Genomic DNA, 230,686 nt, shown 5'->3' with positions numbered 1-230,686 from the left:
GCCTTCACCAAAACGGTCGATCAGGTACAGCGGCGCGCCGCCGATGCCCTTGATCGCCGGCAAGCGCAACTCCATCGGCCCGGTGGCGATTTCGACAGGTTGGGCACCCAACTCAAGGGCGCGGCTATAGGCCTTTTGTGCATCCTTGACCCGAAACGCCATGCCACACACCGACGGCCCGTGTTCGGCCGCGAAATAGGAGGCCAGGCTATGGGGTTCGTTATTGAGAACCAGGTTGATCGCGCCCTGGCGATACAGCACCACATCCTTGGAGCGATGGGTCGCAACCTTGGTAAAGCCCATCATCTCGAAGACAGGTTCAAGGACATTGGGGGTCGGCGAGGCGAATTCGATAAATTCAAAGCCCATCAGGCCCATCGGGTTTTCGTATAGATCAGCCATGGTCTGGCTCCTTGCAGGAAAAGTGAGAACGCGGGACAGCCCAAATCACTTTTCTGCGGGCGGCGCGCAGGACACGCCCCGAACACTGCGGGCCAGGAAGTCACCAAAAATCAGTTGCAAACCCAATGTTTTCATAAGTTTCAGCCTAGTCCGGCTTGTCCGGTTGTGCATCCGGGTGGGCCTTCAGGAAGGCGGGAGATTGCAGCGCCTGTCGTTCGACCTGGACGATACGCGGATAAGCGCTCAGGTCGACCTTGAAGCGCCGCGCCGCATAGACCTGCGGTAGAAGATACACATCTGCCACGCTGGGCACATCTCCAAAACAGAACGCCGCCCCGTCAATCAACTGTTCGACGGTATTCAGGCCTTCGCCTATCCAGTGGCCAATCCAGCCTGTGATATCAGCCTCGTCATGCCCCATACCGCGCAGGCGGTTGAGCACCGAGACATTGTGCAGCGGGTGAATATCACACCCGATCACGGCGGCCACCGTCCGCTGCCGGGCGCGTAGCAGCAGGTCCGATGCGAGCAGAGGCGGCTGCGGATAACGCTCTTCGAGGTATTCGATAATGGCAGGCGACTGGGTGATGACCTCACCGCTCTCAAGCCTCAAGGCAGGCACCCGCCCCTGAAGATTGACGGCCTTGTAGGCGGGCTTGAGATGTTCGCCCACCTCACCGGCCAGATTGACCGCAATTGCAGTGTAATCCAGCCCCTTGAGAGCAAGAGCGATGCGCACGCGGTAACTGGCCGTCGAACGGTAGTAGGTAAACAGGTCCTGCCGGGCAGTATCGTGTGGGAGCGAATTCATTCGCGACAATCCCTCAGGCGCACGCATTATTATTTTTTTGTAAACAGATTACGTTATGCGTAAATTGCGTGATCACTCTTCGCCTGTCAAGCCGCCCCTCAAACCCACCCTTGCAGACGCAAGGTCGAGCGCACCAGACGCTGCTCCTCGTTTTCGATTTCCCGCAGGTTTTCACAGATGCTCTGGATGTGTGCGAGGGCCGCCTTGCGGGCCTGCTCAGGGAGACGGCCGGTCACGGCGTTGTACAGGCGAGCATGTTGGCGGTCGATCTGACGCTTTTGCGGCTCACGATGATAGAGGTTGTTGACCGAGGCATAGACCGTGTTGAGCAGCAGGTCGGTGAGCGAGCGCAAGGTTTGCACCAACACCGGATTATGCGAAGCCTCACAGATCGCCAGATGGAAGGCGTGATCCAGGCGAGCGTGTTCACTGGCTTCAAGCTCCCGGCTCTGGGCCGCCACCAGAGCGTCATAGCTTCGTGTGATCAGAACAAAATCCGCATCGGTGCCGCGCAAGGCCGCAAGCCGCGCCGATTCGCCTTCCAGCAGGCTGCGTACTTCAAACAGGTCATACAGGGTGCGCGGTTGCGAACCGAACAGATGCATCAGCGGCGATACCTGCTGCTGGCTGTTCATGTGCGCGACAAACGACCCTTTGCCCTGCTCGGTTTCGATAATCCCCCGCGCCCGCAGCAGCTTCAGCCCTTCGCGCAAGGCTGTACGGGAAACGCCAAGCTTTTCGGTCAGGCGACGCTCGGAGGGCAAGAGCTGCCCCACTTTCAGGACGCCATCGACGATCAGCCTCTCGATACGTTCACAGACCACATCCGCCACTTGTGTCGGCCGCGGCTTCTTAGAACCGTTCATCCTCACTCCAACTGGTATGACCAGATTCAGGGGAAAACCGATGGCGAACCAAACCAATAACAAGACATTGATTAAAAAGGTCTTTTTCAAGATAAAGCACCGCAACCTCTTGAAAAACTGGTTCGACCACTCCTGTAAAGCATGGACAGTAAGGCCCGCAGCCCCAATGATGCAAGCCAGTCGCTGTACGCAAGCCCTACAAAAACAACAGTGGGTTGCACCATGAATATTCTTTACGACGAACGCATCGACGGCGCCCTGCCCGAGGTCGACAAGCAGCAACTGCTTGATGATCTGCAACGGCAGTTGCCCGACCTGGATATCCTGCATCGCCCCGAAGAGCTTCGGCCCTACGAATGCGATGGCCTGTCCGCCTATCGCACCACGCCCATGCTGGTGGCATTGCCCCGGCACCTGGAAGAAGTACAGACCTTGCTCAGGTTGTGCCACGAACGGCGCGTGCCGGTGGTGGCTCGTGGCGCAGGCACCGGTCTTTCCGGAGGCGCCTTGCCCTTGGAGAAAGGCGTGTTGCTGGTAATGGCGCGCTTCAATCAGATCCTGGAAATTGACCCCGCCGCCCGTCTGGCCCGAGTCCAACCGGGCGTGCGCAACCTGGCAATCTCCCAGGCCGCGGCACCCCATGGCCTGTATTACGCACCGGACCCTTCCTCGCAGATCGCCTGCTCCATCGGCGGCAATGTCGCGGAAAACGCAGGCGGTGTGCATTGCCTCAAGTACGGCCTGACCGTCCACAACCTGCTCAAGGTCGAAATGCTCAGCGTCGAAGGTGAACCCATGACCCTGGGCGGCGAAGCGCTGGACTCGCCGGGCTTCGATCTGCTGGCGCTGTTTACAGGCTCCGAAGGCATGCTGGGGGTCATCACCGAAGTGACGGTCAAGCTGCTTCCAAAACCGCAGGTGGCCAAAGTGCTGCTGGCAGCCTTTGATTCGGTGGAAAAAGCCGGGCGCGCCGTGGGCGACATCATCGCAGCCGGGATCATCCCCGGCGGACTGGAAATGATGGATAACCTGGCGATTCGCGCCGCCGAGGACTTCATTCACGCCGGTTATCCGGTCGATGCCGAAGCCATTCTGCTGTGCGAACTCGACGGCGTCGAAGCCGACGTACACGATGACTGTGAACGGGTCCGGGAAGTGCTGACCCGAGCGGGCGCCACCGAACTGCGTCAGGCCAGGGACGAAGCCGAGCGCGTTCGTTTCTGGGCCGGACGCAAGAATGCCTTCCCGGCGGTCGGGCGTCTGTCGCCGGATTACTACTGCATGGACGGCACTATTCCGCGCCGTGAGCTGCCCGGCGTCTTGCAGGGAATCACCCGACTGTCCGAAGAATATGGCCTGCGGGTCGCCAATGTGTTCCATGCCGGAGACGGCAACATGCACCCGTTGATTCTGTTCGATGCCAACCGGCCGGGGGAACTGGAACGTGCCGAAAATCTGGGCGGCAAGATCCTTGAGCTGTGCGTCGCGGTGGGCGGCAGCATCACCGGTGAGCATGGTGTCGGCCGGGAAAAGATTAATCAGATGTGCGCCCAGTTCAACAGCGATGAGCTGACCTTTTTCCACGCCATCAAAGCGGCTTTCGACGCCAGCGGCATGCTCAACCCGGGCAAGAACATTCCGACCCTGCACCGCTGCGCGGAATTCGGCGCCATGCATATCCACGGAGGCCAGTTGCCCTTCCCCGAACTGGAGCGTTTCTGATGGCGACCACCCATGACCGCGATGCCAGCCAGAGCCTGCTCGATCAGGTCAATCTGGCCCTGCAAGACGCTACGCCATTAAGGATTCAGGGCGGCAACAGCAAGCACTTCCTGGGCCGCAACGTGACAGGCAAAGTGCTCGACACCCGCGAACACCGGGGCATTGTCAGCTACGACCCCACGGAGCTGGTGATTACCGCTCGCGCCGGCACGCCGTTGAGCGAACTGATGCAAGTGCTCGATGACGCCGGGCAGATGTTGCCCTGCGAACCACCGGCGTTTGGCGACGCTACCGTCGGAGGCGTCGTCGCCGCCGGACTGTCCGGGCCGCGCAGGCCCTGGTCCGGCTCGGTACGGGATTTCGTGCTCGGCACACGGGTGATTACCGGGCTGGGCAAGCACTTGCGCTTTGGCGGCGAAGTGATGAAAAACGTCGCAGGCTACGACGTCTCGCGCCTGATGGCAGGCAGCCTGGGTTGTCTTGGGCTGCTGACCGAAGTGTCACTCAAGGTCCTGCCCAAGCCGCGCCAGTGCAGCAGCATTGCCCTGGAAATGAACAGTGCCCAGGCTCTGCAACGCCTGGCCCACTGGGGACAGCAGCCGATGCCGATCAGCGCCGCCAGTCATGATGGCAGCGCCCTCTATCTGCGCCTTGAAGGGGGTGAAGGCTCGGTAAACGCTGCGCGGGACCAACTCGGCGGTCAGGCACTGGACGCCGGTTACTGGCAGAACCTGAACGAACAGCGCCTGGACTTCTTTCTCGACAGCCGTCCGCTATGGCGCTTGTCGGTCCCCAACAATACTGGCGTGCTGGATTTGCCCGGCGAGCAACTGATTGACTGGGGCGGCGCACAACGCTGGCTGAAATCCGATGCCGAAGGCGACACGATCCGTCGCGTGGTCAAGACCATCGGCGGCCATGCAACCTGCTATCAGGCGGGTCACGAAGACAATCCGTTCCAGCCGCTGGCAACACCGCTGCTGCGCTATCACCAACAACTCAAGGCCAGGCTCGATCCTCATGGCATCTTCAACCCTGGCCGAATGTACGCGGAGTTCTGACCATGCAGACCACCCTCAGCGAACACGCCAGACAATTGCCTCGGGCCGAAGAAGCCGAGCGCATCCTGCGCAGTTGCGTGCATTGCGGTTTCTGCAATGCCACCTGCCCGACCTATCAACTACTCGGCGATGAACTGGACGGCCCTCGCGGGCGGATCTATCTGATCAAGCAGGTGCTGGAAGGCAATGAAGTCACCGAGAAAACCCAGTTGCACCTGGACCGCTGCCTGAGCTGCCGCAATTGCGAAACCACCTGCCCTTCCGGCGTGGATTATCACAACCTGCTGGACATCGGACGAGCCGTGGTGGACGCCGCTGTACCTCGCCCGCTGGGCCAGCGCCTGTTGCGCGACAGCCTTCGCCATGTGGTGCCCCATGCCGGACTGTTCAAATACCTGACGCAACTGGGCAATACCTTTCGCCCGGTGCTGCCTGACAGCCTCAAGACCAAGCTGCCGGTCTCGATACACCCGGCAGGCACGCGCCCGGCAAACCGCCACGAGCGTCAGGTTCTACTGCTGGAAGGCTGCGTGCAGCCCGGCCTGTCTCCCAATACCAATGCGGCGACTGCCCGGGTGCTGGATCGCCTGGGCATCAGCGTGCAGCCTGTCAGCGAAGCCGGTTGCTGCGGCGCCGTGGACTATCATTTGAACGCTCAGGACGCCGGACTGGATCGGGCGCGACGCAATATCGATGCCTGGTGGCCCGCCATTGAAAGCGGTGCCGAATCCATTATCCAGACCGCCAGCGGTTGTGGCGCCTTTGTAAAGGATTATGGTCATCTGCTGCGCCATGATCCTGAATATGCCAACAAGGCTGAGCGGGTCAGCGCCTTGAGCAAGGACCTGGTGGAAGTGTTGCGCGATGAGCCGCTGCAGGCGCTAGGCATCAAAAGCGACCTGCGCCTGGCGTTCCATTGCCCTTGTACCTTGCAGCATGCACAGAAACTTGGCGGGGAAGTCGAACGGGTACTGACATGTCTGGGCTTCAACCTCACAGCCGTGCCTGACGGGCATTTATGCTGTGGCTCGGCGGGCACCTATTCCATCACCCAGCCAGAGTTATCACGCCAATTGCGCGATAACAGAATGAACGCTCTGGAAAGCGGCAAGCCAAACGTTATAGCCACTGCCAATATCGGCTGCCAGACTCACCTGTCGGGCGCCAACCGGACACCGGTAAGGCACTGGATCGAACTGATCGACCAGGCCCTCAACCCTGCCGAATCTCACTGAAAACCACTCTGGAGAATCCCATGAAAATCAAAGCCGTTCTGACCCAGACCGAAGTCAGCCAGATGCTGACTGCCGCCCGCAACGAGGCGCTGGCCAATGACTGGGCCGTATCCATTGCCGTGGTCGATGACGGTGGTCATTTGCTGGCCTTTGAACGCCTGGACGGCGCCGCCGCGATCAGCAGCTACATCAGCATGGAAAAGGCTCGTACTTCCGCACTGGGTCGTCGTGAGTCCAAGGGTTATGAAGAGATGGTCAATGGCGGTCGTACGGCCTTTCTCAGCGCGCCGTTGCTGACCTCGCTGGAAGGTGGCGTGCCGGTGATTATCGATGGGCAGGTCATCGGTGCCGTTGGCGTCTCCGGCGTGAAAGCCGATCAGGATGCCCAGGTGGCCAAGGCCGGGATTGCGGCGCTGAACGCCGATTGATTTGGCGAATTTTTTCGCGAATGAATTCGCTCCTACAAATCCACCAGGGATGAGGCCTGACCATGACTGATTTCATTAAATGCCAACGCTTGAAAGTGGCGGTCACTCTGCAACGTTTCGTCGATGAAGAAGTCCTGCCGGGCACCGGACTCGATCGTGAGGCGTTCTGGGAGGGATTCGATGAGCTGGTTCATGACCTGGCTCCGCTGAACCGCGACCTGCTGGCCGAGCGTGATCGTCTGCAAGGCGAGCTGGATAAATGGCACAAGGCACATCCCGGCACGATCAGCGATATGCCTGCCTACCGCAGCTTTCTGCAATCCATCGGCTATCTGCATCCGGTACCGGAGCAGGTCTGCGCGACCACGTCCAATGTAGACCTGGAGATCAGCGATCAGTCCGGCCCGCAACTGGTGGTGCCCGCCAGCAACGCCCGCTATGCCCTGAATGCGGCCAATGCCCGCTGGGGTTCGCTGTATGACGCGCTGTACGGCACCGATGTGATTCCCACCAGCGAAGGTGCTGAAATCAGCGCCGGTTACAACCCGCTGCGCGGCGCCAAAGTCATCGTCTTTGCCCGCGAACTGCTGGACGAAATCGCCCCACTCGCACGCGGCACCCATATCGATGCCCGGCATTACGCAGTCAACGATGGCAAGCTAGTGATCAGGCTGGCCGACGACAGCGAGACCGGTCTGCTGCAGCCGGAAAAATACCTCGGCTATCAGGGCGACCCTGAGCATCCAAGCGCCGTGCTGCTGAAGAACAATGGCTTGCATGTGGAGATCCAGATCGACCACAAACACGCCATCGGCAGCAGCGATATCGCCGGGATCAAGGACCTGCTGATCGAATCGGCGCTTTCAACCATCATCGACTGCGAAGACTCGGTGACGGCCGTGGATGCCGACGACAAGGTGGCGGTCTATCGCAACTGGCTGGGCCTGATGAAGGGCGACCTGAGCGAAGACCTGGTAAAAGGCGGCAAGACCATCACCCGCCGCCTCAATCCAGATCGCGCCTACCAGGCTGCCAACGGTGGTGAGCTGAAACTGCCGGGCCGCTCGCTGCTGCTGATCCGCAACGTCGGCCATCTGATGACCAATCCAGCCATTCTGGACCGTCAGGAACATGAGATTCCCGAAGGCATCCTTGATGGCGTGATCACCAGCCTGATCGGCCTGTATGACCTGAAACGGCGTGGCAATTCACGGGCAGGCAGTATCTACATCGTCAAACCCAAGATGCACGGCCCGCAGGAAGTGGCCTTTGCCGATCATCTGTTCAGCCGTATCGAGGACCTGCTCAAGCTGCCGCGACACACCCTGAAAATGGGCATCATGGACGAAGAGCGCCGCACCAGCGTCAACCTCAAGGCCTGCATCGAAGCCGCCTCGGCGCGGGTTGCGTTTATCAACACCGGCTTTCTGGACCGCACCGGCGACGAGATCCACAGCGCCATGCAGGCTGGCCCGGTGCTGCGCAAGGGCGACATGAAAAACACGCCCTGGATCAAGGCCTACGAGCGTAACAATGTGCTGGCCGGTCTGAACTGCGGCCTGCGCGGACGGGCACAGATCGGCAAGGGCATGTGGGCAATGCCTGATCGCATGGCCGATATGCTGGAGCAGAAAATCATCCATCCACAGGCGGGCGCCACTACCGCCTGGGTGCCCTCACCGACCGCTGCGACATTGCATGCCCTGCACTATCACAAGGTCGAGGTACGCAAGATTCAGGAAGAGCTGCAACAGATAAAACTGGCCGATATCAGCGAACAACTGCTGGATGACCTGTTGAACATCCCGGTTGTCGACAAGCCTGACTGGTCTCTGGAACAGATCCGCGCAGAAGTCGAAAACAATGCTCAGGGCCTGCTCGGTTATGTGGTGCGCTGGGTCGAACAGGGCGTCGGTTGCTCCAAGGTGCCGGACATCCACAACGTCGGCCTGATGGAGGACCGGGCAACGCTGCGCATCTCAAGCCAGCACATGGCCAACTGGCTGCAGCATGGGGTCATCAAGCGGGAGTTCGTGCTCGGCATTCTGGAGCAGATGGCCAGAGTGGTAGACAAGCAGAATGCCGGAGATTCGCACTACCGCCCCATGGCGACGGACTTCAAGAAATCCGTCGCCTTCCAGGCTGCCTGTGCGCTGGTATTCAAGGGCATCGAACAGCCCAGTGGTTACACCGAGCCGCTGTTGCATGAGTTCCGGTTGGGGTTCAAGAACATGAACTGAACACATTCTGTAGCTGTGGGAATCGGGCGGCGTTCCGCTCATTCGCGAAGGCTCAGGTGTGTTTGAAACTCTGTCTTCGCGAATAAGTTCGCTACGGGTAGTGCCGGGATCAGGAGCTTTCGCGCACCACCAGTTCAAAACCCAGATCCACATGAGGTGGCTGGGCCAGCCCTTCAAGCAGGCCCAGCAACAACTGTGCGGCACGCTGGCCGACTTCCTGGCGGGGGGTGCGGATCGAGGTCAGGCGCGGGACCATGTGGGCCGAGCCTGGCAGATCGTTGAACCCCACCAGGGATACCTGCTGCGGAATCGCAATGCCACGACGCAAGGCTTCCAGGGATGCGCCCTGTGCCAGGTCGTCGTTGCAGAAAAAGATCCCGTCCACATCGGGATGCCGATCCAGCAACTGAGCGAACAACTCGCTGCCCAGGCCGATAGAAGACGGTTGCGGAGTCGAGACTTGCAGCTCGGGGTCGAACAGTCCGGCCTCTTCCAACACCTGCCGAAAACCCGCACCACGGCGCAATACCCGTGGGTCGAGCTGAGCCGCCATATACACAAGACGCTTGCGACCACGCCCCAGCAGATGACGCGCCGCCTGGGCTCCGGCGTCTTCCTGGGAAAAGCCGACACAGTACGCCTCGCGCTCGGTATCCAGTTCCATCATGTGCACACAGGGAATGCCGCTGGACTCCAGCATCTGGCGCGCCGCAGGCGTGTGGTCGAAACCGGTCAGCAGAATGCCTCGGGGCCGGTTGACCAAGTGGTTGCGCAGCAGTTTCTCTTCCTCGTCGGGGGAGTAGTGATAGTTGCCGATCATCACTTCCAGTCCGCGGGTACGCAGCACGCCCTGAATGGCTTCCAGGGTTTCGATGAACAACTGGTTGGAGAGCGACGGCACCAGCACCACGACCGTCTGGCTGCAGGATGAAGCCAGGGCTCGGGCTGCGGGATTGGCGACATAACCAAGGTTCTGCGCCGCCGTGCGAACCTTGTCCACCAGCTCCGGCGCGACAGTGGCAACACCACGCAATGCACGTGATGCCGTGATAGGCGATACGCCAGCAAGTTGCGCTACTTCATTGAGGGTCGGACGACCTGTCGAGCGGGAACCAATGCGTGTCATTTATTGCCAACTAACATAGGGGTTGCAAAAAGTGTTCATTGCCCCCTAAGGTAGCGCTGTCTCATGGACCGTGACAATGCTTTCTCGCGGCTGATCACTGCGCAGAACAGCCTGCAATGGCATGGCTACACCTAAAACAACGACAAGAACTGGAACAGACCAGACTGAATCTTCTGTCTACCGGACAAAGACAGCGCTGTCTCCAGATGAGGTATCTAATGTGACAACTGCGAAAACTGCTATTTCCGCCCTTGTGGTGATGGGTGTTTCCGGCTGCGGCAAGAGTGTGGTCGGCGCAGAAATTGCCCTCAACAGTGGTGGTCGCCTGATCGAAGGCGATGTCTTTCACCCTGCCGCCAACATCGAAAAGATGAGCGCCGGCATTCCCCTCAACGATGAAGACCGCGCCGGCTGGCTGACCCGCCTGGGCGAGGAAATGGCCGCTGCCCTGGAAAACGGCGAGCGTCCGGTCCTGACCTGCTCTTCCCTCAAGCTTCGCTACCGCGAACGCCTGCGCGAAGCCGTACCGGGTCTGGGCTTTGTCTTTCTGGAATTGAGCAAGGAAGTCGCAACCGATCGCTGTGCCCACCGACCGGGGCACTTCATGCCGGCCAGTCTGGTGGACAGCCAGTTTGCGGCACTCGAGCCACCCCATGGTGAACCCAGGACTCTGGTCGTCGATGCGACTCAGTCGGTGGACGCCATTGGCAAGCAAGCAGCGGCATGGTGGGAAGACTCGCGAGGCGGCTAAAGGCGTGAGTGCGAAAGACAGCGCTGTCTTGAAAACGAGACAGCGCCGAGTTGCAGGGCGAGATCATTCTCAATCCGTCAGGAACGATCACGCTTTTGAATTGCTCCCATAAAACAAAGACAACCGGAGAGACCTCCCATGTTCGGTATGACCCATGAGACGTACCTGCTGATCGATGCGCTGGTAACCGTCGTCGGCCTTGTGCTGCTGATTACCAAATTCAAAGTCCACCCCTTCGTTGCACTGACCATTGCAGCGGGCTTCCTGGGCCTGACCTCCGGGATGCCGGTGGAAAAGGTCATGAAATCGTTCCAGGACGGTTTCGGTGGCGTACTGGGCTTCGTCGGTATCATTCTTGGCCTGGGCACCATGCTCGGCAAGCTGATGGCTGACTCGGGCGGCGCAGATCAGATCGCGCAAACGCTGATTCGCACCTTCGGCAAGCAGAAAGTGCATTGGGCGATGATGCTGTCCGCGTTCCTGGTCGGTATCCCGCTGTTCTTCGAGATCGGCTTTGTACTGCTGATCCCGCTGGTGTTCATCGTGGCACGTCGCACTGGCGTATCGATCGTCAAGATCGGTATCCCGCTGCTGGCAGGCCTGTCGGCCGTTCACGGTCTGGTACCGCCGCATCCGGGCCCGCTGCTGGCCATCGGGATTTTCGGTGCCGACATCGGCAAGACTATTTTCTATGGCCTGATCATTGCCCTGCCGACTGCCGTCATTGCTGGTCCGATCTATGGCAAATGGATTTCCAAGTACATTCCCGGCACGCCTTCCCAGGAACTGATGGATCAGATCGCCAAGGAGTCGAGCACGCAAAACCTGCCTGGCTTCGGCATCACGCTGGTGACGATCCTGCTGCCGGTATTCCTGATGCTGCTCAAGACCTTTGCCGACGTGGTATTCCCGCCGGAAAACATGTTCCGCATCTGGATGGACCTGATCGGTCACCCGATCAGCGCCCTGCTCGCAGCCCTGTTGCTGGCGTTCTACACCTTCGGTTCGGCGCGTGGCTTTGACCGCACCAAAATCATGAAGCTGCTGGACCAGAGTCTGGCACCTGTCGCGGCCATCGTTCTGATTGTCGGCGCGGGTGGTGGTTTCAAACAGATGCTGGTGGCCAGTGGCGTGGGTGATGTCATCGGTAATATGGCGGTGCAGGCGCAGGTCAACCCGCTCCTTCTGGCCTGGCTGGTGGCTGCGGTCATTCGTATCGCGACCGGCTCCGCCACCGTGGCAACCATTACCGGCGCCGGTATCGTTGCGCCAGTAGTGGGCCTGATTCCGGGCGTCAACCGTGAACTGCTGGTATTGGCTACCGGTGCGGGCTCGTTGATCCTGTCCCATGTAAACGATGCCGGTTTCTGGCTGGTCAAGCAGTACTTCAACATGACTGTGGCCGAAACTTTCAAGACCTGGACCGTCATGGAAACCATCCTCTCGGTGGTCGGCCTGATCTTTGTCCTGTTGCTGTCGATGGTCGTTTAACGACGTCCGATGCAATGAAGTCTTCGCGGGCACTAGATGCCCGCGAAGACTGTTTCCCTTCCCCGGCATCGTTGTCTTACATGCCGTCCAGGACCCGTCCTTTATACGAACCCCCTACTTGCGCGAGCCCCGCGAAAACAAGGCTCTGGCGCACTGCGCGTACCTGCACGGCGCTATAAAACGCTCTCGGATTCAGCCTGAAATCCTATTTCCTACGCTCAACTACACGCTTTCACTTTGAAATATCAGAAAGCTCGGGCAATGTTTCAAAGTAATGCCTACGCTTACATATGTCAGGGAGTTGGCCCTCTCAACGCCCTCCTGAAAGTAGGCGGTAATGGCGAGGTACGCTGCGGCTCACGTTACTTTTTACTTTCCGCCAGTAATTACGGGCATTTTCGTGCCAAAACGGGCAGAATTGGCGCACTCGTCGTATCGTTGATGCAAATCTCGATGACAAGAAAATGACCCGAGGGAATTAATTTCAACGCTGCAACGTCATACGATGGATGCATTTGGATGTACTCGGCAACAATCACCACGCAAAGGCAAACGCCAGCCTCTTGAGAGAGGCGTTTCAAGAGGCCATCAAGGAAAAGATTATGTTGATACTCACTCGCAAAGTAGGCGAAAGCATAAACATCGGTGACGAAATCACCGTGACGATTCTTGGCGTTCAAGGACTGCAAGTCCGGCTAGGTATCAATGCACCGAAAAATGTCTCCGTGCATCGTGAAGAGATCTACAAGCGCATCCAGGCAGAACTGGCTCCAAACCAAGACCCACAATAATTCCCGCTACACCCTCCTCTATTCAGCTGATCTGCCGTCCAATCGGCAGATCGGCCATACGGCGCCTCAAGGGGCGCCGTTTTTTCTCCCCCGCTTTCAAGCCCCGCCACTCACGGCCCTGACCACTTGTCATTCACCCGGAACATCGCTTCAACCCCGTAAGTCCACCTCAAGCAAGCAGATCAATGCCAGCCCGTTGTACGTAGTGAGCCGCGCATTCTCTTTTACCTGACGACACGAACGGTGAATGACAATGGCAACCATCAATGACCCCTCCCTCAGCAGCAGACAGACAGGCCATGAGCCTTTGCCGGGGTTGCATGACGACACGCTGAATCCTCTGGACCACACGAAGGAGCAAGACAACGCAACATTCGATCAGTATCGCGATACCGCAGCGGATCAGATCGACAACCTCGCAAACGATGCCCAGTCAGCCGCAAGACAGATCTCGGACAACGACACCCTGGGCCTGTCACGGTACGTCTCGGATATCGCCCAGGGTCTCAATGGCCTGGCAGAAAAGCTGCGGGGCAAAAATACCGATGAATTGTTACAGGATGCAGGAAAGCTGGCCCGTGATAATCCGATGCTGTTCATCGGAGGCAGTGTTGCCCTGGGCCTGGGGCTTTCACGGTTACTCAAGGCATCGTTACCCGCAACAGACAGCACCCCTTCGGCCAGCGACACATCCACCGCAGCTTACGACCCCATCAGCCCGTCGACACTTGCCGCAGAAGAGATGGTCGCCACTCACCCGCACTCCGACGATGTCCTGCACAGCGCCAGGCCCGGAATGGGCATTCCCGATAGCCCTGCCGCCACCGAGTTCAACGATGATCCTGTCGATAACCTCTCCCGTACGGGCCCAACCGGGAATGACCTGCCAAAAGGAGGTGTGTGATGAAGACGCCACCCGATCTTCCAGAAGGGTCCGAAAACGATACCTCGGTACTGGGCCTGATCCGGCAACTGGCGCATGAGGTTCCCGCGCTGATCAACAAGGAAATAGCGCTGGCCAAGGCTGAAATCAGGGAATCGGTCCAGACCTCCAGGCAAGCACTCATGTCCATCGGCATCGGTGCAATCATGATTCTGGGCGGTTTTATCGTCTTGCTGCAGGCAGTGGTCTATGTGCTGACCCACTTCATGGCCTCATGGCTGGCCGCCTTGATTGTTGCCGTGGTCGTAATGATTGTGGGTTATCTGATGATCATGGCCGGCAACAAGAAGCTCGAACCCTCCAACCTTGCACCTGAACGTACCGCCAGCACCTTGCAGAAAGACAAGGACGCCATCCAGAGGAAAGTCTCATGAGCATAGACAGCAGCTTCGACACCCCGGAAAACTTTGAAGCGCAATCGAAAAAGAGTCCGGAAACCCTGGAGCAGGAAATCGATGAGCAACGTTCCAATATCGGCAATATCGTCGATGCCCTCGAAAAGAAGATATCCCCCGGCCAATGGGTCGATCAGGCTCTGGCCTACGTTCGGGAAAACGGCGGCGAGTTTGCGGGTAATCTGGGCAATAACGTCAAGGCCAACCCGGTACCTGCTGTGCTGGCATCGGTTAGCATACTCTGGCTGATGCTGGGCAGCCGCACGCCCTCACCCGGCCCTTCGGTGATCGATAATGCTGGCAGGAAAGTCAGCGACATCGCGGGAAGCGTGGGCGACAGCCTGAGCAGCGCCAAGGCCCGGATTCAGGAAACCGCAGCCCGCATGAAAGACAAGGGTGGCCAGGTGACTGACAGTATCGGGGAGAAACTCTCGTCCTCCTCAAGCCACGGCACAGTCGACACACTTCAGGAAAAACGCCTCAGGATGCAATCCAGCGCCAGCACCCTGCTGCGCGAGCAGCCCATGACCGTCGCCGCCATAGGTCTTGCGGTGGGGGCGATCATCGGCGCGGCCTTGCCCGCCAGTGAGCGTGAAAAGCAGTTGATCGGTCAGGCCCGCGACAAGCTGATCAATACACCCGCACAGCAAAATGGTCATGAGCGGTTTTCGTCGACAGACACTGGTCCCACTCCCGGCGGGTCGTCCTTGTCGGACCGGCATGACGGCCTTGGCGCCCCCTTGCCGGGCACCTCGTCAGGAACCTCGCCCGGCCTGGGTTGAGGCTCAGGCAAACAGCCCGGCCGAGGCCGGGCCGTTTGCAACGGTCATGGTTTGAGCGCTCTTACTTGAGAAGGGACTGTACGATTCTGTCCTTCACCAGCAGACGTCTTTCCTTGAGTTTCTTGAGTTCATCGTCAGCAATCCCGCCCGCCAGTCCCTTTTCGGCATCGATCACCCGAGTGTCTGTATCGTCGTAGTCCGCGAGCAGTTGCTGCAACTTCGCATCGCCCTTGCTGCGCTGTACGACCTCTTCCCGGGTCAGTTGCAAATCCGCGAATAGATCATGTTTGACTGGCATGGATGACATCTCCTGAAAAGCGACTGAATCATGAGCCTAGCATCTAGAGTGCAGGCACGACTCAGCCCTGAAAGTTCAGGACAAGCGACGTCTGGGACGCCCACACGGGAGCGCACTCTTCCAGTTGCAACACACGGGAAGGTTCGAGGGACAAGGTCTTGTCCTGCAACCTCGCCAGTACGGCATCGATCACCGCCCGGCTGGCATCGTGGTGAAACTGCCAGACGCCATAGATACGCCCATCGAAAGAAGGTTCGCTGCCCAGTTGCGGGTCAGCCTTCAGGCCAGCGCCTATGCCGAACAGATGCAGCCCCTTCAGGCGACGGCCGAACTGATCCAGCGGACAGCCCGATGCATCGGAATCCAACCCGCCCTTGGTTTCAGACAGGCGCAAGGCGCGACCGTCCGGGTCAGTCAAGGATGGCAAGCGTGGCTGATAACCCGTGCACTGGATCACCACTCCAGACTCGGCCAATGCCTGCTCAGCTTTTTCATAGTGCCCGTCAGGCCCGCCGCTGGTCTGCAGCAATTGCACGCGAACGCCCGTCTTGCCGATCCGGCCTTTCCTGAGCGCTTCGCAGCCGATATCCAGCGCTCTGTAGCGCAAGCCACCGGAGCGGTTGATACGGCCCGATATCGGACAGATATCGGATTGCGGATCAAACTCATAACCGGCCGCCACGGCCTGTTCGGCACTTTCATAGAACAGGCGAATGCGCGTGCGGTGGATCAGGGTCACTTCCTGCAAACCGGCGAACTCCAGAGCATCGGCCAGGTTCTCCAGGACCGAAAAAGCACTGTGGGAACCTCCGACCACTGTTATTCGCCTGCCACTGGCCAAAGCCGGCGCGAAGACTTCACGCAGTTGAATGGCGTTCATGCGCAGGAGCTGGTCAGAGCTCTGGATATTCATGGACGTCGACAACACCAGCCCATCCTCGGCCAGACCGCGAACCAGATGCCGGGGGTCCTGACGACCACCCAGGTTGAGCACCAGGGTTCTGCAATGGATCAGGCGCATGCAACCTTCGGTTTCCACCTTGAGGCAGAACCCGTCTTCTTCACAAATCACCTCGGTAATGGTCGTACAACGCCAGATCTTCGCCCCGTAATGACGAACGATATGGTTCAGCAGCAGGCTGGATGCCTCAGCCATCAACTGGCCGACATCTGACAACTGCGGAGCACTCTGGGCCTGGCCTCTGATACGCCAGTAGGCCGGTGAAGACTCCAGAGGCTTGAACACCTCACTCAATGCAGGGTCTCGCAGGCAATCAATGAAGACATCCCCAACCGAGTTGGCCGTGATGCGGTACTGCCCCAACATTCCCGTTCCGGGATTGTCGCTGGCATCGACCACGATCAGGCCATTGCGCGCAATATCGGCCAACGTACCACTTTTCAACGCGTTGAATAAAAAGCCCATGCCCGCGAGCCCGGCGCCTCCTACAACACATCCACATGCTGTTTCCAACTGTTCTTCAAACATGATGAGGCTCCATCGTCATATAAATACGTTGGTGCAGTCCAGAAGTTCTGGAAGTTATACGCAGGGCACAACGCTCAAGAAAAAGCCCCCGAGCAAAGAACGCTTGTTATTGTATTTATGAGTCGCGCATCACGACGTTGATACAGAAGCGAGATTCAAAAACCCTTGGCTCAGCATAAATAATTTCATATTCAATAAAACTGAACATAAAGCTACCGCCAGCCCGTTAAATGGACAGGGATCGAGCACTCAAGAAACCTGGGACATATCCAGCCGAAACCGGATAGAAGAGAAAGGGTTGAATGGATATTTGCAAAGAACCGGCAAAGTGTCAAATAAACTGCGACCCACCTTTAAAAAATGACACCCATCTCATAAGCGCATGATAATTATGAAAATATTTTTTTGACACCCGGATAAGCGGCCCATCATGACCCTTTTCCCGGTCATTCATGCTGTTTTATTTTTAGATCGCATGGCTGAAAATCCGCAAAAGACCAACGCCAGCAAATTGACCCGCTCCCAGCAAGTGCACGTGAAATACGAAAAGACTCAATAATCGCGCACACTAAAACGCCCCGGCCATTGATGACCGGGGCGTTGTGAATAGCGCGTCTCGAGGGCGCCTGAGGCGACTCAGGCTATGTGATAGTGAGGTTGAAGCTGTGCGTGGTGAGCATGCTCATCGCGCAGCTCAGCGACCAGATCGGAAATATCACGACTGGTCTTGAGCCTTTCGAGAGAAATTCCGGTTACCGAAAGCTCTACACGCCCGGTAGATGGATCAATGATCTGCACCGACAGGGTGGTCCTTGCGGGCGAAAGGCCCGGCACCACCGTACAGGTACAACTCAACGGTAAAAAAGCAACTTCAATGATATTTCGCAATTCCAGCGTAGACAGTCCACAAGCGATCATTTGCCATCTCCTTATTATCAAGCACTGCAGGTTTCAGCAGTTTTCCAATGCTTTTTTAGTTTCCCGCCCAAGCGAGACATTCCATTGCCCGCCCACTAATTACGCACATCTACTGCATATGAACCTGTTTATACGCCTCTCCTTCCTGCCAGGCAAATGTCTCACCTGCCCACTAATATAGCACCCCACTGGAATTATTCAGGATAATTAGCAGAAAAAACGTTTCACTACCGCACTTCAGCGCCTTTATGCTCACGCCTGCCAGAAAAACAACTTATTTATCCACTGAAAAGACTGACAGACGGTTCATGAACCGACGAAAAACAACAGCAGGTGGAGTGCCGATCAGTCAAGGCACACCTCCCATGGACTGTGATCTTGCCACCTGCTTTTTTGACATCAGCCTTTTATATGTGCGGGTTCTACGCCCCCCTTGAAGAACCCGCACAGAGTATTAATCCGGCGTTCTGGGCAAACGCAAATGGATCAGGGCCACACGGGCCCCATGCTTGTCTCTGCGCTCTTCAATGGCAAAGGGTCGAAAACCCATGCGCGGATAAAACAGCAGGCCCGGAACATTGTGGTTGAAACATGAAGCCGTCAGCTCGGTGGCTTCGTGCTTGTCGAACGCGATATTCATCATGCAATTGATCATGTAACGCCCTACCCCCTTGGCGCGGGCCTTGGGAGCAATGATCACATTGCCCAGCGAGCAGCGGCCCCGAAAGTCCGAACGGGAAAAATTGGCAAAACCGACCACCTCGCCATTCATCTCGATGACAGTGGAGTCAAAACGATTCTCCATGGCTTCCTTGAGCTGAGGCGCTGTCAATGGATAGACCGCCCGGGGAAACATGTAAAACAACTCGTCGGCATTCTGAGGCAGCTCACACACGATAGGGATGTCTTTCTCTTCCATGGGACGGTGATGGAACATTGAGCGGTAACCTCTCGGAGAATGTGAATGACAAGCGATAGGACTCTATGCGACCCGACAGATTCCGCACCGCCGTATGACAGAATCAAGACATAAAGTCTTGCCGGACGCCACTACAAAGACTGTCGGCTCTCTGGCGAGGCAATATTCTGTAACCGATTTTCCCCGCACCACCTTGCAAGGTGGCGGCAGAACCGGCATTTATTTCACTTTTGTTGATCGGACGTCGCTCTCATGCCGATATTTTCTCTTGCCCGTCTCAAGGCCCGCCGATTTACCTGGGCATGCATGGCGGCCCTCATCATCGGCTTGCCCGTAGGCTGTGCGGTACTGGAACACAAGGAGCGCGAACTGGTCTTTCGCATCGAGCCCGGCAATGCCAGCTGGTACAGCGGCCTACCTGCAGACGTGCAGGAACTGGAGCTCAATACGCCATCCTTTGGCACATCGCAGAACATCCACGCCTGGTGGTGGCCTGCAACGCGCAAGGACGCTCCGGCGATTCTGTACCTGCACGGCTCACGCTGGAACCTCACCGGCCAGTTGTTCCGCATCGAACAATTGCGGGCACTGGGCTTCTCGATTCTGGCCATCGACTACCGGGGCTTTGGCCAGAGCATGGGCCAACTGCCGTCTGAAGACACCGTCTATGAAGACGCACGGATTGCCTGGGATCGCCTCAAGCAATTGCAGCCAGACCCACAGCGCCGGCTGATCTACGGCCATTCCTTGGGTGGTGCCGTGGCAGTGGACCTGGCCGCCGAACTGGGGCGTGACGCCAAAGAAGACGACACACCGACCCAGGCTCGCGGACTGATCATCGAATCCACCTTCACCAATCTGGCCGACGTGGCCGCAGCCATCGCCAATACATCACTGCCGGTACGCTGGCTGCTTTCCCAGAAATTCGACTCGCTGGACAAGATCGCAGACATTCACATGCCGGTGCTGATCGTACACGGCACCGACGACCGCTATGTACCGGCACGCTTCAGCGAGGAGTTGTTCGAGGCGGCACAGGAGCCGAAAAACCTGTTGCTGGTGCCAGGCGGCACTCACAACAACAGCATGCGCCTGGGCAGACAGGCTTACAGCCAGGCCATCCAGACACTGCTGAAGGCGACGGCATCACCGGAGCAGGCGAAGAAAGAAGAGAACAGGCAGAAGCAGGCGGGATGAACGTTGCCGTGCCGAAATGCTTCGGCACGGCATCGATCGGTCAGATCAGGCCCTTGGCGGCGGCTTCTTCAAGAGCGCTACGTGCCAGTTGCTTGACCAGCATGTCCGTGGACTCGTTGAAAGGAACCGCAAAGATCAGGAGCAACTGAACCCAGGTCGTCAATTTCTCTTGTTTACGTACCTGGCCCAGCTTCTTGCCGTCCTTGTCACGGAAGGTCAGCTCAAGCGACAAGGTGTTATCAAAAGTATTGGGGATCAGGAAAAGGGTAAAACCTGTCAGAAAAGCGCCTGCCAGATTGCCTTCCTCATGATTGCGCAGCGTCGCGGTGACGTACACATCGGATGATTGCTGCTCGGTTGTAACCCCGGAAAAACGCTGGCTGTCCTTGAACTCCTGAAGCAACAGCTTTTCCAGACCTGCGATATTGGTATTCGTGTTCATCGCATTGTCGTTATGAGCATACTCGGCAAGCACTTTGAGGTAGACGGCAGGTTTTTCCTGCTTGGCCGCAGCAAGCGGCCACTGCCCTGCAGGCGTCAACTCGTGATGGGAATACGTCATGCAGCCTTGCAGGCTGAGGGAAAAAACAATGGCCAGCAACGCAAGAAACTTGTTCACGGAAATATCCTTATTCTTTCGGAAGTTGTTGAGTGGCATCTTTGAGCAGGACGTTGACCAGCTCGGTCAACTGGTGGGAACCCAGGGTCATGTTGTAATAGTCGTTATCCCAGAACCCTGTGTTTTGATCGCGCTTGACCACCTGCCGTGAAGACGCCAGTTGCTTGCCGGTGCGATCAGTGATGCTCAGTTCACCTGCAAGATCATATGTATCGACATAGATAGGGCCGTTGACCCAGATCCACACCGTCAACGTCAGCAAGGCGCCAGGAAAATAGCCAGGATGAGGCGTACGCTTGCCCTTGAGAGAGGTGAAGTTGAATGTCAGCTCGACATCCTTCTCGCCTACCTTGGCCGGGAAGACGATCATTTTCTGGAAGAACTCGCCTCGCTCGATGTAGGTATTGATCTGGCTGGTCAACTGAACGCCGATATTACGGCGTACGTCGGCCTTGATGCTCTCATCCGAAACCTGTACATCCTTGACCGAGGCCCCCACAGGCAAGGTGTGTTCAGCCACTTCGATGGGAGGGGCAATCGGGCCGGCAGGCGTGAAGGAGACACACCCCGTCAACATCAGCCCCACGAAGCCGATCACGGCGCACTGCAACTTATTCATTTAACGAACATCCTTGAGATGTAGCCGAAAAGCGCCATCTGACCTTGAGAAAGTAAGGGCATGCCACAGGCTATCGCCTGTCCGCGGCACGCAAAAGATGGCTACATGCCATCTAGGGCGGCGATTGTAACCACTCCGTATCAGGCTTGCTAATCAATTGATGCTGCGAGAAAAGGTGCGACAGCGGGATGCGAGGGGGGGAGAAGCTTTACGGGGCGATGCTTACGCCAGGCGCATTCATATAAGCATCTCGGGACAGTCACAAAACCAACGCTCCAACCCTGGAGCGGCAATGCTGCACTTCAGTACTTGATTCGATAAATATTCAACAAGGTTTCATTGGCATATATATATTCCACCTTGCCGATAAAGGCGCTGTGCTCCAGCCAGTCATTGGGCCCCATGGCGACCTGGAATCGCGGAGTGCAGGTACATTCATAATGCCCGGCAGTGACTGGCCATACACCGTCCTGAATTTCCTGCTGACCGGTTTCATCCAGGACAAGCACGCCTTCATTGATGACGTTGATCAACTCACCCAGGTCCGTACGCAAGGTAAAACGTGCATTCAGGCGGGCAACTTCGCCAGAGTTCTCGATAAAGAAATCGGAACCGCCCGGCAGTACCACGCCTTGAAATTGCTGGCCGAAGAACTCACCGCCCACAATGGAAGTGTTACTGCGAAGACCGTCACTGCATATGCCCAGAAACGTCGGGGCATCGGTGCGTAATGTGATAGTGAGAACCTTTTCCAACAAAGGAGTCTTTGTTGTTGCCGTCAGGGCGCGCTCGGTTCTCTTGCGAGAGTCGTTAAAGTCAATGACATTCATATATACCTCTCGCCGTGTCCATGTGCATAAATCAGCACATGTCATCATTACATTTTAAAGTCATTCAACTATCAGGAATTTACCAAGTTTCGGCTCATCCCAGTTTGGTTGTCAAGATAATTGTACTGCCCAGTTTACTTAATATGATAAGGGTCACATTAACGATACGGACAACAAATCCTTGCCATCCTTCTAAAAAAGACTAAGTTGTACGATGACGGATGAGCGCTGGAGGTACGCTCGCCAGACCGATCGTCCGCCCTACTCTAACTACAAAAAAAGGACCTGTTCATGAAAAAGCTCAAACTGCTTGTGGGTTTTCTGTGTCTCTTTACGGGATTCGTATCTGCCGCGCCCTCCTCCGATGAAAACGATGTGGCGGCTGCCGTGGACAAACTGACCCAGGCCATGTGGCACAAGGATATCGGGCAACTCAAGGCGCTGACCGCAGACAACCTCTCCTACGGCCACTCCAGCGGTAATATCCAGGACAAGCAGGCATTCATTGCCGACATCGAAACCGGGAAAAGTGCTTTCAACGAGCTGAAAATGCTCAATCAGAAAATCATTCTGTCCGGCGATGTCGCCATGGTCCGCAATCACTTCTCGGCTCAGGCGGTGAACAGCGGCAAAGTGGTGCCGACTGAAATCGAGAACTTCCAGATCTGGCAGAAACAGAACGGCCAATGGCTGTTGATTGGCAGGCAAGCATTCCGTTTCTGATTCAGGCCATACGGACGGCTGTGTTCACTGCGAACCGAACATGGCCGTCCAGTAAATCCCCGCATCGCTCTTGGGATCTATGGCATAGGCGGCGCCCAACTCCCGGAAGCCCGGATTCATCAGATTGGCGCAATGGCCGGGGCTGGCAAGCCATCCATCGACCACTTTGCGTGTCGTGTCCTGGCCAGCGGCGATGTTTTCGCCGATCTGCTGGGCGATGTAACCGGCAAGCTCCGCCCGATCTCCCGGCGTACTGCCGTCGCGGCCCTTGTGATCGAAGAAACTGTTATTGGCCATGGACCGTGTATGCCCTTCGGCCGCCATCGCCAACGTGGCGTTCCAGGTCAGCGGCGTCGTGGCATTGAAAGCCTGGGTGCCACACTGACGTGGCTGGTTCCGGGCCGTGTTGATCAGCTCAAGCAGCTTTTGACCTTCAGCCTGCCAGTCTCCCAAACGCGCAGCCAGCAGCGAGCGCGCCAGTACGATGCGCCATTCTCGCCCTTCACGGCTCACACCGATATCGACGAACTGCGGGTCCAGCACCACCTGGCAAAAACTTTCCTGCACCGCTTTCATTGCAGATTGCGCATCTCGAGGCCCGGACAGGCTGATGGCCTGCACTGTCACCATCGGATAAGACGCACGCGCCAGCGCCTGCTGCAAATCGCCCGAGCCGGTGGCAGGCAATACCAGACGCGAATCGCTTACCAGTGGAGGCAGCTCCATGGAAACCTGCCCCGCACAGCGCTGAACCTGACTGCGATAGAGATTGATCGATTCTGCCAGTTGCGTTTCTTCGGTGGCCTGGGCTGCAACGGAGAAAAACGACAACACAGCAAGCAGCAAAATGGATGACATGACGCGCATGAAGGAGCCTACCTTGGGGATCGGACCTGCACATGATGCGCGATTTAACTGGCAAATTGCACTCTGCCGGAGGTTGGAGTCACTGGCCGCGACTTCAGTGATGAAGCCGTCGCGGCCAAGGCCCCTCACACATTAATCAGCAGGCCAGTGCTACCAGAGCAGTTCAGGCATCCAGTTGCAGGTTCTTGCGAATCCCCGCATCCAGCACACTCGCCGGTGCGAACCGACGCAAGAACTGTAACTGCCTTGCGGCCTTGCCTGCTGTGTAGCGAAGCCTGGGGCGCTCGGCACTCGCCGCCTGCAACACGACATCGGCCACGATTGAAGGATCGTCGGCGTTCGCCATCGCTTGCTGGACCACCTTCGTGACATGCGCACGGATCGACTCATACTCTTTGAGCTTTGCATCCGGCTCAATGTTATTCGCCTCGAACTGCGTCTTGGTATAAGCAGGCTCGATGACCGAGACTCTGACCCCACGGGTACGCAGTTCGTGATCCAGGGCTTGCGAGTAACCGGCCACTGCATGCTTGCTCGCGCAGTAAAGCGCGACATAAGGCACCGAAACAGCCCCCAGAATCGAGCCGATATTGATAATCCGGCCACTGCCACGCTCAAGCATGTGCGGCACAATTGCACGGGTCATACGCAAGATGCCCAAAAAGTTCGTGTCGAAGAGGGCCTTGGCCTGCTCGATGGAGCTTTCCTGCGCAGCCCCAGGAGCAATCCCGAAGCCTGCATTGTTGACCAACAGATCGATGCGCCCTTCCAGCTTCAGCAACTCGTTGACCGCCGCATCGACGGATGCGTCGTCAGTCACGTCCAGCGCCAGTAACGGAAAACGCCGCTGACCTGCCTGACCACCCCGTCGGCTCGTGCCATAAACCGTGTAGCCCGCCGCCAGGAGTTTATGGGCCGTGGCTTCGCCGATGCCTGAAGAGGCGCCCGTAACGAGCGCCACTGGTTTGTTGGTTCTCATGGAAGCTCCTTCAGTGCTTACAAAACGGTCTGATAACGCTCGGCAGCATGCGCCTGCCGAATGTCCGACAGCAGCGCTTGTCGCGTAGCGTCCAGAGCGTCCCAACGGGCGGCGTCCTGCAATGGCGGAATGGTCACAAGCTCACGCTTATCAAAACCGACCAGAGCGGCATCCACCAACTCGCCAACATCCATCACTTCGGACAGCGTATTGATGTCGATGCCCGCACGCTCCCAGATCTCGGTGCGGGTTGCGGCAGGGAGAACGGCCTGTACATAAATGCCTTTAGGACCGAGTTCCAGATTCAGGCCTTGGGAAAGGAACAACACGAAAGCTTTGGTCGCACCATAAACCGACATGCCGAACTCCGGTGCCAGACCTACCACCGAGCCAATATTGACGATGGCGCCTTCACCCGCCTGCACCAGGCGCGGGGCAATGGCATTGGCGAGCCGGACCAAGGCCGTCGTATTCAATCCAACCATCCGAGTGACATCTTCGGAGGTCTGGTCGAGGAAGCCACCGGACTGGGCTATCCCGGCATTGTTGATGAGGATACCAATTTGGGCGTCATCGCGCAGGCGTGTCTCAACGCTAATCAAATCCTCGGAGCGAGTGAGATCAGCCTGAAGGACGTCGATCTCGACGTTGTGTTCTTTGCGAAGACGCGCTGCCAGGGTTTCCAGTCGCGCCTTGTCGCGGGCAACCAGTACGAGATTGTGGCCACGACTCGCGAAACGCTGGGCGTAGGTAGCGCCGATGCCAGAAGAAGCGCCGGTGATGAGGACTGTCGAAAAGCTGGTCATAAGGTTGCTCTCTTGATGGGATGAAGGCCACGTCAGTCCGTGGCCTTGCCAGCGTTACTGCACTTGAGAATCTGCGAAGGTCGGGTAGTCGATATAGCCAGCTGCGCCGCCGCCATAAATCGTGCCCGGATCGGGCGCAGCCAGAGGCGCCCCGCTGCTCAATCGCTCGACCAGATCCGGATTGGCAATGAACGGACGTCCAAAGGCGAACAAGTCGGCCTGGCCCTGGTTGAGCCGGGAAGTGGCGAGGTCCAGGTCATAGCCGTTATTGGCGATGTAGGTGTTCTTGAAGCGCCGACGCAGGGAATCGAAATCGAACGGCGCCACGTCACGAGGCCCGCCGGTCGCACCCTCGACCACATGCAGATAGGCAATACCCAGGGCATCGAGCTGATCGACGATGTAATCGAACTGAGCCTGCGGATCACTGCTTGAAACCCCATTGGCTGGCGAAACCGGCGAAATACGAATACCGGTGCGTTCAGCGCCGATCTCGGCAACCACAGCCTGGGTCACTTCCAGCAACAGCCGCGCACGATTTTCGATGGAGCCGCCATAGGCATCGGTACGCAGGTTGGAGCCATCCTTGACGAACTGGTCCAGAAGATAACCATTGGCACCGTGAATCTCGACGCCATCGAAACCCGCAGCGATGGCGTTTGCCGCAGCCTGACGGAAATCATTGACGATGCCCGGCAGCTCATCAAGCTCCAGAGCACGGGGCTCGGATACATCCACAAAGCTGTTGTTGACGAAGGTTTTGGTCTGGGCACGGATCGCAGACGGCGCAACCGGAGCGGCGCCATTGTTCTGCAGATCGACGTGGGAAACACGTCCGACATGCCACAGTTGCAGGAAGATCCGCCCACCCTGGGCGTGCACGGCATCGGTGACCTTGAGCCAGCCGTCGATCTGGGCCTGCGAGTAGATGCCAGGTGTGTCCTGGTAACCCTGCCCCTGCTGCGAGATTTGCGTGGCCTCAGAAATCAGCAGGCCGGCCGACGCCCGTTGGCTGTAGTAAGTCGCGGCAAACTCGCTTGGCACGAACCCGGCACCGGCGCGATTGCGCGTAAGCGGCGCCAGAACGATCCGGTTGGAGAGTGTCAGGGAACCCAGGGTGTAAGGCGCGAACAACGTGTTGTCGGTCATATCGTCTTGTTTCCACATCGATTGGAGGTCGCTGCCGAAGGAGCAGCGTCAGCTTCTGCGGCAGGCTTGACGATAATGATGACGATCATAATCTTAATCGTCAATGGTTTTGATGATGACCAACATCAATGTATAGTGAGCGCCTGAGCGTCAGCACAAAAGGCACGTGGATATGAGAGTCAGCAAAGCGCAGGCACAGGCGAATCGAGCACACATCGTCGAGACGGCGTCAGAACTGTTTCGTGAACGGGGTTATGACGGCGTGGGCGTCGCCGATCTGATGGCGGCTGCCGGTTTTACCCATGGCGGGTTCTACAAACACTTCGGCTCCAAGGCCGACCTGATGGCAGAAGCCGCCGCGAGCAGTTTTGCCAAGAGCGTGACCAATAGCGAAAACCTTAGCGTTGAAGAGTTCTTCACGCATTACCTGTCCCGCCAGCACCGCGATGCGAGGCATGTGGGCTGCACGATGGCAGCGCTCTGCGGGGATGCGGCGCGCCAGACCCCGGAAGTCAGGACCACGTTCGCCGAAGGGATCGAGAACATGCTCGAAAAAGCCGGTTCCGAAGGCTCGGAGACCGGCGATGCAGACCAACAGCGGACCCGGATGGTCAGCATGCTGGCCCATGCGGTAGGCGCAATCGCGTTGTCACGCGCTTGCCCGGATGACTCACCGCTGGCGGATGAGATTATCGATGTGTGCCGGGCGCAGATACTTGCGAATTTCTCGGCGGACATTAAAAGCTAGGCTTGCGAGCCACCCACCAGGATCGGCCCACGCCCGCCACTGCGCAAAGCGCCCTCACCCAAGCGCTCCACTACCAGCGCTGTGGCGTGACGGGTCATCTCGTCCAGATGCCGGTCGCGCTTTTTCTCGGCGTCTACCATGGCCCTCTTACCGTGCTGTTTGAGCAGGTACGCATGAATCTGCCGCACTTCCACTGAGCGATAGATGGGCGCGACGTCCAGAACGGCCAGCAAGCCATCCGTACCGTGGTCGCGAGTATTCATGATGACCTGGGGGCCGCGTGCGCCAATCACCTGAAACCCCAGCGACTCGAAGCACGGCACCTTGCCAGCGACACAGCAGAGTTCCGCGTGAGGATAACGGTCAAGCATTTTCTGCAGCATGGCTCGTGCGGTACCACGGCGGCGATGGCTTTCCCGTACGGCCATATATGCCACGGCACAGGCCTGAGGATCATCTTTGACCGGCAAGTACAGGACAAAGCCGGCCACGATGGAGGGATCCTGTTCATCCAGCGCCCCGATCAGTTCCACCTCAATGCCTTTGGAGCCGTCCATGCCATCCAGATAGAGATGGACCTCGTAGCCGATGCCGTATTGATAAAGGCTGTAGAGCGGGTTACTCGGGGCGATGGCGACCATGCTGATGTCGGTGACGTAATCGACAACCATCTGCAGAATCTGGCTTTTGATGGCTTCGGGAGGTGTGGCTTCAAGCAAGGTGACAATGGACATCAAACGAGGGGCTCCGGGGCTTACTCATGACAATCTGGCAACACCATCATAACGCGCCAGAGCCTGAAGCACGGAAGGAATAAAAATGCCTACCCTGAAGCAAGGCTTTGAAAAAGTTTGATCGCTACCGTTTCAAGGAAGATAACTCGGTATTCCCGACAAAAGCACAGTCATGCCCGAAAGCACACTTGCCCGACATACAGATAGCTACTATCTTAACATCATCGCAAAAAGAGAAACTTCAAGAAACATATTAACAGCGACATACAAATAACATTTCTCATCTACGCTTCATTGTGTCCCCCTTATGTACGTCACCCACATTTATCTCAATCGCCCCGATAAATTTTTACGATTACAGATAAATACTCATCCGCCTAGGATAAGTGCGCTGAATACAAAAATATGAGGGATTCAAAAATGCCGTTTTTAAACTGGTCAGGTCAAATGCTGCGTTTGACTGCTGTCGGCTTAATGGTTATTCCGACCGCTTATGCAGCCGATACATTAACCCGCGACAATGGTGCCCCCGTGGGCGATAACCAGAACTCACAGACTGCCGGCCCTCAAGGGCCTACGCTGTTGCAGGATGTGCAGTTGCTGCAGAAACTCCAGCGTTTCGATCGCGAGCGCATTCCTGAGCGCGTGGTTCACGCCCGTGGTACAGGGGTTCGTGGTGAGTTCACCGCTTCGGCTGACATCAGCGACCTGAGCAAGGCCAAGGTGTTCAAGTCGGGTACAGCGACCCCGGTTTTCGTGCGCTTCTCTTCCGTGGTGCATGGCAACCATTCGCCTGAAACATTGCGCGACCCCCATGGTTTCGCCACCAAGTTTTATACCGCCGATGGTAACTGGGACCTGGTGGGTAATAACTTTCCGACCTTCTTTATTCGCGATGCCATCAAGTTTCCCGACATGGTTCATGCCTTCAAGCCTGACCCTAGAACCAATCTGGGTAACGACTCCCGCCGCTTCGACTTTTTTTCCCACGTCCCGGAAGCGACTCGCACTTTGACATTGCTGTACTCCAATGAAGGGACGCCAGCCGGTTATCGCTTCATGGACGGCAATGGCGTACACGCCTACAAACTGGTGAATGCCAAGGGCGAAGTCCATTACGTGAAGTTCCACTGGAAATCACTGCAAGGCATCAAGAACCTCGATCCGGCACAAGCGGCTCAAGTGCAGTCCAAGGACTTCAGCCACCTGACCAACGATCTGGTCAGCGCGATCAAAAAAGGCGACTTCCCGAAATGGGATCTCTACATTCAGGTGCTCAAACCTGCCGATCTCGCAAAATTCGAGTTCGACCCGCTCGACGCCACCAAGATCTGGCCTGACGTTCCCGAGCGCAAGATCGGTCAGATGGTCCTGAACAAGAACGTCGATAACTTCTTCCAGGAGACCGAGCAGGTCGCCATGGCTCCGGCCAACCTGGTCCCGGGTATCGAACCTTCCGAAGACCGCCTGCTGCAAGGCCGTGTGTTCTCCTATGCCGATACGCAGATGTATCGTCTGGGCGCCAATGGCCTGAGCCTGCCGGTCAACCAGCCGAAAGTCCCGGTCAACAACGGCAACCAGGATGGCGCAATGAACACTGGCCACACCACCAGTGGCGTCAACTACGAGCCAAGCCGTCTGAGCCCGCGTCCGTCCGATACTCAGGCACGCTACAGCCAGTCGCCAGTAAGCGGCACCACCCAACAGGCGAAGATCACCCGCGAGCAGAACTTCAAGCAAGCAGGCGATCTGTATCGCTCCTACAACACCAAGGAGAAGAGCGATCTGGTCCAGAGCTTTGGCGAGTCGCTGGCTGACACCGACACCGAAAGCAAGAACATCGTGCTCTCGTTCCTCTACAAGGCTGATCCAGACTACGGCACTCGGGTAACCGAAGTGGCCAAGGGTGATCTGGCCAAGGTCAAGTCCCTGGCTGCGAACCTCAAAGACTGACAAGTCGATAGCCGGCCCCACAAGGGGCTGGCTGTTTTCAGGAGAACGCCCATGCGAACCTTACTTTTCGGGTTGGTGCTGTTTGCCGCAGTCGCTCAGGCAGAAACACCTTCGGACCAGACAACCAACCAGTTACGCACTCTGTTTTTCGACGCTTCCCGCGAGGGAAACAGCGAGATGATGACAACCTTCATCGACGCTCACTACGACCTGAACATCCAGGACGAGAAAGGCTATACCGGGTTAATTCTGGCGGCCTATCACGGCCACGAACAACTCGTTACCCAATTGATCGATGCCGGTGCGGATCCCTGCACCAAAGACAAACGCGGCAATACCGCCTTGATGGGTGCCATTTTCAAAGGCGAACTGAGTATCGCCAAGCGCCTGGTCGAAGCCCATTGCGCGCCCGACCAACGCAATAACGCAGGCCAGACGGCGTCGATGTATGCCGCGCTGTTCCAGCGCACCGAAATTCTGCAGGCCCTGGCCGCCAAAGGTGCCGACCTGAGCCTTCGCGACAGCATGGGCAATGATGTGAGCAACCTGTCCAGGGGCGAGTTCCAGGCACCGCCCGTGCAGTAAAACCGTGGGAGGGGCCTTGGCCGCGACGGGGCCGGTATATTCCAAGAGATTTATCGCCAGAAATACCGTCGCGCGCAGGAGCGAATTCATTCGCGAGAGGCCGGTACATCCGACAGATAATCTGTCGTTTAATACCGTCTTCGCGAATGAATTCGCTCCTGCCAAGCGGGCTTACGCCACCTTGAAAAACGCCACCTTCCCGGTCAACCGGTCAGCCAGCTCCGCCAGCTCTTCACTGGAACTCGCCACTTCCCGTGACCCGGCAGCCGACTCAAGGGTGGAGCTGTGGATGCGGTTGATGTTCTGTGCAACATCATCCGCCACGGCATTCTGCTGAATCGAGGCGCTGGCGATCTGGGCGTTCATGCCATTGATAGCACCGACCTCTTCGCGAATCCGGCTCAATGCCGCTTGGGCATCACGGGTCTGCTCGACGGTCGTGCGGGCCAGTTCGCAGCTCTGTTGCATGATCCGCGTCGCGCCTTGAGTGCCGCCCTGAAGCTTGCTGATCATCTCGCGGATTTCCTGAGTGGACTCCTGAGTACGTGTCGCCAGAGAGCGCACTTCATCGGCCACGACCGCAAAGCCGCGACCATACTCGCCGGCGCGAGCAGCCTCGATGGCCGCGTTGAGCGCCAGCAGATTGGTTTGCGCGGCGATGGAGTTGATCACCTCGATCACGGTTTCGATGTTCTCGCTATCCTTGGAAACCTGATCCACCGTCTGAGTGGCCTGCTCCAGAATGGTCGCCAGTTCCTGAATGGTCGTGGCAGCCTCCCCAACCATGCGGTGGCCACTTTCGACCTGAACGTCGGCAACCTTGGTTGCTTCGGAAGCCTGGGAGGCATAGCCCGACACCTGGCTGACCGAACCCGCCATCTGGTTGATGGCCGTCGCGATATGCTGGGCTTCATTGGTTTGCAGGCTGATCTGGCGATTGTTGTCGGCCGAGGTGGACAACAGTCGCACCGAAGAATCGGTTACATGGGCCGCCGCAGCTCGTACTTCACTGATGGTCTGTGACAGGTTGCCCAGCGTGTTTTTCAGGGTGCCCATGACGCTATTGGGGTAATCCGACTCGATCTTCTGATTCAGATCGCCACCCGCCAGCCGACGAATCACTTCGGCAACCTCTACAGGCTCAGCGCCCAGCGTGGACCTCACAGAGCGAATGATCGTCATAGACACACCGATGCTGAGCAACACCGCGACCGTGGTCGCAATCACCATCAGCAACATGAAGCCGCCAGCGGCGGCCTGCACCTTATCGAGCAGGCCCTTGATCTGCGCTTCTTCATGATCGATCAGCGCATTGATACGCTTGAGCCATTCGCTGTAATCGGCAGACGTCTGGGCCAGCAACATGGCTTGCGCACCCGCCACGTCGTTGTTGCGACGCAACTCCAGCACCTTGTCCGTCGAGGCCAATGCCTTGCGCTCGATATCCTTGATGTCCTGCAGCAAACGTTTCTCTTCGCTGGAAACGTTCATTTTCTCGTTGAACAGACGATCCATCGGTTCGGCCGAATCGTCATAGTCCTTGCGCAGACGCACGATCTCGCTCAGGTGCCGATTGAGGTCCTGATCGCTATTGACCAGCACGGCATCGCGAATGGAAATGGCGCGATTGTGCACACTGCCACGGAAGTTGATGGCATAGCGCTGGATCAGCGCAGAGTTGTCGCTGACATACTTCAAGGTATCGTCAATAAACCCGACACGCTGAATACCCACAGCGGTCACCAGCACCAACAAGGACAACACAGACGCAAAGCCTAATCCGATGCGCTTGGCCAATGAAACGGGTTTACTCATGACGCACCCCAGCGAGAGTGAAAGTTGGCAAATCGGATAGCCAATGGCTATCAACGAACGCAATCTACTCCCACCCAGGCTATGGGCACAATTGAATCTGGAGTTATTACTCCATAAATATTCTTAATGCCGGAAAAGGCCCGGCTACACGAAGGATCGCCGGGTTACTCAGTCTTCCAGATTGAGCATTTCATGGATGCGGCTGGCAAAGGCTTCCATGGTGAATGGCTTGGTCAACACCCACATGCCCGGCTCCAGATGGCCGTTGCCGATAATCGCGTTTTCCGCATAACCGGTGATGAACATCACCTTCAGATCAGGCCGGATGATGCGTGCCGCGTCGGCCAGTTGCCGGCCATTCATGCCACCGGGCAAGCCGACATCGGTCACCAGCAAGTCAACACGCATATCGGTGCTCAGCAGTTCCAGGGCCGTCGCCCCTTCTCCGGCTTCGACCGATCTATAGCCATGATCTTCGATCACTTCACTGACCAGCATGCGAATGGTGGGCTCGTCATCAACGATCATGATCGTCTGGGTAGACTCGGCGCGGATGTTTTCTGCAGGCTCCAGCTCCGGATCACACAACTCCTGCGGCGCGCCCAGGTAATGCCGGGGCAGATAGAGGCACATCGTCGTGCCCTGATCCTTTTCCGAATAGATACGCACCTGGCCACCGGACTGCCGCACGAAGCCATAGACCATCGACAGCCCGAGCCCCGTGCCCTGCCCCAGCGGCTTGGTGGTGAAAAACGGATCGAAAGCGCGATTGATCACTTCCGGTGTCATGCCCGTACCAGTGTCGGTGACACACAGGGAAAGATATTGCCCCGCAGGCATATCCCGCGCCACACAAGCGCGCTCATCGATCCACTTATTGGCGGTTTCAATGGTGATGCGACCGCCTGCGGGCATCGCATCGCGGGCATTGATACACAGGTTCAACAGGGCATTTTCCAACTGAGGCGCGTCAATAAAAGTCGACCACAGCCCGACCGCCGTCACCACTTCCACCGTAATATGCGGCCCCACGGAACGACGAATCAGCTCTTCCATACCAATCACCAGTCGATTGATATCAACCGGCTTGGGATCAAGGGTCTGACGTCGTGAAAAGGCCAGCAGACGATGAGTCAGCGACGCCGCACGCTTGGAAGCATCACGGGCAGCGGCAACATAACGATCGATCTCGTTATAGCGCCCCTGGCTCAGGCGCGCCTTGAGCAGTTCCAGCGAACCGGTAATGCCCGTCAGCAGATTGTTGAAATCGTGGGCGATGCCACCCGTAAGCTGACCGACAGCCTCCATCTTCTGCGACTGACGCAAGGCTTCTTCGGCCTGGCTCAAACGAGCCTGTTCATGAAGGCGATCACTGACGTCATAGGCAAACAGATAGGCGCCGATCTGTTGCCCATCGACATTGCGAAGCGTGCTGTAGCGGATCTCATAGTGACGAGTGTCATCTGCCGAATCACCAAAACTGGCGACCTCGACAAACTCTTCTCCCGCCAGAGCCCTCTCCCAAAAGACACGGATGACCGCCTGACTGTCAGGCCTGTGCTTGAGCAACTCAAGCATGTTGTCACCGATCTTGGGCGTGACACCGAACAGACGCTGAAACTCTCGCTCGGCAGAAGCGTTGATCGCCAGCCAGCGGTACTCGGGATCGATGACATGAATGAACGCATTGGTCCCGTTGACCACATCCGAGAGCACCTTACGCTCGGTAACCGCCTCGATGATGCGCGCTTCCAGCGTCTCGTTCAGTTGCCGCAAGGCCTCTTCGGCACGCTTGCGCTCGGTAATGTCCTGGAACAGCACCGCCACCTGGTTGCGACTGGCCGGCTCGATACGAAAGGCCGTCAGCGCCAGATAACGCCCGGTCGCCACCAGCTCCCGCTCAAAGCGGATCGGCTCACCGGTGCGCAGCACCTTGCCATAGAACTCGACCCAGCCATCGGCCTCTTCGGGAACCATTTCACGAAGCTTCTGCCCGACGACATTGGGAATACCGGCATGAAAGGCATAGGCCGGGTTGGCCTCGATATGGATGTAGTCACTCAACGGCCCGTGCGGGCCATCGAAAAACTCAATGATGCAGAAACCTTCATCCATGGCATTGAACAGGAAACGGTAGCGCTCCTGAGAAGACGCCAACTCCAGCTCGGCTTTCTGCCTGTTGGTGCACAGCTGATCTTTAAGGCTCAGGTTTTCCTGTTCAAGCGCCTTCAACTGACTTTTCAGGCTTTCAATATCGGTCGGAGTCAATGCTGCTGTACCTGGAGGTATTGATTACGCTGTTTCACATTCCGCAGAAATGCATGCACACGCTACGAGAAAAAACGGCTACTGCCAAAAATTAGTGGCGCTTTGAAATCATTAGAGCACTGAGATCTCAGCAAATTCCATCGCAACTCCACGAAAATAGCGCTGAGCAATAAAAAAATATCCAAACAGGTGTACGAAAGACTTAAAAAGCCCCCTGACAAGGGAATTTCTGATGCCTGCGCAACCACTCATCCACCAGATCCCCCATGGTCTTCGCAGTGCCATCGACAATCCAGGCCATGAATGATCGGTCGAACTTGAAATCCGGGCCACAGTGCTCGGTCATGAAGCGGCGAACGTTCTGGGTGTTTTTGTAGGTGGCGGTGACGGGGGTGGATTGGGTGATGGGGTCGGAGTGCCAGTTGAAGGGCATGGGGTGAGCCTGTATGGATGATAGGGCGTTGTGTTTGATGGTAATGAGTGAAAGCACAACATTGAGACATAATCGTCGCGGTATTCCATGAACACAACAAGTTCAAGCGAGACTCAAAATTGAGCACAAAAACCGAAGAGCTGATCAGTGTTCTGGACGAACTCGTTGCCGTACTTGAAAGCGACGGTGAAGAACACTGGAGCCAATGGATGAGCGATGCCCGCGCACGGTTGGCCGACTCTGATTCATCAGGAATAACGAAACTGCGCTCGGCCTACGGCGGCATGGGCTCATTCAATGATCTCATGTTGGGGCAGAGTTACCGCGATGGCGTGTTGTGCTGGAAGCCGGGGTATGGGGAGTTGAATCAGAGGTTTTACAGGTTGCGGGATGATGTTGCTCGGCTTGTGAGTGAGGTTGATGGGGTGTAGGGCATGGGTTTTGTATCGCAAAGCTGTTTTTACAAAGCTGGCTGTGGGTCGAGCCTGTTGAAAACAGTCGACCTCTGTTTTTATCCGCAAACAGTACGTGCCTGAGATTGAAATCTTGAATTGTCGCGGAGCGATCATCGGGCTCAGCTCTCACGTAGCAGCGTGCTAAAGAGGTCTTTTCACCGACCAGCCCTTGAGCCGTTTGAGAAAACAGCCTTTTTCAACAGAATTTGCCCATTGCTGTCGGTCGCACAATACCGCCATGCTGATGCTTGATAGTCGCTTTTCTGAGAGACTGAAATCCGCCCATGCCGAAAAGAGAGAGTCGCGCCACACCCTCCTCTTTCGCCACCTCCAATTTGAACCAGACCGCGGAAGAAGACTCTGTGGCCGTTGGGAGTTTCGTTTGCTTACTGTTCCCAAGGATCCAATCGGTGATGACCGCTTATCTCATGTGCTCAATGCCAGTGAGCGGCTGGCCAGTGCTGCATCGGTGGACGAGGTCGTCGCCGTTTTGAGGGATACCGTGCGCGCCACGGTAGGCGCTGAGGGCGTTGCGGTAGTCATCGAAAATGAAGGCCGCTGTTCTTATGTGGCTGAAGATGCGGTCTCTCCCCTTTGGCAAGGCCAGAACTTCCTGATCGACCACTGTATTTCAGGCTGGGCGATGCGCCACCGCAAGACGGTTGCGATCCGTGACGTCCGGCTCGACCCGCGCATCCCGCAGGACGCTTACGCGCCGACCTTTGTACGCAGCCTCGTGATGGTGCCCATCGGTAGACCTGTTCCGATCTCGGTGCTTGGCGCTTACTGGTCAGAGGTTCGGGATCACGACCCTGAGACGATCAAACGACTGGAAAGTCTGGCGCGACTGGCAACGATCGCTATTGAGAATGCGCGCCTGACCCAAGCTCGCAATCGTGGGGCAGCACTTGGGGCTGCACAGAACCGTATCCTGGAGCTGGCTGTACAAGAAACAGCCCTGAACGTCACGCTGGATGCGATCGTCCGCGAGGTGGAAGCGCTCTCCATGTCAGGTTTCCTGGGAAGCATCTTGCTCCTGAATGAGGACGGGAATCACCTGGAGCATTGCGCGGGGCCAAGCCTGCCCTACGCTTACAATGAGGCAGTCAAAAGCATTGCCGTCGAGCCGAGCGCTGTAACGGCAGTGGCTGACATCACGAACGCCCCAAGCTGGGCTGACTTCCGGGATCTGGCCGTCGGGCAAGGTCTGCACGTCTGCTGGTCAATCCCGATCCGTTCGGCGCAAGCCACCCTGCTCGGCGCTTTCGTTCTTTACCACCATGAGCTGCGCGAGCCGTTGCCAGCGGATATGGAAATCATCGACTTCGTGGCTCATACGGTCGGGCTGATCGTGCATCGTACACGAGCGGATTCCGCGATCCGTATCAGCGAGTCGAGATTGCGCCTTGCCGTTGACCACGCCGATGTGGGTTTCTGGGACGTGGATTTCGTTAATAACACGCTGGTTTGGCCGTCACAGACTAAAGCGATGTTCGGCATCTCGGCTGATGTGACAGTCACGCTGCAAGACTTCTATGAAGGTTTGCATCCCGAGGATCGTGAGGCGACGATCACAGCCTTCATGGCGGCCGCTGACCCAGAGCGTCGCGCGCTCTACGAAGTCGACTACCGCACGATTGGACGGGAAGACGGCATCGTCCGCTGGGTTGCGGCCAAGGGCCGGGGCGTGTTCGATAAGGCCGGTCTCTGTTTGCGCATGACCGGCACCGCAATCGAAATCACCGCCCGCAAGGCGGCCGAAGAGAAGTTGAGGGAGCTCAATGACACCCTTGAAGGGCGAATTGCTCAGGCCATCACCGAACGGGAAGAAGTCCAGAAGGCGCTGCGCCAGAGCCAGAAGATGGAGGCGATGGGACAGCTTACCGGCGGCGTCGCCCATGACTTCAATAACCTGCTCACCCCGATCGTTGGCACGCTTGACCTGCTCCAGCGACGAGGCGTGGGTGGTGAACGAGAGCAACGGCTCATCTCAGGCGCGATGCAATCGGCGGAACGTGCAAAGACGTTAGTGCAGAGACTGCTTGCCTTCGCTCGCCGTCAACCGCTTCAAACGGTTCCGGTCGATGTGGCCAGATTGGTGAGCGATATGGGCGATCTGGTGGCCAGCACGACAGGGCCGCAAATCAAGGTGGTCGTCGATGCTCCACAGAATCTGCCCGCTGCCATCGCCGATCAGAACCAGCTCGAGATGGCCCTTCTCAATCTCTCCGTAAACGCACGTGACGCAATGCTTCAGGGAGGAACGATGCGCATATCTGCCAGCACGTCGCTGGTCGGCAATGGGCACCGTTCAAAGCTTCCGCCAGGTGAGTACCTGTGCCTGTCTGTCGTGGACACTGGCATTGGCATGGACGCCGCAACCCTCGCCCGCGCGGTGGAGCCATTCTTTTCCACCAAGGGTGTCGGCAAAGGGACTGGTCTTGGCCTTTCAATGGTGCATGGGCTGGCATCACAGCTGAACGGAGCACTCACGATTCAGAGTTCGCCCGGTTTCGGGACGAACGTCGAGCTGTGGTTGCCGCGCAGTACGACCGAGTCAACAGTGGCTTTGCGCATTGTCGAGGCGTCGGAGCCGCGATTGACACACGGGATCGCGCTGTTGGTCGATGATGAAGAACTGGTACGCGCCAGCACCTCGTACATGCTGGCCGAGTTGGGCTACAGCGTGATCGAGGCCGCGTCAGGCGAAGAGGCCATGCAGTTGATGGCCCACGGGGAGCCATTTGATCTGCTCGTCACGGACCATCTCATGCCGGGCATCAGTGGGACCGATCTGGCCAGAGTGGTTCAGCGCTCCAGACCTGAGACCGCGATCCTGCTCGTCTCCGGCTATGCGGAACGTGAGGGCCTTGATCCAGACCTGCCGCGGCTCACCAAACCGTTTCGCAAGAGCGAGCTCGCAGCAAGCCTTTCCCCACTCCGCGGCGAGTTCCCGAACGAGGATCCTGAAGCCAAGGTCGTGGCGCCCTGATCGGCGTCAGGATATGGATGAATCACTTTGTGGGAGATCGCTTGCTGGCGACTTCATGTACAGGCGCAGGATATCTGCCGGTTTTTAGGCCTTTTCGCCAGCAAGCTGCCTCCCACACGTTTTGTTTGTGCCTTAACTGATCGGCATTAAAGCGTAGCCCGCCCCCCAATCGCCAGAAACAAAAAAGCCCGGCGAACCGGGCTTTCTAAAGCTGGGTACTGATTATTTAGCAGTCTTCAGCTTGATAACATCACCGGATACGGTGGTGGTGTAGCCGTTCAGGACCCAGGCCCAGAACCACTTTTCCTGTACTTGAGTATTGATCAGCGCATCGCCACCTTTCGCCTGGATGGCAGAGTTTTGAGCGCGAACAAAACGATCGTTCTGACGAATAGGGATCAGACCGAAAAGCATCAGGCCCGTAGCGCTTGCTTCACTGTGGCCAACGACGGTGTACTGGTTGCTATCGTATTGCTGAGTCTTCATTGCGGTGCCGGTGCAACCCGCTAGAACCAGACCACATACTGCAGAAGCGATGATTTTACTGACGAACTTCACGATGTTTCCCCATGATATAAAACCCGAATCCAATTATCGGGCGGCGACACTTTACCCGAAGAGTTCAAACGTTTGACACTTTTTACACCTATGTTCCCTGAGCACACGCCGTTCTCGTATGGGTATATATCGGCCCCCTGAGCAAAGTTGAGGATTCATATCCAGGCGGGATTCAATCGGTAAGCAATAACACCTGAGCAGATCTGACTCAAAACTCCAGTTGCGCCGAAAAAGCAATCGTCCGCGGATCCCCCAGATAGCTGGTATTGAGCCAATACTTCTTGTCCGTCAGGTTGCTCACGTTCGCTCGCAGGGTCAGGCTGTTGTCGCCCAGCGGCAGGCGGTAGCGGGCTCCGGCGTCGAATGTGGTGAAGGCTGGCAAGGTGTAGTTGTTGGCCTCGTCGGCGTATTGCTTGCCGGTGTAGAACGCGCCGCCGGTCACGGCAAAGCCTGGTGCGGAGGCGATGTCGTATTCGGCATAGACCTTGGCCAGTTGTTTGGCCACGTTGATGGGTGAGTTGCCGTCGTTTGCCGAATTTGAGCTCTTTTTCACCTCGGGATCAAGCAGGGTAAGGCCGCTGACGAGCGTCAGTTGCGGGGTGACTTTGCCCGTCACGCTGAATTCCAGGCCATTGTTCTCCTGCAGGCCGTCAGCGACGTAAAGACGAGCCGTGTTGCGGAAAGCATTAGGCTTTTCAATGTTGAACAGCGCCAGCGTCACCAGCGTGTCGCCGAGACTGGCCTTGGCTCCGATTTCGTATTGTTCGCTGATCTGCGGCGCCAGAGCGGTCCCGGCGTTGATTGCGTTGGCGGGTGCGACGCTGCCACTTTGCAAACCTTCTATATAGGTGGCATAGGTGGTCAGCCAGGGCACTGGCTTGTAAATCAGCGACACGCTGGGTGAGGTCAGGCTTTTGTCATATTCGGTCTTGCGCGGCGTGCTGGTCGTAGTGGCGAAATTGTTGGTGTAGGCAATGATCTGGGTGTGGGTTGCACCGAGGATGGTCGACCACTGTTCGTTGAATGTGATGATGTCGCCGATCAACAGGTTGTGGGTGTCGCTGGTACTGGAGAGGTGCCGGGCACCATGACCAATGGAATAACCCGGCTTGCTCACCTGCGGCTGCTGGCTGAGCGATACGGCGGGGCCGGTCACTGAGGTTTGTTGCTGACTCGGGGTATGGTCGGTGTACATCAGGGTGCGCGCGGTATTGCCCTGATAGCCCAGCGTCAACTTGTGATCCAGCGGGCCCGTTGCGAACTGCGAGTCTAGAAACAGATAGCCTGAGTACTCGCGGGTTTCCAGAGGGGCAAAAGCATACAGCGGTTGTGTGTACATGCCTGGCGCATCGATCTGCGGGCCGGTGTAGGTGTATTCCTGGGTGTATTGCTGTGCGGCAAAAGCTGCACGCAGGCTGAACGTGTCGTTCAAGCGCCATTTGGCCCGCACGCCTGCCTTGTCGGTCTGATTGTCGGAGAAAGCCCATTTCTGGCTGTACAGCTTGTCGGTATCCAGTGATGACGCGCTTGGGCGATACGCTTCGTTGGCGAAGAACCAATAGCTGGTCAGGCCGCGGGTCTGGCTTTCCTTGTGAGAGGCGTCGAACTGGATCTGCAGGTCGTCGCTGACGTTCCAGTCCAGTGCCAGGCTGACCATCTGCCGACGACGCTTCTGCAGATCGAGGGCGGTTTCGCCATCCTGAGTCAGGACATTGAGTCGGTACGCGAACTTGCCTTCACTATCGATCGGGCCACCGAAGTCGCCGTGCAGGTAGTAGTTTTCGCCACCCGCATTGCCGAGTGTGACACTGTTGTAGCGCTCATAGGTCGGCCGTTTGAGCACGTAGTTGGCCAACCCGCCGGGAGACGCCGGGCCATACAGGAAACCGGTGAGGCCGGTGACCACTTCCAGTTGTTCGGTGTCTTCGATGAAGTTACCGCCATCGGCAAGGGTGCTGAAACGCAGACCGTCGTTGGCGATGTTCAGGCTGGAAGAGCCACCGAAACCCCGAATGGTGATAGCACTGGCGTAGCCGGCGGTTTTAGGGGAGTAAAGCTGGGCAAAGGGGTTGCGTTTGAACACATCGTCGGTCGAGGTGGCCTGCAGGTTCTTGAGCAGCGCCTGGGAGGTCACGCTCATGGAGTAAGGCGTGTCCTGTAGTTTCATGCCGCCCAGAGCGCCGACATTACTGATGTTTTCGCTCACATAGCCTGCGGCTTCAGAGCCTTCGGCCGTGGTGCGGGCGTTGATATCGACATTGGGCATCGTCAGCGTGCCGACCTCGGTACTGACTTTAACCAACCCATACACCCGATCACCCAGTTGCACAGCCCCAAGCCCGGAACCCGCCAGCAGTTTGGCGAGACCTTGCTCAGCGCTGTAATCCCCCTCCAATCCCGGTGAGCTCAACCCCTGAGCCAGCTCCGGGGCGAATTGCACAGTGATTCTCGCCTGCGAACTGAAACCGGCCAGCGCCTGGGACAGACTCGCTGCCTGGACGCTGTAATGCCGGATCGCTCCGTCTGCCTGGGCACGCAGCGGCTGAGCGGCCAAAGCAAAGGTCAGCAATGACAATGCGAGCGTGTTGCGTGTGGCCGCGCGCAGGGTACGAGAATGGGTCATGGAGCAAAATGTCCTTTGGTGATTACAGATTCACTACTAAGGACGGGCACCGTGAAAAAACGGGCCAAAAAAAGATCATGCCTTGCTCACCGTCACCCAATAACGGGTTCGATAACTCACTGTCACCGGGAGAGTGGTCGGCAGCGCGGCGAGAATGGCATCGCTGTTGTCGAGCTGGAAGCCACCGCTGATACGCAAAGCCGATGCACTTTCATCACAATGCAGTCGGCCTGGGCGATAGCGGGTCAGCTCCTGGAGGAAATCGCGCAGCGGCAAGTTATCAGCCACCAGTTCGCCTTGTGTCCAGCGTGTAGCCAGTTCGCTGGCAGGGCGTAACGGGCCGAAGGCCGCAGCGCTGAAAGACACTTGCTCTCCCGCCTCCACAACCTGTGGCGCTGTCTGCGCAGGCGTAGCCCGAACCCGGCCTTGCAGCACCGCCAGCTGTGTGGTGCCACTGAGCTGGCGCACACTGAAGCGCGTCCCCAAAGGCTCCATAAGCCCTTGTTCACTGGCCACACGCAAAGGACGTGTATCGACGCCGGTGCTGATCAATATCTCCCCGCGAACCAAGCGGATCAACCGCTGCCCGGCATCGAATTGCACGTCGATGGCGCTGTCGGTGTTGAGGTCGACCACACTTCCATCAGCGAGTGTCAGTTGCTGCCGTTCGCCTGTGCGGGTGCGGTAGTCAGCCATCCAGCCCTGCTCGGTGCCAAAGCGATACCCAAGGTAGCCAGCGGGCGCAATGGCGGCCAACACCAGCAGCGTCTTCAAGACCTGGCGCCGTTCGCGGTTGAGAGTCCCCATGGCAATGGAGGGCGGCAGACCACCCAGTTGCTGTTGCACATGCTGTACCCGCTGCCAAGCACGCTCATGCTCGGGGTCGGCCGCACGCCACCGAGCACAGGCCTGCTGTTGCGCGGGGCTCAGAGACTGCTCATGCATCAGCACAAGCCAATGGGCGGCCTGGCGTGCGACGTCACGACTGATCGGGGCCTGCGCGGACATTAAAGCGTCACGTCGCTCAGGATGCAGGCTTCAAAGGCAGTGGCCATATGACGTTTGACGGTACGCTCACCAATGCCCAACTGTCGGGCGATCTGCACATAGGTCAGGCCATCGAGCTGTGCCAATAGAAACACCGCACGTACGACAGGTTTAAGGCGGTCAAGCAAGGCGTCGAGCTGGAACAGCGTTTCGCGCATCTGCCATTGATCTTCCGGCGACAGGGAAAAGGCTTCGGGCATCGTGGCGAGCATGTCGAGATAGGCCCGCTCCAGCGACTGCCGACGGAAATAGTCGCAAACCAGCCGCTGGCCCACCGTCGCCAGATAGGCCCGCGGACGGTCCAGGGTCAGGGTTTCGCCGGTTCTACGCTGCGAAGTGAGAATACGGAGGAAGGTGTCATGTGCCAGGTCCGCCGCCTGGCTGTTGCAACCCAGGCGACGATAAAGCCAGCCCGTCAGCCAGCTATTGTGCTCTGCATAGAGAAGCCCTATACGATCCTCGCCCACGACTTGCCTCCCGAAAGAAGCGGCGATAATAATTGATAATGATTCTCATATCAATGCGGATTCACAGTGCGGACTCCAGCCTGGGATCACTCTGGAAACTGGACCTTTGCCCAACATTGCTCAATCCAGTCGCACTGAGGGACGTGCCTTGTCTGACAGGTAGCGAGGGCTGGCACAAAACACATTCGGCATGACACCAATGCGCCGGGCAACCATTATTACCATCACGAGCAATAGCGTGGGCGGCCAGCCTGTCTCAATGAGCGTTGAGGATAAGTCTTGTCACCCGCGGTCTTCGGAAGCAGGTTGCCAAATCGAGTAGACGACTGGTCGGTTTCTATCTACAATCCCCACCCTATGAAAAAGCAAGCCCAAGACATGCGACAGCACATCATCGATGTAGCCAAGTCGCTGATGACGAACAAAGGTTACACCGCCGTCGGCCTCGCAGAGGTGCTGAACGCTGCCGGCGTGCCCAAAGGCTCGTTCTATTACTACTTCAAATCGAAGGAAGAGTTCGGTCAGGCGCTGCTCGAAGAGTATTTTGCCGACTATCTGTCTCGGGTAGATTCACGCATGGCGAACCCCGGCAGTGGTGCTGAACGGTTGGTTGCGTACTTTGATTACTGGATCGAAACCCAAGGTACGGATCTGCCGGAGGGCAAATGCCTGGTCGTGAAACTGGGGGCTGAGGTCTGCGATTTGTCTGAAGACATGCGCCATGTCCTTGAAAAAGGTACAGCGAAGATCATTCAGCGGATCACGGCCTGCACCGAACGAGGGATTGCGGACGGCAGTATCAACACGGATGAGAAGCCCGAAGTCTTTGCCGAATCCCTTTATCAGCTTTGGCTGGGTGCTTCGCTCCTGGCGAAGGTCAACAAATCTTCAGCGCCCTTCGACACAGCCATGAACCTGACAAAACGTCTGCTCCAGTGACGCTGGTTTTTTTTGCCCACCAACTAGACGACCGGTCGAATATATACAGGTAACCATCATGAATGACCACAGCCTCCACACCGATCTGTTCTCCCCTACACGCATGGGTTCCATTGAGCTCGCCAACCGGATTGTGATGGCGCCCGTCACCCGCAGTCGTTATGAAGAAGATGGCGTCCCGAATGAAATGCACGCCACTTATTACGCACAGCGCGCCACGGCAGGCCTGATTGTGGCCGAAGCGACCAATATCTCCGCGCAGGGCCGAGGCTATGCAGCGACTCCCGGCATCTGGAGTGAGGAACAGGTTGCAGGCTGGCGCAAAGTCACCGATGCCGTACATGCGGCAGGTGGAAAAATCGTCAGCCAGCTCTGGCACGTAGGACGGTTCTCCACTGTCGACCTGCAACCGGACCGCCAGGCTCCCGTGGCACCATCAGCCATCAAGGCAGAGGGAAACACCTACACGACTGAGGGCTTCGTACCTGTCTCCATGCCTCGCGCTCTGGAAACCGACGAAATTCCGGGAATCATCGAGCAGTACACACGGGCTGCCGAGAACGCCAGACGTGCTGGCTTCGATGGCGTTGAAGTGCACTCAGCCAACAGTTACTTGCTGGATCAGTTTCTGCGGGACTCCACCAATCAACGCACCGACTCATACGGCGGTTCGATAGAGAACCGCGCCCGCCTGCCTCTGGAAGTAACCCGGGCCATTGTCGATATCTGGGGCAGTGATCGTGTAGGCATCCGCCTTTCACCCGTCACGCCCGATGCCGGCAACACCAAACCGGACAGCAACGTGATGGGGCTGCACGGTTATCTGATCCGGCAGTTGAACACCTTCAATCTGGCCTATTTGCACTTCGTCGAAGGTGCTACCGCAACCTCGCGTGAAGTCCCGGAAGGTGTCGATATGGACGCATTGAGCGCTCTGTTCGATGGGCCTTTCATTGGCAATAACAACTATGACTTCAAGATGGCCGTCGAGCGCAGGGCACAGGACAAGATCGACGCTGTAGCGTTCGGGCGCCTGTTCATTGCCAACCCTGATCTGGTCAAGCGGCTGCGTTATGGCGCCGCTCTGAGCATTGCCCCTCGCGAGTCCTATTACGGCGGTGGTGCAAAAGGCTACATCGATTGGCCGCCAGGCAACTTCTGACACCAGCCCGACTTATCCCACCCGTTTACCCAACATCACTTCAGGAGAAGTACTTCATGAGCAAAAATATCAAGACCGTTCCGACTCAGGACTACAATGCCGTCATTGCCACGGCCAGCAAATATGTCGAAGGCTTGCGAGTCGGCAGCGTCGATGCCATCGCTGAAGCCTTCCACGCCGACGCCGTGATGTACGGCTTCACCAATGGAGAATTGCTGGGTGGCCCGATAGAAAATCTATACACATTCGTCGAAAAGAATGGCACGGCCCCCGACATCGTTACGCGCCTCGATGTACTGGCCATAACACCGACCACTGCCGTCGTCCGGATTGATATGGAAAAAGACGCCATCGGTGCCGATTACAACGACTACCTGACCCTGATCAAGATCGACAGCGACTGGAAAGTCATTGCCAAGGTTTATCATCAGTTTGAAAGTTAATCAGGAAGGAGGGCTTATTGACTCTGGTCATCGGCCCTACTCTTTCAACGATTAAACGGCATCTATCAGGTATTCGGCATTAGAGTGGGGGGCAACCCGATGCAGGCAGAAGAAGCATTCAAACCAGCCCCCCCACCCACTGCCAAGGCGCCATCTTCGTCACCATGATCAGTACGATAACGAACATCCCCGCAAAACCCAGCACGCCCATCCAGAACCACTTCCGGTAAATCGACCGATACTCCGCCCCCAATTCTGCACCCGAGTTGACTGCGGCCAGAGCCATCGCCTGCAATTGATTTTGCAGGATCAGCACCGGCAGCCAGAGTGAGCCGACACACAGGAAAATCACCAGCGAGGTCAGTACCCATTCCGTGGTCAGGGGCAGGCCCATGATGCGGGTCAGCAGGTAACCGGTGATGATCTGCACAAAACCCGCCGGGGTGGTAATCCAGGTGTCAAAGCGCACCACCATTCTGGCGACATGTGCGATGACGTGCGGGTTGGCAGTGCGGCTTGCGGCGATCAGGTAAAGGTAAGACCCCATGCCGAAACCAAACAGGAAAATCGCCGCGATGATGTGGGTGTATTTCAGGAGAAGATAAGTCATCGGTCAGCGCTACGTGTCGGAAAACTGTACTGACAGATGGATATTCAACGGCTCGTTGATCGCTGCCAGGTACTCGTCAACGGTAATCTCTCCCACGCAGGCCCGGGCACCGGGTTCAGGCTTGTAACCGCGATTGACCTTTTCCATCAGGGCGACGGCTGCACAACTGGGAATTTCCGGCCCTTTGTCATTGGAAGCCGTCAATTGCACCGTCATCAGCAACGGCCTGGCGTCATGGTCGCCGCCGTGAACATCAATGAACATCGCACTTTTTCCGTCACCAAAACGCTCAAACCACGTCCCCCAGCGATGCAGCCTCGCAGCCCACACAGGAACAGAACGGATCAACCCCGCCTTCACTGCCAGAGCCAGCAAATAGTTGGCGACACCTCCGAGTTTCAAGCCCGACCCGGCCTTGAAGCTCAGGTTCCTGGCGCCATAGCGCCCGGCAAAAATATCCATATCGGGGACATCGACATTGGCCAGGAGCCGGGTGCCCATCATCGGCATCTTGCGCAAGGTCAGTCCCTGCCAGCCCGGCACCGCATGCACCTGCCCTTCCTTGAGCTGGCTGATCGGCTTGCCGGCGTACGCCAGCACACCTTCTATGGTCGACAGGCCCGGCATTTTCGCTGACGAAGAAATGCCATGGTTGATGGTGTCGATGCGGGTAAAGCGATGGCGGTGTTGATCGATGATGGCCGAAGACAGCGAAGGCACGGAACTGCAACCGCTGAAGATCGCCACGCCCGCCGCTCTGGCGCGTGCATCGAGCGCTGAAATGCCGTTGACGAAGTGGCGGCAGTCGGACAAGTCGCAGTAATTGACGCCAGCCTCGATGCAGGACTCGGCAATGGCATAGGATTGCCCCTGAAACGGGCCAGCCGTATGAATCACCCAATCGATCCCCATTTGCACCAGGACCGGTTGTAGCTCTGCGCTCATGGCGTTGCCACACCAACCTTGCACGGCCTTGCCAGACTGCCGCCCAAGCGCCTCGACCTTTCGGGAAAGTTTTTGCGCATCACGCCCTGTAATGACCAGTTCGATATCGGGTACAGCAGCGAGATGCCGACAAATGATACTGCCGAAATTTCCATAGCCACCAACCACCATCACCCTGAGCGTCATGCGCAACTTCCCGATATCCGTTGATTCATGCGGCGGCAGCTTCGCTGATATCCCGCAGGCGTTCAAGTTGAGAGGCTCGCAGCACGGTTCCTGATGCCATTTCTCGGGGGCAGTCGGGTCATGCATCACGTGTGGGAAGCCGCTTGCTGGCGACAGGGCCGCTGAGTTTTATGGAAAACTCGGATCGACGTATAGCCAAAGGCTTACACGAGCCGGAGACAATTCGCTCTTTCTGCCCTTCGAGAAGGCTCGTAAGATTGGATCCAACAACTGGTGAACAAGGAGTTCGCCAGGATCAAGGATGATCGACCATGGCCCGGAGGGCTGCCGACAGGGAGTTGGAATGGTCTTTGGAAAAACCCGCTTCGGCGGGTTTTTATTTGCCTGCAGAAAAGTGAGCCTGACGGCTCAGCGCCTCATCTCCCTCACTGCAAACCTGCAGGGGCCGCCTCTTGAGCGGATTCAGCAGCCATTTTCAATCGGTCAGCCTTGCAGATGTATTTAGGCTTGCTCTTGGGTGCCAGTTTGGCACTGGCCTTCTTGGCGTGAGCCTTTAATAGCTGCTGGATCTTTTTACGACGATTCATGTTTTCTACTCAGCGTGTGAACGCCTGAATGATATCAGCTTGAGATATCGGACCAGAGCCCTGAAGAGCCGGTTGATCAGCGGTCATGGAAAATTTCACAGCCGACGTATAGCCAAAGGCTTACACGAACCGAGGACAATTCGCTCTTTTTGCCCTTCAAGAAGGCTCGTAAGATTGGATCCAACAACTGGTGAACAAGGAGTTCGCCAGGATCAAGGACGATCGACCATGGCCCGGAGGGCTGCCGGCAGGGAGTTGGAATGGTCTTTGGAAAACCCGCTTCGGCGGGTTTTTATTTGCCTGTAGAAAAGTGAAAGCCGGTTTTCAGCAAGCGGTCACCTCGCCTCTCCCGAAACAAGGTTCAGTGAGCACACAGCCGATTTCGGAGTGAGCCTCACTTCATACAAAGCCTGCAAATCCTTTTAAAGCCCAATGATGCCGATGCCGGGATTATACAATCCCGTGCATAACGCCTTGCAGCCTCTTGCGATGCGGCAGAAGACGCTCCCGAATAGAATAAGCCGACTCCAAGCCAATACGAAAACTTCAAGTTACAGACTTGGCTGATAGCGCAAGAAAACCAACGCGCCCTGCTTTCGGCAATGCATGCACTTTTAATGCAGCCATGAACATTGACTTTATATAAACACCCGCCTCTATCGTTTAACAGAGAAGCCATACTATGAGCGTATTTAAATCCACGTTATTCATGTTTTCAATAGTGATTCTGGCCGCATGTTCCACACAGCCTCCGGCTATCAAAAAGGGTGAGTCCGTCGTTCATCTACAGGCGCAGGCTGGCAATGAAATGACCGCCAGGCGGCTGGATCAGCAGCGCGCCCAAAGCCTGACGCAGTTTCAGGTATCGGAAGGAAAACACGAACTGGAGTTAGGCCTTGTGCAAATGGGCTACCAACAAAGTCAGCGCCGTTGCGTGGCGACTCTCGCTTATGACAACTTCATGGCTGACCAGCGTTATACATTGATTGAGAAAAGCTCTGGCGCGGATATACACATAGCGCTTATTGACAGCGATGGAAAAACACTGACCCAAACCAGACAAGTAGCGTGCCTGTAATCAAGCAAAGCCCTCTCTCTTATAAAGCCAAGCGGACCACCGCTCTGACATCCCACACCCGGGATGGAGCAGGGAAATTTCAGGCAACGTATAGCCAAAGGCTTACACGAACCGAGGACAATTCGCTCTTTTTGCCCTTCGCGAAGGCTCGTAATATTGGATCCAACAACTGGTGAACAGGGAGTTCGCCAGGATCAAGGACGATCGACCATGGCCCGGAGGGCTGCCGGCAGGGAGTTGGAATGGTCTTTGGAAAAACCCGCTTCGGCGGGTTTTTATTTGCCTGTAGAAAACACGATGGGTGTACGCCCCTTCGCGAATGAATTCGCTCCCACAAGGCCCCTTCCACAGATTGTGACATCGCCCGTTTTTTACGCAGGCACCAGCGTCTCCAGCAGCCACGACCCTGCCGGTCCCAGGCTGCGCTGGCGTGACCAGATCACATCCACCGCCGAACTGCGCGGCCAGCCGGGCACCTTGAGCTCCTTCAGCAGCCCGCTGGCGTAGCGCGACACCAGCCAGCGCGGCAAGGCCGACCAGCCAAAGCCGAATCCCGCCATGTCCATCAACAACAGATAATTGGGCGCCGACCAGTTGCTGTAGCCACTGGTGGGCAAGTCGTCGGTGGGGATGCTGTGGTCAATCAAGGTATTGAGGCGCAGCGCCCGGTATTCGGACAGTTGCTGATAATTGACCTGCTCCAGCGCAGCAAGCGGATGGGTGTGGGCGACGAACAGACCGAAGTCCGCACGCTCGACAATGGTTGCGTGGCCGATTTCCGGCGGGTAGCTCGCCTGTGCCGACAACAGTCCCAGAGACGCCCTGCCCGACTGGATCAGGTTGATCGCATCGCCGTGCTCGGCAAACACGCACTCCAGCTCCAGTTCGGGAAAGCGCTGGTCCAGTTCCGTCATACGCACTTCGAACTCGGAAAACTGGTTGGCATCGGACAGCACCAGAGTCAGGCGCGGCTCGGCACCTGCCGCCAGACGCCCGGCGGTACGGCGCAGGCGATCCGAAGCACTGAGCACATCCTCGACGCGCCCCAGCATGGCCTTGCCCGCTTCGGTCAGGACCGGCTGACGGGCGGAACGGTCGAACAGTTCCAACCCCAGATCGATTTCCAGGCGGGCAATGGCTTCGCTGATGGTGGACTGGCTCTTGCCCAGGCGACGGGCAGCGGCGCTGAAAGAACCCAGTTCGACGATCTGGGCAAAGGCTTCAAGGGCTTCGGGTGAAAAACTCATGGCGGCCTGCTATCGGTTTTTCCGATGGAAACGATTTTCACTTTAGCCCAATGACCGATGAGAATGCACCCATACCGCAACACAAAAGGTCATCTGTAATGAGCCAGACAAACCACGATCGCCCAGCTGTACCCAGCAAATCCTTCAAGGAGCGCATCCTGCATGCGAGCTTGTTCGAGGTGTGCGGCGTAATCATGATCGCGCCGTTGCTGGCCTGGATCATGGGGCATTCGCTCGGCATGATGGGGGCCATGACGGTGATGATTTCCACAGTGGCCATGATCTGGAACATGGTCTACAACGCCCTGTTCGACAGACTGCGCGCCCGACTCGGTTTCAGCATGACCCTGGGCAAGCGCGCACTTCATGCTCTGGGTTTTGAAGGCGGGCTGATTCTCGCCGTGGTGCCTCTGGCAGCCTGGTGGTTGTCCATCAGCCTGCTTGAAGCCTTCCTGCTGGATATCGGTATTCTGCTGTTGTTCCTGCCTTACACCATGCTGTTCAACTGGGCCTACGACCTCGTACGCGAGCGGGTCATGCAGCGCCGCCTGTCCAGATGTGGCGAGGCCTCACGGTCCTGAATGCATTTGCCGTTGGATTGCAATGAAAGGGTTCGGGCACAATCATCGGCCCACAGCGACGATAAGGTCTGTCCGACATGACCACGGAAATTCTCAAACTGGCTGCCTTCAGCGACGGCGATCAAGGCGGCAACCCGGCCGGTGTATGGATTGGCGATGCGCTGCCCGATGACAGCACCATGCAGCGCATTGCCGCCGAGGTCGGCTTTTCGGAAACGGCTTTCGCGGCCCCGCTGGACGATGGATGGCGCGTACGCTACTTCTCGCCCTTGGCCGAAGTGCCCTTCTGCGGCCATGCCACCATTGCTCTGGGCGCCGCACTGGCCGCGCAGCAAGGCGACGGGCTGTTCAAGCTGACCCTCAATCAGGCGCAGATCACGGTCGAAGGCCATGCCCATGGGTCACTGACTTCAGCCGCCTTGCAGTCGCCACCCACCCATAGCAAAGCCATAAGCCCGCAATTGCTGGAGGAAGCCTTGAACCTGTTCGGCTATGAGCGCCGTGATCTGGATGAACGCATTCCACCCGCAGCGATCAACGGCGGCGCCGGGCATCTGGTACTGGCGCTCAAAAGCCGCTCAAAGCTCAAGGCCATGCAATACGATCAGGAAGCCGGACGCCAATTGATGGTGCGCGAAGGCTGGGCCACCATCGTGCTGGTGTTTGCCGAAACCGAGCAGTTCTTCCATACCCGCAATCCGTTCGCCTTTGGCGGTGTCTACGAAGACCCGGCCACCGGCGCGGCAACAGCAGCGCTGGGCGGCTACCTGCGTGATATCGGTTGGCCCCACGGCGGCGTTATCGACATTCTGCAAGGCGAAGACATGGGCAGCCCGTCACGCCTGCGCGCCGAAATCCCGGAACAGATCGGCAGTTCGATCCGAGTGTCGGGGATGGCGCGCAAGCTGTAGAAAGCTTCAGGTTTTGAGCTGGCTGCCACTGATCGCTACGCCCAGCAGCATCACGGCAACGATCATGAACGCCAGCTCCAGGCTGCTGACATGGGCAATAAAGCCGATGGCGGCCGGCCCGACCAGAATCCCGGCGTAACCGACCGTGGTGATGGCCGGGATCGCAACACTTTCCGGCATGGTGGTCTGCCGACCGACCGCGCTGTAGCAGACCGGCACGATATTCGAGCAACCGGCGCCCACCAAGGCATAGCCCAACAGAGCCGCTTCCCAGGCTGGCACCAGCGTGGCAATCGCCAGACCGCTGGCAGCGCACAACCCGCCCAGAATGATGACCCGGTTGGAACCGAGCCTGCGCACCACAGCATCGCCAAAAAGACGCCCAAAGGTCATGGTCACGGCAAATACGGCGTAACCCAGCCCGGCATAGGACGTTTCAACACCCCTCAGCGAGCTGAGGAACACCGCGCTCCAGTCAAGCATCGCCCCTTCGGCGAGAAACACGGTGAAGCACAGCAGGCCGATGAACAGCACCACGCCACGGGGAATCGCGAAGGCAGGCCCCTCGGACTTGCTGCCATAAGGCAACAGATGTGGCGTGGCCTTGGCCAGTGCGGCAAGTGTCAGCACAACCACCACCAGCATCGCCACCAGCGGCGAAGCCCCCAGGGTCAGCAAGATGCTGACGCCACCGGCCCCGACAATACCGCCCAGGCTGAACAGGCCATGAAAGCCCGACATCATGGTCTTGCCGCTGGCCCGCTCGACAATGACCGCCTGGATATTGGCCGTGCAATCCACACCGCCCATGCTCGCGCCGAACAGAAACAGGGTCGCCACCAGCAGCGGCAGGCTAGAGACAGTGGCCAGCAAGGGCAGGCACAGACAGATCAACAGGGTCGAAATGACCAGCAAGCGGCGGCAACCGTAACGCGACGCCAGCGCACCCGCCAAAGGCATGGACAGGATCGAGCCCATCCCCAGGCACAGCAACAACAAACCCAGTGTGCCGTCATCCAGTCCGACACGGGCCTTGGCATAAGGCACCAGAGGTGCCCAGGAGGCGACGCTGAAACCTGCAATGAAAAACGCTATCCGGGTGGAAGACTGCTCCTGCCGGGCCTTTGCTATCGGGGCCTCGTGGCTGAAAGAGGTCATGCAAACTCCTTGAGAACACCAGACAGAATCGTGCTGGCGAGCCCGACAGCCTAGCAAAGTCAGAGACTATTGCAGACCGCACAGGAGCGATTTTATCCGCGAAAGCACCATTAAAGGCGCCGCACTCTCTTTGGCTTCACTGGCCTCTCGCGAATAAATTCGCTCCTACTGCCTGCAGAAATACTCCAGCTATTTTCAAACCTTCGCACTAGACTACGCACCTTTGCAGTGCATCCCGCTCGCCCATCCATCAAAGAGGCCGCTGTGTATAAAGGTGTCGTGCTGTCGGTCATGGCGTCGGTGCTGTTCGCCGTCATGTACTTCTATACCTCACTGATGACACCCCTGACCGGCGAGGAAATCTTCGGTTGGCGCATGTTGCTGACCGTGCCTTGTGCCACGCTGTTCATGCTGGTCAGTGGCGACTGGAAACTGGTGCGGGCACTGGCCGGGCGCATCTGGCGTCAGCCGCTGCTGGTGTTTGGCATCCTGCTGTCCTCGCTGCTGCTAGGCGCGCAACTGCTGATCTTCATGTGGGCGCCATTGCACGGGCGCAGCCTGGAAGTGTCCCTGGGTTATTTCCTGCTGCCGCTGACCATGATCGCCACGGGCCGTATCGTGTACGGCGAACACCTGTCGCATCTGCAGAAGATCGCCGCTTCGCTAGCCCTGATCGGCGTGGGCCACGAACTGTGGCGGCTGGGCAGTTTCTCCTGGGAAACCCTGCTGGTGGCGCTGGGTTATCCGCTCTACTTCGTCCTGCGACGCAAGCTCAAGACCGATAACCTGGGCGGGCTGTGGTTCGACATGCTGTTCATGCTGCCCATCGGCCTGTGGTTCATTGCCAACGGCAATCCGATGGCGGCTCAGGACGAACCCAAACTCTACTTTCTGATCCCGCTGCTGGGCATCATCAGCGCCTCGGCCCTGATCAGCTACATCCTTTCCAGCCGCATTCTGCCGTTCAGTCTGTTCGGCCTGCTCAGCTATGTGGAGCCCGTACTGCTGGTGTGTGTCGCGCTGCTGCTGGGTGAAAGCATTGGCCGTGATGAATGGCTGACCTACCTGCCGATCTGGCTGGCGGTGGTGGTGCTGGTCATTGAGGGCGCCAGGCATATGCTGGCCCAACGTCGTCGGGATGCTGCCTGAACGTCAGGCCGATCAATGCCCGGTAAAACGCTCCAGTTGCATTTCCTGCAGGCGACTGAGGGTGCGGCGAAAGGCAAACGACAGATACCCCTGGGTGTACAGCTCCTCCATGGAAGTCTGCGCCTCGATATACAGCGGGATGCGCCGGTCGTAGCACTCGTCCACCAAAGCGATGAAGCGCCGCACACCGTCGTCGTTGGGTGACAGTTGCGGCAATTGCCGATCCCCCGCCACGACCTGCTCGACACCATCCTCGGTGCCACGGGCAATCTTCGCTTCGCGCTGAGCCGCGCTCAGGGCCGGGACCTCGCCAAGCAGGATCACCGAGAAACGATCGCACAACGCAATGAAATCCATGGCCGCCAGGGGTTGCTCACACAGATCCCGGTAACGGCACCAGACCGTGGTGTCGGTGTGCTGCACCACGTTGATGCTGCGATAACCGAGCATCACCTGCGAGTCATACACCGCCTGCCCGCCACTCAGCGCCTTGAAGATATCCCCCAGCGCACTGGCCTGCCCCGGCTCGGCAACCCAGTAACGCTGATGCAACTGGCCGGGATGCAGACGATGATCTTCGCCACCGTCCACGGTCACCACATCCATGTACTGCTGGATTGCAGCGATGGCGGGCAGGAATCGCTCGCGGTTATGGCCGTGGCTGTACAACTGATCTGGTGGCTGGTTGGAGGTACAGACCAGCACCACGCCTTCCTCGAACATGACCTGCAACAGGCCGCCGAGAATCACCGCATCGCCGATATCGGTGACGAACAACTCATCGAAACACAGCACCCGCACCTCGCGGGCCAGCTCACAGGCAACGACTTTCAGCGGCTGGGGCGTGCCCATCAGCTCGAACATGCGCTTGTGGACCCAGCGCATGAAGTGATGAAAATGCTGACGCCGGGCCGGTACGCTCAGGCTGTCGAAAAAACGGTCCATCAGCCAGGTCTTGCCGCGCCCGACAGGCCCCCACAGATAAACGCCCCTGGGTGTCGTGCCCTTCTGCACCAGCGCCAGGTAGCACCCCTGCAATTGTCGGGCAGCCTGAAGTTGCGCCTCGTCAGGCTGAAAACCACGCTGGACCGCTCGTTCATAAGCATCCAGAGGAGACACGACATCCATCGAAAACGCACCTTAGGCTTCAGGAAAGTTTGCCAGCATATAGAAGCACGAGGCAGATGATAGTCGCACATGACGTCTTTTTAACTGGTCGATTAAACGCATATTTCGTAACATCTGCACCCTTCTTTTGTATGCCGACGGCTGTAACGCAGTACGTTCGCCCTCAGGTAAGTCATGAAACCACTCCGTATCCGCACCGAAGTCCTGGCCGGACTCACCACTTCCTTTGCCTTGGTGCCCGAGTGCATCGCCTTCGCCCTGGTGGCTCATCTCAACCCGCTGATGGGGCTTTATGGCGCATTTATCATCTGTACCCTGACTGCCCTGTTCGGCGGGCGTCCGGGCATGATTTCCGGCGCGGCGGGCTCCATGGCCGTGGTGATCGTGGCCCTGGTGGTGCAACACGGTGCGCAGTACCTGCTCGCCACAGTGATACTTGGCGGGCTGATCATGATTGCCTTCGGCCTGCTGCGCCTGGGCAAGCTGGTGCGCATGGTGCCCTATTCGGTCATGCTCGGCTTCGTCAACGGCCTGGCCATTGTCATCGCCCTGGCGCAAATGGAGCACTTCAAGAACGGCGGTGTCTGGCTGAGCGGCCAGAGCCTGTACCTGATGCTGGGGCTGGTTGCCCTGACCATGGCCATCGTCTACCTGCTGCCCCGCCTGACCCGTGCCGTACCACCGGCACTGGTGGCGATACTCAGTGTGGGTCTGCTGGTGTACCTGCTGAAACTGCCGACTCATACCCTGGGTGATATGGCGCGCATCGCCGGTGGCCTTCCGACCCTGGCCTTGCCCGACATACCGTGGAACCTGGAAACCTTGCAGATCGTGGCGCCCTATGCCGTGCTGATGGCAATGGTAGGCCTGCTGGAAACCCTGCTGACACTGAACCTCACCGATGAAATCACCGAAAGCCGTGGCCATTCCAACCGCGAGTGCATGGCCCTGGGCGCAGCCAACATGGTGTCCGGATTCTGCGGCGGCATGGGCGGTTGCGCCATGATCGGCCAGACAGCCATCAACCTCAGCTCTGGCGGGCGCGGTCGACTGTCCGGCGTTGTGGCTGGCGTGATGATCCTGATGTTCGTGCTGTTCCTGTCGCCGCTGATCGAGCGCATTCCGCTGGCGGCGCTGGTAGGCGTGATGTTTGTGGTGTCCCAGCAGACCTTTGCCTGGGCTTCGTTGCGGGTGCTGCACAAGATCCCCACGAACGACATGCTGGCGATCATCGCCGTGACCATCGTCACCGTGCTCACCGATCTGGCCGCAGCGGTCGTCTTCGGCGTCATCATCGCGGCCCTCAACTTTGCCTGGCAGCAAGCCCGCGAACTCTACGCCGACACTCATCTGGAGCAGGACGGCAGCAAGATCTACCTGATGCATGGCACCCTGTTCTTTGCGTCCACCACGCCGTTTCTCAACCAGTTCGACCCGGCCAGCGACCCGCAGAACGTCACCATTGACTGCCGTCATCTGAACTTCGTCGACTACTCTGCCATTGCCGCGCTGAAAACCCTGCGCGAACGCTATAGCAACGCCGGGAAACACTTGCGTGTGATCCATCTGTCCGAGCGCTGCAAGAAACTGCTCAAACGCGCCGGAGCGCATGACAACTGAGCGGTCTGAAACACATGGGTCATATCTTGAGAAAGAACGTTTATTGAGCCCTTTCATGCAAGTGGTAGGGTCTGCTCCCTCACCGAATACGAGGAAGCTTCAAATGCAATGGATCAAAGCATGTGCTGCACCGGCACTGCTGCTCATGGCCAGCAGCGTCGCCGTTGCCGAGAGCAAGACGCCGGCTCTTGATAAAACCGTGCATGACGCAATCAGCAGCGTCATGCAGCAGTACAACATTCCCGGAATGGCCATTGCCATCACCGAAAATGGCCAGCGACACTTCTATGACTACGGGGTCTCTTCCAGAGACATCCAGGAGAAAGTCAGCAACGACACGCTGTTTGAGCTGGGCTCGATCAGCAAGCTCTTCACCGCAACCCTCGCCACCTGGGCTCAAGCCAACGGCCAGCTTTCCCTGACCGCCAGCATCGACACCTATATTCCCCAGTTGTACGGCAGCCGGTTGGGCAAGGTGCCACTCTTTCATCTGGGCACCCACACTGCCGGTGGCTTTCCACTGCAGTTTCCCGAAACGGTACGGGATAACGAGCAGATGATGAGCTACTTCAAGGCCTGGCAGCCCCAATACTTGCCCGGCGCTCACCGCAGCTACGCCAACCCCAGTATTGGCCTACTGGGCATGATCGCGGCCGACCGCATGAAACGGCCGTTCAACGTCGCGATGGAACAGCATCTGTTCCCGGCACTGGGCATGACCAACAGCTACCTCGATGTGCCTGCCAACCGGCAGTCCTGGTATGCGCAGGGTTACAACAGACAGGACGCAGCCGTCAGGCTGAACCCCGGTGTACTGGCCGCAGAAGCCTATGGCATGAAGTCCGGCAGCGGTGACCTGATCCGCTTTGTCGAAGCGAACATGGGCATGGTGCAGACGTCTCCCGCGCTGCAACGTGCCCTTGCAGACACCCGGATCGGCTATTTCAAATCAGGCTCCATGACTCAGGACCTGATCTGGGAACAGTACGATGCCCCCCTCACACTGGATGCGTTGCTCGAAGGCAACTCCAGCAAGATGGCTTACGAAACCCAGCCAGCCACAGCCTTGAATCCGCCCCTTGCTCCCCGGCAGAACGTCTGGATCAACAAGACCGGCTCGACCAATGGTTTTGGTGGATACATCGCTTTTGTGCCCGCCAGGAAACTCGGCATCGTGATCCTGGCCAACAAGAACTACCCCAACGAAGCACGGGTTCGCATCGCGTATCGCATCCTCAGTGAGCTGGACTGTTGCTCGTTACCAAAGGAACCGCAAACCCGGTAGAAGCGAATTCATTCGCGAAGGTCAGGTACATCCGACCGATATATGCCGTTTGAAACACTGCCTTTCGCTCCTACGGAATACCGCTCTTCATACCTGAACCTGACCTGAACAGCATAGGCATCACCGGAAAAACAACTGGCTCTCATTCGGGAATGAGTATCATTATGTTACTTATTGTTTCAGCCAAACAGCCCGCTGGAACACCTCACCCCGAAGCCTTTACCCCGGTGAACCATGCTTGTTCCGTTTTTGATCATGCTGCGCGAAGGCATTGAAGCCGCGCTTATCGTTGGCATCATCGCCAGTTACCTGAAACAGACCGGCCGCGGCGAGTGGATGCCTGCGGTGTGGATCGGCGTATTTCTCGCCGCTGCCCTGGCCCTGTTCGTCGGCGGTGGCCTTGAGCTGATGAGCGCCGAATTTCCGCAAAAGCAGCAAGAGCTGTTCGAGGGCATCGTCGGTCTGGTGGCCGTCGGCATCCTCAGTTCCATGGTGTTCTGGATGCGCAAGGTAGCCCGCTCCATCAAGCATGCCTTGCATGCCTCCCTGGACGCCGCCCTTGCCGGCTCGAAAAACCAGACTTACGCCCTGATCGCCATGGTGTTCTTCGCCGTGGCCCGCGAAGGCCTGGAAACCGTTTTCTTCCTGCTCGCCGTCTTCCAGCAGAGCGAAGGTTCCAGCGCACCCTTGGGGGCCCTGCTCGGCCTGCTGCTGGCCATCGGTTTCGGCGTGGCAATCTACAGCGGCAGCATGCGCCTGAACCTCGGCCTGTTCTTCCGCTGGACCGGGCTGTTCATCCTCGTGGTTGCTGCCGGGATTCTGTCCAACTCCGTGCAGGCGCTGCATGAAGCCGGTGTGTGGAACCACTTGCAGGATGTGGTCATCGACTTCAGCGCAACCCTGCCGATGGATGGCCCACTCGGCTCGGTGCTCGCCGGCATGTTCGGTTATCAGGACGCGCCGACCGTCAGCACCCTGAGTGCCTACCTGATCTACCTGATCGGTGCGCTGGTGCTGTTTTTTCTGCCCCACACCCCGACAGCAAAACAACAGCACTCCCCCACTTCCGTCACGAACGAATAAGGGCCTACATGTCAAACACGTCCTCTGAGCTTTCCGGTAAAGCCAGGCCTCCCCGTGCCTTGCGATTGGCCGTCGCCGGCTCTGTGATCCTGATGATCGCTGCCGGCGGACTCTTCTACTACGCCTCGCAGGTGGCTTCGAAAAAACGGGCTGCCAACAGCGGCAACGAAACCGTGGTCAACATCCACGCCCACAACTGCGAACCCAACACACTGACCGTGCCTGCGGGCAAGAATGCCTTTCGCATCGTCAACCGCTCCGAACGTGCCGTGGAATGGGAAATTCTCGATGGCGTGCTGGTGGTCGAAGAACGGGAAAACATCGCGCCCGGCCTGAGCCAGGTGATCAACGCCAACTTGCAGCCCGGCGACTACGCCATCACCTGCGGCCTGCTGAGCAACCCGCGTGGCACCTTGCATGTCACCCCGACAGCCGAGTCGGAAGCCAAGGCAAAAGCGCGTCCGTCCATGGTGGCGTTTATCGGCCCGCTGTCCGAATACCGCGTGTACCTGAGCCAGCAAAGTTCGGCGCTGATCAAGGCGGTCGCTGTCTTGCAGCAGGCTATCGAAGCCGGTGACCTGAGCGCAGCACAAGCAGCGTACACCCCGGCGCGCACGCTTTATCAGCGCATTGCCCCTGCCGCACAACGCCTGGCCGAGCTGGACAACGCCATCAACGCCCGCGCCGACTACTACGAAAAACGCGAGCAAGACCCAGGCTTCGGCGGCTTCCATCGCATCGAATACGCCCTGTTCCAGCAACGCAACGTCGAAGGCCTCGCCCCCGTGGCGCAGCGCCTGCAAACCGATGTCACCAGCCTCAAGCAGCAACTGCTGGCGCAGACACTGGCACCGGAACAACTGGCCGATATCGTCGCCCGCAACATGCGCAGCCTGGCTGAAGTGCGCAGCAAGGGTGAAGAAGAGCGCTACAGCCACAGCGACCTCAATGGCTTTGCCGCCAATCTGGAAGGCATACGCAAGGTCATCGACCTGTTGCGTCCGCTGCTGGCCAAGAGCGCAGGCGCCCAGTTGCAGCGCATCGACAGCGCATCGAGCGCTCTGGATGAACAACTCAAGGCACTGAAAACCGACGACGGCTATCGCCCTTACGATCAGGTCGATGCAGCGCAGCGCCAATCGATAGGCGACAAGGCCAAGGCTCTGGCCGATGCGCTCGACGGAATCGACTCGGCCCTCGGCCTCTCCGACCTCTGACCGATGTGAACAAGTGACTACGATGAAAAACCCGGAATCCGATAACGCCCCCCACTCCCTTCAGCGCCGCCGCGTTCTGCTAGGGCTGGGTGCTGCCGGTGCCGCACTGGCAGGCAGCAGCCTGAGCAGCAACGCTTTGGCCGCCTCCACCGCCCAGGTCACCGAAGCACCCAACAGCGACAAGACCCAGGACCACAATGCGTTCCACGGCATCCACCAGAGCGGCATCGTCAACCCGCGTCCGGCCGCAGGCATGCTGGTGGCTTTCGATGTGCTGGCAGCTGATCGTGAAGACCTGGAGCGCATGTTCCGCACCCTCAACGAACGCATCGCCTTTCTGATGACCGGCGGCCCGGTGGCCGAGGTCGATCCGAAGCTGCCGCCGCTGGACTCGGGCATCCTTGGCCCGGTGGTCACCCCGGACAACCTGACTATCACGGTTTCGGTGGGCGAATCCCTGTTCGATGAGCGCTTTGGTCTGACTGCCGTCAAACCCAAGCGCCTGAGCCGCATGACAGGTTTCCCCAACGATGCGCTGGAAGCCAGCAGTTGCCACGGCGACCTGAGCATCCAGTTCTGCTCCAACACCCCGGACACCAACATTCATGCCCTGCGCGATATCGTCAAGAACCTGCCGGACCTGCTGCTGGTGCGCTGGAAACAGGAAGGCACGGTGCCGGCCCAGGCACCCAAAAAGCCAGGCCAGCCAGCGGAAAGTGCGCGCAACTTCCTAGGCTTCCGTGACGGCTCGGCCAACCCGGATTCCAACAACCAGAAGACCATGAACGAGCTGGTCTGGGTCCAGCCCGGCAGCGACGAGCCGGCCTGGGCCGCCCACGGCAGCTATCAGGCGGTGCGGCTCATCCGCAACTTCGTCGAGCGCTGGGACCGCACGCCCTTGCAGGAGCAGGAATCCATTTTCGGCCGCACCAAGAGCACAGGCGCGCCCATGGACGGCAAAGTGGAAAGCGACGTGCCGAACTATGCAGCCGACCCGCACGGCAAGAAGACCCGCATGGACTCGCACATCCGCCTGGCCAACCCGCGCACGCCGGAAACCCAGCGCAACCTGATCCTGCGTCGTCCATTCAACTACTCCAACGGCGTCAACAAGAACGGCCAGCTCGACATGGGCCTGCTGTTCATCTGCTACCAGAGCGACCTGGAAAAAGGCTTCATCACCGTGCAGACCCGCCTCAACGGCGAGCCGCTGGAGGAATACCTCAAGCCGTTCGGCGGCGGCTATTTCTTCACCCTGCCCGGCGTGACCGGCGACAAGGATTTTATTGGCCGCTCATTGCTGGCCGCCTCAGCGACTGCCCAAACCGCATGACCTTCAATCACCTGACCCGGAAGACAACCATGAACAAAACGCCTCTGGCTTTGCTGCTGACCCTTGGCTTGCTTCAGACCCCGATGGCGGCGTTCGCTGCCACGGCGCCGCTGGATCTGGTCGGCCCGGTTTCGGACTACAAAATCTACGTCACCGAAAACATCGATGAACTGGTCAGCCACACCAAGGAATTCACCGACGCCGTCAAGAAAGGCGACATCGCCACGGCCAAGAAGCTCTACGCACCCACGCGGGTCTACTACGAGTCGGTAGAACCGATTGCCGAGCTGTTCAGCGACCTGGATGCGTCCATCGACTCCCGTGTCGACGACCACGAGCAAGGCGTTGAAGCCGAAGACTTCACTGGCTTCCATCGTCTGGAATATGCCCTGTTCTCGCAGAACACCACCCAGGACCAAGGCCCGATTGCCGACAAGCTGATGGCTGACGTGAACGACCTGCAAGCCCGCGTAGCCGACCTGACCTTCCCACCGGAGAAAGTCGTCGGCGGTGCTGCCGCATTGCTGGAAGAAGTCGCCGCCACCAAGATCTCCGGCGAAGAAGACCGCTACAGCCATACCGACCTGTATGACTTCCAGGGCAACATCGACGGCGCGAAGAAAATCGTCGACCTGTTCCGTCCGCAGATCGAGAAACAGGATAAGGCCTTCGCCACCAAGGTCGACAAGAACTTCGCCACCGTGGACAAGATCCTGGCCAAGTACAAGACCAAAGAGGGTGGCTTCGAAACCTATGACAAAGTGAAGGAAAACGACCGCAAGGCACTGGTCGGCCCGGTCAACACGCTAGCCGAAGACCTGTCTACCTTGCGCGGGAAACTGGGATTGAATTGACTCACAACCTCTTCGCGAATGAATTCGCTCCTTCACCCCCTGTAGGAGCGGATTTATCCGCGAAGAAACCAGCGAACACTCAAATCCCGCTAAACCAGTTATACCCCTGATCTTCCCAATACCCGCCAGGATTCTCGTTGCTCACGAATATCTCGACGATATGTTTGGGGTTCTTGAAGCCCAGTTTGGTGGGCACTCGCACCCGCAACGGGTAGCCGTAATCAGGCGGCAAGGCGACTTCGCCAAAGTCCAGCGCCAGCAAGGTCTGTGGATGCAGGGCCGAGGGCATGTCCAGGCTTGAGTAATAACGGTCGGCGCACTTGAAGCCAACGAAACGCGCCGTGGTATCCGCACCGATGTATTCCAGAAAGGTCCTGAGCGGCACGCCACCCCACTGCCCGATGGCGCTCCAGCCTTCGATGCAGATAAGCCGTGTGATGTCGGTGCGTTGCGGCAGTTTGCGCAGGGCTTCCAGCGTCCATGGCTGCTTGTCGCGCACCAGCCCCGAAACCGCCAGCCGATAGTCGGACAGCTCCACTTCGGGCACGTTGTATTCCGGGTAGAACGCATTGAACGGAAACGGGTTGGTGATCTGCGCCTTGCTGTAGGTCGGTGCCAGTTTCTGGCCGCTGAACAGCCAGGCCTGAACCCGATCGTTCCAGCGCGACATGGCCCACAGCGCTCTGTCCACCTGATCGCCATCCTGCAGGTTGCAGCCGGTCAGCATCGACATGGCACCCACCGTCAGCCCGGCGCGCAGGAACGAACGGCGCTGGATATCCACCAGTTGCTTCTGTTGTGCAGGCTCAAGACGGATGCGCTGGGTGATGCGTTTACGAGGTTCATTCATGGCCGGGGTTTCCGTTTTCAGCCGGCAGACGCCCGCCAGTAATCATGGGCAACAAAGTACGCGGGACCAGCACGACCAGTGCCAGGTGAACGATAACGAATGCGCCGATGGCCGACATCGCGCCGAAATGCACCCAGCGGGCAGCGTCGTAGCCGCCCATCAGGCTGGCCAGTTCCTGAAACTGCACCGGTTTCCACATCGCCAGCCCGGACAGTACGATCAATACACCCATGGCCAGCACCAGCCAGTACATCAGGCGTTGCACGGCGTTGTAACGGCCTTTGATATGGGCCAGACGAAAGCGCAAGGCATCGGCAATATCGCGCTTCACCTCGGCGGAACGTACCGGCAGCAGGTCACGCTTGAAGTGGCGGCTGAACACGCCATACAGCACATAAACCAGCCCATTGATCACCAGCAGCCACATCACTGCAAAATGCCACGCAATCGAACCACCCAGCCAGCCGCCGAGGGTGAGTGATTTGGGAAAGGTAAAAGCCATCAGCGGCGCAGCGTTATAAATCGCCCAGCCGCTCATGAACATACAGACCATGCCCACGGCATTGACCCAATGGGTCAGGCGTACGGGCCAAGGGTGAATAGGACGGGTTTTCATGATTTTCTCTACCTGAAGCTGTAGGCGCGCATTCATTCGCGAAATGTGTCGCGAATGAATTCGCTCCCACGTATCAATCACATCGGTGGGGTGTACCCATCCTTGCCCACTGCAATCCCGCGTGCGGACTTGCCGTCATCGGCCGGGAACAGCACGATTTTCGCGCCCGCTTTCAACTCGCTGCGCTGGCCCGGCTCGACGTAGGCAATCGGCACATCTTCCGGCACCACCAACTGTTTCTCGCCGCCCTTGTAGAGCACGCTCAAGGTACGGCCATTGGCTTTGGACAGGGTGCCCACCGTGCCATTGGTCATGGTGCCGGTGCTGCCATCGGCGTTTTCCCAACCGTAGTGGCCTTCGCCGCTGCCTTTGAGGCTGGCTTCAAATACGGTGACTTCCAGCGCCTTGAGCGTACCGTCGGCCTGGGGAATAGCCGCCGAGCCGACGAAGCTTTCTGGCTTGATGGTGTCCAGGTCTGCCTTGGAAACCAGACGGATGCCGGTCTTTTCGGTCAGTTGAATGCTCTGGTGCTGGCCGGCACGGGTAGTGAAATTCAAGGTGTCGGCCTGAAGGCTCTCGACCGTGCCACGCATCGGTTTGACCACCGGCAGATCAGCGGCCTGGGTCATGACGGCGGCACTGAGCAACAGCAGGCCGAAGGTAGTGGAAAGCGCAGTCTTCATCGGTTATTCCCTGGCAGATTGAGTGGAGCGCCATCATTGCTCCGCTACCGGTACTGAAAAATGACCCGCCCATGACATTTTTGTCATTCTCGAAACCGGACCAGTCAATGACAAAAATGTCACCGACTCGCCGCTGGCAACTGGGTAGACTGCCGGCACCGGCGCGATTGATGGCGCCAGCCAGAGTGTAGCCAGCGTAACGATGCATATCCTGCTGATTGAAGACGACACCAAGACCGGCGAGTACCTGAAAAAGGGCCTCGGCGAATCCGGCTATCAGGTCGACTGGGCACAACACGGCGCCGACGGCCTGCACATGGCCCTGGAAAACCGTTACGACCTGATCGTGCTGGACGTGATGCTGCCCGGCATCGATGGCTGGCAGATCATCGAGGTGCTGCGCGCAAAACAGGATGTGCCGGTGCTGTTTCTCACGGCACGGGATCAATTGCAGGACCGGATTCGCGGCCTGGAGCTGGGTGCCGACGACTATCTGGTCAAGCCCTTCTCCTTCACCGAACTGCTGCTGCGCATCCGCACCATCCTGCGCCGGGGCGTGGTGCGTGAGGCCGATCACTTCCATCTGGCCGATCTGGAGCTGGACCTGCTGCGCCGCCGCGTCACCCGCCAGCAGCAGGTCATCGTCCTGACCAACAAGGAGTTCGCCCTGTTGCATCTGTTGTTGCGCCGCGAAGGCGATGTGTTGTCCAGGGCACAAATCGCCTCCGAAGTCTGGGACATGAATTTCGACAGCGACACCAATGTGGTGGATGTGGCCATCAAGCGCCTGCGCAGCAAGGTCGACCTGCCCTACCCGATCAAGCTCATCCATACCGTGCGCGGCATCGGTTACGTCTGCGAGGTACGGCCATGCACCCCGGACGCCAGCCATCCCTGACCCTGCGTTCGACCCTGGCCTTTGCGCTGGTGGCGATGTTCACCGTGGGCGGTGCGGGGCTGTATCTGTATGAGGCGATGAAACAGAGCGTCCTGCAGCGCAGCGACCATGCGGTGCTCGCCCGGCTGGATCACTTTCGCAAACTGCTGCGCTATGACCTGACCCTGGACAACCTCAAGGCCAGCCCGCAGTTGTTCGAGAACATGCTCGACAGCGAAGAGGACATTTTCATCATTGGCGAACCGGGCAAGCCGCCGGTGATTGCCGTGAACCCGCAACGCGCTCCGCTGCCGGAACTGCCAACGGCCGCTCAGGACCAGCCCCTGAGTACCAGCTACATGCGTAGCGGCATGAGCCTGCAAGGTGTGCCGCTGCGGGCGGCAGCGTCCCTGGCGATGTCCAACGGCGTGGAGTTGCGCTTGCAGGCCGCGCACCTGATGGTCAAGGAAATGGCCATGCTCGCCAGTTTCCGCGAACGCATCTATGCCGCCATGACGCTGACCTTTGTGCTGACGGCCTTGCTGGGGTACGTGCTGTTGCGACGCGGCTTGCGCCCGCTGCGGCAGATGGCAGCCCATGCAGCCGGTATCTCCCCGACCAGCCTGCATAACCGCCTCGATACCCGCAACACGCCGGTGGAGCTGCAACAACTGAGCGACGCCTTCAACGCCATGCTCGACCGGCTGGATGACGGCTATCAACGCCTGACGCAGTTTTCCGCCGATCTGGCCCACGAGATCCGCACCCCGGTGGGTTCGCTGATGGGGCATTGCCAGGTCGCATTGCGCCAGACTCGCAGCGTCGATGACTATCAAGCCTTGCTGGCCTCCAACCTTGAAGAGCTGGAGCGGATTTCACGGCTGGTGGAGAGCATTCTGTTCCTGGCTCGTGCCGACGAGGCCCAGGCGGTTCTGAAACGTCAGCCGCTGCAATTGCAGGACGAACTGCAACGAGTGACGGGCTATTTCGAAGGGCTTGCCGAAGAGCGGCAACTGGAGCTGCATGCCAGTGGCCAGGGCAAGCTGGACGCCGACCCGATCCTGCTGCGCCGGGCCTTGAGCAACCTGGTCGCCAACGCTATCCGCTATGCCGACGAAGGCAGCCAGGTTCTGATACGAGTCGTGTCCTTCAAGCATGAACAGCGGATCGAAGTGGAAAACCAGGGGCCCGTGCTGCCCGCTGCAACCCTGGACCGGCTGTTCGACCGTTTCTACCGTGGCGACTCATCGCGCCACGAAAGCTCCGATTCCAACGGCCTGGGGCTGTCCATCGTGGCGGCGATCATGCATTTGCATGGAGGTCGCGTCGAAGTCGCGCAGCCAAAGGCCGGGAGAATCTGCTTCAGCCTGGTATTTACCGGTTAAGCCTTCTTGTCGTGGGCAATGGTCAGCTTGTAGAACGTAGCCGCGCCCCCTTCAGTCGTGTACCCGGTGTTGTCCTGGGTATAGACCCCCGCCTTGAAGTAGAACAGCTTGGTGCTCCAGGTCGAGTCCAGGCTGGCGTTCCAGATATGGTCGTAGGCATTGACCGTGAGACTCCCGCCAGGCGTCAGGTGGATGCTGTAATCGAAGCGCTCATTGAGCGGAACACCCTGAGCAATCATGATGACTTCGATTTCTGCACCCGGGCTGCGTCGAAACTTGGCGACGATATTACCGGTCTGCAACTTCTCCTTGAACTGGTACTCGACCTTGAGCAACGGCTCGGTGCTGCCGTAACAGTGGATCTGGCCAATCACGATCTTGCCGCTGGAAGGCACCTGGTTGACGGTCAGCGAAGCCCGCAGAAAATTGTCCGCACTCGGGTAAGCCCAGTTGTGGGCTCGACCATCCGCCGTGGTCTCGCGCAACTCGGTACGCGGGTACTTGGCATTTTCCGTGGTAGAGCCGGTAACCGGTGCCCAGAAAAACAGGGTATTTCCTGAGCGGAAATAACCATCCTCATAGCCACCCATGAGTTTCGGGGTGTCGATGGTAGTGGCTGGTGTCCCGACAGGTACGGACAAATTCCAGGTGGCGAGGTCGATCATGGGGTTGCTCGCAAGGTGCGCAGTGGCACCGGCAGGATGGCTCTGGAACGGGCGTTCTGCGCCCGCTGGATTCGTCCTGACTATCGGCTGAAACGTTTATTTTTTAAACATCGACCCACGGCAAATTGGCGTCAAAAGAAAGTCACACAACCCCCAAAGCCATTACTTTGATGTCATTTGTACCGAAAGTTTGACAAGTGGGGTTTTTGCTCTAAGCGGCCATTTATTTGGAAATGATCACAAACGGATCGCGTCATTTTTTTGAATAGCCACCGCCAGAATGGCTGTTTTTTGCGAGAGTTTACCGACAGACGGTAGCAATTATTTTTAAAAATCCAGGCACTTTTCACACCACGGGCTGTCATGACGACCGTTCATCGCCTTTTGGACACAGCAAAAGCCCCCGACCGCATAGCTTCCGGCGATACATTTCCTTGGGTTATACGGGCCCCTCGCGAATGAATCCGCTCCTGCTCAGACAGCACAAAGAACCGGTTCTGGCAGGCGAATGAACACGGTATAGGTCGCGCCCTCCATTTCCTCGAAGGCAATCAGCTTCTCGACCAGAAGCTCGCTGAGCACCTTGCCGGCATTGAGCAGGAGCATGCCGTTATCGGCGTTGAGGTTACGGGCCAGCACCATGCCCGCACTCAACTCACGAGGTTTCATGGCCTTGACCAGTGGGTCGCCCAGGGTGATATCGGAGCGGTAGACCGCGCAGGCCTTGATGAACGCATCCAGCAGACCTGGGTCATACCAGCGCCCGCTGTACTGGCGAATAAACACCAGCGCTTCGTCGCTGTTCATGCGCCGCTGAAGGATCAGGCCATGCTGCAACTCGATGAAGTCCACCGCCAGCTTGAGCAGGCGCGAACCGAAGGGAATCGCCTCGCCCTTGAGCCGGTCCGCAAACCCCGTGCCGTCCCAGTGCTCCTGATGGTGCAGAATCAAGCGGGCTGCATCGCGCATGGGGTCCAGGGTCATGAGCAATGATTCGCTCTGCTTCGGATAATCCCGATAGCGCTCACGCTCGGTGTGGGACAACTGGTCGACAGGCGAAACGATCATGTTGTCGCTCCAGCCGAGCTTGCCGATATTGTGCAGCGCGGCCGCCATACACAGGTCGCGTCGGCTGGCTTCGTCCAGCCCGTGAACCTGGCAGTAGGTGCGCACCAGATCGATGATTTGCCGGTTGGTCTGCTTGTCCGCCGGCAGGCGCTGATTGACCAGCAACGAAAAAAGCTCGGTGCTGGTGGCATAGCTGTGCTTGAGTTCGTCGTAGGCCAGGTCGAGCATGTCGGCGGTCTGCTGCACCTCGGACGTACGCGCCAGCACGCGCTTCTCCAGGGTGGCATTGAGCAGTTGCAGCGCTTCGTTCTGGTCGTGGGTCAGTTGTTCGAGACGTTGCCGCTCACGCTCGGAATGCTGATGGGCCAGGGACTGACGCAAGGTCAGCAGCATGTCCTCGTCATTCCAGGGCTTGCTGATGTAGCGATGAATACCACCTTCGTTGATCGCCTTGACGATCATGTCCAGGTCCGCATAACCGGTCAGCAGCAGGCGCATGGTGCCGGGATACAGCACATGGATGCGGGCCAGCAACGTCGAGCCGTCCATGTGCGGCATGCGTGCGTCGCTCATCACCAGGTCGATGGGGTGTTGCGCCATGATGCTCAGGGCTTCTTCGCCACTGTTGGCGCAGTGAATGGTGTACCCCTGGGTTCGCAGCAGACGACGCAGGCTGCTGAGAATCAGCTCCTCGTCGTCGACCAGAAGCACGTTGGGCTTGAATGCACAGGCAGAAACAGACTTGTCGTCCATCGCGAGTACCTCGCTCAGCGGTAGTGGCACATTTGTTCTTGTGAAGTGCCAGATCATCATGCGCTTGCATCTTGCCTTGAGCATAGCGGGCTATTGAAAAATAGTGGCACTTTGCAATTATTTCCGATGAAAGCTCACCCGCAGCGCTATGCTCAAGTCAGTCAGGGACGCTTCCTGTCATCCACTCGACCGTTGCCGCAGGTGTGCCATGAAAATCCTGTCCAACCGACGCATTCTCCTGATCGATGCCACCCCCGCCACTCACGAAGACTTTCGCAAGGCGCTGGTGCCAGACAGCAGCGGCCAGGCGGATCTTTACCTGATCGAGGCGGCCCTGTTCGGCAATGACATGCCGATCATCACCCACCACTACCTGCTCGATTGTGTGTACGACGCGCCAGACGGCCTGCTCAGGGCGCAGCAGGCGCTGGATGACGACGAGCCCTACGCACTGGCCTTTGTCGACATGCATCTGGCGGAAGATGCGCGGGTCATCGAAAAGCTCTGGCAGATCGACCCGCGCCTGCAAGTGGTGATCTGTACCGCGCAGTCCGACTATTCGTGGGAAACCCTGATAGATCGCCTGCAAGGTCATGAGCGGCTGCTGACCCGCAAGAAACCCTTCAACGACATTGAAGTGCAGCAACTGGCCAATGTGCTCACCACCAAATGGGAAATGACCGAGCTGGCTTCGGTGCAGATGGACCGGCTCGAACAACTGGTGGAACAGCGCACCGAAGAACTGACCCGCACCAGTGAAGAACTGCAACATCAGATCGACGAGCGCAAACACCTGGAAAGCCAGCTGGTGCAATCGGAAAAACTGGCTTCGCTGGGGCAACTGGCGGCCGGCGTAGCCCATGAAATCAATAACCCCATCGGCTTCATCTCGTCCAACCTCGGCACGCTGGAAAACTATTTCGCCCAGGTAAAGGAAATGCTGCTGGCCTATCGGGAGGTCGAACAGAGCCTTGTGCAAGGTCCGGAACGGGATCGACTGGCCGAACTGCGCGAGCGCATAGAGCTGGATTACCTGATCGACGATATCCCGGTGCTGATCAGTGAGTCCAAGGAAGGCATCGACCGCGCCGGGAAGATCGTCAAGGACCTCAAGGCCTTCTCACGTGCCGACAGCAACGAGCAATGGCAGTGGGCCGACCTGCATCAGGGCATCGACTCGACGCTCAACATCGCCGCCAATGAAATCAAGTACAAGGCCGATGTGCTCAAGGAATACGGCGACCTGCCACAGATCGAGTGCCTGCCCTCGCAGATCAATCAGGTGGTGATGAATCTGGTGGTCAACGCAGCACAGGCCATCGGCAGCGAGCGCGGGCAGATCATCATTCGCAGCGGCCAGGAAGGTGACACTGTCTGGCTGGAGGTGGCCGACAACGGCTCGGGCATGGAGCCGCAGGTCATGCAGCGCATCTTCGACCCCTTCTTCACCACCAAACCCGTGGGCAAAGGCACCGGGCTTGGCCTGTCGCTTTCCTACGGCATCGTCAAAAAGCATGGCGGCAGCATAGGCGTTTCAAGCCAGGTGGGGAGCGGCACCACCTTCAAAGTGGTACTGCCGATTCATCAGGTCAAAACCGGCAATTGACGCACGGCGCCACGACCCTCGGGAAATTTACGGTTGACGGAAAGACTTTGTTACAGGATATTATTAGTTAGCAAGCTATTAATATCCTCACTAACAATATCGTCACTAACTAAATCCCCGGTTCCCCATGTCACTCGATTCACTTCACAGGGCCATCAGCAGCAGTATGGTCGCCGCCTCCCGCCAATGGCGGCGCATCTGCCATGCCACGCTGTCCACCTATGGCATCTCGGAAGCCTGTGCAGGTCCGCTGCTGGCCATTGCGCGCCTGGGCGACGGCGTGCATCAGGTGAAAGTGGCCCAGGCCGCCGGTATGGAAAGCCCGACCCTGGTGCGTCTGCTGGATCAGCTGTGCGCATCCGGCATCGTCTGCCGCACCGAAGACCCCAACGACCGCCGCGCCAAGGCCTTGAGCCTGACCGAAGACGGCCGCAAGCTGGCCGGTGCGATCGAACAGGAACTGACTCGCCTGCGCGCCGATGTGCTCAAGGGCCTCGACGTTGCCGACCTCGAAGCCACCTTGCGCGTCTGCAAGGCCTTCGCCGATGCGGCTCACCCCGACAACGCAGGCCAGTCGTGAACGGCTTCTTCGCAGGATTTCCACCTGCCCGCGACTGGTTCTATGGCGTGCGCACCTTCGCCGCCGCCATGCTCGCGCTGTATATCGCGCTGCTCATGGAAATGCCACGGCCGTACTGGGCCATGGCGACGGTCTATATCGTGTCCAGCCCGTTCGTCGGCCCCACCAGTTCCAAGGCACTGTATCGCGCACTGGGAACACTCGCCGGTGCCGCCGCCTCGGTATTGCTGGTGCCGATTTTCGTGCAGACGCCTTTGCTGCTGGCGATTGTGATCGGCCTGTGGACCGGCACGCTGCTGTTTCTCTCCCTGCATCTGCGCACCGCCAACAGCTACGCGCTGATGCTGGCCGGCTACACCATGCCGCTGATTTCCCTGCCGGTGGTGGACAACCCGCAAGCGGTCTTCGAGATTGCCGTCTCGCGTACCGAAGAGATTTTCCTGGGCATCATCTGCGCCGCCGTGGTCGGTGCCATGTTCTGGCCTCGTCGCCTGAAACCGGTGTTCCAGGCCACGACTGAAAAATGGTTCAGCGATGCCAGCGCCTACAGCGAGCGCTTTCTGGGCCGCAGTGCCCAGGCCGAAGAAGTCGGCGCACTGCGCAACTCCATGGTCGGCAGCTTCAACTCGCTGGAGCTGATCATCAGCCAGTTGAGCCATGAGGGCACCCGCAAGCAGACCGTGCGCAATGCCATGGAACTGCGCGGGCGCATGATTCACCTGCTGCCGGTGATCGACGCCCTGGACGATGCGCTCTGGGCACTGGAGCGCCGCACGCCTAAGCTGCTGGCCAGCCTCTCGCCGTTGCTGGTGGAAACCCGCAACTGGCTGGGCAACACCGCCAACGGCCCGCAACGGGAACAATGGCAAGTGCTGCACCACGAGCTGGAACGTCTGCAACCCGACTCCGGGCAACTGGATGAGCGGGAACAACTGCTGCTTTCCAATGCGCTGTTCCGGCTGGGCGAATGGATCGACCTGTGGCTGGACTGCCGCACCTTGCAATACGCCATCGACACCGACGATCAAACGCCCTGGCGCGCCGTCTACCGGCACTGGCGTCTGGGCCGGCTTACGCCGTTTCTGGATCGAGGCCTGATGCTGTATTCGGTGGTTTCGACGGTGCTGGCAATTATCGTCGCCTCGATGTTGTGGATCCTGCTGGGCTGGAAAGACGGCGCCAGCGCCGTGGCCCTGGCAGCGGTGTCCTGCAGCTTCTTTGCCGCCATGGACGACCCGGCACCGCAAATCTACCGGTTCTTTTTCTGGACGCTGCTGTCGGTGGTGTTCGCCAGCCTGTACCTGTTCGTGGTGCTGCCCAACCTGCATGATTTCCCGATGCTGGTACTGGCCTTTGCCGTGCCGTTCATTTGTGTAGGTACGTTGACGGTGCAGCCGCGCTTCTTTCTCGGCACGCTGCTGACCATCGTCAACACCTCGTCCTTCATCAGCATCCAGAGCGCTTATGACGCCGACTTTCTGAACTTCCTCAACGCCAATCTGGCCGGGCCTGCCGGTCTGTTGTTCGCCTTTATCTGGACGCTGGTGTTCCGCCCGTTCGGCGTCGAATTGGCCCTCAAGCGCCTGATCCGTTTCAGTTGGCGCGACATCGTGAGCCTGAGCAAACCGGCCACGCTGGCCGAGCACCGGCACATGGGCGTGCAGATGCTCGACCGCCTGATGCAACAACTGCCGCGCCTGACCATCACGGCGCAGGATACGGGCATTGCCCTGCGCGAACTGCGGGTCGCCCTCAATATGCTCGATCTGCGGGCTTATACGCCGCGAGCCACACTCGTTGCCCAGAGCTTGCTGAATCAGGTGGTGGATGAAGTCGGCCGCTATTTCAAAGCCTGCATCAAGGCAGACGAACGCTTGCCAGCGCCCAAAGGCTTGCTGATGACCATGGACCGGGCGCGTCGCTCGCTCACCGCTCAATCGATGGGCCAGGACCCGGCGCGCACTCACCTGCTGCATGCCCTGAGCGGCCTGCGCCTGGCGCTGTTGCCGGGGGTCGAGATCGTCAGCGTTGCCGGGGAAACCACTGAACAACCGCCCTATGGCATCGATGGAGCGCCGTTATGATTGGTGATCTGGATATCAGCGGCATTTTCGTGCCCACCTTTCTGGCGATCATGGGCATCGCCTACCTGCTGTTTCTGGGGCTGCACGCCGTCTTGTCGCGCGCCCACTTCTACCGCCTGGTGTGGCACCGGGCTTTGTTCAACGTAGGTCTATACGCTTTGTTGCTCGGCGCCGTGGATACTCTCAGTCGATACCTGATGACATGAAAAAACCATTACTGACTTTGGGCCGTGTGGTCCTGACCCTGCTCGTTGTGCTGCTGGCTTCCGTCGTCGTCTGGCGCATGGTGATGTACTACATGTATGCGCCCTGGACCCGGGACGGCCATATCCGCGCCGATATCGTGCAGATCGCGCCGGACGTGTCCGGCCTGATCCAGAAAGTCGACGTGGGCGACAACCAGCAGGTCAGCAAGGGCCAGGTGTTGTTCACCATCGATCAGGACCGCTTCCAGCTGGCCTTGCGTCAGGCTCAGGCAACGGTTGCCGAACGCCAGGAAACCTGGGAACAGGCACGCCGGGAGAACAAGCGTAACAAGGGCCTGGGCAACCTAGTGGCCCGCGAACAACTGGAAGAGAGCCAGTCCCGTGAAGCCCGAGCCCTGTCGGCCCTCAATGAAGCAAAGGTGGCAGTAGATGCCGCACAGCTGAATCTGGATCGTTCAGTGATCCGCAGCCCAGTGGACGGCTACCTCAACGACCGTGCGCCGCGCACCCATGAGTTCGTGTCGGCAGGCCGCGCCGTGTTGTCGGTGGTAGATACGGCGTCCTTCCACATCGACGGCTACTTCGAGGAAACCAAGCTGGACGGCATTCATATCGGCCAGAGCGTGGACATCCGCGTGGTCGGCGACAACGCACGCCTGACCGGGCATGTGGTGAGCATCGTCGCCGGTATCGAAGACCGCGACCGTACCAGCGGCTCGAACCTGCTGCCCAACGTCAACCCGGCGTTCAGTTGGGTGCGTCTGGCGCAGCGCATTCCGGTGCGCATCGCCTTTGACGAGGTGCCTTCGGACTTCCGCATGATCGCCGGGCGTACCGCCACGGTATCGATCATCGACGACCGTCAGGGAGCGGCACAATGAAACACGCTACGCACATGGCCACGCTGGGGTTGGGTTTACTGTTGTCGGCCTGCCAGATGGTCGGGCCTGATTATGATCTGCCCAAGGACGGCGCGATCAATCGCCCGGACCTGCAAGGCGAACTGGCGGGCCAGTCGGTCAATACCGTTTCGGCACCGGTGCCGGAACACTGGTGGCGCTTGTATAAGGACCCGCGACTCGATGAACTGGTGCAACAGGCCATGGCCTCCAACACCGACCTGCGAATCGCCGCCGCCAACCTGCAACGCGCCCGCTACCAGACAGCCGAAGCCCAGGCCGCCGGTGGTTTTACCAACAGCGCAACAGTCGGTGTCCAGCGCTTGCAGGAATCGGGTGAAGCCTTTCTGCTGGCCGACAAGGTGCCGGTCGCCAATGTCGGCGATGTGGGGCTGACCACGTCCTATCAGTTCGACCTGTTCGGGACATTGCAACGCGGTATCGAAGCAGCCCAGGCCAATATCGATGCCAGCCAGGCCGCCGCCGATACGGCGCGCATCACCCTGGTGGCCGATGTCGTGCGGGCCTATACGCAGATCTGCGCCGCCAATGAAGAACATGACATCGCTCAGGAGTCGCTGAACCTGCAACAACAGAGCGTGACCCTCAACCAGCGCCTGCGCGATGCCGGGCGTGGCGACGAAACCCAGGTCACCCGCTCACAGACGCAATTCAAATCCCTGCGCGCCGAGCTGCCACGCTACGAAGCCATGCGCCAGGCCGGGTTGTTCCGCCTGTCGATGCTGCTGGCCCGACCGGTGGAAAACCTGCCTGCCGGGGTCAGCACCTGCAATGAACTGCCGCATATTGCGCAAGTCATGCCGGTGGGCGACGGCGCGGCATTGCTCAAACGCCGCCCCGATGTACGTCAGGCAGAACGTCATCTGGCCATGGCCACCGCGCAGATCGGCGTCGCCACAGGCGAGCTGTACCCGGACATCAGCATCGGTGCGACCATCGGCAGCATCGGCATCCTTGAGAACCTTGGCAAACCGGCGGCCAACCGCTGGGGCTTTGGCCCGCTGCTGAACTGGACCGTCCCGTCCAATGGCTCACGCGCCCGCATCCATCAGGCCGAAGCCTCGACCCAGGCGGCACTGGCGCGCTTCGATGGCGTGGTCCTCAATGCCATTCGCGAAACCCAGACCGGCCTTGCGCAATACACCGCCCTGCTAGACCGCCGCGACGCCTTGAAAGATGCCGAACAATCGGCACAGGAAGCCGCCGACCAGACCCACCGCTTCTATAAGGCTGGCCGCGCCTCCTTCCTGGCCGACCTTCAGGCCACCCGCACCTACACCGACGTCCGCGCACAGTTGGCGGCGGCCAATACCCAGGTGGCCATGGGGCAGATTGATCTGTTTCTGGCGTTGGGTGGGGGTTGGCAATAGGATCAGGATCATTGTGCAGGGCCGAACTCATTCGGGAAGACCTGACATACGGCCCCAATAGATGTCGTTTGAAGGCGTCTTCGCCAATGAACTCGTGCCCATCAAATCAAACGTGACCCGCGCCCCACTGCAAAACTTTGGCGCCAGGCAATATAAAACCCTCCTCTTTAATAACGGCTCGAAAACAGGGCAGCACGCATTGGCCTGCGGGTATCAGCGCCCTGTTTCAACCCACAGAAAATTTAACGACGCTTGGGCTTGCGAGCAGTTTTCAATAATGCTATTAAATAGCAGAGCCATCATATGGCCATCAACCTGAAAACTATAATCAAGGATGACCGCCATGCATGGCGTACTTCTCTTTCAGTAGATAACCATTCGGTTCTACGCCCCTTGTCGTCTGTCGAGAACACTGCCTTGCAGCGTCATCTGGCATGTTCTTCACGCCCCCTACCACACCGATAGAAAACCGCCTGGATGTTATTCCGGTCTTCCCTTTGTTGTGCCTGTGCACTTATTGCACACAGACCAACAGAATTTTTACTGACTTCATCAACCTGAGGTAAACATCATGGGCTGGCCAGGCAAAGGTGTCGATTATTACGCTTACGTGGAAACCAACGACTTTACTACCCTCTTCCAGCAACCCACCGATTTGGGTGATAAAACGGCCTCCTATCAACTTGATACGCCGAACACCATGCAACATGGCAACCTTCAAATCTCGGAAAGCGATATCGGTATTCTCTCGCACACCGGACGCTATAAGTGGCAAATTTCAAAGAACCAGAAACCGATAGCGAACAGGTATGCAGATATTGCACCCTTTACCGGAAACCTTGGCGATACCACCATGGGCAACATGCTGCAGACCCCCTCTCTGTTCGGGCAGGGCTGGGCGATTTCCTATGGTTTTTACGACAGCGGAAGCGGAAGCGGCGGTCTCACCAACCAGGACCAGTCTTATGTATACGCCACAGGCGACATGTCAGGCTGGATGGGAGATCTCGCAAACAGCATGGGAGCGGCACTGAAAGAAAAGCCGTTTTCCACCTTTGCATTGCCGGGTGCCCATGACGCCGGCATGTTTGACCCGACACTGATCACAAAACTGTTGGATGACGCAGAGTTCGTATCCACCATCGCAAGCATGCTTCCTCCTCCTATCGGCCCCATCGCTTTCATCGCCTCTCTGAGCAAACCCAATGCCTTGCGCGCAATCATCAACCTGGCGTTTACCCAGAAAGACAACATCACCGCACAACTCAACCTGGGGACCCGATACTTCGACTTCCGTCCGGGATATTGCTATCAGAACATTACGGACGGTATCTATCACCAGCACAACCTGATTCCAGGTTATTCGTATCAGAGCTTCCTGCAAGACATACTGAACTGGCTGGCTCAGCACCCAACGGAAATTGTCGTCATCAGCCCGAACTTCCAGGGGTTCGCACAAGACACAATGAAACCAGCACCCGATGTACTCGACGGGATGCTCAATACTGCACTGGCCAACACCAAGACACAGGGCAAGATCGTACCCGGCTACAAGGGGGACCTTGCCTCAAGTTATGCAACGCTGCTCTCGCAATCGAAACGCCTGATCCTGCTACCGCAGACCAAATCTGGCAATGACGCCACAAAGTACGACTCCTACAACGGCAGTTACACCACAACAGACGTCAACAACATTCTGACTGCACTCAATGGCATGAACGCCTCCGCTCAAGCCAAAAACGACTACACCGTACTGCAACTTCAAGGAACAGCCAGTGGAGTGGACGGGGCAGCCGGTCCCGCCATTGTGACCCTGAGCGATGCCTCTTCTCCGTTGATGTCAACCAAGCCGGGATTCGACTTCCATACCTATCCGTGGCTGGTCGAGAACGTCGCCAGCAATCTGAGCGCATCGGGACTTGTCGTCTTTCTCAACGACTTCTGTGACAACGCCCTGGCTTCCATTGCGAAACAGATCACACAGGTCAGAGCCAGCAAACTCTAGTTATCCGCTAATTCAAGCCTTTGTAACAAGCCTGACAATAACAGCCAACTCTCGCATGTAAGGGAAGTACCAGCATGGGCACAAAACACAACGCGACCCTTTTCATCACCAATGACACGGGCGGAAATGCCGACATTATTCTGTTCCATACAGACTCAAACGACCAAAGACAGTCTGGGCAATGGGCTGCACAGCCGGGACAAACTGTCGGCCCACTGGAGGTTACTTTTGAAACAGGTCTGGATGTCATTGATGTTCTGGATTACTGGTCCGTCATGGTCAACGTCAGGGATGGTGAATCGCCAGGCTACTACGCCAATACAGGCACAGCGGCAAACAATTACAAGAAGGAATGCCAACTGCAAAGCAAGGATGCAGGGCAAACCATTACCCTGTCTGTGAGCACCGCGAAGTTCAATATTGCACTGAAGTCAGGTGGGTGCAGTGATGGTATGAAAAAGCTGGCCCCCGCTGCCGCTACCCCCATCACCCACGTATTTGTCGTCATGCTGGAAAACCATTCGTTCGACAATATATTCGCCATGTCCGGGATTCCGGGCATAACGGCAGCCACGACCAATGACTCGAACACCTACAAGGAAGACGTCTATAACGTTCAGGCCAGCGCGCCCGTCAGCATGCCAAGCGATCCGGGGCACGAGTTCAATGATGTGTTAGAACAACTGACCGGGGGCTCCGACTTTGTCAAAGGTCAACCTTATCCCACCATCAACAATTCCGGGTTCGCTTCAAGCTACGCAACATCAACAACGGAATACCCGAAAAAAGCGCCATCGCCCGAAGACGTCATCGATGTCATGTCGTGCTTCGACACACGGACTCAACTGCCTGTCATCTATAACCTGGCGACCGAATTCGCTATATGCGATCACTGGCACTCTTCCATTCCGGGACCGACGTGGCCGAACCGCTTCTTCGTTCATGGCGCTTCTTCGGCCGGCTTCGACGACAGCCCGAAACAGGATCAGATGCTCACCTGGGAAACAACCGATGGATTTGTATACCCCAACGGGTCCATTTTCCAACGACTCAAAGATGCCAACATCCAATACAGGATCTACAACGACGCTCAGGTTCAGCCAAAAACCTATCTAAGCCTGTACAGCGATCAGCCTGAACGAGGAACACCACTGGGTGCGGTCCCACAGGTGGCCGCCCTTAAAGGCCTGTCAGTGTTTGATATTGAATCCCTTCAGCACTTTGCGGACGACCTGCAACAACCCTACCCGTTTTCCTACACGTTCATAGAGCCTCATTACGGGAGTGCCAGTACTGATTATGCAGGCGGCTCATCACAGCACCCGATGGATGACGTCTATGGTGGAGAGCACTTGCTGCAGGCCGTCTATGCCGCTATCCGCAACTCGCCTTACTGGAACACCAGTCTGTTGATCGTCACTTACGACGAACATGGCGGTCTCTATGACTCGGTCGCGCCGGGAACAATAACTGCGCCGGGTGATAAATTTCCCGCAGCCAACAACACCCATGGTTTCGACTTCACGACAGCAGGCGTTCGAGTGCCAGCCATCGTGGCATCTCCGCTGATTCCCAAAGGCACGGTGGACTCAACGCTTTACGACCATGCCTCGGTTCCTGCGCTGCTGGAGAAACTCTGGGGCCTGACCCCCTTGACGCAGCGAGACGCCAATGCCAATACCCCTTTGCACCTGCTCTCGCTGGCCACGCCACGCGATACACCAAGCGCACTGGCCAACCCGAAGGCTCCCGTGAAAGAAACCAGGGCGACACCGGGCGCAACCGAGAACGCTGCAACTCTGGCCAACCCTGTTCCCGTTTCCGGAAATCTGGCGGGCACCCTGGCCATTCTTCGCAAAATGGATGCAGAGTTGTCAGCAGGCAAACCTGCCGGGCTGCTTCCCGAGCAAAACCTGGCTGCCGTCGGACTGCTTGCTGCCACAGGCCAGGTCGCCACCGTCAAGACACTGGGTAACGCAGAGCAATATGCCGAACAGGTTCTGGATAAAGTACATCACGCAAAAGTACTGAGAGGGCTCGCAGAAGCTGACAGAAGCTGATCAAAAAAGGCTGGCGCTTGCGTACAGTGTTACGCAAGCGCCAAAAGAAAATGGATTCTTCCTGACGCAGGGCATTAAGCTTTCTCCATATTCATTGCGAGAGCCCTCATGAACACCACCCTCAGCCGCCGCGAGCGGCTGCACAGCATCATTTTCCAGACCGATACACCCGCCGGGCGGCGTTTTGACAAGATTCTGCTGGTTGTCATTCTGCTCAGCCTGCTGGTGACCATGGTCGACAGCATCCAGGACATCCACCGCGACTACGCCGCCCTGCTCACCTATATCGAGTGGGGCTTTACGCTGGTTTTCGCCATCGAGTACATCCTGCGCCTCTACTGTTCGCCAAGGCCGCTGAAATACGCTTTCAGCTTCTATGGTCTGGTGGACCTGCTGGCCATCGTGCCGGGTGTATTGGCGATCTACTACAGCGATGCCCAATACCTGCTGATCGTGCGGATCATCCGCATGCTGCGTATCTTCCGGGTACTCAAGCTGAGTCCTTATCTGAAACAGGCCCACTATCTGGTGGAAGCCCTGCGTGGCAGCAAGCAGAAGATCATCGTGTTTCTGGTCAGCGTCTCGACTCTGGTCACCGTGTTCGGCACCCTGATGTACGTGATCGAAGGCCCGCAACATGGCTTCACCAGCATCCCCAAAGGCATTTACTGGGCTATCGTGACCCTGACCACCGTGGGCTTCGGCGATATCGTGCCCAAGACGCCGCTGGGGCAAATGGTGTCGTCGGTGGTGATGATCATCGGTTACTCGATCATTGCCGTACCCACCGGTATATTCACCGCCGAACTGGCCAATGCCATGCGCGGTGAACAGTTGAAACACGACTGCCCGGTCTGCGTGAAAAAGCACCATGAGCATGGCGCCGCGTTCTGTTCGCGGTGCGGCAATGCGCTGTTTCCCAAGGCGCAAGAGCAGGCATAAGCAAATACGTTTTTAATCTTTATGAGGCCAATGCTCAGCGGCTATAGTCGCGGCATTACGCCATCAGCCTATAACAATGACTGTCAACTCAAGGAATGCGCAGTGAAAAAAATCTTCGCCGCCTCGCTACTGGCCGCCGGCCTGGCTTTTGCCAGCGCCGCACAGGCCGCTCCGACTCTGCTCAACGTCTCTTACGACGTGATGCGTGACTTCTACAAGGACTACAACAGCGCCTTCCAGAAGCACTGGAAAGCCGAGCACAAGGAAGACGTCACGGTACAGATGTCCTTCGGTGGATCGAGCAAGCAGGCGCGTTCCGTGATCGATGGCCTGCCGGCTGACGTCATCACCATGAACATGGCCACCGACATCAATGCCCTGGCCGACAATGGCGAGCTGGTGCCAAAGAACTGGGTAACACGCCTGCCGAACAACAGCGCGCCCTTCACGTCTGCCACTGTGTTCATCGTGCGCAAAGGCAACCCGAAAGCGCTGAAAGACTGGCCGGACCTGATCAAGGATGGCGTCGAAGTCATCGTGCCGAACCCGAAAACCTCGGGCAACGGCCGCTACACCTACCTGTCGGCCTGGGGTTACACCTTGAAGAACGGCGGCGATGAAGCGGCTGCCCGCACGTTTGTCGGTCAGTTGTTCAAACACGTACCGGTACTTGATACCGGCGGTCGTGGCGCGACCACCACCTTCATGACCAACCAGATCGGTGACGTACTGGTGACCTTCGAGAACGAAGCGGAAATGATTGCCCGCGAGTTCGGCCGCGACCAGTTTGAAGTCGTCTACCCGAGCGTTTCCGCCGAAGCCGAGCCGCCGGTGAGCGTGGTCGACAAGGTCGTGGACAAGAAAGAGTCCCGCGCACTGGCCGAAGGCTACCTGAAATACCTGTGGTCCCCTGAAGCTCAGGAAATTGCCGCCAACAACTACCTGCGTCCACGCGACGCAACGGTGCTGGCCAAGTACAAGGATCGCTTCCCGAAAGTCGATTTCCTGTCCGTAGAGAAAACCTTCGGTGACTGGCGCACCGTACAGAAGACCCACTTTGTTGACGGTGGCGTATTCGATCAGATTTATTCGGGCAAGTAAGTAAATACAGGCCTCACCGGCGCTATCGCGCGGGTGAGGCCTTTTCATTCGTAACAAAACGCTTGCACACCCCAGACATAATCGCTATAAACATGCCACACAAGCACGCTCAGTACTTGAATATGGATATGATCATGTCGACACAGGGAAGGTGTTCAATACCCAAGTGTATTCACACTTAGACCTCCACTTACTTCAATGCATGCGCCTGAACATGACCGCATAACAGCGTGTCAATCTTTCGACGCGCGCCTATTAAAGACAGAACAAAAATAATACCTTTTTCAAAAAAGGGACACGGCTACGCCTGATTGAAAGCTTAAAACTTTAAAATCATCGCCAACACCAAAAGGATTTTCACATGTTCAAGAATACCTGCCTGGCTCTCTTTGCAACAGCCGTACTGGCCACGGGCAATGCCTATGCGGCCTGTGCCAACCTCAACATCAACAGCAGCGGCGCTGGCGTGACCGCCCAAAGTCAGGCCGTTGTCTATGGTCCCTACAACATTACATGTGCAGGACCGCAGAATTTCACATTCCAGGATTTGTCGGCGACAAACAGCAATAACACGATCAAACACATCTTCGAGAAACAGAACGGTTCTACCTGGACTGTCGTTTCCAGCAGCACCAGCACCGGAGCAGCCTCCGTCACCAAAAGCTTTTTCATCAGCACTAACGGCACTTACCGCTATCGGATAGAAAACGCCGGCACCTCGACTATCGCGAACTGGACAATGAGCGGCCGGATTACCCTGTTCACCATTCCGGGCACGTTCTAACCCCTCTCGCATTAAAGCCCTTTACATCGTTAACAAAAACAATACCTTTTTAAAAAAAGGAATAAGGCTACGCCTGCTTGAAAGCTTAAAACCTTAAATCATTGCCAACACCAAAAGGATTTACACATGCTCAAGAAGACTTTCCTGGCCCTCTTTGCGACTGCCGTATTGGCCACGACCAATGCCTATGCCGCCTGTATCAACCTCAACATCAACCGCAGCGGTTCCGATGTTTACCCTCAGGGTGAGACCGTTGTCTATGGTCCCTACACCACTTCATGCGCGGCAACACAGACCTTCAGGTTGCAGGACTTGTCGTCACGATTTGTCACCAACAATATCAAGCACATTTTCGAGAAACAGAACGGTGCCACCTGGACCGTCATTTCCAGCACCACTAGCTATGGTGGCGCATCGCTGAGCTTTTACGCCCCCACTCCAGGCACCTACCGCTACCGGATCGAAAACGTAGGCACCACGCCTATCGCGAACTGGACAGCGAGTGGCAGAATCTCCATCTAACTGAACAGTCTGGCAGTGAGTACGGTGTACTCCTGCCAGGCTTCATGATCGGTTTGAACATCCTTCTATAGCGAATTCATTCGCGAAAAATGTCTTCGCGGATAAATCCGCTCCTACCCCATCGCCCACCGCAAGCTTATGAAATGCCGAAAATATAGGACGTTTCTTACAGTCTTATCCCTTTCATGCGCATGAACTTTCCTAGAAAATCCTACCCCCTTGCATGGGTGTTTTTGGCTCTCTAGGCTGTGTCGGTCACTGCATATCAGTGATCGGGTTTAGCAGCCCTCAGGACATAAATCACCATGCAAAAGTACCGCTTATGGCGGCTTTGCGTGGGGCACCTTCGGGTGCGCCGGTTTTTGGTGATTTTTCCCCGGTCTGCTAACCCGCGACAAAGCCGCCACCCTCAATCGTTTAGCAGCGAGTGAAAGGTGGCCTAACCAGGAAAGAAATCATCATGAAAAAAGTAACCCCCGATCCACCAGGCAATACACTCGAAGAATCCCTACTACATGTCTCCGATCTGCTGCGTTGCGCAGCCGCTACCGCCTACGAATCCGGCGACAGCCTCAACGGCCCGAAACGCGACCTGGCCTTTTCCGTCGTACATTTGATCGGCATGGCCCGAACCGAACTCGACCGCTCGCTGGAACGGGTTGAGCCACGCTGACGCTACCGCAGTAGGAGATCACCCGCCGCCTTGGCACCGCGCTGTCGCGCAGCAAACAGAGGAAGGTGTAAGCGTGCTTGCCCTGGGCGGCACTCCGACGATCGAGTGCGAAGCGCTCACAAAATCTACGACTGCTACGCAGCCGATCAAGGGCAAGCGCGCCCCTACAGAAAAGCCTTTTAATTCATGATGTTGCATTTATGTTTGATGGGAGCGAATTTATTCGCGAGAGGCCCGTACATCCGAAGAAAATGTATCGCCTTCAATGACGTCTCGCGGATAAATCCGCTTACAGACTAATACCGATCGGTTAAATCTCTGGAAGAGTGGGAAGCTCCCAAAATGGGGTAGTCGGCGCTTACGTCCTTGCATATGCCGCGTGCGGATTTAGTTGCGCCGTGCTGAAGGCCTCAAAGTCACATTGTTAGCAAACTGGCCTTCAGGCGTTTGCTCCGATGGGTATAGGTGAGTGCTTTGCCATATTTATAGCTCTTTGTTCTAAGCCGCTACAGGCGAGTCGATTTTCCGTTGACTATGCTTGCAGCGGAATATCTACCTTGGTGATGATACGGAGAAACAGTCGCATGGATGCTACGGTCAATCAGCGTACTCCATTCACGTTGGCATTCCTGCCGAAGGTGTTCACTCCATTTGTTGCACGCTGGCGAACCTGTGCGCGCACGAGCGGCGTCTCCGTTCGTTCGCGATATATTTTTCTAAACCAGCGCCCCCTTGAGACTAAAAACTCCTGCCAGACTTTGCTGCTGTCTCGCACACTATATAAAAGGTAATCAGGATGATTTATGTACATACCCTCTAACCCAAAAGTTATACAAGCTGTCGCCGAAGACGGGTTTGTGCGGCGTTGGAGCTTTTGGCTGCCGCTTATTATAGCGACTCTTTTGGTTTATTTAAGCCCTGAGGAGCCTACATCTTTAGGCGATACCTTGAGATTATTGACATGGCTGCCAGTTGCTATTTTCCCTTCAATAGATGTTTGGGCCAGTAGATCTTTGTTTCCTGAAAGTACAAGGGTGCTTTTTTCCTTTTTTGCCTATGCATCGATTTACTATGCTTTCTTGGTTGCGGGCTGGGAAAAATACAAACAGACATTTATAGGGGAGCATGACTCTCCTAAAAGGCATCTCAAACCTTTGGTTGTCATGTTATATCTATTACCGCCACTATTGCTGTTCAGCGTGGCACTTCCCGCTGAAGAGAAATGTTTGAACCTGTGTATTTACGAATCAAGGACTCTACAACTTATCTATACATTCTTATTATCTTTTTGGTTGGGCTTTGGCCTAGCCTCACTGTATTGGTGGATAAGGAATTTCTCAAGAATTCATTTTTAAAATATAAGAGAGGTTTGCCATGGCTAGTTCGCAAATAGATTACTCCACGTTTGAGCCTGACTGGTGGGACGGCGTTGGCGTTTCTGCTGAAGCAGTTAAAGGTGGAATTGAACAAGCGATCTATGAAGCCTATGGCGGGAGTATCTCTGACGCAAATAGAAAAGCGCTGGCAGACGCCGCTTACCAGCACTATCTGGCACAAAGCGCCATGAAGGCTTCGGCCGCGGCTGCCAGAGAGGCGTTGCAGCACGCCGATCTGCCTGATTCTCAGTTGTATAAAAACGCGGCGGCAACGGCCAAGGCCTATGAGTCGATTGCAAAAAATGCAATCGGTGAAGCGAATCAGATCATGAGCAATGCCAATGCCAGTGCCGCATTGACAACCAACCTGAGTCGATTGGCCTCAGCGCTGGGCCCGGCCATCAATATTGCCCAGTTGGGTGTGGCGATGAACACGGGGGACGCTTATGAGGTAGGCAAGACGGCAGTCACCGTATTGGCCGGCATGGCCATCGGGTCACTCGCGGCCAGCGCAATGGCCGCCGCAGGCGCCCCGATACTGGCCGCGACGGCAGCATCAATCGTGCTAGGGTTCGCCGCCAGCAAGTTCTGGGGCTGGCTGTGGGACAGCGGCGGTGCTGATTATTACGGCGTGACGCGGGGTGATGAATTCGGCCTCGGCAGTATTGGCGCGGGCTTGGCATCTCTGCTCTCGACTCTATTCAGCCAAGCCGAAGGCACGGTATCACCCGTGATACTGGATCTGGATGGTGACGGTGTCGAAACCATCAGTGTGAAAGCAGGCATTCATTTTGATCACGATGGCAACGGCACTGCGGAAACTACCGGCTGGGTTGGAAGGGACGACGGCCTGCTTGTTTGGGACCGAAATGATAACGGGCAGATAGACAATGGAAATGAGCTTTTTGGCAATAATTCCATCTTGTCGAATGGGCAGCGAGCCGCAAACGGTTTTGCGGCGCTGGCTGAGTTAGACAACAACCATGATGGGAAAATCGACGCCAATGACAACGCTTTTTCCAAACTGCAGATCTGGAGAGACCTTAATAGTGATGCGAAGGTTAATACCGGGGAACTGCTCAGCCTGAGCGCGGCAAATATCACGAGCTTAAACACGGCCTATAGCAATGGTTCCGCCGTCGACCCGCAGGGAAACAAAGCTCTCCAAGTCGGGCAGTATACGGATGCGAACGGGGTCATTCTTGGCATGAATGACATCTGGTTCAACGCCGACTTGCTCAATACCGTTGACGCTATGCCCGTGGCGGTGTCCGAGGAAATTGCAAGCCTGCCGAACTTTGCAGGCCTGGGTAACGTGAAAAGCTTGCACCAGACCATGGCCAAAGACAGCTCGGGCACTCTGGTCAACTTGGTCAAGGCTTTGAAGCAGGACGTCTACTCAGCTGAAAACAGCGACTTGATCGATCAGTTGATTTTCAAGTGGACAGGGGCGGATGCTTACGCCGTAAACAGTCGGGGGGAGTATTTTGCGGATGGCCGGAAACTTTATGCGCTCGAAGCATTTCTAGCGAAATCCTTTATCCAGAGCAGTGGGACGAATGAAGGGTTGCCTAACCTTGGACCCAACTCTGCTGAAGTGCTGATGCAGGCTTATGAGAAGCTCAGAAATCACATTATGGAGTCATTCGTGTTTGAAATCCGCTTGAAACCCTATTTTCAGGCGATGAATATAACGCTGACAACATCTGGTTTTTCATTCGATTTCGCTGCAGCCACAACCGCCTTCAACTTCGCTTTTGAGCAAGCACAAGGCGCCTCCCGGGAATTGGTCGTCATCGACTTGCTTCACTTCAGTGATATTCCGGATATTAAAGATAGGTTCTCATCCTCTGATTTGCTGACTGACCTCGCCAATCGCCTGTCGAGCGCTGAGCGTATGGATCTGTTCTCCCGCGTGCCGAATCTGATAGTCGGATCATCCGGTGACGATCAACTGATAGCACTGAATGACAAGAGCTACGTGCTGATTTCCGGCACCGGCAATGATGAACTCTTGGGCGGCAACCTGCATGACCGACTGAAAGGAGGCTCCGGCAACGACAAGCTAAGCGGTGGAGCCGGGAACGACGTGTTGGATGGCGGCACGGGCAATGACTTCCTTAGCGGAGATACAGGCTCAGACACCTACGTATTCAAGCTGGGCGATGGTAGGGACACGATCAACGAAGACAGTGTCTACGGTTCGGAAACCGATATCCTGAAGTTTGGCGAGGGCATTATTGCGTCCGACATCACCGCCACTCGGCTGGGTACCAGTCTGGTACTGAGCCACCGAAATGGCCAGGATCAGATTACTTTCAGCAACTGGTTTTATGCCACCGGCGGTCGCTATCAGGTCGAGCAGTTTGAGTTTGCTGACGGCACAGTGTGGACCAGCGCAATGGTCGCCGCTCCGCTCTTGAGACTAATCGGCGGCGACGGGGACGATGTGCTAACCGGTATCAGTGCGGCGTTTAACCAGTCGCTGTCGGGGGGGGCCGGAGTGACACCTTGAACGGTGGTGCTGGATCTGATGTCCTGGAGGGTGGCACCGGCAACGATATCCTCAGTGGCGGTATGGGTGGGGACACCTACCTCTTCAAGCTGGGGGACGGCCGCGACACCATCAACGAAGACAATGTCTACAGTCCGGAAACCGATATCCTGAAGTTTGGCGAGGGCATTATTGCGTCTGACATCACAGCCACTCGGGTGGGGACCAGTCTGGTGCTGAGCCACCGCAATGGCCAGGATCAGATCACTTTCAGCAACTGGTTTTATGCAACCGGCGGTCGCTACCAAGTCGAGCGGTTTGAATTCAGTAACGGTACTATTTTGACAAGCGCCGAGGTATCCAAGCAACTGCTGGAACTGGTGGGCGGAGACGGCGATGACGTGCTGACGGGTGTCAGCAGTACGCTGTCGCAAGTCATTCGTGGGGGAGCAGGCCATGACGTCATCACCGCCGGCGCGGGTGCCGATCTGTTGGAGGGTGGCACCGGCAACGATATTCTCAGTGGTGGTATGGGTGGGGACACCTACCTCTTCAAGCTGGGCGACGGTCGCGACACCATCAACGAAGACAATGTCTACAGTCCGGAAACCGATATCCTGAAGTTTGGCGAGGGCATTATTGCGTCTGACATCACCGCCACTCGGGTGGGGACCAGTCTGGTGCTGAGCCACCGCAATGGCCAGGATCAGATCACTTTCAGCAACTGGTTTTATGCAACCGGCGGTCGCTACCAGGTCGATCGATTCGAGTTCGCCGACGGCACCGTCTGGACCAGCGCAATGGTCGCAGCTCCGCTCTTGAGACTAATCGGCGGCGACGGGGACGATGTGCTAACCGGTATCAGTGCGGCGTTTAACCAGTCGCTGTCAGGGGTTGCCGGGAGTGACACCTTGAACGGTGGTGCTGGATCTGATGTCCTGGAGGGTGGCACCGGCAACGATATCCTCAGTGGCGGTATGGGTGGGGACACCTACCTCTTCAAGCTGGGCGACGGTCGCGACACCATCAACGAAGACAATGTCTACGGTTCGGAAACCGATATCCTCAGGTTCGGCGATGGCATTCTGGCTTCCGACATCACGGTAGCACGTGTCGGCGTCAATCTGGTGCTGAGCCATCGCAATGGCCAAGATCAAGTGACCCTCAATAACTGGTTCTATACCACCGGCAGTCGCTACCGGATCGAGCGATTCGAGTTTGCTGACGGTTCACTGTTGACCAGCGACCACATGACGGCCATGGCCAGTACCGTGGGCACTGATACCATCACGGGCTCTGGTATCAGTGATCGATTGCAAGGTGGTAAAGGTAATGATCTGCTCCAAGGCGGGGACGGTGCTGATACTTACGTTTTCACGGCGGGTGACGGACAAGACACCATCAACAACTTTTCTGCGACACCTGATGACACTGATGTCCTGAGTATCGAAGGGATTTCGACCACCAATCTTTGGCTGTCTCGTGAAGGCAGTAACTTGCTCATCGATGTGACGGGCTCCGATGATCGGGTCACTATCAAGGACTGGTACTTGGGGGCATCCCAGAAAGTCGATCTCATCCAGGCGGAGGGGGCGTCGTTGTATGCGAACGCCGTGGATAACCTAGTCAACGCGATGGCTGCTTTCGGCGCTCCGGCATCAGGAGAAATCAATCTCACGCAAAGCCAGCGTGAGCAACTGAATGCGGTGATTGCTGCGAATTGGCATTGATCGATACGCCGGACCAGAGAGCGAGCTTACCTAAGCGTACCCTCTGGTCAGGCACCTACAACTACCGCCGTAGCATTCGCTTCGCGATCTAGGCGGGCGCTGCTGGAAAATGCTTCGTTTGAAGGTAAATCGATGAATTAACAGTGGGTAAGGTCCGATTATTTGATCGGGCGAGCGTTTTTTGAACTTCAATGACGTCTCGCGGATAAATCCGCTCCTACCCGCTAATACCGATCAGTTAAGGCACAAACAAAACGTGTGGGAGGCAGCTTGCTGGCGACTTGAGCGTACAGACGCAGAATATCTGCCGGTTTCACAGACCTCTTCGCCAACAAGCTGCCTCTCACAAAGTGATCTATGTGACCTTTACTGATCGGCATTTCACCTACCCGCCGATCAGTCAATCAATTACCAAACTGCCTCCCCAACCCCGCCGGAACCCCACTGGCATCTGTCGCCTGCCATGGGCCATCAGGGCGAGTGGACCAGCTCCAGCCGTTGTTCCATTGGTAGTAGGTGCGCTGGCGGTAGAAGGTATTGGGCTGGTCGTCCATCACGTACACGCCCATGCGCGCATCCCAGTGGCTGTTGCCGCCCGGTGGCGGGGCGAAGCTGGCGGAGGTTTTCGGCGCAGGTGCCGGGGCCTTGGGCGGGGTTTTGGGGGTGGTCGGGCGTGGGCTGCCGGGTTGCTGGCTGCCCGGCAAGGACTGGATGGGTTCCTGGCCATGGGGTTCGGGTGGCTGAACCGCACAAGCACTCAAACCAAGAGCCAGACCCAATAAGGTAATGCGTGCGGTGCGGTACATAAGCGACTCTCTATTTGTCTGGACTGTCGATAGTTAACGCCTGCTGTGCCGTGATGCTACTGGCCAGTGGCTGGCTGCGGCCGATCCACTCACCGGTGGTGGGCTGCCCTGCACGGGACACCCGTGCAACCAGTTGGACTTGCGCAAAGTTCGACAGTTTCAGTTGCGGCATCATTGCGTCGGAATCACCCAGCTCGACCTGCGCCGGCAGGTCGGCCACAGTGATGCGTTTGACCGCCAGCGGTGCCGGTGGGCCATTCACGGCGCGGGCAAAGATGAACACGCTGTCACCCGGCTGCACACTGGCCTTGAGCGCCGGTGCCAGATCCACACGCACTTTGATACGCGCAGCCTCGGCAACGGCCGGAGCCGCTTTTACCCCGAGGTTTTCCCGGGCACGGGCAATGCCGCCTTCCAGTGCTGAGCGGGATGGGTCCTGTGGGGGCAATACGCCCAGCAGACGGGTCCAGTAATCCACCGCGACCTGATAGCGCTCGCTTTCAAAGGCGGCGATACCCAAGAGCCCAAGGCTGGTGGCCTCTCGCGGATCGGCTGTGAGGGCTTCGTCGGTCAAAGCCTGGACCTGAGGTGTGAATCGCTTGTCGCTGGCGAAGTACAAGGCCTGCGCCCATTGCCCCAGCAGTTCCGGCTGACGCCCGGCCAGGGCCACGGCCCGCTCAAGCATTTTTGCGGCATCGCCCGGACGTTCCTGGGCCATGTAGCTGCGGGCCAGAAAGTAAAAGCCTTCGGCCGAATCCGGCTGAGCCTCGACCGTGCGTTCAAGACGCCGGGTCATGTCCGCCAGGGAAGTCGGCGGCTGGGAGAACTCGCGGGCCAGTTCGACCTTGTCGCTGGCCCCGTAATGCAGGTACAGGCCCAAGCCCAGAGCCGGCACCAATACCGCCGCCAGCAAAGGCAGGGACTTGCCCAGACGCGAGGTGCGCACAGGCCCGGTGTCTTCGGTATCGGCCAGCAGTTCCCGCGCCGCTTCCGCACGACCGCTCTGCATCTGCGCGGCAGACAACACGCCCTCCTCCTGCTGACCTTGCAACTCGGCCACGCGCTCCTGATACAGGGCGACGTTAAGGGCTGTGCGGTCCTCTTCGGGTTGCACATGACGACCGCGCAGGACCGGGATCAACAAGAAACTCAGGGCCATCAGCAACAACAGACCGGCTGCCATCCAGAAATCGATCATTCTCGGTTTTTATCCAACAGGTGGGCGAGGCGCTGACGCTCCTCGTCGGAAAGAACATCGGCTTCTTCGCGTTGCTCACTGCGACGACGCCCCACAATCACGCCAATCACGACCAGCCCGAGAAGCAGCAACGCAGCCGGGCCGAACCAGAGCAGCCAGGTGCGCGAACTCAGTTGCGGGTTGTAGCGCACGAATTCGCCGTAACGATTGACCATGAACTCGACGATCTGCTGATTGCTCTGGCCTTCACCGAGCATGCGGTAGATTTCCTTGCGCAGGTCAGCGGCAATCGGTGCGTTGGAGTCGGCGAGGTCCTGGTTCTGGCATTTGGGGCAACGCAGCTCCTTGGTCAGCTCGCTGTAACGGGCACGCTCGGCTTCGTCGCGAAACTGATAGGCATCGATGGCCGCCTGGGCGAAACCGGCCAGACCAAGGCTCAGGAGAGCAGCAGTCAACCAGCGCTTCATGGCCTGCCCTCATCGACCAGCGCCTGATACAGGCCGGCCAGTTTTTCCCGCCAGACTGTCTCGTCGATCACGCCGACGTACTTGTGGCGGATGATGCCATTGCTGTCGATCAGGAAGGTTTCAGGTGCGCCATAGACACCCAGGTTCACGCCCAGCGAGCCTGCTTCGTCGCGGATATTGAGCTGGTAGGGATCGTGGAAATCCTTGAGCCACTTGATCGCGTCGGCGTTCACATCCTTGTAGTTGATGCCATAGATCACAACGCCTTGCTGCATCAGCTTGTTGAGCACCGGATGCTCGACACGACAGGCGACACACCAGGTTCCCCACACATTCACCAGTGCCGGTTTGCCCAGCAGATCGGCGCGGGTCAATACCTTGTCGCTCTCGACCTGCGGCAGGGAGAACTCGGGGAATGGCTTGTCGATCAGCGCCGAAGGCAGCTCGGCGGGGTCCAGGTAAAGACCGCGATAGAGAAACACTGCGACAACCAGAAAGATTGCCAGTGGCAGCACCATGATCCAACGCTTCATACCGCCGCTCCCTCCATGCCCAGCGCTTCACTCACTTTATTCTTGACCTTGACCCGGTAACGCCTGTCCATCGCTGCAAGCACTCCACCCAGGCCGGTCAGCAGACCGCCGAACCAGATCCAGCGCACGAACGGTTTGACGTGGACCCGAACCGCCCAGGCGCCGTTGCCCAAGGGCTCGCCAAGGGCGACATACAGGTCGCGTGTCACACCCGCGTCGATACCGGCCTCGGTCATCATCGATTGCTGCACGGTGTAGAGGCGTTTTTCCGGATGCAGCACCGAAATCACTTTGCCGTCCTGCAAGACCCGGACAGTGCCGCGATCGGAGGTGAAGTTCGGCCCTTCGTAGTGCCTGGCTCCCTCGAACACGAACTGATAGCCGCCCAGTTCGGTGGACTCGCCGGGGGCCAGACGCAGGTCGCGCTCGGCGCTGTTCTGGCTCGACAGCACGACACCCAGGGCGCAGACCGCAATCCCGATGTGCGCCAATTGCATGCCCCAATAGCTGCGGCTCAGGCCGCGAGCGCCCTTGAGCAAACCTTTGTGGCGCGTCTTGTCCAGAAGGTCCCGAACACCCGCCAGCAGTACCCAGGCCGCCAGCATGAAGGTGGCCATCACCGCCCAGTGGAAATCCCCCAGCACGAAACCGGCAACAACCGCCAAGACCGCACTGCCGATCAGCACCGGTGCCAGCATGCTCACCAGCCATTTGAGTGGCGTGTCTTTCCAGCGCACCAGCACGCCGACCGCCATCACCACCATCAACAGCCCCATGAGCGGCACGAACAGCGCATTGAAGTACGGCGGGCCGACGGACATCTTGGCGCCGCTCACGGCATCGAGCACCAGTGGATAGAGCGTGCCGAGCAGAATCATGGAGGCCGCGACGATCAGCACCAGGTTATTGCCCAGCAGCAGCGTCTCGCGGGACCACAGGCCAAAGCCCACCTGGCTTTTCACCACCGGGGCACGGACAGCGAACAGCGTCAGCGAGCCACCGACCACCATCAGCAGAAAGATCAGAATGAACACGCCACGCTCGGGATCGGAGGCGAAAGCATGCACGGAGGTCAGCACGCCGGAGCGCACCAGGAAGGTCCCCAGCAGGCTCAGGGAAAACGCTGCAATGGCCAGCAATACTGTCCAGCTTTTGAAGACACCGCGCTTTTCCGTGACCGCCAGCGAGTGAATCAGCGCCGTGCCCACCAGCCAGGGCATAAAGGAGGCATTCTCTACCGGATCCCAGAACCACCAGCCGCCCCAGCCCAGTTCGTAATAGGCCCACCAGGAACCCAGGGTGATGCCGATCCCCAGAAACGCCCAGGCGACGATGGTCCAGGGACGCGACCAGCGCGCCCAGGCCGCATCCAGGCGCCCGCCCAGCAAGGCTGCAATAGCAAAGGCGAAGGCCACCGAGAAACCGACATAGCCCATATACAGCATCGGCGGATGCACGATCAGACCGATGTCCTGCAACAACGGGTTGAGATCCCGGCCATTGGCCGGCACCTGCGGCAGGATGCGCGAGAACGGGTTGGAGGTCAGGATCAGGAACGACAGAAAGCCGACGCTGATCATGCCCATCACTGCCAGCACCCGCGCCAGCATGATCTGCGGCAATTGTCGGGAGAAGACCGATACGGCGAAGGTCCAGCCGCTGAGAATCAAGGCCCAGAGCAGCAAGGAGCCTTCATGGGCACCCCAGACGGCACTGAACTTGTAATACCAGGGCAAGGCGCTGTTGGAGTTCTGCGCGACGTAGGCCACCGAAAAATCGTCGACCATGAAGGCATAGGTCAGGCAGCCGAACGCAAAGACCAGAAAGCTGAATTGCCCCCAGGCCGCGGGACGCGCCAGCCCCATCCAGAGGCGGTCGCCTCGCCAGGCCCCCAGTAGCGGCACGATGGCCTGCACGATAGACAGGCACAGCGCCAGAATCATGGCCAGATGGCCGAGTTCAGGAATCATGGCTCAACCCTGCTTCGATGGTGTGGGGGATGGAGCCGGAGCGGACTGACCGCTTTCCTGCAACGCCTTGGTCACTTCGGGCGGCATGTACTTCTCGTCATGCTTGGCCAGCACTTCATCAGCCACGACCACGCCCTCGGCGTTGAGTTTGCCCAGCGCGACAATGCCCTGCCCTTCACGGAACAGATCCGGCAGGATACCGCGGTAGGTGATGGTCACCGACTTGCTGAAATCGGTGACCACAAAGCGCACATCCAGCGAATCGGCCGAACGTTGCAGCGAGCCCTTCTCCACCATTCCGCCTGCCCGGATGCGCGTGTCCAGCGGCGCTTCGCCGTTGGCGATCTGGGTCGGGGTGTAAAACAGGTTGATGTTTTCCTTCAGGGCACTGAGCGCCAGGGCCAGGGTAATCCCGACTCCGGCCAGTATCGCGAGGATGATCAACAGACGCTTTTTGCGCAGCGGGTTCACTTCTTGCTCTCCCAGCGCAGACGACGCGCCTCTTGTTGCAGGTAGCGCCGACGCGCCAGTAATGGCAGCGCCACGTTGAGAATCAGCACGAACAGGCAGATCCCGTAAGCCGACCAGACGAACAGGCCATGACGGCCCATGGCCAGAAAATCAGCGAATGACTCGAAACTCACTGTGCGCCTCCGCTGTTTGAAGAGGTCGGACTCTGACCCAGGCTGTTGAGGATTTCGGCTTTCACCCAACTGGTCCGCGACTCGCGCTTGAGCACTTCAAGGCGCATGCGCACCAGCAGGACCGCACCGAAGAAGCAGTAGAAGCCCAATGTCGTGAACAGCAGCGGCAGCCACATTTCAGCGGGCATTGCCGGTTTTTCCGTCAGGGTGAAAGTCGCGCCCTGATGCAGGGTATTCCACCACTCCACCGAGTACTTGATGATCGGAATGTTCACGACCCCGACGATGGCGAGCACCGCACAGGCTTTGGCGGCACTGTCGCGGTTGGTGATGGCGTTGCCCAGAGCGATCAGCCCGAAGTACAGGAACAGCAGAATCAGCATGGACGTCAGGCGTGCATCCCACACCCACCATGAACCCCAGGTCGGCTTGCCCCAGATGGCTCCGGTGACCAGCGCCACGGCCGTCATCCAGGCGCCGATGGGCGCCGCGCTCTGCAATGCGACATCGGCCAGCTTCATCTTCCAGACCAGACCGACCACGCCACAGACTGCCAGCATCACGTAACAGGACTGGGCCAGCATGGCAGAGGGAACGTGGATGTAGATGATGCGAAAGCTGTTGCCCTGCTGGTAGTCAGGCGGCGCAAAGGCCAGGCCCCAGACCGTGCCGGTGCCGATCAGCAGCACGGCGGCAATGCTGAGCCAGGGCAACATGCGCCCACTGATGCCATAAAACCACTTCGGCGAACCGAGCTTGTGGAACCAGGCCCAACTGATGCTGTTTTTCATCACGCTGCTTTTCATCACGGTGTATCCCGGGTTTTTACTGATGGCCGGCATTTGCCAGCCTCAGAACCTCAATTATTCGCCGACGCTGATCTTCAGGCCGGCGGCTATTGCAAAGGGTGTCAGGGTTACAGCCAAAGCGGTCAGGCTACCAAGCCAGAGTAGATAACCGGTTGCCGGCATGCCTTGCAGTGCGGCTTGCAATGCGCCACTGCCCAGGATCAGTACCGGGATATACAGCGGCAGGATCAACAAGGCGAGCAACAGGCCACCCCGCTTCAAACCGACTGTCAGTGCGGCTCCGACTGCCCCCAGCAAACTCAGCACTGGCGTTCCCAGTAGCAGGGAAAACAGCAGAACCGGCAAGCATTGGGTGGGCAGGCCGAGCATGAGCGCCAGCAACGGCGCCAACAATACCAGTGCCAGCCCGGAAAAAACCCAGTGTGCCAGCACTTTGGCCAGAACAAGAAGCGCCAGAGGGTGTGGCGAAAGGACCCATTGCTCCAGTGATCCGTCCTCGAAATCACTGCGGAACAGGCCGTCCAGCGAGAGCAGGACCGATAAAAGCGCCGCGACCCAGAGCAGCCCTGGCGACAAGGTTTGCAACAATTGAGTCTGCGGGCCGACCGCCAGTGGGAACAATGCAATCACGATAGCGAAAAAAACCAGTGGGTTGAGCAGCTCCGCCGGGCGACGCACAAGCAGACGCGCCTCACGGGCGAGCAGAAGGGTAAAGACATTGCTCATACCGACCACTGTCCCAGATCAATATCCCGATAACCCGCCGGAATGCGGGTCAGTGTGTGATGGGTGGTCATGACGATCATTCCGCCTTGTTCACAGTGTTGGGCCAGATGGTTTTCCAGTTGCGCGACACCCTGTTTGTCCAGGGCGGTGAAAGGCTCGTCGAGAATCCAGATCGGCGGCGCCGCCAGATACAGACGCGCCAGTGCAACTCGACGCTGCTGACCGGCGGAGAGGGTATGGCACGGCACGTCCTCGAAACCCTGCAAACCCACGGCACCGAGCGCCTGCCAGATATCAGGCGCCTGCACCGGCTGATGCAGGGCACAGAGCCAGCTGAGGTTTTCTGCCGGAGTCAGCAAATCCTTGATCCCGGCGGCATGGCCGATCCACAGCAGGTTGCGGGCAAGCTCCGCACGCTGGCCTTCGAGGGGCTGGCCATTGAGGCGGACTTCTCCGGTTGTAGGCTGCATCAAGCCGGACAACAACCTGAGGAGGCTGGTCTTGCCACTCCCATTGGGGCCGCTGATCTGCACCATGTCGCCCGTTTCGAGGCGCAATTCAAGGTTCTCGAACAGCATGCGCCAGTCACGTTCGCAGGACAGGCTTGTCGCTTCCAGAAGAGGTGTCGCCAGGGTCATCGAGGCCTTCCAGCATGGCATTGGCACGTCGAGGGACAACGTACAGGGCACGGACAGAGAAAGAGAGGGTTCAAGTCGGCATTGAAACGGCCGTTACATTGGTGCAACTTTATTTCCGGGCCATGCGTGGCCGGCATTATACATGTGTGTCCTGATACCAAGAGGGCAACTTCCAAGGTCGAGATTCAATGACGGGCGATATCACCAGCGTTCCTGCCGCTACACCTGCTACAGCTCTGTTGAAGGCGGGAATTACCCAGGCGCAGGTCCTGACGTTGCTCAATGCGGCAGAAAACCTCGTGCCCGAAGGTGAAACCGCCGAAGCCGAGGTGCTGACCCTCAAACAGGTCAACCAGCAATTCCAGTTACTGCTCAGGCTGATGCTCAGCAATGGCAGTCAGACCAACCTGCCGGTCAACAGCAACCTGCCCTTCACACCGGGCACCACCCTGCAAGTAGCCCAAGCTTCGCCCAATGAACTGACGCTGACCTTGCAGCAGATCAACAATGCGTTGAAAAACTCGCAAACCAGCATAGATCTTAAACAGTTACCTGTGGGGACTCTGCTGCAAGGCAAGGTCATGACCAGCCAGGTCGTCAGCCAGTTGGCGGGGCAAGCCTTGGCAGGCGCAGGCAACCCGCAGGTCTATCGCTCGATCGTGATGCTGCTCAATACCGCTCAGGCGGGTGCCAGCCTGACCATCGAGAGCCCGCAGCCATTGACCGTCGGCAGCCTGCTCAGCGCCCAGGTGCAGGGCAACCAGTCCTTGAACTTCGTCCCCCTGCCCGGCCGTCTCGATCAACTGGCGGTCGCGCAGCAACTGGCCACTCAACAGAATCGTCAGGGCTCGCTGGAAAACCTGATTGCGGCTCTGCAAAACCTGCCGCGCGGCAATACAGCGATTCCCGCGCCATTGCAGGCCAGTATCAACCAGTTGCTGGCCGGCATTCCCGATATCGAGCAGATGAGAACATCGGGGAATGTAGCCCAGGCACTCAATGCCAGCGGCATGTTCATGGAGGCCAAGTTGCTGGCGGGCCTGAACCCGATGCAGGCACCGGACATGAAGGCCAACCTGATGCGCCTGATCGCCCAGATATTGCCCGAACTGCCGGGTAACGCCTCTTACAATGCGGCGGCTGCCTCCAACATGCTGACGCGAGTCATCCCCAGCACGATCCGCAACGCCCTGGGCACGCTGGGCCTGGTAGCACCGCGCCCGCAACCGACCAGCTTCCCCCTGCCCTCGCGCGATGTAAGCGGTGGTGACAAGGAAGAGGATCTGGAAATACTCCTCAAACTTGCAGCGGCGGCAGTGTCGCGCCTGCAAAGCCATCAACTGGGCGGCCTGGAGCAGACCCGTACCAATGCCGACGGCACGCAGGTCACCACCTGGCAGATGGAAGTGCCGATGCGCAACGCCCATGACATCGTGCCTTTGCAGGTCAAGATGCAGCGTGAGGACGCACCGGAACAGGAAACCGCCGAGGACCAGGACAGCAACGAAGTCAAAGGGCCTCGGGAAAAGCTCTGGCGCATAGAGCTGGCGTTCGATCTGGAGCCGTTGGGGCCTTTGCAGGTCAGTGCGCAGTTGATCAGTGGCACGCTGTCCAGCCATCTCTGGGCCGAACGCCCCAACAGTGCAGCCTTGATCGGCCAGGAACTGGGTTATCTGCGTGAACGGCTGATCGCCTGTGGTCTGGCAGTAGGCGAACTGGCTTGCAGCCACGGAGCCCCACCCCAAGGCCCGCGCACCACTCTTGAACAACGCTGGATCGACGAGAACGCCTGATGAGCCTACCTGACCACATGCCTCGTCAGGCCATCGCCCTGACCTACGACGGCCAAAAGGCCCCGACACTGAGCGCCAAAGGCGACGATCAACTGGCGGAAGCGATTCTGGCGATTGCCCGGGAGCATGAAGTCCCGATCTACGAAAATGCCGAGCTGGTCAAATTGCTGGCGCGCCTGGAACTGGGCGACAGCATCCCCGAGCCGCTGTACCTGACCATCGCCGAAATCATCGCGTTTGCCTGGCACCTCAAAGGCAAGTTCCCGGCAGGCCAGGACCCGAATGCACCGCCGATCGAGCGGGATATCACGCCTCGGTAAACACGCCCCCCGTGAGCGAATTCATTCGCGAAGGAACCATGAAGACGCTTGCGCCGGATGTACCGGCCTCATCGCGGATAAATCCACTCCCACAACGCTAGCCTGTGGGAGTGGATTTATCCGCGACGGGGATTGAAAGCTGTTACTGATCCGCAGTATTGCGATGCAGCTTGCTCATCAATTGCGCTTCGGCCTGGGTCAGGCCGCAGGATTGAGTCAGCTCATCGACACTTGCTCCCATGCCGACCAGGCGTGCGGCCTGGGCGAAGGACAGCGTGGAGGGATCGCGCTGTTCAAGGGCCGTGAGCTTGTCAGGCAGCGGTGCAACCATCGCACGCAACTCATGCAGGTCTTCCCCCATGCGCACCGTGCCGTTCTGGAAGGTGTCCACACGCTTGGCCAACTCCCGGATCCGCTGGTCCCGCAAGGCACTGGCCTCATCACGCTCAGCGTCAAGAACCCGCTGACGTTTGGTATGAGCCAGGAACATTCCCAGGGTCACGACCCAGAGAATGCCCAGGAAGACAACTGCCGCCTCAAGAATCAATCAGATGTTCTCCAGCTCGGACCACTCTTCTTCGGACATCATCTTGTCCAGCTCGACCAGAATCAGCAGCTCGCCGTTCTTGTTGCAGACGCCCTGAATGAACTTGGCGGTTTCGTCGTTGCCCACGTTCGGCGCGGTTTCGACTTCGGACTGACGCAGGTAAACCACTTCCGCCACGCTGTCGACCAGAATACCGACGACCTGCTTGTCAGCTTCGATGATCACGATACGGGTGTTGTCGCTGACTTCCACCGGAGCCAGGCCGAAGCGCTGACGGGTGTCGATCACGGTCACGACGTTACCGCGCAGGTTGATGATGCCCAGCACATAGCTTGGCGCACCCGGCACAGGAGCGATTTCGGTGTAACGCAGCACTTCCTGAACCTGCATCACGTTGATGCCGTACGACTCATTGTCCAGGCGGAAAGTCACCCACTGCAGGATAGGATCTTCGGAACCTTGTGCAGACGTCTTATTCATACCGCTAACCCCTCACGTGTGTACTCTGCGGGCAACGCCTCTGGCGCCAACCCATGATTATCTCGATTTGTTCAACTGCTTGACCGCGCCACTGGCTATCAACTCGGCCAACTCTGCAACATCCACCAACGCGCACATATGCTCGATCACTGTTCCCGCCAGCCATGGACGCTGGCCACGATGGCCTCGCCATTTGATCTCGGCAGGATCGAGGCGCAATGAACGGCTGACCTGATGCACTGCCAGCCCCCACTCGTAGCCTTGAACCGAGATCACGTACTGCAATCCCTGGCGAAAATCGTCGCGGTAGCGATCAGGCATGATCCAGCGCGCTGTATCCAATACTTTCAGGTTGCCTGCCTGGCTGGGCAGGATCCCGAGAAACCAGTCCGGCTGCCCGAACAGGGGTGTCAATTCCTGGCCTGCCAGAGGGTAGATCGACCCCAGGCATATCAGCGGTACGGCCAGCGTCAGACCCGCGACATCAAACAACAGACACTCGAAAGGCTCGTCGGCCCAGGCCGGACGCCCTTCCCGGTTCGGCGGTGGAGTCGGCGTGCGTTGTTCACCCATGGTGCTCAACTGGACGACAGGCTCGACCACTTCCACTTTCGGCACTGCAACGTCGGCAACGACCACCGGCGCCGGCACCTCTACAGGGACCTCGACAGGCGTCACCACCGGCACAACAACCGGCGCTGCTACTGCAACGGGTACCGCCACCGGAGCGGGTGCCGCAACGGCCACTGCAACGGGTTTGACCTGCTGCCTGCGCGCATCGAGGGCCTGCTCTTCGAGCACCGCAGCCTGGAACTCATCAATGGTATCCGACGGTTCTTCCAGTTCTTCGGTGGCCTCCTGAAGCAAGGAGTCGAGATACGACTGCAATGCCAGCTTTGGCCGTGTAGCAACTTCTAAAGGGCGGTTCATACCGGGGCCCAACAAAAAATGGTGCGAGTGCCACCTGATAAGCTTATCGGCCGCATGGAGGCCTGACTTGAGCGGGCTGCACAGAAAGAGTAAGGACGCACGTCAAGCCACCTGAGCCGTAAGCTGCTCAGAGAGCATGTGTTTAAGCAGTGCCCGGTAAGCCATGACCCCGCGGCTCTTGCCGTCGTTCTGGGACGGCGTGATGCCGGCACGGCTGGCATCGCGCAGACGAGTATCAACAGGCACGTAGGCTTTCCAGACATGATCGGGAAAACTGTCGCGCAACAGCTTGAGCGTGCCCATGGAAGCCTGGGTCCGACGGTCGAACAGGGTCGGCACGATGGTGTATGGCAACGGTGTCTTGCGAGAACGATTGATCATCGCCAGGGTATTGACCATGCGCTCCAGGCCTTTGACGGCCAGGAACTCGGTCTGTACCGGAATCGCCAGCTGCTGACTCGCAGCCAGGGCGTTGACCATCAGGACGCCCAGCAAGGGCGGACTGTCGATCAGGGCATAGTCAAAATCCTGCCACAACTGCGCAAGGCTCTTGGCGATGACCAGGCCCAGACCGCTCTGCCCCGGAGACTGGCGCTCAAGGGTAGCCAGGGCCGTGCTCGAAGGCAGCAGGGAAATACGTTCATCGCTGGTCGGCAGCAACAGCTGGCCGGGCAACCCGTCAGGGACCGCGCCTTTGTGCAGGAACAGATCGAAGACACTGTGTTCAAGCTCGTCGGGGTTATGCCCGAAGTAGCTGGTCATGGAGCCGTGGGGGTCAAGATCGACCACGACCACGCGCTTGCCCGCGTCAGCCAGTAATCCGGCCAGGGCAATGGTCGTAGTGGTCTTGCCGACTCCACCTTTCTGATTGGCTACTGCCCAGACTCTCATTGATGTTTTTCCTTCCGCACAACGACGACCATATCGATAACGACTGCTAGAGGGCGGGTGACGGAGAATTGACGGAGTTCGCTCGTACCGGCGGCTTTGCTGGCACAGGTGCAGTTTGTGTGCCAGCACGCCTCAAAGCTGCATCAGGTTGTGCATTGGCCGTGCCGGTGCTGGTCAAACTACGCCGAACATCGAGGTTACGCGAGATGACCAGCACCACGCGACGGTTCTTTGCACGCCCCGCCGTCGTGGTATTGGTTGCAATCGGCTGGAACTCGCCATAGCCCACCGAAGCCAGTCTGGCAGGGTTGACACCGTCCATGGCCAGCATACGCACGATGCTCGCGGACCGGGCCGACGACAGTTCCCAGTTGGTGGGGTATTGAGCGGTACTGATCGGCTGGTCGTCGGTGAAACCTTCCACATGGATCGGGTTGTCGAAGCGTTTGACGATCCCGGCCACCTTTTCGATGATGGTGAACGCCTTGTCGCTGGGCATCGCATCGCCACTGCCGAACAACAGGCTGGAGTTGAGTTCGATCTCGATCCACAGTTCGTTGCCGCGCACGGTCATCTGGTCGGACTTGATCAGGTCACCAAAGGCATCGCGCACATTGTCGGCGATGGTCTGCAGCGGATCGTCAGACTTCTGGCCGATACCGGCATCGGTCTGCTCGCTTTCCTTGATCAACGGCTGGGCAGGCGTGACGCTCACCGGGCGCTGCTCGCCGATGGGAATGGGCTTCATGGTGCGCTCGGCGTCATTGAATACGCCGACCAGCGCCTGGGACAGAATCTTGTACTTGCCTTCGTTGATAGACGAAATCGAGTACATCACCACGAAAAAGGCAAACAGCAGCGTAATGAAGTCGGCATAGGAAACCAGCCAACGTTCATGATTCTCGTGCTCTTCGGGTGGACGACGGCGAGCCATGCGGCATTACTCCATGAAGCCTTGCAGCTTGAGTTCGATGGAGCGCGGGTTTTCACCCTCGGCAATGGAAAGCAGACCTTCGAGCAGCATTTCCCGATAACGGGCCTGACGATGAGCAATGGCCTTGAGCTTGTTGGCCACCGGCAAGAGAATCAGGTTGGCCATGGCAACACCGTAAATGGTCGCCACGAAAGCCACCGCGATCCCGCTGCCCAGCTGGCTTGGATCGGCCAGGTTGCCCATCACATGGATCAGGCCCATGACCGCACCGATGATACCCACGGTCGGCGCATAGCCGCCCATGCTTTCAAATACCTTGGCCGCCTGGATGTCGCGGGTTTCCTGAGTGATGAGATCCACTTCCAGAATACTGCGAATCGCCTCGGGCTCGGCACCGTCCACCAGCAACTGCAGACCCTTGCGGGAATAATTGTCGGGTTCGGTATCGGCAACCGTTTCCAGTCCCAGCAGACCTTCCTTGCGAGCGGTCAGGCTCCAGCCAATCACCCGATCGACACCGCCCGCCAGATCGATACGTGGCGGGAACAGAATCCAGCCAACGATTTGCATCGCACGCTTGAAAGCGCCCATCGACGACTGCAACAGCGAAGCGCCCAGCGTACCGCCCACCACGATCAAGGCGGCCGGGCCGTTGAGCAGAGCACTCAGGTGCCCGCCTTCCAGGAAGTTGCCACCAATAATGGCAACGAACGCCAGGATAAGACCGATAAGGCTCAGTACATCCATCAGATACAGGCCTCGACCAGATGCCGACCGATATCGTCAAGGCTGTAGATCGCATCCGCCAGATCGGCTTTGACAATGGCCATCGGCATGCCGTAGATCACACAGCTCGCCTCGTCCTGCGCCCAGACGCTGCTGCCACCCTGCTTGAGCAGGCGCGCACCTTCACGGCCGTCGGCGCCCATGCCGGTCAACACCACAGCCAGCACCTTGTCGCCATAGGACTTGGAAGCCGAACCGAAGGTGATGTCCACACAGGGTTTGTAATTGAGGCGCTCGTCACCCGGCAGGATTTTCACCGCGCCACGACCATCCACCATCATCTGCTTGCCGCCCGGTGCCAGCAACGCCAGACCCGGACGCAGGATGTCGCCATCCTCCGCTTCCTTGACGCTGATCTTGCACAGCTTGTCCAGACGCTCGGCAAATGCCTTGGTGAACGCTGCGGGCATGTGCTGGATCAGGACCAGAGGTGCCGGAAAATTGGCAGGCAACTGGGTCAGGACCCGCTGCAATGCCACCGGACCACCCGTAGACGTGCCGATGGCCACCAGCTTGTAGGCCTTGCGCTTGGGCGCGCCCGAGTGAGCATGGGGAGCCGGTGCGTGATGAGCCGGCGCATGGGCTGCTGGCGCGGGCGCCGTGCGCGGCGGCACGGTGCGGGCTGGCGGCACGGTCGTACGGGCTGGTGCAGAGGCCGGAGCCGGTGCTGGCGCAGCCGATGCCGATGCCGATGCAGTGGCCGGCGAACTCACGCCACTGAAACGACGATTGCTGCGCGCGATGCTGTTGATCTTCTCGCACAGCAGTTGCTTGACCTTCGTCGGGTTACGCGAAATGTCTTCAAAATTCTTGGGCAGGAAGTCCACTGCACCGGCGTCCAGGGCATCCAGCGTAACGCGGGCACCTTCATGGGTCAGTGAAGAGAACATCAGGACCGGAGTCGGGATGCGCTGCATGATGTGTCGAACCGACGTAATGCCATCCATCATCGGCATTTCGTAGTCCATGGTGATCACATCGGGCTTGAGCGCCAGAGCCTGTTCGATGGCTTCCTTGCCATTTGTCGCCGTACCGACGACCTGGATGTTGGGGTCCGAAGAAAGAATTTCCGATACGCGGCGGCGGAAGAAACCGGAATCATCCACCACCAGGACCTTGACTGCCATAAACACTCCAATAGGCGCAGCAGGCAGCTTGCGCTGCCCGCGACCCCAGAATCAAATACGCCGTGCGGCGTAACGCTTGAGCATGCTCGGTACATCCAGAATCAAGGCGATGCGACCGTCACCGGTAATGGTGGCGCCCGACATACCCGGCGTGCCTTGCAACATCTTGCCCAGCGGTTTGATAACCACTTCTTCCTGACCGACCAGCTGATCGACCACGAAGCCGATACGCTGGGTACCCACCGAAAGGATCACCACATGGCCTTCATGCTGTTCTTCATGGGCGGCAGAACTGATCAGCCAGCGCTTGAGATAGAACAGTGGCAGGGCCTTGTCACGAACGATCACGACTTCCTGGCCATCGACGACGTTGGTGGTCGACAGGTCCAGATGGAAGATTTCGTTCACGTTGACCAACGGGAAGGCAAAAGCCTGGTTGCCCAACATGACCATCAGGGTCGGCATGATTGCCAGAGTCAGAGGCACCTTGATGACAATCTTGGAGCCCTGGCCCTTGGTGGAGTAGATGTTGATCGTACCGTTGAGCTGGGCAATCTTGGTTTTCACCACGTCCATGCCCACGCCGCGTCCGGAGATGTCGGAAATCTCGGATTTGGTCGAGAAGCCCGGTGCGAAGATCAGGTTGTAGCAATCGGTATCGCTCAGGCGGTCGGCAGCATCCTTGTCCATCACGCCACGCTTCACAGCGATAGCACGCAGAACGTTGGGATCCATGCCTTTGCCGTCATCGGAAATCGACAGCAGGATATGGTCACCCTCCTGCTCGGCGGAAAGAACCACTCGCCCGCCACGTGACTTGCCAGAAGCTTCACGTTCTTCAGGCATTTCGATACCGTGGTCTACCGCGTTGCGCACCAAGTGGACCAACGGGTCGGCAAGCGCCTCTACGAGGTTCTTGTCCAGGTCGGTTTCTTCACCGACCAGCTCCAGGTTGATTTCCTTCTTGAGCTGACGCGCCAGGTCGCGAACCAGTCGCGGGAAGCGGCCGAAGACTTTCTTGATCGGCTGCATCCGGGTCTTCATCACCGCGGTCTGCAGGTCGGCGGTGACCACATCCAGGTTCGATACGGCCTTGGACATGGCTTCATCGCCACTGTTGAGACCCAGGCGAACCAGACGGTTACGCACCAGCACCAGTTCGCCGACCATGTTCATGATCTCGTCCAGACGCGCAGTATCGACCCGTACGGTAGTTTCCGCTTCAGAGGCCACAGGCTTTTCACCCGCGCCGCCAGCAGCAGGTGCGCGAGCCGGGGCCGGGGCCGCAGCAGGCGCTGCCGGTTTGGCCGCAGGTGCCGCAGCGGCAGCCGGTTTGGCTACTGCTGCAGGTGGCGGTGGAGGCGCAGCTGCTGCCACATTGGCGGCAACGGCTTGAGGCTCGAACTTGCCTTTGCCATGCAGCTCATCCAGCAGGCTCTCGAACTCGTGATCGGTGATTTCATCACTGGCCGCCTTGGCAGCAGGCGCGGCAGCCTTGGCAGGTGCCGGGGCAGCCGCTGCTGCAACCGGAGCTGCAACGACACTGGCATCGAACGAGCCCTTGCCATGCAACTGATCGAGCAAGGCTTCAAATTCGTCGTCAGTGATTTCATCGCTGGCAGGTGCAGCGCCACTGCTCGGAGCAGCCGCTACGGGAGCAGGCGCAGGAGCCGCGACGGCATCAGGCGCAAACTGGCCCTTGCCATGCAACTGGTCGAGCAGCGATTCGAATTCCTGATCGGTGATTTCATCGCTGGCCGCCGCAGGAGCCTGTGCCGCCGCAGCAGGCGCTGCATCGGCCTTGGCCGCGCTCATGGTATCGAGCAGATGCTCGAACTCGGCGTCAGTGATGTCGTCGCTTGCAGCGGGCTCTACAGGAGCCGCCTCGACAACAGGAGGTGGTGGCGGTGCAGCGGCCTCAGCCTGCTGAGCCGACTCGGGCTCGGCAAGACGCGACAGCGCAGCCAGCAGTTCTGGAGTCGCAGGCGTAAGGTCGGTCCGCTCGCGCACCTGACCGAACATGCTGTTGACTGTATCCAGAGCTTCAAGGACCACGTCCATCAATTCGGCGTCAACGCGGCGCTCCCCCTTGCGAAGGATGTCGAACACGTTTTCGGCGATGTGGCAGCACTCCACCAGCTCATGGAGCTGGAGGAAGCCGGCGCCCCCTTTTACAGTGTGAAAACCGCGAAAAATTGCATTGAGCAGATCCGCATCATCTGGTCGGCTTTCCAGCTCGACCAACTGTTCAGACAACTGCTCCAGAATTTCGCCGGCCTCTACCAGAAAATCCTGAAGGATCTCTTCATCGGCGCCGAAGCTCATTGGGGTGCTCCCTAAAATTAACCGTCAACAGACCTAGAAGCCAAGGCTCGATAGCAGATCGTCTACATCATCCTGTCCGGATACGACGTCTTCACGTTTATCGGCATGAATCTGCGGACCTTCACCCTGCGTGATATGTTTTTTAGGATCTTTTTCAGCAAGGATCGCTTTTTCGTCATGTTCGATACCCGCAAAGCGGTCGACATGACTGGCCATGAGGACCAGTTTGAGCAGATTGCTTTCGACTTCAGTGACCAGCTGCGTAACGCGCTTGATCACCTGACCGGTCAGATCCTGATAATCCTGGGCCAGCAGAATGTCATTGAGATGGCTGGCAACGGTATGCGCTTCTGTCTCTGTACGTGACAGAAAACCGTCAACACGCTTGGCCAGGTCGCGAAACTCTTCAGCGCCGATCTCGCGACGCATGAAACGACCCCAGTCAGCGCTCAGCGACTTGGCATCATCACTCAAGCCGTTCATCAGCGGCGTGCTCTGCTCGACCAGATCCATCGTGCGGTTGGCCGCATTCTCGGTCAGTCTCACAACATACGACAGACGATCGGCGGCATCAGTGATCTGGGACACTTCTTCGGCTTGCGGCATGTTCGGGTCAATATGAAAATTGACGATCGCACTATGCAGTTCGCGAGTCAGCTTGCCGACTTCCTGATACAGGCCACGGTCACGAGCCTGGTTGAGCTCATGGATCAATTGCACGGCATCACCGAAGCGGCCTTTTTCAAGGCTGGCAACCAGCTCCTGCGCGTGTTTCTTCAGGGTTGACTCGAAGTCACCCAGTGAATCGTTGTTGTCCATAGCGCCCTCGCGGCATGCATCAGCTGTTGACGCGTTCAAAGATCTTTTCGATCTTCTCTTGCAGCACTTGGGCTGTGAACGGCTTGACGACGTAACCGTTCACACCGGCCTGGGCAGCTTCGATAATCTGCTCACGCTTGGCTTCAGCAGTCACCATCAGCACGGGCAGGCTTTTGAGACGATCATCCAGGCGAACCTGACGCAACAGATCGATACCGGTCATGCCAGGCATGTTCCAGTCAGTCACCAGAAAGTCAAAGGAACCACTTTGAAGCATCGGCAAGGCAGTGATGCCGTCGTCCGCTTCGGATGTGTTGGTGAACCCCAGGTCACGCAACAGGTTTTTTATGATCCGCCGCATCGTTGAAAAGTCATCAACGATGAGGATTTTCATGTTCTTGTCCAATTCGACCTCCAAGCAGTCTTTAACGCATTCAGCACCTGAACACGCTGTTCACTCAATACTGGCACAGCACACCCCCGGCTGTACGAAACGACGACGGGCTTGGCAAAACAACAGAGCACCAACCTGAACCTGCAGGCCATAGGCTCTGTCTGAACAGGCTCCTGCCCTGTCTATCCTGATACCACGTAACGCTCTGCACAGCCGGCTTGCGACAACCTGTGACCTGGATAAGTCACAAATTGCCATCAACGCGCTCGCCACTCCCCCAAACGCCCCCGCAAACGAGCTGCGCACTGGCTGTGTAACTGACTGACCCGCGACTCGCTGACCCCAAGCACTTCACCGATTTCCTTGAGGTTCAGTTCTTCGTCGTAGTACAGCGCCAATACCAGCCGCTCACGCTCCGGCAAATTGGCAATTGCATCTGCCAGCGCTGCCTGGAAACGCTCATCTTCCAGGTCTCGCGACGGTTCGAGCGAGCCGCTTGCACCATCCTCATGCAGCCCTTCATGATCGCCGTCCTGCAAGAGGTCGTCGAAGCTGAAGAGGCGGCTGCCTAAGGTATCATTCAAAATCCCATAATAATCATCGAGACTTAACTGGAGTTCGGCAGCAACCTCGTGATCTTTAGCGTCACGACCGGTTTTTGCTTCAATTGCGCGAATTGCGTCACTGACCATGCGCGTATTACGGTGTACCGAGCGTGGAGCCCAGTCACCCTTGCGCACTTCATCGAGCATGGCGCCACGAATACGGATACCGGCATAGGTTTCAAAACTCGCACCCTTGGTGGAGTCATATTTGGTAGACACTTCCAGCAGACCGATCATGCCGGCCTGGATCAGGTCTTCCACCTGAACACTGGCAGGCAGACGCGCCAGCAAGTGGTAGGCAATACGCTTGACCAGCGGCGCGTAACGCTCGATGAGTTCGTATTGCGAATTTCTGGAAGCCTTGCTGTACATTTGAAAGCCGCTCGCTGTCATTGAACAGGCCCCGCACTGGTCTGGTGGACAAGTCGTTCGACGAAGAACTCCAGATGACCACGCGGGTTGGCCGGCAACGGCCAGGTGTCAACCTTCTGGGCAATGGCCTTGAAAGCCAGCGCACATTTGGAGCGTGGAAACGCCTCGTAGACAGCGCGCTGCTTCTGTACCGCCTTGCGAACACATTCGTCGTAAGGCACGGCACCGACGTACTGCAGGGCCACATCCAGGAAACGGTCAGTCACTTTCGTCAGTTTGGCGAACAGGTTGCGCCCTTCCTGAGGGCTCTGGGCCATGTTGGCCAGAACGCGAAAACGGTTCATGCCGTAGTCGCGGTTGAGCAATTTGATAAGTGCGTAGGCGTCAGTGATCGAGGTGGGTTCGTCGCAGACCACCAGCAGCACTTCCTGCGCAGCGCGCACGAAGCTGACTACCGATTCGCCGATACCGGCAGCCGTGTCGATCACCAGCACGTCGAGGTTGTCGCCAATCTCGCTGAAGGCCTGGATCAGACCGGCATGCTGGGCTGGCGACAGGTGAACCATGCTCTGGGTGCCGGAAGCCGCAGGCACGATGCGAACACCGCCCGGGCCCTGCAACAGGACATCGCGCAAGTCACAACGACCCTCGATGACATCCGCCAGCGTGCGTTTGGGTGTCAGCCCCAGCAGAACATCGACGTTGGCCAGGCCAAGGTCGGCATCCAGCAGCATGACGCGCCGACCGAGCTCGGCCAGAGCCAGTGAGAGATTCACTGACACGTTAGTCTTACCGACGCCACCTTTGCCACCGGTCACTGCGATAACCTGTACGGGATGCATGCTGCCCATGTTATTTCTTTACCTTGTCTTGCGTAGACCGAAACCACATTACGGGCTGCATGTTCGCGAACGAACAATGCCTGGCAGACCATTGATGCAGGGACATTCCAGTAATACCCATCACTTAACCCACTCTCTTGCCAGGGGTGTGATAGAGGTCGGCAAACATATCAGCCATCGCTTCCTCGCTCGGCTCATCCTGCATTTGCACACTCACTGCACGACTCACCAACTGGTGACGGCGCGGCAGATGCAGGTCATCAGGAATACGCGGCCCATCCGTCAAGTAAGCAACGGGTAACTCATGGCCGATTGCAAGGCTCAACACTTCGCCGAGGCTTGCGGTTTCATCAAGTTTGGTCAGGATGCAACCTGCCAGACCGCAACGTTTGTAACTGTGATAGGCCGCCGTCAGTACCTGCTTCTGGCTGGTCGTCGCCAGCACCAGGTAGTTGCGTGCACGGATGCCGCGACCTGCCAGACTTTCGAGCTGCATGCGCAGGGCCGGATCACTGGCCTGCAGGCCAGCGGTATCGATCAGCACCACACGCTTGCGTAGCAGCGGGTCCAGGGCCTGAGCCAGGGACTGGCCAGGATCGACATGGGTCACCGGCACATTGAGGATACGGCCCAGAGTCTTGAGCTGCTCCTGAGCGCCGATACGGAAACTGTCCATGCTGACCAGTGCAATGTTCTGCGGGCCGTACTTGAGCACATAACGGGCTGCCAGCTTGGCGAGGGTCGTGGTCTTGCCCATGCCGGCAGGGCCGACCATGGCGATCACGCCACCCTCTTCGAGAGGCTCGACATCAGGCACGGCAATCATGCGCGCCAGGTGCGCCAGCAGCATGCGCCAGGCCTGACGAGGCTCGTCGATTTCAGGGATCATCGCCAGCAGGTCGCGTGACAGCGGGCCGGACAAGCCGACGCGCTGCAGACGACGCCACAGGCTGGCCTGCTGCGGACGGCTGCCTTGCAGCTGGTTCCAGGCCAGGGAACCAAGCTGGACTTCCAGCAGCTCGCGCAGGCCATTCAACTCATGACGCATGGAGTCGTAGGCGCGCTGCCCGACTGCTGGCTCTGCGGCGGCAGGTATGTGTGCATGAGCAAACGGGCGTGGCGGCTCTTCGAGGGTCGGCTCGATATGTTTATCGAGGCCACTGAGCGGCATGCCGGAAAACAACTGGCGATTGATCGAAGGATCGCTGTCACCGCGATTGTCCAGTTCGGCCTGAGCGGAAACGATGCGCGACTGAGTCTTGCGCAGCTCGTCCTCAAGCTCCATGTTCGGCACGCGAGGCGCCAGTGCGGACAGCTTGTAATCCAGAGCGGCAGTCAGCTCGACGCCACCGGCGATGCGGCGGTTGCCAATGATGGCCGCTTCGGCGCCCAGCTCATCACGAACCAGTTTCATGGCTTGACGCATATCGGCGGCGAAAAAACGCTTAACTTGCATGACTCACTACCTCAGCCGTTAGGCCCGACAGTCGCTACGATGGTGACTTGCTTATTGTCAGGAATTTCCTGATACGCCAGAACATGCATGTTCGGTACAGCCAATCGTCCAAATCGTGACAGCATGGCCCGGATGGGGCCCGCTACCAACAGAATTATCGGCGCCCCTTGCATCTCCTGACGCTGGGCAGCCTCAATCAAAGAACGCTGGAGCTTCTCAGCCATGCTCGGCTCAAGAAGAACGCCTTCTTCCTGACCCTGACCAGCCTTCTGCAAACTATTGAGCAATATTTGTTCCAACCTTGGTTCCAGCGTGATGACAGGCAGCTCCGGCTCAATCCCCACAATGCTTTGCACGATTGCACGGCTCAGACCGACCCGTACGGCAGCCACCAAAGCGGCGGTATCTTGACTCTTGCCAGCGTTGTTAGCGATGGCTTCGGCAATGCTGCGGATATCGCGAACAGGCACGTGTTCAGCCAGCAGGGCTTGCAGCACATTGAGCAACGCCGACAGCGAAAGAACGCCTGGCACCAGCTCTTCAGCGAGTTTGGGTGAGCTTTTGGCCAGCAATTGCATCAATTGCTGCACTTCCTCATGCCCGATGAGCTCATGGGAGTGCTTGTAGAGGATCTGGTTCAAGTGAGTTGCCACTACAGTACTGGCATCCACCACCGTGTAACCCAATGACTGAGCCTGGCTGCGCTGGCTGATTTCGATCCACACCGCCTCAAGACCGAATGCCGGATCTCTGGCAGTAATGCCGTTGAGCGTGCCAAACACCTGCCCAGGGTTGATCGCCAGTTCGCGATCCGGGTAGATTTCGGCTTCGGCCAGAATCACGCCCATGAGCGTCAAGCGATAGGCGCTGGGCGCCAGATCCAGGTTGTCGCGGATATGTACGGTCGGCATCAGGAAGCCCAGCTCCTGGGACAGCTTCTTGCGCACACCCTTGATACGCGCCAGCAATTGCCCCCCCTGATTGCGATCCACCAGCGGAATCAGGCGATAGCCCACTTCCAGACCGATGATGTCGATCGGCGTCACGTCATCCCAGCCCAGCTCTTTGGAGTCCTGAACGCGGGTCGGCGATGGCAGCAGTTCCTGTTGACGCTGAACTTCGGCCAGTGCCTCGACCTTTGCCATGTTCTGCTTCTTCCACAGCCAGTAGGCTGCACCGCCCGCCACCAGCCCCAGGCTGATGAAGGAGAAGTGCGGCATGCCCGGGACCAGACCCATAACGATCATGATCGCAGCCGATACGGCCAGGGCCTTGTGCGAGGTGAACATCTGGCGGTTGATCATCTTGCCCATTTCTTCCGAACCGGAAGCACGGGTCACCATGATCGCTGCCGCAGTGGACAACAGCAGTGATGGCAATTGCGCCACCAAACCGTCACCGATGGTCAGGAGCGTGTACACACGACCCGCATCAGCGAAGGTCATGTTGTGCTGCAGAATACCGACCAGCATGCCGCCGATCAGGTTGATGAACAGAATCAGCAGGCCCGCAATCGCATCACCGCGCACAAATTTACTGGCACCGTCCATGGAACCGTAGAACTCGGCTTCCTGAGCCACTTCGGCACGACGGCGTTTTGCTTCTGGCTGATCGATCAGGCCGGCGTTGAGGTCGGCGTCGATCGCCATCTGCTTGCCCGGCATCGCATCGAGGGTGAATCGTGCGCTTACTTCGGAGATACGCCCGGCACCCTTGGTGATTACCACGAAGTTGATGATCATCAGGATCGCGAACACCACGATACCAACCACGTAGTTACCGCCGATTACCACTTCACCAAAGGCCTGGATCACCTTGCCCGCAGCCGCGTGACCATCCTGACCGTGAAGCATGACCACACGGGTGGACGCCACGTTCAGCGCCAGGCGCAACAGCGTGGCCACCAGCAGGATGGTGGGGAAAACCGAGAAGTCCAGCGGCCGCAAGGCATAGACGCAGACCAGCAGCACGACGATGGACAGTGCGATGTTGAAGGTGAAGAACACGTCCAGCAGGAAAGGCGGGATAGGCAACATCATCATTGCCATCATGATCAACAACAACAGCGGGACACCCAGCTGGCCACGACCAAAACCGGCAAGATTGCTACGTGCGCTACTGATAATCTGAGAGCGATCCACTGTTCTTTACCTGCGCACTAAATCAAAACTTTGACGCCCAAGGCGACCTGAATCGACTTATTGCAAAAAGCTGTCCAACTTTAGCAGCGAGTAGCCAGCACAAAGCCACAAGCTGATAGCAACTTGTGGCTTTGCTTGGTGGATACGGGGGTTTTCACGAATGAATTCGCCCCTATACAGCTCGTAAGCGAATTCATTAGCGATCAGGAATCGCGTTGCAAGTCTGGCGGGATGGGCAGCACACCCAATGGATCCGGGCGTTTGCCTCGGCCAGAGTGGTACTGGCGGATCTGATAGACGTAGGCCAGCACCTGGGCCACAGCCAGGTAAAGCCCGGCCGGGATCTCCTGCTCAAGCTCGGTGCTGTAGTAGATGGAACGGGCCAGGGCGGCCGATTCCAGGATCAGGATCTGGTTGTGGGCGCCAATCTCGCGAATCTTTAGGGCGACAAGATCAGCCCCCTTGGCCAGCAGCATCGGCGCCCCGCCCTTCTCGGGATCGTACTTGAGCGCCACGGCAAAGTGCGTCGGGTTGGTGATGATGACATCGGCCTCCGGAATGGCCGCCATCATCCGGCGATGGGACATCTCGCGCTGCAACTGACGAATCCGCTGCTTGACCTCGGGGCTGCCTTCGCTGTTCTTGTGCTCGTCACGCACTTCCTGCTTGGTCATCAGCAGCTTCTTGTGGGCTTCATACATCTGGAAAGGCACATCGAGCGCGGCAATGAAGAACAACCCGCACGCCATCCAGAAGCTGCTCCAGCCGACCACCTGCAAGCTGTGGATCATGGCCTGCTCCAGCGGCTCATGAGCAATGGAAACCAGGTCGTTGCGCTCCTTGCTCAAGACCACCAGCGCCACCGCCAGAATGATCAGGAACTTGGCGAGCGACTTGAGCAGTTCCACCAGCGCATGGGGAGAAAACATGCGTTTGAGCCCCGAGGCCGGGTTCATGCGGTTGAATTTGGGGGCCAGGGATTTGGTCGCGAACAGCCACCCACCCAGCATGATCGGCCCCACCAGCGCAGCCACCAGCATGGCAATCAGAAACGGCAACACCACAATCAGCGCATGCTCGCCAGAACTGAGCAGCAGCTTGCCCATGTAGGTGGTGTCCATCAGGGTTTCACGACTGATCGTGAAGTTATTGCGCATCAAATCAATCATCATGCGCGCAATCCCCCCGCCGAACATCAGCAGGCCGCCCGCCCCCATCAGCATCACAACGAGGGTCGTCAGTTCCTTGGAGCGGGCAATCTGCCCTTCGGCCCGGGAGTCCCGGACCTTTTTCTCCGTGGGTTCCTCTGTCTTGTCCTGGCCATTCTCGTTCTCAGCCATGTCAGCGGGCCCTCACCAGATCACGCAGGGACTGCAAGGCCTGAACGGCCATGGGTTGGTACTGATTGAGAATGTCGGCCATGCTCATCCACAGGATGACCATGCCAAGCACCAGGGTCAGGGGAAAACCGATGGAGAAGATATTGAGCTGCGGCGCCGCACGCGTCATGACGCCAAAAGCGATGTTGATGATCAGCAGCGCGGTAATGGCCGGCAGCACCAGCCTCATCCCTGAACTCATCACCCAACCAAGCCCCGTAGCCAGCTCCCAGAAATTACTGACTTGCAGGCCACTGCCTACCGGCATGGTGGTGAAGCTCTCGACCAGAATTTCCAGCACCACCAGATGGCCATTCATTGCCAGAAACAGCAGCGTGACCAGCATGGTGAAAAACTGACCGATAACCGCCGACGACACGCCGTTGGTGGGGTCGACCATCGAGGCAAAGCCCATACCCATCTGGGTGGCAATGATCTGACCCGCCACCACGAAGATATGGAAGAACAACTGCAGCGAAAGCCCCATGCCCGCACCGATGAGGATTTGCTCACCGATCAACAGCAGCGCACTGAGATCAAGGGCTTCGACAGGCGGCATGGCGGGCAGCACAGGAGCAACCACCACTGTGACCGCCACGGCAAAATACAGGCGCACGCGACGCGGCACCAGCGTCGTACCAATGATCGGCATGGTCATCAGGACAGCGACGATCCGGAACAATGGCAACATGAAGCTGGCGACCCAGGTACTGATCTGGGTATCGGTCAGCGCAAGCAAAGGCTGCATGAGCCGTTAGCCGATCAAGGTCGGAATACTGCCGTACAGCGACAGGATGTATTCCATGAATATTTTCAGCAGCCAGGGACCCACGACAATCAGGGTCAGGAGCATCACGATCAGACGCGGAAGAAAACTCAGGGTCTGTTCGTTGATCTGGGTAGCCGCCTGAAACATGGCGACCAGCAGGCCGCAGATCAGGCTCGGCACCACGAGAATCGCCACCAGCACGGTGGTCAGCCACAACGCTTCACGAAACAGGTCGACCGCTACTTCCGGCGTCATCGGGCAGACTCCTCGTCAAAACGACTCATACACCACCAAAACTTCCCGCCAGGGTTCCGACAATCAACGCCCAGCCATCCACCAGCACGAACAACATGATCTTGAACGGCAAGGAAATGATCAGCGGTGACAGCATCATCATACCCATGGCCATCAGCACACTGGCGACCACCAGGTCGATGATCAGGAACGGGATGAAGATCATGAAACCGATCTGGAATGCCGTCTTGAGTTCGGAGATCACGAAGGCCGGAACCAGAATGGTCAAGGGTGCAGCGTCAGGCGTCTGAATATCGGTACGTTTGGACAGGCGCATGAACAGGTCCAGGTCGCTGGTGCGGGTCTGGGCCAGCATGAAGTCCTTGATCGGCACCTGAGCCTTGGCCACCGCATCCTGTGCGCTGAGTTTTTCCGCCAGATAAGGCTGCAAGGCATCCTGATTCACCCGATCGAACACCGGCGCCATGATGAACATGGTCAGAAACAGCGCCATGCCGGTCAGAATCTGGTTCGATGGCGTCTGCTGCAAGCCAAGGGCCTGACGCAGGATCGAGAAAACGATGATGATTCGCGTAAAGCTGGTCATCAGCATGACGAACGCCGGAATGAAACTCAGCGCCGTCATGATCAGCAGGATCTGCAGGCTGACCGAATATTCCTGCTGACCCGCCGGGTTGTTGGACAGCGTGATCGCCGGTATCGACAACGGATCGGCAGCGAACGCGACAGGTGCTGCCACGACCAACAGCAGCAATATCAGGAAACGCAAGGCACCCATCACTTCTTGTCCTTATCCTTGCCCATCAACTCCAGAAGGCGCTGGGCGAACTCAGGGGTTGCCTGCTCGCGCACGGGAACCTGCACCGGCTCCTTGAGCACATGCAGCGGCGTGATGTGACCCGGCGTGACACCCAGCAGAATCTGCTCGTTACCCACCTGAACCAGCAACAGGCGATCACGTGTCCCGAGCGCCCGCGAACCCAGCAGCTCGATGACCTGGCCACCGTTCGGCCCGACACTCTGTACCCGGCGCATGACCCAGGCCAGCACGAAAATCAGGCCGACCACCACCAGCAGGCCGAGCAGCAACTGCAGCACTTGCCCGCCCATCCCGCCTGAAGCCGTGTTGGCCACCTGCGGAGCAGCTGCAGCAGCCTGCGCCACAGGTTCCGTTGCCCACGCCAGCGAAGGCAGCGTCAGCAGCACACCCAGCAAGCGCCTCACTTAGCGCAACTTCTTGATGCGTTCGCTCGGACTGATGACATCCGTCAGACGGATGCCGAACTTCTCGTTGACCACGACCACTTCGCCATGAGCGATCAGCGTGCCGTTGACCAACACGTCCAGCGGCTCGCCAGCCAGACGGTCCAGCTCGATCACCGAACCCTGGTTGAGCTGCAGCAGGTTACGGATGTTGATATCGGTGCTGCCCACTTCCATGGAGATCGACACCGGAATGTCCAGAATCACATCCAGGTTGGGACCGTCCAGCGTCACAGGTGCATTGTTCTTGGGAACACTGCCAAACTCTTCCATCGCCATGCGCGACGAAGAATTACCTTCATCGGCCGCCAGCAATGCGTCGATATCGGCCTGACCACCCTCACCAGCTTCACCCAGGGCCGCAGCCCACTCATCGGCCAACGCCTGATCTTCAGCAGACGTCATTTCGTTTTCATCAGCCATCGGTTGTCCTCTGCGGGCATTGATTCAGTTACGCAACAATTTTCGGCATCGACCTTAAAGATCAACGCCGCTCTATGGGTTCGATTACTTGCAGGGCGAGATTGCCCTTGTGCGAGCCGAGCTTGACCTTGAAAGAAGGTACGCCGTTGGCACGCATGACCAGCGTCTCGGGCAACTCCACCGGAATCACATCGCCAGGCTGCATGTGCAGGATGTCGCGCAGCGGCAACTGACGCTGGACAATGGTTGTGCTCAGCGGAACGTTGACGTCGAGAACGTCTTCCTTGAGTGCCTTGATCCAGCGCTCGTCCTGATCGTCGAGATCCGACTGGAAACCGGCGTCGAGCATTTCGCGGATCGGCTCGATCATCGAGTACGGCATGGTCACGTGCAGGTCACCACCACCGCCATCGAGTTCGATGTGGAACGTGGAAATCACCACCGCCTCGCTCGGACCTACGATGTTGGCCATGGCCGGGTTCACTTCCGAGTTGATGTACTCGAAGTTCACTTCCATGATCGCCTGCCAGGCTTCCTTGAGGTCGATGAACGCCTGATCCAGAACGATGCGCACGACGCGCAGCTCGGTCGGCGTGAATTCACGCCCTTCGATCTTGGCGTGACGACCGTCCCCGCCAAAGAAGTTGTCCACCAGCTTGAACACCAGCTTGGCATCAAGGATGAACAGGGCCGTACCGCGCAATGGCTTGATCTTGGCCAGGTTGAGGCTGGTCGGTACGTACAGCGAGTGTACGTATTCGCCAAACTTCATGACCTGGACACCACCCACCGCTACGTCCGCAGAGCGACGCAGCAGGTTGAACATGCTGATGCGGGTATAGCGGGCAAAACGTTCGTTGATCATTTCCAGGGTCGGCATCCGACCCCGCACGATCCGGTCCTGGCTGGTCAGGTCGTAACTCTTGATGCTGCCAGGCTCACTGTTACTTTCGGTCTGGACCATCCCATCGTCAACGCCGTGCAGCAGCGCATCGATCTCGTCCTGGGACAGCAGGTCTTGAACGGCCATGTCAGAGTCCTACTGCAATACGAAGTTAGTGAAGAGCAACTGTTCGATCACAGTCTTGCCGAGTTCTTTCTGCGCCACTTCCTGAATGCTGGCGGTCGCTTTCTGACGCAGCATTTCCTGGCCGATTGGCGTGGCCAGCGACTCGAAAGGAATAGCCGCGAACAGCATCACCAGATTGTTGCGAATCACCGGCATATGCACCTTCAAGGCCTCCATGTCCGCAGCGTTGCGCGCCAGCATGGTGATGCTGACCTGCATGTAGCGCTGACGACCATTGGAGTTGAAGTTCACCACGAACGCAGGCGTCAGGGGCTCAAAGACTGCCACTGGCTTGACGTTGGCCGCCGCTGCCACTGCAGCCGGATCAGGCGCACTCGCAGACTTGTGCATGATGAACCAGGTCGCACCTACCGAAAGGCCTACAGCGAGCAATAAAGCCACGACTGCGACGATGATGAGCTTGAGTTTACCTTTGGAAGCGGGGTCTTTAACTTCTTCGCTCTTCGCCATGCCAATAATCCGTCACTATTCAAGGGGTTCGCTAATGCGTGAGAGAGGCAGAGCAAGTGTTATGCCAGAGTTGCGGAGAGGAAGGCGGGAGCGTGAATGAATTCGTTACATATGCGGAGGTTTATCGCGAATGAATTCGCTCCTACGGGTGTAGGAGCGAATTCATTCGCGAAAAGATCAATCAGGCGTAGAAATCGATCTCGCTGGTGCCGATCACCCGGGCCGCTGGCTGGCTGACCGGAGCAGCGGCATCGGCGACAGCAGTGTCATCCACGCCATCACCAGAACCCGAGCCACCGCCACGACCAGCGCGCTGTGCCCGGCTGGCCTGTTCCTGCGCCTGCTGCTGGGCCTGTTGCTGAGACTGGTCGGACACGTTGACATCAACCTGACCGAGCCCCTGCTGAACAAACGACTCACGCAGACGCGACATCTGGTTTTCCAGCGCTTCACGCACACCCAGGTGGGCACTCATGAAGGTCACCTGGGTCTGTTGGTCCGGCGCCATATTGACGCGAATGTCCAGACGGCCAAGCTCGGCAGGTTCCAGTTTGATTTCAGCCGACTTCAGGTTCTGGCTCGACAGGTACATCACACGATCCACAATCCCTTCGCTCCAGCCACTCTGGTTCATGGCCAGTGGCTGGTTGATCAGCGGTGTGGGTGCGGCGGCTGTCTTGGCGGGTTGTGCCGCCTGGCTCAGGGCAGCCAGACGCTCGGCGAAGTTATCGACCCGGGTATCGCCCGTAACGCTCTTGGTGTCTTTGAGGCCATCGCTGATCAGATTGCTGAACGACTTGTCGCTGCTTTCGGTGCTGCTTTCGTCCGAGGGCAACTGCTCGCTCAAGGCCGCCAGGTTATTGGCGACATTTTGACTCTGATCATTATCGGCATTGTTGGCTGCCCGACCCGATGCATTCGCCTGTTGCGAGGCATGCGCCTTGGCGTTGGCGTTTTCCAGCGCCAGTTGTACGGCATGCAAGCCATCCAGCGGGTCAGCCTCGGGATCAAAGGAGTCCTCAACAGGCGCTGCGGTGGGCAGTGCCGCCAGGACCGGCAAGGCCTTGGCCGCATCGCTGTCGGTCTTAGCCGCCGAGGCCGCCAGCGCTGCAGGCGTCTGGGCCGCTGCCAGTTGCAATGCCGGATCAAGCGCAGGGTCGGTGACCGGTGGCGTCACGACTTCGGCGACTGTTTCACCCTCGGCAGCGGACTTGTCGTCAGTACTGGCGCTGGCCGGGTCGGCAGGCAAGCCATTGCCGCTTTCGGCAACGGTCGAGTCATCGGCGGCAGTGCTTGTACTGGCCTCGGTCTTGTCCTTTTCAGGCACAGACTTGTCACGCGCAGGCTTGACCGCAGTGTCGTTGCGATCAGCAACCTTGTCCCTGGCCTGCTTGGCATAGACATTGGAAAAGCTGGAGCCGTCGCCCTTGCCGCTGTCTGCAGCCTTGATCGCATTGTTGGCAGCGCTGGACTTTGACGTCGCAGTCGCATTGGCCTGAAGAAGCACATTTGGGGCAAGGGGCATTTCAATCTCCGCACATGAGCAGCTGGTTCCATAAACAAAAGCAAGATGCGGGCCAGCTTTCAGGAGAAAGAAAATGAGAGAGGAATCAGGTCTGACCGATGAACAATTGGCGCTCGGCGTCGAATAGCCGGCGGATGGTCAGATACTCGCTGTCGATCAGGCCAATCAGCTCTTCAAGGCCTGCCCGCTGCTGCTGGCGAGCACGCTCTTCAAGCTGGCGGCACAAGTCCGAGAGGACCACTGCACCCATGTTGCTGCTGCTGCCCTTGAAGCTATGGGCCGTGAGGCTCAGCTCCTGCATGTCCAGCAGTTCGGTATCGATAGCGCGGCGCAATTGCGTCACTCGCTGCTCGGAATCCTTGAGGAAAACGTCGAGCAACGTTGGGTATTCGTCTTCCATGACTTCCTGCAGAACACTTAAAACACTGTAATCCAGATGAATCGACACTTGCTCACTCCTTGATCAAGACTCCGGAGGCGGATTATGCCACTGCTCTCCAGAAAAATTCCACGCAAGCAACCCGGCCATCCTTAGACCATTGCGCCTGCTGGCTCAATTCACGAATCAACTTCAGACCACGGCCATGCAACCCCTCAAGCGAGGAAGGCATGGCAAGCATCTGCTGCACATCGAAGCCCTGGCCACTGTCTTCGACACGGATCGTCAGCCGACCACCCTGCTCCACAGGCTCCACCTTCAGATGCAAGCGGACAAAACCCGACTGCAACGCCTCAAGCCGGTCAGTCCGCTCCTTATAATAGCGGGCAAATCCACTGGCATCCTGCTTGAGTGCAGAATCGAGCCCCAGCACACCATGCTCCAGCGCATTGCTGTACAGCTCGGTGAGAACGCTATGCAGCGCAGCACTCTGCGCCTGAAGCGCTGGCACCTCAAGCAATAACTGCATCAGATAGGGCAAAGGGTTGAATCGGCGCAGAGTCGAAGCCCGAAACTCGAAGCTGACCGACCAGTCCAGAGGGCTCGACGCCGCACTCTCGGAATAATTCAATACCGCCGGCGTGTCCTGCGCTTCATCGATGACACTGATTTCCAGCATGCTGACGTCATCACGGGCACGCCCGCCAAAATCGTTCAGCGCCTGAAGAATCTCCTCAATCAACAAGGACGGCTGACGGTTTGCCGTCAGGACTTCTCGCAGGCGCTGCACACCAAACAACTCTTCGCGATTGTTGCTGGTATCCAGCACGCCATCGGACAGCAAAAAAATGCGATCCCCCGTCGACAGCGGATAAACCTCCGTCCGGTCATCGAAAGAACTGGCACTCAGTATCCCAAGCGGCAAATGCCGCGACACCATCGGCAAGTGACTGCCATCGGCTACTCGCAACAGATAAGCATCCGGCAACCCGCCATTCCATATCTCGACTTGTTGTTGCTTGAGATCGACCGAGAGCAGCGCTGCACAGCAGAACATGTCCACCGGCAGGATGCGCTTGAGCTTGGCATTCATTTCCCGAAGCGTTTCAGACACGCCGTAGCCCTTGGCGGTCATGCCGTAAAACACTTCGGCCAAGGGCATCGCCCCCACTGCCGCAGGCAGGCCATGGCCGGTGAAATCACCGAGCAATACATGCATATTCCCGGCCGGCGTGTAGGCAGCGAGCATCAGGTCGCCATTGAACAGCGCGTAAGGCGATTGCAGATAGCGGATATTGTCCGCACCCAGACACCCCGAATGTGCCACCTGATCGAATACCGCCTTGGCGACGCGCTGTTCGTTGAGCAGGTAGTCGTGGTGCCTGGCGATCAGGTCGCGCTGGTGCAACACGGTTTCCTGCAACAGCCTCAGCCGGTTCATGGCATTGATCTTGGCTGCCAGGACCAGCGGGTTATAGGGCTTGGAAATGAAGTCATCGCCACCGGCATCCAGGCAGCGCGCCAGGGCTTCGCCTTCGGTGAGAGAAGTCAGAAAGATGATCGGCACCAGCGACTCGCCGGACAGGCTCTTGATACGACGCGCGGCCTCGAAACCGTCCATGACCGGCATCAGCGCATCCATGAGGACCAGGTGCGGCCGCTCTGCCTCGAAGATCGTCAGCGCTTCGATGCCGTTGGCAGCACTCAGGACTCGATGGCCCTGGCGCCCGATGATGGTCGACAACAGCAAACGGTCGCTGGCACTGTCGTCCGCGATCAGTATGCACAACCCCTTGGCTGCCGAGGACAAGGGCGTCAGCTCAACTGGAACAGTTTCGAGAAATTGGAAATGGTGAGGATCTTGATGACATCCGGCGTGCAATTGACCAGCTCAACCACCACGTCATCACCACCGGCATGATCGCGCAGCAGCAAAAGCATCCCCAGGGCCGAGCTGTCCAGATAATGAGTACGGGCCAGATCCACCACGTACTTCAGATTTGCAGAGTGGTCTTCATAAGCTCCGCGAAAATCCTGGTGAGTGGAAAAATCGAAGCGCCCCTCGATAAACACGGTCAGTTGCTGACCGTCCTGGGAAAGCTCGGAGGTGATCTTCGCCATAAGGACTCCTGAAGTACGTCATCACACCGCAAGCGTAGACGAGAGAATAGACATATCAATCCTGCTCACGACGAGGCAGGCGCTGGGACAATTCATCGAGCAGCTTCTGCTCGCGCTTGTCTTCAAGCTGGCGCGCTTCGTCGATATAACGCTGCACCAGTTTGCGCAGACCTTCGACCCGCGCATAACATTCCTGCCAGGCGCCACGAGCCTTTTCGAGATTGACCTTGTGCCACTCCAGACTCTTGTTCTGCTGGCCGACGGCAGTTTCCAACTGATTGAGGAAGCGCTGATAGTTGGTCAGCCATTGCCCGGATACACCATGGCTACCCTGACTGATCCATTGTTCCTGATAGCTCAAGCGAAAGCGCTCAAGCTCTTCAAGCTTGCTGTAGGCCAGATTGACCTGCCCCTGAAAGTGCCCCAGACGCTGGGCTGCCGTACGCTCGGCGGCCTCCGCCATTTCGACCACCGGCGCCAGGCGCGCCGCACGACTCTGGGCCATGACCTATCAGCCGCCAGGAGCCGGGGCAAACACTGCAGCCAGCGCTTCACTGCTGGCCTGCATGCTTTCGTTATCGCGCAAACCCTGACGCAGATAGCGCGCCAATGCCGGTTGCAAGGCAATGGCCGTGTCGGTTTCCCGGTCGCCACCCGCCACATAGGCACCCACGCTGATCAGATCGCGGCTCTGCTGATAACGGGACCACAACTGTTTGAAGAACTGCGCACGCCCCATGTGTTCAGGGCTGACAACTGCCGGCATGACCCGGCTGATGGACGCTTCAATATCGATAGCCGGGTAATGCCCTTCTTCGGCCAGACGCCGTGACAGCACGATGTGGCCGTCCAGCACGCCTCGGGCGGAGTCGGCAATCGGATCCTGCTGATCATCCCCTTCGGACAGCACGGTATAGAACGCCGTGATGGAGCCACCACCGGCTTCGGCATTACCGGCGCGCTCCACCAGCTTGGGCAAACGGGCAAATACCGAAGGCGGATAACCCTTGGTTGCAGGCGGCTCACCAATGGCCAGGGCAATTTCCCGCTGGGCCTGGGCAAAACGGGTCAGGGAGTCCATCAGCAACAGGACATTCTTGCCCCGGTCACGGAAATACTCGGCAATGCGCGTGCAGTACATGGCGGCGCGCAGTCGCATGAGCGGCGCATCGTCAGCAGGCGAAGCGACCACCACCGAACGCTTGAGCCCTTCCTCACCCAGGATGTGCTCGATGAACTCCTTCACCTCACGGCCCCGCTCACCGATCAGGCCGACGATGATGATGTCCGCCTCGGTAAAGCGCGTCATCATGCCCAGCAGCACACTCTTGCCCACGCCGGTACCGGCGAACAGCCCGAGACGCTGGCCGCGACCGACCGTCAATAAACCGTTGATGCAACGAATACCCACATCCAGCGGCTGGCTGATGGGGTCGCGCTTGAGCGGGTTGATGGCCGGGCCATCCATGGGTACCCAGTCTTCTGCCTTGATGGGCGGACGCCCGTCCAGCGGTCGACCGGCTCCGTCGAGTACTCGCCCGAGCATGCTCATGCCCATGGGCAGACGCCCGGTATCGGCAAGCGGCACGACCCGCGCCCCTGGCGCAATGCCTGCAACGCTGCCCACTGGCATCAGGAAAACCTTGTTGCCCGAAAACCCCATCACTTCAGCGTCGACTTCGACCGGATGGTGACTGTCATCGTTGATCACCACACAGCGGCTGCCCATGGCCGCACGCAAGCCCTCGGCTTCAAGGGTCAGGCCGACCATGCGCAACAGGCGCCCCTCCACTACCGGCTGGGCAGGCAAGGTGATGGAGTCGGCATACGACCCCAGTCGCTTGCTGAAGCTGGTGCGATCAAGGCGCATCGTTTTTCTCTATATCGACTGCACTGGCAGAGACGCCGGTCAGTTCGATATTCAGATCGGCAGCACCAGGATGAGTAACCTGCTCATGCAACTGATCGTACATTTTGGAAATGGCCAGGGAAATCCGCGTCTCGACACTGGCATCGATACGGCTGTGCTCGGTTTCGATCCGGCAGCCGCCCGGCAACAGGCTGTCGTCCTCGAGAATCTTCCAGCTTTCTTCATGGCGCTCACGCAGCGCCTTGACCAGCCCGAAGTCCTGGGGATTGATAAAGATGCGCAGGTTCTGGGCACCCATGGGCAGCAGTTTCAGGGCATCGCGCAGGACATGGGCGATCTGCTGAGAATCGGTCTGCAGCTCGCGCTGGATGACCTGGCGGGCAATGTGCTCCACCAGATGGATAACCGCCTTTTCGATCTGCGTGTCCTGCTCGGCCACCGGCTCCAGCAGATTGAGCATCAACTGTTCGAGACTGGCGAGCTTGGCCGTCAGAGCCACTTCCGCTTCCTGCCGGACCTTGAGCTGGGTGCTGTGGAAACCTTCTTTTTCGCCCGTAGCAAAACCTTCGTTCCAGGCTTCCTGACGAATGGTTTCCAGCTCCTCCAGGGTCAGGGGCTGCACCTCCTCCAATGGAACTTCTTCCATTTCGGCCGGCGCTTCTTCCACTAACTCCGGTTCGGGTTCCGGTTCTGGCTCTTTGTGCGGATCAAAGCTTGGCAGTGACCACATGTCGAAGCCAACGATATCCTTGGCGCGAATGAGATCACTAACCGGGTCTTTACTGGAGCTGGGCATGGGTCAACGCAATCCTTAGATCATTTCCTCGCCACCTTTGCCACCGAGCACGATCTCGCCGGCCTCGGCCATACGACGTGCGATAGTGAGGATTTCTTTCTGTGCGGTTTCCACGTCGCTGACACGCACCGGACCCTTGGCTTCCAGGTCGTCGCGCAACAGTTCGGCAGCACGCTTGGACATGTTCTTGAAGATTTTTTCCTTGATCGCCTCGTCCGACCCCTTGAGCGCCAGCACCAGCACGTCCGAAGACACTTCTCGCAACAGCGCCTGGATACCGCGGTCGTCCACGTCGGACAGGTTGTTGAAGACAAACATGAGGTCTTCGATCTGCACCGACAGGTCTTCGTCGACCTCGCGGATCGAGTCCATGAGCGTGCCTTCGATGGAGCTGTCGAGGAAGTTCATGATGTCAGCAGCGCGCTTGATACCACCCAGGGTAGTACGCGAGGTGTTGGCATTGCCGGAGAACTGCTTCTCGAGAATCTGGTTCAGCTCCTTGAGAGCTGCAGGCTGTACGGTATTGAGCGATGAAACCCTGAGGATGATGTCCAGGCGCACCTTGTGGTCGAAATGCCCAAGCACCTCGCCCGCCTGATCGGCGTCCAGATAAGCCACCACGATTGCCTGAATCTGCGGGTGCTCGAAGCGGATCACATCGGCGACCGCACGCGGCTCCATCCACTTGAGGCTGTCCAGGCCGCTGGTGTTGCCGCCCAGCAAGATACGGTCGATCAGGCCGTTGGCCTTGTCTTCGCCCAGAGCCTGGGTCAGCATCTTGCGGATATAGCCATCGGAACCGACGCCAAGGCTGGTCTGATCGCCGACGATATCGACAAACTCGCTCATGACCTCTTCGACCTGCTCACGATGCACGTTTCGCATCTGAGCCATGGCCACGCCCACTTTCTGTACTTCCTTGGGGCCCATGTGCCGAAGCACCTGAGCCGCATCGGTCTCACCGAGAGAAAGCAGCAGCACGGCGGCTTTCTCCACTTTGGTCAGTTTGGCTACGACGGCTCGATCATTCATCAGTGTTAATCCACTCTTTCACGACCTGGGCCACACGACCCGGATCTTCGGCCACCAAACTCTTGATTGCATTCAACTGTGCGTCATAACCCTCGGTCGGGCTAGGCAGCAGGATACTCTGCGGACCACCCAGGCTGACCCGGTCATTGGACAGATCGCCATCCATACCGCTGCCGCCCATGCCGCCGAAACCACCCAGCTCCGAGTCGCCGAACCCGCCCAGTTCCTTGCCCTTGCCGCTGGTGATGTTGTTCAGCACAGGGCGCAGAACACCGAACACCAGAATCAGGATGAAGATCACGCCCACGGCCTGCTTGAGGATGTCCCAGAACCATGGCTGCGAGTAGAACGGAATTTCCGGAATCACTTCACCGCGCTCGCTGGAGAACGGTACGTTGATCACGCTGACACTGTCACCACGACTGGCATCGAAGCCGACCGCATCCTGAACCAGACGCGTGAAGCGGGCCAGGTCAGTGGCGCTCCATGGCGCACGGGTCACTTCGCCGTTGGCCGGGTTGGTCTTGACCATGTCATCAACCACAACCGCCACCGACAGACGAGTCAGGCGACCCTGCTGTTGCTTGGTGTGGCTGATGGAACGATCCAGTTCAAAGTTCTTGGTCGACTGCACACGCTTGTCAGCCGGATACGGCGCCAGAGCGGGCTGGCCGGTGGCCGGGTCCATGATCTGCTGACCGTTGGCATCAAGCAGTGGCTGGCCTGGAGCGATAGCGGCTGCGGCACCTGCTGCACCCGCACCGGTCGTCTGAGGCGCAGTCGCAGGACCTGGCGGCTGGTTGCTCAAGGCACCCGGAACACCTTGCGGGCCGGAGCTGCTGGAGCGCTGTTCGTTGACCGACTGCTCACTGCGCAAGGCAGGCTGGTCAGGGTTGAAGCTTTCGGCTGTCGATTCGACGGCACTGAAATCCACAACTGCCGAGACTTCGGCCTTGTAGCGGTCGCTGCCCAGGATAGGTTGCAGGATGTTCTGCACACGCTGGGTCAGCATGCCTTCCATGCGGCGGCTGTAGTCGAACTGCTTGCCAGCCATGGTCAGTTCGGAGTTTTCGGCCTGATCGGACAGCAGGTGGCCCTTCTGATCCACAACCGTGATCTGCGATTTGCTCAGTTCGGGAACGCTGGTAGCGACCAGATTGACGATGGCCACGACCTGGCTTGGCTCAAGCGTACGACCGGCATACAACTCGACCAGAACCGAAGCACTTGGCTTGCGATCGTCACGGACAAACACCGAGCTTTTCGGAATCGCCAGGTGCACGCGGGCAGCCTTGACGTTATTCAGGGACGAGATGGTACGTGCCAGTTCGCCTTCCAGACCACGGCGGTAGCGCGTGGCCTCCATGAACTGGCTGGTACCCAGGCCCTGGTCCTTGTCGAGAATTTCGAAACCGATGTTGGAGTCGTTCTGGACCACGCCGGCCTGAGCCAGCTGGATACGCGCACGCTGCACGTCATCGGCCTTCACCAGCAAAGCGCCGGAGTTGGGCTCGACGGTATAGGAGATGTTCGCCGCAGTCAGGGTTTCCATGATCTGCTTGCTGTCCATTCCCGCCAGGCTGCCGTAAAGCGGCCGGTAATCGGGTTGCTGGGACCAGAGCACCACGGCAAAGCCAATGGCCACGCTGGCAGCCAGACCGACCATGAGGCCGATCTGACGCAGCATGGTCATTTCAGAAAGGTTTTCCAGAAAAGACAGACCAAACAAGGGTTTCTTGTCGGGAGAGCCCGCTCTTGCCGGAACGGTTTCGGCTGTTGCTTCGGCCATGACTCAGTACGTCCCTTAAACCGGCATCTGCATGATGTCTTGATAGGCTTGAACCAGCTTGTTGCGAACCTGGGTCAAAGCCTGAAACGAGACGCTGGCTTTTTGTGAGGAAATCATGACGTCAGTCAAATCGACACCACTCTTGCCGATTTCAAATGCGTTCGCCAACTGACCTGCGGCCTGTTGGGTTTCGGAAACCTTGTTGACGGCCTGGCCAAGCATATCGGCAAAGCTGCTGGTGCCGACTTCCGGCGTAGCGGTCACTGGTTTGGACGCCGCCATGGCATCCATCTGCATGGCCCGCATATCCAACATCAAGCGATTAAATTCAACACCTTGGCTCATGGACATTTTCTCTCGTAAGGCCCGCAATTTTTTGACACTGATTCAGCGGATAGTGAAGACATAGCAACAAGAGTGCCAAATAGATAACGACATCACGTTTAGCTCTGCTCTCACCCGCGACCCAGACCTTCTGGGCTAACCCCTTGTCTCGCACAATGACATCAATATGCCATTGAATTACACCATTCATACGACAAAGCCATAAGAACAGATCACCCCTTCCCGACCCGCCGGAAAAGCTCAGGTCGCGAACAGGTAACCCTCGACATCCATGCCCGCATCACGCATTTGTGCCAGTTTGTAGCGCAGCGTCCTGGGGCTGATGCCCAGTCGCTCGGCAGCTTCCTTGCGACGCCCACGTTCAGTACGCAGGGTATCGATGATCACTTGAAACTCACGACGCCGCAGGTCATCCCCCAAGGCACCGGCCGACTCGGCAGCAGCAGCGGCTGGCACATTGTCCACCGCCACCACAGGCGCCAACGGCACCGAAGCCACAGAGGGCGAGGCCCCGGTAACAGGTCCCGCCAGGCAGAAGTCTTCGGCCTCGATCACGCCGCCCTGCTGCAATATCAAGGCCCGCTGCACGGCATTGTCCAGTTCACGCACATTGCCCGGCCATGAATACGCCACCAGACACGCCTGCGCCTGGGCAGACAACCGCACAGGCGCATGCTTCATTTTATTGACGTGCTTGGCCAACAGACGCTCGGCAAGCGGCAGAATATCGGCGGTCCTTTGACGCAACGCTTGCCATGCCAACGGAAAAACCGATAGCCGATAAAACAGATCCTCACGAAACCGCCCCGCCGCCACTTCACCCGCCAGATCACGGTTGGTAGTCGCCAGGACCCGGATATCCAGGTTGATAGGCTTACGGGCTCCCACCCGCTCAACCTCACGCTCCTGGAGCACTCGCAGCAGCTTGGCCTGCAAGCCCATGGGCATTTCGGAAATTTCGTCGAGCAGAATAGTGCCGCCATCAGCCTGCTCGAACTTGCCCGCCTGCGCCGCAATGGCACCGGTAAACGACCCCTTTTCATGACCGAACAGTGTCGCTTCCAGCATGTTGTCCGGAATGGCCGCGCAATTGATCGCTATAAAAGGCTTATCGGCACGTGGCGAGTTTTGATGAATGAATCGCGCCAATACTTCTTTGCCCGTTCCAGACTCACCGGAAATAAGTACGGTGGAATCGCTCTTCGCCACCCGGCTGGCCAGGTTCAGCAACTGGATACTGGCGGGCTCCACAGCAATCGGCCCATCGTTTTCAGCCGGCCCAAGACGCCCCAGCGCATGCCGGGCCACCAACGCCAGCAAGGCCTTGGGCTCAAAAGGCTTGACCAGATAATCCGCCGCGCCCTGACGCATGGCATCCACGGCTCGCTCGACGGCACCATGGGCCGTCATCAGCAGAACCGGCAATTGCGGATGGCGACTGCGCAACAGCGCCAGCAACTGATGACCATCCATGCCCGGCATGTTTACGTCGCTGATGACCAGGCTGAAGGACTCCTGATCCACCGCAAGCAAGGCATCCTCAGCCGACCCGACGGCACGATAATCGTAACCGGCCAGCTCAAGAGTCTCGCCCAGCGCCTCACGCAACGAACGGTCGTCCTCGACCAACAGCACCTTGATCGACATCAGTGGCTACTCACTAAAGCGGAAACCGGAATCAACGGCAAAGTGACGATTGCACACGTCCCGCGATTGACAGTCGAGCGGTACTGCACGCCACCCTGATGAGCACGGGTCACTGCCGTGACCACCGCCAGACCAAGGCCGGTGCCGGTGGTCTTGGTGGTGAAAAAAGGCTCTCCGATACGCGCCAGCGCCGCCTTGTCCATACCACTGCCGTTATCACTGAAGCACAGGCGCAGCGCATTGCCACGACTGTAGGCATGAATTTTCAGACGGGTTTTTCCGACACTGGCCTGCACCGCGTTTTCCACCAGATTGAGCAGCGCCCCCACCAGCGTGTCGCGGTTGCACAGCAGCTCGCCATCGATCGAATCGCACTGCCAGCGAACCGCCACATCCTGCACATGAGTCTGGGCTGCCGACTGCAAGGCCCGGAACAAATCCCCCGGCGTCAGTCGGTCGGTCAACGGCAATTCGCCGCGGGCAAAGACCAGCATGTCGCGCACTTGATGCTCAAGCTCATGCAGGCGCTCCTTGAGGCGCGCCGCAAAACGCTGCTGGGTTTCCACCGGCAATTCCTGCTCGGTCAGATGACTGGCGTAGATCATGGCAGCCGACAAGGGCGTACGAATCTGGTGCGCCAGAGAAGCGACCATGCGCCCCAGGGAAGACAAACGCTCATGGCGAGCCAGTTGCTCCTGGAGGCGACGGGTTTCGGTCAGGTCATTGAGCAGCACCAGTTGCCCAGGCTCCGCATCCAGCGAGCGAGTGGCAATGGACAGCCGGCGTCCGTCGCGCAGGGACACTTCATGCCCGTCATCCTCGCGAGGAGCGAAGCAGCGACTGATGACATGGCGCCACAACACGCCCAGCAATGGTTGCCCCAACAACTCGATGGCGGTCGGGTTGGCCTCGCGCACCACGCCCATGCCATCGATGACAATCACGCCACCGGGCAGCAGATCCACAAGGTTCTGCAGACGATTGGCCAGACGCTCCTTCTCTGCCAGCTCCTGCATGCGCTGGACACCCGCCTCTGCCAGCTCGCCTTTCAACTCGGCGACGCGAGTCTCCAGCATGCCGTAGGAATCAGCCAACTGAGACGACATCTGGTTAAACAACGAGAAGGCCTGTTCAAGCCCCTGGCGACTTTCCAGTTCCAGGGAGGGTTTAGCTTGGCTGGGCAAGTCAGGGGACATGTGGGCGGCCTTGGACATAAATCATCTCTCGCGTGGCGAACCGTCATTAAACGGTATGTTGAGAGTGACTTAGCAATCCTCGTGCCGAAAAAAAACCTCTGAAAATTCAGAGGTTTGATTTTTCGCACAAGGAACAGGCGTCAATCATCCGCCTGATCGTCACCTTCCCGGCGACTCATGCCGTACTTGCGCATCTTTTCTACAAGCGTTGTACGACGGATCCGCAGACGCTCCGCAGCACGCGCCACGATACCGTTTGCGTCATCCAGCGCCTGCTGAATCAAGCCCTGTTCCAGACCACCCAGGTAATCCTTGAGGTCCAGACCTTCCGGAGGAAGTACAGCACCGGAAGCGAAGTTCGGCGTGTGGGCATTGATAGCCACGCGCTCTTCCAGATCGCTGCGCAGGCTGTCGACCATCTGCTCGTCTTCATCATCGACGTAGCGGAATTTCTTCGGCAGCTCTGCCACACCGATCACGCCATAGGGATGCATGATCGCCATGCGCTCCACCAGGTTGGCAAGCTCACGGACGTTACCCGGCCAGGCATGACGGCACAGCGACATGATGGCAGCCGAATTGAAACGGATCGAACCGCGCTTTTCGTGCTCCATGCGCGAGATAAGCTCGTTCATCAGCAACGGAATATCTTCGACGCGCTCACGCAACGGAGCCATCTCGATCGGAAAAACGTTCAGACGATAATAGAGGTCTTCACGGAAACTGCCGATCTCGATCATGTTCTCGAGATTCTTGTGGGTCGCGGCAATGATGCGCACATCGATGCTTTGAGTCTTGTTGCTGCCAACCCGCTCAAAGGTACGCTCCTGCAGAACGCGCAGCAGCTTAACCTGCATCGGCAACGGCATGTCACCGATTTCATCCAGAAACAGAGTACCGCCATTGGCCAGCTCGAAGCGGCCGGCACGGCTGGTGATAGCACCGGTAAAGGCACCCTTCTCGTGACCGAACAATTCGCTTTCGAGCAATTCGGCCGGAATCGCACCGCAGTTGACCGGAACAAAAGGCGCGTCGCGACGCTTGGAGTGATAGTGCAGGTTGCGAGCGACCACCTCCTTGCCCGTACCCGACTCACCCAGAATCAGTACGCTTGCATCGGTATCAGCAACCTGTTGCATCATTTGCCGCACGTGCTGAATGGCACGACTGGTGCCTACCAGACTGCGGAACAGATTGGGTTCGCGATGCCGACCACGCTCGCGGGCCTGATCGTACATTTCACGATAAACCTGGGCACGGTGCAGGGCATCCAGCAATTTGCTGTAGCTGGGAGGCATTTCAAGGGTAGAAAGCACGCGCCGACGCAGGTCTTCAGGAAGGTCGACGGCAGAATTTTCGCCCATCAACAGGACCGGAAGGAACTCATCCCATGCAGCGACTGTCTTAAGGAGTCCTTGCAGGCTACCTGGAGCGCTCACGCTTCCCACGAGTACGCAGAGAACTTCGCGCGTAGAGGCCAATGAACCGACAACCTGCTGCCAGTCCTGGCTGGAACAGGATAAATTTTCTTCGCCCAGAAAATTCAGGATAACCGCCAGATCCCGGCGGCGCTGGCTATCGTCATCGATTAGCAGAATCTTGATTTCACGCCACATGCAATAGCAACTTCCCTAGTCAACTCAATGCCCGAGATCGTGGGCAGCTTGGCATCTCAGCCGTTATATCCGATGAGACGCCAGAAAATAGTGAACATCACTAGTTAAGTCAAAAAAACATATACAGTCAAATTTATGGCGAAACTATTGTCGAACAATCAAACCGACAAATAATAGCTAGCCAAACAGATGGTATACCTTCGCGGCGTTTTTGGCATTGCGGATTTGTGTCATTTCGTCGGCGATTGCCTGACGCTCATCTGTAGCAACGTCAATCAATTGTCGATATACGCCCAGCAGCTCTTCCAGATTGCTGCGCAGCCCCGGCTCATCAGCAGGCGCTTCGCTGACAACAGCCTCAACACACTCACGGCATGCCAGATCAAGTTTGACGATTGCATCCCAGTCACGCTCGGCCAGAGCCCCGACCAACGCTTCACGGGTTTCTTCGATACGCTTGAGCGCAGCACTCATGGTGTTTTTCTCCAGAAGACAGCGAACTTATTGTTGTACGGCGCCGATTGCATCCCAGCCTTCCTTGACTGTGATCAGCAGGCCGGCAACTTCATCGAGCATCTTTTCATCGTTCTTGGCATTGGCTTCAGCCAGACGCTTCATCATGTAGTGATAAAGACTGTCCTGGCGAACCAGCGTCGGGTCGTTTTCCAGATCCAGCCCTTCACGCAGCCCACCCACAATGCCGATGGCCTTGCCGATAAAAACGCATTTGTTGGGGATATCCTTGCGCGCCATGGCGCCTTTGGCCTGGGCGATGCGGTCAAGGCCACCCTCCATCAACATCTGAACCAGACGGTGAGGGCTGGCTTCAGAGGTCTGTGCCTGGGAGCCAATCTTCTGATACTGACGCAGTGCTAACATCGGGTTCATGGGGGGCCTCGTAGCAGATCCAGATTACGTATACCCAAGCTATCGACGTACGGTCAAAAAACTTTAGCCCAAAAGCAAAAACCCGACACGGGGTCGGGTTCTTGGCATCATCTTTAATTTACGAAGCGTTTTTCTGTGCATTCATCGCCTCGAAAATCGAGGTGATACTGCTGGCCGTTGCCTTGAGCTTACCTACCGCCAGGTCCATCGCGTTGTACTTTTTGGTCAGCGTATCAGTCAGCGTATCAATACGACGATTAAGAGCCTCTTGCTCAGCAGTGAGTCGAGTCTGAACCTGAGTCAGCATGTTTTTCTTGGAAGCAAGAACCCCTCCCGACCTCGTGTAGGGTTCGAGGGCTTTTTCCATACGCTCGATCAAGCCACCACTACCGGTAAACAACTGCTGAATCTCACCACCAAACTTCTTGTCATTCAGGGCTGCGGTAAATTCAGTGGTATTCAACGACAGCGTACCGTCGTTTTGCTGGGTCGTGATACCCAACTGAGCCAGAGAACCCAGACCGCTGCTGGAGGTCGCCGTAGCAATCTGGTTACGAACAACCGCGAGCAAGGCACGAGGCGTCGAATCCCCCGTCATGGCAGCTGCCGTGAAGCTTTTCCCATCAGCAGATACAGTGCCTTTGGTCAGCGTCGTTACAAGCTTGGCCAAGGTGTTGTAGGAATCGACAAAGGTCTGCAACGAGGTTTTCAAACCCTCGGTGTTGGTCCCGACCGTGATGGCCGTGTTCGCGTTAGCGTCGACACTCTTGGCCACCAGCTCGAACGTCAGACCGGATACAGCGTTGCTGACCGTATTGGTCGAACTGGTGATCTTCAGCCCATCGATGGTGAACTCGGCATCCAGAGCCAAGTCCGAAATCGCGCCGGCGCCTGGAATAGGATTGCCATTGGCATCGGTCGAGGTGCTGGTGGTGCTCATCAACTTGGTGCCATCGACACTCAGCATGCTGAGCTCTGTACCGCCATCAACCGAAATATCACTGCCCTTGCCGGTAGTCGTCGAGCTGTACACCAACCGCGAGCCATTGCTGTCGGTAATGATGTTCGCCGAGATACCTTTACCCTGGAGCGTGGAGTTGATCGTGTCACGCACCTGCTGCAGCGTAGAAGTCGAAGTAATCTTGACTTCGTGAATAGTGCCATTTTGAGTGATTTTCAGGGTACCACTCGGAATAGCACTGGTTTGAGACGAATTGAGTGCAGCCGTCGCAACCTTGGAACTGGTCGCCAACTGGCTCACGTTAAGAGAATAAGTACCACTGACCGCTGTATTACCCGCGGTTGCCTTGACCACAGACTCATTGGCTGAAGTGGCGGCAAAACCCTGAAAGGCAGGTGTTGTGGTGCTCTTGAGAGCGGTCATCGCCGTCTGAAAGGCACTCAATGCAGCAGTGAGCTGATCGACGCCACCAGAAGCCGCATTATTGACACTGGTCTGCCGGGTGATCTGGTTTTGCTTGGCAGCCTTCTCGACCCCAACCAGACCATCAACGATCTCTTTGATATTCAGACCAGAGTTGATGCCTGTACTTGCTGTAATTGTAGCCATGATGCTTACCCCTCAAGAATGTCGCCGATCTTTTGACCCTTTCAAGGAATCGGAAAATCTGCAACAAGTTTCGTGCCAGTAGTCAGGCCTTGGCGTGGAACAACAAGCTGTGCGCGTCGCTCAAGCTATCGGCCAGTTTCAGGATTTCCGCATTGGGAATCTGTCGGACCACCTCACCGGAGTCACTTGCAATCACTTTGACAATGACTTTTCCAGAATCTTCGTCAATCGAAAATTCGAGGTTACGTCTGACCGACTGAAAGAACTTCTGAATGTCTTCCGCGGCAGCCTTAACCTTCTCCTCTTCCTGTGAGTCGTCCTTGTGCAAATCAGAACTCTTACTTTCAGACGTCGGAGCCACTCGCTCGACGGAAGGCGTATCAACAGGCTTATCCACTGCCACAGCAGGACTTGCCGATTGAGCGGGTGGATAAGACAGGTTCAGCTTTACACTCATATCCATGACCATCACCTCCGAAAGTAAAAAAGCGAGAGAGCACTGTTACGCACTCCCCCGCCAAACTCATCCCGATATTACTGAAGCAGTTTCAGTACAGCGGAAGGCAGCTGGTTAGCCTGAGCCAGAACAGAGGTGGAAGCCTGTTGCAGGGTCTGTTGCTTGGTCAGCTGTGCAGTTTCAGCAGCGAAGTCGGTATCTTGTACACGACCCAGTGCAGCACTGGCGTTTTCGTTGATGTTCTGCAGGTTGGAGATGGTGCTGGTCAGACGGTTTTGTGCAGCACCGAGGTCAGCACGAGTTGAGTTGATGGTCGACAGAGCGGAGTCGATAGCGTCCATTGCAGCAGAGAATTTGGTCTCTGCATCGGCGCTGTCGGAACCGGCGATGCTGATAGCCGAACCAACACCCAGAGTGTCAGCGTCGAAGCTGGAGCTCAGAGTCAGAGTGATCTGGTTCGAAGCGCCAGTGTTGGAGCCAACCTGGAAGGTCATGGTGCTGGCAGTACCGTCGATCAGGTTCTTGCCGTTCAGGTTGGTGCTGTTTGCGATACGAGTCAGCTCTTCACTCATCGCGGTGAATTCTTTGTTCAGAGCGTCACGGTCAGTAGCGCTGTTGCTGTCGTTTCGCGACTGGACAGCCAGTTCACGCATACGCTGCAGAATGTTGGTGGACTCTTGCAGAGCACCTTCAGCGGTCTGAGCCAGGGACATACCGTCGTAGGCGTTCTTGATGGCCATGGTCTGGCCTTTGATCTGCGAGTTGATACGAGTGGAGATTTGCAGACCGGCAGCGTCGTCTTTGGCGCTGTTGATTTTCAGACCGGAAGACAGACGAGTCATCGAAGTCGACAGTGCGTCAGAGGCGCGACCCAGGTTCTTCTGAACGTTCAACGATGCAACGTTGGTGTTTACTGTTAAAGCCATGATGAATTCCTCGTTGGTTGGGTACTACGTGGCTTCCGGCCCCTGCAAGCGCCGGGTGTGCCTAGAGAACCTTCGTAATAGTTATCGTCGCGGTGGCAGGTTGCTTGAGCATTTTTTTGAAAATTTTTGCCAGCAATCTGCCAGCCCTTACAAAACAAGGGCTTGGCGCCCTACTCACGAGGAAATAACACCCGTAAACGGCTTTGCATAAAGGAACTTGCAAGGATGGAAAAAGCAGAAACTCAAAACTGCTGCTATTACGCAACCGCTCTTTCTCATGAAAAAAGCGCTTGAGGGATGCCCCGCAAGCGCTTTTTTGAACAGGCCGGGATCAGGCCCTGTAGATGATCGCCGATCCCCAGGACAGTCCGACACCAAAACCACTCAGTGCAACGCGCTTCCAGGAAGAGTCGAGCACATGTTTTTCAATCAGCAGCGGAATGCTCGAAGACACCGTATTGCCGGTTTCGACCATGTCCTTGAGAAACTTCTCGGGCTTGTCTTCAAAACGACGCGCCACGGCATCAACGATGGCTGCACTTCCCTGATGAATACAGAAGGCATCGATATCGTCAGGCTGCAGGCCGGAATCCCCAAGCAGCTCATGCAGGTGCGCAGGCACTTTAAGCAATGCGAAGTTGAAGACCTGACGGCCATTCATGAAGAACACGCCGTTGCTGACCTTCAGGTGCGGCGCACCGGAACCGTCAGTACCGAACTTGGCCTTGCCCAACTGCCACGGAGCATCTTCGCCCATCCAGGTCGCAGTGGCGGCATCACCAAACAGCATGGTGGTGTTGCGATCTTCAGGGTCGACGATCTTCGAGTAAGGGTCGGCAGTCACCAGCAGGCCATTCTTCAGGCCCGCAGCTTCCATGAAGCCCTTGATCGCATAGATGCCGTAGACATAACCGGAGCAACCCAGGGAGATATCGAACGCAGCGACACTGGTCGGCAGGCCCAGCTTGTCCTGCACGATGGCAGCGGTATGCGGAAGCCCTTCTTCGTCACCGTTCTGCGTGACAACGATGAGCACATCGATGCTTTCGCGCGTCAGCTGAGGATTGTTGGCCAGCAGTTTATTGACCGCTTCCACGCACAGATCCGACGTTTCCTGAACGTCATCCTTGCGTGGGAGAAAGGTGGAGCCGATTTTCCCAAAGATGAACTCTTCATCCTTGCCGAATCTGGCACCTTGAGCGTAGTTATCCACGCCATCTGTGGGCACGTAACTCGCTATGCTTTTTATGCCAATCATCATGGCTTCCCGATTAGTAAACAGGTAAATATTCGTCCCAAAGAAATCAGGGCGCTACCGAATAGAGGCAATTTGCGGGCATTTTCAGGGGGCGGTGCATGCTTACGCAAGTCGAACGCACGTCGCTCCCTGTAACACGATACAGTGGAGATGCACTTTATGACCCGCAGGTCACTCCGAGATGCGTGCTTTACGATTTGTGGAGCATGGAAAAACACAAAAAAGCGTCTTCCCTGACCTTGCCAGGGAAGTGTGATCCGCCTGCGTTACAGACGGATCACCTGATCAGGCAGGATTAACGCGCAGCCAGCGTGAAGCCCGGGCCATTGAGGTCAAGATTGCGACTGTAAGCCTCATCCTGTGCGAACTGTGCCGACCATTTGTCGATCAGGGCCGCCAGCGCCTCGTCAGGAGCATTCACCACGCCGGAATGCACGACCTGGACATGGGGCGTCCAGACCGTCAGATAACCGGCCTGGGAAGCCTTGAGGCACAAATCGACATCGGCCAGGGCCTCGGCAAAATCACCTTCATCCAAACCGCCTACCGAGTCAAACAACGACTTCTCGATCATCAGGCAAGCCGAGGATACGGCCGAGTAATTCTGCTCGACCACCAAGCGGTGCATGTAGCCTCTGGATTTCTTCGACTCACCCACGAAACCTGAACCGACACCGCCATTGAGGCCCAGAATCAGGCCCGCCTGCGTCACGGTACCTTCGCGATCCACCAGCCTGACGCCAACGATACCGACTTCCGGACGCTGGGCCTGGTTGAGCAGCGACTCGATCCAGCCAACGTTGACGATCTGGCTCTGGGCATCCAGCAGAATCAGGTACTCACCCTTGGCTTCCTGGCTGACGAGGTTATTCAAGACCGCCGGGCTCAAACGCTGGTCAGACCTGAACACACGAACCCGGTTGGACAACTTCTCTTGCTGATCGAGCCAGGTCGACAGCTCAGGCGAACGGCTGTTGTTATCGGCAATCAGCACTTCAAAACGCTGATAACGGGTGCGCTGCAGAATGCTTTGCAGGCAGCGTTGCAGCTCCGGCAGGTTATCCTGGCTTTGCAGCAGGATCGACACCATCGGCCGATGAGTGTGGCGGTAGTCGATCTTGTAGGTGCCCGGCAGTATCGAACTGACTTCAGCCTGATAGCCGCGCTTGCCAATATGGCGAGTCAGCACCTTTTTCTCGTCTTCATTCTCCACAAGCTCGGGCGCGTCACAGATCAGAACCGGTTCACTCAAGTGCGCCAACCCGCTCATACCACCCTGCTCGATCAGGCGCAGCAGCAGATCGAACTCCAGCGCTTTCGGGAACTCACGGGAATAACCACCCGACTCGACCAGCAAGTCACGGCGGATCAGCCAGTGAGGCGCCATCAGCGCAGGCAGGCTTTGCAGCAGATCCAGGTTGAAGCCCGGACGGAACAGAGGTGCCAGCGTACCGTTAGGCTGACGATGGATTTCATCTACCGCCACCGCCCGGCATTGGGATGCGTCGATCAACTCGATGCTGGCCTGGAGCAAACCGCTTTGGGTGAACGCTTCACCGGCGCGAGCCAGCATCAACCAGTCACTGGAGGACTGTTTGACGACCTGATTGATCTTGTCGACGTAGTTGCTCTCGGTGACTTTCACGAAATGCAGGGTATTTTGCAAGGTGGTGGTCGCCGGCAGTTCACCCGTGGTGAAAACAATGACCTTGAACGCTCGATAATGACCATTGATCAAGCTATCGAAAGTGGCCTGCAATTTGAAAATATCGGCGTCAAGATCAAGCAGCAAAATGCCGATCTGCGAACCCGCCGGCTTTTTCTCCAGTCGGGCATTGAGCTTCTTCAGCTCTACAGGGCTCGGGCTGCGCGCATCCAGCCACTTGAGCAGGCGACCAGACGCCATGCCGTCGAGCAGCTTGCCGTTGTCATTGCCGGAAACAGCCTGCAGGCGCTTGCCCCAGGCCACGATCCGCTCGGCCTCCTCCTCATCGTCTGCAGACTTGCTCAGTTCCTGAGCCAGTTGCTGTACCACGCCATGGTTGAAGGCATAGGTGCCATAAGCCTGCCAGAGCCGGCTGACCAGCGTTTCGGCATCAGGGTTGGTTTGTGGGCGTAGCAATTCGTTCTGCTTGAGCAGCGCGGCCTCCAGACCGTCCAGTTGCTGGCAACCAGCTGGCAGGATATGGATCAGAAATTCGATACGGGCAAGCTCGTCGAAGAAGGGCTGGTTGTAAAACGGCATTTCAACGAACTGTCGAGGCTCGAAACGTGGCTCGGAGTGCTCGAAAGCAACGCTCCAGACCGCACTGACAATCTTTTCCTTGCCTTGAAAGCTCTGAGTGCCCAGGGACTCGCCCATGGCCTCGAACCCGGCCATGATCAGCTTTTCACCCTCTTCACCCGCAACAGCAGCCGAGCCCAGGGCAGACACCAGCGTCCGAGCAAACTCTTCACGCCCGGCCCTGGCCTTGGGATCGATATGCGTAAGCGCAGAATTGATTGCAGCATTATGACTCGACAGTACCTCTTCACTTTCAATGAAGTGCAGCCCATAGGGAACGGGCAGAATGCGCAGTTTGGCAGCCGCTGCCAGGTAAGCCATGTAGCCGATTTCCTGCCAATGCAGGGCGGTATTTTCAGGAACCGCAGCGAACCACTGCCGAGCCAGTTCGGTTCGGGTAACGGCGTTGAGCAGGGAAATACCCTGCCCCAGGAAACCGACAAGACGCTCGCTCGCCTGATCCGATGAGTGATCCTCGACGACCTTGCGGTCGCGACGCAAATAATCCACCTGACCGACGTGGGCCTGATAGCTCAGGCTGTAGCCCTGGCTCGCACCGTACTGTTCATTCTCTTCAAGAAAACGCAAGGCGTCGGTCAGTGCGCCCGGCAACAGGAAACTGCTGGCATCCAGGTACGTAACAAAAGGCGTGGCGACACGCTTGATGCCTTCGGCAATCCGGGCACTCAAACCGGCCTGGGCGAGTGCCGCATCGTGCCAGTACTCAAGACCCGGGGTCCTGGCGATTTCGGTATCGGGCGCCCGTGATGCATCCACAACCACAAGGGCGCAGGGATAGTCGCTGTAGTACTTCAAGGCTCGGCGCAGGAAATCCGGCTGATCCTGAGCCAGCAATACCAATGTCAGACGCTGATTCAACGGCATAGCTTCATTCCCGAAATTGCTTTGCATAGTCTTTCCCATAGCGAACCGATGACTCTCTCAACAGAGGGGACTGCTCGGCCCGCTGTTGAAGCAAGAGCAAAAACATAGCATCTCCAGCACAAGTCCTGCGCTGGAGAATATTCATTTTGTGCGGATCAATCCGGCAACCAGCCGTTGGCCCAGTACTGCAGGTTTTCGCCGCGCAGCATGAAATCGCGCAGTACGGTTTCCCGCAGCTCGTCACCCATGCGATAGCTGGCATTGGGGTCGGACAGGTGCATGCGGATCGCCTGCAACCACTCTTCGGAGCTGTTGGTGTGGACCCGAGTGGCTGGCAGATGCCCGCGATAGGCCTCGGTATCCGAGCAGATCACCGGGTAGCCGCAAGCCCCGTACTCCAGCAGACGCAGGTTGCTCTTGCAGTCGTTGAAGATATGGAACTCCAGCGGCGCCAGTGCCAGATCCAGGTTCAGGCTCGCCAGTTTTGCCGGGTATGTGCTCAGGCTTACAGCCGAATGGAATTCATGGATGTAAGGCCTGAGCAAATCGGGACACATGCCGAAGAAGACCCATTCGACTTCATCGGCCAGCTCGCGTATCACATCGACAATCAGCTCCAGATCACCCCGGTGACTGGTTCCGCCGCCCCAGCCGACCCGCGGCTTGCCGGAGCTGCGACGCAAACTCCTGAGATTGCTCCACAAATGGGGTGCCAGCATGTTGGGCACCACGCGAATATCGCTGTGCATGCCGGACAAGGCCTGGGCCAGTGGATGGGTCGACACCACGACCCGGTCACAGAGCCCGATACCCCGGCGCAACATGGTCTCAATGTTATCCGGCATATTGCGGCGATGCTCGTTCTTCTCCGGAACATCAGCAATGTAGTCATCCAGCTCGAAAATACGCATCGCACTGGAGTAATTCTTCACCAGGGCAATATCCGGCACCTTGGCCTCGGTGTAACGCCCCTGGAAGACGATGACATCCGGGGACTGACGCTCGATTTCGATGATCGAAGGCGACTCGTAGGTCATTCTCCCGAGTACCCGCCCGGCAGACACCAGTTCGAGCAAAGGCTGGCTGACCCGATAATGCCCCACGGCCGACGAATTGACAGCCATGCCCAGAATGGAAGGCAGATGTCGCGTGCAGAACGGGTTCCAGCCAGACTGCAACCCGGGCTCCAGATTGAACGAGGAGACCTCGCCAAGGCTCATGTTCGGGTTATAGGCCGGATCCCTGGCCATTTTCGGCAGCCATTTCAGGTAAAAGGACTTCTGCTCGTTATCAAGCTTCTCGCGAGAAGACTCCGAACGCTTAGCAGCGGCAGGCTCGGCCAGTACCACAGAGGAACATGACGTTCCGACAATCAGATAACCCTCGCCGCCGACGCGCATGCACAGGTCCAGATCATGCAGCCCCAAGGAGAACGAGGCCGAGTCCATCCCGCCAACACTTTCAAATACCTCTTTGCGCACCATCAGACAGTTACCACTGACAGCGCTCCAGTTTTGCGTCAACTGTAGCCGCTGCATGTAGCCACTCGCGCCTGCCGGAGAATTGACGAACGGCTTGCCTGCCAGCCCTTCCATTCCCAGCACCATTCCAGCGTACAGAATATTGCCCTGCGGATTGAGGATCCGCGAGCCGACAATACCGACCTCCGGACGCTGGGCATGATTAAGCAACTCATCAAGCCACTCGGCCTGATGAATCAGCGCGTGAGGGCTGAGGGTAACCAGATACTGGCCGCGGGCATGGGAAGCCGCAAAGTTCTGTGTGGCCGCTTCGTTATCGGCATCGGGAGAAACGAAAATCCGCAGTTTCTCGCTGCCCAGCTCACCCATGGCAGCAAACCAGGCCCGGGCCTCGGCACTCTCGCTGGCCTTGTCGACAATCAATACTTCGTAATGGGGATATCGAGTTTTGCTAAGCAAGCTGTCGAGGCAGCGCTCCAGATCAGCCAATTGATCACGGGTACTGATGATGATCGAGACCAGAGGACTGGACGCATGCAGATACTCGATACGGTTGAGCAGCGGCAACTGGTCATGATGGATAACATGCTCCAGGCCGATACGCTGCAGATGAGTCGACACCAGAGGCTCGCTACGCTCGATCACTTCAGGCAGTGAGAGCCATTGAGCAAACGACAGGCTGGACTCGACCTGGATTTCAGCAATGTGTTCGATGGTTTGCGGGCCGGCACTTTCCACCAGACGCCAGACCACATCATGGGGCGCCAACTCGCCATGGGCCGGGTCAAAACCGCCCATTGTCAGCAGGTTGCGGCGCTCGAACGCCAATGCCCGACCCACATAGGGGTAGCCCCGCATCAGATCAAGGTTGAAGTCAGGCTTGAACACCGGCTCCTGCGACTCGTCATCAACGATTGCGCCTTCATCACTGTAGACACACAACAGACCGGAAATCTGGGCGACACGCTCGGCCAGAATCAGCAGTGCAGGCTGGGTCAGACGGTCACCGGCACGCAGCAGGTAGACCCAGTCGGCGTGCTCCAGCAGCGGCAATACATCGTTCAATTGCTGCGACCAGTCGGCCTGCAGCGGAAAACGCAATACCTGCTGATCCTCGAGGCTGGCCGCATGGGTCAAGACCACAACGGACTCGGCCGGGTAATCCTGATCGGCAATGCTTTTGAGGGTCATTTCCAGTGCATCGGGATCATTCTGCGCATCGATCACCACCGGCACAATGCGTGGGTTCCAGGCCCAGTGCGCGATACGCTGCTCCAGAAGCTTTTTCTGAGGCTCGGTGAAGAGACGGCATGACAACCACTGGGCATAGAGTTCGGCGTAGCTTTCACTGTCACTGCCAACCCGGCTGCGCATGATGCCTTGCCTGCTGGCCATGATCCCGTTCATGTCAACCTCATCCCACTCCCTTGGCGACTCCAGTGCCTTGTGCAAGGCCATGAAGCGGACCCAGCCCTTGGCCGGTGCCTGCTCGCCGCTACGCGCCTTGAGCATCTCGTTCAGCCAACCCCATTCCGCAGTTGCAATGTGGTACATGTCCGGCTGGCTGCTGAGGCGGGCTGGATGCAAGCGTTCGAGACTTTCAATACTGTTCAGCGCAATCAGGTTGCCGCGTCGCAACAGGCAGTTGAACAATGCGAAGTCGAGCAGTGCAACAAAGCCCTGCCCCGGTTGCGCCAATGATGGCAAATACTCCAGAACATCGGCTCTGCGCATCATGGCGCTGCTGAAACAACCCAGCGTATTGCGTGAGGTACGCTCGAAAATCGCCAGCATGTCCTCACCCTTGAACAGGGCATCGTAGGGAACAAGACCAACGTTCTCCATGCGGGTCGGCAGCACATAGTCATCGACATCGACCAGATGTCGCTTGCCGACGACCAACTGGACATCAGGACACATATTCAGTGCCTGAGCCTGGCGGGCGATGCAATACCGATACAGGCGATCGTCATCACACAGGAACTTGATGTACTCACCCTTCGACTCATCAAGGCACTTGAGCATATTGCCCTGAAAACCCAGGCGATAAGGATTGCCTACGTAGCGTGCAATGCCATCCGGTGAGGGCACCAGCTCGTCGAAGATCTCTTTGATTTCACCGGTCTGACAGTCGTCGCAAACGATGATCTCAAGATGCTCATAGCTCTGGGCCAGAGCACTTTGCAGCGCTTCGCGGAAGAACCGTGGATTGAGGGCGGGGATGACGATACTGACAAGGGGAGCTGGATTCACAGTGCAAACTCATGAGCGGCGGGAAACCAGCCAGTCGAATGGCTTCCCTCACCGCTGAAAAAAGACGGCGGATGCTCAATGCCAGGAATCAGATCTGGCTGAACAGGTTCAACTTGGACAGTTGGACAAAAACTGCCTGGGATGCGTCCAGCATGGTCTTCTGCAACGTCAGTCGGGTGGTGGCTTCAACCATGTCGGAGTTGACGAACGTACCCTGCTCAACCTCATTGTTGCCCTTGAGCAAGTCGTTGGTCACGCCTTGCGCAGTGGCAGCGACCTGACGCGCACCACCCGCCGAACGCGCAGTGGAAGCCTGCTCTCTGCTGCTGATGATGTTACCCAGCGCCGAGGACAATGCCGCATCGAGCTTCTGCGAAGCAACCAGATCGCCATCGGCAGGTGTGGTCAATGCCTTGATCGCTGCCGACAGAGTGTTCAGCACGTTTTCGGTCTGATGGGTGGAAGACTGCACCACGAACTGGTCGCCACTGGCCGGCGTGCCGCTGATGGTGAAGTTGACGCCCGCAGCATTGGCAGTTGTCCCGCTCAGTGTGCCTGTGGACACCGGCGTACTGCTGCTGGTGATGGGCGAGGCATACAGTTCGTAATTCGTGGCACTGGTAAACCTGAGAATCGCGCCCGTGGTAGGGAATGTATTGTTGAACGCGGTCAGGTCCGCAGCGCTGGTCCCTACGACCGAACTGCTGATGTTCGCAGTCGAAGGGTTGCCTGGGCTACGGGAGGTGGTGACGCTGTCCGGCGTCGAAGCCAACTGATAGGTACGGTTGGTCAGGACCGCGTCCGCAGCCGCAGTCGTTGCCCTTTCCGCCGCCGTCAGGTTGACGTTCATGGTCAGCTCGACGCCACGGAAGGTAAAGGACTGATCATTGAAGCTGTCGTGGGTGAAATTACCCGCCGTCGAAGCATCGGCGGTCACATCATTGCCCGAACCATCCGTGATCTTGAACTGGGTGCTGCTCAGGAAGGTCAGCGTGTAAGGCTCGCCTGCCTGATAGTTGTTGTTATAGGCGTTGCTGGACTTCACCAGGCCACCGGTCAGCGATACCTTGCCATCTTCAACCGCCGGCGAGGTCAATGTCGCCGAAGTACGAGAGGTGTTGATTGCCTGCTCGAATGCCTCGAAACCGGTGGTGTTGCTTGCCAGCACCAGACCGTCACCCACCGCGAGGTTCACGTGGGTCTGGTCACCGTTGTAGCTGTAGGTGCCGTCGGCATTCTGCGAGTACGGAGGAATCGAGGATTTCGAGCCCGAGAACATGTACTGACCGTTGGAGTCCTGGCTGTTCATCAGGCCCAGGATCTGGCTTTGCAACTGCTTGAGTTCATCTGCCGTGGAGATACGGTCCTTGTCGGTATACGAACCGTTACCCGCCTTGACGATCAACTCCTGGGCAGTCTGCATGGCATCGATGATGCTGGTCAGCGCGGTTTCGGAGTTGGTGGTGTTGGTATTGATCGTACCGATGTTCGATGAGTACTGAGTCAGCATGGAGTTCTGCTGCGCCAGTTGCAGGACGCGAGCGGCACCCACCGGGTCATCACTGGCGGTATTGAGCTTGATCCCGCTGGAGACTTCGTCGCCAGTCTTGATCATGTTTGAATAATTGCGCTGATAGTTTGAAGTCGTGGCTTCGTAGAACTGGGCAGTTGAGATACGCATGGTTCACGACTCCTTAAAGACTGTTGATCAGCGTGCTGAAAATGGTTTGTGCCGCCTTGATGATCTGCGAAGAGGCGGTGTAGTACTGCTGATACTTGATCAGGTTGGCCGCTTCTTCGTCCAGCGACACGCCCGATACCGAATCACGCGCCGACTTGGCCTGGGCCAGAACGGCATCGGTAGCCGTCACATCGCTCTTGCCCTGACTGGCGCGAGTACCGATCTTGGCGACCAGGTCACCATAAGCGCCAGACAGGCTGGTGCCGACACTGCCACCGGTCACGTCAACGCTCTTGGCGGTCTGCAAAGCCACACCGGCCAGGGCGTTACGGTTGTCGGAAGAACCGGCACCGGTCAGATCGATGCTGAAAGTGTCATTGACGATCGGCGAACCCGAGAGGGTCATCTCGATCTCGAATGCGGTCTGGGTGCTTGGCGTGGTACGGGTATCGGCGTAGCCCACGCTGAGCTTGATGGTGTTGCTCTGCCCTTGAACGATCGAACCGCCCACGGCATTGCCATTCTGGTCGAGCACGGCTGCACCGGTGGAATCCACCAGCGTGTAGCTTTGCACGCCAGTGCTGCTGACCGCCCCCATCACCAGCTTCATGGGCGTGGTGCTCTGCAGCGCGTTGCGCAGGTCGGCGGTCTGGGTCGAATCGTAGATGTCGGCCTTGGTGTTGAGAACCGGCTGAGTAAAGCCACCGGTGCCGGAGTTGCTGACACCCGCCTTGGCGGTCAGGGGCGCGGCTGCGGCAATGTCCTTGGCGTCGGTCAGGGCAACGGCGATACCCGAAGCACCGTTGCGCGTCGGGCTGACTTTGAAGGAGTCACCCGCGGCCAGCGTGTTGCCGTTGAGGCTGACAGTGAAGCCCTCGAACTGGGTCGGCGGGTTATCCGTCAACGAACCGGTACCGACGCTTTCGCCATTGGGCAGGCGACGCACCGTGAAGTTGTTGGCATCGCTGAAGGTGACTTCGTAATCGTCAGCCGTCAGTTTGCTGGTGTCCTTGATCGTGACATCCAGGTTGCCCGAACCCGCACTGTTACCCACCTTGCCGATGCTGCGCTGGGTGATCAGATCGGCGCTGTTGATGTTGGTGAACAGGCTCGAACCGAAATTGCCCTTGCTGTCGATACCCTGGCTCATCTGGCTGTTGACCTGATCGGCCAGAACCAGCGCCACACGACCCAACTCGTTAGATGCAGGCGTCAACACTTCCGAGCGATAACGCAACAGACCACCGATGGAGCCGCCTGTCACTACCGAGGTCACATCGGTGGTGGTCTGGCCGATCTTGATCTGCAGGTTGTACTGGAGAGGGTCGGTCTTGCTTGGGCCAGCCGAGAGAGTCGCAGCCATGGAACCGCTCACCAGAGACTGTCCGGTACCCGTCATGACATCATAGTTGCCATTACTGCTTTCAAGCACTTTCACACCGATCAGCTCGTTGAGCTTGCGCACGGTTTCGTTGCGCGTATCAAGCAAGGTATTGGGTGTGGTATTGCCGGCAGAGGCTGCAGTGATCTGCTTGTTCAGGCTGGCAATCGTGCTCGTCAGCTCGTTGACCTGAGCGGTCAATGTAGTCAGTTGTGCGTTGACGTTATCGTTCTGCGACGACAACTGCGCAGCAATCGAGTTGAACCGTGCGCTCAACGCGCTGGCCTGGGTCAGGAAAGTCGAACGCTCGGCCGACTGGGTCGCATTGGAGGCAACCGATTGCAGGTCGGTAAAGAACTTCGACATCTGTGCCGCAACACCGGTGGTGTTGTCCGACAGCAAGGTATCGGTCTTGCTCGCCTGACCGGAGTAAGCCACAGCGTCGGCGCTGAGTGCCGTACTGGTTTGCAATTGGGCATCAAGATAGCTGTTGTAGATACGACGCACATCGGACAGCGTGGTGCCGGTACCGATGTAGCCGACTCCCAGGCCGATGTTGATCTGCGCCGAAGCCGTGGTCATTACCTGCTGACGCGAATACCCGGCAGTGTCCACGTTGGCCGTGTTGTTACCGATGGTATTGATCGCGGCACTGCTGGCAGTAATACCCGAGAGCCCAATTGAAATCAGCGACATGATTCAAACCTTATAAAGTCGTGGAAGAGCCCGTTGCAGCGGCGTAGTTCTGGTAACTCTTCATCTGTTTCGCAATCTGCGAAATCTTGCTTGCGTAGGCCGGGTCCGTGGCGTAACCGGCCTTCTGCAATTCTTTTACATACTGTTCAGAGTTATCGGCGGAGTTGACGACTTCTTTATACCGATTGTTGTTCTGCAACAGGCTGACCAAGTCATGGAAGCTGTCGGCGTAGGAATCGTAGGAACGGAAGTCCGCCGTCTCCTTGACCATCTTGCCGTCACGGAACTCGCTGGTGATCGCACGGGCCTGCGCCCCTTGCCAGCTACCGGTTGCCTTGATGCCAAACAGGTTGTGGCTGCTACTGCCATCCTGCTGACGCATGATGGATTTACCCCAGCCGGTTTCCAGCGCAGCCTGGGCCACCAGCATGACGGGATCGACGCCAATGCGCGCTGCCGCCTCCTTGGCCAGAGGCAACATTGTCGCCACAAACTGGTCGGAGTTGCCGAAAGCACGCTTGGCCGGCGCCAACGGCGGCTGGGCCATGGTGCGAACGTATTGCGGCTCGGCAAGATTGGGATCCAGCGTCCAGTCACCATTGCTACCGGTCGGTGTCGCACGCTGCGCAGCCATCGGGCTATTGGCATTGGTGCTGGCGGTTGCTGTCGAGGGCACAATCCCCAACAGCAGACGATCGGTAAGCTTGGTCGGCAATGCCAGGCGACGCGAATTGAGCAGCGCCATGTCATTACGCCCTTCGACAGAGCCAGCAGCCCCCGCCTTGTTGTCTGCCGCTGCCGAGCGAGTCGCCCACAACGGACGCTGATAGACGCTGGCGGCCAATCCCGCCTTGGAGGAATCCGTCGCAGCAGCCTGAATACTACTCGCCGCAGCCGCGTGATTGACGCCCTTGTCCTTGGACAGCTGGCGCATCAGCACATCCTGCAGCCCAATACCATTGGCACGGGTCGACAGGGTAACGGCCAACTGCTGGTCATACATGTCCTGATACTGCCGTGTTGCCGCAGTATTCAGCGGATTGTCCTTGGCCAGCACTTCGTTGGCCGAACGCATGGCCTTGAGCATCTGGCTGACGAACAGCGACTCGAACTCCCGGGCCACCTTCTTCAGGTTTTCCGGGCTGTCCTTGTCGCCATTCTTCAAAGCGGCCAGACGATTGACATCGGTATAGGCACCCGAATCGACCGTCGTGGAAATTCCGCTCTTGGGCATATCCATGCTCGATTCCTCAGATCACGATCAGGTCGGCTTGCAACGCGCCGGCCTGCTTCAATGCTTCAAGAATGGCCATCAAGTCGCCTGGGGCAGCGCCCACCTGGTTGACCGCACGAACGATTTCATCCAGCGTGGTACCCGGGCCGAACTTGAACATCGGGTGCATTTCCTGCTGGGCGTTGAGCCTTGAGCGCGGCACCACAGCCGTCTGCCCGTTGGAAAGCGCGCCCGGCTGGCTGACGATCGGATCTTCAGTGATGGTCACGGTCAGACTGCCGTGAGTCACGGCGGCTGGCGACACCTTGACGTTCTGACCGATCACGATAGTGCCGGTCCGCGAGTTGATGATGACCTTGGCGGCAGTCTGACCCGGATCGATCTCCAGGTTTTCCAGAATCGACAGGTAATCCACACGCTGACCCGGATCCAGAGGCGCAGTCACACGCACCGAACCACCGTCCAGCGCCTGGGCAACGCCAGGGCCAAGCATGTCGTTGATCTTGTCCACGATGCGTTTAGCCGTGGTGAAGTCGGAGCGGTTGAGGTTAAGTGTCAGGCTGTTGCCCTGATTGAAACCGCTCGGCACGGCACGTTCGACCGAAGCACCGCCCGGAATACGACCGGACGACGGAACGTTGACGGTAATCTTCGAGCCGTCACGACCTTCAGCATCGAAACCACCGACCACCAGATTGCCCTGGGCAATGGCGTAGACGTTGCCATCGACACCTTTGAGCGGAGTCATCAACAGGCTGCCGCCGCGCAGGCTTTTGGAGTTACCGATGGACGACACACTGATATCCACCACCTGACCTGGCTTGGCGAAGGGTGGCAGGTCCGCATAGACCGCTACCGCAGCAACGTTTTTCAACTGCACGGTGCCAGAACCGCTCGGCACCTTGATACCGAACTGCGACAGCATGTTGTTGAAGGTCTGCAGGGTGAACGGCGTCTGAGTGGTCTGGTCACCCGTGCCATTGAGGCCGACGACCAGGCCATAACCGATCAATTGGTTGGCCCGTACGCCCGAGATACTGGCGATGTCCTTCAGGCGCTCGGCCTGAACACCGAAGGCAGTGGACAGCAGCAGGGTTGCCGCAATCAGTTGCTTGAACTTGATCATGTCTATCCCGCTATCAGAAAGGGAACAACGGGCTGAGGAAGAACCGGTCGAACCAGCCTGGCTGGTTGGAGTCGGCAAATGCACCAGTACCTGAATACGTGATACGCGCATCAGCCACTCGCGTGGACGACACAGTGTTATCGGTGGCAATGTCGTCGGCACGAATCAGACCGGCAATACGGACCAGCTCATCACCGGTATTGAGGGTCAGCCACTTTTCGCCACGCACCGCCAGAATGCCGTTGGGCATGACATCAGCCACCGTCACCGTCACCGAACCGGTCAGGCTGTTGCTCTGGGCGGCCTGCCCCTGACCTGCGGTAGAACGTGCGCCCGTGTAGCCGGCATTGAGACTCAGGTCGTTACTACCGATCGGGTTATTGGTCGTCAACCCGGAACCGAACAACGAAGTCAGACCCAGGTTGGCAGTGCTGTCCTTGGTAATGGCAGAGCTTGCAGCCTTGCTGGAAGCCATTCGCTCGGAAAGCGTGATGGTGATGATGTCACCCACACGAAAGGCTTTGCGGTCGCCATACAGGTTCTGCTCGAAACCGGCCTGATAGATCGCACCATTGTTTGCAGCGGCAGACATGGGCGTACGCGGCAACACCGGCGCGTAATAAGGGTCATTCGGCTTGGCAGAAGGCGCCACACAGCCTGACAGCAAGACAATCGCACTCAAGGGTGCGATCAACACTGAAAAACGCAGAACACTAAGGCGTTTCATGACACTTGAAACCTCGCGGTGTAGCAGGCGCCCATCAGACGCCATGTCGGTTTTGAGCAGATACATCAGGGTCTTACAGATTCTGAGTCAGGTTCTGCAACATCTGGTCGGCAGTCGAGATCACTTTGGAGTTCATCTCGTAGGCACGCTGGGTGGTGATCATGTTGACCAGCTCTTCAACCGTGCTCACGTTGGAGTTTTCCAGGGTGTTCTGCAGGGTGGTACCCAAGCCGTTCAAGCCAGGAGTACCCACTTGAGGAGCGCCGCTGGAACCGGTTTCCAGGTACAGGTTGCCGCCAATGGCCTGCAGGCCGGCCGGGTTGATGAACTCGGCGGTCTGGATATTGCCGATGACCTGCGGCGTGGCAGTGGCGCCCGCTACGGTGATCGAAACAGTACCGTCCTGACCGACAGTGAATGTCTGGGCGTTCTGAGGAACGACAATCGCAGGCTCAAGGGCATAACCATTGGCCGTCACGATCTGGCCAGTGGAGTCCAGGTGGAAAGTACCGTCGCGGGTGTAGGCAATGGTGCCGTCAGGCTGCGAAATCTGGAAGAAACCACGACCATTGACGGCCAGGTCCAGAGGGTTCTCTGTGGTCTGCAGGCTACCGGCGGTGAAGTTCTTTTGCGTACCGACGATGCGCACACCTGTACCCAGTTGCAGACCGGACGGCAGTTCGCTGTCCTGAGTCGACTGAGCACCCGGCTGGCGCTTGATCTGATAGAGCAAGTCCTGGAATTCGGCACGATCACTCTTGAAACCTGTGGTCGAAACGTTCGCCAGGTTGTTGGAGATGGTGGTCAGGTTGGTGTCCTGAGCAGCGAGGCCGGTTTTCGCAACGTATAGTGCAGGAAGCATTCGTATTCTCCTCAAGCGCCGGTTTGTCGGCGCAAGCTGTCAATGGTTAGCCAAGTTGCAAGACGCGAGCCATCGCCTGGTCATCTTCTTCAGCTGTTTTCATCATCTTGACGTGCAATTCAAACTGCCGGGCCAGGGCCAGCACCGAGGTCATTTCCTCCACAGCATTGACGTTGCTCGCCTGCAGAAAACCGGACTCGACACGCACATTGGCATCCATTGGCGCAGCCTGACCGCTCTTGGTATGAATCAGGCCGTCCGGGCCTTTCTCCATGGTGCTCATATCAGGATTGACCAGTTTGATTCGGTCAACCTGCGCCATCACCTGCGGGCTTTCACCCATGGAGCGAATACTGATCGTGCCGTCGGCACCGATCTCGATCTGTTGCTCAGGCGGCACGGCAATCGGCCCACCGTTGCCCATGACCGGCAAACCGCTGCCGTTGCGCAACACACCCAGGGCATCGATATTCATGCCGGCACTGCGGGTATAGGCCTCACCACCATCAGCAGTCTGGACCGCAATCCAGCCATCACCCTTGACGGCAACGTCCAGCTCGCGACCGGTCTGGATCAGTGCGCCACCGGAGAAGTCAGTACCCGGACGCTCACCCATCGCATAGGCACGCGAAGGCATGACCTCACCAAATACCGGCATCGAACGGGCCTGTTGCAGGTCGCGCATGAAGCCATTGGTCGATACGTTAGCCAGGTTGTTGGCATGCACCTTTTGCGCCTGGGCGTTTTCAGACGCCCCGCTCATTGCGACATAAAGCAACTTGTCCACAGTCTTCCTCCTCCGACAGACGCTTGCCGCCTGTAGCTGTTCTGAATGGGAGAAAGCAATTTTTGAACCAACTTTTCAGAATGGATACAAAGGCCTGATTCTCCTGTAAAAACCGGAGCATGAAGGGCAACAGGTAAAACCCCATCCTGCAAGAGCGGCGGTAGATTGCCGCCACCGCGCAAACCGGCATGGCACACCGCCAAAAAAACTTCGCTTACCCTGAGCGATCCGCCTGATGAGGGTGATAACCTTGCCGAAACTCCACACAACGAGAATCGGCATGCACTTCCGAGCGCAACTTCTCGCCCTCATCGCAACACTGCTGATGACCAGCGCCCTCTTCGCCCAGGCCGCTCCCGCCCGCTATTACAAATGGCAGGGTGACAGCAGGATTGTCTGCGCCCAGACCAGTCCGGGACCGGGATGGAAACGACTGAATGGCTGGTTCATCAAATCGGATTGCTCGGCCTGAGCAGACTTCACCACAGCCATACCGATCAGTTAAGGTCAATGAATCACTTAGTTTGCTGGCAACTTCAGCGTACAGACGCAGAATATCTGCCGGTTTTCAGGCCTTTTCGCCAGCAAGCTGCCTTCCACACGTTTTGCTTATGCCTTAACTGATAGGCATTACTTCATCACAGCGGCTTTCAAGCTTCCAGAAACAAGAAAGCCCCTTGGCAAAGGGGCTTTCTTCAACACTTCATCAAAGCCGGTTATCAGGTCATCTGAATAGTGGTCTGCATGATGGTGCTTTCAGTCGAAATGGTTTTCGCATTCGCCTGATAGTTGCTTTGCGCCTTGATCAGGTTGACCAGCTCCAGCGTCAGATCAACGTTGGAATCTTCCAGCGCCTGGCCCGTGATGTAGCCCAGGGTTCCCGACTGCGGAACACCGGTCACCGGCAGACCGGAAGCGAAGGTTTCGCGCCAGTTGGTGCCACCCGCTGGAGAAAGACCCTGCACGTTGGCGAATGTCGTCAGAGAAACCTGGCCAATTACCTTCGACTGACCGTTGGTGTAGGAAGCGAACAGGTTGCCACTGGCATCCACGCTCATATCCTTGATCTGACCGGCAGCATAACCATTCTGGGTCTGAGTGATAGGACCCGACACGGAAGCAGTCTGGGTAGCCTGGGTCATGTCCAGCCTGATGCCCGAAGTGACACCGACAGCACCGTTGGCAACCCAGGTCACAGAGGTGCCAGTACCGGTCTGCATGGCAGGAACCCAGTTGTTGACCTGAAAAGTACCGTCGGCATTGACTGCCACGTTGGTACTGGCCGACGGGACCGACGGGGTCGCCGAAGTATTGATGACCATGTTGCCGGAGGTATCGAAAGTCAGGTTGTTACGGTCAGCCGTGGTACTGGCCGGATTGCTGATACTGCGACCGTCGATCAGCGAATACATAGCCCAGGTATTGGTGCCCGTTTTAGCCAGATACGTTTCCAGAGAGTGCTCGTTACCCTGAGAGTCGAAGACCTTGGTGCTATAGGTGAAGTTATAGCTATTGGTATTCGTCGCATCGAACGGCGTGATCGTCGGAACTGTCGACGTCGAATTGAGGTTGGCCACGTTGGTGATGATACTGGTCGGATTCGCCGCCTGGTTTGAACTGTCAACTCGCAGGTTACCCGAGACGCCCACGGCAACATTACCGTTCGCATCAACGTTGTAACCCTGAAGGTTCATGCCCGAGCTATTGACGACAAAGCCATCCTTGTCGGTACGGAATGCACCGGCACGGGTATAGAGCGTCTCGCCGCTGTTGCTGAGCATGAAGAAGCCATTACCGTTGATTGCCAGGTCCAGACTGTTGCCAGTCCCGGTGGTCAGGCCACCCTGGGCAAACTGCTGGGAAACCGCAGCCGTGGTCACACCGCTACCAATGCTGGTACCGCCGGAAGTACCACGAATCGACTGAGCATACTGGTCAGCGAATTCGATACGCGACTGTTTGAAACCAGTGGTCGCAACGTTGGCAATGTTGTTGCCGGTAACGTCGAGACTTTTGTTTGCTGCATAGAGCCCACTAAGGCCGATATTGAATGACATGTACCACTCCTACGCCGTCTAGTCGGCTCTATATTCCGATTGATTGCACTTTGGACAAAGCGATCGAATTGCCGCCAGCCAGGTTTAGCGTCATTTCCCCGCCACTCACAGCCGTAGTAACGCTATTGACTGTTGCTGGAAGGTAAGTCGAGAGACCATTGTTTGTGCCGTTGATAGTGCCACTTGCAATAAAGCTGTAAGTCCCCGAAGGCATGGCAGCGCCTTCGCTGTTGAGGCCATCCCAGGTGAAACTTGCATTGCCTGCGCTCTTGGAGCCCAGGTCGATGGTATCCACCAGATTGTTGCTGGCATCGTAGACCTTGACCGTCGTCGCCGAGGTCGAAGACGGAACGACAACCGAACCGGACAAGCCCTTGGTGGTATCCACCTGAGCAGTCCCGGTCTCGACAATCACCGAACGCCCCACCAGCGAAGAAGCCTGCAACGCTTGCGAAGACTTGTAGCTGGTCGCAATCGAGTCAACGGTCGAAGTCAGGTTCTGCATGCTTTCCAGACTGCTGAACTGCGCCAACTGCGCAACGAATTGCGTGTTGTCCTGCGGATCCAGCGGGTTCTGGTTTTTCATCTGGGTGACGAGCAGTTGCAGGAACGCATCCTTGCCCAGCGCTTCGCCCGAACTGCTGGCACTGGCTTTGGGGTTCTGCAGCGAGCTTATAAAATTCGTCGACAGATCGTTTTCAACGGCCATAAATTTCGCCCTTTATCACTGACCGAGGGTCAGAACCTTCTGCATCATGGATTTTGCGGTGTTCATGATTTCGGCGTTCGTCTGGAACGAACGGCTGGCGGAAATCATGTCGGCCATTTCTTCCACGACATTGACGTTGGGGTAATAGACATACCCGTTCTTGTCAGCGGCAGGATGATTAGGCTCGAAACGCGCCTCAAGGTTGGAACTGTCTTCAATGATGCCGCTGACCTGAACGCCCTGACCGGCATCGCCCTGATCCTGAAACAGCGAGCCACCGTTGGACTGCTGACCCTGCAACACGGTCGCAAATACCGGGTGACGGGCGCGGTAAGTCTGATCCATGCTCGATGAAACAGTCTCGGCGTTAGCGATGTTACTGGCCGTGGTGTTCAGACGCGTGGTCTGGGCACTCATGGCGCTACCGGCAATGTTGAACACATTGGCTAGTGACATGGATTATTCTCCGCGCAGGGCTGAAATCAGCCCTTTGAACTTGCTGTTGAGCAGGGTGAAGCTGGCCTGGAAACCCATGGCGTTATCGGTGTAGCTGGCCTGCTCGACTTGCGAATCGACGGTGTTCTGGTCCAGCGAAGGCTGAGACGGGGTGCGGTACATCAACGTACCGTCGCCATTGCCCATGCCTTCAGCTTCGATATGACGGTTATTGGTCATGTTCAGCGCAAAACGACCGTTCTGAGCCTTCTCGTTTTCGGCGGCCAGCACCGAGGAAAAGTCCAGATCACGGGCCTTGAAATTCGGGGTATCGGCGTTGGAAATGTTGTTGGCCAACACCTCTGCACGCTGAGCCCGGAAGTTGAGGGCCTTTTCGTGTATGCCTAATGCTTTATCGAAGCTGATGCTCATTTCGGGAAACCTTTGCCGGTTGACCTGATTCTCGTATCACTGAGAAAGCAATCAGCGTGCCAAATCCATAAAGCCAATGTTTACGGGGCTTGTAGCGACTGCCAGGGCGGCAATGCCAGAAAAGCGGCAAGGCATTTCCGCTATGAGAGGGTAAAGCGGCAAGGGATGTGCCGTTTTTTTGCCATGACCGCTGGAGGCAAGCTATCACTGCGCCGAGGCAGCCAGCTCGACATAACCGGGCTTGAGCCCCGAAACCTCAACACCCTGAGGCATCGCACGACCGACACTGACCATGACCTGTTGTGATACATCGGCCATGTCTTTTCGATAAACCACGAAAGTTCTACCTTCAGCGTCCTGGTGCAAGGCCTCAGCCGGAAGCACAAAACCGTTTTCAGCGCGGTAAGTCACGATAGCCAGACGCGCACTCATGCCAAGACGCACCTTCGATTGCTGAGCCGCGGTCAAGGGCGCGATATTGATCACAACCTCGTAAGTCGTACCGCCACCAAACATATCGGAGGCCACACCCTGGGCTGCAATGGAAGAAATGGCCCCCTCAAGGGTAATACCATCAAAACCTTCGCCCGTGACCTGCACCGGCATACCCTCGGACAATTGATGCAGATCCGCCTCTTCGACACGAGCCACCGCCCTGATCTGTTCCAGACTGGCCAGCTCAAAAAGCGGCACACCTTGAGCCATGCGCATTCCTTGCTGGACCAAAGGCGACGTGCCGCCTTCAGGCCTTTGGGGACGCAACACAATACCGGCAAACGGTGCCACGATCTCGCGTCGGGCATGCAGCGCCTGCAAAGCCTGATAGCGCGACTGGGCATTGGCCAGCTCCATTTCAGCTATCTGCCGGTTTTCACCTTTCCCCTTCTCCATCACGGTGCGCAACTCCGATTGAGAGGCGACCATATCAAGCTGCTGCATTCTGGCTTGCTGCTCAAGCGCTTCCACATCCATGCGAGCCACAATACCGCGTTCAAACAACCGGCGAGTATCAGCCAGTTTTCGCTCGGTATCGCTCAAGCCATATTGCGCGGTGGTCACGGTACGCCGCGCCCGCGCCATCTCTTCACCCTGCGCCCAGTTCTGCATATCCTTTACTGACCGCTGAAGCTTCAATTGGGCGGCAAGTGCCTCACGCAGTTGAATATCCAGTTGTGTCGTGTCCAGCGTCAGCAAATGCTTGCCGCGCTCGACCTGCTGCCCCTCGACAACGGCAACCTCCTGCACGACACCCTCAAACGGAGCTGCCATGGTTGATCGACTGGACGCTTCGATTCGCCCGACCAGGCCCAACTGGTTTTCCAGCAATTGCGGCTGCACAGGAATCCAGCTGACACCCGGAGATATCGGCTCAAGCCGCGCTTGATAGCCATAGACAATGCCCGCAAAAAGTCCTGCGGCAACCACCCCGGCAATAACAGCCCGACCACCGACGCGAAAGGTGCGTAAGCGCGCCAGATACTTAGTCATTGAGATCAATCTCCCAGCTCTCCAGGGTCGTACCCAGCCTCTGATCCAGTTCAGTCTGGGCATTAAGGTAGGCAATCAGTGCATTAAGGCGAGCATTCTCCGCATTGCGCAGATCCGACTCGAAACTCAAGACCTGGAAGTTACTGGAACGACCGGCCTGTAACTTTTCCCGCTCGATATTCAGCTTGCGTAACGAGAGCTCTCGAGCGCGCTGGGAAATTTCATACTGCCGCCAGCGCGTCCCCAGATCGCGCACCCCGTCGCCAACATCACGGGCCAGGGACTGATTGGCCTCAGCCAGAAGCAGATCCTGATTCTCCACATCGACCCTTGCCCGCACTTCGGCTTGTCGACGACTTAAATCACCAATCGGAATGTCGACCTGAATACCGGCATAGCCTTCCCAGGTGCGCGTCGTACCCGGACCGAAGTCATTCTGAGTGCGATCCCGAATCTGAGTGGCCCCACCGATCAACGACACATCCCACAGTCGATCATTGCGGGCAACAGCAAGGTTGATTTCTGCCTGCTTGGTGGCGATCAACCGGGTGAGATAAGCAGGCTGCCGCTCTTGCGCCGTGGCAAGCGCCTGGGTCAGGCCAACCTCTATGCGCCGAGCATCGAGCACTTCCGCCGCCCGCACTCGCGTCCCGAGATCCAGAGCCAGAAGACGCAGCAACTCAAGACGGCTGGCATCGAGCTGGTTGGAAGCCTCTTCTATGGCCAGTTCCTGATTGGCGACATCGGCCTCGGTCTGAACAATATCGAACTCAGCCATCTGCCCCGCAGAAATCATGGCCCTGTTCGCGTCAAGCAACTGACGTGAGCGCTCCAGGGCATCGCGCGCGATACGAACCTGCTCCTGAGCGCGCAACAACTCACGATACCCCGTGATGATCTGGGTAATGGTGTCCGAAACCGTCGACTTCAGAGCCAGGCGATTGACCTTTTCTGAAAGCACAGCCAGACGCACGGGAGCGGTGGCGATCTCTTTCCCGGCACCGCGCAACAAAGGCTGAATGACCGTCAGGGTGGCACCATCATTACGACTGCGACCCGTACTGTCGGCCAGCGTCAGCTGGTTAGTCCAGGCCAGACTGAGCTGGGTACCGTACTCGCTCAGCATCGTGGTTTGCGGGATGACCTGGGTCTGGCGATAGCTATCACTCTGACTGCGGTTAGCCAGATAACGACTGCTAAGAACCAGCTTGGGTGTAAAACGATCCTGAGCAACCCGCAAGTCGAACTTCTGTGCAATGCGCTCCAGATAAGCACTGCGGATGGAACGGTTTGCGCGCAGCCCCAAAAATACGGCATCCGCCAAGGTAAGCTCGATGGTCTGCTCATTCAGGGAAACAGTCCTGCCCGGCATGCTTGGAGCATCAGGGGCCAGAGGCGCAGCAAGTGAAGGCTGTACTGCATAAAAAACCAGACAGAGCACTGCCGCGAAACGATAACGATCAGTCATCGCGCAACGCCTGTACCGGCTCAAGCCGGGCGGCCATGAGGGCCGGGTTCAAACCAAAGAAAAGCCCCACAAGCAGCGAACTGGTAATACCCAGAGGAAGAGAAGGAATAGACAACGTAAAGCTCCAGCCCGACAGCACCGAAAATAGCCATGCCGCCAGCAAACCGATACACGCACCCACCGATGCACCAGCGACGGACAACACAGCAGCCTCCAGCAAAAACAACCGCCCGATATCCAGCGGCCTTGCACCCAGCGCCATGCGAACACCGATTTCCCGGCGACGCTCTGACACATTCATGACCATCACATTCATGACCCCCACGCCACCGACCAGCAGGGAAATACCGCCAAGACCTGCCAGCAGGTAGGAAAAAGTGCGGGACTGTTGAGCCATGCCGTCAATCAACTGCTGGGGAATCTGCACCTGAACATCTCGGCCCGGCGCTAATGGCCGTAAAAAATCAGTCAGGGCATTTCCATCCTTCTCAAGGGTTTCACTCCCTCTACCCCTGGCGACGATATTGCTGATTTCAGGTTTTGAGCTGATACGCCGCATGCCCTCGATCGGCACGACAATAGCCTGATCCACAGCGACAGGAATCAGCGGATTCTGTCCGTGCTCGGCCAGTATCCCGACCACCTCAAAGAGGTAACTGTCGACCTGTATACGCTTGCCCGCTACATCCTGAATATTCTGGATTCCCAGATCCCTGGCCACTTGCGCCCCCAGCACGGCATAAGTACTTCGAGCGTCATGGCGGGAAAGAAATCGGCCTTGAGTCACCCGAAGCCCAAGGACCGCCAACAAATCACTGGATGTGCCCACCACACTTGCATTGTGTGCCCGGCCATCAAAACGAGCCCTGGTCGACAGCACGATGAGGGGCGCGATATCAAGGATCCCGGGGACTGCATCAATGACAGCCTGGCTATCCAGCGTAGCGGGAGCCGGACGCATCTTGACCCCTGGCATTGCCGCAAAGCTGACGACCAGCATATCGCTGCCGAGCCCCTTGAATGCACTGATTGCCTCATTGGCTGCGTTCTGACCGATATTCAGCAAGGCGACCACAGAGGCACACCCCACAGCGATCCCCAGCAAGGCAAGCAACGACCTGCGACCCAAAAGACGCAAGCTGTTCAAGGGCTCCATGAAGATCTGCCCAAGCGATGGGCCGTAACGTACAGACGTATTCTCAGGCATGTGCAATCCCGACAGACGACACAGACTCTTCAAGGCAGCCGTCTTTGACATTCAGGCATCGCTGCATATGCCGGGCCATGGCGTTATCGTGAGTCACCACGATCAGCGTGACGCCCTGCTCCCGATTCAGGGAAAGCAGCAAGGCAAGAATCTCGGCGGCAGTCGTGCTGTCGAGGTTTCCGGTGGGCTCGTCGGCAAGAATCAAAGCAGGCTGCCCGACCAGAGCGCGAGCAATCGCAACCCTCTGACGCTGCCCGCCCGACAGTTCGGCAGGCCGATGGTGAGCCCTGTCGGCCAGGCCAACACGCTCTATTTCACGCTGCGCCGCCACTCGCGCGGCATGACGGGAATAACCGCGATACAGCAACGGCAAGGCTACGTTATCAAGGGCATTGAGGCGCGGCAGCAAATTGAAGCTTTGAAAGACAAACCCGATAAGCTGATTGCGAACCCTGGCTCGCTGCTCTGCCGAGGCACTCCCCATATCCAGACCATCAAGAAACAGACCGCCAGAGGTTGGACGATCAAGGAGACCCAGGATATTAAGCAGCGTGCTCTTGCCTGAGCCAGAGCTTCCGACGATGGCGCAGCTCTGCCCGCGCTCGATAGAAAGAGAGACATCGCGCAGGACCGAGTGAGATACCGCGCCTGCCTGATAGGAATGGCAGATACGATCCAGTTGAATCAGGTTTGTGCAAGGTAGCGGCGTGGCGCTTCTGCATTGCTCCTGAGTGACTTGCCCTTCCATTGCGTACAGCCTTCTCCATGACCTCGTATTCGCCCGCCCTTATAGCACTTCAACAGAGAAGGTTGGAGTATTTTCAAAAAAAAAGAATTCAACACCCGCCTCCCACATCCTGAACAGACTTACTAACAACACGATAAGGAAAATCAAAATGTGACAAGAAATTTCAATTACAACCAACACTTTCAGCAGGGTCTTTATATCAAAACTTCCATAACCTCATGAAAACAAAGCACCTGCATGAAAGCCTTCCAAGATAGACACTTCCAAAGCCAAGTCAACCCGCCCCACCACCACATGACGCAACTATTTCGGCACGAAGAATGCTATAAAACCTTAAGCACCCTTAATATTGTTTTTTTATACAACCTCCTTGTTTCAGTGAAAATGAGAAGGTATAAAGTGCGAGCCTTCCCGTTCACTACGGGAGGTGGCTTGTCATACAATATGGAATATAGGGATTATTAAAGATGAAAAGAAAAGGTATTTTAGGATGTTTGGCAGCACTGGCGATGGCAACAGTTGCCGGTAACGCCGTTGCGGCAGGCGGCGCCTATTCTGGAAACGCAGTCGTTAGCCCCACCTACTCTTCCAACCTCTGGAACACCACTAACTTTCCGATTCTGGGCGCACCTCCCGCCAGCGGCAGGATCACCTCTATCAGTTGGAACTACTCGATCGGCACCATCCCCGCAAATGCAACTTTCACTGCCTATCTGTGCCAGGGCAGCACCAACGCCTGCATCAACGTGACTTCCATGAGAAGCGGAGTGACACAGGCGTTCAACAACAGAGCGCCTAATCAGGCATTCTTCCTGTATCACCAGATCTATCGCTCAGGCACCTTCTCTCCAGTATCGGGTGGCCCGGCACAAGTCATCGTGAACTGGGATAATTAATCCCGACCAGAAACTTGCGGAATCATCGACATTCAATTATCGGTGACTCTGCAAGTCTCATGAGACTCTTCGCTTGTTGCCTCCCAGAAAACCTGCTCAAGCATATCAATCAGTCTTCACAACATTACGCCCACAAAAAAAGAGACCCGAAGGTCTCTTTCATGCCCATGCAAAACCCGACCATCACTTGGCCTTGTAGATAATCCCCGGACTGCACTGAACCATCTGATAATGATCCGGCAAGCCGTTAAGCGCTTCGGAGGCACCCAGGAACAGGTAGCCACCCGGTTTGAGCGTACCGTGGATGCGCAGCAGGATGTCTTTCTTCACTTCAGCCGAGAAGTAGATCAACACGTTGCGGCAGAACACGATGTCGAACTTGCCCAGGCTGGCGTAGCTGTCGAGCAGGTTGAATGAACGAAATTCGACACGGCTCTTGATCGGAGCCTTCACTACCCAGCGACCCGGACTTTTCACGTCGAAGTAGCGCTGCAGGCGATCCGGCGACAGGCCGCGGCCAATTGCCAGGCTGTCGTACTCACCGGTCTTGCAGTTGGTGAGCATCAAGCCGGACAAGTCGGTAGCAACGATCTGCGCACCCGCCTTGAGCTGGCCCGGATTGCTGCGCTCGAACTCGTCGATGGACATCGACAGCGAATACGGTTCCTGGCCGGATGAACAGGCGGCCGACCAGATGCGCAAACGCTGACCGGGGCTGGCCTTGATCTGCTCGGGCAGCACCTTGTTCTTCAGCACCTCAAAGGGATAGGTATCACGAAACCACAGGGTTTCGTTGGTTGTCATCGCATCGACCACCTGCTCACGCAAACCACTGCGAGGCTGGGACTGGATACGCTGTACCAGTTCGCCCAACGATTTGAGCCCCTGCTGCTCCATCAGCTTGTTGAGACGGCTGGAGACCAGGTACTGCTTGTTTTCCCCCAGCAAGATGCCACAGGCTTTTTCCAGAAAGACCCGGAACTGTTCAAAATCCAAATTACCTGTAGACAAGGTGCCGCCTCTCAAAATCATGTGAACCACCAAGGGCGACGCCCCTAGCTATTATCTGCCGCCTTGATCCGCGCCACGACCCTGGCCGCCAGGTCATCAGGTCGAAATTTCGCGAGAAAATCGTCAGCACCCACTTTCTTTACCATCGCCTGATTGAATACCCCGGAAAGCGAAGTATGCAAGGTGATGTGTAACTTCTGCATTCGTGGATCATTGCGTATGGCTGTTGTAAGGGTATAGCCATCCATCTCCGGCATTTCAATGTCGGAGATCATCATCAGAAACTCTTCTTCAGGTTTCTTGCCCTCTTCAACCATTGCCTTCAGGTAATCCAGCGCCTGACGACCGTCGTTCAAGGCAACCACCTCGACACCGACCGTTTCCAGGCAGCGACTCACCTGCTTGCGTGCAACCGACGAGTCATCGACCGTCAGCACCCGCAACGAAACGGCCTTGCTGTGAGTCTCTTCGTCGATAACGCCGTGGGAAACACCCTCGGTAATCGGCGCCACCTCGGCGAGAATCTTCTCGACGTCGATGATTTCCACCAACTGATTGTCGACACGAGTCACGGCCGTCAGATAGTGGTCGCGCCCGGTGCCCTTGGGTGGCGGATGAATCTCTTCCCAGTTCATGTTCACGATGCGTTCGACCGAATGCACCAGAAAACCCTGAACCTTGGTGTTGTACTCAGTAATGATGACGAAGGAATTAACCAGCGAAATCATTCCGGTCGAGCCCGTCGCCATTGCCAGATCCATGATCGGGATCGTGCCACCGCGAATGTTGGCCACACCACGCACAATCCGGCTGGACTTGGGCATGACAGTCAGTTTCGGGCATTGCAGTACTTCTTTAACCTTGAATACGTTGATCCCATAGAGCTGCTTGCCGTCAAGACGGAACAACAGCAGCTCAAGGCGATTCTGACCGACCAGCTGAGTTCGCTGGTTCACCGAATCCATTACACCCGCCATGCCCGACCCCCTTAACAAAAGCCACCGTTCGCCACGCACCAGATTTGGCAAGCGGCACGAGCCTTGCTTTTTATACGCCATGAACACAAAGACGACAATTTTTCGACACCTGAAACTGGAAACCCGCAGACTGCTCTGCGTGATCGCTCTCCTGTGCCTTTCAAGCACTGCAAACTACGGCCGCGCCGAGAATTTCACACTGCCTGAACAGCTTATCGGCGTCACACAGGGGTTTCTTGAGTTCACAGTAGAAGACTATTTAGCGAGCAACCAGATTGAAGGCCGTTTTGAAATTCAGGTGAGGCAGTTGGACCCCAGAATGCGCATGGGCTCCTGTGACAAGGATTTGACAGCAAAACTGGAAAGCGCCAAGCCATTGGGCAGAGTGAGCGTACGTGTACGCTGTGAAGGCTCATCCCCATGGACTGTGTTTGTGCCGGCGGAAGTGAAGCTGTTTCGCAATGTGGTGGTGTCGGTACGTCCCCTGAAACGCGACAGTATTGTGTCGCAGGACGATGTCATGTTGAGGGAAAGGGACATCGGCAGCCTGGGCCTGGGTTTCCTCTCTTCACTGGATCAGGCAGTCGGGCAAAAGGTAATCCGACCAACGGTCATCGACCAGGTCATGTCACCAGTATTTCTGGAACAGCCACAGATGGTTCGCAAGGGCGACCAGGTGGTCATTACCGCCCGCAGCGGCTCGCTGGCGGTGCGTATGCCCGGCGAGGCGCTGTCCGATGGCGGTTTCAACGAGCAGATACGGGTGAAAAACCTGAATTCCAATCGCGTCATCAAGGCCAATATTATCGGCCCCGGGCAGGTGGAAGTCGCAATGTAGATCGATTGAGGCTGGCGTCGAACGCGCGTTTTTCCTAGACTGCGGTGCATATTCCCGCGGTGGAAAGCCCGTTCCATATGCTTTTCACACAAAGCCTAAAGTTTTTTTGGGTTGGGCCGAAAACAAGGCAAGCGTCCAAACACCCAAGAGGTTTTTTCAATCATGGTCATCGATTTCAGTCGCCTTGGAAATTCACAGTCTGCCGGTAGCGTTTCGCGCACCGGGACTACAAAGGAAAGCGGTAAAACCGGCGCACCCGAATCTGCAGCAACGGCTGCAAACGTCAAAGGCACCGGAGAATCCGTTCATTTGAGCAGTGAGGCTCAGCAGTTGCAGAAGATCACTGATAAGTTGGGCGACCTGCCAACCGTCAACAGCGCTCGCGTCGCCGAGTTGAAGCAGGCGATTGCAGACGGCACCTACACAGTGGACAGCAACCGCGTAGCCAGCAAACTGCTCAACTTCGAAACCCAACGCTAAGCCCTGTGCTTGCGGTGGATAATCTGGACGCTTGAAAACCAGAGCATGCGATGCAAGATACTACTTTGCTTCAGATGATCACCGACGGCATGGTTCCAACCCGGCAACTGCTTGAGTTGCTGCATGCCGAGTCACTGGTTCTGCACGGTCGCGACATGGGCGAGATGGAACATATCCTGGCGCAGAAACAGGCGCTGGTGATTCTCCTCGAGCAACATGGCCGCAGGCGCAGCCAGTTACTTGCCGGCCTTGGGCTACCTGCGAACCGCAAAGGTCTCCAGGAGCTGGCCAGCCATTCGGATGTGGGCGAACAGCTTATCGCCGCGAGCGATGAACTGAGCGCATTGATCGCTGAGTGCCAGGCTATCAACGAGCAAAATGGTAGTCTTATCCAGTTGCAGCAGGTGACAACCGCTCACCAGCTCCGCATCTTGAAGGGTGCCGATACCCCGACGCTGTATGACAGCCGTGGATCGACCGCAGGAAGAGCAAGGCCACGTCCTCTCAGTCAGGCGTAACTTCCTGTTTCAAGGTTTAGTGCGTAGTGGCAGAATGCCTGTTGTTGCGTTGCCGTAGTATTTTGCCTGGAGAAGTTAAAACGTGAATGGCTCAAGCGCGGATGATGCTCCGCAGCCCCCGAAGGTCCTCAATACACCTTTGGAAATTGCCGCCAACCTGCGGTTACTACATGAACATAATGATCCACTGATCATTACCTTTCATGAGCGCGCCCAACGCTTCCAGAGCTACCTGATCGAGGTTGATCGTGACAGTAACGTCATGGCCCTCGATGAAATGATTCCACGCGACGGTGAACGATTCCTGGCCAATGGCGAATCGTTCAGGGTCGAAGGCTTCCACGACGGTGTGCGCATCGCCTGGGAAAACTCGGAGCAGATGACCATCGTCGACGTGGATGGCCAGCGCCTCTACCGCGGCCCCCTGCCCACCGAAGTGATCTACCACCAGCGTCGCAACGCCTTCCGTGCAGCCCTCAAGCTCGCACAACTGGTCGACATTGAAATCGGTGGCGACAGACTCAAATCCCCTCTGGTCGGCAAACTCCTGGATATCTCGGCAACCGGCTGCAAGCTGCGCTTCGAGGGCGATGTGTCCGAGCGCATGCAACTGGGCCAAGTGTACGAACGCTTCATCGCCAAGCTGCCTTTCGGCGCGATGACCGCACCGGTGGAACTGCGCTACCTGCACTTTGAAGAAAGATTCCACACCACCTTCGCAGGCGTACGCTTCCACAACATGAGCGGCCTGGTACAGCGCCAGGTGGAGCGCTTCGTTTATCAACTGCAACGCGAAGCACGTCGGTTCGATAAAGACGACGATTTTTGATAGAGGTGGCTGAAAGCTGCAAGTTTCAAGCTACAAGCTTTTGACTTGCGGCTTCTGGCTTGCAGTTCCGCCCTCCCATCAAGGCCGATTGATTTCCTCGTCTTCAAGCCTCACCGACGATTCAGCACTGGCTTTCGGCTCTGACTCCGGCTCCGGCTCAACCGTGGCCTGCATCTGCTCCTGAACCACCTGCTCGTCGACACGCGGGTCAAGCGCGACCACCAGTGGCGAACTGGACATGCTGTCCGGCATTGCCACGTGATGCAACGGCGCGTCATCCACCTGATGCTGATGGGTAACCGCTTTAGGACGTGTCAGCAGCGCCAGCACCAGTGATATGAAACACACAAACGCATAAAGCATGTTGCTGCCGAACTGTTTCATCAGGGCGCCAGCTACCAGCGGGCCGATACTGGCGCCAATCCCGAAAGTCATCAGCAGCATTGCTGTCAGCGATACCCGCCGCTCACCTTCAACGTGGTCATTGGCAAAGGCCACCGCCAGTGGATACAGGCTGAACTGCACCAGAGAAGCGACGAAACCCACTATAAACAGCATTTCCAGCGGCATGCTCGGCAAAACGGCAAGCGGCAAGGAGGCCAGCACCAGAACACCTGCAAAAGCGCGCATCAGGTGCGCCCGGTCATAACGATCGGACAACAGGCCCAGCGGCCATTGCACCAGCAGGCCGGCAAGAATGCAGAAGCCCATGAACATGCCCACATGCTCGGTCGACAGACCTTGCTGGGCGGCATACAGCGGCGCCAGACCATAGAAGGCACCGACGATAAGCCCGGACGCCAGCACGGTGGTCAACGACTGCGGCACGCGGCTGATGAAAAAGCGCGGTTCCAGCGGAGCAGGACGCAACGGCGCCGGGTGAATGCTGCGGGTCATGGCCACCGGCACCAGACAGAGGGCAAAACACATGGCGATCAGCATCAGCAGCTCAGGCCCGAGCCCTGGGTGAACCACCAGAATCAGTTGTCCCAAGACAAGCCCCAGGTACGACGCAATCATGTAGCCGCTGAAGACCATGCCTCGCTGGCGTGCCGCCGCCTGCTCGTTGAGCCAGCTTTCGACCACCATGTACTGACACATCATCCCCAACCCGACGATCATGCGCAGGAACAGCCAGGCCGGCAGCCAGTTGATCAACCCAAGCCCCAGCACCGCAGCGCCCACGATCCCGGCGCAGGTCGCATAGGCACGGATGTGCCCTACCCGGCCGATCAGGCGATGACCCACCTTGCCACCCAGCACCAACCCGAAATAGTTGGCGGCCATCATCGCACCGATCCACAGACCGTCGACCTCATCGGCCGCCAGCCGCAAGGCCAGGTAGGTGCTTAAAAGACCCGAGCCGATCAACATCATCAGCGAAGCGAAATACAGACCCCGAAAAGACTTCCAGATTTGACGCATGGACATTCCAAAAATAAAGAGTCGCCCGTACAGGCGACGCCAAAACAACGGTTCTTAGACCTGGGCACCCAGCACACGCCGCTCCCAGGGGGTTATTTCATCAAGAAAACTGGTCAGCTCCATGGTCTTCGAGGCGATGTAGCCTTCGATAAACACCTGACCAAACAGTTCCTTGGCCAACGGACTGCGCTTCAGACGCTCCAGAGCAGCATGCAAGGTACAAGGCAATGCCAATTCTTGCGGCACCACAATTTCACCCTGGATCGGCGCTGTGGACTCCAGTCTGTGTTCGATGCCATACAGACCTGCCGCCAGGCTTGCCGCAATGGCCAGATAAGGATTGGCGTCGGCACCCGGCAGACGATTTTCCACTCTTCTGGCCTGGGCCGCACTCGCCGGAATACGTAGCCCAGCGCTGCGATTATCGTAGGACCAGCACGCATTGTTGGGCGAGGCATAAGGATGAAACAGCCGTTGGTAAGAGTTCACATGAGGCGCAAACAACGCGGTGAAATCGACAAGGCAAGCCTGCTGCCCACCAATGAAATGCCGGAAAACCTCTGTCGGCTGGCCGCTTTCATCACTGAATACATTACGCCCCGACGCCGACTCCACCACACTCTGGTGAATATGCATCGAACTGCCCGCCGTCTGCGCCAACGGCTTGGCCATGCACACCACGTTCAGACCGTGCTTGAGCCCGACCTCCTTGAGCAGGTGCTTGAACAGGAAGGTCTGGTCGGCCAGCAGCAAAGGGTCGCCATGCCACAGATTGATCTCGAACTGGCTGACGCCCATCTCATGCATGACCGTGTCACGTGGCAGTCCCAGTTCCGCCATGCATCGGTAGACCTCCTTGAAGAACGGGCGCAGGCCATTATTGGAACTGATACTGAAGGCCGAAAAACCTTCTTCACGCCGACCATCCAGCCCCAGCGGCGGCACAAAAGCCAGAGCGGGATCAGGGTTGGGAGCAAAGACAAAGAATTCGAGTTCGGTCGCCACCACCGGCGCCAGACCGCGCTCGGCATAGCGAGCAATGACGGCCTTCAACTGCACACGCGTCGACAACTCGCAACCTTCACCACTCAGGTTATCGGCGTCACAGATCGCCAACGCACGCGGCTGCTCGCTCCAGGGCAGGCGATGGATCTGTTGCGGATCAGCGACCAGAGCAAGGTCGCCATCATCACTGCTGTAAAAGCGCGCGGGTGGATAGCCTCCCATGATGCATTGCAGCAATACACCACTGGCCAGTTGCAGGCGGCGCCCCTCAAGGAAACCGGCAGCGGTCATCACCTTGCCTCGTGGCACGCCATTCAGATCCGGTGTCACACACTCCACCTCATCGATGCCCACCAACCGTTGCGCAAGGGAATGGGGGTCACTGCAGGTCATTGCTCAGTCCTTTGATTGTCATGGGGCTGCCAGGCGGCAATCACTACAAAATACGCATCGGGCGTTCTCAATATCAAGCCTTCATCGACAGGATCACAACCCGGAGCACCAGAAACGCGGCACGGCACTCTTGGCCGGTTTTTTGCTTTTACCATCGGCAAAACAGTTCGGCTGCCATTTTTATGTCAAAGCCATTCTCGTGAACAGGGAAGGCGTCAAGAAATGTCCTGTCGAGCAGCAATCATCTGCGACACGAGTAGAGAACTCTCCATGAGCGCACCGATTCCCGTAACTCGTCCCCTGTTACCGCCTCTTGAGGAATTCATTCCCTACCTCGAACAGATCTGGCAAAGCCACCAACTCACCAACGGCGGCCCGTTTCACCAGCAGCTTGAAAAAGAGCTGGCCGAGTATCTGGGCGTCCAGCATCTGTCGCTGTTTTCCAATGGCACCCTGGCACTGATGACCGCTATCCAGGCCCTGCGGATCAAGGGCGAAGTCATCACCACGCCCTACTCCTTCGTCGCCACCGCTCACTCCCTGCTCTGGAATGGCCTGACTCCGGTGTTCGTCGATATCGACCCCAACACCTACAGCCTGGACCCCGACCGTATCGAAGAAGCCATTACCCCGGCGACCACGGCAATCATGCCCGTGCATTGCTACGGAATCCCTTGCGATGTGGACCGCATCCAGCAGATTGCCGACCGTTACGGCCTGAAAGTCATCTACGACGCGGCCCATGCCTTCGGCGTGCAGTTCCGTGGCGAGAGCCTGCTCAACCACGGCGACCTGTCGGTACTGAGTTTTCACGCCACCAAGGTGTTCAACACCTTCGAGGGCGGCGCCATCGTCAGCCCGGATGCGAAAACCAAACAACGCATCGACTACCTGAAGAACTTCGGCTTTGCCGATGAAGTCACCGTGGTCGCGCCTGGCATCAACGGCAAGATGAGCGAAGTGAATGCCGCATTCGGCCTTTTGCAGCTGAAACATATCGACCAGGCGCTGCTGAAGCGCCAGCGCATCGACGAACGCTATCGCGCTGCACTGGCCTCGGTGCCCGGTATCGACATCGTCTGGCAGAGCACCGAGAAGCACAATTACTCGTACTTCCCGGTGCTGGTCAGAAAAGAGTTTGCCGTTTCCCGCGATGACCTTTATCAACGCATGCGCGACAACAACATCCTCGCACGCCGCTATTTCTACCCACTGATTTCCACCTTCCCGATGTACAGAGGCCTGGACTCAGCCAAGCCCGATCGCTTGCCTATCGCAACCGACCTGTCCAACCAGATCCTTTGTCTGCCCATTTTCGACAGCCTCACCGATGAAGCCTTCAATAGCATCATCGATGTGATTGTCACTGCAAGTAATGAGAACTGAACATGCGAACGTGCCCGGTCTGCTCCTGCCGTTTTCCGAACTTCTATCCCCTGGGTCGAACCTATCTGGAAGCCGCCCATCGTTTGAATGTCCACTACTCGATGGAGGACTACGAAACACTCAATGTCAGCCAGTACAGTTGCCCTGAATGCGCGGCCTCGGATCGCGACCGGCTCTATGCATTGTTTTCCATGCATATGCTGAACAACCCGCAAGGCAAGGAACTGCGCATCCTGGACATCGCGCCAGCCCCGGTCCTGTCCAGATTCCTGCGCAGCCTGCCCAATGCCCGGTATCGCTCGGCAGACCTGTTTTCGCCCATGGCAGATGACAAGGTCGACATCATGGACATGAACATCTATCCCAATGAGTCATTCGATTTCATCGTCTGCTCCCATGTACTCGAACACGTACGTGACGATGCCAAAGCCATGTCCGAGCTGTACCGCGTGCTGGCCAAGGGCGGCTCGGCGATTCTGATGGTGCCTTTGCTGCTGACCGCCACCACAACCGACGAAGATCCGGACGAAGAAAACGTGGATGAGCGCTGGGCGCGTTTTGGCCAGGACGATCATGTGCGCATGTACGCCAAACATGACTTCGTGACCCGCCTGGAAACAGCCGGATTCCAGATCGATGCCCTGGGCACCCAAGCCTTCGGTGACGGGGTATTCAAACAGCACGGCATTACCGAGCAATCGGTTCTGTACATAGGCCGCAAGTGCTGAGCGAACCTTGCCCACTTGCACCGACCCCGTTGAACGGCTGGTCCTCCCTACTCTCTTCACACGTGGTATTGCGATGAGTTCTTCACGTCTGGTCAGTATTGTCATCCCGGCTTACAAGGCCACTTTCTTCGAGACCGCGCTTGCCAGCGCGATCAGCCAGAACCACGACGACGTTGAAATCGTCATCTGCGACGATTGCCCGACCGAGGCCATCAAGAACATCGTCGACAAACTCAGCCCGGGCAGCCGCTGGCCCATCCGCTACGAGAGAAACCCGGTTGGCCTGGGCGAAGAGCACAACGGTGCCCGCGCCATCAGCCTGGCCCGTGGTCAGTTCATCAAGTTTCTGTACGACGACGACATTCTGGTCCCCGACTGCGTACGCCTGCTCTTCGATGTTCTGCACGACAGCCCCGACATCAAGATGGTCTGCGCCACCCGCAAACTGGTAGACGACAAAGGCCAGTTCATGCAGGACAACATGGCCACCCGCAACCCGTTCGGGCGCAATGTCGTGATCAATGGCCCGGAACTGGTGTCGTTCATTGCCCAGTACCCGATCAACTTCATTGGCGAACCCAGCTCCGTCATGTTCCGTCGCGAAGATGCGCTGGTGTTCGGCAATGAAATCATGTCGCTCAAAGGCATATTCATCTGGGGCCTGGCGGACGTTGCGCTGTTTGTGAAGCTGCTTCGCCAGGGCAATCTGGCGATGCTTGCACGTCCGCTTTCGTACTTCCGGGTTTCCGATCAGCAGAGCAGCGAAGTCTGCCGCACTAACCCTGAACTCCCGAGACAACGTCGCGCCGATTATCACCGCATCACCCGTGAGCTTGGCTGGGTACGCCCGGAAGAGCAGAACCGCACCGTCAAGATCGCTCCGCTGTCGCAGCGTGACAATATCCAGGAACTTGACCTGGTTGCCTATTTCGACCGGCGCCCGGAGAACCAGCGCCGCAACCAGCAGGTCGCCAGCTGGCTGGGTACCCGCAGGCCTACGGTCCCGCAACAGACCCTGATCAGGCAGCACCTGCAGGATCATGGTGGCGGCCCGACGATTGCCATTGTCGTGTCGGACTTCAATCAGCAGCCCGAAAGCGTCCTCGCCACCGTGCAGAGTCTGGCCAGCGACCCGCAACTGCTGGACAAGCTCAAGGTGTTCATCCTCGCCGATTACGACACGTCGAATCAGACACCGCTACAAGCCCAGTTGCCCTGGTTGAGCGCCACTGAGCAGGATCGCGCCATCGTCATCAATGACCTGATGGCAGAAAACGAACACGACTGGTGGGTACTGGTCGACGCGGGGACTACGTTCACGCAAAGCGGCCTGTTGAGCGCGGCACTGAAACTGATTGACGCGCCACACGCCTGCGCCCTGTTCGGCGATGAAATCGCACTCGAAAATCAGGACGGCGCCAGCCTGGGCCTGCGACCTGAATTCAGCCTCGACTACCTGCTGGCCAGCCCTTCGGCAACCAGCCGCAACTGGCTGTTCAGCAGAGAGAAAACCCTGCTGGTGGGCGGTTTCAATCCCGATCATGCACAAGCCATAGAGCTGGATCTGATCCTGCGCATGATCGAGCACCCGGACTTTACCGAGTTTGCCCATGCGACCGAACCGCTGGTGCTCGCGCCACAGGCCCGGCCTCAGTACAACAACGACGAGATCCGCACGCTGCAGCGCCACCTGTTCGCTCGTGGCTATGGCGACAGTGAAATCCAGACTACCGAGTCAGGCCATTACCGGATCACCTATGGCCACGCCGAGCAGCCGCTGGTTTCCATCATTGTCAGCTCCAATGATCAGTTGGAAACCTTGTTGCCGTGCGTAGAGAGCGTTCTGGAAAACACGGCCTATCCGAACTATGAAATCCTGATCAGCGACAATAACAGCCAGTCAGCGCAAAGCATTGAATGGCTGGCAAACATCGATTCGCTGCAATCGGACAAGATCCGCGTCGTGCGTCACCAGCAGACCCTGAACCCGTCCGCCCTACTCAATAGCGCCGCTCAACAGGCACAAGGCCAATACCTGCTGCTCCTGGCCGACAATGCAGCCATCCTGCACAAGGACTGGCTGCACAACCTGCTCAATCAGGCGCAACGGCCTGAAGTCGGCGTGGTCGGCGCAAAAATTCTTGCCGCAGACGGCAGCCTCGCCAACGCAGGTATCATTGTCGGCCTTCAGGACACCGCACAACCGGTCACGGGCGGCGAACCCGCAGCCTCGGCATCCTTTGCGCAGCGCCTGGAAACCGAGCAGAACTACAGCGCGGTCAGCGGCGCATGCCTGATGATTCGCAAGTCACTGTTCGACGATATACAGGGTCTGGAAGAGCATCTGTTCTACCAGTACTTCAGCGATGTCGATCTCTGCCTCAGGGTCCGCGATGCCCAGCATCTGGTGGTCTGGACGCCTCATACCATCATCCAGCTGCGCTCGGCCCCTCAAGCCATCGATGCCCAAGCCATGGACTTCGCCCGGCGAGCGCTGCATCACCGCTGGCTGCATTACATGGCCTGGGACCCGGCCTATAACACCAACCTCACCTTGCAGGCAGGCAGCTTTGTCAGCCAAGGCAACCCGCAACTGGCATGGCGTCCGCTGATCCATCGCCCACTGCCTGTGGTGCTGGTACAACCGGATGATGCCCATGCAGGCACTCGCGTCGCCCAGCCACTGCAAATGCTGGGTACTGCCCTGGCCGTGGACGGCGTTCTGAGCAACAGCCCTCTCTCGCTGCCAGAAATCGCCCGCCTGAGCCCGGACACTGTTGTGTTGCAAGGCTCGATCACGCCAGCGCAGATAGAAGCCATCGGCGCCATCAAGGAACACACCAATGCCTGGGTGACCTTTGATCTGCCCCACTACCCGGAAGGCCTTGAATCGGCGTACTCGTTGCGCAGTGCGCTGGAACTGGTGGACGCCGTCACCGTGCCGACACAGGCTCTGGCGGATCTTGTCCGGGATGCGCACCCGAACATTCAAGTGATCCCGACCAGGTTGTCGCCCGATATCTGGCTGAATGTGCAAAGCCAGCGCAAAACCCGTGACAAGCCTCGCATTGGCTGGGTCGGCACGGCCGATCAACAGGCCGACCTGCTGATCCTGTCCGGCGTGATCGAGGCTCTCGCCGACAAGGTGGAATGGGTGATCATGGGCCCATGCTCGCGCTGGTTGCGCCCGTACATCCATGAACTGCGCTCTCCGGTGGAAGGCGTTCTGTACCCTGAACTGCTGGCCAGCCTGAATTTGGACCTTGTGCTGGTTCCGGCTCAGTCGAGCCTGAGCACTCAGAGCAAGAGCCCGGTTTCCCTGCTGGAGTTCGGGGCTTGCGGCTACCCGGTGATCTGCAGCGATACTCTGTGTACCGAAGGCAGCCTGCCGGTAACGGCTGTCAGCAATGAAACCCCGGCCTGGATTGCGGCTATCGAGGCACACATCAATCAACCCGATGAATGTGCCCGTCTCGGGGATGAGTTAAGGCGCGAAGTGAGGGAGAACTGGATGCTGGATACGACGAATCTGCGGGACTGGCAGGCTGTCTGGGCAAGGCCTCAATAAGGCCAATTATGGAGGCATCACAAGGACGTGATGCCTTTATCAGGCTTTATCCAATACAACCCTGATGAAATACTTCTCACCCAGCTCATCATGGAAATAAGCATTCTTGAAGTTGCCATGTGAGGTCGCACGCAACAGATTAATGTGATCCCGCAAAGAGCCCACTTCATCCAGGTTCAACTCACACAGTTCATTATAGTCCTTGATACCGTTGTAATTACCTTCGGACAGCGGTTTGAAGACTTCGTAGCGGCCTTGCAGGATTCGCGGCAAGTACTCGCGCATCAACTCCTTTTCAGCCTCGATGACGTTATTGTAAACCTCAAGCGACGTTTCACCTGCCCCTATCGTTACCGGCTTCTGGGCAATGATATGGCCATGGTCGATTTCTTTATCCATGACATGAATCGTTGCGCCCACCGGCAGGCCGTTGAGTATTGAAAACGCCTGAGGATACCAGCCACGGTTGAAGGGGTTGAACCCCGGGTGGAAGTTGATACAGCGCACGCCTTCTACCAGGCGCTTAGGGAACAGCTGTTTGCAATGAACACTCAGCACCAGATCGTAATGACTGATGATGAAGTCTACGACCGTGTCGTCTTTTACATTGATCTCGCGAGCCCCCAGTTCAACCATATTCTGGGGCGCTTTGTTATAGGAGGTATAGCGCAAGTCCAGCGTGACAGTTAAACGTTTATCCAGCGTTTCAAGGCACTCTATCAACGCCGCAGAAAGGGGCGGATTATCGGAAACAACCAACAGTTTTATTGCCGACGCCTGCCCCGAAACCTGCTGATTATCTTCTGTCAACTTCACGGAATTTATCCATATGCCAGTTAAATTGCACAGCGCGTCAAAAATATAGCAGCGACGTCCAGAGAGGCGCAAGGCGCGGCTGAAGGTGAACCCCAACCGTCCCTGAAGAAGGACTCAAGGCAGGTAAAGGCTGAACTTGCCGCCACCCAGCACACCACCATTGGCAATCTCGATACGCCCCCGCACACCATTGCGCTCATGCAGGCGAGCGATATGTGCGGCGAAGTACAGGCCAAGCCCGGTGCTGCCGGTGCTCTGGTTGATGCCCTGAACATAATCGTCCTGATTCTCGATCATGTGCGCCGGATAGCCCGGGCCATCGTCATTGATGACGATCTTCAACTGGCCGTCCTCTTCGCTTGCGCTGATCACGATTTCCTCACGGGCAAATCGAATGGCGTTGACGATGATATTGGCCACCACCGAACCGATCAGTTCGCGGTCGAAGAAGCCCAGCGGGCTCAAGGCATCCACGACATAGTGGGCAGTGATGCCACGGCTGCCCAGCACTTCCTGGTGATGCGCCAGTTGCGCCTCGATGAAATCATCCAGCTCGTGATAATCGGGACGCAACGGAAGCTGATTGACACCCAGCTTGTAGATGCCGAGCAGCTGTACCAGCATGCCGTTGAGGTTGGCGAACTCGTAATCGATCACGCCGTTTTCAGGCGCACTGCGCTGCTCGCCGGGAAGTTGCGCAAGCCACTCGCTGTGGGCCTGAGTCAGGGTCGCCAGTGAGTTCTTCATGTCATGGACAGTGGAAGCGATCACCATGGAGAAATCGAGTCCGTTCTCTTTGTCACTCATGCGCCAAACGCCCTTTCCTTGAGTTTCTGGTAACGGTCGTACCGTGGGTCGCTATCGGGCATCTTGCCGACCATTTTCAGTGTGGCACGACACTCTTCACGCCCTGCTTCGCCCAGGTTCTGTCCCGGATGCAGCAAGGACTGCGCCATGTTCAGCGCAATACTGATGTTCTTGGGCTGCAAGGCCAGGGCACGGCGGAACATGTCCTGTGCTTCGGTGAGATTACCGGCCTTGTAGCTGCGCACACCCTGGATATTGAGATCGATGGCCGCCTTGTTGGCTCCCAGAATCGCAGGATCATCAGTCATGGTGGCGATGCTTTTCATGACAGCCGGGTCATCGCCGTAGATTTCTGCACAGTTCTTGAGCACACCTGCGCCCGCATCTTCCTGGCCCAGTTGCTTGAGCTGGGTGGCAACCACCAGCGCCGCTTCTGCACTGAGGAATTGGCCCAGGTTGTCCAGGCGCGACATGGCCTGTTCAGTCAGCTTGGCAGCCATTTCAGGGTCCGAATGCTGCAGGCTGGCCGCTTTCATCAAGCGGGTACGCACTTGCAGGCCTTCGTCTTCACCGTGCTCCTTGGCCACATCGCCCAGGGCGTTGTTGATCTCGACACGGGTACGCGCATCCAGCCCCTGATCGCCGCCCTTGCTGATCAGGGCATGAGCCAGACCGAGATTGGTTTCAGGGTCCTTGAAGCGCGAATGCTGCCCCTGGGAAACAGCCTGGCGATAAGCCTTCGATGCGCTCTCGAAATCTTCGTTGCCCAGCGCCAGCTTGCCCAGCAGCTTTTGCCGACGCACCGCCAGAGGCGAAAGGCGCACGGCGTTTTCCAGCACACTCTGGGCGCGTTTGGCATCGCCACGGGCTACCAGCACTTCGGCCAAGCCGTCAAACAGCGCGGGCATGGTGGGGAAAGCCTTGATGGCCTGCTCGAAAACCTCCTGCGCCTCGGTCACCTTGCCACGCTTGAGCAACAGATTGCCCAACGCGCCGTAAGCCCAGGGCGTAGCCCGGTCGGCCAGAATGGTCTTGAGAAAGCTTTCCAGAGGTTCATTCTGGTTAAGGTCGCGCAGGGCGTCGGCCTTGTAGCGCAGGCACAGGGGCGCAAAGCGTGGGTCCTGCTGAATCAGGGTATTGCAGGCCGCAAGGACTTCGGCGGGCTTGCGACGGTCGAGCGCTTGCAGGATCGGCTTGAGCAGGGTCTTGCGCTGCACCAGCTTTTCAAGACGCTGGGCAAGGCCTGCACGGTTGAAAGGTTTGGTCAGGTAGCCATCGGGCTCCCATTCAAGAGCGCTCATGACCATGGCCTGGCTGTTCTCGGCTGTCACCATGATAAAGACGCTTTCATAACTCAACAGCCTTTCGACCATCAGGTCTTCGAGCACCTGCTGACCGTTCTTGCGGCCATCACCCAGGTTGAAATCATGCAAGACGAAGTCATAGCGCTTTTGCGAGCACATGCGCAGGGCCTGCTCGCCGGTGTCGGCAGTATCCACTTCCTTGACGCCCAGCTCACGCAGCATCGATCTTACCGAACTCCGAAAATCGGAAAAATCGTCGACGATAAGAAAGTTCTTTTGGTTGTACGCCAGCATCCAGATTCCTGTCTTGCAGAGGGTGAAAATGTGCTTCCAATAACCTGAAAACGCTTTACATCAGGCTTATCAGCCAACTTTCAGGTCGTACATGATAACTAATGGCTAGTTGCCATTAAACAGTTTTCCACTTGCGGAATTCTTTCCGCTATCTGCCAGAAAACTGGCAAGACTATTCAGTTTCTCGACCGAAGGTTGAAAAACTGAATAGTCTTGGGCAAACGAGATAGTCGTAGGAGATCACCCGCCGCCTCGGCACCGCGCTGTCGCGCAGTAAACAGGAGCAGGTGTTTCCAGATTCATGGTTCGGCTTGAGGCCGCCTTGCGCCTTTACGGCGGAACCAGTAGGAGCAGCACATATCAATAATGGATATGTACGCCGGATAACGTTTCTACCCTACATAAAATACGTTCTAATTCATGGTCTTGCGTCTTTTTTGATGAGCGCGAATTTATTCGCGAGACGCCATTAGAGCGCGACAGCGCGGCGGCTAATTGCTCCTCCCAGATTTCACATCAGACCCAGCCGTCGTTGCGCTTGCGGCTGCGGGTCAGGGAAGGAAGGATCAGGCCAACCAGCAGGCCGATACCGGCAATGCTGCCGCCATAGACCATGTAACGCATCATGACCTGCTTGTTTTCGTCACCCAATCGGGCCTGGGTGTTGCGCAGTTCGGACTGGGTGTCGGTCAGCTCTGTATTGAGCGCCAGGGTACGGGCTTCCAGCTCATCGATCAGTTTCTTGCGCGTATCCAGTGTTTCCTGCATACCCTGAACCCGGGTCTTCCAGGTGTTGTCGATATTGGCCAGTTGCCCGGTCAGTTCTTCCACCTTCTCGGTCAACTGCGGGACCCTTTCAGCTGGCCCGGCAACATCCTGCAGATCGCTGCTGAGAATCCAGACGGTGCTGCCGCCCTCGCCCCTGACCTGGCTGTAGTTGCCCTGGGTCGAAAGCAGATCGACCTTTTGCCCGGACTTCAGGGTACCGACGATGCGGTGTCCATCGGTTGGACCGCTGCGCACGTATGTGCTGAGGTTGTCGCTGACCCAGCGATCGTTTTCCGCCGCGTGGGCATAAGGAGTCAAAACTGTCAGCAGCGTGCCGAAAAGACCGGCACCCAGAGCGCGACGGGAAGCGTTGAAGAGGACAGGTGCACGAGATACGAGTGCGGAAAGATGACGAGACATGGCAATGATTATCTTTGTCTGAAATAAGAAATTAAGACCCTGAGGCTCCTGACCTTGTGGTCCGTCGAGTGAGTCCATCAGCTAACAGACCCTCTGAACGGGGTCAGGTTCACTATCGGCCCCTCATGCGTCAAAATTCAGCCATATGGCAAAAGGCCCGTTATTGCCTGATTTCAAACGGTTTCAGCCGTGCGACTATGCTCAAGACAGTGACTGTGGTGCACAGCGTTTGCTTTCCCGTCCATGTGCCGTAGACAATGCGGGCAGGCGTGAACGTCATCGATGCTCACCATCCTGATGCAACTGCGGATGCATCGCTCTAATGGAAAATAGAATGATCCCAAGACAAGTGATTAACGCCTCGGTCAGCCCCAAAGGCAGCCTCGAAACCCTCTCCCAACGTGAAGTGCAGCAACTCAGCGCGGCAGGTTCAGGCAGTACTTACACACTTTTTCGCCAGTGCGCCCTGGCCATTCTCAATACCGGCGCCCATGTCGATAACGCCAAGACAATTCTTGAAGCCTACGAGAACTTCGAGGTTCGCATTCATCAGCAGGACCGCGGAGTTCGCCTGGAACTGCTCAACGCACCCGCGGACGCCTTCGTCGACGGCGAAATGATAGCCAGCACTCGCGAAATGCTGTTCAGCGCCCTGCGCGACATTGTCTACACCGAGAGCGAACTGGACAGCCAGCGCATCGACCTGAGCGACTCCCATGGCATCACCGACTACGTCTTCCACCTGCTGCGCAACGCCCGCACCCTGCGCGCCGGCGTAGAGCCGAAGATGGTGGTGTGCTGGGGTGGTCACTCGATCAACACCGAAGAATACAAATACACCAAGAAAGTCGGCCACGAACTGGGCCTTCGCAGCCTGGACATCTGCACCGGCTGCGGTCCGGGCGTGATGAAAGGCCCGATGAAAGGTGCCACCATTGCCCACGCCAAACAGCGTATCAATGGCGGTCGCTACCTGGGCCTGACCGAGCCCGGGATCATCGCTGCCGAAGCGCCGAACCCCATCGTCAACGAACTGGTGATCCTGCCGGATATCGAAAAACGCCTGGAAGCCTTCGTGCGTGTCGGCCACGGCATCATCATCTTCCCGGGCGGCGCTGGCACGGCTGAAGAGTTCCTGTATCTGCTGGGCATCCTGATGCATCCGGACAACAGGGATGTGCCGTTCCCGGTGATCCTCACCGGCCCGAAAAACACCGAGCCTTACCTGCAACAACTGCACGCTTTCGTCGGCGCCACCCTGGGTGAAGCCGCGCAGAAGCACTACCAGATCATCGTCGATGATCCGGCAGAAGTTGCCCGGGTGATGACCCGCAGCCTGAAGGAAGTCAAACAGTTCCGCCGCGAGCGCAACGATGCTTTCCACTTCAACTGGCTGCTCAAGATCGAAGAAAGCTTCCAGCACCCCTTCGATCCGACCCACGAGAACATGGCGAAACTGCAACTGAACCATGAGATTCCACCTCATGAACTGGCGGCCAATCTGCGTCGTGCGTTCTCCGGTATCGTGGCGGGCAACGTGAAGGACAAGGGTATTCGCCTGATCGAGGAACATGGTCCTTATCAGATCCATGGCGACCCGGCGATCATGAAGCCGCTGGACAAGCTGTTGCAGGCATTCGTCGAACAGCATCGTATGAAACTGCCCGGCGGCGCAGCCTATGTGCCGTGCTATCAGGTAGTCACCTGAGTTCAGACGGGGTGGCTGCAAAGCGCCCCGTTTTTTTTAACGCTGAATACGAAACTGCCTGGGCGACAGCCCCGTCGCACGCTTGAAGAAACGCGAGAAATAAGCAGGCTCTGAGAACCCCAGGCTGTCGGACACCTGATTGATGGTCATGGTGGTGTAAACCAGGCTGCGCCTGGCCTCCAGCAGCAATCGCTGGTTGATGATCTGCAAGGCCGACTGGTCGCACAGGCGGCGACAGAGGGCATTGAGATGTGCGGCGCTGATGCCCATTTTCTGCGCATGTCGCTCAATCGACCAATGCTCGCGAAAACTCGATTCCAGTTGATGCATGAACGCCTGCAAATGCTCGCGCCCGCGATCAGGCACCTGAATATCCTGAAGCGCGTGCTCGTTGCTGCGCCGACTCAGCCAGACCATCAGCACATTGATCAATGACTGCAGCATCAGGTCACGTCCGGGACGATGCTGTCGGTACTCTGCCGCAATCGCGCTGAACAGGGTGTCCACGTAATGACTGTCAGCCCCAAGCGAATGGCAGTGAGCCGAACCCGACACCGGATCGTCCAGTGCCGCCTCCAGTTGCTCCACCAAAGGCCTGGCCAGGCTGAGGATATGGCCCTGAATGTCTTCGCTGAACTTGAAGGTGTGGACGCTCAGCGCCGGGACCACCAGCAACGAGGGCGTGTCGACCTCATGGACCGCCTCCTCCACCTTCAACACTGCCCGTCCCGATTGCACATACAGCAACTGCACCAGATCACTGTGTCGATGGGGCTTGATCTCCCATTCATGGATCCTGCTGCGTTCGGGAATCGACTCGCAATGGATCAGATCCGGCGTGGGCCAGGCAGCCGTCTCGCCATAGAGCTTGAAAACCGGAATCGCGGCAAGCGCTGTTCTGGGCATGACCGGCTCCTGTGGGTAATCCTTGAAAAGTCCAGATAATGCGCTGAATAGTGCCTTCTTATGCCATGAGCATCCATTAAAAATACAGGAGACAAAAACAAAGACATCCCGCCGGTCATCGACTGGCAGGGACACATGACAGGAAAACAATAATGAAAACCCAAGTCGCAATCATCGGCTCAGGCCCGTCCGGGCTGCTGCTGGGCCAACTGCTGCAACGTGCCGGTATCGATAACGTCATCATCGAACGCAAGAATCCCGACTACATCCTTTCCCGTATCCGCGCCGGGGTGCTGGAGCAAGGCATGGTCGATCTGCTGCGCGAAGCCGGCGCTGGTGAACGCATGGATGCCCAGGGGCTGATTCATGATGGTTTCGAGCTGGCTTTCGATGGGCGTTGCGAGCGTATCGACCTCAAGGCCCTGGCCGATGGCAAGACCGTCATGGTCTACGGCCAGACCGAAGTCACCCGCGAACTGATGCAGGCTCGCTCGCAAGCCGGTGCCATGACCCTCTATGACGCTGAAGACGTCCAGCTCCACGACCTGAAAACCGACCGACCTTACGTGACCTTCAGCCAGAACGGCCAGACGCAGCGTCTGGACTGCGATTACATTGCAGGCTGCGACGGATTCCATGGGGTTTCCCGGCAATCCATTCCCGCTGACAGCCTGAAAGTCTTCGAGCGCGTCTATCCCTTTGGCTGGCTCGGCGTACTGGCCGATACGCCACCGGTCAACGAAGAACTGGTGTACGCCAACCATCCACGCGGCTTTGCCCTGTGCAGCATGCGTTCGGCCACTCGCACCCGGTATTACGTGCAGGTCAGCGCAGATGAAAAGGTCGAGGACTGGTCGGATGAGCGCTTCTGGGACGAATTGAAAACCCGGCTTCCCGATCACCTGGCCGAGCGGCTGGTCACCGGTCCTTCCATTGAAAAAAGCATCGCACCGCTGCGCAGTTTTGTCGTGGAACCCATGCAGTACGGTCGCCTCTTCCTGCTGGGCGACGCCGCCCATATCGTCCCGCCGACCGGTGCCAAAGGCCTGAACCTGGCCGCCAGTGATGTCAACACGCTGTACCGGATCCTGCTCAAGGTCTACAAGGAAGGTCGCACCGACCTGCTGGAAAAATATTCACAGATCTGCCTGCGCCGGGTCTGGAAAGCCGAGCGATTTTCCTGGTGGATGACCTCAATCCTGCACAGTTTTCCCGGCACCGATGATTTCAGCCAGCGGCTTCAGCAGACTGAGCTGGATTACTACGTGGGCTCGGAGTCAGGCCGAAGGACCATCGCCGAAAACTATGTGGGATTGCCTTACGAAGCAATCGAATAATGAATTCGCTCCTGCGTTGTGCAATTTCACAACAACCACCCGGCATGGCAGTGCAAATCGCCAAAGAGTTTTTGTTGTCAGCCCCATAAGATCGGGATCAGCTGTACGCAGTATAAAAACAACAAGCTCCGAGGATTCACCGCCATGCCCAACCCATCGATTCGGGATGCTGGCGACGTCGAAGGCAATCATGTCTACCGTCGCATCACCCTGCGCCTCATACCCTTTATCTTTATCTGCTACCTGTTCAACTACCTGGATCGGGTCAACGTCGGCTTTGCCAAGCTGCAGATGCTCGATGCCCTGAACTTCAGCGAAACCGTCTACGGCCTGGGAGCCGGGATCTTCTTCATTGGCTACGTACTGTGTGGCCTGCCCAGCAACCTGGCGCTCAACCGTTTCGGGCCACGGCGCTGGATCGGCCTGATGATGATCACCTGGGGCACGTTCTCCACCTGCCTGCTGTTCGTCACCACTCCGATGGAGTTTTATGTACTGCGCTTCCTGACCGGCATGGCCGAAGCCGGCTTCTTCCCCGGCATCGTGCTCTATCTCTCGCGCTGGTACCCCAACCAGCGACGCGGTCGGATCATGGCACTGTTCATGTCCGCCATTCCGGTATCCGGCCTGCTGGGCGGCCCGTTCTCCGGCTGGATTCTCAACCACTTCGCCGCGGGTCAAGGCGGCATGGCGGGCTGGCAGTGGATGTTCCTGATTCAGGGCCTGCCAACGGTCGTGCTGGGCCTGTTGGCGTTCCGGTTGCTGTGCGACAAGGTCGAAGATGCACCCTGGCTGACACCCGAGCAACGTCAGCGGGTCAAGGCCGACATCACCACCGATGAACTCAGCCGCCCGGTGATCAGTGAAAAGGCCTCCCCTCTTTCGGTACTGACCATGCCGTTCATCTGGGTGCTGGGCTTTATCTACTTCTGCATCCAGAGCGGCGTGTACGCGATCAACTTCTGGCTGCCGTCGATCATCAAGAACCTGGGCTTCAGCGATGCACTGGTGATCGGCTGGATCAGCGCCGTGCCTTATCTCATGGCCGGCGTGTTCATGATTCTGGTGGGCCGCTCGGCGGATCTGCGCAATGAACGACGCTGGCACCTGGTCGTGCCGATGCTGATGGGCGCCCTGGGCCTGATCATCGCCGCCAACTTCGCCACCGTGCCAGTCATCGCGATTCTTGGCCTGACCATCGCCACCATGGGCGCCCTCACCGGCCTGCCGATGTTCTGGCCACTGCCCACCGCCCTGCTCAACGCCAGCGTCGCCGTAGCCGGGCTGGCACTGATCAACTCCATCGGCCAGATGGCGGGCTTTCTCAGCCCGTATCTGGTGGGCTGGATCAAGGACCAGACCGGCTCCACCACCATGGCGCTGTACTCCCTGGCAGGCCTGACCATCGTCGGCAGCCTGGTAGCCCTGCGAATCAGCCGTCAGTCAGCGACCAAGGCGGCAGCCGCTGCGTAATCCCTGGCCGCAATACCAAAAGCCAGACCTCGTGTCTGGCTTTTTATTTTCAGCCCCGATCCACCCAAGAACTAATGGCTATGTAGAATCAAACAGTTTCGTCCGGTGTGCTCATCTCATGATCTGGAGAGCTTGAATGGATGTGTCTCGTTACATTTTGCTGTTGGCATTGAGGGAAAAAGCCCAGACAGGAAAGGATCTTGCCTATCTGGTATCGAAAGAAAAGATCATTGCCAAAGGAGTCAAAGGTGACAAGGGATATGAAGAGCCGATTGTAAACATGCTGCACAATCATTCATCTCCCAAAGGCACAATTTTCGCCACCTACACGCCGACAGATATGTGCCAAGGTCTAGCCTGGCATAAAGGATTGCGAAAGATTATTTATGCAATAAACTTTATTCCATGGAGTATTGCGATCAAAGAAAAAACGATTGACGCCCCTAAGGCATTGGAAAAGACAGCAGCCTTCGTCATTTCTTCCTCTCTATATGGCAGAGATCTGAACACGCTCAATACATTCCCTGCGACGCAACCACTGCTTGATCAATGGCATGCTCTATTGGAACATGCAACGCTTAGCGATAAGGCAAAAGAAATCAGAGCTAGCAGCAAAGGATGTATCGATATTTATAATACGCGAGTGAAAGAAGGCGATGAAACCACTCTGCTCACGCGCATAGCTACCAGCATACCGATCCAGACAGGCAGCGTCGTTACAGAGCAAAACAACAAGGATCGGCTATGGATGAAAATCGCTTATGCATTGGCTGGAGCAGCCCTGCCGGCTCAGAGGAAAAAGAAAGGCGATCTGAAGTCTCCACTACCGCACGGCCATAACGTTGCCGCCATTATGGTGAGCAACACAGACCTCATTCTTGGCTGGGGAGTCAACATTAACGGCCTGAATGGCTGCTTCCATGCCGAAACCTCAATGATCCTCGCCTATTTGACCCAGAATAATACAACCCAACTACCCAAAGATGTACGTATTTATTCAACGCTGGAACCTTGCCATATGTGCTCGGGTTTAATTACCACGTTGAGCGTCAATACACCTGTTGTCGTTGGACATATGGACCCGAACATTGATAACAACACACTCAAGCAGGGTAAGAATGGTTCCGTACAACGTATGACCACCATGATGCCCATCATTCAAAAGCCTGTTGTCTATCTTAAAAATATTACAAAAGAGAACAATCCTACAGCGCATGCGAGATGGATGCAGAATTTCTATAACGAAAAAGGAAATTCTCCTACTGCTGCAGACTGGCTCACTTCAGAATATACAAAAGACAATAAGCCAATCACCCAGTTTCTTAACACTAACAAGTCCCCCACACAACTCTTCAGCTATAACCTCACGAGTCTCCAGGAACTCCTGGATGCTGGTGTGGGAGACCCCGGCGAGAACGAAATCCTGAAACGCGGCATTGCCCTGATCGAAAAAATCAAAACCAGCGGCCTGATTCGCTAAGCCTCTGCGTGCAGGCGATTGCTCAATCGCCTGCACGCCATCTGCCCTCTCTCCTCCCCTCTCCATACCCCGCATTTTGAAAAAAACGATCAAAACCTCTTGCCACAAATGATTGATTCAATCACTATCGAGCCACTAACAATAAAACGAGACTATGGCCATGCAATTTCGCGGCATCATTCCAGCTCTGGTCACGCCCTTTACCGATGATCAGCAACTCGATGAGCAAGCCCTTCGCGGCCTGATCGAAAACCTTCTGCAAGCCGGTGTACATGGGCTTTTCGTGCTGGGCACCAATGGCGAGTTCTTCACTCTCTCCGAATCCGAAAAACTGAAAATCGCCCGTATTACCGTTGAAGCGGCAGCCGGGCGTGTGCCTGTAGTCGTAGGCACCGGTGCCTTTGCTACCCATGAAGTGATCGAACTGAACAAAAAAATGATCGATGTGGGCGCAGACGCCCTGTCCATCATCACGCCGTACTTCAATGCCATCAGCCAGTCCGAACTCATCAAGCACTACACCGCCATTGCCGATGCCTCCGAGTTGCCGCTGATGATGTACAACATTCCGGCCAAGACCGGCATGTCCATCGGTATCGGTGCCGTGGCCACCCTCAGCCAGCACCCGAAAATCAAAGGCATCAAGGACAGCGCCGGCAACTTCGATGCACTGGTTCAGATGATGAAATACCGCAGCGACGACTTCGCCGTGTTTGCGGGCACCGACTCGTTGATCTACTGGAACCTGCTGGCCGGTGGCGATGGTGCTATCGCTGCCACCGCCAACGCGGTACCGGATGTGGTCATGTCGATCTGGAACAACTTCCAGTCGGGTAATCACGAAGCCGCCCGCGCCGCCCAGGAAGCCCTTCGTCCACTTCGCGATGCGTTCGCGCTGGGCACCATGCCTGTGGTGCTGAAAACCGCGACCCAACTGCTCAATGTGCCCGTCGGCCCCTGCCGCTCGCCGGTCCAGCCGCTGGATGCCGCCGCACTGGAAAAACTCCAAGGCCTGCTGGCCGTCTACCGCTAAGCCGGAGGTAATCCCATGTCCGCCACTTATCACTTCCAGACCGTAAAGCATGTGGTTCACGGCCCCGGCAGCCTCGATCTGCTCACTGAAAAGCTGCCGCTGCTCGACGTCCCGGTCAAAACCGTGGTGCTGGTCACCCAGAATGCCATGCACAACCTGGGCGTGACCCAGCGCATCACCGAGCAAATCAAGGCCCGCAACATCGCCGTGCATATGCTCGATAACGTCGAGATCGAACCGACGCTGGAAAACATCGAGCGCGTGTTTCGGGAAGACGTTGCACCGCACGCCCCCGATGCACTGATCGCCATTGGTGGTGGCAGCGTGCTGGATGCGGCCAAGCTGTTCGCCGTGATGCTGACCAACGACACACCGCTCAAGGATCTGCTGGGCATCGACAAGGTCACGCACCCCGGCAAACCCATGGTGCTGGTGCCGACCACGTCGGGTACAGGCTCGGAAGTCACGCCCAACGCCATCGTCACCTTGCCCGATGAAGAATTGAAGATCGGCGTAGTGAGCCGCCATCTGCTGCCGACGCTGGTGGTGCTCGACCCGCTCTTGACCCTGAGCCTGCCACGCCCGATCACCGCCGCCACCGGGATGGATGCCTTCACCCACTCGCTGGAATCCTTCATTTCCACCAAGGCCAACCCCATCAGCGATGCCTTTGCGCTGGAATCCATGCGCCTGATTGCGGGGAGCATTGTCGAGTCCTATCAGCAACCGGAATCGATACGGGCACGCGGCGATATGCTGCTGGGCTCGATGTATGGCGGCCTGGCCCTGACCGCCGCCGGAACCGCAGCCGTGCATGCGCTGGCGTATCCACTGGGCGGCAAGTTCCACGTCACCCATGGCGTGGCCAACGCCATGCTGCTACCCCATGTCATGGCCTTCAACCTGGACAGTTGCGCCGAACGCCTCAAGCGCGCCGCGCTGACATGCGGTCTGGCCAGCCATGACGACAGCAACGAAGCCGCAGCCCACAAGTTGATCGAGCAGATTCGCCAGTGGACCCAAGTGCTGAACATTCCCCAGAACCTGCGTGATTTCGGCGTGGCTGAAGAGCATTTGCCGGACATGGCAGTAGCGGCCTCCAAAGTCACCCGCCTGATGACCAACAATCCCAAGGTCTTGAGCCTGGACGACATCCAGCAGTTGTACCGGTGCCTGCTGCCATGATTCGCGCCGACTTTCCCGGCCTGCTGATACTCGCTGACGATCTGTCGGGAGCCGCCGACTGTGCAGCGGATTTTGCAGCGCGTATCGAGACTCGCGTGGTGCTGACCACTGCGGGCTCGCTGGCAGCGGACGTCGTCGCCATAGATGTTGACTCCCGTCGCATGCCTCCCCAGCAGGCCGCCGAACAACACCGGGTGGTCCTGCGCCAGCAACATGCCACGGCCATGGCGCTGTACAAGAAAATCGACTCCACCCTGCGCGGCAATGTCGCCAGCGAAATCGACGCGCTGCAATCAGTACGCGGTATGGCCCTGGTGGCTCCGGCTTTCCCGGACATGAAGCGCACCACCAGCCAGGGCGTGCAATTGATCGATGGCGTGCCGGTGGATCAGAGCGATGTGTGGCGCAACGAGAACCTGCAAGGCACCAGCAACCTGCTGGAGCTGCTGCTCAAGCAGGGTTTGCGTACGCAATGGCTGGGGCTGGACGATCTGCGCGATGGCGCGACTCTGAAACAGACCCTGCGCACAGCCCTGGAAAACGGCGTGCAGGCGCTGGTCTGCGATGCCGAGCTGGACAGCGATCTGCAGAAACTGGCCCAGGCTTCGGCCCAGTGGCATCAGCAATTGTTCTGGGTCGGTTCGGCAGGCCTTGCCCGGCATCTGCCTCAGGCATTGGGGCTGCCAGCCGCCCGAACCGTCCAGGTAACGCCCCGCTCTCCCGTACTGACCGTGGTCGGCAGCATGTCCCGGCACTCTCAGGTACAGGCCGACACCCTGGCGCAATACAGCCCGCAATACAGCCTGACCATTGCTCCAGCCACCTTGCTGGACAGCCATGCACAGGTCGAACGCGATGCACTGCGCCAGCAACTGGAAGACCAGTTGAGCGCAGGGCATGACGTGCTGGTGCGACTGGATCAGCAACATCGCGACCCGGCACAAGCGGCCGACCTGAGCAACGCACTGGCCCGATGGCTGGCACCGGCCCTGCCCCATGCCGGTTCGCTGATCGCTACCGGCGGTGAAACCGCACGGGCGATTCTGATCGAGGCAGGTATCGAGCACATGACCCTGCAGGGCGAACTCGCCACAGGCGTGGTGCTGTCCCAGGCCCGACTCGGCTCCCGCCACCTCAATGTGGTGACCAAGGCTGGCGGCTTTGGTGACCCCGACACCTTTCTCGCGGCCTGGCGACAATTGCATGAACCGGCTGCGACCGGCACCACTTTCAAAGAGGAAGCTCCCTATGTCTGAACGTCCTGTCATTGGTATCACCATGGGCGACGCCGCCGGGGTGGGTCCTGAAATCATCATGAAAACCCTGACCCACGCTTCGGTGTACGAAACCTGTCGGCCGTTGGTCATCGGCGACGCCAAACGCCTTGAAGACGCCAACCGCATCGTCGGCAGCAACCTGCGCGTCAACAGCATTGCCAGCCCGGCACAGGCGCGCTTCGCCCAGGGCGAGGTGGACTGCATCGATCTGGGCCTCATCCCTGCCGACCTGCCTTATGGCAAGTTGTCGCCCATTGCCGGTGACGCTGCCTTTCGCTACATCGAACGCACCGTGCAACTCACCGAAGCCGGTGAACTGGATGCGATCTGCACCGCGCCACTGAACAAGGAAGCGCTGCATGCAGGCGGGCATATCTTCCCCGGCCACACTGAAATGCTCGCGCACCTGCTGGGCGTGGAAGAAGTGTCGATGATGCTGATGACGCCGATTCTGCGGGTCATCCATGTCACCACCCACATCGGCATCATCGACGCCATCGCCCGGATCGAACCGGGTCTGGTGAAGCGCACCATCGAGCGCGCCCGGGAAACCCTGGTGCGTGCCGGTATCGAAAACCCGCTGATCGCGGTGTGCGGAATCAACCCCCATGCCGGTGAAAACGGTCTGTTCGGCTATGGCGAAGAAGCCACCAAGATCCAGCCCGCCATCGACGAATTGCGCGCACGCGGCTGGCGTGTCGAAGGCCCGCTGCCGGCCGACACGCTGTTCTTCCGGGCCGGTCGTGGCGACTTCGATGCCGTGGTCGCCATGTACCACGACCAAGGCCATGGCCCGGTCAAGGTCATGGGCCTGGAAGCCGGAGTCAACGTCACCATCGGCCTGCCGGTGATTCGTACCTCTGTGGATCACGGCACCGCATTCGACATTGCCGGCAAAGGCATCGCCGATGAACGCAGCCTGATCGAAGCCCTGCGCCAGGCCGTGGAACTGGCTACCCGTAAACGCGACACCCGCAATTCCATCGCCGTCTGAACCCACCTCCCAGAACACCCCCGGCAAAGACGTGCGGCACCCATAACGCGCCAAAAAAACAATAATGGAGCGATACCGATGGATACCTTCAACGCACAAGACACCACGATCATCGTCGGCATGGTGATCGTCTACATCGCAATCACCACCTGGATGAGCATGCGCATGCGCAGCAAGACCAGCGAGCAATACATGGTCGCTGCCAGGACCATGCCCGCCATCATCGTCGGCATCCTGATGATGTCCGAATTCATCGGTGCCAAATCCACAGTCGGTACTGCACAGGCAGCCTTTGAAAGTGGCTTCGCCGCTTCCTGGTCGGTAATTGCCGCCGCCATCGGCTTCCCGCTGTTCGGCCTGTTGATGGCCCGCAAACTGTACAGCTCCGGGGAGTTCACCATCTCCGGCTTCATTGCCAAGAAATACGGCACATCCACCAAGCTCGCGGTGTCGATCATCATGATCTACGCCTTGCTGCTGGTGAACGTCGGCAACTATGTCAGCGGTGCGGCGGCCATTGCCACGGTGCTCAAGATCAACCTGACCACTGCCGCGTTCATCACTGCAATCATCAGCACGCTCTACTACGTGTTCGGTGGCCTGAAGAGCGTGGCGTACATGAGCATCCTGCACACCGCGGTGAAATACATCGGGGTCATGATCGTGCTGGGCGTGGCCCTGAAGATGACCGGCGGCTTCACGCCGGTGATCCAGAACATGCCGGAACACTACTTCACCTGGGACGGCACCATCGGCGGTTCGAAAATCATGGCGTGGATCATCGGCACTGTCGGCGCGATCTTCTCGACCCAGTTCATCATCCAGGCGATTTCTTCAACCCAGAGCCCGAATGCAGCACGCCGTTCGACTTTCTATGCATCGCTGCTGTGTATCCCGATCGCACTGGCCCTGGGCTTTATCGGTGTCGCCTCCAAATACCTGCACCCGGACATGAGCAGCCTCTACGCCCTGCCGGTGTTCCTGCAATCCATGAGCCCCGTGGTTGCGGGCGTGGTCACCATCTCTCTGGTGGCGTCGATCTTCGTCAGCGTCAGCACCGTGGCACTGGCCATCGCTTCGCTGGTGGTGCGCGACTTCTACGTGCCGTGGCGTAAACCGTCGGTGGATCAGGAGTTCAAGACCACCCGCCTGATCGCTCTGGTGATCGGTTTCGTACCGCTGTTCTTCGTGTTCTTCGTACCGGAAATCCTGAACCTGTCGTTCTTCACCCGCGCCCTGCGCCTGTCGATTGCCGTGGTCGCGATGGTTGCCATCTACCTGCCGTTCTTCGGTTCGGGCCGAGGCGCGACACTGGGACTGATCGCATCCTCCATCACCACCAGCATCTGGTATCTGTTGAACAACCCTTATGGCATCGACAACATGTACATCGCGCTGGTGACACCGGCCATCGTGATTGCCATCGAGCATATGCTGCCCAAATCCGCCCAGGCCAAACGCCAAGACGCCGAGGTTCCCAATGCCAACCACTGACATTCGCCAGGACGCCTTCCTGCCAACGCCCTACGCCCAGAACCATGCCGCCAACCTGCATGAACTGGCCGACGGCACGCTGCTGTGCACCTGGTTTGCCGGCACTCAGGAAGGCATGGCCGACATCTTCGTCCTGCTGTCACGCCGCGACCCGCAGACCGGCGTGTGGAGCGAACCGCAAAAGCTGTCCGAGGATTCGACCCGCTCCGAGCAGAACCCGATCCTGTTCCAGGCGCCCGACGGGCCGCTGTGGCTGATCTGGACAGCACAGGTTTCCGGCAATCAGGAGACGGCGATCATCCGCCGTCGCCTGTCGCTGGACCAGGGCAAGACCTGGGGAGCCATCGAAACCCTGTTCGACGAAGCCGGTACTTTCGTTCGCCAGCCACCTGCCGTGCTGGACAACGGCGACTGGGTCCTGCCGGTCTGGTACTGCATCACGGGGCCGGGTGAAAAGTGGGTCGGCAACCATGACGTCAGCGCCGTGATGATTTCCAGCGATCAGGGCGTCACCTGGTCGCGCCATGACGTGCCGGACAGCACCGGCTGCGTGCACATGAATGTCCATCAGTTGCCGGACGGCACGCTGCTCGGGCTGTTTCGCAGCCGCTGGGCGGACTTCATCTACAGCACCCGCTCCAATGACCGTGGCCGCACCTGGAGCGTGCCGGCTCCGACCGAACTGCCCAACAACAACTCTTCGATCCAGTTCGTTCGGCTGGCCACCGATGAGCTGGCGCTGGTCTACAACCCGGTCAGCGCCGAAGGCCACAGCCAGCGCCGTGCTTCGCTGTACGACGAGATCGAGGACGAAGGCGACGACCGTGTCACGCCGGGTGCCCGCAGCGATGGCAAGTCCGCCATCTGGGGCATTCCCCGTGCGCCGATGAGCCTGGCCGTCTCCCGCGATGGCGGTCACAGCTGGCCGACACGCCTGGATATCGAACTGGGTGACGGCTTCTGCCTGACCAACAACTCACAGGAAAAACTCAACCGCGAGTTCTCCTACCCCAGCATCATCCAGGCCGCCGATGGTAGCCTGCATGTCGCGTTCACTTACTTCCGGCAGAAGATCAAACACGTGCATCTGCCGCTCCATGCCATTCGCTGAAAGCCCTGCGCCGGTCTTCGGGCTGGCGCCTTTTCGGAAACCCTCAACATGCCTTCAATCGAATCCGTACTTGTGACCGGTGCCAGCTCCGGCATCGGTCAGGCCATTGTCGTGCGCCTGCTTGAGCAAGGCCTGCATGTCACGGGCCTCAGCCGCCGCGCACCCGACCTTCAACACCCGAACTTCACCTGGATCGAATGCGACCTCAATGATTTCAGCGCTCTGGACCGGGCACTGGAACAGACCGTGAAAATCGATGCCCTGGTACACGCCGCAGGCTTCATGCGCACCGCACCGCTGGGACAACTCAACGATGCCGACGGCCAGGCGATGTGGCATCTGCATGTGGCCGCCGCCAGCCATATGGTCAACGCCCTCTACCCTCGCCTTAAATCCGGTGCCCGGCTGGTGATGATCGGCAGTCGCACCATGCAGGGCGCTGCCGGTCGCAGCCAGTACGCCGCCACCAAGGCCGCGCTGCAAGGCATGGTCCGTTCATGGGCCATCGAGCTGGCGCCACGGGGCATTACCGTCAACCTCATTGCCCCAGGCGCCACCGAAACCCCTATGCTGCTGGACCCGGCACGTAGCGCAACGCCCCCCAACAAACCGCCGCTGGGTCGCTTTGTGCAGCCCCACGAGATTGCCGGCCTGACCGCGTTTCTGCTCGGCCCGGACGCCGGTGCAATCACCGGTCAAAGCCTGGTGGTATGCGGCGGTGCGTCGTTGTAAGGTTGCACCTCGTTTTCCTGCGCTAGAAGAGCCTGAATGAAAGTCGCCAATCGTCGCCAATCGATACTCGAACTGGTTCTCTCCGGAAAATCCAACGTCGATGAACTGTGCGCCCAGCTCGGCGTTTCGGAAGCCACCGTGCGCCGCGACCTGACAGCCCTGGCCGAAGACGGCCTGATCGTGCGCACCTATGGCGGTGCAGCCCATATCGGCCAGCGCGAACCGGAAACCACGATTGAAGAACGCAGCCGTCAGCACAGCCAGGAGAAGATGGACATCGCCCTGGCGGCGCTGGCCCACATCAACGATCACGACACGTTGTTCCTGGAGGGCGGCACCAGCACCAGCGCGCTGGCCCACGTCCTCAATCAGCGACGCGGCCTGCATGTCATCACCAACAACCTGACGGCTCTGGGGGATCTGGCGCTGATTCCCGAAGGTCGGGTCACGGTGCTGGGCGGCACACTGCGCCCGTCCAGCATGTCGACCTACGGTGTGGCCGCCCAGGCTGCGCTGGAACACCTGAGCGCCGACAAACTGTTTGTCAGCGCCGATGGTGTGGTGGCGGATCTGGGATTGTGCGAAGCCAGCGCCGAGCAGGCCTATCTCAAGGAGAACATGCTGGCCCGTGCCGCACAGATCTTTGTATTGGCCGACTCCACCAAGCTGGGCCGCGCCCGCCAGCAGCACTGGACGCCGCTGCGCCAGCCGTGGACGCTGATCACCAACCCGGTGGACGATGAATCCCTGCTGGCGCCGTTCAAGGCCCGCAAGTCGATTCAGGTGGAAATTGCGTACCCGCAAAAGGCCTGATCAGAGTTTGCCGATACCCCCGGGCTCGAAGACCGGCTCGCTTGCCGTCAACCAGTTGACCAGCGGCTGCCCGAACTCTGGCTGACTGATCTCGAAACGATCCCCTCGCTGAGTGCGAATACCGTCGGCAAAAGACAGGGTCGCGGTGCCGAAGAAGTGGATATGCACATCCCCCGGACGCAGGAACTGGCTGTACTTGAAGTGGTGGTATTCAAGGTTTTCCAGGCTGTGACACATATTGGCCTCGCCACTGAGGAATTCCTTCTCCCAGACCACCTCCCCGTCGCGCAGGATACGGCTGGTTCCCACCAGATGCTGGGGCAGATCACCTACCCGCAATTCCGGGCCGAATGAGCAGGCCCGCAGCTTGGAGTGAGCCAGGTACAGATAATTGCGCCGCTCCATCACGTGGTCGGAAAACTCGTTGCCAATGGCAAAGCCCAGCCGATACGGCTTGCGGTCGTGGCCGATCACATACAGGCCGCTCAACTCCGGCTCCTCGCCACCATCTTCGGCAAACGGCGGCAGCGTAAAGGCGGCTCCCGGACGCACCACGATGCTGCCATCACCCTTGTAGAACCACTCCGGCTGCACACCCGCCTGACCGGCCTGGGGCTTGCCACCTTCCAGACCCCATTTGAAGATGCGCATGGTGTCGGTCATCGAGGCCTCGTCACCGGCCTGCTGATGCATCTTGTCCCGGGCCGAAGCGCTGCCCAGATGGGTAAGGCCCGTGCCGCTGACCAGCATGTGTGCAGGATCGGGATGGTCCAGCGGCGGCAAAACCCGGACTTCGCGCAGCAGTTGCGCATAATCATGGTCGGTGCCAAGCCCCAGCAGATCCACCTGATGCGCCAGACTGGAACCCGCTTCGATAGCCTTCAAGGCCAGCTCGCGAACACTGTCGACACCCGGCACTTCACGTACCCGGTCACCGTCCACCAGACCGACCCGGCGCTGGCCATGACTCAACTCGAACTGTATCAGCCGCATGAAACTCTCCTTTCAACGATGGGTGGAAGCGCTTGCCGAGAACTCGGACTCAGGCAACACGTGCCTGCGCTCCAGTACGCGATAGACAATGCCGGTCAGCACCAGCCCGAACACCATGACGCCTGACAGGAAGTACAGACCCGAGGCCAGGCTGCCGGTGAGTTCTTTCAGGGTCCCGATGACGAACGGGCCGATGTAGCCGCCCAGATTGCCCACCGAGTTGATCAACGCAATACCGGCAGCCGCACTGGCACCGGCAAAGAAACGGCCCGGCAGGGTCCAGAAGACCGCCGTGCAGGAAAACAGCGAGAACGCCACCAGACACAACGCTGCCAGTTGCGCTGCCGGCAAGGTCAGCCAGGCACTGCAGAACAGGCCGATGGCGCCCAGCACATAGAGTACGGCCAGGTGTCCGTAACGGTCGTTGAGACGGTCGGAACTGCGGGGCACGATCAGCAGGCCAATGATTCCGAAGATGTAAGGCACCGAGGAAACGAAACCGGTGGTCAGGTCGCTGCCACCGAACTGCTTGATCAGGGTTGGCAGCCACAGGCCAAGACCATAGATGCTCAGGGTTACCGGCAGATAGAACAGCGCCAGCAGCAACACCCGCTTGTCCTTGAGGGCGTGCAATGGATTGCCATGGCGGGTCTGGCCATAGGTTTGCAGGTCGTTGTTCAGCTCACCGGTCAGCCAGTCCTTCTCGGTCTGGCTCATCCAGGAAACCTGCTGCGGACCATCCGGCAGCCAGCGCAGGACCGGCCAGGTCAGCAGGATCGCCGGAGCCCCGATGACGATGAACAGCCACTGCCAGCCATGCAGCCCGAGAATGCCATCCATGCCCAGCAACCCGCCGGACACCGGCCCGGTGATCATCATGGCAATGGGTTGCGAGAGGATGAAGAAGCCGAGGATCTTGCCCCGATGGCGCACCGGAAACCATTGGGTGATGTAGTACAGCACGCCGGGAAAGAACCCCGCTTCCGCCACGCCCAGCAAGAAGCGCATCACATAGAAGCTGTAAGGCCCTTGCACGAAAGCCATGCCGATAGTGATCGCGCCCCAGGTGATCATGATCCGGGCGAACCAGCGCCGTGCCCCGAAACGTTCCAGCATCAGGTTGCTGGGGATCTCGAACAGAAAGTAGCCGATGAAGAACAGGCCGGCGCCCAGCCCGTAGGCGGCATCGCCGATGCCGATGTCCGCGCCCATGTGCAGCTTGGCAAAGCCCACGGCCGAGCGGTCCACATAGGCGATCAGGTACAGCAGGATCAGGAAGGGAATCAACTTCAGGGTGATGCGACGTATAAGCCCGGTTTCCTGGCTCATGGGGGTCGGTCTCCATTTTGTTTTTGTTATGGAACCTCGATTACCGCTCGACTATATAGTATTACTATTTAGGCTGACAACTCTTCCAATGATGGATATTTAGGCTTACCTTAGCCGAAACAAAAGCAATTAAGTCTTACAATAAGAGAGCCGACCATGTCTGATTCCGATAAAAAACCGACCCTGCGTTCTGCCCAATGGTTTGGTACCGCCGACAAGAACGGCTTCATGTACCGCAGCTGGATGAAGAATCAGGGCATTGCCGATCATCAGTTTCAGGGCAAACCCATTATCGGCATCTGCAACACCTGGTCGGAGCTGACACCCTGCAACGCTCACTTCCGCACGATTGCCGAGCACGTCAAACGCGGCGTGATCGAGGCAGGTGGCTGGCCTGTTGAATTCCCGGTGTTCTCCAACGGCGAATCCAACCTGCGCCCTACCGCGATGTTTACCCGCAACCTGGCCAGCATGGATGTCGAAGAAGCGATTCGCGGCAACCCCATCGATGGCGTGGTGCTGCTGACCGGCTGCGACAAGACTACGCCCGCCCTGCTGATGGGTGCCGCCAGTTGCGACGTACCCGCCATCGTCGTCACCGGCGGACCGATGCTTAATGGCAAGCATCAAGGCAAGGACATCGGTGCCGGGACCATCGTCTGGCAAATGCATGAGTCCTATAAGGCCGGACAGATCGGCCTGGACGAGTTCCTGTCCGCAGAAGCCGGCATGTCCCGCTCGGCAGGCACCTGCAACACCATGGGCACGGCCTCGACCATGGCTTGCATGGCCGAAGCGCTTGGCACTTCCCTGCCCCACAACGCCGCCATTCCGGCCGTGGACTCACGCCGTTACGTGCTGGCGCATATGTCCGGCATGCGCGCCGTGGACATGGTTCGCGAAGACCTGCGCCTGTCGAAGATCCTCACTAAAGCGGCGTTCGAGAACGCGATCCGGGTCAATGCCGCCATTGGCGGCTCGACCAACGCCGTCATCCACCTCAAAGCCATCGCCGGTCGCATCGGTGTGGACCTGGAACTCGATGACTGGACCCGCATCGGTCGCGGCATGCCGACCATCGTCGACCTTCAGCCGTCCGGGCGCTTTCTGATGGAAGAGTTCTACTATTCGGGCGGCCTGCCCGCCGTATTGCGGCGCATGAACGAAGCCAGCCTGCTGCCCAACCCCGATGCATTGACCGTCAATGGCAAGAGCATCGGCGAAAACACCCGCAATGCGCCGATCTATGGCGAAGACCAAGTCATCCGCGCACTGGATAACCCTATTCGCGCCGATGGCGGCATCTGCGTCCTGCGCGGCAACCTCGCGCCGCTGGGTGCGGTGCTCAAGCCTTCGGCGGCCACGCCTGCGCTGATGCAGCATCGTGGCCGGGCCGTGGTGTTCGAGAATTTCGAGATGTACAAGTCGCGCATCAACGATCTGGATCTGGACATTGATGCCAGCTCGGTGATGGTCCTCAAGAACTGCGGCCCCAAGGGTTATCCGGGCATGGCAGAAGTGGGCAACATGGGCTTGCCAGCCAAACTGCTGGCCCAGGGCGTGACAGACATGGTGCGGATTTCCGATGCACGCATGAGCGGCACTGCCTACGGCACGGTGGTGTTGCATGTGGCACCGGAAGCGGCAGCAGGCGGACCGTTGGCGGTGGTGCAGGAAGGCGACTGGATCGAACTCGACTGTGCCAACGGGCGACTGCATCTGGATATTCCGGATGCAGAACTGCAAGCACGACTGGCCGACTGGCAGGCACCTCAGCAACTGCTGGCTGGCGGCTATCGCCAACTCTATGTCGACCGGGTAATGCAGGCCGATCAGGGTTGCGATTTTGATTTTCTGGTCGGTTGCCGAGGTGCCGAAGTGCCCCGTCACTCACATTAAGTGACGATAATGGCGGGAAGCCATAGGTACGGCTCCCGCCCTCGATGTTGTGCAATGTTATGATGCGCGGCATCACTGCCAGGATCGATTTGCGCTCCCATGGATTACCGAAAGCCCTCCGACCGTAAAAGCATGCACTCGCGTATTGTCCAGGAACTGGGCATGCAGATCGTTTCCGGCCGTTTCAAACCTGATGACAAGCTGCCTGCCGAAGCCCTGCTCTGCGAGGAGTACGCCGTCAGCCGTCCGGTGTTGCGTGAAGCCACACGGGTATTGGTCGCCAAAGGGCTGGTGTATTCACGCCCGCGGGTCGGGACGGTGGTCAAGGCACGTCGCGAATGGCACCTGCTCGACCCGGATGTGTTGCATTGGGTCATGCAGAGTTCACCGCAGAACGAGTTCTTCAATCTGCTGACCAACGTACGGGCAGTGATCGAACCCGCAGTGGCAGCTTTGGCTGCGCAACATGCCACCGATGAGGAAATTGCTTCCATCGGCGAAGCCTACCAGCGCATGGAAGATGCCCCGACGCCTGAAGCCTTGCTGCAGCCGGACCTGGACTTCCACAGCCGCATCGCCGATGCGACCCACAACGATCTGCTGGCCCATCTGTGCAACATGCTGTCGCTGGCATTGCGTGAAGCCCTCAAACACTCCAACAAACGCCCCAACCTGCATGAACTGGCGCTGCCGCGACACAAGGCGATTCTCACCGCCATCCAGAACCGCGACGCCCTCGGCGCCCGGCATGCAACGCTGGTGCAGCTGGATGATGCGAGGAATGCATTGAGTGTGGTGTTGGGGGTTCCCGAATAAATTCGCTCCCATCCTGTGGGAGCGAATTTATTCGCGAAAAGGCTCAATGTGAAAAAAGCGAATTCCCCACCTTCCCGGCCATTTTCTCCGGTTTGATCAGGAACCGCGCCAGCGCTGGCAGCAGCCAGAGCGCGCCGAACATGTTCCACAGCAACATGAAGGTCAGCATCAGGCCCATGTCCGCCTGGAACTTGATCGCCGAGAAGATCCAGGTGCAGACCCCAATCGCCAGGCACAGGCCTGTGAACAGCACGGCCTTGCCTGTGGACTTGAGGGTTTCGTAATAGGCTTCCTGCAATGGCAAGCCTGCACGCAGGAAACTCTCCAGGCGGCTGTAGATATAAATGCCGTAATCGACACCGATCCCCACACCCAGCGCCACCACCGGCAAGGTCGCGACCTTCACGCCAATCCCCATGAACGCCATCAGCGCATTGCCCAGCACCGAGGTGAGTACCAGTGGCAGAACGATACACAGCGTCGCCGCCCAGGAGCGGAAGGTGATCATGCACATGGCCGCGACACAGATATAAACCAGGATCAGGATAATCAGCTCGGACTGCTTGATCACTTCGTTGGTCGCGGCCTCGATCCCGGCGTTACCGGCTGCCAGCAGGAATTGCAGGTCCGGCGTGTTGTTCTCCCTGGCGAAGTCCTGCACCGCATGGACGGCGCGGTCCAGGGTTTCGGCCTTGTGATCGTTGAGGAACACCAGCAGCGGTGCCAGTGAGCAATCGTTGTTGTACAGGCCGTCGGCACGGGCGATGGAGCTGTTGAGCACGTCCTTGTTGCGCGACAGGGATTCCCACTTCAGGTTGCCTTCGTTCATGCCCTTGATGACTTGCTTGGAAACAGTCACCAGAGAAATGGCCGATTGCACACCCGGTGTGTTCTCCATCTTCCACGCCAGCTCATTGATGGCCGACATGGTCGGATAGGCCGAGCAGCCTTCACGTGGCGTCTTGACCATCACCACCAGCACGTCGGAACTGGTGGAGTAGTGGCTGATGATGAAATTGTTGTCCTGGTTGTAGCGCGAGTCGGGGCGCAGCTCGGGAGCGCCCTGATCCAGGTCGCCGATCTTCAGGTTCTGGCTGTACCAGAGGCCGCCACCGAAGGCCAGCAGCGCCAGGACGATGGAAACCGGAGCGACTTTCGGGCTCGCGAAGTTCGACAGCAGGCGCCAGAACGGATGCTCGGACACCGCATCCTGCTTGCTGCGCACCACTGCCCGCTTGCTGATGCCGACATAGGAAATCGCCACAGGCAACAGAATCAGGTTGGTGAACACGATCACCGCCACACCGATGGAAGCACCGATGGCCAGTTCGCGGATCACGCCGATATCGATGATCAGCAAGGTAATGAAGCCCACGGCATCGGCCAGAATCGCAATCATCCCTGGCAGGAACAACTGGCGGAAAGTCCGGCGCGCAGCGGTCAGGGCATTGTCCGCATCGCTGGATTGCAGCGCGATACCGTTGATCTTCTGCACGCCATGGGAAATACCGATGGCAAAAATCAGGAACGGCACCAGCATGGAATACGGGTCGATGCCGAAGCCCACCACATGCATCAACCCGAGCTGCCAGATCACGGCAATCAGCGTGGTGCTCAATACCGCGATGGTGCTGCGGATGCAGCGCGTGAACCAGATCAGCAAGACCAGAGTAATGACAAAGGCGATGCCGAAGAACATCACCACCATGAACAGCCCGTCGATCAGGTCACCGACCTTCTTGGCAAAGCCGACGATGTGGATCTTGATGTTCGGGTTCTGGGCCTGATACTTGTCGCGGATCTTTTCTTCGAGCTGATGGGAGAACTGCTGGTAATCCAGTGCAAGCAACTTGCCCTGATCCGCCGGGTCGGGGTAGGACTCCATCAGCGGCACATCGATGATGCTGGACTTGAAGTCGTTGGCGACCAGACGCCCTACCTGCCCGGACTTGAGCACGTTGTTGCGCAACTGATCGAGGCTCTTGTCCGAGCCGTCATAGCTCTGGGGAATGACTTCGCCACCGGCAAAGCCTTCTTCGGTCACTTCGGTCCAGCGGACGCTGGGGCTCCACAGCGACTTGAGGCCCGAGCGGTCCACGCCTGAGATGTAGAACACCTCGTCGTTGATCTCGCGCAGGGTTTCCATGTAGCCCTTGGAAAAGATGTCGCCATCCAGTGCTTCGACGGAAATGCGCACGGTATTGCCCAGATTCGCCAGGTCATTGCGGTGCGCCATCATGTTCTGGATGAACGGATGATCCAGCGGGATCATTTTCTCGAAACTGGTGGACGGCCGGACCTGCAGGGCCTGCCAGAACAGAAAGATGCTGGTCAGCAGACACAGCAGGATCACTGTCGGGCGATTGTTGAAGATCAGGCGTTCAAGGAAAGTTGCCTTTTCGCCTTTATGCTGCTGTTCGTGATGAAGGTTGGTCATGCCTGAATGTCCCCGCCCTGAAGGTTCTTATTGTTGGGTCGTCTCGGCACCCGTAGGCGAGGCGACGCGCACGCCTCCCTGCCCTACCAGAATCAGATTGCCTCGGTCATTGGTGGTCACGCCGGCCAGTGAAATACGGTCGGGGCGGTTGAATATCTCGAAAGTCTGGCCATCATCGGTGCTGCGCATGACGCTGCCGCCATTGCCCACCAGAATCAGCGAACCATCGGCCAGCAAGGTGGCATTGGCCAGACCGAACTCCAGCGGCCCGCGGGCTGCATTCAGGGAGATGGTTTCCCACGTATCGCCAAAATCGGTGGAGCGGAACAGATTGCCCCGCAGGCCATAGGCCAATAGCGTCGAGGGCTGGGCAGTGCCGGTCACACCGAACAATGAGCCTTGATAAGGGCCTTCGAGCTTTTCCCAGCTCTGGCCGTCATCGCCGGAACGGAACATGCTGCCCGCTTCACCGACAATGAACAGGCCGGCGTCCTTGACCTGAGCGATGCTGTTGAGATGAAACTGATCTTCGTTATCGAGCCGGTCGCTGACATCTTCCCACTGCTTGCCGCCATCGGTGGTGGTCAACAATGCGCCATAGGCCCCTACGGCAAAACCGTTATTCAGGTCCTTGAACCAGACATCCAGCAAAGGCGCCTCGCGCTTGAGGTCCTCGAACTGCTTGCTCCAGGTCTTGCCGCCATCGGTGGTGGCAAGTACCTGGGCATCATGGCCGACAGCCCAGCCGTGCTGTTCATCGACAAAGTACACCGCCGTCAGCAATTGGCGGGTCGGCACTTTAGCCTGCACCCAGCTCTTGCCCTGATCGTCGGAATAGAGAATATGGCCGTGATCGCCAACCACCACCAACCGCGGACCGGCATGGGCCACGTCCAGCAACAGACCACGTGCGGCCTTGGCGGATTCGATGGAATAGGTAGCGTCTGCGGAAGGTTTTGCAGGATCGGAAGCGGCCTGTGAAACAGTTGCTGATGTCAGAAGCGCAATGCAAAGCGCCAGGGACAGGCCCGCGGATGATCGGGTGCGCCGGATGAAGGGCTCACTCATGGACTTCTCCCGTTATTGTTATCAGGTGTTTTCTGTAGGCCGGAACGCTCTAGCCTTACCCTTTTGGAAGCAGTCACATCCTAGTCGGCTTTTCAAATCCGTGACAATCGACAACTCGTTATCTTTTGTTAAGCACTGCGCAATTGGACTGTATTGTGCAGACTCTGTGGGAGGCAGCTTGCTGGCGACTTTCACGTACAGCCGCAGAATCTCTGCCAGTTTTCAGGCCTCTTCGCCAGCAAGCTGCCTCCCACACGTGTTGTTTGTGCCTTGAATAGGCATCAATCGATCACGACATGGGGCAAAAACCGGCTGGTGTCCTTGGTAATCAGGCTCTCGTCTTCGCGAATGCCGATTCCCGAAGCCAGGTCACCGATCACCCAGGAGCCGATCAGGGTGTAGCTGTCGTCGAATTTCGGCAGTGGCGAATAGGCTTGCAGGATGTAAGGCGCATCGGTGTAAGGCCCGTCGACGGCAATCACCTGATCGCTCGGCGTGCGCATTTCGATATTGGCGCCCTCACGGGAGAAATACGGCTTGCGGACCCAGCCTTTGGGGACAGGCTTTTCGGGGTTGCGGTCGATATGGGCAGGCAGCAGGTTCGGATGGCCTTCGTTGAACTGCCACAACAGCGGCAATATGCCCTTGTTGCTCAGGATCGCCTTCCAGGCGGGCTCGACGAACTGGGTGCCACTGGCCGCCACGTGCTGGCCGAACGGTTCGTGAAAGATATGCTCCCAGGCATGCAGCTTGAACAGCCGCTCGATCCAGCGCCCTTCCATATCGACGAAACGCCCTTCGCCGTTAAGCCCGATGTCTTCGATATCGATATGCCGCGCATCGATGCCGACATGAGCCGCCATCCGGCGCAGAAAATCCGTGGTACCGCGGTCTTCCACCGAACCGGACATCGATGAAAAGTAGAACGGGCTGGTGCGCGGAAACTCCGCGAAGGCCCGCACAACATCTTCAGCGATGGAGTTGAACTGGGTGGCATGAGCCGGCAGCACGCCCCGGGCCATCTGCTCTTCGAGCCAGAGCAGTTGAAATGCCCCGGCTTCCATCAGGCTGGTAGGCGTATCGGCATTGATTTCGTACATCTTCGCCGGCCCGGTGCCGTCGTAGGCAAAGTCGAAACGCCCGTAGAGATGCGGGTGCCCCTGCTTCCATGAACTGCGGATCAGATCGAAGAACGCCTCGGGAATCGCCAGTTGCTCCAGCAGTTCTTCGCTGTCCACGACCCGCGACACAGCATCCAGGCACATCTGGTGAAGTTCCTGGGTCGGCGCTTCAAGATCGCGGGTGATCTGCTGCTCGGTGAACAGGTAATACCCGCGCTCGTCCCAGTAGCGTTCGCCGTCGATGGTGTGGAAGTCGAACCCCTCACGCTCTGCGGTGGCTCGCCAGTCCGGGCGTTCCTGGATGCTGATCTTTTTCATGGGCCGCTTTCCTCAACCGCCGAAACTGCTGCCGCCGCTGCTCTTCCCGCCCCAGCCACTGCGCGCCGAAGCCTGACTGCCGAAGCCGCCACGCGAAATCGTCGAAGACACCGACGAGCCGGAGCCGGAACTGCCAAGACTGCGTCCCAGCGTGTTCTTGCTGTAGCTATTGTCCGGGCTGGATCTGGCCTGGGTCGATCGGCTGAAGGTTTTGCCCCGGTCTATCTGGCCGGGCAAGGAAGAGGTGTAATACCCGCCACGATCATCGCGAGTCTGATAAACGGGCTGCGAGTAATAGCGCTGGTTGCCAAAACCGTTGCTGAGCAGATTCCCGATCAGCAACCCGGTCAACAGGCCACTGGTGCCACTCATGCCGGCAGGCGCTGACTGGGCAACTTCCTGATTGGCCCTGTCCAGGGCGTCCTTGGGAACATTGCCGGAGAAACCCAGCTCGAAGCCGCCCATTTTCGGCATGTACTTGCCGTCGGATGTGACCTGACAGTAATCCGGCACAAAGTCGGCATCGCAGGAAGCCTTGTCATCGTAAGTGGGTGCAATGCGCCGATGATCGGACAAGGCCTGCATATAGGCATCCGAGCACACATCGACGGGCACTTTGGACTCGACACACTCCTGAACGGACTTGAAGTTGGCCTGGGCCGTGAAATTCGAGGTATCGTCCGGCGAGCCACATCCGGAAAGAGCGAGGGGAAGCGTGCTGGCAAGCACTAGTTTTGCTGGACTGCGTCTCATCGTAAGTCTCCTTGACCGTCGCCGCTGTCAGACCGAAGGGGTCATGCAGGCCGCGTTGAGCAGACCGACGCTAATGGCAACACTGGCGGAGTAGATGGCCGCTGCCGTCTCGCCTCTGACAATGCGCGCCGAAAGGCCCTTGAGCACCAGACTGGTGACTCCAAACGCCAGCAGTTGCACCACAGCGGCAATCACCACCCAGACGATCACGTCCAGAATGCCGACGCTGTACGTGATGATGTTGCTGGCCGGCAGCGCAAAACCGATCAGCGAGCCGCCCAGTGCCAAGGCTGCCGCGCTGTTGTTCTCGCGGATCAGGGCAAATTCCTTGTGAGGCGTGACCCTGCTGTAGATGAACTGGAACAGGGCGAACAGAATCGCCGCCACCAGGATGTACATGATGAAACCAAACACGGCAGTGGCGTTGAGCGACATACGCAGCGCGTCGATCATGGGGATTTCCTTGTCATAGAACGTTGATATCAGTGGATTGCAGCGTTACGCCAACCGCCGTTGTCAGGGTGATGGCACCCTCTTCGTCTTCTTCTACCGAAAACAGCAGAAATTCCCGACGATTGATCAAGCCCGTTTCCCGGGCGTACAGCATGCTCAGGTGCCGGATGCGATAGCCGCCGTCAGGGCTGCTCACATCTTCGTCCATGGGCGTCAGCTCGGTCTGACCGGTTTCGGTGCCCCACTGGCGCTCGAACACTTCGCCATCGTGCTCATAGGTCGGCAGGCCGATCTTCGAGGACGGGCCGGTCAGGCGCAGTAACTCGTCCTTGCTGGCAATGGGCGAGGCACTGTAATAGCCGAAGAGAATGATGTCTTGAATATCTTCAGGATTGGGGCCGTTGCTGACCACCTGCAGAAAATAATCCTCGTTATCCAGATAGAAACGATGGATGGACATCGACTGGCCAAGATCGATACGGCCCACGGCCCAGACCTTTTCGTCGCCTGGCAGGACCACTTCGGAATGACCGTCGAGCAGCATTTTCAGCGACGAATCCAGGCACAGCATGCGCCCCGAAGTCAGGCCAAGAGGGCTGGTCGGGCCGCTGGCGTTACCGGACGACTTGGGCGCCTCCAGTCCCATGGCACGTTTGAACCAACTCATAGCGCATCTCCCTGCAATCGGCTGGAAGCGATGTAGAAAATTTCCCCGCCGCGAATGGACACATCATTGGCAGGATTGATCTCGAACTGCCCGCTGGCAGACGAGCGATAGCCGATCAGCGTGGCATTGAATTCCTGGCGCAGGCGCACATAGAGCTCGCCGCAGGAGGACGTGAAATCGGCAGGCAGCACATGGCGGAATTGCGTGGCGCCCTGGCCGATGCACAGCAACTCGTTGATCACGCTGCTGGAGCCCGGGTCCTGAGAGGAACGGACCAGCATTTCGATAGCCATGTCTGACGTGCATTCCAGTTCGGGGGCGTAGGTTCTGGCCAGCGCCGCCCGCTCGGAATTATTGAAGTGAGCCACGACATGGCCCGATGGCCCAAGGCTCTTGAGCGTCAGCACAATGGCCAGGGTCAGGCTGTCGGACTGGGTATGCACCAGAATCCGCTGGGCACCGATGACACCGGCACGGATCAACAGCGCAGGCGAATCCAGGGAATCCCCCTTGATAAAGGATGCCCGGCCCGGCATGGGGTTTTCCGCAATGATCGAGTCGCAGATCACCAGTCCGCCACGGCTGGTCGAGGCGTCCTGATCGAGCAGTTCGACGATGCGTTCACTGGACTCGCCATCCCAGCCCACCAGAACCGTATGGCCCTTGAGTGCAGAGCAATCGCCCTGTCCCTTCATGTTTCTTCTCCAGATATCGCCGACCGAAGTCGATGCCTTGCCGATCACGGCGGTCAGCAAGGCGATACCGCCCAGCATGATCCAGGTGGTGGTGATGACCTTGCCCCAGCCGGATTTGGGCGACAGATCGCCATAGCCGACCGTGGTCGCGGTGGTCAGGTAGAAATAGGTGAAATCGACGCCCTGAAGCAGATGCTCCTCGCCGGCCAGGGTCAGCAACACCCATGAAACGGAATAATGCACGGCCAGCAATATACCGATACCAGCCCAGCCGAACCGGTCGAAGAATACCGAGGCGTGACGCCGAAGCAACAGAAACAGGGTCATCCGTTCAAATCCTTGAGTCAGCGTTCACTTCCGTACAGCCCCGCCCCCGCACGGGATGGCCTTTGCAGCCATCCCTTCCAGACAGCTTACTGGGCGGGTGTCTGGTTACGGGCCTTCAGGCGCGCCAGCACATCTTCGGCACCGCCATTCTTGGCGCCGATGCCAGCGTCCTGCAGGCGACGCTCAAGGTCGCTGCCGCTGGACTGGCTGGCCATTTCTTCAGCCGCTTCCAGCTTGGCGTCCTGTTCATCCTGACGCTGCTTCAGACGCGCCAGAGAACTCACCGCATTTTCTACCGAGCCGCTGGCACCACCGGTCGCCGAGGCCGTGGCAACCCGCGCCTTTTGCACGGTTTCACGAGCCTTGGCCATTTCGACCTGCTGCTTGAGGCCCTTGATGCGGGATTCGGCCTTGAGCACCTGATCCTGCAACAGATTGACCTGCTTGTTGAACTGATCGGCCAGCTCCTGCTCCTGATCGCGCAGGGCTTCGATCTCTGCGACCTTTGCCGCGCACTCGACGGCCAGGGATTCTTCCCCCTTGTTCAGTGCCTGCAGGGCACGGTTTTCCCAGTTGGCAATGCTGGTGGCGTGCTCTTCAAGACGCTGAGCGGACAGCTTGTGCTTGGCCTTGATGGTGATCAGGCCGTCGCGGGCCTTGACCAGTGCACTGTCGGCGTCGCGGATTTCCTGGTCCAGAATGCGGATGGCATTGGCATCGACAATCGACTCGCCGACTTCGGAAGCACCGCCACGAACGGCAGTCACCAGTTTTTTCCAGATACTTGTGGTCATGAATTCTTTCCTCCTGACAGGACTATTCAGCGGATGAAATGGTCGTCGAAAGCTTCGGCCGCACGGATCACGTTGTCCGCGAGGGTAAAGATTTCCTGAACAATCACCGTTAGGGACGATGCGGCGCTCAGTGCGCCAAACAGGCAATAGACTTCCTGGTCGTCAGCCAGGGTTTCGATACCCACCGACGACAGGGGAAACAGGTCGCGGCTGCGCAGGACGACATTGTTGAAAGCGGCCACATCCTTGATGTTGCTCACTTCGATCAGCGTGGCATCGGCCAGGATCTGGTCGCCCGCCACCGCAATGTAGATCGGCAGGTCGCCATAGCCTTTCATGGTCAACCGGATGCCGGCCTCGGCACCTTCGGTCACGGCCAGCTCAATTTCACCTTGAGTGACCAGATCCAGCTCGGCCAGAGACTTCTGCAGGGAGCTGATGGTCCAGTGGGTGTTCTCGGTCATGAAATCCTCCAATTTGATTCTGTCGCCCAGAAAGGGCTGCCTTAGCGCTTTTTCGATGCCGCGCAATGCATCGACGTTTTCAGGGCGGATCCAGAACTCACGCTTGACCAGACCCGCTTCCTTGAGTCGCAGACGCATTTCACGCATGTAATCGGTAGAACTCTTTGACACCTTGGCCGGGAGTACTGAACTGTCGCCTTTGGTTTTACGAGGCACTGGCGTTCCCCTGTGATGTTAATGCCGATCAGTCAAGGAATATGTCACTTGTGGGAGGGGCCTTGGCCGCGACGACTTGCTTGCAGGCAATACATTTTCAGCGCCTGAAAGCTGGCTGTCGCGGCCAAGGCCCCTCCCACGGATTGCAACCTGGCCACCAACTGATCAGCATTACCCTGTCATTTCGCCTTGGATCAGGTCCGCAACTTAGCAGATGCCCTGACGGATAGATACGCCTCACATGTGATATTTTTTCGAATCAGAAACCAGGCGATTCCAGACGTAAAAAAGGTGCTGTCCGCAACCGCGAACAGCACCTTTTCCACAGCGTACTCAATGCCGCGTCAGGCCTTACACCGCCAGGCTTTTGCTCACCACTTCGAACACGTCCGACGACAGCTCGCCGGAGCTGCGAATGCGCTCAAGCTCGGCCTTCATCAACGCCTGACGGGCGCTGTCGTACTTGCGCCAGCGGGTCAACGGTGCCAGTTGGCGAGAAGCGATCTGCGGGTTGAAGCCATTGAGCTCGATCACCAGATCCGCCAGGAAGCGATAGCCGGAGCCATCTGCCGCATGGAAGTTGATCAGGTTCTGGCCGGCGAAGGCACCGATCAGGGCTCGAACCTTGTTCGGGTTCTTGATGTTGAACGCCGGATGCTGCATCAGCTCCTTGACCCGTTGCAGGCCACCGGGCTGGGTGCTGCCCGCCTGGACGCTGAACCACTGGTCCATGACCAGCGGATTGCCTTTGAAGTTTTCGGCAAACACGGCCAGAGCCTTGGCGCGCTCTTCGGTAAATGGCGAATTGACCAGCACCGCCAGCGCTGTGAGACGTTCGGTCATGTTGTCGGCGGCATCGAACTGCTCGATGGCAGCTTCCAGCACCTGCGGCCTGGCGCTGAGCATCAGGTACGACAGCGCAATGTTCTGCAGGCTGCGACGGGCGAAATGCTCGGCTTCGGCGATGTAAGGCGTGGTTTTCGACAGGCTGCGATTGGCCTGATAACGAGCCCACAGCGCATCGAACAGACTGTCGGCAATCTGCTGACGCGCAAACTCGCGGGCCCCATGGATGGCATCGACATCCGCCACTTCGCTGATTTCAGTGAGGTACGCCTCGCCCGGCAGCGACAGCATCTCGGCGACCATGGCCTGATCCAGCTGCTCGTCCGCCAGTACGGTGCCCAATGCCGTCACCAGACGCTGGTCCATGACCAGTGGCTGACCTTGCTGATGCTGAGCGATCAACTCTTGCAGCACTTGCACCGACAGTTGCTGACCAGCCTCCCAGCGATTGAAGCCATCGCTGTCGTGCTGCATCAGGAACATCAACTGGTCGCGGTCGTAAGGGAAGCTGAGCTTGACCGGTGCGGAGAAACCACGCAGCAGGGACGGCAGCGGCTTTTCAGCGATATCGACAAAGGTGAAGGTCTGCTCGGCTTCAGTCACCGACAGCACGCGGGACGTCCCGCTGGCGGCGGCTTCGCCGGACAGGCGCAAGGCAATCTCGCCACCCTGCTTGTCCAGCAGACCCAGCGCGACCGGAATCACGAACGGCAGCTTTTCCTGTTTGTCCGGCGTCTGCGGGCAGCTCTGACGGAAAGTCAGGCTGTAGGTGCGCGCCGCACTGTCGTAAGACTCGCTGACCGCCAGACGAGGTGTACCGGCCTGGCTGTACCAGCGCTTGAACTGGGTCAGGTCAACGCCATTGGCGTCTTCCATGGCCTTGACGAAGTCGTCACAGGTCACGGCCTGGCCGTCGTGGCGCTCGAAGTACAGGTCGCTGCCCTTGCGGAAGCCTTCGGCGCCCAGCAGGGTGTGGATCATGCCCACGACTTCGGAGCCCTTTTCGTAGACGGTCAGGGTGTAGAAGTTGGAAATCTCGATAAAGCTGTCCGGGCGCACGGCATGGGCCATGGGGCCGGCATCTTCGGCGAACTGGTGAGTGCGCAGGTAAGCGACATCCTGGATGCGCTTGACCGTGGCCGAGTTCATGTCCGCCGAGAAGCCGGAGTCACGGAAGACCGTGAAGCCTTCCTTGAGCGACAACTGGAACCAGTCGCGACAGGTCACGCGGTTACCCGACCAGTTGTGGAAGTATTCGTGGGCCACAATCGCCTCGACCCGCTGGTGAGCGGCATCGGTGGCGGTTTCGGCACGGGCCAGCACGGCGCTGGAGTTGAAGATATTGAGGCCCTTGTTCTCCATGGCGCCCATGTTGAAGTCGTTCACGGCCACGATCATGAAGATGTCCAGGTCGTATTCGCGACCGTAGGTTTCTTCGTCCCAGCGCATGGACTTCTTGAGGCTGTCCATGGCGTGCTGGCACTTGTCGATGTTTTCCGGCTCGACGTAGATGCGCAGGGTCACGACACGTTCGCTCATGGTGGTGAAGGTGTCTTCGACACACCACAGGTCACCGGCCACCAGCGCAAACAGGTACGCCGGTTTCATGAACGGGTCTTCCCAGGTGGCCCAGTGGCGGCCATCGTCTTCCTGGCCGCTGGCAATCGGGTTGCCGTTGGACAGCAGCACCGGGAAATCATGCTTGTCGGCGCTCAGGGTCGTGGTGAACTTGCTCATCACGTCCGGGCGGTCGAGGTAATAGGTGATCTTGCGGAAACCTTCGGCCTCGCACTGGGTGCAGAACATGCCGCTGGACTTGTACAAGCCTTCCAGCGCGGTGTTGGTTTCCGGGTGAATGCGCACGGTGCTGTCGACCGTGAAACGCTCAGCCTTGGGATGCAATGTCAGGTGGTCGGGCGTCAGCTCGTAATCGGCAGGACTCAGCTCGACATCGTCCAGTTGCAGCGACACGAGTTCCAGAAGCTGACCGTCCAGCACCAGCGGCGGCAAGCCAGCGCCACGTTCCGGGTTACGACGCATGACCAGTTGTGCGTGCACCAGAGAATGGTCGTCGAACAACTCGAATGTCAGATGCGTTTCGTCAATGAGGTACTCAGGCGCCTGATAGTCTTTCAGGTAAATCATTTTCGGTTGTTCAGTACGCATACTGGAGTCCTTATTACTGATGCACGGCCAGTTGATAGGCCGTGTATTTGCGAATATTGATCACGCCGGTATCGAAAATCAGGTATTGGCCCTTGATCCCCAGCAGCGTGCCCTCGGCAATCGGGTTCTTGTCCAGGTTGAAGCTGACGATCTTGGTCGGATACGCCTCGACCGGATAACGAAACGCTACAGGCTCGGCTTCATGCAGCAACTGAATGGCCTGCAGGCCGAAGCGGCCTTGCAACTCGTGTAGTCCGGCAGCGCAACTGTCGAACAGTTCCTGGCGAATGGCCTTGAGATCCACCGGCTGGGCATCGCCCTTGAGCAAGGCGCGCCAGTTGGTGCGGTCCGCGACCTGACTGCGCAGCAGGTCTTCGACGAAACCGGACTGCTGCCGGGTCGCCACACGCAAAATCGGCAAGGCCTGGCTTGCGCCCTGATCCAGCCAGCGGGTCGGCAACTGGGTGGCCCGAGTGATACCGACCTTCACGCCCGATGAATTGGCGAGATAGACAATGTGGTCGGTCATGCAGAACTGCTCGCCCCAGGACGGGTCCCGGCAGGTGCCGTGCTCGTAATGGCACTTCTCCGGGCTCATGATGCACACGTCGCACTGGGCCAGCTTGAGCATGCACGGGTAGCAATAGCCCTGGCTGTAGCTGGATTTGGTCTTGCGACCGCAATGGCTGCAATGGATGGCACCCAGGTATTCCAGACGCACCGTCTTGCCGATCAGCGGGTTGAACGGGATTTCCGCATCGCCCAGCCGAAAACCGTATTGCACGAACGACGCCTCATCCTGACGCGCCGACATTTTGTTGACTGCTCCGCGACCAATCTCGATCAATGGATGGCATCCGACTTGAACAGGATATTGGCCACTGGCTCGGACTTGGACGCACATTCCTGCGGCCCCATGTAACCGATGCGCTGGTCTTCCGGCAGGTTCTGCGCTTCCCAAGCGATCAACGCCTGCAAGGACAGTTCACGCTGCTCCTGAGTCAGCTTGCGGCCATCGGACCACTTGCCGATTTCCACGGCCAGCTTCAGGCTCTCATAGATGTCCGGGGTGATGTTTTCAATCATTTCAACAAAAGAGGACATGCCGTACTCCAGAAAATAGGGGGTAATTCTAGGCTCTGCGGCGGGCAATGGCACCACCCACAAGACCTGTAAAACAACCAACGATCAGGCCACCGACATGGGCACCGTTGGCGATATCTCCAAAACCCAGCAGGCTCACCAGCCCGGACAGGCAGAGCACCAGCCAGACCAGCATCATGATCAGCACGCCACGAGGCATGCGATAGATCGGGTTGGGCGCCAGCCACTGGAAAATCCAGCAATGCCCCAATAACCCGTACAGAACACCCGACAACCCGCCAAACAGGCTCGGGCCACCAAAAGCATATTGGACAGAGTTGGAGAACGCGGCGAACAGCAACGTCAGGCCCAGCAGGTGCCAGCGCCCCTGGCGCAGTTCGATACGTCGTCCCAGTTCCCAGTACCACAGGCCGTTCATGGACAGATGCAGAATGCCGAAGTGGATCAGCATCGGGGTAAAGATCCGCCACCACTCCCCTGCTGCCAGACTGTCGGCAAGGGGCGTGAACATCGCGTATTCGCCCTGGACCTGAAAGTCCAGGAACGTCAGCCAGCGCACAGTATCGAGGTCATCCCCCAACAAGGTGAGACCGGCGACGATCAGGGTCGCCAGCAGCACCAGGGCGGTCATCGGGCTGTTGCGCAACTGTTGAGCGAAGCCGAGGCGTTTCACTTCGGTCAAAGCGGCGCCCGGTGGTAACTCATAAGTGTCGTCACCCTCCGGAAAGCGTGCGTACAGCGCGCGCACTTCTTCGGCCAGTTGCCCGACATCCGGTACCCAGAGCACTTGCTCACCTGCCTCTTCGCTGACCCGATGAGGAACGCCCAGACGCTGAAGAAAGCTGATGAAGCCTGTCAGATCGGTGCTCAGGGGCAATCGCAGAACGGCAACGGGGTTCATTGTGAAACCTCGGGACGCTGCACATCGACCCAGACGAATTTGCCTGGATCGATCTGTGTTTCCTGATCCAGTCGGTACGCGACCAGCTTGCCGTAGAGCACGGCACTGTAATCCAGGCAGGCCAGGTTGGGACGGATCGGAGCCGGTATGCCGCTGCGCCAGTAATGGCCAACAAACAGCAATGGCTCGTCGATGCCATAGCGCAGCAGAGCGTTCTTTTCCGAAGTGGACAACGGCGTCTTGGCCACGCCTTCAGGCAAGGCGTCGGGCTGGAACACCACGTCGCCATAAGTCTGTGGGTCGTCTTCCCAGAATTTGGTGCGGAAGAAGGCACGGGACAGGCCATCGCCACCGGTCAGGGTCAGGCCATGGGGCAGCCGCATGTCAGTGCCGCGCAACAGACGGTTGAAAACGCCACTGGCAAAACTGCCCGGCACCGCCGAAGCCTGGACGAAATGCTTGTCGATGCAGCCATTGCCGTGCAGGCCGCGCAGCGGCTCGATCAGGCTTGGGTCCCAGCAGGCATGAACCACGCGGAAACGGCCGGCATCGATGTACAGCGGCAGCTCGTAGAACCACTGGACAAATTCGTTCCACTCCGCCGGATACTGCTCGAACTGCGCCAGCGTTTCGCCGATCAGTCGCGCATGACGCGGCGTGTGCTCACGCACGAAGCGCTGGCTGCCTTCGGGCAGGGCCGGTGTCACCCAGCCCAGCGCATTGAACTCATGGTTGCCCATGATGCAATAAGCCTGACCTGCCTGGACCATATCGCGCACGATATGCAGCGCTTCGCGAATCCGCGGGCCGCGGTCAATGATATCGCCCAAGAAAATCACCTTGCGTTCAGGGTGACGCCAGACGCCCGCCTGGAAACGGTAACCGAGCAACTCCAGCAAGTGCTCAAGGGTATGAGCACAACCGTGCACGTCACCGATCAGATCGTAGCCACGCGCAGGATCAAGCATCAGTCTCCTCCGGCGCCGAGTCTGCTGCCCCAGCCGAGCTTGGTGCGGCAGACTTCGTAATAGTTGTGATCCAGCGGATGAATCAGGCGCAGTTTCTGGGATTTCTTGCTGACGGTAATGGTATCGCCCGGAGCGCAGGTGAAATGGTTCTGGCCATCACAGGACACCTGGGGATAGATGGTCATGTCCTTGGACACCACGATTTTCAGCTCGCTGTTGCCGTCGACCACTATCGGCCGACCGGACAGCGTGTGCGGGTACATGGGCACGATGACGATGGCGTCGAGCTTGGGGTGCATGATCGGCCCGCCTGCCGACAGCGCGTAGGCGGTCGAGCCGGTCGGCGTGGCGACGATCAGGCCGTCAGCCTTCTGGCTGCAGACGAACTGGCCATCGATATAGATCTCGAACTCGATCATCCGCGTGGACTTACCAGGGTGCAGCACCACGTCGTTGAGTGCATCGCCCTGACCAATCGCCTCGCCATGGCGACGGACTTCGGCCTGAAGCAGGAAGCGGTTTTCCACCAGATAGTGGCCTTCCAGCACTTCAGCGACTTTGACTTCCAACTCGTCAGGACGGATATCGGTGAGAAAGCCCAGGCTGCCACGGTTGATGCCCAGTACCGGAACATTGTGCTTGGCCAGCGCCCGCGCCGCGCCCAACAGGCTGCCATCGCCGCCCACCACAATGACCATGTCGCACACTTCGCCGAGCATCTTGCGCGACGAGGTCTGCAGACCGTGGCCGGGCAGCACTTCAGCGATGGTGTCTTCCAGAATGACGTGCAGATGCCGGTCCAACAGGAATCTCTTGAGTCGGCGAACGGTATCGAGCACCTGGACACTGCCCAGACGACCGATGATGCCGATATTGCGAAATTGCTCCATGGGGCTCCTGCTGCGGGTTCGATACGGCTTCAAAGAAAGGGATTATGGGCGAAAGGGCCTGGTAGCGGCAATGTATGCACTCTAAAACCGTGCGCGGGGCCTTGGCCGCACTTCACTTCGCGAATGAATTCGCTTGTACGGGGGGATGGGGGCTATTCTCGGTGCATGACTCTATTTCCCGACCTGATCGACCTCCCTCGCCAGTTGCGCCATCCAGAGGTGCGCGACCTGGCCTGGGTCATCCTCGCGCCGCCCATGCTCGATGCAACGCCATGGCCGCAACGTCATCCATTGACCGGCAGCGACTGGGTACAGCACCCCGATCAACTGGCAGACTTCCTGTATCAACTGGATCGGGACAGTTCCCCGCTGGAACACTGGCTGTCGCTCAGCGCGACGCGCAGGCTGGGGCTTTACTACGAGCGGCTCTGGCAGTTTGCGGTGCATCATGCGCCGGGTGTAGAGATCATCGCCGCCAACCTGCCGATTCGTCTGGAAGGTCACACCCTGGGCGAACTGGACATGCTGCTGCGCGACCGCGATGGCGTGCATCACGTGGAGCTGGCCATCAAACTCTATCTCGGGCCGCAGGACGGCGACGGCAGCGACGCGGCGCAATGGCTCGGCCCTGGGTGCCATGACCGGCTGGACCGCAAGCTCACCCACCTGAGCCAGCATCAACTGCCGATGTCCGCACGCCCGGAAAGCCGGGCTACGCTGTCGGCGCTGGGTATCGAAGACTTCACTGCCGAGCTGTGGCTGGGTGGCTATCTGCTTTATCCCTGGCCGGGACAGGCACGCTCACCCGCAGGTGCCCATAGCCAGCACCTCAAGGGGCGCTGGCTGCATCAACGAGATTGGGAGGAGTTCATCGAACAAAGTCCGACGGGGCGCTGGCAACCTTTGCCCCGTCATGCCTGGCTGGCACCGGCGCATTACGCTCAGGCCTGGAGCCATGAGCAATTGCAGGACTGGCTTACCCGGCTCGACCCGCTGGCTCCGGCGCAACTGCTGGTGCGTCTGAATCAAAACCCGCAGGGCGAGTGGGAAGAAACCGAGCGGCTGTTTCTGGTGTCGGACATGTGGCCAAATCTGGCCGACACCAGTAACACCCTCAGTTCAGTGGCCGTTTCGACACCGCCGGTCTGATCACTTGGTCTTGGGCAGGAAGAGGGTCAGGATGCCGAGCAACGGCAGGTACGAACACAGGTTATAGACGTACAGAATGCCGTGGCTGTCAGCCAGATAACCCAGCAACGCCGCGCCGATCCCGCCAAAGCCGAACATCAGGCCAAAGAAGATACCGGCGATCATGCCCACATTGCCCGGCACCAACTCCTGCGCATAAACAACGATGGCGGAAAACGCCGACGCCAGGATGAAACCGATAATGACGCTCAGGACGCTGGTCCAGAACAGATCGGCATAAGGCAGCGCCAGGGTGAAAGGTGCCGCGCCCAGAATCGAAAACCAGATCACTTTCTTGCGGCCAATCCTGTCGCCAATCGGGCCGCCAAAGAACGTGCCCGCCGCCACTGCGCCCAGGAACAGGAACAGATGCAGTTGCGAGCTGGCCACCGACAGGTCGAACTTCTCGATCAGGTAGAACGTGAAGTAGCTGGTGAGGCTGGTCATGTAGAAGAACTTGGAAAACACCAGAAACGCCAGAATGCCCAGAGACAGAATCACCCGCTCTCTCGACAGGCCGTGTGTCGCCGCCTGACCGGCCTTGAGTTTGAACAGGTTCAGGTGCGCCCGATACCAACGGCTGATGGCGTACAGCAAGCCCAGAGAAAACAGGGCAAACAGGCCGATCCAGGCCACATTGCCCTGACCGAACGGAATGATGATCGCAGCCGCCAGCAACGGGCCGAACGCCGAACCGGTATTGCCGCCGACCTGGAAGGTCGATTGCGCCAGCCCGAAACGCCCACCGGAAGCCAGCCGTGCAATACGCGAAGCTTCAGGGTGAAAGGTCGATGAACCGATGCCGATAAGCGCCGATGCCAACAGGATCAGCGGAAAACTGCCCACCATCGACATCATCACAATACCGATCAAGGTACAGATCGAACCCAGTGGCAGGACCAGCGGGTTGGGATGCCGGTCGGTGTAATAGCCGACCCAGGGTTGCAGCAGCGAGGCCGTGATCTGAAAGGTCAGGGTAATGAGCCCGATCTGGGTGAAGCTCAAGTCATAGCTGGCCTTGAGCATTGGGTAGATCGACGGCAGGATGGCCTGGATCAAGTCGTTGATCAAATGCGCCAGGGCAACCGCGCCGATAATGCGCATCACCAGTGGGCTGCTCTGCGGAGTCGTCGAAGCCGCGGGAGTGCCGGGCTGAGCGCTGATCGCCATACATTTCATCCGTAAAAATGGTTTTGGAATACCCTCATTCTGATATTACAAAATGTGTCATATCGAGACGGGGTCGCCAATTTGCCATTTTTCAGGGCATCCGTGCCATTTTTTATTGCTCTTTTGCGATGAGCTTCGTGAACTCCAGACAACAGTGAGTTCATTCGTGAACCAGGTCGCCCGTTTCTCGATGCCCTGCCACGTCATGCAGGGAAATCTTCGAAGTCTCTGGTAACGCCAGGCCACCCACCAATGCCAGAGCCGCCACCGCAATCAGATAAAAGGCTGGCGACAGGTTACTGCCAGTGGTGCTGATCAACCAGGTCGCCACCAACGGCGCGGTACCACCGAACAGGGTGTAGGCCATGTTGTAGGTGATGGCCGAGGCCGTGTATCGGGTACGAGTCGGGAAGGTTTCCGAAAGCAGCGCCGCCGTGACCACGCCACACAATACCGCGCCGACAGCCAACAGCATTACCCCGAAAATCGAAGCCGCGAACGATCCCGAACTGGCCATCAGGAAAGACGGAAACACCACCAGCATCAGCAAGACACAGGCCGTAACCACAGTGGCGCGTCGCCCGACCCGGTCGGAATAAGCACCGGCCAGCGGACAGATCGCAGCGGCAAACAACAAGGCGATCAACGACACCAGCAACGCCGTGGCCCGACTCAAGCCACCGGCCACTTGCAGGTAGGTCGCGAAGTAAGTGGTGAACATATAGAACGACAGCGCCGTCAGGGAAATGAACGCCCCCAGGCAGCAAATGGCCCCGCCATGGTTGCGCAGGGTTTCCCTGAGTGGCGAATGGGCCACCGCATGTTCCTGTGCCACCGCCTGGAACGCCGGGGTTTCGTCCAGCCTCCAGCGCAGGTACACACCGACCAGTCCCAGGGGTGCCGCAATCAGAAACGGCAGGCGCCAGCCCCAACTACCCATGGTTTCCGCCGACAATGACGCCTCCAGCGCATAGGCCACCACGGCGGCGGCAGCAAAGGCCGAGAAGGTCGAAACCGGCAGAAAACTGCCGTACCAGGCACGCTGATCCTGCGGAGCGTGCTCCATCAGATAGGCACAGGCACCGGCATATTCACCGCCCGCCGAAAAACCCTGGGCGCAGCGAATGATGGTCAGCAGAATGGGAGCGGTCACACCAATGGCCGCATACGTGGGCAACAGACCAATCAGGGTCGTGGCACCCGCCATCAACAGAATGGTGATGGCCAGCGTACGCTTGCGACCGATCCTGTCACCGAGCATTCCAAAGAAAATCCCGCCCAGAGGCCGGAAGGCGAAGGCAACGGCAAAGACCGCGAAGGTTTTCAGCAACGCAGCACTGGTGTCGGTACTGGGGAAGAACTGCAAAGCGATGGTGGTCGCGAGAAATCCATAGACCGCAAAGTCGAACCATTCGACAAAGTTACCCAGCGCGGCCGCCACTATGACCTTTCTCAAAGTCGCAGGATCGACCTGCTCTACGACGGTAGTTGTCATGCTGACCTCGGCCATTGATGGGGGAATGGACCGATTATCAGGACAGTGAATGGAAGGCTTTACTCTGAAAGTGTCATCCACATAGTCAGGGACGACGCCCGGCCTCAGGACATCATTGCCCGCCGACCTTGCAGGCCGCCGGTGTGAACGAAAATCAGGCGAGTGCCCGGAATGAAGCGCCCGGCTGCCACTTCATGGTGCAGGGCCAGCAGCGCTTTACCGGTGTAGAGCGGCTCCAGCGGAATACCGCTTTGCGCTTCACTGCCGGCGATAAACGCCAGCAGATGCGCATCGGTTCTGGCAAATCCGCCGCGACTGGCATCCAGCAATTGATATCCCGAAGGCACGCCCACCAAGGCCGACACATTGCGGGCAACGCCATGATCATCCGGAACCGCCAGCGCACCATATACCGGGTGAGCGCCCGCCTCCGCCAACACCAGCCCGGCCAGAGTGGTTCCGGTACCCGCCGCCAGCCACCAGGCGTGATAATCCTCCCAGCCCAAGGACTGCAACGGCTGTTTTATCAAGCCCAGCAATCGGGCACAGCCCAGCGCGCCGGGCATGCCTCCTCCACCTTCGGGGATCGGATACAGCTCGGGATACTGCGCCTGCCATGGCGACCAGAACCCCTCGTCATGCCGTGCGCGGTAACCGGCATAGCCCAGCCAGTGCAATTGCATCCCGAAGGCTTGCAGATCAAGCACCGTAGGCGTCTGCTGCTCATGGCCGCGCAACAGGCCCACCGTGGGAAAACCGAAACGCCTGCCCGCCGCAGCCAGCGCATGCAGATGATTGGAATGAGCGCCACCCAGGCTGATGACACCCGCCGCGCCCAACTGAACCGCACAGGCCAGATGCTCGGTGAGCTTGAACCACTTGTTGCCGCTGATCAGGGGATCGATCAGGTCCAGTCGCAGGATTGCGACTTCGATACCTGCCCGTTTCAACCAGGGCAGGTTCAGGAGTTCGAGCGGGGCGGCAGGATGCCAGGTCAGTGCAGAGGCCAGCATGAAAAGACCAGAAATGAGGGGACGGGACGAAGTGTACAGCTTTTGTATACCGCTGGGCCTTGGTCCCCACACTCAGCAACTTGCAGACATCCCGATCACTCGACCTTGAACCCAGGCTTGCCGTTTTCGGCTCGCCACTGCTTGATGGTATTCACGATGCCTTCTGGAGAAGAGTCTGCATCTGGCTGCGGGTAATAGATAAGATCACTCCCGTCGGGATGCTCGGTAACATTCTCAAAATGGATAACCCATCGCCCATGCTCAGCCTCACTCATCGCATTGACTGCACAAATGTCACTCACAAAACGGATAAACTCCAATTCGGAGTCATCCTCTAAGTGCCTTTCAACTCCGCCATGTTTCACCTCCGAATGCAATTTAATATAACGTGCGGGGGTAAGAATACGCATATTATCCAAATCATAAACAGCGCCTCCGTTAGATATAAAATCTACATAATGAATCTCAAACACCTTCCTTTCACCGACACTTTGCTTCTTCGGAGTATATGGAGCATAGCCCTTCTGCATCAGTACCTTATTTTCCGAAGAAAACTGACTTACGAGGAGTTCATCCTCCGCTACCAGCTTCCAGAAGGCCTCTCTAAAGCGTGAAAAATTACTGAACTGCTTACTTCGGTATAGGAGCTCCTTCACCCTCTGCCAGTGATCCTAACCAGTGACCTGCAACAGTCTGCCCCTCTCCGCTCACGACTTCTGGCATATTTCCAGGACTCTGGAAAACCACGTAAAGTGCAGACAGTCCAGAATCAGCAGAAAATATAAAAACATAATCACCGATCTCGACATCATCGAGTTCCGGATAGGTGTCAATCCTGCCAGCAACAGGTATCAATGTGGCACCGCTATACACTGACACTTGAGGTGTATCGACAGGTAGTGCATTAGAACTGTTGCCTGGATCGGCTATTGGCGTCCAGATCAGGGTCTTGGACGGTATATCCGGCGTCGAGGCCGAGTAAACATTCTGTACAGAATCATATACCGCAGCGACAACCCGCACGTTTCTCGATGTGACTCCTGTGCAAAACGGCGCTTATAATCTGCTTCATGAGAAGTTTGGGCAAACCAATGAAGTTCTCTGGGACGGGGGTGACCGTTCATAAGACGGATAACTACATCCATTTGCTGCTTATGACTCAACGACAATGGATCAGTCCCATAAAATCGCTCCGCCTCCGAAGAAACCTGTTGGATTTCAGCTCTCTTTTTTCCATAAGCTGTCCGCGCAAAATCAACTCACGCTGAATCCCTTCGATCGTATTTGTGTCTTGAATAATGCCCCCACGAGCGACACTGAGTTCTTGACCAAGAGCTGAATCAAGCAAAGCCAGACTGGTTTGAAAGCTTTTCTCCCAATCCAGGAGGGTGTGATACATGAAAAGTCCAAACCGCATAGCTTCAGGTATCGCGGGCGCTGACGCTCCCGTTGAGCGTCCAAGACTAAAATCCACAGTCGGAGGCTGCGCCCCACTATAAATAGGCGGCAGTGTTATTTGTTTCCTTGGCATTAATTATCCTTAAAACAACGGGCCAGCTCCCTGAACACAGGACTTCAGGCACGTATAAAAATGCATCCATGCAGTTATTAAAATTAAACAGACCAATAGAGAAAAGACCACCAAACAAAATCCGTTTAAACACCACACAAGAAAAATGTAAAGCAACATCAAAACAAGATCAATACAATTTATTGCAAGCAAGAACCACAAATATAAAGTTTGATTTTTTGAAAAATCAAAATCAGACACGCCGCAACTGGCCGTAGGAAACACCCGAAGCCAAGACAGTATTTTCGCACCAAAAAGAAAAGGCGCTTGCGCGCCCTTTCAACTAAAAAGAATGGCTCAGTTCAAAATTACAAGGCCGCAGCCAGTCGCGATCCCTGATCGATCGCCCGCTTGGCATCCAGCTCGGCAGCGACATCCGCGCCGCCGATCAGATGGACGCTCTGCCCCGCCGCGACCAATCCGTCATACAACTCGCGCAACGGGTCCTGGCCGGCACAGATGACGACGTTGTCCACTGGCAGCAGTTTTTCTTCGCCCTCGCCAATGCGGATATGCAGGCCGGCATCGTCGATTTTCAGGTACTGCACACTGTTGAGCATTTGCACCTGTTTGTTTTTCAGGCCGGTGCGGTGTATCCAGCCGGTGGTCTTGCCCAGGCCATCGCCGACCTTGGTGTCCTTGCGCTGCAACAGGAAAACCTGACGCGCCGGAGCGTGGACCTCGGCCTTGATGCCTGCCACACCGCCACGCGCCTGCAGGCTGGTGTCGATGCCCCACTCCTTCCAGAAGGCATCACGATCCTGGCTGGTGGAGACGCCCTGATGAACCAGAAACTCCGACACATCGAACCCGATCCCGCCCGCACCGATCACTGCCACGCTATGGCCCACCGGCTTGCGTTGCAGGATCACGTCCAGATAGCTCAGTACCTTGGGGTGATCGATGCCGGGAATGGCAGGCGTACGAGGCGCGATGCCGGTGGCAAGCAGCACTTCGTCGAAACCGCCATCCAGCAGATCCTGCACGGCAACACGTGTCTCAAGACGCAACTCGACACCGGTGTTTTTCAGTTTGTGCTTGAAGTAGCGCAAGGTTTCATAGAACTCTTCCTTGCCCGGTATGCGCTTGGCGATGTTGAACTGGCCGCCGATTTCACTGGCCGAGTCGAACAGCGTCACCTGATGCCCGCGCTCTGCCGCCACGCTGGCAGCAGCAAGGCCAGCAGGCCCCGCGCCCACCACTGCGACTTTCTTGACCTGCCGCACTGGCAGGTAATTGAGTTCGGTTTCATGGCAGGCACGCGGGTTGACCAGACAACTGGTGAGTTTGCCGCCAAAGGTGTGGTCCAGGCAGGCCTGGTTGCAGCCGATGCAGGTATTGATCTCCTCGGCACGGCCAGCGGCAGCCTTGTTGACGAACTCCGGGTCAGCCAGAAACGGTCGGGCCATGGACACCATGTCGGCATCGCCTTCGGCCAGAATCTGCTCGGCGATTTCGGGCGTATTGATGCGGTTGGTGGTGATCAACGGGATCTTCACGGCACCGCGCAGCTTGGCCGTGACCTTGCTGAAGGCACCACGCGGCACTTTGGTCGCGATGGTCGGGATGCGTGCTTCATGCCAGCCAATCCCGGTGTTGATGATGGTCGCACCGGCCTGCTCGATGGCCTTGGCCAGGGTCACGATTTCTTCCCAGGTGCTGCCACCTTCCACCAGATCCAGCATCGAAAGGCGAAAAATGATGATGAACTCAGGCCCGACGGCTTCACGCACCCGGCGCACGATTTCCACCGGCAGGCGCATGCGGTTTTCGTAGCTGCCACCCCAGCGGTCGGTGCGGTGGTTGGTCTGCGCGACCAGGAACTGGTTGATGAAATAGCCTTCGGAGCCCATGACTTCAACGCCGTCGTAGCCAGCGCTTTGGGCCAGGGTCGAACAGGTGACGAAATCACGGATCTGCTTTTCGATGCCTTCCTCGTCCAGCTCTCGCGGCGTGAACGGGTTGATCGGTGCCTGGATGGCGCTGGGAGCGACCTGATCGGGGCTGTAGGCGTAACGCCCGGCATGCAGGATCTGCAGGCAGATCTTGCCACCGGCCTCATGCACCGCCTCAGTGACGACGCGATGTTGCTCGGCCTCTTCAGGCGTGGTCAGTTTTGCAGCGCCCTTGTAAACACCGCCTTCCTTGTTCGGCGCGATACCACCGGTGACCATCAGCCCTACGCCACCCCGGGCGCGCTCGGCAAAGTACGCCGCCATGCGCTCGAAACCTCCGGGCCTTTCTTCAAGGCCGGTATGCATGGAGCCCATCAGGGTCCTGTTGCGCAGGGTCGTGAAACCCAGGTCCAGCGGGGCCAGCAGGTGCGGATAGCTCGTGGCGGTCATGGGGCGCTCCATCGGTTTCATCACGTAAAACGAAGGCATCTCTGTGCCCTCTTGTTGTAGTGCAGGCTCATTGTGCGGCCCGTTCATGACATAAACAGTAAAGAGCCGCTTCGTCTCGCTCAATGACCGAAAGTGACAAGTTATTGATCCAAACGTGCAGGCAGGCTAGTGTCCTGTCTTGATCGGACCTTGATAGCCTTTTATGCGTAAATTCTTCGGCATCTGCCTCATCCTGGCGAGCATGGCAGCTCTGGTCAGTTATGGCCTCTGGACCCAGCAACGCCCGCAGGGACATTACCTGTCCGACCTGCGCATTCATCTGGCCATCAACGAAGGCCAGCCGGGCGAGCGCGGCAATCTGCTGGGAATCGAACCCGAGCTGTTCCCCACCGACTACCAGAATCCCCAACGCCTGCACCGCAAGCTGGCGGCGTATCTGCAACATGCACGCGAGCTGGGCCTGATCAATGCCCGGACCATTGTGATTCTGCCGGAGCATGTAGGCACCTGGCTGTTCGTGTCCGGGGAGAAGAACGAACTCTTCCAGGCAAGCGACCGGGATGACGCCATGAGCTGGCTGCCCTGGAGCAACCCGCTGCAATTCATCAAGGCTTTCGTCCAGGCCACCGGCGAGAACCGGCTGGAGGATACCTATCTGCGCATGAAGGCCAGCAGCATGGCGCAGAACTATCAAACCCTGTTCGGCGGTCTGGCCAGGGAGTTTGGCGTCACTCTGGTGGCAGGCAGCATCGTGTTGCCGGAGCCCCGTATCGAAGAGGGTCAACTGCGCATCGGCAGTGGCGATCTGTATAACAGCAGCCTGGTCTTTGGCAGCGACGGCCTGCCGCTCGGTCAGCCTCAACGCCAATTGTTTGCGAGCCACTATCAGCACGATTACGTCGAAACACAAAGTCGTGCGCCTCTGAGCGTCATCGACACGCCGGCAGGTCGTCTGGCCGTGCTGATCGGCAGTGACAGCTGGTATCCCTCCAATTACGCACGCCTGAATGAAAGTGGCGCCGAGCTGATTGCAGTGCCTGCCTTCGTGCCCGGCAAAAGCAGTTGGGCCGGTTCATGGCGCGGCTTGCGGGACAAGAGTGAAAACCCTGACACCGACCTCAAGCCCGGAACGATCAGCGAAGGCGAGGCCTGGCACCAACTGACCCTGACCGGTCGCAAACCCGACAGTAACGCCCGGGCCGGGATCAGCGTGTTCCTGCATGGGCAGTTCTGGAATCAGGGCAGCTCCGGACAAGGCTTTGCCAGTGACAACGGGCAGATCATCGACGAGCAACAGGTGGAAAACAGCGCCATGAGCGGTGCCCGCCTTATCAATATCTGGCTCTGAACATGCCTGACTTGACGCTGCGCCTCGGGGATCTGTCAGTGGGCTTTATCCAGAGCCTGGGAGATGCCGTGCGCAGTTTCGGCCATGATCCGGCCCCGCTTCTGGAGCAATATGGACTGGACACGGCGCGCCTGAGCGAAGCCGGCGCACGCCTGTCGATCCCGCGCTATATGCGCCTCGGGTATGCGGCCATCCAGCTCACCGGGCAACCGGGACTGGGTTTGCGCATGGGTCAACTGAGTCGCCTCAGTCAGCTCGGGCTGGCGGGCGTCACGGCAGCCCAGGCACCGAATGTGCGGGAAGCGGCGCGTGTCCTGAGCCGTTTCGAGGCGCTGTATGGCTCCAACTATCGCGGTCAGTCCAGCTTTCATGAAGATGCAGAAGGTGCCTGGCTGCGCTTCTACTCCATCAGCCCTTACAACGCCTATAACCGCTTCGTAGTGGACTCGATTCTCTGTGCCTGGATAAGCAACCTGTCTGCCCTGGCCGCCAGCCCTTTGCGCGCTCAGCGGGTCGAGATCGAATTCGAAACGCCCGGCTATGCCGCCGACTACAGCGTCATGAGCGACAACCCGGTGATCTTTGGCGCGGCGACCAACCAATTGCGTCTGGATCAAGCCAGCCTGGCGCTGCGCAATCCCGACCATTGCCCGAGCACATGGCACCACTTGCTGCAATTGTGTGAAAAGGAACTGGAACAGCTGACCCGCACCCGCAGCCTGCGTGAGCGCATCATTCAGTTGTTGGGACCGTTATTGAACGGTGGAAGGGAACCGGATCTGGAGGAAATCGCAGCACGGCTCAAGCTGCCGACCTGGACACTGCGCCGAAAACTGGCCGATGAAGGCACCCGCTTTCGCACCATCCTCAATGACACTCGCCGTGATCTGGCGATGACTTACATCCGCGACACTGAACTGGCGTTCGGCGAGATCGCGTACCTATTGGGTTTTGCCTCGGCCGAAGCCTTTCAACGCGCCTTCAAACGCTGGAACAGCCAGACTCCGGGAGAGTTTCGCCGCAGCCAGCGTCAAAGCGCCTGACGCCCTTCACAGTTCGGTGGCGTCGTCGGAGGGCTCCAGCGGGTCCAGTTCAAAGGCGCGGGATTCCAGCAGTTCTTCTTGATACTCGTCCATCGTTTGAGTCCTTTTGCGTGATTGATTACATGGGTGGAAACACTGAAATAACTGACCACAGCCACCACAGTAAAGTGCCAATGTGAATAAAAATGTTACGCCTTATAAAAATACGAGCACTGCCCAGAGGAATTTAGCGCACTCAATTCACCCTTGACTTGGCAGCACCTCCCGCCATAACCTCCGACTCATGAACTCAATCAAGCAAAACTTCGGCCAGATTATTATTACCGTCATTCCAGTCATGGCGGGTTAGCCGACGTTTGCAAAAAACCCGCCCTGGAGGCGGGTTTTTTCTGTCTCCCGGGCTACTTTCAGCACCAGGAGTCAGACATGATCATCATCCAACGCTCTATCGCCCCTCGCCTGCTTTTGAAGCTGATCATCCTGCCCTTGTCCAAGGGGTTGACGCGATGACCGATCTACTCAACCACTACGCCCGCAAGATCCTCACTTCCCGCGTCTATGACGTCGCTGTCGAAACCCCGCTGCAGGGCGCCCGCCAGCTTTCCGAGCGTCTGGCCAACCAGATATTGCTCAAGCGCGAAGACCTGCAACCGGTGTTCTCCTTCAAGATTCGCGGGGCCTACAACAAGCTGGCGCAACTGAGCCCTGAAGAACTGGCGCGTGGCGTGGTCACGGCCTCGGCAG

At 58.0% G+C, this 230,686-nt stretch carries 212 protein-coding genes and 3 pseudogenes (1 of these 215 cut by a window edge); 79 read left to right on the top strand and 136 right to left on the bottom strand.

Going from position 1 to position 230,686, the window contains the following annotated elements; genetic code table 11:
* From hppD to glcC, 3 genes are all read right to left on the bottom strand, one after another.
* Positions 1–402 carry the start of a 4-hydroxyphenylpyruvate dioxygenase gene (gene hppD, locus CKW23_RS01075; RefSeq protein WP_025260775.1) on the bottom strand. Its footprint begins 678 nt before the window's first position, so the window shows 402 of its 1,080 coding nt (coding positions 1–402); the start codon lies at positions 400–402; its stop codon lies off the left edge, out of view.
* 145 nt (positions 403–547) lie between these two features.
* Positions 548–1,213 carry a maleylacetoacetate isomerase gene (gene maiA, locus CKW23_RS01070; RefSeq protein ID WP_025260776.1) on the bottom strand — a complete coding sequence of 222 codons (666 nt, stop codon included), beginning with the start codon at positions 1,211–1,213 and terminating at the stop codon, positions 548–550.
* A 98-nt stretch (positions 1,214–1,311) separates the two neighbouring features.
* Positions 1,312–2,079, bottom strand: coding sequence for a transcriptional regulator GlcC (gene glcC, locus CKW23_RS01065; protein ID WP_025260777.1), 768 nt, complete (start codon positions 2,077–2,079; stop codon positions 1,312–1,314).
* Positions 2,080–2,301: 222 nt separating this feature from the next.
* On the opposite strand from glcC, the gene glcD reads away from it, so the two are divergent.
* From glcD to CKW23_RS01035, 5 genes are all read left to right on the top strand, one after another.
* The gene (gene glcD, locus CKW23_RS01055; RefSeq protein WP_025260779.1) at positions 2,302–3,801 is read left to right on the top strand and encodes a glycolate oxidase subunit GlcD; all 1,500 of its coding nucleotides are present in this window, start codon (positions 2,302–2,304) and stop codon (positions 3,799–3,801) included.
* Entirely contained in the window at positions 3,801–4,862 is a 1,062-nt protein-coding gene (gene glcE, locus CKW23_RS01050) for a glycolate oxidase subunit GlcE (protein WP_025260780.1), read from the top strand. The genes glcD and glcE overlap by 1 nt, the downstream gene beginning before the upstream one ends.
* Before the next feature lie 2 nt (positions 4,863–4,864).
* Positions 4,865–6,097 carry a glycolate oxidase subunit GlcF gene (glcF, locus tag CKW23_RS01045; RefSeq protein ID WP_025260781.1) on the top strand — a complete coding sequence of 411 codons (1,233 nt, stop codon included), beginning with the start codon at positions 4,865–4,867 and terminating at the stop codon, positions 6,095–6,097.
* 20 nt (positions 6,098–6,117) lie between these two features.
* Positions 6,118–6,525, top strand: coding sequence for a heme-binding protein (locus CKW23_RS01040; RefSeq protein ID WP_025260782.1), 408 nt, complete (start codon positions 6,118–6,120; stop codon positions 6,523–6,525).
* A 62-nt stretch (positions 6,526–6,587) separates the two neighbouring features.
* The gene (locus CKW23_RS01035; RefSeq protein ID WP_095066888.1) at positions 6,588–8,765 is read left to right on the top strand and encodes a malate synthase G; all 2,178 of its coding nucleotides are present in this window, start codon (positions 6,588–6,590) and stop codon (positions 8,763–8,765) included.
* A 109-nt stretch (positions 8,766–8,874) separates the two neighbouring features.
* On the opposite strand, the gene CKW23_RS01030 is transcribed toward CKW23_RS01035, so the two are convergent.
* Positions 8,875–9,891, bottom strand: coding sequence for a LacI family DNA-binding transcriptional regulator (locus CKW23_RS01030; RefSeq protein ID WP_095066887.1), 1,017 nt, complete (start codon positions 9,889–9,891; stop codon positions 8,875–8,877).
* A 259-nt stretch (positions 9,892–10,150) separates the two neighbouring features.
* On the opposite strand from CKW23_RS01030, the gene CKW23_RS01025 reads away from it, so the two are divergent.
* The 6 genes from CKW23_RS01025 to CKW23_RS01000 all read left to right on the top strand — a co-directional run bounded on the left by CKW23_RS01025 (position 10,151) and on the right by CKW23_RS01000 (position 15,044).
* On the top strand, positions 10,151–10,642 hold the full coding sequence (locus tag CKW23_RS01025; RefSeq protein ID WP_025260785.1) for a gluconokinase: 492 nt from the start codon (positions 10,151–10,153) through the stop codon (positions 10,640–10,642).
* A 138-nt stretch (positions 10,643–10,780) separates the two neighbouring features.
* Positions 10,781–12,133: a GntP family permease gene (locus tag CKW23_RS01020; protein WP_025260786.1), complete on the top strand. Its 1,353-nt coding sequence runs from the start codon at positions 10,781–10,783 to the stop codon at positions 12,131–12,133.
* A gap of 602 nt (positions 12,134–12,735) precedes the next feature.
* Positions 12,736–12,924 carry a carbon storage regulator CsrA gene (gene csrA, locus CKW23_RS01015; protein WP_002554157.1) on the top strand — a complete coding sequence of 63 codons (189 nt, stop codon included), beginning with the start codon at positions 12,736–12,738 and terminating at the stop codon, positions 12,922–12,924.
* Positions 12,925–13,177: 253 nt separating this feature from the next.
* The gene (locus tag CKW23_RS01010; RefSeq protein WP_025260787.1) at positions 13,178–13,828 is read left to right on the top strand and encodes a hypothetical protein; all 651 of its coding nucleotides are present in this window, start codon (positions 13,178–13,180) and stop codon (positions 13,826–13,828) included.
* Positions 13,828–14,241 carry a phage holin family protein gene (locus CKW23_RS01005; RefSeq protein WP_025260788.1) on the top strand — a complete coding sequence of 138 codons (414 nt, stop codon included), beginning with the start codon at positions 13,828–13,830 and terminating at the stop codon, positions 14,239–14,241. Before CKW23_RS01010 ends, CKW23_RS01005 begins: the two co-directional genes overlap by 1 nt.
* A complete protein-coding gene (locus CKW23_RS01000) occupies positions 14,238–15,044 on the top strand; it encodes a DUF3618 domain-containing protein (protein WP_025260789.1) in 807 nt (268 codons plus the stop codon). Before CKW23_RS01005 ends, CKW23_RS01000 begins: the two co-directional genes overlap by 4 nt.
* Positions 15,045–15,105: 61 nt before the next feature.
* Here the strand turns inward: CKW23_RS01000 and CKW23_RS00995 are convergent, their stop codons facing one another.
* The 4 genes from CKW23_RS00995 to CKW23_RS00980 all read right to left on the bottom strand — a co-directional run bounded on the left by CKW23_RS00995 (position 15,106) and on the right by CKW23_RS00980 (position 18,686).
* Positions 15,106–15,342, bottom strand: coding sequence for a DUF465 domain-containing protein (locus CKW23_RS00995; protein WP_025260790.1), 237 nt, complete (start codon positions 15,340–15,342; stop codon positions 15,106–15,108).
* Between the two features lie 61 nt (positions 15,343–15,403).
* Complete coding sequence (locus CKW23_RS00990; protein ID WP_025260791.1) at positions 15,404–16,831, bottom strand: hypothetical protein; 1,428 nt, start codon at positions 16,829–16,831, stop codon at positions 15,404–15,406.
* Positions 16,832–17,467: 636 nt separating this feature from the next.
* The gene (locus tag CKW23_RS00985) at positions 17,468–17,749 is read right to left on the bottom strand and encodes a DUF1652 domain-containing protein (RefSeq protein WP_025260792.1); all 282 of its coding nucleotides are present in this window, start codon (positions 17,747–17,749) and stop codon (positions 17,468–17,470) included.
* Positions 17,750–18,203: 454 nt separating this feature from the next.
* Positions 18,204–18,686 (bottom strand): GNAT family N-acetyltransferase, encoded by a 483-nt coding sequence (locus tag CKW23_RS00980; protein ID WP_025260793.1) that lies wholly within the window; start codon positions 18,684–18,686, stop codon positions 18,204–18,206.
* A gap of 234 nt (positions 18,687–18,920) precedes the next feature.
* Between CKW23_RS00980 and CKW23_RS00975 the strand changes: the two genes are divergently transcribed.
* Positions 18,921–19,865, top strand: coding sequence for an alpha/beta hydrolase (locus CKW23_RS00975; protein WP_025260794.1), 945 nt, complete (start codon positions 18,921–18,923; stop codon positions 19,863–19,865).
* Between the two features lie 40 nt (positions 19,866–19,905).
* On the opposite strand, the gene CKW23_RS00970 is transcribed toward CKW23_RS00975, so the two are convergent.
* The 3 genes from CKW23_RS00970 to CKW23_RS00960 all read right to left on the bottom strand — a co-directional run bounded on the left by CKW23_RS00970 (position 19,906) and on the right by CKW23_RS00960 (position 21,933).
* Positions 19,906–20,484 carry a hypothetical protein gene (locus tag CKW23_RS00970; RefSeq protein WP_025260795.1) on the bottom strand — a complete coding sequence of 193 codons (579 nt, stop codon included), beginning with the start codon at positions 20,482–20,484 and terminating at the stop codon, positions 19,906–19,908.
* Positions 20,485–20,494: 10 nt separating this feature from the next.
* Positions 20,495–21,103 (bottom strand): hypothetical protein, encoded by a 609-nt coding sequence (locus tag CKW23_RS00965; protein WP_025260796.1) that lies wholly within the window; start codon positions 21,101–21,103, stop codon positions 20,495–20,497.
* Positions 21,104–21,405: 302 nt separating this feature from the next.
* On the bottom strand, positions 21,406–21,933 hold the full coding sequence (locus tag CKW23_RS00960; protein WP_025260797.1) for a DUF3237 domain-containing protein: 528 nt from the start codon (positions 21,931–21,933) through the stop codon (positions 21,406–21,408).
* A gap of 291 nt (positions 21,934–22,224) precedes the next feature.
* On the opposite strand from CKW23_RS00960, the gene CKW23_RS00955 reads away from it, so the two are divergent.
* Positions 22,225–22,656 carry a nuclear transport factor 2 family protein gene (locus CKW23_RS00955; RefSeq protein ID WP_038399928.1) on the top strand — a complete coding sequence of 144 codons (432 nt, stop codon included), beginning with the start codon at positions 22,225–22,227 and terminating at the stop codon, positions 22,654–22,656.
* 24 nt (positions 22,657–22,680) lie between these two features.
* Here CKW23_RS00955 and CKW23_RS00950 read toward each other — a convergent pair whose 3' ends face one another.
* The 4 genes from CKW23_RS00950 to CKW23_RS00935 all read right to left on the bottom strand — a co-directional run bounded on the left by CKW23_RS00950 (position 22,681) and on the right by CKW23_RS00935 (position 26,457).
* Positions 22,681–23,523 (bottom strand): CAP domain-containing protein, encoded by an 843-nt coding sequence (locus tag CKW23_RS00950; RefSeq protein ID WP_095066886.1) that lies wholly within the window; start codon positions 23,521–23,523, stop codon positions 22,681–22,683.
* A gap of 163 nt (positions 23,524–23,686) precedes the next feature.
* Positions 23,687–24,502, bottom strand: coding sequence for an oxidoreductase (locus CKW23_RS00945; protein ID WP_025260800.1), 816 nt, complete (start codon positions 24,500–24,502; stop codon positions 23,687–23,689).
* A 17-nt stretch (positions 24,503–24,519) separates the two neighbouring features.
* Entirely contained in the window at positions 24,520–25,308 is a 789-nt protein-coding gene (locus CKW23_RS00940) for an SDR family oxidoreductase (protein ID WP_025260801.1), read from the bottom strand.
* 54 nt (positions 25,309–25,362) lie between these two features.
* Entirely contained in the window at positions 25,363–26,457 is a 1,095-nt protein-coding gene (locus CKW23_RS00935; protein ID WP_095066885.1) for an alkene reductase, read from the bottom strand.
* A gap of 172 nt (positions 26,458–26,629) precedes the next feature.
* Between CKW23_RS00935 and CKW23_RS00930 the strand changes: the two genes are divergently transcribed.
* A complete protein-coding gene (locus CKW23_RS00930) occupies positions 26,630–27,205 on the top strand; it encodes a TetR/AcrR family transcriptional regulator (RefSeq protein WP_025260803.1) in 576 nt (191 codons plus the stop codon).
* Here the strand turns inward: CKW23_RS00930 and CKW23_RS00925 are convergent.
* Positions 27,202–27,939 (bottom strand): GNAT family N-acetyltransferase, encoded by a 738-nt coding sequence (locus CKW23_RS00925; protein WP_025260804.1) that lies wholly within the window; start codon positions 27,937–27,939, stop codon positions 27,202–27,204. The genes CKW23_RS00930 and CKW23_RS00925 overlap by 4 nt on opposite strands.
* A gap of 447 nt (positions 27,940–28,386) precedes the next feature.
* Here CKW23_RS00925 and katB point away from each other — a divergent pair, with 447 nt between their 5' ends.
* A complete protein-coding gene (katB, locus tag CKW23_RS00920; RefSeq protein ID WP_025260805.1) occupies positions 28,387–29,892 on the top strand; it encodes a catalase KatB in 1,506 nt (501 codons plus the stop codon).
* A gap of 51 nt (positions 29,893–29,943) precedes the next feature.
* On the top strand, positions 29,944–30,477 hold the full coding sequence (locus tag CKW23_RS00915) for an ankyrin repeat domain-containing protein (protein ID WP_025260806.1): 534 nt from the start codon (positions 29,944–29,946) through the stop codon (positions 30,475–30,477).
* Between the two features lie 171 nt (positions 30,478–30,648).
* Here the strand turns inward: CKW23_RS00915 and CKW23_RS27110 are convergent, their stop codons facing one another.
* The 4 genes and pseudogenes from CKW23_RS27110 to CKW23_RS00900 form a co-directional block, all read right to left on the bottom strand.
* Entirely contained in the window at positions 30,649–31,263 is a 615-nt protein-coding gene (locus tag CKW23_RS27110; protein WP_371856542.1) for a methyl-accepting chemotaxis protein, read from the bottom strand.
* A gap of 510 nt (positions 31,264–31,773) precedes the next feature.
* A pseudogene (locus tag CKW23_RS27105) lies at positions 31,774–32,292 on the bottom strand (MCP four helix bundle domain-containing protein); the annotation flags it as partial.
* Between the two features lie 168 nt (positions 32,293–32,460).
* Positions 32,461–34,560 (bottom strand): PAS domain-containing sensor histidine kinase, encoded by a 2,100-nt coding sequence (locus CKW23_RS00905; RefSeq protein ID WP_177434614.1) that lies wholly within the window; start codon positions 34,558–34,560, stop codon positions 32,461–32,463.
* Between the two features lie 202 nt (positions 34,561–34,762).
* Positions 34,763–34,993 (bottom strand): DUF6434 domain-containing protein, encoded by a 231-nt coding sequence (locus tag CKW23_RS00900; protein WP_095066883.1) that lies wholly within the window; start codon positions 34,991–34,993, stop codon positions 34,763–34,765.
* A gap of 119 nt (positions 34,994–35,112) precedes the next feature.
* Between CKW23_RS00900 and CKW23_RS00895 the strand changes: the two genes are divergently transcribed.
* Positions 35,113–35,424: a hypothetical protein gene (locus CKW23_RS00895; RefSeq protein WP_025260810.1), complete on the top strand. Its 312-nt coding sequence runs from the start codon at positions 35,113–35,115 to the stop codon at positions 35,422–35,424.
* Positions 35,425–35,617: 193 nt separating this feature from the next.
* The gene (locus CKW23_RS00890) at positions 35,618–38,440 is read left to right on the top strand and encodes an ATP-binding protein (protein ID WP_236250090.1); all 2,823 of its coding nucleotides are present in this window, start codon (positions 35,618–35,620) and stop codon (positions 38,438–38,440) included.
* 222 nt (positions 38,441–38,662) lie between these two features.
* Here CKW23_RS00890 and CKW23_RS00885 read toward each other — a convergent pair whose 3' ends face one another.
* The 4 genes from CKW23_RS00885 to CKW23_RS00870 form a co-directional block, all read right to left on the bottom strand.
* A complete protein-coding gene (locus CKW23_RS00885) occupies positions 38,663–38,998 on the bottom strand; it encodes a hypothetical protein (RefSeq protein WP_025260812.1) in 336 nt (111 codons plus the stop codon).
* 208 nt (positions 38,999–39,206) lie between these two features.
* Positions 39,207–41,621, bottom strand: coding sequence for a TonB-dependent receptor (locus CKW23_RS00880; protein WP_025260813.1), 2,415 nt, complete (start codon positions 41,619–41,621; stop codon positions 39,207–39,209).
* A gap of 75 nt (positions 41,622–41,696) precedes the next feature.
* Positions 41,697–42,629: a FecR domain-containing protein gene (locus tag CKW23_RS00875; protein ID WP_025260814.1), complete on the bottom strand. Its 933-nt coding sequence runs from the start codon at positions 42,627–42,629 to the stop codon at positions 41,697–41,699.
* A complete protein-coding gene (locus tag CKW23_RS00870) occupies positions 42,629–43,135 on the bottom strand; it encodes a sigma-70 family RNA polymerase sigma factor (RefSeq protein WP_025260815.1) in 507 nt (168 codons plus the stop codon). The genes CKW23_RS00875 and CKW23_RS00870 overlap by 1 nt, the downstream gene beginning before the upstream one ends.
* A gap of 357 nt (positions 43,136–43,492) precedes the next feature.
* On the opposite strand from CKW23_RS00870, the gene CKW23_RS00865 reads away from it, so the two are divergent.
* From CKW23_RS00865 to CKW23_RS00855, 3 genes are read left to right on the top strand one after another with little or no spacing between them, the layout of a single operon-like run.
* Positions 43,493–44,074, top strand: a complete 582-nt coding sequence (locus CKW23_RS00865) for a TetR/AcrR family transcriptional regulator (protein WP_025260816.1) — start codon at positions 43,493–43,495, stop codon at positions 44,072–44,074.
* Positions 44,075–44,132: 58 nt separating this feature from the next.
* Entirely contained in the window at positions 44,133–45,236 is a 1,104-nt protein-coding gene (locus tag CKW23_RS00860; RefSeq protein WP_095066882.1) for an alkene reductase, read from the top strand.
* Positions 45,237–45,292: 56 nt separating this feature from the next.
* Complete coding sequence (locus tag CKW23_RS00855) at positions 45,293–45,679, top strand: nuclear transport factor 2 family protein (RefSeq protein WP_025260818.1); 387 nt, start codon at positions 45,293–45,295, stop codon at positions 45,677–45,679.
* 118 nt (positions 45,680–45,797) lie between these two features.
* On the opposite strand, the gene CKW23_RS00850 is transcribed toward CKW23_RS00855, so the two are convergent.
* The 3 genes from CKW23_RS00850 to CKW23_RS00840 all read right to left on the bottom strand — a co-directional run bounded on the left by CKW23_RS00850 (position 45,798) and on the right by CKW23_RS00840 (position 48,007).
* Positions 45,798–46,289, bottom strand: a complete 492-nt coding sequence (locus tag CKW23_RS00850; protein WP_025260819.1) for a DUF2269 domain-containing protein — start codon at positions 46,287–46,289, stop codon at positions 45,798–45,800.
* Between the two features lie 9 nt (positions 46,290–46,298).
* Positions 46,299–47,420: a saccharopine dehydrogenase family protein gene (locus tag CKW23_RS00845; RefSeq protein WP_025260820.1), complete on the bottom strand. Its 1,122-nt coding sequence runs from the start codon at positions 47,418–47,420 to the stop codon at positions 46,299–46,301.
* Between the two features lie 425 nt (positions 47,421–47,845).
* Entirely contained in the window at positions 47,846–48,007 is a 162-nt protein-coding gene (locus tag CKW23_RS00840; protein ID WP_074568978.1) for a DUF2986 domain-containing protein, read from the bottom strand.
* A 682-nt stretch (positions 48,008–48,689) separates the two neighbouring features.
* On the opposite strand from CKW23_RS00840, the gene CKW23_RS00835 reads away from it, so the two are divergent.
* Positions 48,690–49,085, top strand: coding sequence for a hypothetical protein (locus CKW23_RS00835; protein WP_025260821.1), 396 nt, complete (start codon positions 48,690–48,692; stop codon positions 49,083–49,085).
* Positions 49,086–49,456: 371 nt separating this feature from the next.
* Here the strand turns inward: CKW23_RS00835 and CKW23_RS00830 are convergent, their stop codons facing one another.
* Entirely contained in the window at positions 49,457–50,332 is an 876-nt protein-coding gene (locus tag CKW23_RS00830; RefSeq protein ID WP_025260822.1) for a LysR family transcriptional regulator, read from the bottom strand.
* Between the two features lie 98 nt (positions 50,333–50,430).
* Here CKW23_RS00830 and CKW23_RS00825 point away from each other — a divergent pair, with 98 nt between their 5' ends.
* Both CKW23_RS00825 and CKW23_RS00820 read left to right on the top strand, forming a co-directional pair.
* A complete protein-coding gene (locus CKW23_RS00825; RefSeq protein ID WP_025260823.1) occupies positions 50,431–50,913 on the top strand; it encodes a multidrug/biocide efflux PACE transporter in 483 nt (160 codons plus the stop codon).
* Between the two features lie 77 nt (positions 50,914–50,990).
* Positions 50,991–51,824: a PhzF family phenazine biosynthesis protein gene (locus CKW23_RS00820; protein WP_095066881.1), complete on the top strand. Its 834-nt coding sequence runs from the start codon at positions 50,991–50,993 to the stop codon at positions 51,822–51,824.
* Positions 51,825–51,830: 6 nt separating this feature from the next.
* Here the strand turns inward: CKW23_RS00820 and CKW23_RS00815 are convergent, their stop codons facing one another.
* Positions 51,831–52,982, bottom strand: a complete 1,152-nt coding sequence (locus CKW23_RS00815) for an MFS transporter (RefSeq protein WP_025260825.1) — start codon at positions 52,980–52,982, stop codon at positions 51,831–51,833.
* Between the two features lie 264 nt (positions 52,983–53,246).
* Here CKW23_RS00815 and rarD point away from each other — a divergent pair, with 264 nt between their 5' ends.
* The gene (gene rarD / locus CKW23_RS00810) at positions 53,247–54,131 is read left to right on the top strand and encodes an EamA family transporter RarD (protein WP_025260826.1); all 885 of its coding nucleotides are present in this window, start codon (positions 53,247–53,249) and stop codon (positions 54,129–54,131) included.
* Between the two features lie 12 nt (positions 54,132–54,143).
* Here the strand turns inward: rarD and zapE are convergent, their stop codons facing one another.
* The gene (gene zapE, locus CKW23_RS00805) at positions 54,144–55,259 is read right to left on the bottom strand and encodes a cell division protein ZapE (protein ID WP_025260827.1); all 1,116 of its coding nucleotides are present in this window, start codon (positions 55,257–55,259) and stop codon (positions 54,144–54,146) included.
* Between the two features lie 174 nt (positions 55,260–55,433).
* On the opposite strand from zapE, the gene CKW23_RS00800 reads away from it, so the two are divergent.
* From CKW23_RS00800 to efeO (CKW23_RS00775), 6 genes are all read left to right on the top strand, one after another.
* Positions 55,434–56,879, top strand: coding sequence for a SulP family inorganic anion transporter (locus CKW23_RS00800; RefSeq protein ID WP_025260828.1), 1,446 nt, complete (start codon positions 55,434–55,436; stop codon positions 56,877–56,879).
* A gap of 103 nt (positions 56,880–56,982) precedes the next feature.
* On the top strand, positions 56,983–58,164 hold the full coding sequence (gene ampC, locus CKW23_RS00795; protein WP_025260829.1) for a class C beta-lactamase: 1,182 nt from the start codon (positions 56,983–56,985) through the stop codon (positions 58,162–58,164).
* 234 nt (positions 58,165–58,398) lie between these two features.
* The gene (gene efeU / locus CKW23_RS00790) at positions 58,399–59,247 is read left to right on the top strand and encodes an iron uptake transporter permease EfeU (RefSeq protein WP_025260830.1); all 849 of its coding nucleotides are present in this window, start codon (positions 58,399–58,401) and stop codon (positions 59,245–59,247) included.
* Between the two features lie 8 nt (positions 59,248–59,255).
* Positions 59,256–60,464 carry an iron uptake system protein EfeO gene (gene efeO / locus CKW23_RS00785; protein ID WP_025260831.1) on the top strand — a complete coding sequence of 403 codons (1,209 nt, stop codon included), beginning with the start codon at positions 59,256–59,258 and terminating at the stop codon, positions 60,462–60,464.
* Positions 60,465–60,486: 22 nt separating this feature from the next.
* Positions 60,487–61,797 (top strand): iron uptake transporter deferrochelatase/peroxidase subunit, encoded by a 1,311-nt coding sequence (efeB, locus tag CKW23_RS00780; protein ID WP_025260832.1) that lies wholly within the window; start codon positions 60,487–60,489, stop codon positions 61,795–61,797.
* A gap of 29 nt (positions 61,798–61,826) precedes the next feature.
* Positions 61,827–62,651 carry an iron uptake system protein EfeO gene (gene efeO / locus CKW23_RS00775; RefSeq protein ID WP_095066880.1) on the top strand — a complete coding sequence of 275 codons (825 nt, stop codon included), beginning with the start codon at positions 61,827–61,829 and terminating at the stop codon, positions 62,649–62,651.
* Positions 62,652–62,730: 79 nt separating this feature from the next.
* Here efeO (CKW23_RS00775) and CKW23_RS00770 read toward each other — a convergent pair whose 3' ends face one another.
* From CKW23_RS00770 to CKW23_RS00760, 3 genes are all read right to left on the bottom strand, one after another.
* A complete protein-coding gene (locus CKW23_RS00770) occupies positions 62,731–63,501 on the bottom strand; it encodes a molybdopterin-dependent oxidoreductase (protein ID WP_095066879.1) in 771 nt (256 codons plus the stop codon).
* Positions 63,494–64,117 (bottom strand): cytochrome b/b6 domain-containing protein, encoded by a 624-nt coding sequence (locus CKW23_RS00765; RefSeq protein WP_025260835.1) that lies wholly within the window; start codon positions 64,115–64,117, stop codon positions 63,494–63,496. The genes CKW23_RS00770 and CKW23_RS00765 overlap by 8 nt, the downstream gene beginning before the upstream one ends.
* 77 nt (positions 64,118–64,194) lie before the next feature.
* Complete coding sequence (locus CKW23_RS00760; protein WP_025260836.1) at positions 64,195–64,800, bottom strand: hypothetical protein; 606 nt, start codon at positions 64,798–64,800, stop codon at positions 64,195–64,197.
* 202 nt (positions 64,801–65,002) lie between these two features.
* On the opposite strand from CKW23_RS00760, the gene CKW23_RS00755 reads away from it, so the two are divergent.
* Together CKW23_RS00755 and CKW23_RS00750 are read left to right on the top strand one after the other, a co-directional pair.
* On the top strand, positions 65,003–65,698 hold the full coding sequence (locus tag CKW23_RS00755; RefSeq protein WP_025260837.1) for a heavy metal response regulator transcription factor: 696 nt from the start codon (positions 65,003–65,005) through the stop codon (positions 65,696–65,698).
* Positions 65,671–67,062 carry a heavy metal sensor histidine kinase gene (locus CKW23_RS00750; protein WP_095066878.1) on the top strand — a complete coding sequence of 464 codons (1,392 nt, stop codon included), beginning with the start codon at positions 65,671–65,673 and terminating at the stop codon, positions 67,060–67,062. The genes CKW23_RS00755 and CKW23_RS00750 overlap by 28 nt, the downstream gene beginning before the upstream one ends.
* Here CKW23_RS00750 and CKW23_RS00745 read toward each other — a convergent pair.
* Together CKW23_RS00745 and CKW23_RS00740 are read right to left on the bottom strand one after the other, a co-directional pair.
* Positions 67,059–67,727: a polysaccharide lyase family 7 protein gene (locus CKW23_RS00745; protein WP_025260839.1), complete on the bottom strand. Its 669-nt coding sequence runs from the start codon at positions 67,725–67,727 to the stop codon at positions 67,059–67,061. The genes CKW23_RS00750 and CKW23_RS00745 overlap by 4 nt on opposite strands.
* Positions 67,728–68,201: 474 nt before the next feature.
* Positions 68,202–69,548 (bottom strand): HD domain-containing phosphohydrolase, encoded by a 1,347-nt coding sequence (locus tag CKW23_RS00740; RefSeq protein WP_025260840.1) that lies wholly within the window; start codon positions 69,546–69,548, stop codon positions 68,202–68,204.
* 793 nt (positions 69,549–70,341) lie between these two features.
* Between CKW23_RS00740 and CKW23_RS27100 the strand changes: the two are divergent.
* From CKW23_RS27100 to CKW23_RS00665, 17 genes and pseudogenes are all read left to right on the top strand, one after another.
* Positions 70,342–70,425 (top strand): annotated as a pseudogene (locus CKW23_RS27100) (hypothetical protein); the annotation flags it as partial.
* A 60-nt stretch (positions 70,426–70,485) separates the two neighbouring features.
* Entirely contained in the window at positions 70,486–71,154 is a 669-nt protein-coding gene (locus CKW23_RS27095; protein WP_371856541.1) for an ATP-binding protein, read from the top strand.
* Between the two features lie 127 nt (positions 71,155–71,281).
* A complete protein-coding gene (locus CKW23_RS00730) occupies positions 71,282–71,734 on the top strand; it encodes a MarR family winged helix-turn-helix transcriptional regulator (RefSeq protein WP_025260842.1) in 453 nt (150 codons plus the stop codon).
* Positions 71,731–73,818, top strand: a complete 2,088-nt coding sequence (locus tag CKW23_RS00725) for an FUSC family protein (protein WP_095066877.1) — start codon at positions 71,731–71,733, stop codon at positions 73,816–73,818. Before CKW23_RS00730 ends, CKW23_RS00725 begins: the two co-directional genes overlap by 4 nt.
* A complete protein-coding gene (locus CKW23_RS00720) occupies positions 73,815–74,024 on the top strand; it encodes a DUF1656 domain-containing protein (RefSeq protein ID WP_025260844.1) in 210 nt (69 codons plus the stop codon). Before CKW23_RS00725 ends, CKW23_RS00720 begins: the two co-directional genes overlap by 4 nt.
* Positions 74,021–74,905 carry an HlyD family secretion protein gene (locus CKW23_RS00715; protein WP_025260845.1) on the top strand — a complete coding sequence of 295 codons (885 nt, stop codon included), beginning with the start codon at positions 74,021–74,023 and terminating at the stop codon, positions 74,903–74,905. Before CKW23_RS00720 ends, CKW23_RS00715 begins: the two co-directional genes overlap by 4 nt.
* Positions 74,902–76,314 carry an efflux transporter outer membrane subunit gene (locus CKW23_RS00710; RefSeq protein ID WP_095066876.1) on the top strand — a complete coding sequence of 471 codons (1,413 nt, stop codon included), beginning with the start codon at positions 74,902–74,904 and terminating at the stop codon, positions 76,312–76,314. The genes CKW23_RS00715 and CKW23_RS00710 overlap by 4 nt, the downstream gene beginning before the upstream one ends.
* A gap of 571 nt (positions 76,315–76,885) precedes the next feature.
* Positions 76,886–78,319: a hypothetical protein gene (locus tag CKW23_RS00705; protein ID WP_025260846.1), complete on the top strand. Its 1,434-nt coding sequence runs from the start codon at positions 76,886–76,888 to the stop codon at positions 78,317–78,319.
* A 74-nt stretch (positions 78,320–78,393) separates the two neighbouring features.
* Positions 78,394–80,379, top strand: coding sequence for an alkaline phosphatase family protein (locus CKW23_RS00700; protein WP_218250552.1), 1,986 nt, complete (start codon positions 78,394–78,396; stop codon positions 80,377–80,379).
* Positions 80,380–80,487: 108 nt separating this feature from the next.
* Positions 80,488–81,321: an ion transporter gene (locus CKW23_RS00695; protein ID WP_025260848.1), complete on the top strand. Its 834-nt coding sequence runs from the start codon at positions 80,488–80,490 to the stop codon at positions 81,319–81,321.
* Between the two features lie 102 nt (positions 81,322–81,423).
* Complete coding sequence (locus CKW23_RS00690; RefSeq protein WP_095066875.1) at positions 81,424–82,422, top strand: sulfate ABC transporter substrate-binding protein; 999 nt, start codon at positions 81,424–81,426, stop codon at positions 82,420–82,422.
* Between the two features lie 361 nt (positions 82,423–82,783).
* Positions 82,784–83,206, top strand: a complete 423-nt coding sequence (locus tag CKW23_RS00685; protein WP_025260850.1) for a hypothetical protein — start codon at positions 82,784–82,786, stop codon at positions 83,204–83,206.
* A 126-nt stretch (positions 83,207–83,332) separates the two neighbouring features.
* The gene (locus tag CKW23_RS00680; protein ID WP_025260851.1) at positions 83,333–83,728 is read left to right on the top strand and encodes a hypothetical protein; all 396 of its coding nucleotides are present in this window, start codon (positions 83,333–83,335) and stop codon (positions 83,726–83,728) included.
* A 460-nt stretch (positions 83,729–84,188) separates the two neighbouring features.
* Complete coding sequence (locus CKW23_RS00675; protein WP_025260852.1) at positions 84,189–84,401, top strand: DUF6124 family protein; 213 nt, start codon at positions 84,189–84,191, stop codon at positions 84,399–84,401.
* Between the two features lie 803 nt (positions 84,402–85,204).
* Entirely contained in the window at positions 85,205–85,756 is a 552-nt protein-coding gene (locus CKW23_RS26105) for a hypothetical protein (RefSeq protein ID WP_143008701.1), read from the top strand.
* Positions 85,757–85,775: 19 nt separating this feature from the next.
* The gene (locus tag CKW23_RS00670; RefSeq protein WP_095066874.1) at positions 85,776–88,292 is read left to right on the top strand and encodes a calcium-binding protein; all 2,517 of its coding nucleotides are present in this window, start codon (positions 85,776–85,778) and stop codon (positions 88,290–88,292) included.
* Entirely contained in the window at positions 88,289–90,001 is a 1,713-nt protein-coding gene (locus tag CKW23_RS00665; protein WP_095066873.1) for a calcium-binding protein, read from the top strand. Before CKW23_RS00670 ends, CKW23_RS00665 begins: the two co-directional genes overlap by 4 nt.
* Positions 90,002–90,405: 404 nt before the next feature.
* Here the strand turns inward: CKW23_RS00665 and CKW23_RS00660 are convergent, their stop codons facing one another.
* From CKW23_RS00660 to ccmA, 10 genes are all read right to left on the bottom strand, one after another.
* On the bottom strand, positions 90,406–90,807 hold the full coding sequence (locus CKW23_RS00660; protein ID WP_025260854.1) for a hypothetical protein: 402 nt from the start codon (positions 90,805–90,807) through the stop codon (positions 90,406–90,408).
* A 10-nt stretch (positions 90,808–90,817) separates the two neighbouring features.
* Complete coding sequence (ccmI, locus tag CKW23_RS00655) at positions 90,818–92,005, bottom strand: c-type cytochrome biogenesis protein CcmI (protein WP_095066872.1); 1,188 nt, start codon at positions 92,003–92,005, stop codon at positions 90,818–90,820.
* Entirely contained in the window at positions 92,002–92,472 is a 471-nt protein-coding gene (locus CKW23_RS00650; RefSeq protein WP_095066871.1) for a cytochrome c-type biogenesis protein, read from the bottom strand. Before CKW23_RS00650 ends, ccmI begins: the two co-directional genes overlap by 4 nt.
* Positions 92,469–93,005, bottom strand: a complete 537-nt coding sequence (locus tag CKW23_RS00645; protein ID WP_095066870.1) for a DsbE family thiol:disulfide interchange protein — start codon at positions 93,003–93,005, stop codon at positions 92,469–92,471. Before CKW23_RS00645 ends, CKW23_RS00650 begins: the two co-directional genes overlap by 4 nt.
* Positions 93,002–94,975 carry a heme lyase CcmF/NrfE family subunit gene (locus tag CKW23_RS00640; RefSeq protein ID WP_095066869.1) on the bottom strand — a complete coding sequence of 658 codons (1,974 nt, stop codon included), beginning with the start codon at positions 94,973–94,975 and terminating at the stop codon, positions 93,002–93,004. The genes CKW23_RS00645 and CKW23_RS00640 overlap by 4 nt, the downstream gene beginning before the upstream one ends.
* 3 nt (positions 94,976–94,978) lie before the next feature.
* Positions 94,979–95,446, bottom strand: coding sequence for a cytochrome c maturation protein CcmE (gene ccmE / locus CKW23_RS00635; RefSeq protein ID WP_025260859.1), 468 nt, complete (start codon positions 95,444–95,446; stop codon positions 94,979–94,981).
* The gene (gene ccmD, locus CKW23_RS00630; protein WP_025260860.1) at positions 95,443–95,619 is read right to left on the bottom strand and encodes a heme exporter protein CcmD; all 177 of its coding nucleotides are present in this window, start codon (positions 95,617–95,619) and stop codon (positions 95,443–95,445) included. The genes ccmE and ccmD overlap by 4 nt, the downstream gene beginning before the upstream one ends.
* Positions 95,616–96,410 carry a heme ABC transporter permease gene (locus tag CKW23_RS00625; protein ID WP_162883696.1) on the bottom strand — a complete coding sequence of 265 codons (795 nt, stop codon included), beginning with the start codon at positions 96,408–96,410 and terminating at the stop codon, positions 95,616–95,618. Before CKW23_RS00625 ends, ccmD begins: the two co-directional genes overlap by 4 nt.
* A gap of 72 nt (positions 96,411–96,482) precedes the next feature.
* Entirely contained in the window at positions 96,483–97,154 is a 672-nt protein-coding gene (ccmB, locus tag CKW23_RS00620) for a heme exporter protein CcmB (RefSeq protein WP_025260862.1), read from the bottom strand.
* The gene (ccmA, locus tag CKW23_RS00615; protein WP_177434613.1) at positions 97,151–97,792 is read right to left on the bottom strand and encodes a cytochrome c biogenesis heme-transporting ATPase CcmA; all 642 of its coding nucleotides are present in this window, start codon (positions 97,790–97,792) and stop codon (positions 97,151–97,153) included. Before ccmA ends, ccmB begins: the two co-directional genes overlap by 4 nt.
* Before the next feature lie 188 nt (positions 97,793–97,980).
* On the opposite strand from ccmA, the gene CKW23_RS00610 reads away from it, so the two are divergent.
* Positions 97,981–99,585, top strand: a complete 1,605-nt coding sequence (locus tag CKW23_RS00610; protein ID WP_095066868.1) for a flagellar hook-length control protein FliK — start codon at positions 97,981–97,983, stop codon at positions 99,583–99,585.
* A complete protein-coding gene (locus CKW23_RS00605) occupies positions 99,585–99,905 on the top strand; it encodes an EscU/YscU/HrcU family type III secretion system export apparatus switch protein (RefSeq protein WP_025260865.1) in 321 nt (106 codons plus the stop codon). Before CKW23_RS00610 ends, CKW23_RS00605 begins: the two co-directional genes overlap by 1 nt.
* 142 nt (positions 99,906–100,047) lie before the next feature.
* Here CKW23_RS00605 and CKW23_RS00600 read toward each other — a convergent pair whose 3' ends face one another.
* From CKW23_RS00600 to CKW23_RS00355, 50 genes are all read right to left on the bottom strand, one after another.
* Positions 100,048–100,452, bottom strand: coding sequence for a DUF2802 domain-containing protein (locus tag CKW23_RS00600; protein ID WP_025260866.1), 405 nt, complete (start codon positions 100,450–100,452; stop codon positions 100,048–100,050).
* Positions 100,453–100,932, bottom strand: a complete 480-nt coding sequence (locus CKW23_RS00595; RefSeq protein ID WP_025260867.1) for a chemotaxis protein CheW — start codon at positions 100,930–100,932, stop codon at positions 100,453–100,455. It abuts the gene before it with no gap.
* Positions 100,933–100,989: 57 nt separating this feature from the next.
* Entirely contained in the window at positions 100,990–101,862 is an 873-nt protein-coding gene (locus CKW23_RS00590; protein ID WP_095066867.1) for a CheW domain-containing protein, read from the bottom strand.
* A 102-nt stretch (positions 101,863–101,964) separates the two neighbouring features.
* The gene (locus CKW23_RS00585; RefSeq protein ID WP_095066866.1) at positions 101,965–102,753 is read right to left on the bottom strand and encodes a ParA family protein; all 789 of its coding nucleotides are present in this window, start codon (positions 102,751–102,753) and stop codon (positions 101,965–101,967) included.
* Between the two features lie 46 nt (positions 102,754–102,799).
* Positions 102,800–103,687 carry a flagellar motor protein MotD gene (gene motD, locus CKW23_RS00580; protein WP_095066865.1) on the bottom strand — a complete coding sequence of 296 codons (888 nt, stop codon included), beginning with the start codon at positions 103,685–103,687 and terminating at the stop codon, positions 102,800–102,802.
* 6 nt (positions 103,688–103,693) lie between these two features.
* A complete protein-coding gene (locus tag CKW23_RS00575; protein WP_025260871.1) occupies positions 103,694–104,434 on the bottom strand; it encodes a flagellar motor protein in 741 nt (246 codons plus the stop codon).
* The gene (locus CKW23_RS00570) at positions 104,434–105,600 is read right to left on the bottom strand and encodes a chemotaxis response regulator protein-glutamate methylesterase (RefSeq protein WP_025260872.1); all 1,167 of its coding nucleotides are present in this window, start codon (positions 105,598–105,600) and stop codon (positions 104,434–104,436) included. Before CKW23_RS00570 ends, CKW23_RS00575 begins: the two co-directional genes overlap by 1 nt.
* Before the next feature lie 51 nt (positions 105,601–105,651).
* A complete protein-coding gene (locus CKW23_RS00565) occupies positions 105,652–107,925 on the bottom strand; it encodes a chemotaxis protein CheA (protein WP_025260873.1) in 2,274 nt (757 codons plus the stop codon).
* 33 nt (positions 107,926–107,958) lie between these two features.
* A complete protein-coding gene (locus CKW23_RS00560) occupies positions 107,959–108,744 on the bottom strand; it encodes a protein phosphatase CheZ (RefSeq protein ID WP_025260874.1) in 786 nt (261 codons plus the stop codon).
* 19 nt (positions 108,745–108,763) lie between these two features.
* On the bottom strand, positions 108,764–109,138 hold the full coding sequence (locus tag CKW23_RS00555) for a chemotaxis response regulator CheY (protein ID WP_176767544.1): 375 nt from the start codon (positions 109,136–109,138) through the stop codon (positions 108,764–108,766).
* A gap of 257 nt (positions 109,139–109,395) precedes the next feature.
* Positions 109,396–110,136: an RNA polymerase sigma factor FliA gene (gene fliA / locus CKW23_RS00550; RefSeq protein WP_025260876.1), complete on the bottom strand. Its 741-nt coding sequence runs from the start codon at positions 110,134–110,136 to the stop codon at positions 109,396–109,398.
* On the bottom strand, positions 110,133–110,966 hold the full coding sequence (gene fleN, locus CKW23_RS00545) for a flagellar synthesis regulator FleN (protein WP_025260877.1): 834 nt from the start codon (positions 110,964–110,966) through the stop codon (positions 110,133–110,135). The genes fliA and fleN overlap by 4 nt, the downstream gene beginning before the upstream one ends.
* A 115-nt stretch (positions 110,967–111,081) precedes the next feature.
* Positions 111,082–112,413 carry a flagellar biosynthesis protein FlhF gene (gene flhF, locus CKW23_RS00540; protein WP_025260878.1) on the bottom strand — a complete coding sequence of 444 codons (1,332 nt, stop codon included), beginning with the start codon at positions 112,411–112,413 and terminating at the stop codon, positions 111,082–111,084.
* Between the two features lie 11 nt (positions 112,414–112,424).
* Positions 112,425–114,554 (bottom strand): flagellar biosynthesis protein FlhA, encoded by a 2,130-nt coding sequence (flhA, locus tag CKW23_RS00535; RefSeq protein ID WP_025260879.1) that lies wholly within the window; start codon positions 114,552–114,554, stop codon positions 112,425–112,427.
* Positions 114,555–114,757: 203 nt separating this feature from the next.
* A complete protein-coding gene (gene flhB / locus CKW23_RS00530) occupies positions 114,758–115,894 on the bottom strand; it encodes a flagellar biosynthesis protein FlhB (protein WP_025260880.1) in 1,137 nt (378 codons plus the stop codon).
* A 1-nt stretch (position 115,895) separates the two neighbouring features.
* Positions 115,896–116,681, bottom strand: coding sequence for a flagellar biosynthetic protein FliR (gene fliR / locus CKW23_RS00525; RefSeq protein WP_025260881.1), 786 nt, complete (start codon positions 116,679–116,681; stop codon positions 115,896–115,898).
* Positions 116,682–116,687: 6 nt separating this feature from the next.
* Positions 116,688–116,957, bottom strand: coding sequence for a flagellar biosynthesis protein FliQ (fliQ, locus tag CKW23_RS00520; RefSeq protein WP_025260882.1), 270 nt, complete (start codon positions 116,955–116,957; stop codon positions 116,688–116,690).
* A 25-nt stretch (positions 116,958–116,982) separates the two neighbouring features.
* Positions 116,983–117,735, bottom strand: coding sequence for a flagellar type III secretion system pore protein FliP (gene fliP, locus CKW23_RS00515; RefSeq protein WP_025260883.1), 753 nt, complete (start codon positions 117,733–117,735; stop codon positions 116,983–116,985).
* Entirely contained in the window at positions 117,735–118,181 is a 447-nt protein-coding gene (gene fliO, locus CKW23_RS00510; protein ID WP_025260884.1) for a flagellar biosynthetic protein FliO, read from the bottom strand. The genes fliP and fliO overlap by 1 nt, the downstream gene beginning before the upstream one ends.
* Positions 118,182–118,643, bottom strand: coding sequence for a flagellar motor switch protein FliN (gene fliN / locus CKW23_RS00505; protein WP_025260885.1), 462 nt, complete (start codon positions 118,641–118,643; stop codon positions 118,182–118,184).
* 61 nt (positions 118,644–118,704) lie between these two features.
* The gene (gene fliM / locus CKW23_RS00500; RefSeq protein WP_025260886.1) at positions 118,705–119,673 is read right to left on the bottom strand and encodes a flagellar motor switch protein FliM; all 969 of its coding nucleotides are present in this window, start codon (positions 119,671–119,673) and stop codon (positions 118,705–118,707) included.
* Between the two features lie 9 nt (positions 119,674–119,682).
* The gene (gene fliL, locus CKW23_RS00495) at positions 119,683–120,183 is read right to left on the bottom strand and encodes a flagellar basal body-associated protein FliL (protein WP_025260887.1); all 501 of its coding nucleotides are present in this window, start codon (positions 120,181–120,183) and stop codon (positions 119,683–119,685) included.
* Between the two features lie 181 nt (positions 120,184–120,364).
* On the bottom strand, positions 120,365–121,708 hold the full coding sequence (locus CKW23_RS00490; protein ID WP_095066864.1) for a flagellar hook-length control protein FliK: 1,344 nt from the start codon (positions 121,706–121,708) through the stop codon (positions 120,365–120,367).
* A gap of 85 nt (positions 121,709–121,793) precedes the next feature.
* Positions 121,794–122,156, bottom strand: a complete 363-nt coding sequence (locus CKW23_RS00485) for an Hpt domain-containing protein (RefSeq protein ID WP_025260889.1) — start codon at positions 122,154–122,156, stop codon at positions 121,794–121,796.
* Positions 122,157–122,190: 34 nt separating this feature from the next.
* On the bottom strand, positions 122,191–123,897 hold the full coding sequence (locus CKW23_RS00480) for a fused response regulator/phosphatase (protein WP_025260890.1): 1,707 nt from the start codon (positions 123,895–123,897) through the stop codon (positions 122,191–122,193).
* Positions 123,898–123,902: 5 nt separating this feature from the next.
* Positions 123,903–124,208: an STAS domain-containing protein gene (locus tag CKW23_RS00475; protein WP_038399941.1), complete on the bottom strand. Its 306-nt coding sequence runs from the start codon at positions 124,206–124,208 to the stop codon at positions 123,903–123,905.
* 55 nt (positions 124,209–124,263) lie between these two features.
* The gene (gene fliJ / locus CKW23_RS00470; RefSeq protein WP_025260892.1) at positions 124,264–124,713 is read right to left on the bottom strand and encodes a flagellar export protein FliJ; all 450 of its coding nucleotides are present in this window, start codon (positions 124,711–124,713) and stop codon (positions 124,264–124,266) included.
* 6 nt (positions 124,714–124,719) lie between these two features.
* Entirely contained in the window at positions 124,720–126,078 is a 1,359-nt protein-coding gene (gene fliI, locus CKW23_RS00465) for a flagellar protein export ATPase FliI (protein ID WP_025260893.1), read from the bottom strand.
* On the bottom strand, positions 126,068–126,874 hold the full coding sequence (gene fliH / locus CKW23_RS00460; RefSeq protein ID WP_025260894.1) for a flagellar assembly protein FliH: 807 nt from the start codon (positions 126,872–126,874) through the stop codon (positions 126,068–126,070). The genes fliI and fliH overlap by 11 nt, the downstream gene beginning before the upstream one ends.
* Before the next feature lie 15 nt (positions 126,875–126,889).
* Positions 126,890–127,906: a flagellar motor switch protein FliG gene (gene fliG / locus CKW23_RS00455; protein WP_025260895.1), complete on the bottom strand. Its 1,017-nt coding sequence runs from the start codon at positions 127,904–127,906 to the stop codon at positions 126,890–126,892.
* Positions 127,899–129,695 (bottom strand): flagellar basal-body MS-ring/collar protein FliF, encoded by a 1,797-nt coding sequence (gene fliF, locus CKW23_RS00450; protein ID WP_025260896.1) that lies wholly within the window; start codon positions 129,693–129,695, stop codon positions 127,899–127,901. The genes fliG and fliF overlap by 8 nt, the downstream gene beginning before the upstream one ends.
* 15 nt (positions 129,696–129,710) lie before the next feature.
* Positions 129,711–130,040 (bottom strand): flagellar hook-basal body complex protein FliE, encoded by a 330-nt coding sequence (fliE, locus tag CKW23_RS00445; protein ID WP_025260897.1) that lies wholly within the window; start codon positions 130,038–130,040, stop codon positions 129,711–129,713.
* A gap of 240 nt (positions 130,041–130,280) precedes the next feature.
* A complete protein-coding gene (locus tag CKW23_RS00440; protein ID WP_025260898.1) occupies positions 130,281–131,687 on the bottom strand; it encodes a sigma-54 dependent transcriptional regulator in 1,407 nt (468 codons plus the stop codon).
* A complete protein-coding gene (locus tag CKW23_RS00435; protein WP_371856540.1) occupies positions 131,687–132,883 on the bottom strand; it encodes a PAS domain-containing sensor histidine kinase in 1,197 nt (398 codons plus the stop codon). The genes CKW23_RS00440 and CKW23_RS00435 overlap by 1 nt, the downstream gene beginning before the upstream one ends.
* Before the next feature lie 140 nt (positions 132,884–133,023).
* A complete protein-coding gene (fleQ, locus tag CKW23_RS00430) occupies positions 133,024–134,499 on the bottom strand; it encodes a transcriptional regulator FleQ (RefSeq protein WP_025260900.1) in 1,476 nt (491 codons plus the stop codon).
* A gap of 177 nt (positions 134,500–134,676) precedes the next feature.
* A complete protein-coding gene (gene fliT, locus CKW23_RS00425) occupies positions 134,677–134,973 on the bottom strand; it encodes a flagellar protein FliT (RefSeq protein ID WP_025260901.1) in 297 nt (98 codons plus the stop codon).
* Between the two features lie 27 nt (positions 134,974–135,000).
* Complete coding sequence (fliS, locus tag CKW23_RS00420) at positions 135,001–135,387, bottom strand: flagellar export chaperone FliS (protein WP_025260902.1); 387 nt, start codon at positions 135,385–135,387, stop codon at positions 135,001–135,003.
* Positions 135,388–135,505: 118 nt separating this feature from the next.
* A complete protein-coding gene (gene fliD, locus CKW23_RS00415) occupies positions 135,506–136,957 on the bottom strand; it encodes a flagellar filament capping protein FliD (RefSeq protein WP_371856535.1) in 1,452 nt (483 codons plus the stop codon).
* Between the two features lie 82 nt (positions 136,958–137,039).
* Positions 137,040–137,420 (bottom strand): flagellar protein FlaG, encoded by a 381-nt coding sequence (locus CKW23_RS00410; RefSeq protein ID WP_177434612.1) that lies wholly within the window; start codon positions 137,418–137,420, stop codon positions 137,040–137,042.
* A 71-nt stretch (positions 137,421–137,491) separates the two neighbouring features.
* The gene (locus tag CKW23_RS00405) at positions 137,492–138,340 is read right to left on the bottom strand and encodes a flagellin domain-containing protein (RefSeq protein WP_025260905.1); all 849 of its coding nucleotides are present in this window, start codon (positions 138,338–138,340) and stop codon (positions 137,492–137,494) included.
* Positions 138,341–138,671: 331 nt separating this feature from the next.
* The gene (locus CKW23_RS00400; RefSeq protein WP_177434611.1) at positions 138,672–139,598 is read right to left on the bottom strand and encodes a ketoacyl-ACP synthase III; all 927 of its coding nucleotides are present in this window, start codon (positions 139,596–139,598) and stop codon (positions 138,672–138,674) included.
* Between the two features lie 295 nt (positions 139,599–139,893).
* Positions 139,894–142,794, bottom strand: coding sequence for a glycosyltransferase (locus tag CKW23_RS00395; protein ID WP_025260907.1), 2,901 nt, complete (start codon positions 142,792–142,794; stop codon positions 139,894–139,896).
* A gap of 128 nt (positions 142,795–142,922) precedes the next feature.
* Positions 142,923–146,501 carry a glycosyltransferase gene (locus tag CKW23_RS00390; RefSeq protein ID WP_025260908.1) on the bottom strand — a complete coding sequence of 1,193 codons (3,579 nt, stop codon included), beginning with the start codon at positions 146,499–146,501 and terminating at the stop codon, positions 142,923–142,925.
* Positions 146,502–146,589: 88 nt separating this feature from the next.
* On the bottom strand, positions 146,590–148,182 hold the full coding sequence (locus CKW23_RS00385) for a flagellar hook-associated protein 3 (RefSeq protein ID WP_025260909.1): 1,593 nt from the start codon (positions 148,180–148,182) through the stop codon (positions 146,590–146,592).
* A gap of 13 nt (positions 148,183–148,195) precedes the next feature.
* Entirely contained in the window at positions 148,196–150,259 is a 2,064-nt protein-coding gene (gene flgK, locus CKW23_RS00380) for a flagellar hook-associated protein FlgK (protein WP_095066861.1), read from the bottom strand.
* 10 nt (positions 150,260–150,269) lie between these two features.
* On the bottom strand, positions 150,270–151,499 hold the full coding sequence (gene flgJ, locus CKW23_RS00375; protein WP_095066860.1) for a flagellar assembly peptidoglycan hydrolase FlgJ: 1,230 nt from the start codon (positions 151,497–151,499) through the stop codon (positions 150,270–150,272).
* Positions 151,500–151,509: 10 nt separating this feature from the next.
* Entirely contained in the window at positions 151,510–152,619 is a 1,110-nt protein-coding gene (locus CKW23_RS00370; RefSeq protein WP_025260912.1) for a flagellar basal body P-ring protein FlgI, read from the bottom strand.
* Between the two features lie 13 nt (positions 152,620–152,632).
* On the bottom strand, positions 152,633–153,346 hold the full coding sequence (flgH, locus tag CKW23_RS00365) for a flagellar basal body L-ring protein FlgH (RefSeq protein ID WP_095067005.1): 714 nt from the start codon (positions 153,344–153,346) through the stop codon (positions 152,633–152,635).
* 73 nt (positions 153,347–153,419) lie between these two features.
* Entirely contained in the window at positions 153,420–154,208 is a 789-nt protein-coding gene (flgG, locus tag CKW23_RS00360; RefSeq protein WP_025260914.1) for a flagellar basal-body rod protein FlgG, read from the bottom strand.
* A gap of 46 nt (positions 154,209–154,254) precedes the next feature.
* A complete protein-coding gene (locus CKW23_RS00355; RefSeq protein WP_095066859.1) occupies positions 154,255–154,995 on the bottom strand; it encodes a flagellar basal body rod protein FlgF in 741 nt (246 codons plus the stop codon).
* Between the two features lie 280 nt (positions 154,996–155,275).
* On the opposite strand from CKW23_RS00355, the gene CKW23_RS00350 reads away from it, so the two are divergent.
* Positions 155,276–155,467, top strand: a complete 192-nt coding sequence (locus tag CKW23_RS00350; protein WP_095067004.1) for a hypothetical protein — start codon at positions 155,276–155,278, stop codon at positions 155,465–155,467.
* A gap of 247 nt (positions 155,468–155,714) precedes the next feature.
* Here CKW23_RS00350 and flgE read toward each other — a convergent pair whose 3' ends face one another.
* The 8 genes and pseudogenes from flgE to CKW23_RS00310 all read right to left on the bottom strand — a co-directional run.
* Entirely contained in the window at positions 155,715–157,052 is a 1,338-nt protein-coding gene (flgE, locus tag CKW23_RS00345) for a flagellar hook protein FlgE (RefSeq protein WP_095066858.1), read from the bottom strand.
* A 28-nt stretch (positions 157,053–157,080) separates the two neighbouring features.
* The gene (locus tag CKW23_RS00340; protein WP_095066857.1) at positions 157,081–157,761 is read right to left on the bottom strand and encodes a flagellar hook assembly protein FlgD; all 681 of its coding nucleotides are present in this window, start codon (positions 157,759–157,761) and stop codon (positions 157,081–157,083) included.
* 15 nt (positions 157,762–157,776) lie between these two features.
* Positions 157,777–158,217 (bottom strand): flagellar basal body rod protein FlgC, encoded by a 441-nt coding sequence (gene flgC, locus CKW23_RS00335; protein ID WP_095066856.1) that lies wholly within the window; start codon positions 158,215–158,217, stop codon positions 157,777–157,779.
* A 3-nt stretch (positions 158,218–158,220) separates the two neighbouring features.
* Positions 158,221–158,628 carry a flagellar basal body rod protein FlgB gene (flgB, locus tag CKW23_RS00330; RefSeq protein ID WP_025260920.1) on the bottom strand — a complete coding sequence of 136 codons (408 nt, stop codon included), beginning with the start codon at positions 158,626–158,628 and terminating at the stop codon, positions 158,221–158,223.
* A 204-nt stretch (positions 158,629–158,832) separates the two neighbouring features.
* The gene (locus CKW23_RS00325; RefSeq protein WP_095066855.1) at positions 158,833–160,116 is read right to left on the bottom strand and encodes an efflux RND transporter periplasmic adaptor subunit; all 1,284 of its coding nucleotides are present in this window, start codon (positions 160,114–160,116) and stop codon (positions 158,833–158,835) included.
* Positions 160,109–161,584: a TolC family protein gene (locus CKW23_RS00320; protein WP_095066854.1), complete on the bottom strand. Its 1,476-nt coding sequence runs from the start codon at positions 161,582–161,584 to the stop codon at positions 160,109–160,111. Before CKW23_RS00320 ends, CKW23_RS00325 begins: the two co-directional genes overlap by 8 nt.
* Entirely contained in the window at positions 161,577–162,791 is a 1,215-nt protein-coding gene (locus CKW23_RS00315; RefSeq protein ID WP_095066853.1) for an ABC transporter permease, read from the bottom strand. The genes CKW23_RS00320 and CKW23_RS00315 overlap by 8 nt, the downstream gene beginning before the upstream one ends.
* 162 nt (positions 162,792–162,953) lie before the next feature.
* Positions 162,954–163,539: pseudogene (locus tag CKW23_RS00310) on the bottom strand (ABC transporter ATP-binding protein); the annotation flags it as partial.
* A 467-nt stretch (positions 163,540–164,006) separates the two neighbouring features.
* Here CKW23_RS00310 and CKW23_RS00300 point away from each other — a divergent pair.
* A complete protein-coding gene (locus tag CKW23_RS00300) occupies positions 164,007–164,435 on the top strand; it encodes a flagellar protein FlhE (RefSeq protein WP_095066850.1) in 429 nt (142 codons plus the stop codon).
* A gap of 183 nt (positions 164,436–164,618) precedes the next feature.
* Here the strand turns inward: CKW23_RS00300 and cheR are convergent, their stop codons facing one another.
* Positions 164,619–165,446 carry a protein-glutamate O-methyltransferase CheR gene (cheR, locus tag CKW23_RS00295; RefSeq protein WP_025260925.1) on the bottom strand — a complete coding sequence of 276 codons (828 nt, stop codon included), beginning with the start codon at positions 165,444–165,446 and terminating at the stop codon, positions 164,619–164,621.
* Positions 165,447–165,490: 44 nt separating this feature from the next.
* Positions 165,491–166,423 carry a chemotaxis protein CheV gene (locus tag CKW23_RS00290; protein ID WP_025260926.1) on the bottom strand — a complete coding sequence of 311 codons (933 nt, stop codon included), beginning with the start codon at positions 166,421–166,423 and terminating at the stop codon, positions 165,491–165,493.
* Positions 166,424–166,502: 79 nt separating this feature from the next.
* Here CKW23_RS00290 and flgA point away from each other — a divergent pair, with 79 nt between their 5' ends.
* The 4 genes from flgA to CKW23_RS00270 all read left to right on the top strand — a co-directional run bounded on the left by flgA (position 166,503) and on the right by CKW23_RS00270 (position 169,088).
* A complete protein-coding gene (flgA, locus tag CKW23_RS00285) occupies positions 166,503–167,261 on the top strand; it encodes a flagellar basal body P-ring formation chaperone FlgA (protein WP_025260927.1) in 759 nt (252 codons plus the stop codon).
* A gap of 162 nt (positions 167,262–167,423) precedes the next feature.
* Positions 167,424–167,741 (top strand): flagellar biosynthesis anti-sigma factor FlgM, encoded by a 318-nt coding sequence (gene flgM / locus CKW23_RS00280; protein ID WP_025260928.1) that lies wholly within the window; start codon positions 167,424–167,426, stop codon positions 167,739–167,741.
* Between the two features lie 50 nt (positions 167,742–167,791).
* Positions 167,792–168,259: a flagella synthesis protein FlgN gene (locus tag CKW23_RS00275; RefSeq protein ID WP_025260929.1), complete on the top strand. Its 468-nt coding sequence runs from the start codon at positions 167,792–167,794 to the stop codon at positions 168,257–168,259.
* Between the two features lie 82 nt (positions 168,260–168,341).
* The gene (locus CKW23_RS00270) at positions 168,342–169,088 is read left to right on the top strand and encodes a flagellar brake protein (RefSeq protein ID WP_025260930.1); all 747 of its coding nucleotides are present in this window, start codon (positions 168,342–168,344) and stop codon (positions 169,086–169,088) included.
* A 78-nt stretch (positions 169,089–169,166) separates the two neighbouring features.
* Here the strand turns inward: CKW23_RS00270 and CKW23_RS00265 are convergent, their stop codons facing one another.
* Together CKW23_RS00265 and CKW23_RS00260 are read right to left on the bottom strand one after the other, a co-directional pair.
* Positions 169,167–170,513, bottom strand: a complete 1,347-nt coding sequence (locus tag CKW23_RS00265; protein ID WP_025260931.1) for an MFS transporter — start codon at positions 170,511–170,513, stop codon at positions 169,167–169,169.
* 54 nt (positions 170,514–170,567) lie between these two features.
* Complete coding sequence (locus tag CKW23_RS00260) at positions 170,568–171,809, bottom strand: glutamine synthetase family protein (protein WP_162883694.1); 1,242 nt, start codon at positions 171,807–171,809, stop codon at positions 170,568–170,570.
* Positions 171,810–172,181: 372 nt separating this feature from the next.
* On the opposite strand from CKW23_RS00260, the gene vioA reads away from it, so the two are divergent.
* The 3 genes from vioA to CKW23_RS00245 all read left to right on the top strand — a co-directional run bounded on the left by vioA (position 172,182) and on the right by CKW23_RS00245 (position 177,593).
* Positions 172,182–173,297 (top strand): dTDP-4-amino-4,6-dideoxy-D-glucose aminotransferase VioA, encoded by a 1,116-nt coding sequence (gene vioA, locus CKW23_RS00255; RefSeq protein WP_025260933.1) that lies wholly within the window; start codon positions 172,182–172,184, stop codon positions 173,295–173,297.
* A 2-nt stretch (positions 173,298–173,299) separates the two neighbouring features.
* Positions 173,300–174,025: a class I SAM-dependent methyltransferase gene (locus CKW23_RS00250; protein ID WP_025260934.1), complete on the top strand. Its 726-nt coding sequence runs from the start codon at positions 173,300–173,302 to the stop codon at positions 174,023–174,025.
* 73 nt (positions 174,026–174,098) lie between these two features.
* Positions 174,099–177,593 (top strand): glycosyltransferase, encoded by a 3,495-nt coding sequence (locus CKW23_RS00245; RefSeq protein WP_095066849.1) that lies wholly within the window; start codon positions 174,099–174,101, stop codon positions 177,591–177,593.
* Positions 177,594–177,632: 39 nt separating this feature from the next.
* Here CKW23_RS00245 and CKW23_RS00240 read toward each other — a convergent pair whose 3' ends face one another.
* From CKW23_RS00240 to CKW23_RS00225, 4 genes are all read right to left on the bottom strand, one after another.
* Complete coding sequence (locus CKW23_RS00240) at positions 177,633–178,409, bottom strand: dTDP-4-amino-4,6-dideoxyglucose formyltransferase (RefSeq protein ID WP_025260936.1); 777 nt, start codon at positions 178,407–178,409, stop codon at positions 177,633–177,635.
* A gap of 114 nt (positions 178,410–178,523) precedes the next feature.
* Complete coding sequence (locus tag CKW23_RS00235) at positions 178,524–179,216, bottom strand: sensor histidine kinase KdpD (RefSeq protein WP_025260937.1); 693 nt, start codon at positions 179,214–179,216, stop codon at positions 178,524–178,526.
* Positions 179,213–180,814 (bottom strand): tetratricopeptide repeat-containing response regulator, encoded by a 1,602-nt coding sequence (locus CKW23_RS00230; protein WP_025260938.1) that lies wholly within the window; start codon positions 180,812–180,814, stop codon positions 179,213–179,215. Before CKW23_RS00230 ends, CKW23_RS00235 begins: the two co-directional genes overlap by 4 nt.
* Before the next feature lie 516 nt (positions 180,815–181,330).
* Positions 181,331–182,002: a TIGR04211 family SH3 domain-containing protein gene (locus CKW23_RS00225; protein ID WP_025260939.1), complete on the bottom strand. Its 672-nt coding sequence runs from the start codon at positions 182,000–182,002 to the stop codon at positions 181,331–181,333.
* A 334-nt stretch (positions 182,003–182,336) separates the two neighbouring features.
* Between CKW23_RS00225 and ppnN the strand changes: the two genes are divergently transcribed.
* Positions 182,337–183,710 (top strand): nucleotide 5'-monophosphate nucleosidase PpnN, encoded by a 1,374-nt coding sequence (gene ppnN, locus CKW23_RS00220; protein WP_025260940.1) that lies wholly within the window; start codon positions 182,337–182,339, stop codon positions 183,708–183,710.
* Positions 183,711–183,746: 36 nt separating this feature from the next.
* On the opposite strand, the gene CKW23_RS00215 is transcribed toward ppnN, so the two are convergent.
* Positions 183,747–184,616 (bottom strand): helix-turn-helix domain-containing protein, encoded by an 870-nt coding sequence (locus tag CKW23_RS00215; RefSeq protein ID WP_025260941.1) that lies wholly within the window; start codon positions 184,614–184,616, stop codon positions 183,747–183,749.
* 152 nt (positions 184,617–184,768) lie between these two features.
* Here CKW23_RS00215 and pobA point away from each other — a divergent pair, with 152 nt between their 5' ends.
* The 11 genes from pobA to CKW23_RS00160 all read left to right on the top strand — a co-directional run bounded on the left by pobA (position 184,769) and on the right by CKW23_RS00160 (position 197,545).
* Complete coding sequence (gene pobA, locus CKW23_RS00210; protein ID WP_095066848.1) at positions 184,769–185,953, top strand: 4-hydroxybenzoate 3-monooxygenase; 1,185 nt, start codon at positions 184,769–184,771, stop codon at positions 185,951–185,953.
* Between the two features lie 144 nt (positions 185,954–186,097).
* Positions 186,098–187,426, top strand: coding sequence for an MFS transporter (locus CKW23_RS00205; RefSeq protein ID WP_025260943.1), 1,329 nt, complete (start codon positions 186,098–186,100; stop codon positions 187,424–187,426).
* 136 nt (positions 187,427–187,562) lie between these two features.
* Positions 187,563–188,906, top strand: a complete 1,344-nt coding sequence (locus tag CKW23_RS00200; RefSeq protein ID WP_095066847.1) for a Bd3614 family nucleic acid deaminase — start codon at positions 187,563–187,565, stop codon at positions 188,904–188,906.
* Between the two features lie 160 nt (positions 188,907–189,066).
* The gene (dapA, locus tag CKW23_RS00195) at positions 189,067–189,939 is read left to right on the top strand and encodes a 4-hydroxy-tetrahydrodipicolinate synthase (RefSeq protein ID WP_025260946.1); all 873 of its coding nucleotides are present in this window, start codon (positions 189,067–189,069) and stop codon (positions 189,937–189,939) included.
* A 15-nt stretch (positions 189,940–189,954) separates the two neighbouring features.
* Positions 189,955–191,124 (top strand): iron-containing alcohol dehydrogenase, encoded by a 1,170-nt coding sequence (locus CKW23_RS00190; protein ID WP_025260947.1) that lies wholly within the window; start codon positions 189,955–189,957, stop codon positions 191,122–191,124.
* Complete coding sequence (locus CKW23_RS00185; protein ID WP_095066846.1) at positions 191,121–192,380, top strand: four-carbon acid sugar kinase family protein; 1,260 nt, start codon at positions 191,121–191,123, stop codon at positions 192,378–192,380. Before CKW23_RS00190 ends, CKW23_RS00185 begins: the two co-directional genes overlap by 4 nt.
* Positions 192,373–193,395, top strand: a complete 1,023-nt coding sequence (gene pdxA, locus CKW23_RS00180; protein WP_095066845.1) for a 4-hydroxythreonine-4-phosphate dehydrogenase PdxA — start codon at positions 192,373–192,375, stop codon at positions 193,393–193,395. Before CKW23_RS00185 ends, pdxA begins: the two co-directional genes overlap by 8 nt.
* A 78-nt stretch (positions 193,396–193,473) precedes the next feature.
* Complete coding sequence (locus CKW23_RS00175; protein ID WP_095066844.1) at positions 193,474–194,889, top strand: sodium:solute symporter family protein; 1,416 nt, start codon at positions 193,474–193,476, stop codon at positions 194,887–194,889.
* Entirely contained in the window at positions 194,876–196,000 is a 1,125-nt protein-coding gene (locus tag CKW23_RS00170; RefSeq protein ID WP_095066843.1) for an exo-alpha-sialidase, read from the top strand. The genes CKW23_RS00175 and CKW23_RS00170 overlap by 14 nt, the downstream gene beginning before the upstream one ends.
* Positions 196,001–196,048: 48 nt before the next feature.
* Positions 196,049–196,732, top strand: a complete 684-nt coding sequence (locus CKW23_RS00165; RefSeq protein ID WP_095066842.1) for an SDR family NAD(P)-dependent oxidoreductase — start codon at positions 196,049–196,051, stop codon at positions 196,730–196,732.
* 36 nt (positions 196,733–196,768) lie between these two features.
* On the top strand, positions 196,769–197,545 hold the full coding sequence (locus CKW23_RS00160) for a DeoR/GlpR family DNA-binding transcription regulator (RefSeq protein WP_095066841.1): 777 nt from the start codon (positions 196,769–196,771) through the stop codon (positions 197,543–197,545).
* Here the strand turns inward: CKW23_RS00160 and araD1 are convergent, their stop codons facing one another.
* The gene (gene araD1, locus CKW23_RS00155; RefSeq protein WP_095066840.1) at positions 197,546–198,538 is read right to left on the bottom strand and encodes an AraD1 family protein; all 993 of its coding nucleotides are present in this window, start codon (positions 198,536–198,538) and stop codon (positions 197,546–197,548) included. It lies immediately after the preceding gene.
* Positions 198,539–198,550: 12 nt separating this feature from the next.
* Positions 198,551–199,867 carry an MFS transporter gene (locus CKW23_RS00150; RefSeq protein ID WP_095066839.1) on the bottom strand — a complete coding sequence of 439 codons (1,317 nt, stop codon included), beginning with the start codon at positions 199,865–199,867 and terminating at the stop codon, positions 198,551–198,553.
* 156 nt (positions 199,868–200,023) lie between these two features.
* Here CKW23_RS00150 and CKW23_RS00145 point away from each other — a divergent pair, with 156 nt between their 5' ends.
* Positions 200,024–201,766, top strand: coding sequence for an IlvD/Edd family dehydratase (locus tag CKW23_RS00145; RefSeq protein WP_095066838.1), 1,743 nt, complete (start codon positions 200,024–200,026; stop codon positions 201,764–201,766).
* Positions 201,767–201,865: 99 nt separating this feature from the next.
* Positions 201,866–202,582, top strand: coding sequence for a FadR/GntR family transcriptional regulator (locus tag CKW23_RS00140; protein ID WP_025260957.1), 717 nt, complete (start codon positions 201,866–201,868; stop codon positions 202,580–202,582).
* Between the two features lie 43 nt (positions 202,583–202,625).
* Here the strand turns inward: CKW23_RS00140 and CKW23_RS00135 are convergent, their stop codons facing one another.
* The 15 genes from CKW23_RS00135 to CKW23_RS00065 form a co-directional block, all read right to left on the bottom strand.
* On the bottom strand, positions 202,626–205,019 hold the full coding sequence (locus CKW23_RS00135; protein ID WP_095066837.1) for an RND family transporter: 2,394 nt from the start codon (positions 205,017–205,019) through the stop codon (positions 202,626–202,628).
* A 27-nt stretch (positions 205,020–205,046) separates the two neighbouring features.
* Entirely contained in the window at positions 205,047–206,087 is a 1,041-nt protein-coding gene (locus CKW23_RS00130) for a YCF48-related protein (RefSeq protein WP_095066836.1), read from the bottom strand.
* A 281-nt stretch (positions 206,088–206,368) separates the two neighbouring features.
* Positions 206,369–207,526, bottom strand: coding sequence for a glutathionylspermidine synthase family protein (locus CKW23_RS00125; protein ID WP_095066835.1), 1,158 nt, complete (start codon positions 207,524–207,526; stop codon positions 206,369–206,371).
* A 12-nt stretch (positions 207,527–207,538) separates the two neighbouring features.
* On the bottom strand, positions 207,539–208,279 hold the full coding sequence (locus CKW23_RS00120) for a DUF1190 domain-containing protein (RefSeq protein ID WP_095066834.1): 741 nt from the start codon (positions 208,277–208,279) through the stop codon (positions 207,539–207,541).
* A gap of 27 nt (positions 208,280–208,306) precedes the next feature.
* Positions 208,307–208,732 carry a DUF350 domain-containing protein gene (locus tag CKW23_RS00115; protein WP_095066833.1) on the bottom strand — a complete coding sequence of 142 codons (426 nt, stop codon included), beginning with the start codon at positions 208,730–208,732 and terminating at the stop codon, positions 208,307–208,309.
* Between the two features lie 13 nt (positions 208,733–208,745).
* Entirely contained in the window at positions 208,746–209,399 is a 654-nt protein-coding gene (locus tag CKW23_RS00110; protein ID WP_095066832.1) for a YjfK family protein, read from the bottom strand.
* On the bottom strand, positions 209,396–210,421 hold the full coding sequence (locus tag CKW23_RS00105; RefSeq protein ID WP_095066831.1) for an ion channel: 1,026 nt from the start codon (positions 210,419–210,421) through the stop codon (positions 209,396–209,398). The genes CKW23_RS00110 and CKW23_RS00105 overlap by 4 nt, the downstream gene beginning before the upstream one ends.
* A gap of 86 nt (positions 210,422–210,507) precedes the next feature.
* Positions 210,508–211,215: a PspA/IM30 family protein gene (locus CKW23_RS00100; RefSeq protein WP_095066830.1), complete on the bottom strand. Its 708-nt coding sequence runs from the start codon at positions 211,213–211,215 to the stop codon at positions 210,508–210,510.
* A 26-nt stretch (positions 211,216–211,241) separates the two neighbouring features.
* On the bottom strand, positions 211,242–211,895 hold the full coding sequence (locus CKW23_RS00095; RefSeq protein WP_095066829.1) for a YjfI family protein: 654 nt from the start codon (positions 211,893–211,895) through the stop codon (positions 211,242–211,244).
* Between the two features lie 351 nt (positions 211,896–212,246).
* A complete protein-coding gene (gene pepN, locus CKW23_RS00090; RefSeq protein WP_095066828.1) occupies positions 212,247–214,907 on the bottom strand; it encodes an aminopeptidase N in 2,661 nt (886 codons plus the stop codon).
* Positions 214,908–214,920: 13 nt separating this feature from the next.
* On the bottom strand, positions 214,921–215,754 hold the full coding sequence (locus CKW23_RS00085; RefSeq protein WP_177434610.1) for a DUF2797 domain-containing protein: 834 nt from the start codon (positions 215,752–215,754) through the stop codon (positions 214,921–214,923).
* Entirely contained in the window at positions 215,751–216,011 is a 261-nt protein-coding gene (locus CKW23_RS00080) for a YeaC family protein (protein WP_025260969.1), read from the bottom strand. Before CKW23_RS00080 ends, CKW23_RS00085 begins: the two co-directional genes overlap by 4 nt.
* Before the next feature lie 28 nt (positions 216,012–216,039).
* Positions 216,040–216,912 (bottom strand): rhomboid family intramembrane serine protease, encoded by an 873-nt coding sequence (locus CKW23_RS00075; protein ID WP_095066827.1) that lies wholly within the window; start codon positions 216,910–216,912, stop codon positions 216,040–216,042.
* Positions 216,909–217,880, bottom strand: coding sequence for a metallophosphoesterase (locus tag CKW23_RS00070; protein ID WP_025260971.1), 972 nt, complete (start codon positions 217,878–217,880; stop codon positions 216,909–216,911). Before CKW23_RS00070 ends, CKW23_RS00075 begins: the two co-directional genes overlap by 4 nt.
* The gene (locus tag CKW23_RS00065; RefSeq protein ID WP_025260972.1) at positions 217,880–218,770 is read right to left on the bottom strand and encodes an NAD(+) kinase; all 891 of its coding nucleotides are present in this window, start codon (positions 218,768–218,770) and stop codon (positions 217,880–217,882) included. The genes CKW23_RS00070 and CKW23_RS00065 overlap by 1 nt, the downstream gene beginning before the upstream one ends.
* 165 nt (positions 218,771–218,935) lie before the next feature.
* Between CKW23_RS00065 and CKW23_RS00060 the strand changes: the two genes are divergently transcribed.
* On the top strand, positions 218,936–219,919 hold the full coding sequence (locus CKW23_RS00060) for a DUF1853 family protein (RefSeq protein ID WP_095066826.1): 984 nt from the start codon (positions 218,936–218,938) through the stop codon (positions 219,917–219,919).
* Here the strand turns inward: CKW23_RS00060 and CKW23_RS00055 are convergent, their stop codons facing one another.
* From CKW23_RS00055 to CKW23_RS00025, 7 genes are all read right to left on the bottom strand, one after another.
* Positions 219,920–221,128 (bottom strand): MFS transporter, encoded by a 1,209-nt coding sequence (locus CKW23_RS00055; protein ID WP_095066825.1) that lies wholly within the window; start codon positions 221,126–221,128, stop codon positions 219,920–219,922. It abuts the gene before it with no gap.
* 160 nt (positions 221,129–221,288) lie between these two features.
* Entirely contained in the window at positions 221,289–222,623 is a 1,335-nt protein-coding gene (locus CKW23_RS00050; RefSeq protein WP_025260975.1) for an MFS transporter, read from the bottom strand.
* Between the two features lie 104 nt (positions 222,624–222,727).
* Positions 222,728–223,636 carry a 1-aminocyclopropane-1-carboxylate deaminase/D-cysteine desulfhydrase gene (locus CKW23_RS00045; protein ID WP_025260976.1) on the bottom strand — a complete coding sequence of 303 codons (909 nt, stop codon included), beginning with the start codon at positions 223,634–223,636 and terminating at the stop codon, positions 222,728–222,730.
* A gap of 95 nt (positions 223,637–223,731) precedes the next feature.
* Positions 223,732–224,292, bottom strand: a complete 561-nt coding sequence (locus CKW23_RS27090; protein ID WP_338108984.1) for a bacteriocin immunity protein — start codon at positions 224,290–224,292, stop codon at positions 223,732–223,734.
* Positions 224,267–224,659 (bottom strand): S-type pyocin domain-containing protein, encoded by a 393-nt coding sequence (locus tag CKW23_RS00035; protein ID WP_074568962.1) that lies wholly within the window; start codon positions 224,657–224,659, stop codon positions 224,267–224,269. The genes CKW23_RS27090 and CKW23_RS00035 overlap by 26 nt, the downstream gene beginning before the upstream one ends.
* A gap of 136 nt (positions 224,660–224,795) precedes the next feature.
* On the bottom strand, positions 224,796–225,035 hold the full coding sequence (locus tag CKW23_RS26100) for a hypothetical protein (RefSeq protein WP_143008699.1): 240 nt from the start codon (positions 225,033–225,035) through the stop codon (positions 224,796–224,798).
* Between the two features lie 479 nt (positions 225,036–225,514).
* Entirely contained in the window at positions 225,515–227,551 is a 2,037-nt protein-coding gene (locus CKW23_RS00025; protein WP_025260978.1) for an NADPH-dependent 2,4-dienoyl-CoA reductase, read from the bottom strand.
* A gap of 202 nt (positions 227,552–227,753) precedes the next feature.
* Here CKW23_RS00025 and CKW23_RS00020 point away from each other — a divergent pair, with 202 nt between their 5' ends.
* The 3 genes from CKW23_RS00020 to CKW23_RS00005 form a co-directional block, all read left to right on the top strand.
* Positions 227,754–228,899: a nitrilase-related carbon-nitrogen hydrolase gene (locus CKW23_RS00020; protein ID WP_025260979.1), complete on the top strand. Its 1,146-nt coding sequence runs from the start codon at positions 227,754–227,756 to the stop codon at positions 228,897–228,899.
* Between the two features lie 2 nt (positions 228,900–228,901).
* The gene (locus tag CKW23_RS00015) at positions 228,902–229,942 is read left to right on the top strand and encodes an AraC family transcriptional regulator (protein WP_025260980.1); all 1,041 of its coding nucleotides are present in this window, start codon (positions 228,902–228,904) and stop codon (positions 229,940–229,942) included.
* Between the two features lie 506 nt (positions 229,943–230,448).
* On the top strand, positions 230,449–230,686 hold a 238-nt coding region (locus tag CKW23_RS00005; protein ID WP_143498862.1), incomplete at its 3' end, for a pyridoxal-phosphate dependent enzyme.

It is taken from the genome of Pseudomonas sp. Irchel 3A18, from assembly GCF_900187465.1.
In the GTDB taxonomy this organism is placed as follows: Bacteria; Pseudomonadota; Gammaproteobacteria; order Pseudomonadales; family Pseudomonadaceae; genus Aquipseudomonas; species Aquipseudomonas cichorii.
This window is presented reverse-complemented; position numbering and strand designations above follow the sequence as displayed.

Excerpts from the sequence above, each read along its gene's own strand:
- maiA (WP_025260776.1), bottom strand. The coding sequence starts at position 1,213 with ATGAATTCGCTCCCACACGATACTGCCCGGCAGGACCTGTTTACCTAC.
- glcC (WP_025260777.1), bottom strand. The coding sequence starts at position 2,079 with ATGAACGGTTCTAAGAAGCCGCGGCCGACACAAGTGGCGGATGTGGTC.
- glcD (WP_025260779.1), top strand. The coding sequence starts at position 2,302 with ATGAATATTCTTTACGACGAACGCATCGACGGCGCCCTGCCCGAGGTC.
- glcE (WP_025260780.1), top strand. The coding sequence starts at position 3,801 with ATGGCGACCACCCATGACCGCGATGCCAGCCAGAGCCTGCTCGATCAG.
- glcF (WP_025260781.1), top strand. The coding sequence starts at position 4,865 with ATGCAGACCACCCTCAGCGAACACGCCAGACAATTGCCTCGGGCCGAA.
- CKW23_RS01040 (WP_025260782.1), top strand. The coding sequence starts at position 6,118 with ATGAAAATCAAAGCCGTTCTGACCCAGACCGAAGTCAGCCAGATGCTG.
- CKW23_RS01035 (WP_095066888.1), top strand. The coding sequence starts at position 6,588 with ATGACTGATTTCATTAAATGCCAACGCTTGAAAGTGGCGGTCACTCTG.
- CKW23_RS01030 (WP_095066887.1), bottom strand. The coding sequence starts at position 9,891 with ATGACACGCATTGGTTCCCGCTCGACAGGTCGTCCGACCCTCAATGAA.
- CKW23_RS01025 (WP_025260785.1), top strand. The coding sequence starts at position 10,151 with ATGGGTGTTTCCGGCTGCGGCAAGAGTGTGGTCGGCGCAGAAATTGCC.
- CKW23_RS01020 (WP_025260786.1), top strand. The coding sequence starts at position 10,781 with ATGTTCGGTATGACCCATGAGACGTACCTGCTGATCGATGCGCTGGTA.
- csrA (WP_002554157.1), top strand. The coding sequence starts at position 12,736 with ATGTTGATACTCACTCGCAAAGTAGGCGAAAGCATAAACATCGGTGAC.
- CKW23_RS01010 (WP_025260787.1), top strand. The coding sequence starts at position 13,178 with ATGGCAACCATCAATGACCCCTCCCTCAGCAGCAGACAGACAGGCCAT.
- CKW23_RS01005 (WP_025260788.1), top strand. The coding sequence starts at position 13,828 with ATGAAGACGCCACCCGATCTTCCAGAAGGGTCCGAAAACGATACCTCG.
- CKW23_RS01000 (WP_025260789.1), top strand. The coding sequence starts at position 14,238 with ATGAGCATAGACAGCAGCTTCGACACCCCGGAAAACTTTGAAGCGCAA.
- CKW23_RS00995 (WP_025260790.1), bottom strand. The coding sequence starts at position 15,342 with ATGCCAGTCAAACATGATCTATTCGCGGATTTGCAACTGACCCGGGAA.
- CKW23_RS00990 (WP_025260791.1), bottom strand. The coding sequence starts at position 16,831 with ATGTTTGAAGAACAGTTGGAAACAGCATGTGGATGTGTTGTAGGAGGC.
- CKW23_RS00985 (WP_025260792.1), bottom strand. The coding sequence starts at position 17,749 with ATGATCGCTTGTGGACTGTCTACGCTGGAATTGCGAAATATCATTGAA.
- CKW23_RS00980 (WP_025260793.1), bottom strand. The coding sequence starts at position 18,686 with ATGTTCCATCACCGTCCCATGGAAGAGAAAGACATCCCTATCGTGTGT.
- CKW23_RS00975 (WP_025260794.1), top strand. The coding sequence starts at position 18,921 with ATGCCGATATTTTCTCTTGCCCGTCTCAAGGCCCGCCGATTTACCTGG.
- CKW23_RS00965 (WP_025260796.1), bottom strand. The coding sequence starts at position 21,103 with ATGAATAAGTTGCAGTGCGCCGTGATCGGCTTCGTGGGGCTGATGTTG.
- CKW23_RS00960 (WP_025260797.1), bottom strand. The coding sequence starts at position 21,933 with ATGAATGTCATTGACTTTAACGACTCTCGCAAGAGAACCGAGCGCGCC.
- CKW23_RS00955 (WP_038399928.1), top strand. The coding sequence starts at position 22,225 with ATGAAAAAGCTCAAACTGCTTGTGGGTTTTCTGTGTCTCTTTACGGGA.
- CKW23_RS00950 (WP_095066886.1), bottom strand. The coding sequence starts at position 23,523 with ATGCGCGTCATGTCATCCATTTTGCTGCTTGCTGTGTTGTCGTTTTTC.
- CKW23_RS00945 (WP_025260800.1), bottom strand. The coding sequence starts at position 24,502 with ATGAGAACCAACAAACCAGTGGCGCTCGTTACGGGCGCCTCTTCAGGC.
- CKW23_RS00940 (WP_025260801.1), bottom strand. The coding sequence starts at position 25,308 with ATGACCAGCTTTTCGACAGTCCTCATCACCGGCGCTTCTTCTGGCATC.
- CKW23_RS00935 (WP_095066885.1), bottom strand. The coding sequence starts at position 26,457 with ATGACCGACAACACGTTGTTCGCGCCTTACACCCTGGGTTCCCTGACA.
- CKW23_RS00930 (WP_025260803.1), top strand. The coding sequence starts at position 26,630 with ATGAGAGTCAGCAAAGCGCAGGCACAGGCGAATCGAGCACACATCGTC.
- CKW23_RS00925 (WP_025260804.1), bottom strand. The coding sequence starts at position 27,939 with ATGTCCATTGTCACCTTGCTTGAAGCCACACCTCCCGAAGCCATCAAA.
- katB (WP_025260805.1), top strand. The coding sequence starts at position 28,387 with ATGCTGCGTTTGACTGCTGTCGGCTTAATGGTTATTCCGACCGCTTAT.
- CKW23_RS00915 (WP_025260806.1), top strand. The coding sequence starts at position 29,944 with ATGCGAACCTTACTTTTCGGGTTGGTGCTGTTTGCCGCAGTCGCTCAG.
- CKW23_RS27110 (WP_371856542.1), bottom strand. The coding sequence starts at position 31,263 with ATGGTTGGGGAGGCTGCCACGACCATTCAGGAACTGGCGACCATTCTG.
- CKW23_RS00900 (WP_095066883.1), bottom strand. The coding sequence starts at position 34,993 with ATGCCCTTCAACTGGCACTCCGACCCCATCACCCAATCCACCCCCGTC.
- CKW23_RS00880 (WP_025260813.1), bottom strand. The coding sequence starts at position 41,621 with ATGACCCATTCTCGTACCCTGCGCGCGGCCACACGCAACACGCTCGCA.
- CKW23_RS00875 (WP_025260814.1), bottom strand. The coding sequence starts at position 42,629 with ATGTCCGCGCAGGCCCCGATCAGTCGTGACGTCGCACGCCAGGCCGCC.
- CKW23_RS00865 (WP_025260816.1), top strand. The coding sequence starts at position 43,493 with ATGAAAAAGCAAGCCCAAGACATGCGACAGCACATCATCGATGTAGCC.
- CKW23_RS00860 (WP_095066882.1), top strand. The coding sequence starts at position 44,133 with ATGAATGACCACAGCCTCCACACCGATCTGTTCTCCCCTACACGCATG.
- CKW23_RS00855 (WP_025260818.1), top strand. The coding sequence starts at position 45,293 with ATGAGCAAAAATATCAAGACCGTTCCGACTCAGGACTACAATGCCGTC.
- CKW23_RS00850 (WP_025260819.1), bottom strand. The coding sequence starts at position 46,289 with ATGACTTATCTTCTCCTGAAATACACCCACATCATCGCGGCGATTTTC.
- CKW23_RS00845 (WP_025260820.1), bottom strand. The coding sequence starts at position 47,420 with ATGACGCTCAGGGTGATGGTGGTTGGTGGCTATGGAAATTTCGGCAGT.
- CKW23_RS00840 (WP_074568978.1), bottom strand. The coding sequence starts at position 48,007 with ATGAATCGTCGTAAAAAGATCCAGCAGCTATTAAAGGCTCACGCCAAG.
- CKW23_RS00835 (WP_025260821.1), top strand. The coding sequence starts at position 48,690 with ATGAGCGTATTTAAATCCACGTTATTCATGTTTTCAATAGTGATTCTG.
- CKW23_RS00830 (WP_025260822.1), bottom strand. The coding sequence starts at position 50,332 with ATGAGTTTTTCACCCGAAGCCCTTGAAGCCTTTGCCCAGATCGTCGAA.
- CKW23_RS00825 (WP_025260823.1), top strand. The coding sequence starts at position 50,431 with ATGAGCCAGACAAACCACGATCGCCCAGCTGTACCCAGCAAATCCTTC.
- CKW23_RS00820 (WP_095066881.1), top strand. The coding sequence starts at position 50,991 with ATGACCACGGAAATTCTCAAACTGGCTGCCTTCAGCGACGGCGATCAA.
- CKW23_RS00815 (WP_025260825.1), bottom strand. The coding sequence starts at position 52,982 with ATGACCTCTTTCAGCCACGAGGCCCCGATAGCAAAGGCCCGGCAGGAG.
- zapE (WP_025260827.1), bottom strand. The coding sequence starts at position 55,259 with ATGGATGTCGTGTCTCCTCTGGATGCTTATGAACGAGCGGTCCAGCGT.
- CKW23_RS00800 (WP_025260828.1), top strand. The coding sequence starts at position 55,434 with ATGAAACCACTCCGTATCCGCACCGAAGTCCTGGCCGGACTCACCACT.
- ampC (WP_025260829.1), top strand. The coding sequence starts at position 56,983 with ATGCAATGGATCAAAGCATGTGCTGCACCGGCACTGCTGCTCATGGCC.
- efeU (WP_025260830.1), top strand. The coding sequence starts at position 58,399 with ATGCTTGTTCCGTTTTTGATCATGCTGCGCGAAGGCATTGAAGCCGCG.
- efeO (WP_025260831.1), top strand. The coding sequence starts at position 59,256 with ATGTCAAACACGTCCTCTGAGCTTTCCGGTAAAGCCAGGCCTCCCCGT.
- efeB (WP_025260832.1), top strand. The coding sequence starts at position 60,487 with ATGAAAAACCCGGAATCCGATAACGCCCCCCACTCCCTTCAGCGCCGC.
- efeO (WP_095066880.1), top strand. The coding sequence starts at position 61,827 with ATGAACAAAACGCCTCTGGCTTTGCTGCTGACCCTTGGCTTGCTTCAG.
- CKW23_RS00770 (WP_095066879.1), bottom strand. The coding sequence starts at position 63,501 with ATGAATGAACCTCGTAAACGCATCACCCAGCGCATCCGTCTTGAGCCT.
- CKW23_RS00765 (WP_025260835.1), bottom strand. The coding sequence starts at position 64,117 with ATGAAAACCCGTCCTATTCACCCTTGGCCCGTACGCCTGACCCATTGG.
- CKW23_RS00760 (WP_025260836.1), bottom strand. The coding sequence starts at position 64,800 with ATGAAGACTGCGCTTTCCACTACCTTCGGCCTGCTGTTGCTCAGTGCC.
- CKW23_RS00755 (WP_025260837.1), top strand. The coding sequence starts at position 65,003 with ATGCATATCCTGCTGATTGAAGACGACACCAAGACCGGCGAGTACCTG.
- CKW23_RS00750 (WP_095066878.1), top strand. The coding sequence starts at position 65,671 with ATGCACCCCGGACGCCAGCCATCCCTGACCCTGCGTTCGACCCTGGCC.
- CKW23_RS00745 (WP_025260839.1), bottom strand. The coding sequence starts at position 67,727 with ATGATCGACCTCGCCACCTGGAATTTGTCCGTACCTGTCGGGACACCA.
- CKW23_RS00740 (WP_025260840.1), bottom strand. The coding sequence starts at position 69,548 with ATGGACGACAAGTCTGTTTCTGCCTGTGCATTCAAGCCCAACGTGCTT.
- CKW23_RS27095 (WP_371856541.1), top strand. The coding sequence starts at position 70,486 with ATGCTGCTGGCCTATCGGGAGGTCGAACAGAGCCTTGTGCAAGGTCCG.
- CKW23_RS00730 (WP_025260842.1), top strand. The coding sequence starts at position 71,282 with ATGTCACTCGATTCACTTCACAGGGCCATCAGCAGCAGTATGGTCGCC.
- CKW23_RS00720 (WP_025260844.1), top strand. The coding sequence starts at position 73,815 with ATGATTGGTGATCTGGATATCAGCGGCATTTTCGTGCCCACCTTTCTG.
- CKW23_RS00715 (WP_025260845.1), top strand. The coding sequence starts at position 74,021 with ATGAAAAAACCATTACTGACTTTGGGCCGTGTGGTCCTGACCCTGCTC.
- CKW23_RS00710 (WP_095066876.1), top strand. The coding sequence starts at position 74,902 with ATGAAACACGCTACGCACATGGCCACGCTGGGGTTGGGTTTACTGTTG.
- CKW23_RS00705 (WP_025260846.1), top strand. The coding sequence starts at position 76,886 with ATGGGCTGGCCAGGCAAAGGTGTCGATTATTACGCTTACGTGGAAACC.
- CKW23_RS00700 (WP_218250552.1), top strand. The coding sequence starts at position 78,394 with ATGGGCACAAAACACAACGCGACCCTTTTCATCACCAATGACACGGGC.
- CKW23_RS00695 (WP_025260848.1), top strand. The coding sequence starts at position 80,488 with ATGAACACCACCCTCAGCCGCCGCGAGCGGCTGCACAGCATCATTTTC.
- CKW23_RS00685 (WP_025260850.1), top strand. The coding sequence starts at position 82,784 with ATGTTCAAGAATACCTGCCTGGCTCTCTTTGCAACAGCCGTACTGGCC.
- CKW23_RS00680 (WP_025260851.1), top strand. The coding sequence starts at position 83,333 with ATGCTCAAGAAGACTTTCCTGGCCCTCTTTGCGACTGCCGTATTGGCC.
- CKW23_RS00675 (WP_025260852.1), top strand. The coding sequence starts at position 84,189 with ATGAAAAAAGTAACCCCCGATCCACCAGGCAATACACTCGAAGAATCC.
- CKW23_RS26105 (WP_143008701.1), top strand. The coding sequence starts at position 85,205 with ATGTACATACCCTCTAACCCAAAAGTTATACAAGCTGTCGCCGAAGAC.
- CKW23_RS00670 (WP_095066874.1), top strand. The coding sequence starts at position 85,776 with ATGGCTAGTTCGCAAATAGATTACTCCACGTTTGAGCCTGACTGGTGG.
- CKW23_RS00660 (WP_025260854.1), bottom strand. The coding sequence starts at position 90,807 with ATGTACCGCACCGCACGCATTACCTTATTGGGTCTGGCTCTTGGTTTG.
- ccmI (WP_095066872.1), bottom strand. The coding sequence starts at position 92,005 with ATGATCGATTTCTGGATGGCAGCCGGTCTGTTGTTGCTGATGGCCCTG.
- CKW23_RS00650 (WP_095066871.1), bottom strand. The coding sequence starts at position 92,472 with ATGAAGCGCTGGTTGACTGCTGCTCTCCTGAGCCTTGGTCTGGCCGGT.
- CKW23_RS00645 (WP_095066870.1), bottom strand. The coding sequence starts at position 93,005 with ATGAAGCGTTGGATCATGGTGCTGCCACTGGCAATCTTTCTGGTTGTC.
- CKW23_RS00640 (WP_095066869.1), bottom strand. The coding sequence starts at position 94,975 with ATGATTCCTGAACTCGGCCATCTGGCCATGATTCTGGCGCTGTGCCTG.
- CKW23_RS00625 (WP_162883696.1), bottom strand. The coding sequence starts at position 96,410 with ATGAAAAACAGCATCAGTTGGGCCTGGTTCCACAAGCTCGGTTCGCCG.
- ccmB (WP_025260862.1), bottom strand. The coding sequence starts at position 97,154 with ATGAGCAATGTCTTTACCCTTCTGCTCGCCCGTGAGGCGCGTCTGCTT.
- ccmA (WP_177434613.1), bottom strand. The coding sequence starts at position 97,792 with ATGACCCTGGCGACACCTCTTCTGGAAGCGACAAGCCTGTCCTGCGAA.
- CKW23_RS00610 (WP_095066868.1), top strand. The coding sequence starts at position 97,981 with ATGACGGGCGATATCACCAGCGTTCCTGCCGCTACACCTGCTACAGCT.
- CKW23_RS00605 (WP_025260865.1), top strand. The coding sequence starts at position 99,585 with ATGAGCCTACCTGACCACATGCCTCGTCAGGCCATCGCCCTGACCTAC.
- CKW23_RS00595 (WP_025260867.1), bottom strand. The coding sequence starts at position 100,932 with ATGAATAAGACGTCTGCACAAGGTTCCGAAGATCCTATCCTGCAGTGG.
- CKW23_RS00590 (WP_095066867.1), bottom strand. The coding sequence starts at position 101,862 with ATGAACCGCCCTTTAGAAGTTGCTACACGGCCAAAGCTGGCATTGCAG.
- CKW23_RS00585 (WP_095066866.1), bottom strand. The coding sequence starts at position 102,753 with ATGAGAGTCTGGGCAGTAGCCAATCAGAAAGGTGGAGTCGGCAAGACC.
- motD (WP_095066865.1), bottom strand. The coding sequence starts at position 103,687 with ATGGCTCGCCGTCGTCCACCCGAAGAGCACGAGAATCATGAACGTTGG.
- CKW23_RS00575 (WP_025260871.1), bottom strand. The coding sequence starts at position 104,434 with ATGGATGTACTGAGCCTTATCGGTCTTATCCTGGCGTTCGTTGCCATT.
- CKW23_RS00570 (WP_025260872.1), bottom strand. The coding sequence starts at position 105,600 with ATGGCAGTCAAGGTCCTGGTGGTGGATGATTCCGGTTTCTTCCGCCGC.
- CKW23_RS00565 (WP_025260873.1), bottom strand. The coding sequence starts at position 107,925 with ATGAGCTTCGGCGCCGATGAAGAGATCCTTCAGGATTTTCTGGTAGAG.
- CKW23_RS00560 (WP_025260874.1), bottom strand. The coding sequence starts at position 108,744 with ATGGACAACAACGATTCACTGGGTGACTTCGAGTCAACCCTGAAGAAA.
- CKW23_RS00555 (WP_176767544.1), bottom strand. The coding sequence starts at position 109,138 with ATGAAAATCCTCATCGTTGATGACTTTTCAACGATGCGGCGGATCATA.
- fliA (WP_025260876.1), bottom strand. The coding sequence starts at position 110,136 with ATGACAGCGAGCGGCTTTCAAATGTACAGCAAGGCTTCCAGAAATTCG.
- fleN (WP_025260877.1), bottom strand. The coding sequence starts at position 110,966 with ATGGGCAGCATGCATCCCGTACAGGTTATCGCAGTGACCGGTGGCAAA.
- flhF (WP_025260878.1), bottom strand. The coding sequence starts at position 112,413 with ATGCAAGTTAAGCGTTTTTTCGCCGCCGATATGCGTCAAGCCATGAAA.
- flhB (WP_025260880.1), bottom strand. The coding sequence starts at position 115,894 with ATGGCTGAGAACGAGAATGGCCAGGACAAGACAGAGGAACCCACGGAG.
- fliR (WP_025260881.1), bottom strand. The coding sequence starts at position 116,681 with ATGCAGCCTTTGCTTGCGCTGACCGATACCCAGATCAGTACCTGGGTC.
- fliQ (WP_025260882.1), bottom strand. The coding sequence starts at position 116,957 with ATGACGCCGGAAGTAGCGGTCGACCTGTTTCGTGAAGCGTTGTGGCTG.
- fliP (WP_025260883.1), bottom strand. The coding sequence starts at position 117,735 with ATGGGTGCCTTGCGTTTCCTGATATTGCTGCTGTTGGTCGTGGCAGCA.
- fliN (WP_025260885.1), bottom strand. The coding sequence starts at position 118,643 with ATGGCTGATGAAAACGAAATGACGTCTGCTGAAGATCAGGCGTTGGCC.
- fliM (WP_025260886.1), bottom strand. The coding sequence starts at position 119,673 with ATGGCCGTTCAAGACCTGCTGTCCCAGGACGAGATCGATGCGCTGCTG.
- fliL (WP_025260887.1), bottom strand. The coding sequence starts at position 120,183 with ATGGCGAAGAGCGAAGAAGTTAAAGACCCCGCTTCCAAAGGTAAACTC.
- CKW23_RS00490 (WP_095066864.1), bottom strand. The coding sequence starts at position 121,708 with ATGCCCCTTGCCCCAAATGTGCTTCTTCAGGCCAATGCGACTGCGACG.
- CKW23_RS00475 (WP_038399941.1), bottom strand. The coding sequence starts at position 124,208 with ATGGCGAAGATCACCTCCGAGCTTTCCCAGGACGGTCAGCAACTGACC.
- fliJ (WP_025260892.1), bottom strand. The coding sequence starts at position 124,713 with ATGGCCCAGAGTCGTGCGGCGCGCCTGGCGCCGGTGGTCGAAATGGCG.
- fliI (WP_025260893.1), bottom strand. The coding sequence starts at position 126,078 with ATGCGCCTTGATCGCACCAGCTTCAGCAAGCGACTGGGGTCGTATGCC.
- fliH (WP_025260894.1), bottom strand. The coding sequence starts at position 126,874 with ATGCCCAGCTCCAGTAAAGACCCGGTTAGTGATCTCATTCGCGCCAAG.
- fliG (WP_025260895.1), bottom strand. The coding sequence starts at position 127,906 with ATGAATGATCGAGCCGTCGTAGCCAAACTGACCAAAGTGGAGAAAGCC.
- fliF (WP_025260896.1), bottom strand. The coding sequence starts at position 129,695 with ATGGCCGAAGCAACAGCCGAAACCGTTCCGGCAAGAGCGGGCTCTCCC.
- fliE (WP_025260897.1), bottom strand. The coding sequence starts at position 130,040 with ATGAGCCAAGGTGTTGAATTTAATCGCTTGATGTTGGATATGCGGGCC.
- CKW23_RS00440 (WP_025260898.1), bottom strand. The coding sequence starts at position 131,687 with ATGTCGATCAAGGTGCTGTTGGTCGAGGACGACCGTTCGTTGCGTGAG.
- CKW23_RS00435 (WP_371856540.1), bottom strand. The coding sequence starts at position 132,883 with ATGTCCCCTGACTTGCCCAGCCAAGCTAAACCCTCCCTGGAACTGGAA.
- fleQ (WP_025260900.1), bottom strand. The coding sequence starts at position 134,499 with ATGTGGCGTGAAATCAAGATTCTGCTAATCGATGACGATAGCCAGCGC.
- fliT (WP_025260901.1), bottom strand. The coding sequence starts at position 134,973 with ATGAGTGCTGCGCTCAAGCGTATCGAAGAAACCCGTGAAGCGTTGGTC.
- fliS (WP_025260902.1), bottom strand. The coding sequence starts at position 135,387 with ATGAACCCGATGTTAGCACTGCGTCAGTATCAGAAGATTGGCTCCCAG.
- fliD (WP_371856535.1), bottom strand. The coding sequence starts at position 136,957 with ATGGCTACAATTACAGCAAGTACAGGCATCAACTCTGGTCTGAATATC.
- CKW23_RS00410 (WP_177434612.1), bottom strand. The coding sequence starts at position 137,420 with ATGGATATGAGTGTAAAGCTGAACCTGTCTTATCCACCCGCTCAATCG.
- CKW23_RS00405 (WP_025260905.1), bottom strand. The coding sequence starts at position 138,340 with ATGGCTTTAACAGTAAACACCAACGTTGCATCGTTGAACGTTCAGAAG.
- CKW23_RS00400 (WP_177434611.1), bottom strand. The coding sequence starts at position 139,598 with ATGATTGGCATAAAAAGCATAGCGAGTTACGTGCCCACAGATGGCGTG.
- CKW23_RS00395 (WP_025260907.1), bottom strand. The coding sequence starts at position 142,794 with ATGCAAAGCAATTTCGGGAATGAAGCTATGCCGTTGAATCAGCGTCTG.
- CKW23_RS00385 (WP_025260909.1), bottom strand. The coding sequence starts at position 148,182 with ATGCGTATCTCAACTGCCCAGTTCTACGAAGCCACGACTTCAAACTAT.
- flgK (WP_095066861.1), bottom strand. The coding sequence starts at position 150,259 with ATGTCGCTGATTTCAATTGGGCTCTCGGGTATTACTGCCAGCAGTGCC.
- flgJ (WP_095066860.1), bottom strand. The coding sequence starts at position 151,499 with ATGGATATGCCCAAGAGCGGAATTTCCACGACGGTCGATTCGGGTGCC.
- CKW23_RS00370 (WP_025260912.1), bottom strand. The coding sequence starts at position 152,619 with ATGATCAAGTTCAAGCAACTGATTGCGGCAACCCTGCTGCTGTCCACT.
- flgH (WP_095067005.1), bottom strand. The coding sequence starts at position 153,346 with ATGAAACGCCTTAGTGTTCTGCGTTTTTCAGTGTTGATCGCACCCTTG.
- flgG (WP_025260914.1), bottom strand. The coding sequence starts at position 154,208 with ATGCTTCCTGCACTATACGTTGCGAAAACCGGCCTCGCTGCTCAGGAC.
- CKW23_RS00350 (WP_095067004.1), top strand. The coding sequence starts at position 155,276 with ATGCACTTCCGAGCGCAACTTCTCGCCCTCATCGCAACACTGCTGATG.
- flgE (WP_095066858.1), bottom strand. The coding sequence starts at position 157,052 with ATGTCATTCAATATCGGCCTTAGTGGGCTCTATGCAGCAAACAAAAGT.
- CKW23_RS00340 (WP_095066857.1), bottom strand. The coding sequence starts at position 157,761 with ATGGCCGTTGAAAACGATCTGTCGACGAATTTTATAAGCTCGCTGCAG.
- flgC (WP_095066856.1), bottom strand. The coding sequence starts at position 158,217 with ATGTCACTAGCCAATGTGTTCAACATTGCCGGTAGCGCCATGAGTGCC.
- flgB (WP_025260920.1), bottom strand. The coding sequence starts at position 158,628 with ATGAGCATCAGCTTCGATAAAGCATTAGGCATACACGAAAAGGCCCTC.
- CKW23_RS00325 (WP_095066855.1), bottom strand. The coding sequence starts at position 160,116 with ATGACTAAGTATCTGGCGCGCTTACGCACCTTTCGCGTCGGTGGTCGG.
- CKW23_RS00320 (WP_095066854.1), bottom strand. The coding sequence starts at position 161,584 with ATGACTGATCGTTATCGTTTCGCGGCAGTGCTCTGTCTGGTTTTTTAT.
- CKW23_RS00315 (WP_095066853.1), bottom strand. The coding sequence starts at position 162,791 with ATGCCTGAGAATACGTCTGTACGTTACGGCCCATCGCTTGGGCAGATC.
- CKW23_RS00300 (WP_095066850.1), top strand. The coding sequence starts at position 164,007 with ATGAAAAGAAAAGGTATTTTAGGATGTTTGGCAGCACTGGCGATGGCA.
- CKW23_RS00290 (WP_025260926.1), bottom strand. The coding sequence starts at position 166,423 with ATGGCGGGTGTAATGGATTCGGTGAACCAGCGAACTCAGCTGGTCGGT.
- flgA (WP_025260927.1), top strand. The coding sequence starts at position 166,503 with ATGAACACAAAGACGACAATTTTTCGACACCTGAAACTGGAAACCCGC.
- flgM (WP_025260928.1), top strand. The coding sequence starts at position 167,424 with ATGGTCATCGATTTCAGTCGCCTTGGAAATTCACAGTCTGCCGGTAGC.
- CKW23_RS00275 (WP_025260929.1), top strand. The coding sequence starts at position 167,792 with ATGCAAGATACTACTTTGCTTCAGATGATCACCGACGGCATGGTTCCA.
- CKW23_RS00265 (WP_025260931.1), bottom strand. The coding sequence starts at position 170,513 with ATGCGTCAAATCTGGAAGTCTTTTCGGGGTCTGTATTTCGCTTCGCTG.
- CKW23_RS00260 (WP_162883694.1), bottom strand. The coding sequence starts at position 171,809 with ATGACCGCTGCCGGTTTCCTTGAGGGGCGCCGCCTGCAACTGGCCAGT.
- vioA (WP_025260933.1), top strand. The coding sequence starts at position 172,182 with ATGAGCGCACCGATTCCCGTAACTCGTCCCCTGTTACCGCCTCTTGAG.
- CKW23_RS00250 (WP_025260934.1), top strand. The coding sequence starts at position 173,300 with ATGCGAACGTGCCCGGTCTGCTCCTGCCGTTTTCCGAACTTCTATCCC.
- CKW23_RS00245 (WP_095066849.1), top strand. The coding sequence starts at position 174,099 with ATGAGTTCTTCACGTCTGGTCAGTATTGTCATCCCGGCTTACAAGGCC.
- CKW23_RS00235 (WP_025260937.1), bottom strand. The coding sequence starts at position 179,216 with ATGAGTGACAAAGAGAACGGACTCGATTTCTCCATGGTGATCGCTTCC.
- CKW23_RS00230 (WP_025260938.1), bottom strand. The coding sequence starts at position 180,814 with ATGCTGGCGTACAACCAAAAGAACTTTCTTATCGTCGACGATTTTTCC.
- CKW23_RS00225 (WP_025260939.1), bottom strand. The coding sequence starts at position 182,002 with ATGTCTCGTCATCTTTCCGCACTCGTATCTCGTGCACCTGTCCTCTTC.
- ppnN (WP_025260940.1), top strand. The coding sequence starts at position 182,337 with ATGATCCCAAGACAAGTGATTAACGCCTCGGTCAGCCCCAAAGGCAGC.
- CKW23_RS00215 (WP_025260941.1), bottom strand. The coding sequence starts at position 184,616 with ATGCCCAGAACAGCGCTTGCCGCGATTCCGGTTTTCAAGCTCTATGGC.
- pobA (WP_095066848.1), top strand. The coding sequence starts at position 184,769 with ATGAAAACCCAAGTCGCAATCATCGGCTCAGGCCCGTCCGGGCTGCTG.
- CKW23_RS00205 (WP_025260943.1), top strand. The coding sequence starts at position 186,098 with ATGCCCAACCCATCGATTCGGGATGCTGGCGACGTCGAAGGCAATCAT.
- CKW23_RS00200 (WP_095066847.1), top strand. The coding sequence starts at position 187,563 with ATGGATGTGTCTCGTTACATTTTGCTGTTGGCATTGAGGGAAAAAGCC.
- dapA (WP_025260946.1), top strand. The coding sequence starts at position 189,067 with ATGCAATTTCGCGGCATCATTCCAGCTCTGGTCACGCCCTTTACCGAT.
- CKW23_RS00190 (WP_025260947.1), top strand. The coding sequence starts at position 189,955 with ATGTCCGCCACTTATCACTTCCAGACCGTAAAGCATGTGGTTCACGGC.
- CKW23_RS00185 (WP_095066846.1), top strand. The coding sequence starts at position 191,121 with ATGATTCGCGCCGACTTTCCCGGCCTGCTGATACTCGCTGACGATCTG.
- pdxA (WP_095066845.1), top strand. The coding sequence starts at position 192,373 with ATGTCTGAACGTCCTGTCATTGGTATCACCATGGGCGACGCCGCCGGG.
- CKW23_RS00175 (WP_095066844.1), top strand. The coding sequence starts at position 193,474 with ATGGATACCTTCAACGCACAAGACACCACGATCATCGTCGGCATGGTG.
- CKW23_RS00170 (WP_095066843.1), top strand. The coding sequence starts at position 194,876 with ATGCCAACCACTGACATTCGCCAGGACGCCTTCCTGCCAACGCCCTAC.
- CKW23_RS00165 (WP_095066842.1), top strand. The coding sequence starts at position 196,049 with ATGCCTTCAATCGAATCCGTACTTGTGACCGGTGCCAGCTCCGGCATC.
- CKW23_RS00160 (WP_095066841.1), top strand. The coding sequence starts at position 196,769 with ATGAAAGTCGCCAATCGTCGCCAATCGATACTCGAACTGGTTCTCTCC.
- araD1 (WP_095066840.1), bottom strand. The coding sequence starts at position 198,538 with ATGCGGCTGATACAGTTCGAGTTGAGTCATGGCCAGCGCCGGGTCGGT.
- CKW23_RS00150 (WP_095066839.1), bottom strand. The coding sequence starts at position 199,867 with ATGAGCCAGGAAACCGGGCTTATACGTCGCATCACCCTGAAGTTGATT.
- CKW23_RS00145 (WP_095066838.1), top strand. The coding sequence starts at position 200,024 with ATGTCTGATTCCGATAAAAAACCGACCCTGCGTTCTGCCCAATGGTTT.
- CKW23_RS00140 (WP_025260957.1), top strand. The coding sequence starts at position 201,866 with ATGGATTACCGAAAGCCCTCCGACCGTAAAAGCATGCACTCGCGTATT.
- CKW23_RS00135 (WP_095066837.1), bottom strand. The coding sequence starts at position 205,019 with ATGACCAACCTTCATCACGAACAGCAGCATAAAGGCGAAAAGGCAACT.
- CKW23_RS00130 (WP_095066836.1), bottom strand. The coding sequence starts at position 206,087 with ATGAGTGAGCCCTTCATCCGGCGCACCCGATCATCCGCGGGCCTGTCC.
- CKW23_RS00125 (WP_095066835.1), bottom strand. The coding sequence starts at position 207,526 with ATGAAAAAGATCAGCATCCAGGAACGCCCGGACTGGCGAGCCACCGCA.
- CKW23_RS00120 (WP_095066834.1), bottom strand. The coding sequence starts at position 208,279 with ATGAGACGCAGTCCAGCAAAACTAGTGCTTGCCAGCACGCTTCCCCTC.
- CKW23_RS00115 (WP_095066833.1), bottom strand. The coding sequence starts at position 208,732 with ATGATCGACGCGCTGCGTATGTCGCTCAACGCCACTGCCGTGTTTGGT.
- CKW23_RS00110 (WP_095066832.1), bottom strand. The coding sequence starts at position 209,399 with ATGAGTTGGTTCAAACGTGCCATGGGACTGGAGGCGCCCAAGTCGTCC.
- CKW23_RS00105 (WP_095066831.1), bottom strand. The coding sequence starts at position 210,421 with ATGACCCTGTTTCTGTTGCTTCGGCGTCACGCCTCGGTATTCTTCGAC.
- CKW23_RS00100 (WP_095066830.1), bottom strand. The coding sequence starts at position 211,215 with ATGACCACAAGTATCTGGAAAAAACTGGTGACTGCCGTTCGTGGCGGT.
- pepN (WP_095066828.1), bottom strand. The coding sequence starts at position 214,907 with ATGCGTACTGAACAACCGAAAATGATTTACCTGAAAGACTATCAGGCG.
- CKW23_RS00080 (WP_025260969.1), bottom strand. The coding sequence starts at position 216,011 with ATGTCCTCTTTTGTTGAAATGATTGAAAACATCACCCCGGACATCTAT.
- CKW23_RS00075 (WP_095066827.1), bottom strand. The coding sequence starts at position 216,912 with ATGAACCCCGTTGCCGTTCTGCGATTGCCCCTGAGCACCGATCTGACA.
- CKW23_RS00070 (WP_025260971.1), bottom strand. The coding sequence starts at position 217,880 with ATGCTTGATCCTGCGCGTGGCTACGATCTGATCGGTGACGTGCACGGT.
- CKW23_RS00065 (WP_025260972.1), bottom strand. The coding sequence starts at position 218,770 with ATGGAGCAATTTCGCAATATCGGCATCATCGGTCGTCTGGGCAGTGTC.
- CKW23_RS00060 (WP_095066826.1), top strand. The coding sequence starts at position 218,936 with ATGACTCTATTTCCCGACCTGATCGACCTCCCTCGCCAGTTGCGCCAT.
- CKW23_RS00055 (WP_095066825.1), bottom strand. The coding sequence starts at position 221,128 with ATGGCGATCAGCGCTCAGCCCGGCACTCCCGCGGCTTCGACGACTCCG.
- CKW23_RS00050 (WP_025260975.1), bottom strand. The coding sequence starts at position 222,623 with ATGACAACTACCGTCGTAGAGCAGGTCGATCCTGCGACTTTGAGAAAG.
- CKW23_RS00045 (WP_025260976.1), bottom strand. The coding sequence starts at position 223,636 with ATGCTGGCCTCTGCACTGACCTGGCATCCTGCCGCCCCGCTCGAACTC.
- CKW23_RS26100 (WP_143008699.1), bottom strand. The coding sequence starts at position 225,035 with ATGTATCACACCCTCCTGGATTGGGAGAAAAGCTTTCAAACCAGTCTG.
- CKW23_RS00025 (WP_025260978.1), bottom strand. The coding sequence starts at position 227,551 with ATGACCGCCACGAGCTATCCGCACCTGCTGGCCCCGCTGGACCTGGGT.
- CKW23_RS00020 (WP_025260979.1), top strand. The coding sequence starts at position 227,754 with ATGCGTAAATTCTTCGGCATCTGCCTCATCCTGGCGAGCATGGCAGCT.
- CKW23_RS00015 (WP_025260980.1), top strand. The coding sequence starts at position 228,902 with ATGCCTGACTTGACGCTGCGCCTCGGGGATCTGTCAGTGGGCTTTATC.